The 210,574-nt window shown below is 69.8% G+C and carries 168 protein-coding genes, 2 tRNA genes and 1 pseudogene; 102 read left to right on the top strand and 69 right to left on the bottom strand.

Going from position 1 to position 210,574, the window contains the following annotated elements; all coding sequences use genetic code 11:
- Positions 1–743: 743 nt before the first annotated feature.
- From HKD39_RS18880 to aroA, 5 genes are all read right to left on the bottom strand, one after another.
- Positions 744–1,931 carry a hypothetical protein gene (locus HKD39_RS18880; RefSeq protein ID WP_212754518.1) on the bottom strand — a complete coding sequence of 396 codons (1,188 nt, stop codon included), beginning with the start codon at positions 1,929–1,931 and terminating at the stop codon, positions 744–746.
- On the bottom strand, positions 1,906–2,703 hold the full coding sequence (locus HKD39_RS13250) for a hypothetical protein (RefSeq protein ID WP_171200345.1): 798 nt from the start codon (positions 2,701–2,703) through the stop codon (positions 1,906–1,908). Before HKD39_RS13250 ends, HKD39_RS18880 begins: the two co-directional genes overlap by 26 nt.
- A 1,251-nt stretch (positions 2,704–3,954) precedes the next feature.
- Positions 3,955–8,373 (bottom strand): FHA domain-containing protein, encoded by a 4,419-nt coding sequence (locus HKD39_RS13245; protein WP_171200344.1) that lies wholly within the window; start codon positions 8,371–8,373, stop codon positions 3,955–3,957.
- A gap of 144 nt (positions 8,374–8,517) precedes the next feature.
- Positions 8,518–9,561 carry a ribosome small subunit-dependent GTPase A gene (rsgA, locus tag HKD39_RS13240; RefSeq protein ID WP_343074708.1) on the bottom strand — a complete coding sequence of 348 codons (1,044 nt, stop codon included), beginning with the start codon at positions 9,559–9,561 and terminating at the stop codon, positions 8,518–8,520.
- 38 nt (positions 9,562–9,599) lie between these two features.
- A complete protein-coding gene (gene aroA / locus HKD39_RS13235; RefSeq protein WP_171200343.1) occupies positions 9,600–10,904 on the bottom strand; it encodes a 3-phosphoshikimate 1-carboxyvinyltransferase in 1,305 nt (434 codons plus the stop codon).
- A gap of 100 nt (positions 10,905–11,004) precedes the next feature.
- Here aroA and HKD39_RS13230 point away from each other — a divergent pair, with 100 nt between their 5' ends.
- Complete coding sequence (locus tag HKD39_RS13230; RefSeq protein ID WP_171200342.1) at positions 11,005–11,793, top strand: SOS response-associated peptidase; 789 nt, start codon at positions 11,005–11,007, stop codon at positions 11,791–11,793.
- 151 nt (positions 11,794–11,944) lie between these two features.
- Here HKD39_RS13230 and HKD39_RS13225 read toward each other — a convergent pair whose 3' ends face one another.
- Positions 11,945–12,196, bottom strand: a complete 252-nt coding sequence (locus HKD39_RS13225) for a hypothetical protein (protein ID WP_171200341.1) — start codon at positions 12,194–12,196, stop codon at positions 11,945–11,947.
- Positions 12,197–12,290: 94 nt separating this feature from the next.
- On the opposite strand from HKD39_RS13225, the gene HKD39_RS13220 reads away from it, so the two are divergent.
- Both HKD39_RS13220 and ybaK read left to right on the top strand, forming a co-directional pair.
- Positions 12,291–13,259, top strand: coding sequence for a GlxA family transcriptional regulator (locus HKD39_RS13220; RefSeq protein ID WP_171200340.1), 969 nt, complete (start codon positions 12,291–12,293; stop codon positions 13,257–13,259).
- A gap of 89 nt (positions 13,260–13,348) precedes the next feature.
- Positions 13,349–13,837: a Cys-tRNA(Pro) deacylase gene (gene ybaK / locus HKD39_RS13215; RefSeq protein ID WP_171200339.1), complete on the top strand. Its 489-nt coding sequence runs from the start codon at positions 13,349–13,351 to the stop codon at positions 13,835–13,837.
- A 169-nt stretch (positions 13,838–14,006) separates the two neighbouring features.
- Here ybaK and HKD39_RS13210 read toward each other — a convergent pair whose 3' ends face one another.
- The 4 genes from HKD39_RS13210 to HKD39_RS13195 are packed head-to-tail and all read right to left on the bottom strand — an operon-like array spanning position 14,007 to position 17,854.
- Complete coding sequence (locus HKD39_RS13210) at positions 14,007–15,152, bottom strand: ABC transporter substrate-binding protein (RefSeq protein ID WP_171200338.1); 1,146 nt, start codon at positions 15,150–15,152, stop codon at positions 14,007–14,009.
- A gap of 7 nt (positions 15,153–15,159) precedes the next feature.
- A complete protein-coding gene (locus tag HKD39_RS13205) occupies positions 15,160–15,990 on the bottom strand; it encodes an ABC transporter permease (protein ID WP_171200337.1) in 831 nt (276 codons plus the stop codon).
- Entirely contained in the window at positions 15,987–16,643 is a 657-nt protein-coding gene (locus HKD39_RS13200) for an ABC transporter permease subunit (RefSeq protein ID WP_171200336.1), read from the bottom strand. The genes HKD39_RS13205 and HKD39_RS13200 overlap by 4 nt, the downstream gene beginning before the upstream one ends.
- Complete coding sequence (locus HKD39_RS13195) at positions 16,640–17,854, bottom strand: ABC transporter ATP-binding protein (protein WP_171200335.1); 1,215 nt, start codon at positions 17,852–17,854, stop codon at positions 16,640–16,642. Before HKD39_RS13195 ends, HKD39_RS13200 begins: the two co-directional genes overlap by 4 nt.
- A gap of 697 nt (positions 17,855–18,551) precedes the next feature.
- Between HKD39_RS13195 and HKD39_RS20095 the strand changes: the two genes are divergently transcribed.
- Positions 18,552–19,085 carry a sigma-70 family RNA polymerase sigma factor gene (locus tag HKD39_RS20095; RefSeq protein WP_212754540.1) on the top strand — a complete coding sequence of 178 codons (534 nt, stop codon included), beginning with the start codon at positions 18,552–18,554 and terminating at the stop codon, positions 19,083–19,085.
- The gene (rsrA, locus tag HKD39_RS13185; protein ID WP_171200334.1) at positions 19,082–19,516 is read left to right on the top strand and encodes a mycothiol system anti-sigma-R factor; all 435 of its coding nucleotides are present in this window, start codon (positions 19,082–19,084) and stop codon (positions 19,514–19,516) included. Before HKD39_RS20095 ends, rsrA begins: the two co-directional genes overlap by 4 nt.
- A gap of 50 nt (positions 19,517–19,566) precedes the next feature.
- On the opposite strand, the gene HKD39_RS13180 is transcribed toward rsrA, so the two are convergent.
- Positions 19,567–20,394 carry a hypothetical protein gene (locus HKD39_RS13180; protein ID WP_171200333.1) on the bottom strand — a complete coding sequence of 276 codons (828 nt, stop codon included), beginning with the start codon at positions 20,392–20,394 and terminating at the stop codon, positions 19,567–19,569.
- A 106-nt stretch (positions 20,395–20,500) separates the two neighbouring features.
- Complete coding sequence (locus tag HKD39_RS20800) at positions 20,501–20,575, bottom strand: 50S ribosomal protein bL37 (protein ID WP_425488457.1); 75 nt, start codon at positions 20,573–20,575, stop codon at positions 20,501–20,503.
- A 261-nt stretch (positions 20,576–20,836) separates the two neighbouring features.
- Here HKD39_RS20800 and HKD39_RS20590 point away from each other — a divergent pair, with 261 nt between their 5' ends.
- Positions 20,837–21,052 (top strand): biotin/lipoyl-binding carrier protein, encoded by a 216-nt coding sequence (locus HKD39_RS20590; RefSeq protein ID WP_171200411.1) that lies wholly within the window; start codon positions 20,837–20,839, stop codon positions 21,050–21,052.
- A gap of 48 nt (positions 21,053–21,100) precedes the next feature.
- The gene (locus tag HKD39_RS13170) at positions 21,101–22,675 is read left to right on the top strand and encodes a histidine kinase N-terminal domain-containing protein (RefSeq protein ID WP_171200332.1); all 1,575 of its coding nucleotides are present in this window, start codon (positions 21,101–21,103) and stop codon (positions 22,673–22,675) included.
- 175 nt (positions 22,676–22,850) lie between these two features.
- On the opposite strand, the gene HKD39_RS13165 is transcribed toward HKD39_RS13170, so the two are convergent.
- Both HKD39_RS13165 and HKD39_RS13160 read right to left on the bottom strand, forming a co-directional pair.
- A complete protein-coding gene (locus tag HKD39_RS13165) occupies positions 22,851–23,102 on the bottom strand; it encodes a WhiB family transcriptional regulator (RefSeq protein ID WP_171200331.1) in 252 nt (83 codons plus the stop codon).
- Between the two features lie 801 nt (positions 23,103–23,903).
- A complete protein-coding gene (locus tag HKD39_RS13160) occupies positions 23,904–24,848 on the bottom strand; it encodes a diacylglycerol/lipid kinase family protein (RefSeq protein ID WP_171200330.1) in 945 nt (314 codons plus the stop codon).
- A gap of 60 nt (positions 24,849–24,908) precedes the next feature.
- Between HKD39_RS13160 and HKD39_RS13155 the strand changes: the two genes are divergently transcribed.
- A complete protein-coding gene (locus HKD39_RS13155; RefSeq protein WP_171200329.1) occupies positions 24,909–25,340 on the top strand; it encodes a hypothetical protein in 432 nt (143 codons plus the stop codon).
- 114 nt (positions 25,341–25,454) lie between these two features.
- Here HKD39_RS13155 and HKD39_RS13150 read toward each other — a convergent pair whose 3' ends face one another.
- Together HKD39_RS13150 and HKD39_RS13145 are read right to left on the bottom strand one after the other, a co-directional pair.
- Entirely contained in the window at positions 25,455–25,934 is a 480-nt protein-coding gene (locus HKD39_RS13150) for a DUF5360 family protein (RefSeq protein WP_212754517.1), read from the bottom strand.
- Positions 25,927–26,472: a TetR/AcrR family transcriptional regulator gene (locus HKD39_RS13145; RefSeq protein WP_171200328.1), complete on the bottom strand. Its 546-nt coding sequence runs from the start codon at positions 26,470–26,472 to the stop codon at positions 25,927–25,929. The genes HKD39_RS13150 and HKD39_RS13145 overlap by 8 nt, the downstream gene beginning before the upstream one ends.
- 128 nt (positions 26,473–26,600) lie before the next feature.
- Here HKD39_RS13145 and HKD39_RS13140 point away from each other — a divergent pair, with 128 nt between their 5' ends.
- On the top strand, positions 26,601–26,921 hold the full coding sequence (locus HKD39_RS13140; protein ID WP_171200327.1) for an SMR family transporter: 321 nt from the start codon (positions 26,601–26,603) through the stop codon (positions 26,919–26,921).
- 56 nt (positions 26,922–26,977) lie between these two features.
- Here the strand turns inward: HKD39_RS13140 and HKD39_RS13135 are convergent, their stop codons facing one another.
- Complete coding sequence (locus HKD39_RS13135; RefSeq protein ID WP_171200326.1) at positions 26,978–27,604, bottom strand: histidine phosphatase family protein; 627 nt, start codon at positions 27,602–27,604, stop codon at positions 26,978–26,980.
- 90 nt (positions 27,605–27,694) lie between these two features.
- Between HKD39_RS13135 and HKD39_RS13130 the strand changes: the two genes are divergently transcribed.
- Positions 27,695–28,744: a phosphotransferase gene (locus HKD39_RS13130; RefSeq protein WP_171200325.1), complete on the top strand. Its 1,050-nt coding sequence runs from the start codon at positions 27,695–27,697 to the stop codon at positions 28,742–28,744.
- Between the two features lie 107 nt (positions 28,745–28,851).
- Here the strand turns inward: HKD39_RS13130 and HKD39_RS13125 are convergent, their stop codons facing one another.
- On the bottom strand, positions 28,852–29,718 hold the full coding sequence (locus tag HKD39_RS13125; protein WP_171200324.1) for an IclR family transcriptional regulator: 867 nt from the start codon (positions 29,716–29,718) through the stop codon (positions 28,852–28,854).
- A 183-nt stretch (positions 29,719–29,901) separates the two neighbouring features.
- On the opposite strand from HKD39_RS13125, the gene hutH reads away from it, so the two are divergent.
- From hutH to hutI, 5 genes are read left to right on the top strand one after another with little or no spacing between them, the layout of a single operon-like run.
- Positions 29,902–31,554, top strand: a complete 1,653-nt coding sequence (gene hutH / locus HKD39_RS13120) for a histidine ammonia-lyase (protein ID WP_343074716.1) — start codon at positions 29,902–29,904, stop codon at positions 31,552–31,554.
- Entirely contained in the window at positions 31,551–33,317 is a 1,767-nt protein-coding gene (locus HKD39_RS13115) for a urocanate hydratase (protein WP_171200322.1), read from the top strand. Before hutH ends, HKD39_RS13115 begins: the two co-directional genes overlap by 4 nt.
- The gene (locus HKD39_RS13110) at positions 33,314–34,579 is read left to right on the top strand and encodes an allantoate amidohydrolase (RefSeq protein ID WP_171200321.1); all 1,266 of its coding nucleotides are present in this window, start codon (positions 33,314–33,316) and stop codon (positions 34,577–34,579) included. The genes HKD39_RS13115 and HKD39_RS13110 overlap by 4 nt, the downstream gene beginning before the upstream one ends.
- Entirely contained in the window at positions 34,576–36,036 is a 1,461-nt protein-coding gene (locus HKD39_RS13105) for a formimidoylglutamate deiminase (protein ID WP_171200320.1), read from the top strand. The genes HKD39_RS13110 and HKD39_RS13105 overlap by 4 nt, the downstream gene beginning before the upstream one ends.
- Before the next feature lie 4 nt (positions 36,037–36,040).
- Complete coding sequence (gene hutI / locus HKD39_RS13100) at positions 36,041–37,342, top strand: imidazolonepropionase (RefSeq protein WP_246232633.1); 1,302 nt, start codon at positions 36,041–36,043, stop codon at positions 37,340–37,342.
- A gap of 44 nt (positions 37,343–37,386) precedes the next feature.
- Here hutI and HKD39_RS13095 read toward each other — a convergent pair whose 3' ends face one another.
- The gene (locus HKD39_RS13095; protein WP_171200319.1) at positions 37,387–38,424 is read right to left on the bottom strand and encodes a LacI family DNA-binding transcriptional regulator; all 1,038 of its coding nucleotides are present in this window, start codon (positions 38,422–38,424) and stop codon (positions 37,387–37,389) included.
- A 200-nt stretch (positions 38,425–38,624) separates the two neighbouring features.
- Between HKD39_RS13095 and HKD39_RS13090 the strand changes: the two genes are divergently transcribed.
- Entirely contained in the window at positions 38,625–43,250 is a 4,626-nt protein-coding gene (locus tag HKD39_RS13090; RefSeq protein WP_171200318.1) for a GH92 family glycosyl hydrolase, read from the top strand.
- Complete coding sequence (locus HKD39_RS13085; protein WP_212754515.1) at positions 43,247–45,061, top strand: glycoside hydrolase family 43 protein; 1,815 nt, start codon at positions 43,247–43,249, stop codon at positions 45,059–45,061. The genes HKD39_RS13090 and HKD39_RS13085 overlap by 4 nt, the downstream gene beginning before the upstream one ends.
- A gap of 119 nt (positions 45,062–45,180) precedes the next feature.
- On the opposite strand, the gene HKD39_RS13080 is transcribed toward HKD39_RS13085, so the two are convergent.
- A complete protein-coding gene (locus HKD39_RS13080) occupies positions 45,181–49,461 on the bottom strand; it encodes a carboxypeptidase regulatory-like domain-containing protein (protein ID WP_171200317.1) in 4,281 nt (1,426 codons plus the stop codon).
- 385 nt (positions 49,462–49,846) lie between these two features.
- The gene (locus HKD39_RS13075; protein WP_171200316.1) at positions 49,847–53,914 is read right to left on the bottom strand and encodes a multifunctional oxoglutarate decarboxylase/oxoglutarate dehydrogenase thiamine pyrophosphate-binding subunit/dihydrolipoyllysine-residue succinyltransferase subunit; all 4,068 of its coding nucleotides are present in this window, start codon (positions 53,912–53,914) and stop codon (positions 49,847–49,849) included.
- A 507-nt stretch (positions 53,915–54,421) separates the two neighbouring features.
- Between HKD39_RS13075 and HKD39_RS13070 the strand changes: the two genes are divergently transcribed.
- The 17 genes from HKD39_RS13070 to ligA all read left to right on the top strand — a co-directional run bounded on the left by HKD39_RS13070 (position 54,422) and on the right by ligA (position 76,572).
- Positions 54,422–56,047 carry a phytoene desaturase family protein gene (locus HKD39_RS13070; RefSeq protein ID WP_171200315.1) on the top strand — a complete coding sequence of 542 codons (1,626 nt, stop codon included), beginning with the start codon at positions 54,422–54,424 and terminating at the stop codon, positions 56,045–56,047.
- 116 nt (positions 56,048–56,163) lie between these two features.
- The gene (locus HKD39_RS13065; protein WP_171200314.1) at positions 56,164–57,372 is read left to right on the top strand and encodes a trans-sulfuration enzyme family protein; all 1,209 of its coding nucleotides are present in this window, start codon (positions 56,164–56,166) and stop codon (positions 57,370–57,372) included.
- 189 nt (positions 57,373–57,561) lie between these two features.
- Positions 57,562–58,584, top strand: a complete 1,023-nt coding sequence (locus HKD39_RS13060; RefSeq protein ID WP_171200313.1) for an ABC transporter ATP-binding protein — start codon at positions 57,562–57,564, stop codon at positions 58,582–58,584.
- 149 nt (positions 58,585–58,733) lie between these two features.
- Positions 58,734–59,549: an ABC transporter permease gene (locus tag HKD39_RS13055; RefSeq protein WP_171200312.1), complete on the top strand. Its 816-nt coding sequence runs from the start codon at positions 58,734–58,736 to the stop codon at positions 59,547–59,549.
- A 290-nt stretch (positions 59,550–59,839) separates the two neighbouring features.
- Positions 59,840–61,483: a sensor histidine kinase gene (locus HKD39_RS13050; RefSeq protein WP_171200311.1), complete on the top strand. Its 1,644-nt coding sequence runs from the start codon at positions 59,840–59,842 to the stop codon at positions 61,481–61,483.
- Positions 61,480–62,088, top strand: a complete 609-nt coding sequence (locus HKD39_RS13045; RefSeq protein ID WP_171200310.1) for a response regulator — start codon at positions 61,480–61,482, stop codon at positions 62,086–62,088. Before HKD39_RS13050 ends, HKD39_RS13045 begins: the two co-directional genes overlap by 4 nt.
- A 129-nt stretch (positions 62,089–62,217) precedes the next feature.
- Positions 62,218–62,988, top strand: coding sequence for an electron transfer flavoprotein subunit beta/FixA family protein (locus tag HKD39_RS13040; RefSeq protein WP_171200309.1), 771 nt, complete (start codon positions 62,218–62,220; stop codon positions 62,986–62,988).
- Positions 62,989–63,075: 87 nt separating this feature from the next.
- Entirely contained in the window at positions 63,076–64,044 is a 969-nt protein-coding gene (locus HKD39_RS13035; protein WP_171200308.1) for an electron transfer flavoprotein subunit alpha/FixB family protein, read from the top strand.
- Between the two features lie 303 nt (positions 64,045–64,347).
- A complete protein-coding gene (locus HKD39_RS13030) occupies positions 64,348–65,844 on the top strand; it encodes an NAD-dependent succinate-semialdehyde dehydrogenase (protein WP_171200307.1) in 1,497 nt (498 codons plus the stop codon).
- A 166-nt stretch (positions 65,845–66,010) separates the two neighbouring features.
- The gene (locus HKD39_RS13025) at positions 66,011–66,823 is read left to right on the top strand and encodes a GNAT family N-acyltransferase (RefSeq protein WP_171200306.1); all 813 of its coding nucleotides are present in this window, start codon (positions 66,011–66,013) and stop codon (positions 66,821–66,823) included.
- A 320-nt stretch (positions 66,824–67,143) separates the two neighbouring features.
- Entirely contained in the window at positions 67,144–68,169 is a 1,026-nt protein-coding gene (locus HKD39_RS18875) for a lysophospholipid acyltransferase family protein (RefSeq protein ID WP_212754514.1), read from the top strand.
- A 403-nt stretch (positions 68,170–68,572) separates the two neighbouring features.
- Positions 68,573–69,787 (top strand): cysteine desulfurase family protein, encoded by a 1,215-nt coding sequence (locus tag HKD39_RS13015; RefSeq protein ID WP_171200305.1) that lies wholly within the window; start codon positions 68,573–68,575, stop codon positions 69,785–69,787.
- A complete protein-coding gene (gene mnmA, locus HKD39_RS13010) occupies positions 69,784–70,857 on the top strand; it encodes a tRNA 2-thiouridine(34) synthase MnmA (RefSeq protein ID WP_171200304.1) in 1,074 nt (357 codons plus the stop codon). Before HKD39_RS13015 ends, mnmA begins: the two co-directional genes overlap by 4 nt.
- Positions 70,854–72,032: a uroporphyrinogen decarboxylase/cobalamine-independent methonine synthase family protein gene (locus HKD39_RS13005; protein ID WP_171200303.1), complete on the top strand. Its 1,179-nt coding sequence runs from the start codon at positions 70,854–70,856 to the stop codon at positions 72,030–72,032. Before mnmA ends, HKD39_RS13005 begins: the two co-directional genes overlap by 4 nt.
- A gap of 207 nt (positions 72,033–72,239) precedes the next feature.
- A complete protein-coding gene (locus HKD39_RS13000) occupies positions 72,240–72,689 on the top strand; it encodes a MarR family winged helix-turn-helix transcriptional regulator (RefSeq protein WP_171200302.1) in 450 nt (149 codons plus the stop codon).
- A gap of 382 nt (positions 72,690–73,071) precedes the next feature.
- Entirely contained in the window at positions 73,072–74,295 is a 1,224-nt protein-coding gene (locus HKD39_RS12995) for an MFS transporter (protein WP_171200301.1), read from the top strand.
- 60 nt (positions 74,296–74,355) lie between these two features.
- Positions 74,356–76,572 carry an NAD-dependent DNA ligase LigA gene (ligA, locus tag HKD39_RS12990; RefSeq protein ID WP_171200300.1) on the top strand — a complete coding sequence of 739 codons (2,217 nt, stop codon included), beginning with the start codon at positions 74,356–74,358 and terminating at the stop codon, positions 76,570–76,572.
- A gap of 18 nt (positions 76,573–76,590) precedes the next feature.
- On the opposite strand, the gene HKD39_RS12985 is transcribed toward ligA, so the two are convergent.
- Together HKD39_RS12985 and HKD39_RS12980 are read right to left on the bottom strand one after the other, a co-directional pair.
- A complete protein-coding gene (locus tag HKD39_RS12985) occupies positions 76,591–78,000 on the bottom strand; it encodes a polysaccharide deacetylase family protein (RefSeq protein WP_171200299.1) in 1,410 nt (469 codons plus the stop codon).
- Between the two features lie 413 nt (positions 78,001–78,413).
- Complete coding sequence (locus HKD39_RS12980; protein ID WP_212754513.1) at positions 78,414–79,127, bottom strand: ACT domain-containing protein; 714 nt, start codon at positions 79,125–79,127, stop codon at positions 78,414–78,416.
- A 499-nt stretch (positions 79,128–79,626) separates the two neighbouring features.
- Between HKD39_RS12980 and gatC the strand changes: the two genes are divergently transcribed.
- From gatC to gatB, 3 genes are read left to right on the top strand one after another with little or no spacing between them, the layout of a single operon-like run.
- Positions 79,627–79,926 carry an Asp-tRNA(Asn)/Glu-tRNA(Gln) amidotransferase subunit GatC gene (gatC, locus tag HKD39_RS12975; RefSeq protein ID WP_343074715.1) on the top strand — a complete coding sequence of 100 codons (300 nt, stop codon included), beginning with the start codon at positions 79,627–79,629 and terminating at the stop codon, positions 79,924–79,926.
- A 2-nt stretch (positions 79,927–79,928) separates the two neighbouring features.
- The gene (gene gatA, locus HKD39_RS12970) at positions 79,929–81,509 is read left to right on the top strand and encodes an Asp-tRNA(Asn)/Glu-tRNA(Gln) amidotransferase subunit GatA (protein ID WP_171200298.1); all 1,581 of its coding nucleotides are present in this window, start codon (positions 79,929–79,931) and stop codon (positions 81,507–81,509) included.
- Entirely contained in the window at positions 81,506–83,023 is a 1,518-nt protein-coding gene (gene gatB / locus HKD39_RS12965; RefSeq protein WP_171200297.1) for an Asp-tRNA(Asn)/Glu-tRNA(Gln) amidotransferase subunit GatB, read from the top strand. Before gatA ends, gatB begins: the two co-directional genes overlap by 4 nt.
- A 111-nt stretch (positions 83,024–83,134) precedes the next feature.
- Here gatB and HKD39_RS20585 read toward each other — a convergent pair whose 3' ends face one another.
- Positions 83,135–84,913 (bottom strand): DUF222 domain-containing protein, encoded by a 1,779-nt coding sequence (locus tag HKD39_RS20585; protein ID WP_171200296.1) that lies wholly within the window; start codon positions 84,911–84,913, stop codon positions 83,135–83,137.
- A gap of 983 nt (positions 84,914–85,896) precedes the next feature.
- Here HKD39_RS20585 and HKD39_RS12955 point away from each other — a divergent pair.
- A complete protein-coding gene (locus HKD39_RS12955; RefSeq protein ID WP_171200295.1) occupies positions 85,897–86,247 on the top strand; it encodes a hypothetical protein in 351 nt (116 codons plus the stop codon).
- A 65-nt stretch (positions 86,248–86,312) separates the two neighbouring features.
- Here the strand turns inward: HKD39_RS12955 and HKD39_RS12950 are convergent, their stop codons facing one another.
- Complete coding sequence (locus HKD39_RS12950) at positions 86,313–87,683, bottom strand: PQQ-dependent sugar dehydrogenase (RefSeq protein ID WP_171200294.1); 1,371 nt, start codon at positions 87,681–87,683, stop codon at positions 86,313–86,315.
- A 240-nt stretch (positions 87,684–87,923) separates the two neighbouring features.
- Between HKD39_RS12950 and HKD39_RS12945 the strand changes: the two genes are divergently transcribed.
- Entirely contained in the window at positions 87,924–88,856 is a 933-nt protein-coding gene (locus HKD39_RS12945; RefSeq protein ID WP_171200293.1) for a 2-hydroxyacid dehydrogenase, read from the top strand.
- A gap of 333 nt (positions 88,857–89,189) precedes the next feature.
- Here HKD39_RS12945 and ilvD read toward each other — a convergent pair whose 3' ends face one another.
- Complete coding sequence (ilvD, locus tag HKD39_RS12940) at positions 89,190–91,058, bottom strand: dihydroxy-acid dehydratase (protein ID WP_171200292.1); 1,869 nt, start codon at positions 91,056–91,058, stop codon at positions 89,190–89,192.
- 294 nt (positions 91,059–91,352) lie between these two features.
- Positions 91,353–91,853: a PH domain-containing protein gene (locus HKD39_RS12935; protein WP_171200291.1), complete on the bottom strand. Its 501-nt coding sequence runs from the start codon at positions 91,851–91,853 to the stop codon at positions 91,353–91,355.
- 300 nt (positions 91,854–92,153) lie between these two features.
- Here HKD39_RS12935 and HKD39_RS12930 point away from each other — a divergent pair, with 300 nt between their 5' ends.
- The 9 genes from HKD39_RS12930 to HKD39_RS12890 all read left to right on the top strand — a co-directional run bounded on the left by HKD39_RS12930 (position 92,154) and on the right by HKD39_RS12890 (position 104,048).
- On the top strand, positions 92,154–94,103 hold the full coding sequence (locus HKD39_RS12930; RefSeq protein WP_246232630.1) for an acetolactate synthase large subunit: 1,950 nt from the start codon (positions 92,154–92,156) through the stop codon (positions 94,101–94,103).
- Between the two features lie 109 nt (positions 94,104–94,212).
- Complete coding sequence (gene ilvN, locus HKD39_RS12925) at positions 94,213–94,728, top strand: acetolactate synthase small subunit (RefSeq protein ID WP_171200290.1); 516 nt, start codon at positions 94,213–94,215, stop codon at positions 94,726–94,728.
- A 158-nt stretch (positions 94,729–94,886) separates the two neighbouring features.
- Positions 94,887–95,915: a ketol-acid reductoisomerase gene (gene ilvC / locus HKD39_RS12920; protein WP_171200288.1), complete on the top strand. Its 1,029-nt coding sequence runs from the start codon at positions 94,887–94,889 to the stop codon at positions 95,913–95,915.
- 616 nt (positions 95,916–96,531) lie between these two features.
- On the top strand, positions 96,532–99,879 hold the full coding sequence (locus HKD39_RS20090) for a S8 family serine peptidase (protein WP_171200287.1): 3,348 nt from the start codon (positions 96,532–96,534) through the stop codon (positions 99,877–99,879).
- Between the two features lie 253 nt (positions 99,880–100,132).
- Positions 100,133–101,155, top strand: a complete 1,023-nt coding sequence (locus tag HKD39_RS12910) for a 3-isopropylmalate dehydrogenase (RefSeq protein WP_171200286.1) — start codon at positions 100,133–100,135, stop codon at positions 101,153–101,155.
- A 10-nt stretch (positions 101,156–101,165) separates the two neighbouring features.
- Positions 101,166–102,884: a citramalate synthase gene (gene cimA / locus HKD39_RS12905; RefSeq protein WP_343074707.1), complete on the top strand. Its 1,719-nt coding sequence runs from the start codon at positions 101,166–101,168 to the stop codon at positions 102,882–102,884.
- 15 nt (positions 102,885–102,899) lie between these two features.
- Entirely contained in the window at positions 102,900–103,706 is an 807-nt protein-coding gene (locus HKD39_RS12900; RefSeq protein WP_171200285.1) for a fumarylacetoacetate hydrolase family protein, read from the top strand.
- Positions 103,707–103,816: 110 nt separating this feature from the next.
- Positions 103,817–103,888 (top strand) — tRNA-Gln (locus tag HKD39_RS12895).
- An 84-nt stretch (positions 103,889–103,972) separates the two neighbouring features.
- Positions 103,973–104,048: transfer RNA gene (locus HKD39_RS12890), tRNA-Glu, on the top strand.
- A gap of 147 nt (positions 104,049–104,195) precedes the next feature.
- Here the strand turns inward: HKD39_RS12890 and HKD39_RS12885 are convergent.
- Positions 104,196–104,897 carry an IclR family transcriptional regulator gene (locus tag HKD39_RS12885; RefSeq protein ID WP_171200284.1) on the bottom strand — a complete coding sequence of 234 codons (702 nt, stop codon included), beginning with the start codon at positions 104,895–104,897 and terminating at the stop codon, positions 104,196–104,198.
- Between the two features lie 100 nt (positions 104,898–104,997).
- Here HKD39_RS12885 and leuC point away from each other — a divergent pair, with 100 nt between their 5' ends.
- From leuC to HKD39_RS12870, 3 genes are all read left to right on the top strand, one after another.
- Positions 104,998–106,416: a 3-isopropylmalate dehydratase large subunit gene (gene leuC / locus HKD39_RS12880; RefSeq protein ID WP_171200282.1), complete on the top strand. Its 1,419-nt coding sequence runs from the start codon at positions 104,998–105,000 to the stop codon at positions 106,414–106,416.
- Positions 106,417–106,516: 100 nt separating this feature from the next.
- Positions 106,517–107,143: a 3-isopropylmalate dehydratase small subunit gene (gene leuD, locus HKD39_RS12875; RefSeq protein ID WP_171200281.1), complete on the top strand. Its 627-nt coding sequence runs from the start codon at positions 106,517–106,519 to the stop codon at positions 107,141–107,143.
- A 328-nt stretch (positions 107,144–107,471) separates the two neighbouring features.
- The gene (locus tag HKD39_RS12870) at positions 107,472–108,197 is read left to right on the top strand and encodes an HU family DNA-binding protein (protein ID WP_343074714.1); all 726 of its coding nucleotides are present in this window, start codon (positions 107,472–107,474) and stop codon (positions 108,195–108,197) included.
- Positions 108,198–108,450: 253 nt separating this feature from the next.
- On the opposite strand, the gene HKD39_RS12865 is transcribed toward HKD39_RS12870, so the two are convergent.
- Complete coding sequence (locus HKD39_RS12865) at positions 108,451–109,359, bottom strand: NUDIX domain-containing protein (RefSeq protein ID WP_171200279.1); 909 nt, start codon at positions 109,357–109,359, stop codon at positions 108,451–108,453.
- A complete protein-coding gene (locus HKD39_RS12860) occupies positions 109,349–111,694 on the bottom strand; it encodes an RNA degradosome polyphosphate kinase (RefSeq protein ID WP_343074706.1) in 2,346 nt (781 codons plus the stop codon). Before HKD39_RS12860 ends, HKD39_RS12865 begins: the two co-directional genes overlap by 11 nt.
- A 190-nt stretch (positions 111,695–111,884) precedes the next feature.
- Between HKD39_RS12860 and HKD39_RS12855 the strand changes: the two genes are divergently transcribed.
- From HKD39_RS12855 to HKD39_RS12845, 3 genes are all read left to right on the top strand, one after another.
- The gene (locus tag HKD39_RS12855) at positions 111,885–112,712 is read left to right on the top strand and encodes a lysophospholipid acyltransferase family protein (RefSeq protein ID WP_171200277.1); all 828 of its coding nucleotides are present in this window, start codon (positions 111,885–111,887) and stop codon (positions 112,710–112,712) included.
- Positions 112,713–112,851: 139 nt separating this feature from the next.
- Entirely contained in the window at positions 112,852–113,847 is a 996-nt protein-coding gene (locus HKD39_RS12850; protein ID WP_246232664.1) for an NAD(P)H-dependent glycerol-3-phosphate dehydrogenase, read from the top strand.
- 156 nt (positions 113,848–114,003) lie between these two features.
- Complete coding sequence (locus tag HKD39_RS12845) at positions 114,004–115,089, top strand: D-alanine--D-alanine ligase family protein (protein WP_171200275.1); 1,086 nt, start codon at positions 114,004–114,006, stop codon at positions 115,087–115,089.
- Positions 115,090–115,146: 57 nt separating this feature from the next.
- Here the strand turns inward: HKD39_RS12845 and HKD39_RS12840 are convergent, their stop codons facing one another.
- A complete protein-coding gene (locus HKD39_RS12840) occupies positions 115,147–115,842 on the bottom strand; it encodes a DUF3515 family protein (RefSeq protein ID WP_171200274.1) in 696 nt (231 codons plus the stop codon).
- The gene (locus HKD39_RS12835) at positions 115,843–116,076 is read right to left on the bottom strand and encodes an Lrp/AsnC ligand binding domain-containing protein (RefSeq protein ID WP_171200273.1); all 234 of its coding nucleotides are present in this window, start codon (positions 116,074–116,076) and stop codon (positions 115,843–115,845) included.
- Positions 116,077–116,535: 459 nt separating this feature from the next.
- On the opposite strand from HKD39_RS12835, the gene HKD39_RS12830 reads away from it, so the two are divergent.
- The gene (locus tag HKD39_RS12830) at positions 116,536–117,468 is read left to right on the top strand and encodes a thiamine-phosphate kinase (protein WP_425488456.1); all 933 of its coding nucleotides are present in this window, start codon (positions 116,536–116,538) and stop codon (positions 117,466–117,468) included.
- A gap of 100 nt (positions 117,469–117,568) precedes the next feature.
- Positions 117,569–118,264, top strand: a complete 696-nt coding sequence (locus HKD39_RS12825) for a uracil-DNA glycosylase (protein WP_171200272.1) — start codon at positions 117,569–117,571, stop codon at positions 118,262–118,264.
- Here HKD39_RS12825 and HKD39_RS12820 read toward each other — a convergent pair.
- On the bottom strand, positions 118,258–119,529 hold the full coding sequence (locus HKD39_RS12820; RefSeq protein WP_171200271.1) for a nicotinate-nucleotide--dimethylbenzimidazole phosphoribosyltransferase: 1,272 nt from the start codon (positions 119,527–119,529) through the stop codon (positions 118,258–118,260). The two genes, HKD39_RS12825 and HKD39_RS12820, sit on opposite strands and share 7 nt — an antisense overlap.
- 287 nt (positions 119,530–119,816) lie before the next feature.
- Between HKD39_RS12820 and HKD39_RS12815 the strand changes: the two genes are divergently transcribed.
- A complete protein-coding gene (locus HKD39_RS12815; RefSeq protein ID WP_171200270.1) occupies positions 119,817–120,077 on the top strand; it encodes a hypothetical protein in 261 nt (86 codons plus the stop codon).
- Between the two features lie 15 nt (positions 120,078–120,092).
- On the opposite strand, the gene HKD39_RS12810 is transcribed toward HKD39_RS12815, so the two are convergent.
- A complete protein-coding gene (locus tag HKD39_RS12810) occupies positions 120,093–120,734 on the bottom strand; it encodes a hypothetical protein (RefSeq protein ID WP_212754510.1) in 642 nt (213 codons plus the stop codon).
- 141 nt (positions 120,735–120,875) lie between these two features.
- Here HKD39_RS12810 and HKD39_RS12805 point away from each other — a divergent pair, with 141 nt between their 5' ends.
- The 3 genes from HKD39_RS12805 to HKD39_RS12795 all read left to right on the top strand — a co-directional run bounded on the left by HKD39_RS12805 (position 120,876) and on the right by HKD39_RS12795 (position 124,323).
- Entirely contained in the window at positions 120,876–122,195 is a 1,320-nt protein-coding gene (locus HKD39_RS12805) for a sensor histidine kinase (protein WP_171200269.1), read from the top strand.
- Positions 122,192–122,971, top strand: a complete 780-nt coding sequence (locus tag HKD39_RS20085) for a response regulator (RefSeq protein ID WP_171200268.1) — start codon at positions 122,192–122,194, stop codon at positions 122,969–122,971. The genes HKD39_RS12805 and HKD39_RS20085 overlap by 4 nt, the downstream gene beginning before the upstream one ends.
- A gap of 197 nt (positions 122,972–123,168) precedes the next feature.
- Positions 123,169–124,323 carry an acyl-CoA dehydrogenase family protein gene (locus HKD39_RS12795; RefSeq protein WP_425488455.1) on the top strand — a complete coding sequence of 385 codons (1,155 nt, stop codon included), beginning with the start codon at positions 123,169–123,171 and terminating at the stop codon, positions 124,321–124,323.
- 120 nt (positions 124,324–124,443) lie between these two features.
- Here HKD39_RS12795 and HKD39_RS12790 read toward each other — a convergent pair whose 3' ends face one another.
- Both HKD39_RS12790 and dut read right to left on the bottom strand, forming a co-directional pair.
- Positions 124,444–126,045 (bottom strand): amidohydrolase, encoded by a 1,602-nt coding sequence (locus HKD39_RS12790; protein WP_212754508.1) that lies wholly within the window; start codon positions 126,043–126,045, stop codon positions 124,444–124,446.
- 102 nt (positions 126,046–126,147) lie between these two features.
- Positions 126,148–126,717: a dUTP diphosphatase gene (gene dut, locus HKD39_RS12785; protein WP_171200266.1), complete on the bottom strand. Its 570-nt coding sequence runs from the start codon at positions 126,715–126,717 to the stop codon at positions 126,148–126,150.
- 147 nt (positions 126,718–126,864) lie between these two features.
- On the opposite strand from dut, the gene HKD39_RS12780 reads away from it, so the two are divergent.
- From HKD39_RS12780 to HKD39_RS12735, 10 genes are all read left to right on the top strand, one after another.
- On the top strand, positions 126,865–129,612 hold the full coding sequence (locus HKD39_RS12780; protein WP_171200402.1) for a valine--tRNA ligase: 2,748 nt from the start codon (positions 126,865–126,867) through the stop codon (positions 129,610–129,612).
- A gap of 392 nt (positions 129,613–130,004) precedes the next feature.
- Complete coding sequence (locus HKD39_RS12775) at positions 130,005–131,399, top strand: bifunctional folylpolyglutamate synthase/dihydrofolate synthase (RefSeq protein ID WP_212754530.1); 1,395 nt, start codon at positions 130,005–130,007, stop codon at positions 131,397–131,399.
- On the top strand, positions 131,396–131,791 hold the full coding sequence (locus tag HKD39_RS12770; RefSeq protein WP_171200264.1) for a DUF4233 domain-containing protein: 396 nt from the start codon (positions 131,396–131,398) through the stop codon (positions 131,789–131,791). The genes HKD39_RS12775 and HKD39_RS12770 overlap by 4 nt, the downstream gene beginning before the upstream one ends.
- Positions 131,792–132,044: 253 nt before the next feature.
- Complete coding sequence (gene ndk / locus HKD39_RS12765) at positions 132,045–132,440, top strand: nucleoside-diphosphate kinase (RefSeq protein ID WP_246232656.1); 396 nt, start codon at positions 132,045–132,047, stop codon at positions 132,438–132,440.
- Between the two features lie 131 nt (positions 132,441–132,571).
- Complete coding sequence (locus HKD39_RS12760; RefSeq protein ID WP_171200263.1) at positions 132,572–133,093, top strand: GNAT family N-acetyltransferase; 522 nt, start codon at positions 132,572–132,574, stop codon at positions 133,091–133,093.
- Between the two features lie 162 nt (positions 133,094–133,255).
- A complete protein-coding gene (locus HKD39_RS12755; RefSeq protein ID WP_171200262.1) occupies positions 133,256–133,654 on the top strand; it encodes a VOC family protein in 399 nt (132 codons plus the stop codon).
- 151 nt (positions 133,655–133,805) lie between these two features.
- A complete protein-coding gene (locus tag HKD39_RS12750) occupies positions 133,806–134,735 on the top strand; it encodes an ABC transporter ATP-binding protein (protein ID WP_425488454.1) in 930 nt (309 codons plus the stop codon).
- On the top strand, positions 134,735–135,580 hold the full coding sequence (locus tag HKD39_RS12745; protein ID WP_171200261.1) for an ABC transporter permease: 846 nt from the start codon (positions 134,735–134,737) through the stop codon (positions 135,578–135,580). Before HKD39_RS12750 ends, HKD39_RS12745 begins: the two co-directional genes overlap by 1 nt.
- A gap of 1 nt (position 135,581) precedes the next feature.
- Positions 135,582–136,439: an ABC transporter permease gene (locus tag HKD39_RS12740; RefSeq protein WP_171200260.1), complete on the top strand. Its 858-nt coding sequence runs from the start codon at positions 135,582–135,584 to the stop codon at positions 136,437–136,439.
- Positions 136,440–136,532: 93 nt separating this feature from the next.
- On the top strand, positions 136,533–137,864 hold the full coding sequence (locus HKD39_RS12735) for an MFS transporter (RefSeq protein ID WP_171200259.1): 1,332 nt from the start codon (positions 136,533–136,535) through the stop codon (positions 137,862–137,864).
- Here the strand turns inward: HKD39_RS12735 and HKD39_RS12730 are convergent.
- Complete coding sequence (locus tag HKD39_RS12730; RefSeq protein WP_171200258.1) at positions 137,846–138,433, bottom strand: DCC1-like thiol-disulfide oxidoreductase family protein; 588 nt, start codon at positions 138,431–138,433, stop codon at positions 137,846–137,848. The two genes, HKD39_RS12735 and HKD39_RS12730, sit on opposite strands and share 19 nt — an antisense overlap.
- Positions 138,434–138,989: 556 nt before the next feature.
- Here HKD39_RS12730 and HKD39_RS12725 point away from each other — a divergent pair.
- A complete protein-coding gene (locus tag HKD39_RS12725; protein ID WP_171200257.1) occupies positions 138,990–142,592 on the top strand; it encodes a translation initiation factor IF-2 N-terminal domain-containing protein in 3,603 nt (1,200 codons plus the stop codon).
- Between the two features lie 112 nt (positions 142,593–142,704).
- Here HKD39_RS12725 and HKD39_RS12720 read toward each other — a convergent pair whose 3' ends face one another.
- Positions 142,705–143,697: a lysylphosphatidylglycerol synthase domain-containing protein gene (locus HKD39_RS12720; protein ID WP_171200256.1), complete on the bottom strand. Its 993-nt coding sequence runs from the start codon at positions 143,695–143,697 to the stop codon at positions 142,705–142,707.
- 316 nt (positions 143,698–144,013) lie between these two features.
- Here HKD39_RS12720 and HKD39_RS12715 point away from each other — a divergent pair, with 316 nt between their 5' ends.
- The 11 genes from HKD39_RS12715 to HKD39_RS12665 all read left to right on the top strand — a co-directional run bounded on the left by HKD39_RS12715 (position 144,014) and on the right by HKD39_RS12665 (position 156,943).
- Complete coding sequence (locus HKD39_RS12715; protein WP_171200255.1) at positions 144,014–145,606, top strand: bifunctional glycosyltransferase/class I SAM-dependent methyltransferase; 1,593 nt, start codon at positions 144,014–144,016, stop codon at positions 145,604–145,606.
- Between the two features lie 294 nt (positions 145,607–145,900).
- Positions 145,901–146,212: a 50S ribosomal protein L21 gene (gene rplU, locus HKD39_RS12710; protein ID WP_171200254.1), complete on the top strand. Its 312-nt coding sequence runs from the start codon at positions 145,901–145,903 to the stop codon at positions 146,210–146,212.
- 35 nt (positions 146,213–146,247) lie between these two features.
- A complete protein-coding gene (gene rpmA / locus HKD39_RS12705; protein ID WP_171200253.1) occupies positions 146,248–146,532 on the top strand; it encodes a 50S ribosomal protein L27 in 285 nt (94 codons plus the stop codon).
- A gap of 137 nt (positions 146,533–146,669) precedes the next feature.
- Complete coding sequence (obgE, locus tag HKD39_RS12700) at positions 146,670–148,193, top strand: GTPase ObgE (RefSeq protein ID WP_171200252.1); 1,524 nt, start codon at positions 146,670–146,672, stop codon at positions 148,191–148,193.
- A gap of 63 nt (positions 148,194–148,256) precedes the next feature.
- On the top strand, positions 148,257–149,405 hold the full coding sequence (gene proB / locus HKD39_RS12695) for a glutamate 5-kinase (RefSeq protein WP_171200251.1): 1,149 nt from the start codon (positions 148,257–148,259) through the stop codon (positions 149,403–149,405).
- A complete protein-coding gene (locus HKD39_RS12690) occupies positions 149,402–150,739 on the top strand; it encodes a glutamate-5-semialdehyde dehydrogenase (protein ID WP_425488453.1) in 1,338 nt (445 codons plus the stop codon). The genes proB and HKD39_RS12690 overlap by 4 nt, the downstream gene beginning before the upstream one ends.
- A 29-nt stretch (positions 150,740–150,768) precedes the next feature.
- Positions 150,769–151,395 carry a nicotinate-nucleotide adenylyltransferase gene (nadD, locus tag HKD39_RS12685; protein ID WP_212754527.1) on the top strand — a complete coding sequence of 209 codons (627 nt, stop codon included), beginning with the start codon at positions 150,769–150,771 and terminating at the stop codon, positions 151,393–151,395.
- A gap of 23 nt (positions 151,396–151,418) precedes the next feature.
- Entirely contained in the window at positions 151,419–151,925 is a 507-nt protein-coding gene (gene rsfS, locus HKD39_RS12680) for a ribosome silencing factor (RefSeq protein ID WP_212754506.1), read from the top strand.
- Positions 151,925–152,584 (top strand): histidine phosphatase family protein, encoded by a 660-nt coding sequence (locus HKD39_RS12675; protein ID WP_212754505.1) that lies wholly within the window; start codon positions 151,925–151,927, stop codon positions 152,582–152,584. Before rsfS ends, HKD39_RS12675 begins: the two co-directional genes overlap by 1 nt.
- A gap of 253 nt (positions 152,585–152,837) precedes the next feature.
- Complete coding sequence (locus HKD39_RS12670) at positions 152,838–154,316, top strand: ComEA family DNA-binding protein (RefSeq protein ID WP_171200247.1); 1,479 nt, start codon at positions 152,838–152,840, stop codon at positions 154,314–154,316.
- A gap of 374 nt (positions 154,317–154,690) precedes the next feature.
- On the top strand, positions 154,691–156,943 hold the full coding sequence (locus HKD39_RS12665) for a DNA internalization-related competence protein ComEC/Rec2 (protein ID WP_171200246.1): 2,253 nt from the start codon (positions 154,691–154,693) through the stop codon (positions 156,941–156,943).
- A gap of 22 nt (positions 156,944–156,965) precedes the next feature.
- On the opposite strand, the gene HKD39_RS12660 is transcribed toward HKD39_RS12665, so the two are convergent.
- Positions 156,966–157,313, bottom strand: a complete 348-nt coding sequence (locus HKD39_RS12660; protein WP_171200245.1) for a MerR family transcriptional regulator — start codon at positions 157,311–157,313, stop codon at positions 156,966–156,968.
- Positions 157,314–157,727: 414 nt separating this feature from the next.
- Between HKD39_RS12660 and HKD39_RS12655 the strand changes: the two genes are divergently transcribed.
- Both HKD39_RS12655 and HKD39_RS12650 read left to right on the top strand, forming a co-directional pair.
- The gene (locus HKD39_RS12655; RefSeq protein ID WP_171200244.1) at positions 157,728–158,069 is read left to right on the top strand and encodes a hypothetical protein; all 342 of its coding nucleotides are present in this window, start codon (positions 157,728–157,730) and stop codon (positions 158,067–158,069) included.
- Between the two features lie 259 nt (positions 158,070–158,328).
- A complete protein-coding gene (locus tag HKD39_RS12650) occupies positions 158,329–158,970 on the top strand; it encodes a LysE family transporter (protein ID WP_171200243.1) in 642 nt (213 codons plus the stop codon).
- Positions 158,971–159,023: 53 nt separating this feature from the next.
- Here HKD39_RS12650 and HKD39_RS12645 read toward each other — a convergent pair whose 3' ends face one another.
- From HKD39_RS12645 to HKD39_RS12630, 4 genes are all read right to left on the bottom strand, one after another.
- Positions 159,024–159,599, bottom strand: a complete 576-nt coding sequence (locus tag HKD39_RS12645; protein ID WP_171200242.1) for a DUF6886 family protein — start codon at positions 159,597–159,599, stop codon at positions 159,024–159,026.
- Positions 159,600–159,606: 7 nt separating this feature from the next.
- The gene (locus tag HKD39_RS12640) at positions 159,607–160,302 is read right to left on the bottom strand and encodes a maleylpyruvate isomerase N-terminal domain-containing protein (RefSeq protein ID WP_171200241.1); all 696 of its coding nucleotides are present in this window, start codon (positions 160,300–160,302) and stop codon (positions 159,607–159,609) included.
- A gap of 223 nt (positions 160,303–160,525) precedes the next feature.
- A complete protein-coding gene (locus tag HKD39_RS12635; RefSeq protein ID WP_171200240.1) occupies positions 160,526–161,089 on the bottom strand; it encodes a DUF1203 domain-containing protein in 564 nt (187 codons plus the stop codon).
- Positions 161,090–161,195: 106 nt separating this feature from the next.
- Entirely contained in the window at positions 161,196–161,930 is a 735-nt protein-coding gene (locus tag HKD39_RS12630; protein WP_171200239.1) for an SDR family NAD(P)-dependent oxidoreductase, read from the bottom strand.
- A gap of 77 nt (positions 161,931–162,007) precedes the next feature.
- Between HKD39_RS12630 and HKD39_RS12625 the strand changes: the two genes are divergently transcribed.
- Both HKD39_RS12625 and HKD39_RS12620 read left to right on the top strand, forming a co-directional pair.
- Positions 162,008–162,541: a MarR family winged helix-turn-helix transcriptional regulator gene (locus HKD39_RS12625; RefSeq protein ID WP_171200238.1), complete on the top strand. Its 534-nt coding sequence runs from the start codon at positions 162,008–162,010 to the stop codon at positions 162,539–162,541.
- Between the two features lie 107 nt (positions 162,542–162,648).
- Entirely contained in the window at positions 162,649–164,028 is a 1,380-nt protein-coding gene (locus tag HKD39_RS12620; protein WP_171200237.1) for an aspartate aminotransferase family protein, read from the top strand.
- A 59-nt stretch (positions 164,029–164,087) separates the two neighbouring features.
- Here HKD39_RS12620 and hemL read toward each other — a convergent pair whose 3' ends face one another.
- The 8 genes from hemL to hemE form a co-directional block, all read right to left on the bottom strand.
- Positions 164,088–165,485, bottom strand: coding sequence for a glutamate-1-semialdehyde 2,1-aminomutase (gene hemL / locus HKD39_RS12615; RefSeq protein WP_171200236.1), 1,398 nt, complete (start codon positions 165,483–165,485; stop codon positions 164,088–164,090).
- A 68-nt stretch (positions 165,486–165,553) separates the two neighbouring features.
- Positions 165,554–166,576: a porphobilinogen synthase gene (gene hemB, locus HKD39_RS12610; protein ID WP_171200235.1), complete on the bottom strand. Its 1,023-nt coding sequence runs from the start codon at positions 166,574–166,576 to the stop codon at positions 165,554–165,556.
- A gap of 5 nt (positions 166,577–166,581) precedes the next feature.
- A complete protein-coding gene (locus HKD39_RS12605; protein WP_171200234.1) occupies positions 166,582–167,484 on the bottom strand; it encodes a uroporphyrinogen-III synthase in 903 nt (300 codons plus the stop codon).
- Entirely contained in the window at positions 167,484–168,632 is a 1,149-nt protein-coding gene (gene hemC / locus HKD39_RS12600) for a hydroxymethylbilane synthase (protein ID WP_171200233.1), read from the bottom strand. The genes HKD39_RS12605 and hemC overlap by 1 nt, the downstream gene beginning before the upstream one ends.
- A complete protein-coding gene (locus tag HKD39_RS12595; RefSeq protein WP_171200232.1) occupies positions 168,629–169,963 on the bottom strand; it encodes a ferrochelatase in 1,335 nt (444 codons plus the stop codon). Before HKD39_RS12595 ends, hemC begins: the two co-directional genes overlap by 4 nt.
- Positions 169,960–170,781 carry a hydrogen peroxide-dependent heme synthase gene (hemQ, locus tag HKD39_RS12590; protein WP_171200231.1) on the bottom strand — a complete coding sequence of 274 codons (822 nt, stop codon included), beginning with the start codon at positions 170,779–170,781 and terminating at the stop codon, positions 169,960–169,962. The genes HKD39_RS12595 and hemQ overlap by 4 nt, the downstream gene beginning before the upstream one ends.
- A gap of 69 nt (positions 170,782–170,850) precedes the next feature.
- Positions 170,851–172,398, bottom strand: coding sequence for a protoporphyrinogen oxidase (hemG, locus tag HKD39_RS12585; RefSeq protein WP_171200230.1), 1,548 nt, complete (start codon positions 172,396–172,398; stop codon positions 170,851–170,853).
- Positions 172,391–173,470, bottom strand: coding sequence for a uroporphyrinogen decarboxylase (gene hemE / locus HKD39_RS12580; RefSeq protein ID WP_281361919.1), 1,080 nt, complete (start codon positions 173,468–173,470; stop codon positions 172,391–172,393). Before hemE ends, hemG begins: the two co-directional genes overlap by 8 nt.
- A 188-nt stretch (positions 173,471–173,658) precedes the next feature.
- Between hemE and HKD39_RS12575 the strand changes: the two genes are divergently transcribed.
- Together HKD39_RS12575 and holA are read left to right on the top strand one after the other, a co-directional pair.
- The gene (locus HKD39_RS12575) at positions 173,659–175,080 is read left to right on the top strand and encodes a glutamyl-tRNA reductase (protein ID WP_171200228.1); all 1,422 of its coding nucleotides are present in this window, start codon (positions 173,659–173,661) and stop codon (positions 175,078–175,080) included.
- A 157-nt stretch (positions 175,081–175,237) separates the two neighbouring features.
- Entirely contained in the window at positions 175,238–176,209 is a 972-nt protein-coding gene (holA, locus tag HKD39_RS12570; protein ID WP_171200227.1) for a DNA polymerase III subunit delta, read from the top strand.
- 39 nt (positions 176,210–176,248) lie between these two features.
- Here the strand turns inward: holA and HKD39_RS12565 are convergent, their stop codons facing one another.
- The 4 genes from HKD39_RS12565 to ppk2 form a co-directional block, all read right to left on the bottom strand.
- The gene (locus HKD39_RS12565; protein ID WP_171200226.1) at positions 176,249–177,229 is read right to left on the bottom strand and encodes a hypothetical protein; all 981 of its coding nucleotides are present in this window, start codon (positions 177,227–177,229) and stop codon (positions 176,249–176,251) included.
- A gap of 450 nt (positions 177,230–177,679) precedes the next feature.
- Positions 177,680–177,940, bottom strand: coding sequence for a 30S ribosomal protein S20 (gene rpsT, locus HKD39_RS12560; RefSeq protein ID WP_171200225.1), 261 nt, complete (start codon positions 177,938–177,940; stop codon positions 177,680–177,682).
- Positions 177,941–178,113: 173 nt separating this feature from the next.
- A complete protein-coding gene (locus HKD39_RS12555) occupies positions 178,114–178,917 on the bottom strand; it encodes an alpha/beta fold hydrolase (RefSeq protein WP_171200224.1) in 804 nt (267 codons plus the stop codon).
- Between the two features lie 278 nt (positions 178,918–179,195).
- Positions 179,196–180,134, bottom strand: a complete 939-nt coding sequence (gene ppk2 / locus HKD39_RS12550; RefSeq protein ID WP_171200223.1) for a polyphosphate kinase 2 — start codon at positions 180,132–180,134, stop codon at positions 179,196–179,198.
- A 356-nt stretch (positions 180,135–180,490) separates the two neighbouring features.
- Between ppk2 and HKD39_RS12545 the strand changes: the two genes are divergently transcribed.
- A complete protein-coding gene (locus tag HKD39_RS12545) occupies positions 180,491–181,081 on the top strand; it encodes a vitamin K epoxide reductase family protein (RefSeq protein WP_171200222.1) in 591 nt (196 codons plus the stop codon).
- A 13-nt stretch (positions 181,082–181,094) separates the two neighbouring features.
- Here the strand turns inward: HKD39_RS12545 and HKD39_RS12540 are convergent, their stop codons facing one another.
- A complete protein-coding gene (locus HKD39_RS12540) occupies positions 181,095–181,709 on the bottom strand; it encodes a TetR/AcrR family transcriptional regulator (RefSeq protein WP_212754504.1) in 615 nt (204 codons plus the stop codon).
- A 99-nt stretch (positions 181,710–181,808) separates the two neighbouring features.
- On the opposite strand from HKD39_RS12540, the gene HKD39_RS12535 reads away from it, so the two are divergent.
- On the top strand, positions 181,809–182,618 hold the full coding sequence (locus HKD39_RS12535; protein WP_171200220.1) for an oxidoreductase: 810 nt from the start codon (positions 181,809–181,811) through the stop codon (positions 182,616–182,618).
- A gap of 95 nt (positions 182,619–182,713) precedes the next feature.
- On the opposite strand, the gene HKD39_RS12530 is transcribed toward HKD39_RS12535, so the two are convergent.
- Together HKD39_RS12530 and HKD39_RS12525 are read right to left on the bottom strand one after the other, a co-directional pair.
- Positions 182,714–183,907 carry an amidohydrolase gene (locus HKD39_RS12530; RefSeq protein WP_171200219.1) on the bottom strand — a complete coding sequence of 398 codons (1,194 nt, stop codon included), beginning with the start codon at positions 183,905–183,907 and terminating at the stop codon, positions 182,714–182,716.
- A 326-nt stretch (positions 183,908–184,233) separates the two neighbouring features.
- Complete coding sequence (locus tag HKD39_RS12525) at positions 184,234–184,998, bottom strand: SDR family oxidoreductase (RefSeq protein ID WP_171200218.1); 765 nt, start codon at positions 184,996–184,998, stop codon at positions 184,234–184,236.
- Between the two features lie 88 nt (positions 184,999–185,086).
- On the opposite strand from HKD39_RS12525, the gene lepA reads away from it, so the two are divergent.
- A complete protein-coding gene (gene lepA, locus HKD39_RS12520; RefSeq protein WP_171200217.1) occupies positions 185,087–187,096 on the top strand; it encodes a translation elongation factor 4 in 2,010 nt (669 codons plus the stop codon).
- Between the two features lie 414 nt (positions 187,097–187,510).
- On the top strand, positions 187,511–188,137 hold the full coding sequence (locus HKD39_RS12515; RefSeq protein ID WP_212754503.1) for a SanA/YdcF family protein: 627 nt from the start codon (positions 187,511–187,513) through the stop codon (positions 188,135–188,137).
- Between the two features lie 56 nt (positions 188,138–188,193).
- Here HKD39_RS12515 and HKD39_RS12510 read toward each other — a convergent pair whose 3' ends face one another.
- The gene (locus tag HKD39_RS12510; protein WP_171200216.1) at positions 188,194–188,733 is read right to left on the bottom strand and encodes a mycothiol transferase; all 540 of its coding nucleotides are present in this window, start codon (positions 188,731–188,733) and stop codon (positions 188,194–188,196) included.
- Between the two features lie 115 nt (positions 188,734–188,848).
- Between HKD39_RS12510 and HKD39_RS12505 the strand changes: the two genes are divergently transcribed.
- Positions 188,849–189,061, top strand: coding sequence for a hypothetical protein (locus tag HKD39_RS12505; RefSeq protein ID WP_212754502.1), 213 nt, complete (start codon positions 188,849–188,851; stop codon positions 189,059–189,061).
- A 115-nt stretch (positions 189,062–189,176) separates the two neighbouring features.
- Here HKD39_RS12505 and HKD39_RS12500 read toward each other — a convergent pair whose 3' ends face one another.
- The 4 genes from HKD39_RS12500 to hrcA all read right to left on the bottom strand — a co-directional run bounded on the left by HKD39_RS12500 (position 189,177) and on the right by hrcA (position 193,155).
- The gene (locus tag HKD39_RS12500; protein WP_212754501.1) at positions 189,177–189,983 is read right to left on the bottom strand and encodes an enoyl-CoA hydratase-related protein; all 807 of its coding nucleotides are present in this window, start codon (positions 189,981–189,983) and stop codon (positions 189,177–189,179) included.
- Positions 189,980–190,786 (bottom strand): 16S rRNA (uracil(1498)-N(3))-methyltransferase, encoded by an 807-nt coding sequence (locus HKD39_RS12495; protein ID WP_171200396.1) that lies wholly within the window; start codon positions 190,784–190,786, stop codon positions 189,980–189,982. The genes HKD39_RS12500 and HKD39_RS12495 overlap by 4 nt, the downstream gene beginning before the upstream one ends.
- 70 nt (positions 190,787–190,856) lie before the next feature.
- Positions 190,857–191,999, bottom strand: a complete 1,143-nt coding sequence (dnaJ, locus tag HKD39_RS12490) for a molecular chaperone DnaJ (RefSeq protein ID WP_171200214.1) — start codon at positions 191,997–191,999, stop codon at positions 190,857–190,859.
- A 124-nt stretch (positions 192,000–192,123) separates the two neighbouring features.
- Positions 192,124–193,155 carry a heat-inducible transcriptional repressor HrcA gene (gene hrcA, locus HKD39_RS12485; RefSeq protein ID WP_171200213.1) on the bottom strand — a complete coding sequence of 344 codons (1,032 nt, stop codon included), beginning with the start codon at positions 193,153–193,155 and terminating at the stop codon, positions 192,124–192,126.
- 210 nt (positions 193,156–193,365) lie between these two features.
- Here hrcA and HKD39_RS12480 point away from each other — a divergent pair, with 210 nt between their 5' ends.
- Positions 193,366–193,686 (top strand): type II toxin-antitoxin system VapB family antitoxin, encoded by a 321-nt coding sequence (locus tag HKD39_RS12480; protein ID WP_171200212.1) that lies wholly within the window; start codon positions 193,366–193,368, stop codon positions 193,684–193,686.
- Positions 193,687–193,723: 37 nt separating this feature from the next.
- Here HKD39_RS12480 and hemW read toward each other — a convergent pair whose 3' ends face one another.
- From hemW to HKD39_RS12465, 3 genes are all read right to left on the bottom strand, one after another.
- Positions 193,724–194,953: a radical SAM family heme chaperone HemW gene (gene hemW / locus HKD39_RS12475; RefSeq protein WP_171200211.1), complete on the bottom strand. Its 1,230-nt coding sequence runs from the start codon at positions 194,951–194,953 to the stop codon at positions 193,724–193,726.
- Between the two features lie 33 nt (positions 194,954–194,986).
- Entirely contained in the window at positions 194,987–197,383 is a 2,397-nt protein-coding gene (locus HKD39_RS12470; protein WP_171200210.1) for an MMPL family transporter, read from the bottom strand.
- 155 nt (positions 197,384–197,538) lie between these two features.
- Positions 197,539–198,174 (bottom strand): TetR/AcrR family transcriptional regulator, encoded by a 636-nt coding sequence (locus tag HKD39_RS12465; RefSeq protein WP_171200209.1) that lies wholly within the window; start codon positions 198,172–198,174, stop codon positions 197,539–197,541.
- Between the two features lie 495 nt (positions 198,175–198,669).
- Here HKD39_RS12465 and HKD39_RS12460 point away from each other — a divergent pair, with 495 nt between their 5' ends.
- Positions 198,670–198,984, top strand: a complete 315-nt coding sequence (locus HKD39_RS12460) for a hypothetical protein (protein ID WP_171200208.1) — start codon at positions 198,670–198,672, stop codon at positions 198,982–198,984.
- 204 nt (positions 198,985–199,188) lie between these two features.
- On the opposite strand, the gene HKD39_RS12455 is transcribed toward HKD39_RS12460, so the two are convergent.
- The gene (locus tag HKD39_RS12455) at positions 199,189–199,599 is read right to left on the bottom strand and encodes a hypothetical protein (RefSeq protein ID WP_171200207.1); all 411 of its coding nucleotides are present in this window, start codon (positions 199,597–199,599) and stop codon (positions 199,189–199,191) included.
- Positions 199,600–199,963: 364 nt separating this feature from the next.
- Here HKD39_RS12455 and HKD39_RS12450 point away from each other — a divergent pair, with 364 nt between their 5' ends.
- Positions 199,964–200,239: a hypothetical protein gene (locus HKD39_RS12450; protein WP_171200206.1), complete on the top strand. Its 276-nt coding sequence runs from the start codon at positions 199,964–199,966 to the stop codon at positions 200,237–200,239.
- On the opposite strand, the gene HKD39_RS18870 is transcribed toward HKD39_RS12450, so the two are convergent.
- Positions 200,217–200,759 carry an FHA domain-containing protein gene (locus HKD39_RS18870; protein ID WP_212754500.1) on the bottom strand — a complete coding sequence of 181 codons (543 nt, stop codon included), beginning with the start codon at positions 200,757–200,759 and terminating at the stop codon, positions 200,217–200,219. The two genes, HKD39_RS12450 and HKD39_RS18870, sit on opposite strands and share 23 nt — an antisense overlap.
- A gap of 245 nt (positions 200,760–201,004) precedes the next feature.
- Here HKD39_RS18870 and HKD39_RS12440 point away from each other — a divergent pair, with 245 nt between their 5' ends.
- The 6 genes and pseudogenes from HKD39_RS12440 to era all read left to right on the top strand — a co-directional run bounded on the left by HKD39_RS12440 (position 201,005) and on the right by era (position 209,673).
- Entirely contained in the window at positions 201,005–204,211 is a 3,207-nt protein-coding gene (locus HKD39_RS12440) for a serine/threonine-protein kinase (protein ID WP_171200205.1), read from the top strand.
- A gap of 118 nt (positions 204,212–204,329) precedes the next feature.
- Entirely contained in the window at positions 204,330–204,734 is a 405-nt protein-coding gene (locus HKD39_RS12435; RefSeq protein ID WP_171200204.1) for a histidine triad nucleotide-binding protein, read from the top strand.
- A gap of 464 nt (positions 204,735–205,198) precedes the next feature.
- Positions 205,199–206,209 (top strand): PhoH family protein, encoded by a 1,011-nt coding sequence (locus HKD39_RS12430; RefSeq protein WP_171200394.1) that lies wholly within the window; start codon positions 205,199–205,201, stop codon positions 206,207–206,209.
- Positions 206,206–206,727, top strand: a complete 522-nt coding sequence (ybeY, locus tag HKD39_RS12425) for an rRNA maturation RNase YbeY (protein ID WP_171200203.1) — start codon at positions 206,206–206,208, stop codon at positions 206,725–206,727. The genes HKD39_RS12430 and ybeY overlap by 4 nt, the downstream gene beginning before the upstream one ends.
- Before the next feature lie 142 nt (positions 206,728–206,869).
- Positions 206,870–208,216: pseudogene (locus HKD39_RS12420) on the top strand (hemolysin family protein); the annotation flags it as partial.
- A 479-nt stretch (positions 208,217–208,695) separates the two neighbouring features.
- Positions 208,696–209,673 (top strand): GTPase Era, encoded by a 978-nt coding sequence (gene era, locus HKD39_RS12415; RefSeq protein ID WP_171200201.1) that lies wholly within the window; start codon positions 208,696–208,698, stop codon positions 209,671–209,673.
- Positions 209,674–210,003: 330 nt separating this feature from the next.
- On the opposite strand, the gene HKD39_RS12410 is transcribed toward era, so the two are convergent.
- Positions 210,004–210,574, bottom strand: a 571-nt coding sequence (locus HKD39_RS12410; RefSeq protein WP_171200200.1) for an HNH endonuclease signature motif containing protein, incomplete at its 5' end; no start/stop codon positions are given.

Below are 210,574 nucleotides of genomic sequence, written 5' to 3'. Positions count from 1 at the left end.
CGCCCCGAGCACACCGCCCGCGCTTCCGCGGAAGCGCTTCGCGCCCGCCTTCGCGGACGAAGTGCGGCGGGGCTTCGCCCGCCTGGGTCGGCCGGGCGCTCCGCCCGCGCTTCCGCGGAAGCGCCTGCACACTCGATGCCCCTCGGGCGGGTACCTCTATCCAACCGGCTGCGCTGCTATCCAACCGGCTGCGCTGCGAAGCGGCCGCGCCGTGTCTGAGCGCGGAAGATCGTGTCCCGTAGCCGGTGCACGATCTTCCGCGGAAGCGCCGCAGCCGCCGGGACCTGACAGCCGTTGGCGCCCATTCTGCAGGCGAAGCGCCAGCGGAACTTCATGTGCCTCGCCCCGAGCACACCGCCCGCGCTTCCGCGGAAGCGCTTCGCGCCCGCCTTCGCGGACGAAGTGCGGCGGGGCTTCGCCCGCCTGGGTCGGCCGGGCGCTCCGCCCGCGCTTCCGCGGAAGCGCACCTGCGCACTCGACCCCTCGGACGACCTATCCAACCGGCTGCGCTGCGAAGCGACCGCGCCGTGTCTCAGCGCGGAAGATCGTGTCCCGTAGTCGGTGGTCAATCTTCCGCGCAGACGCCTGCTTCGCGGAAGCGCCGCAGCCGCAAACACCTGTCAGCCGTGGCCGCCCACTCCGCGGACGAAGCGCCAGCGGAACTTCATGTGCCTCGCCTGCCGACGCGCTCCCGCTGAACATCGCTGCGCTTCCGCGGAAGCGCCACCGCAGACGCCGCCGGGTCAGCGGGTGGGTGGTGGCTGGTTGTAGTTCGGGTCGTTGACCAGTTGTACCCGCAGTTCCCATGTCTTGACCGCGGTCTGGGCGGTGCGCTGCAACGGGATATCCCCTTGATCACCGGTGTTCGCCTCCCAGTGCGCGTTCCAGTGCACCAGTGCCCGCACCGGCCAGGTCCCCGACCCGCCGGTGCGTTCCGGGATGGACCGCCACCGGAAGGTGTACCCACACGGCGGAGCCCAGGTTTTCGCATCCTCGGGCAGTGTCGCGATCGGCGGGGCCGGCTCGCCCGGCCCGTCACAGGAAACGGTCGCCGGGTCGGTGGCGCCCTGGTCCGGGTCGCCCTTGGGTTCGCCCATGGTCCAGTCCACCGATTCCAGCCGGGTGGTCATCGTGACGCTCACCCCGCGGAAGGTCAGCGAGGCGGTCTGGGCACCGGGGTCGTTCACCGACAACCACTGCGGGACCTTCACGATGATCTCGTCCCACTTCATCGGCCCGATACTGATCTGCTGCTGCGGCACTTGCTGCTGCAGATCCTTGAACAACTGATACGCCAACACCCGCGGATCCGGCGGCGGCGGTGGCGGTGGTGGTGGGGCGGGCGCACGCCGCGCCGGCTGACCCGGCGCCACCGGCTCGGCATACGGCAGAAACGTGTAACCCGCCGTCTGCCAGTCGACTAGTTTGTTGGTGTCGAACGTCAACGCAACCTTGCAGTCGAGTCGAAAGACATCGCCTTTTCCAGCTTTCCCTTCCACGCGATACTTCGAGAGGTCGACATTGGGTCCGGTTTGCACATAGTCCAACTGGCACTCGTCAGTTGATGAGGTCGTGGAGTCTTCTGAACCCTGTTCCGCATCTTGCGCTGCTCCTGCCGAAGGTTCAGAGCCCGCAGGTACATTGTTACTCGATGCGCTGTCGGCCGCAGCAGTATCGCTGCCGTCTGAACCGTCGCCTGGCAGAGACAGATACTGTCGCCCCGCAGGTGCGTTGATCTTTAGGTGTTCGATCTGAATTTGTACGGCAGGGGCTCCGAAGGGGCCAGGTTTTTCGGATACGGACTTCTTGACATCATCGCCCTCGGCGGGCGGCGCGGGTACTGCCGACACCTCTGGCGGCAGTAGCAGGACAGCGGCCAGTACGGCACCGATGAGCAAAGCGGGTCTACTTGTCGCACGAGATGTTGTCATCAGCGATTCCACTGACCTTCCACTTGCCAGCCTCTTTGTGCGCGTAGACGCGAACAACATACGAGTCAGGTGTGCCTATATTCGTCTGATTCGCCCTTGTATCGATGTAACCAAAGTTCTTCGTGTTAACGCAGTCGATAAAGGAGGTATCCACATTGTCGCGAACGGGCGCGCTCCAAACCAACCTATGACTGGCAGAACCACTGCTCACCAGGCCCGCCTTCAGCGACGCCTCGACGCCAGTCACGTAGTACTCCAGGCCCTTGCCGGTTGTGTACTCCGAAAAACGTTTGCGAAGCTCGGAGCGGGGCAGCTTATGAAATGTCTCGTACAGGTGCCAGGTGTTCAGCCAGGCGGTTTCGATTTCGCGGCGGTTTTTCGCTTCGGTGTCGGAGATCGGCTCCTCGGGTGCTACCAGGGTGACCTTCTCACCGCCCGGCCCGGTGGTCTGGACGTCCGACAGCTTGGCCGTGCTTGAGGTGCTCGCTGGCCCGGTGGTCGTTCCTGCGGTCGGGCCGGTGCCTGTTCCGGTCGATGGGGCGCTGCTGGAACCAGAACCAGAACCAGAACCAGAACCGGACCCAGAGCCGGTGCCGGGTCGGCTGGGTGAGAGTGGGGTTCCGGTCGAACGCGTGCTGCTGGATTCGGCTATCGAGCCGGGCGCCGAATCGGATGCGGCTGGAGGATTGCCTGCGGGGGGATTGTTGCTGTGATCGGTGGGGTCGGCGGACAGGCCGGGGCCGGGGATGCCTCCGCCGAGTCCGGAGCTCATGGTGGCGAACGTCGGTGTGGTGTTGGCGCTTGGCGAGTTGGAAGTGCAGCCGGCGGCGAGGGACAACACGACGACCGCGCCGACCACGGCCGCCCGGCGGCGGGGCCGCCCGCCGCGACCGTCACCGACACCCCTGCCGCGCGAACCTCTGAGACCGACCACCCCGACGCCTGCGCCCTTGGTGCCTGCGCCCTTGATGCGTGCGCCTGTGATGCGTGTGCCCCTGATGGTGTGTGGTGGTAGCACTGCGAACCCCGTTCCGACCGACCGACCTGCCCGGACACTCCCCGAAGCAGGGGAGCGCCTGGAAGCAGCAGATCCTGACAACAACAGACAGTGTGGGGGCCGTCAACCCCTCGACGCCGGACTTGTACACAACCGGCAGGTCACTGACCTGCGCAGAAACCAACGGCTCGGCGTTGCGCCCGGCCACCCGCACCGGGTGTCCGCGACAGACGGTGTCACCGGGCGCTGAGCCGAAGCGGTACGAGCGGCGCGCCCCATGCCTGGGCAGCGCGTCATCTTGGTGCCCGCACCCGAAAGGCCGTCGAGTGCGCAAGGGTCAAGTCCCCTTGAGCTGGCCGGGACGGTCCGGTGGCAACCAATGCGCACGGACGCGCCACTTGGCGGCGGGTAACGGCCTACGAGTCACCGCACATGGGTCACCGCCGCAAGTGCCGGCCCACGGGTGACGGTCGACGGTTCCCGCTCTATGGGTCGCGGTCGGCGGTTCCGGGTCTATGGATCACGGTGTACGGGTCACGGTCTACGGACATCGGACGCGGCCCAGCGCTTCGCGGGTGCGCAGGGTGTTGTTGGGGCGGGCTTCGTGCCGCTGCTGGGACGGGCGCCGTCACAGCGTGGAAGATCGTGCACCGACTTTGGGGCACGATCTTCCACGTAAGCGCACGGGTGGACCGCCGGCGCGGTGGCACCGGGCACCGCTGTCCGATCGGAGGCGCTGGTGCTGCCCGTGCTTGTTCTGCGGCTATTGTCTGGCGGCTGCACGCGCCGGCCCGGCATTGGATAAAGACGCGCGGCCTGGCATCCGATGAGGACGCGCGGCTCGATGTCCGACCGGCCGCAGCAACAAGTGTCGACCCACCGCAGCACCAGGTGCCCCCTCCTCGGCGGTGGCCGGCAGTTCGGCCCAGCTCGCTACCGCCAGCACATCGCGTGGCCGTGACAGCCTTCGGCCGAGCCGAGCTCGGAACCGTCACGCCACGCGGCCGCGACAGCCTTCGGCTGGGCTCAGCTCGGCACCGTGAGCAGGTCGCGGGGGCGACGGATGGTGCGAGCCAGCTGAATCTCTTGCGGCACACCGTCGATCACCAGATGGCCGTGGCCGATGCGGGCCGGCCCCGACCGTCGCGGAAGCTGGGTGCCGAGCACCGCTCCGTCGTAGCTGTCGGCGCCCAGCAGCACACCGGTGCGGAACCCGGCGACGGCGGCGACCGGGCCGCGATGGGTGCGACCCGCCTCGTCCAGACGGGCCCCGAGAAGCAGGAACTGTTGTCGGCCGGCGGCCGCCAGGAATCGGCACAGCAGCTCGCCGACGGCGGTGTCGGTCAGCCGCTCGGCGTCGTCGGCGGCGAGCAGCAGCGGCCCCTCGTGCGCGGCGAGGAATGACAACAACTCGCCGTCGTCCGCTTGCGCTGCGGCCGACATTGCATCCGCGTCCGCGCGCCGGCTGATATCCAGCACCCCTGGCAGTCGTCCCGGCCGGCCAGGACCCACCAGCACCCTGGCGGCGGTCAGCCCAGCCGCGGCTGCCCCGGTGAGCAGGTGGGCGATGGCAGTGCTGACGCCGCTGCGGCGCGGACCCGCGATCAGCAATCCGCCGCCGGCCCCGGACAGATCGAATCCCATCGGCTCGGCGCGATCGCCACCCAACCCGATGGGCACCACGGCGCCGGATGGTTCGCCCGAGCTGAGGGTCGGCACCGTCGTCGGTAGTTGGCGAACCGTCAACCGTTGGCGCAGCAGGTTTTTCGCGACCAGCGCTGCTGCAGCGTCGGGTCCGCCCGGTGCTGTGCCCGCGGCCCTCGGCGGTTCCGCAACCGTCCCTGCTTCCGCAACCGTCCGTGCTTCCGCAACCGTCCGTGGTTCCGCACTCGCCGGCGGTTCCGCCGCCGGTGGTGGCTCAGCAAACTGCACCGCTCCGCCTCCGGCGCCGATCAGCCGACCCCGCCCGACGACTCCGGAGGGACGGAGCTCACCGGTGGGTGAGCTGGTGCCGAGAGTGACGGTGACCCCCATCGCGGCTGCGATCCGATGATGCAGCAGCCGCTGTCCACCGGCGATGGCCACCCGAATCCCGACTGCCGGGCCACGCCCGGCGATCTCGGCCAGCCTGGTGCTCCACGAACCGAAGTCGACCGCATCCAGCGCCCCGGCCAACGGTTCCCAGTCGTCGACCACCATGGCCACCGGCGCAAGGCAGCTTCCGGAACCCGCGCTCACTCGGCTGTCCAGCTCTCCGGTGAGCCGCTCCAGCAGCCGAAGCACCAGCCGCGGCGCGTTGTCGTTCAACAAGCTGGTCAGCCGTCCCGCAGCGCCCAGCCGGTGCCAGCCGGCGTCGGATCCGATCGCCAGCAACACCGCGCCGTCCAGCTCCGCACCGCGCAGCCACCGGCGCAACGCAGAGGTCCGGCCGCTGCCCGGTGGTCCAGCGATCAGCATCGATTCGGCCGGCAGCTGCCAGCCCAACTGGGACTGCTGATCAGGCAGATCCAACAGACCGAGCTGCCTGCTGTCGCCCAGCGTCAGCCGGCGCGGCAGCGGCGGCAGCCACGGCGGCGCCGGGCGCCGGAGCCCGGCCGCCGCACGGTCGGCGGCTGCCAACAGCCCGGTGAGCGCCGACGCGCCGTCCGGCACCGGCGCCGGCCGGCCTCGTTGCCACACCAGCAAGTCAGGTGCGGAAGGGGTGGTGAGCCGTGCGGCCTGAAACGCCGTCATCCGCGATCCGGCGCCGCGCAGATAACCGCGACCGGGTAGCTCGGCGGGAATGCCGGCAGCAGCCGGATGGCCCAGCATGTCAGTGGAATCCGCGGGATCGGTGACCCGCAGACAGATGCGCAGCGCGATGTTGGCCAGCATCGCCGGCGTCACCACCCCGGCGGGGCGTTGCGTCGCCAACACCAGATGCAACCCGAGCGACCGTCCGCGTTGGGCGATGTCGACAAGGCCGGTGAGGAACTCGGGGAGTTCTGCGGCCAGCGTCGCGAACTCGTCCACCACGATCACCAGCCGCGGCGGAAGGTTTGGCAGCTCCGGGTCGACCGCGGGACCGAACGCGGACGCCGCGGTGATCGGGTCGGCGGTGCCGGCCGTTGCCGACGCCCTCGGCGCTGGTCGAGCTGTTGCGCCGCTCCGGGATGCGGCTCCCAGCGCACCCTGCGGCACCGACAGATCGCTGATTCCCCACTGCGCCAACACTTTTTCCCGGCGCCGCAACTCGGCGCGCAGGCTGCTCAATGCTCGGGGGGCCAGCTCAGCGTCCAGATCGGTGAGCACGCCACAGCAGTGCGGCAGCTTGGCCGACTGCGCGAAGGCGGCGCCACCCTTGTAATCCACCAGCAGCAACGCCAGCCGGTCCGGTGGCAGCCCGGCCGCCAGCGAACCGATCAGGGTCTGCAGCAGCTCTGACTTGCCCGCGCCGGTGGTCCCCGCCAGCAACAGGTGCGGCCCATCCGTGCGCAGGTTCACCCGCAGCGGGCCATCGGCGGTGACGCCCAGTTCGGCGATCGGGTCGGTCGCGGCGGCCCAGCGACGCTTCAGCTCGTCCGCCGGAACCGGCCGCACCGCGACCTCAGCCGGCAGAGTGCTGCCACCGGCCCCACTCGTGGCCGACGCTCGGGTGCCTGTCGCTGCCAACGGAGCCAGCGCCGAACACAGTGCGGCGAGGTAGTCAGGGCTGACCCCGATCGGCTCACCGGGCATGGCGTCGAGGTCGAGCACCGCGGTACAGCTGGACGGCAACGCGGCGGCATCGGCCGCCAGCGCGACCACCAGCAGTCGTTCACCGGGCGCCGACAGCAGCCGCCGTAATCCCCGATGTTCGCGGTAGCGCTGCACGTCGTCGATCACCGCGACGACGCTGCTGCCGGCTCCGTGGGCTGGGCCGGTGCCGTGCCCCGCGAATCCTTCGGGGGAGCGCGGCGGATCGGCCCGTGTCGCGTACCCGTCCGCAAGGGCCCGACGGACCGCAGTGAGGAAATCATCGACGGTGCCGGCGATCTCACCGATGCGGTTGCCGTCGCGACAGTGCGGCAGGTCGGCCAGCGGGGCCAGATCAGATCGGCCGGACAACACCCGAAGTGGTCTGTCGTCCGGACATCGCAAGCCCACCAGTTGAGCCAGCAGCCAACGCATCCCGGCCCGGCGGCCGACCACGCCGAGCACCCCGCTGGGCGGGATGGCCACTGGCAGCGGCACGCCGGGCACCTGCGGGGCGGCGGCGGATGGGCACCGCAGCGGCCGACTGCCGACGCTCATGCCGACCACCGTCGGGTTGCCGCCGGCCGCGGTCTGCGCCCACAGTCCGACGGCGCCCGAGCGGGCCCGGCGTAGCAGCCGCGGCGGATCGGCGAACTGCTCCCAGGCGTCGGCGCTGTCGGCCTGCCGGGCCGCCAGGACGGCGGCTCGGAAAGCCGAGGCGGCGGCACGATGGTCGGCGAGCTCCGTCCGGTGCGGACGGCGGCCCGACACCCGATCACCGATCGCGGAGGCCAGCATGGTGGCCGGCCCCAGCGCCGCCATCAACAGGAAGAACCAGAGCTGGGTGAGCACCGCGATGGCCACCCCGACGGCAGCCGTCGCCAACGCGGCGAACAACGGGATCGGCTGGCGCGGCCGCTCCGGCGGCGGACCAGGATCGTCCGGCAGGCGCACCTCGAACCGGTTGCCGCCGGCGGCGGGTAGGGCTAGCACCCACCGTCCGGCACCGTCCGGGTGCCGAAGCAGCCGCCGGTCTGCGGTGAGATCGGTGCGCACCACGCTGCCGCCGACCAGTAGCGGAACCCCGAGTGCCGCAGGCACTCTGCCCCCATCGGCGGCGACCGCACCTGGTCCCTGCTCTTGAGGGCGCTCCGCACCGTGCTCTTGAGAGTGCTCCGCACCGTGCTCTTGAGAGTGCTCCGCACGGTGCTCTTGAGAGTGCTCCGCACGGTGCTCTTCTCCGGTGCCGCCCATCAGCGCAATGCCGTTGGTGGAGCCAAGATCTCGCCACCACGAGCCGGCCTCGCCCAGCCGGAGTTCGGCGTGCCGCGCGGACAACTGCTGGTCGGCAATCGTCAGGTCACAGCGCGGCGACCGGCCGATGGTCACCGCACCGCCGGCCGGCACGCCGACACTGCCACCGGCGTCCGGACCGGCGACGCAGTCGAGCACCACAGGGGAAGCCACCGCGGACGCATTCAGCCGTGGGGCCGTGCTCAGTTCCACCCCGGACAGCAGCGGTGGCAGTCCGACCATGGCGTGCGCATCGACCGCGACGGCGCCGTGGTAGAGCACGGAATCGTCCGGCAGGCCGGCGGCCCGGCAGAGCTCGGGCCGGACCGCAGCCCACGGCAACGGGTGCTGCAGCCGCAGTAGCAACTGCCGCGGCCCGCCGGCGTCGTCGGCGCGAATGCCGACCGCCATCTCGAACTCCGCCAACGACTCGCCCATGCCGCGATCATGACCGCGGGCGCAGCTCGGCGTCTGCTCCCTGCTCTCGGTTGTGGATGGATTTGCCTGGTGTGGACAAGTTCATCCACACGGCTGGATCGCCCCGGGCGCCGCGACAACGCTCGTCCCCGGCAACTCGTTCGATCAACCGGTACCGGTTCGACTGAGCAGCAGCCGGCGGAACGAGGCCAGCCGCTCGGGCGAGGAGTGCCCGGTTGCCACGTAACCGTCCAGTGCACAGGCCGGCCCGAGATGGTCGCAGCCTGGTGGGCACTGCGCGGCGCCCGGTGCGAGATCGTCGAAGGCGGAGAGCACATCGTCATTGGTGACATGTGCCAGCCCGAACGAGCGCACGCCGGGGGTGTCCACCACCCAACCGTCGCCGCGAGATCGCTTGCGGCGCGCGGGAAGTCGTAACGCGACCGCATTAGTGGAGGTGTGCCGCCCCTTGCCGACGCCGCTCACCGTCGCCGTGGCCCGGTCGGCGTCCGGCACCAGAGCGTTGACCAGTGTCGACTTGCCAACTCCGGAGTGGCCGACCAAGACGGAAACCTTGCCGCGCAACAGCTCTCGCAGCTCGGCGACCGCACCGTCGGCCAGCGCCTTGCCCGCGGAGCGCTCGCGACGGGAGACCACCACCGCAACGGTGAGATCCCGGTAGGCCGCGACCAGGTCCGACGGGTCGGCCAGATCGGCCTTGGTCACCACCAGCACCGCCTGCAGGCCGCCGGCGTACGCGGCGACCAGACAGCGGTCGATGAACCCGGTACGGGGCGGGGGGTCCGCCGCGGCGGTGACGATCACCAACAGATCCGCGTTGGCCACCAACACCTTTTCGGCGCCGGATGCGGCCGGGTCGGGACCGTCGCCGGTTCCTGAGACGGTATCGACGGCGTCGTCGGCACTGCGCCGGAGTTCGCTGCGGCGCTTGTTGATCCTTACCACCCTGGCGAGGGTGTCCTTGTCGCCTGAGGTGTCGCCGACCAGCTCGACCCGATCACCGACCGCGATGGCCCTGCGTCCCAGCTCGCGCGCCCGCATTGCGGTGACCATGCGTTCGTCCGGCCCGTCCTCGTCGACCAGGCACTGGTAGCGCCCCCGGTTCACCGCCACCACGAAGCCGGTGGCCGCCTCGCTGTGCCGCGGCCTGATCTTCGACCGCGGGCGCGACCGCTTCGACGGCCGCACCCGGACGTCGTCGTTGTCCCACTGATCGGCGAGCCGGCTCAGCTCCCGCTCCCGTCCCGATCACCGAGCAGGTCGGCCCACATCGCAGCGAAACCGGGGAGAGTCTTTGCGGTGCAGTCGATGTCGTCCACCACAACGCCGGCGACCCGCAACCCGATAATTGCTCCGGCGGTGGCCATCCGGTGGTCGGCGAACGCCCGCCACGTTCCGCCGTACAGCCGTGCCGGACGGATGTGCAGCGCGTCCGCGTCGGCGTCGGCATCGCCGCCGAGGCCGGTGATGTTGTCCACCAGCGCAGCCAACCGATCGGTCTCGTGCCCGCGGATGTGCCCGATGCCGCGCAGGTGGCTCGGCCCGTCCGCCAAGGCGGCGACGGCCGCCAGCGTCGGCGCCAGTTCGGAGAAGTCGTGGGCGTCGATGTCCATGCCGGGCAATCGGTCCGGCCCGGTGACGCTCAGCGTGCCGTTCCGCAGCGTGACGTCGGCGCCCAGGTCGGCGGCCAGGTCGGCGAAGGCCGCGCCCGGTTGGGTGGTGTGCTCGGGCCAGCGCGGGATCCGCACCGTGCCGCCGATCACCAGCGCCGCCGCCAGGAACGGGGTGGCGTTGGACAGGTCGGTCTCGATCGGCTGCGTCCACGGGTCAACGGGACCGGGCACCACCGTCCAGGTATTGGGGTCGGAATCGTCGACCTGCACCCCCACCGAACGCAGCGCCTGCACCGTCATCTCGATATGCGGTAGCGACGGCACCGGCGTGCCGTCGTGCTGCACGGTCAGCCCGCGCCGAAAGCTGGGTGCCGCCAGCAGCAGCCCCGACACGAACTGGGACGACGCCGATGCGTCGATGGTGACGCTGCCACCGGTGACGAATCCCTTGCCCTGCAAGGTGAACGGTAACCCGCTGCCGTCGATCTCGACTCCCAGCACGCGCAGGGCGCGCAGGATCTCGCCCATCGGCCGCTTGCGGGCTGCCGGGTCGCCGTCGACGGTGACGGCGCCGTCGGCGGTGGCCGCCAGCGGCGGCAGGAAGCGCATGACGGTGCCCGCCAGACCGGTGTCGATCTGGGCCGGCCCGCGCAAGGGTGCCGGGGTCACCGCCCAATCCGGACCGGAATCGTCCACCGGAACACCGAGCGCCCGCAGCCCGGCGGCCATCAGCGCCGAGTCACGGCTGCGCAGCACGCCTTCGAGCACCGACGGCGCTGTCGCCTGCGCCGCCAGGATCAGCGCGCGGTTGCTCAGCGACTTGGACCCCGGCACCGAGACCGTGCCGTTGACCGCCCCGGCAGCCACCGGCGCCGGCCAGTCCCGCAGGGCGGCCGCTGCGGTCAGCGAAGAGCTCATACGCTCCATAATCTCATTACGGATCGCCCGCCCGATGTGCCCGCCGGGTTGCCTGCCGGATTGCCTGCCGGCCGTCGGTGGCGGGGGTGATCATGGAGGCATGTGCGGACGCTATGCCACCACCGTTGACCCGGAGACGCTGTACGGCGTGTTCGAGGCCGAGCCGGATCCGGTGAGTCCGGCCGGCAGCGGGCTGTACGGCGGCGACGCGCCCCGGCCGCGGTACAACATTGCTCCCACCGATGCGGTTGCGATTGTCCGCAGCCGCCCGCACCGGCCGGCCACCGACGATCGCCCGGCGCAACCGGCGGGCAGGTTTGTCGCGCAGGCCAGGTGGGGGCTGGTGCCGTCCTGGGCCAAGGACGTCTCGGTGGGCAGTCGGATGTTCAACGCCAGGGCCGATTCTGTCCCGGCCAAGCCGGCGTTCAAGCGGGCGTTCGAGCGTCGCCGGTGTCTGGTACCGGCCAGCGGCTTCTACGAATGGCAGAAGCTGGATACGGCCCCGGCCACCGGCAAGAGTCGCGGCCGCGCCGGTAAGCAGCCGTTCTACATCACCCCGAAGGACGGCAGTGTGTTGGCGTTCGCCGGGCTGTGGGAGTTCTGGCGCTCGCCGGACGGTGCGGCGGTGGTGTCGAACACCATCATCACCACCGCTGCGGTGGGTGAGATGGCCGGCATTCACGACCGGATGCCGTTGGTACTACCGGCATCGGAATGGGCACTGTGGCTCGACCCTGCTGTCGGTGGCGAGCAGGTGCTGCCGTTGCTGGCGCCGCCGGACCCGGAATTGGTCGCGCAGCTCGAGTTCCGGCCGGTGGGCGCGGACGTCGGCAACGTTGCCAACGATTCCGCGCGGCTGATCGAGCGGGTCAGCGCTGAAACCGGTTGAGCCAGCGGCAATGTCGGTCGTGCCGGCGGGAATCTCGGGCGCCCGGACAGTCGTCCCTGGGATTGGCGGCGTCCTTACCGGCGAAGCCCGAGGTGGAGCAGACGGCCGACGCCGCTGCCCGCCGTACTCGCGGTGAGCGCACCGCGCTCGATCAGCGACCTTGGGCCAGAGTGCGGAAGGTGGCGCTGTCGCCGATCCTGGCGAAGGTGCGACGCAGCCGGGCGAGCCAGTGCCCAACCCGGCGCGGGACGCGGAGTCGCGGTGCGCTGCCATCAGGGTTGCCCGGGGGCCGGCGCGCCGCGACCGCGGCGAGATCGGCGTCCAGCCTGGCAAGGTCCCGGTCGACGGATCCGTCAGGGACGGGAAACAACAACGGGAGCCCGAAGCTCTGATGCCTGGTCATGGCAGTAACTGTGCTATCCACGAAAAGCTGCCACCAGTGGCATAGCTGACCTGGTTCGTCGATTTTCTGCCATTCGGCTGGCATGATGCGGATCATGGCACTTCGCACCGTCGCAGCTGTTGTCCCACAACGGTGCGCGCCGTTCGAGTTCGGGCTGATTCACGAGGTGTTCGGCATCGACCGGTCGGACGAGGGTGTGCCTGCTGTCGACTTCAGGGTGTGCTCGGCGGAGCCGGACCGGACCGTCGACTTCGGCACCGGTCTGCGGCTCCGGGCGCCCCACGGCCTTGACGGCCTGCTCGGCGTCGATCTGGTCGCGCTGCCGGCCTGCGACACCAGCCGGCCGCAACCGCCGGAGTTGCTTGATGCCATCAGGGCAGCGCACGCCGCCGGTGCGACCGTGCTGTCGGTGTGCAGCGGTGCCTTCCTGCTGGGCGAGGCCGGGTTGCTGGACGGACGTCCGTGCACCACCCACTGGATGCACACCGACGAACTGGCCAAGCGATTCCCGCTGGCCAAGGTGGACTCCGGTGTGCTCTACGTTGACGACGGTGACCTGATCACCAGTGCCGGTACCGCGGCCGGCATCGATGCCTGTCTGCATCTGGTGCGCCGCGAGCTCGGCTCTGCGGTGGCCACCAAGATCGCCAGACGGATGGTGGTGCCGCCGCAGCGCGACGGTGGGCAGCGGCAATACATCGAGCAGCCGGTGCCGCAGTGCACAGGCGATTCCCTCGCCGAACTGCTGGAGTACCTCATCGAGCACCTGGCCGATGAGCACTCGGTGCGCTCGCTGGCACGGCGCGCGGCCATGTCGGACCGCACCTTTGCCCGGCGGTTCGTCGCCGAGACGGGTATGTCGCCGGCGAAATGGATTGCCGCGCAGCGCATCTCGCGAGCCCGTACGTTGCTGGAGGACACCGCGCTGAGCATCGAGCAGGTGGCCGGCCACAGTGGATTCGGTACCGCTGCGGGGCTTCGGCACCACTTCACCAGGCAGGTCGGGGTGGCGCCGGCCGAGTACCGGCGCACCTTCTCCAGCGCCATGTCAACGGCCAGCTGACCGCAGCGGCCCCCTCACCCCACCCGCCCGCCGACGGCACCGGTCCGCCGACGGCCGGCGGCTGCGTCCGCCGTGAGAGGCTGACCGGCATGGCCAAAGCCAAATCCGCGGCTTCCACCCCGGCGGTGGCGGTGCTGCTGGCCGCGAAGGTCGCACACACGTTGTTGCTGTACCAGCACGACCCCGAGAACACCCACTTCGGTGACGAGGCGGTCGCGGCACTGGGTCGCGACCCCGAGCAGGTGTTCAAGACCTTGCTGGCCAGACTCGACGGTGAGCTTGTCGTCGGGGTGGTGCCGGTGGCGAGCACGCTCGACCTGAAGGCGCTCGCGGCCGCCTTCGGCGGCAAGAAGGCGGTGATGGCCGACATCGCCGATGCCGAACGTTCGTCCGGCTATGTGGCCGGCGGCATTTCCCCGCTGGGACAACGCAAACGGCTGCGCACCGTGATCGACGCATCGGCACAGCCCCAGCCGACGGTCTGTGTCAGCGCCGGCCGCCGCGGGCTGCAGATGGAGCTGGCGCCGGCCGACCTGGCCAGGCTGGCCGGCGCCGTCTTCGCGCCGATCGCAGGCTGAGCCACGGACTTTCACCCGTCATGGCCGGCGCGCCGCAGCGGGAACGGCCGCACCCGAACGGCCGGACAAGCGCCGATGGCGCCCGGCCAACAGCGGCCCGTGCGCAACGCAGAGGCGGCGCCGCGAAGAATCGCGGCGCCGCCGTGTGCGGTTCAGACCTGCTGGATACTCAGCCCAGATTCTTGGACTTCACCCAGTCACCGGCCACCTGGTCAACCGGCTTCTTGTCGACGCTCACCGCCGAGTTCAGCTGCACCAGATCGTCGGTGGTGAGCGCGTCGGACACCGCGTCCAGTGTGCTGCGCACCTGGTCGGTGGCGACCTTCTCGGAGATCAGCGGCACCACGTTCTGGGCCGCGAACATCTGCTTGTCGTCCTCCAGCGCCACAATCGGCGCCTGGTCGAAGGCCGGGTCGGTGGTGAACACGTTCGCGGCCTGGGCCACGTTGCTGGTGAGCAGCTTGACCGGCGACGCGTCCGCGGAGAACGGCTTGAACGTCTTGAAGGTGAGTCCGTAGACGCTCTTCAACCCTGGTACCCCGTCCGGGCGGGTCTGCCACTCCGGCGGCCCGGCCAGCACCATCTCGCCGGCGTGACCGGACAGGTCGCTGATGGTCTTCAGCTGCCACTTGTCGGCGGTCTCTTTGGTGACCGTCACCGAGTCCTTGTCCTCGGCCTTGCTCATTTTCAGCAGCGTGAAGCCGTTGGGCAGCGACGACTGCACACCCTGGTACACCTCTTCGGGGGCGGTGGCCTTGCTTTCTTTGTCGTACCAGTTCAGCAGGCCGCCGGTGTACTCGGGGATCATGTTGATGTCGCCCTTCTCGAGGGCGTTCAGGTAGATCTCGCGGCTGCCGATGTTGAGCTTGGTCGACACGTCGACGCCCTTGGCCTGCAACGCCTTCGAGTAGATGGTGGCCAGCAGCTGCGACTCGGGGAAGTTGGCGGAGCCGATCACCACCTGGCCGCCGGTGGCGGTGTTGGCGCCCGAGCCCGCGGCACCGGAACCCGCGGCACCGGAACCCGCGGCACCAGAACCGGCAGCACCGGAACCCGCTGCGCCCGAGCCCGCTGCGCCGGAGTCGGCGGCGCCGGCAGCTGAGCCCGCGGCGTCGCCACCGGCCGCGGCGCCGGCATCGGTGGTGCCGCCGTCGGCGGACGGGGAGCTGGTCTGGGTCGGATCACTGCCACCGCAAGCGGTCAGCGCGAGCGCCGCCGCCACGCCGACGGCGACCAGGCCGGCGGTGCGCCCCGTCATCTTCCGCCCGGGCATCTTCGGCCCGGTCATCTTCGTGAACAGTCGCTGGGTCTTCATGTTTCTCCTATCGCGCCGCCGCACGACGGTCGTCGCCGGCGGTGTCCGGATCGTTCGGCTCTGAGTCCAGGTCAGTCGATGCTGGTTCGACCGCCGCGGTGGTCGCGGCAGCAGGTGAAACATTCGGCCGCCGACGGTACCAAGCCCGCCGCCGGGGGATCTGCAGGCCGGGCGAGACGATCAGCCGGGCGATACCGGCGAGCAGCAGATCGCCGGCAATGGCCAGCAGCGCGATGAGCACCGCACCGGCCGTCATCTGCGGGTAATCCTGCTGGCTCAACCCGTAGTACACGTAGGTGCCGAGTCCGCCGAGGCTGATGTACGGGGCGATCACGGCGGTCGCGACCACCTGCAGGTAGGCCGACCGGATACCAGCCATGATCAGCGGCAGCGCATTGGGCAACTCCACCCGCAGCAGCTGCGTCATCGGGCTCATGCCCATGCCCCGCGCGGCGTCGCGCACCGCCGGATCCACCGCGCGTACCCCGGCATAGGTGTTGGTGAGAATCGGCGGAATCGCCAGAATCAGCAGTGTCACAACGGTGGCAGCCAGCAGACCGCCGGTACCCCACGCCCGGTCGAGCGCCCACACGGTGAGCAGGATCAGCACACCGAACGACGGCAGCGCCCGCAGCGAATTGGCGAGCATGCCGACGATTCCGGCGCCGCGCCCGATGTGCCCGATCCAGGCGCCGAGCGGCACCGCGATGATGATGGCCGCCAGCAGGGTGAGTGCGGTGTACTCCAGATGCTCGAGCACCCTGGTCGGGATGCCGGACTCGCCGGTCCAGTGAGCGCCGTCGGTGAGCCAGTCCCAGACTCCGGAGAAGACGTTCATCTGCTCACCCGCTGCCACGGGCTGGCCAGCCGGATACCCAGCAGGATCAGCAGGTCGAACGCCACCGCGATCACGATGCTCAGCACGATGCCGGCCCAGATCGGGGTGTAGAACGCCCCGTAGTTCGACAGCGCCAGCCCGCGGGTGAACAACTGCCCCAGCTGCTGGACGCCGATCAGGGTGCCGACGGCGACCAGGCTGACATTGGACACCGCGGCCACCCGAAGACCGGCCCCGATCACCGGGATGGCCATCGGCAGCTGCACCCGCAGCAACGACGCCAACGGCCGATATCCCATGGCCTGCGCGGAAAGCCGCACATCTTCCGGCACCGCGCGGAGCGCGTCGGCGACCACCCGCACCAGCAGCGCCAGCGTGTACAGCGTCAGCGCGATGATCACGTTGAGCGGCGAGAGGAAGCTGGTGCCGATCAGGCCGGGCAACAGCACGAACAGCGCGATGGACGGGATGGTGTAAAGGATCCCGGCCAGGTTGATCAGCGGGGGATAGGTCCAGCGGAACCGGTAGGCGATCATCCCGAGCGGCAACGACAGCACCAGCCCGAGCACGGTGGACACCCCGGCCAGGTACAGGTGAGCCAGGAACCAACTCCGGATGTCAGCGGAGTTGTCGGACAGCCACTGCCAGTTCACCGGCCGTCCTTGCTGAGCCGGTCGGCCCCCTGCTCCGCAGCTGTCAACTCGGCGTGCTCGGTGGCGGTGAGCTGCTTCTCGTCGTAATAGGCCTCGGTGCTGCCGGACGTGGCAGCGCGCTCCGCCGCGCCGAAAACGTCGCCGGGGCGCAGGGTTCCGCGCACCTTGCCCGCCGCGTCGACCGCAACACCCCGGCCGGACGGCGACGACAGCGCCGCGTCCAGGGCGGTGCGCACCGAACCACCAGGCGCCAGCAGCGTGCCGCCCAGCCGCAGATCCTGCTGCCTGACCGGCTGCCCGGCGGGATGCTCGTCGGCGTTGACCCAGCCACGCGGCGCGTCGGTGTCGTCAACCACCAGCAGCCAACCGTTGCCGCGCAACGGTTCTCCCAGTTTGACGGTCGGCTCCGGATGCACCGGCAGGGCATCGGCACTGGCGAACGACAACGCCCGGTAGCCACGATCTCTGCCGACGAACGCCGCGACGAAATCGTCCGCCGGCGCTTCCAGTACCTCGGCGGGCGTGCCGAACTGCGCCAGCCGGCCGCCGACAGCCATGATCGCCAGCCGGTCGCCCAGCTTGACCGCCTCGTCGATGTCGTGGGTGACGAACACCACCGTCTTGCCGAGCTCGTGCTGCAGCCGCAACAGCTCGTCCTGCAACTCGGTACGCACAACGGGGTCAACGGCCGAGAACGGTTCGTCCATCAGCAGAATCGGCGGGTCGGCGGCCAGTGCCCTTGCCACCCCGACCCGCTGCTGCTGGCCACCGGACAGCTGCGCGGGGTATCGCTTGCCCAGTTCGGGAGCCAGCCCGACCCGCTCCAGCAGCTCGCTCGCCCTCGCCCTGGCCGCCCGCTTGGACATCCCGACCAGCAGCGGGACGGTCGCGATGTTGCCGAGCACCGTCCGGTTCGGAAACAGGCCGGCATTCTGGATGACGTAGCCGATCCCGCGGCGCAGCAGCGGCGCCGGCTCGCTGGTGATGTCTTTTCCGTCGATCAGGATCCGGCCGTGGCTGGGATCGATCATCCGGTTGATCATCCGCAGTGAGGTGGTCTTGCCGCAGCCGGACGGACCGACCAGAACGGTGGTGGCACCGTCGGGAATCTCCAAACTCAGCCCATCCACGGCGAGAGTGCCGTCCGGATAGCGCTTGGACACCTGCTCGAAGGTGATCACCCCGGCGAGGTTACGTGGGCGCGCCGACATCTGCTGACATCTCAACGCCTGTGCCGCGGCCGAACGCAGTGACTGCTGCGGTATCCGGTGCGGTATGCGGAGTTCGCCCTGCGCTGACCAGTGCGCCGGGCGGCGTGGTGACAGCGGCGTGGTGACAACAGACCTGGGGACCCGCCGGTACGGAATAGCAAGCACAAATGTGGTGTTGGGCACGAACATGCAAGCAGTGATGGCACGCCAGGTTCCCGGCAGGACGCCGGCCAAGGCGCAATCGCGGAGCCGGACGCCGTCCGGCGCTCGGCGCGGCCGCGTACCCTCGGTACCCTCAAAAGACTGGGCAGACGGCGGCCGACTGCTGAACCGGCCGCGCTGGGACGAAAGTGGGCGTGTGGCGAAAACTTCTGAGGATCCCACCGGCCGGCCGGCGCAGCAGCCGGCCTCCGCGTCGACGGCTGCAGGCGAGGCGGTGACCGCTGCAGGTGCAGCCACCGACCCGATCGATCGCGATGCGGAGCACCTCGGCTCGCCGACGTCAGCGACCCGACCCGCACATCCCGACTCGGCGGATCTTGAGTCGGCGGGTCTTGAGTCGGCAGAGTCCGATGCCCCGACGACCGCTGCAGCCGAATCCGCGGAGCCGGAGAATCCGGACCCAGAGCCGGACACCGAGTCAGAGGCCGAGCCGGAGACCGAAGAGGAACGCGCCGAGCGGTTCACCCACGACGCCATGCCGCTGTTGGACCAGTTGTACGGCGCGGCGCTGCGGATGACGCGCAACCCCTCGGACGCCGAAGACCTGGTGCAGGAGACGATGCTCAAGGCCTACAGCGCCTTCGGCAGCTTCCGGCGCGGCACCAACCTGCGCGCCTGGCTGTACCGGATCCTCACCAACACCTACATCAACTCGTACCGCAAGCGGCAGCGGCAGCCCCAGGTGACCGCGACCGACGAGATCACCGACTGGCAGCTTGCCGACGCCGAGTCGCACACCTCGACCGGGCTGCGCTCGGCCGAGATGGATGCCCTCGACCGGCTGCCCGACTCCGACATCAAGGACGCGCTGGCCGAACTGCCTGAGGAGTTCCGGCTGGCGGTGTACCTGGCCGACGTCGAAGGCTTTGCCTACAAAGAGATTGCCGAGATCATGGGGACGCCGATCGGAACCGTGATGTCCCGGTTGCACCGGGGCCGCCGGCAGCTCAAAGACCAACTGTCCGAGTACGCGCGCGAACGCGGATTTCTGCGTGGAGTGACCGCATGACAACGCCGGTAGATCCAGAATCGAACGAAACGGCAGCACCGGGTTCGGCAGCACCGGATTCGGCAGCGCCCGCCGCGGCGGGACCGTGCTCGGCGGCGCCCGACAGCACCGGAAAACCCGAGTGCGACAAGGTGTTGCACGACGTCTGGCTGTTCTTGGACAACGAGCTCGACCCGAACGCCAGGGCAGCGGTGCAGCAGCACCTCGACGACTGCTCGCCGTGCCTCGACGAGGCCGGGCTGGACGAGAAGCTGAAGCGGCTCGTGCACCGCGGCTGCTCGGGTGAGCAGGCGCCCAGCCAACTGCGCACCAGGGTGCTCGCCGCGCTCCAGGAGCGGGTGCGGGTGACCCGGGTGGATCCGGCCACCGGAACCGTCAGCACGGTGGACGTGCAGACCACGCAGATCAGCGTGCGGCGCACCGGCCGCTGAACTCCCGGTTCCGGCGCCGCCGCGGCGAGCGCTGAGCCGGACAATCCGGCCTAGCGTCCGCCGGCGAAAGCCGGCTGGGCGCCGGGTGGCCGGTCGGCCTGCAGCCACCGGCGGGTGAGCCTGGCAGCTGCCAGCAGCACCAGCGCCAGCACCCCGAAGCCGGCCAGCAGCGCCACCACCCACACCCAGAAGTCGTCGGCGTCCGGGTCGAGGAAGCCGTACAGCGGGTGCCCGAAGGCTTCGCTGGTGGCCAGGTACGTCGGCAGGTATGCCAGCACAACAACCAAGTAGCCGGCCGGCCACCACCATTGCACTCTGGCCGCGTTGCGGCCCACCGCCAGCCAGTCGATCAGTGCAACGATCGGTGTCACCAGGTGCTCGAAAAGGCTTGCGGTGGAGGAGTAGTCGGCACCGAGCAGGGTGCCGAACACGATCGCGATCAGCGTCGTGCAGGTGACCGCAAGACCACGCAGCACGCCGCGGCGACCCTCGTAGGCACCGTGATTCCACAGCGGTGACAGCAGCCCGCCCAGGGCCACGACGCCGACCAGCAAGCTGCCCCACTGGCTGAAGTAGCCGAGGTTGCGCCAGTTGACCGCGCCGGTGTAATCGCCGGTCATGGCGGCGCCGAAACCGTAGAGCGCGCAGCCGGCGAGCGCCAGCCGCCACAGCGACACCGCGACCAGCAGTCCGGGACCGGATCGCGGCGCTGTGACCCGCGGGGCCACCGGTGCCGGTCCCGCCGCCGGCGCTGGTATGGCCGCCGGCGCTGGTACTGCCGCCGGCGCTGTGGTCGTCGGAGCAGCGGGCAGCTGCGCGCCGCCCGGACCGGACAACGGTGCGGCGCCGGGTTGCCCGGCAGCCGGCTCATCCGTCATCGGAGGCACCGGACAGTCCACCGGCCCCGACACGGACAGTCCGTGCGGGGCCGGTGGCGGAGCCGGGTCGGCCGGGCGCTGGCGCCGGGCCGATGCACCGGGAGAATCAGGCGTTGGGGCGCTTGCCATGGTTGGCTTTGTTGCCCTTGCGTGCCTTCTTCTTGCGTCCTCGCTTGCCCATTGCTACCTCCTACAACACTTATCGGCCGGACCGCAGCGGTCCGTACTGCCCGGCGACCCATTTTGCCACGTGCCGAGGGTCGGCCCGACCGCCCAGCGGCCACGCTGGGCGGCGGCGTTGCGCCGACGTGATTGGATGAATCGCAACCTGCCCCCGGCGCCCGCCGCCGGGCCGGGCGGCGTCCGGCCCTGGCAACCAGCGCCGGATGCCGGGCAGCGGATGCCAGGACAGCAAACCACGGCGCAGCAGAAGGAGCGGCAGATGGCCGAGCAGGTGAATGCGGAGATGGTGGCCAACGTCTGGAAGGTGCTCGTCTCGGAGGGCGACACCGTCAGCGACGGCGACACGCTGGTGATCCTCGAGTCGATGAAGATGGAGATCCCGGTGATCGCCGAGGTCGACGGAACGGTCTCGAAGGTGGCCGTCGCCGAGGGCCAGGTGGTCCAGGAAGGCGACCTGATCGCCGAGATCGACTGACCGCAGCACCGCAGAGAATTCATCGAAATCTGATCGGAGTCTGTCGGAGTGTCGACGCTCACCGAGTTGCTCGCCGAGCACACCGACGCCTCCGGGCAGGTCGTCGAGCATCTGCAACGGCTGGTGTCGGAATGGCAGTTGCTGTCGGACCTTTCCTTCTCCGATCTGACGCTGTGGGTCCCGATCACCCGCGGCGCCGCCGCCCGGGCCGACTCGGTGCCGGCGGCGCTCACCCCACCGGCAACGCCGGCCCTGATCTGCGTCAGCCAGGCCCGCCCGACCACCGGATCCAGCGCCTACCCCGACGATCTGGTCGGTCGCACGTTGGACGCCGCCGCTGCCGCACCGCTGCTGGCCGCCATGCGTGGCACCGATCAAGTTCTTGTCGGCCAGATCGATGACGCCGATCGCTGGCCGACCCGGCCGCTGGACGCCGGCGAGCGGCTGGTGCGCACCCTGATCCCGGTGCGGCTGCCTGATACCGGCGCCGAACCAGCCATCGCCGTGCTGGTGCAGGACACCGTCGACCGCGGCGCCACCGGTCCGAGCGCGCTGGAGGTGGCCTACCTCGATGCCGCGCAGTCGTTGCTGGACATGGTGGCGGTGGGCAGCTTCCCGCCACGAGAGCAGCCGGGCGAACTGCACACCGGGCCGCGCGCCGGTGACGGGCTGCTGCGACTGGACCCGGACGGCACCGTCGAATACGTCAGCCCGAACGCGCTGTCGGCCTACCACCGGCTCGGTTACGCCGGCGATCTGATCGGCATGCAGCTGGCCACGCTGACCCGCAGCCTGGTGGGCGACCCGTTCGACGCCGCCGAGCTCGCGGCCAGGATCACCGGTGCGGTGTCCGGCCGGCCGGGGCTGCGGATGGAGATCGAGGCTCGCGGTGCCGTTGTGCTGTTCCGCTCCCTGCCGCTGCTGATCGGCGGCGCGCCGGCTGGTGCGCTGGTGCTGGTGCGCGACGTCACCGAGGTGCGGCGCCGGGATCGGGCGCTGCTGTCCAAGGACGCGACCATTCGCGAGATCCACCACCGGGTGAAGAACAACCTGCAGACGGTGGCGGCGCTATTACGCCTGCAGGCCAGACGGTCAGGCGAAGAGTCCGTTCGATATGCATTGAATGAATCGGTGCGCAGGGTTTCGTCCATCGCGCTGGTGCACGAGACGCTCTCGACGGCCCCGGACGACAGGGTCGACCTCGACCACATCGTCGACCGGCTGGTGCCGATGCTCGGCGAGGTGGCGGCGGCGGAGCGGCCGGCCAGGGTGCAGCGCGAGGGCAGCTTCGGGGTGCTGTCGGCCGACGTGGCAACACCGTTGGTGATGGTGCTGGCCGAGGTGGTGCAGAACGCGCTGCAGCACGCCTATCCGGAAAGCGGTGAAGGCAAGCAGGTACAGGTCAGAATCGAACGCTCCGCCCGTGAGTTGGTGGTGCGCGTCCAGGACGACGGTTCCGGTCTGCCCCAAGGATTCTCGCTGGAACGCAGCACCGGCCTCGGGCTGCAGATCGTGCGCACCCTGGTGGATTCCGAACTCGGAGGGTCGATCAGCATGCGCTCGCGCGAGGACGGACCCGGCAGCGAGGCCGAGATCAGGATCCCGCTCACCCGCCGTTCCTAGTGCCGGCGGCGTGGGCGGCCCGGGAAGGCTGGCGTCGAAAGGCGGGCCGGAAGGCTGTCGGGCTGAGGCCGCGCGTGGAAAGGCTGTGGGGCTAAGGCTGGGTCGAAAGGCTGGCCGTCCAAAGGCTGGGTCGAAAGGCTGGCCGTCCAAAGGCTGCGCGTCGAAACGCCGGGTACTAAAGGCTGCGGGCGCGGGCGCGGGCCCTGCGGCGCTTGAGGGCGCGACGCTCGTCCTCGCTCATGCCGCCCCACACGCCGGCATCCTGGCCGGACTCCAGTGCCCACGCCAGGCATTCGCTGATCACCGGGCAGCGCTCACACACTGCCTTTGCTTCTGCGATCTGCAGCAGCGCAGGACCCGAGTTCCCGATGGGGAAGAACAACTCGGGGTCTTCGTCGCGGCAGATCGCGCGGTGACGCCAATCCATGGGTGGTGCTCTCCTTCAAGGCCCTGGTGGGACCATTCGTGGGCCGGAGCCCGGTTGTCGGCCGCGGTGGCGGCCCGGCTAAAGTCTGTGACCGGGAGGGACGCCGATCCCGCCCAGCGGCGTTTCGGCCGGTGGCCCGGCCGAGGCATTGGTATGCCCGTTGTGTCGGGCGCCGGGCGCATCGTTGCGCCGTTCTCCCGACCCCGCACTGCCGACCCGCTCGCGGGTTCGCCGTTGTGGGCGAACGCGTCCGGCTGGGCAGGACGTCCGTCTGGGACACCCGGCGTGCGCAGTGTTGCTCGCGCCTGTCGGCGCGCGACCGCGGATGAACGCGGCCGAAAGAATGCTTCCACGCGACGTCGTGATGTCAAGAGCTAGCGACAGCCGGGTTATCTAACTCACGCCGGCGTGTCGCGGCGCTCGAACGCCGACGGTGATGCTCGGCGCCGAGGAACGCCGGGCTGCGGGTGAGCTGCCGTCGGCATGGCCGGCGGGGTGGTCACCATCCGCACTCGACGTCTCGCTGCGATGTGCCGGCGCCCGCGACATCCCGGTCGACACGGCGCCATACCCTTGTCCATCTTGCCTGATGGGATCGATTCAGCAAAGGGTTGACCAGTGGTTTCTTGTTGTCCGGTCAATAAGTTCACCCGTTTGGGCGTAAGGGATCGTCCGGTACAGCCCGCTCCGGACCGGACGATCGCCAGGCGTCTCCCCGGACGAACCGGCGAATCTCCACTCGCCGTTGAGGCGCTCGGTGTGCTCGGTCGGTGTGCGGTGCGTGATCCGAAGACCGAACGGTCAGACCAGCACCTTGAGAGCGTTCGGTACCGAGACGAACTCCACCTCGGTGTACTCGCCCAGGTAGTCGCCGTCCGTTTGCACCCCGACGCCGGGACCGGACGGGTCGGCCACCTGCAGCCGTACCCAGCCGACGTCGTCGGCCCTGATCAGCGCCGAGCCGTGCGGCCCGTGCCCCGGCTTGGAGCGCAACAGCTGGGCGACGGTGCGCAGCACGGTGGGTGCGGACAGCGAGGTCGCCGCGAACACCCCGAGGCCGTGATCGGCGGAGGTGTCCGGGTTGGTGCGAATGGCGCGTCCGTGCAGGTAGGTCCATGGCGACACGTTGGACACGAAGGCCAGCCGGCAGCCGCTGATCGGTTCGGTGCCGGGCAGCGTCAGGGTCAGCGGCCCAGACCAGCCGCGATTGCGCTCCCGGTAGGCGGCGATGGCCTGCCGTACGTGCAGGCTGTTGGAGATCGGCTTGCCGAGCGCGCGATGCTGCTCCACCCGCCGCACCACGTCGGCGTCGATGCCCATGCCGGCGTTGAAGGTGAAGTAGCGCTGGCCGGCGCGGCCGAGCGACACCGACCGCGGCGGTCGCTGCGCCTCGAGGGAGGAGAGCAGATGTTCCACCGCGTCGGTGGGGTCGGCCGGTACTCCGACGGCTCTGGCGAACACATTGGTGGAGCCGCCCGGGATCACCGCGAGCATCGGGTTGTCTGCTCGCACCCCGGCGGCGAGCAGACCGTTCACGGTCTCGTTGACCGTCCCGTCGCCGCCGTGCACCAGCACCAGCGCGACCCCGTCGGCCGCCGCGGCGGCGGCGATGTCGGCGGCGTGCCCGCGACCGGCGGTGTGCACCACCTGCAGGTCGAGCTCGCCCGCGAACGCGTGGGTCAGCAGATCGCGCCGACGCTCGGTGGTCGAGGTGGCGTGCGGGTTGACGATCAGCACGGCGCGCATGACGGCCGTCAGGGTATCGGCAGTGCGGCGGTGACTCCGGCGGCGGATACCCTGACCGGCGTGAGCCCAGCAGATCCGCCGCCGATCTCCATCCCGCCGCCGGCACCGGTGAAGGCTGCTGGCGTGCTGGTGCTGGCAGAAGCGTTGGGGCTGTTGGTGTTCGTCGTCGCCACCGCGGTGTCCGGCATCAAGAATGATGCAAGGACGGGCGAGCTGATCGCCCAGCTCTGTTACTTCACGGCGATCATGCTGTTCATCGCCGCCGTCGGGAACGCTCTGCTGCGCGGACGCCGGTGGGGGCGCACCGCCGCCATCGTCGTGCAGATCATTGTCGGCGCGATCGGCATCTGGTTGATCACCGGCAGCGGCCAATGGCCGTGGGGGATCGGCCTGATCGCGGTGGCGCTGGCGACCGGCACCCTGTTGCTGACGCGTCCCGCCACCGAATGGATCGGCAAGTTTCCCGCGCTGTTCGGTCCGGACGAATCCTGACCGCTGCTGGTCAGCGGGCTTCGGCGATCTTCCGCACCGGCCTTGCGTCGGCAATTCCGCGGGTGATCTCCGATGTGGGCAGCCCGCGGAGCCGGTCGCGGGAGTCCGGGCGAACTAGTCGGCGGGTCCGGCGGCCGGACCGGCTGCCGAGCGTGGCACCAGGTTCAGGTGACCGCCGCGGATCAGCAGCGTCAGCGCCACCAGTGGGAACAGCAGCAGCCAGGCGTTCGGCAACCACCAGGCGAGCTGGAAATCGCCGCGGAGCGCCAAGAAATTCAGCGCCATCAGGCCGGCGGCAGCGGTCAGCGCCAGTGACACCGTCATCAGCGCCCAGGACGCCGGGTGTCGCCGCCGCGCCAGGGCCAGCCCGGTCAAACCGGTGGCGATGGCCACCAGATCGAGGCCGAAGAACGACCAGTTCCAGTCGTCCATCAGCTCCCCGCCGGTCACCGCGAGCAAGCCGAAGGCGGTGGCCAGCCAGTAGCCCAAGAAGCCTAGATCGGTCCAGAGCATGGTGGTCTTGATCCGCCGCACCACCCGCTGATCGCCGCGCCGGCCAGGCTCGCCGGGTCCGTGGCTTACCCGGTCAGACACCTTTGACCCCTTGCGCCACAAGGTGTTCCAGTTGTGTTCGGATCTCGGCGGTGCGGCGCCGGCCGGGCGGGGCCAGCTTCAGGAACGCGGCGAGCCACCAACCGTCCATGGTCAGTCGGACCAGGGTGGCGATCGCCGGATCCACCCCGTCGTCGTCAAGGGCGGTCTGCCAACGCCGGAAGTGTTGCCGCAGCACGTCGAGCAGGCTGGAGTCGACGGCGGCGGCCGCGACCAATGCCGCCGCCGGTTCGCAGTCCCCGGAATCGGTGAGGGTGGCGGCGATGTAGGCCATGGTGCGGTCGCCGGGCGCGGTGCCGGCGGCGGCGATGGCCTGGTCGAAACCGTCGACGGTGTGCGCCACCAGGCCGACCAGCAGTTCCCGCTTCGACGGGAAGTGATAGCGCAACCCTCCGACGCTCAGACAGGCTTCTTTCGCCGCGCTGTTGACGGTGAGCTTCTCGGCGCCGTCACGCGCCACCACCCGCGCGGTGGCGCGCAGGATGTCCGATCGCACTTCTGCACTGCGACGATGTTCCATGGGTTTACTGTACCGCACGTGCGGTATACAAAAATGATGCGATCGGAGACGGCAAGCCCGGACGGGACCGGTATGGACAGCGGGCGGACCGTGGTCAGACGGTCGGCAGATAACGGAAAGGATTGTCGGTGAATGGTGTGTTGCTGGCAGGGGCGATCGCGCTGGAAGTCACCGCGACGCTGGCGTTGAAGGCGCTGAACGCAGATGGGGTGACGCGTTGGGGATGGCTGGTGCCGGTGATCGTCGGCTACCTCGGGGCATTCTTGTTGCTGGCGCAGGTTTTACGCCGCGGCATGGGGGTCGGCACGGCCTACGCGATCTGGGCGGCCACCGGGGTGGTACTCACCGCGGTGCTCGGTGCGCTGTTCTTCGGCGAGGCGCTCGGCTGGCGCGGGGCGACCGGCATCGCGCTGATCGCCGTCGGTGTCGCGCTGCTGGAACTGCGCTGACCCCGGCGGACGGCGGCATGGTCGCCTGGTCGAATGTCGCTGCGTGCCACGGTGAATCAGGGGGTGACCGGTCCGGTCTGCTCCGACCTGGCCAGTTCGGCGGGAACGTTGAGCCGCTCGATCGCACGGTCGTCGTGGTAGAAGCCGAGCAGGGTGACCGCAGCGGCGTCCATGGTCAACGCGGCCCCGGCCGCCACGGGGAAACCGCACCAGCGCGCGGCCAGCACCCGCGACATGTGCCCGTGGCCCACCAGGATCACGTCGCCGTCTGTCAGCAGTGCGGCGGCCCGGTCGAGCACCCGGTCGGCGCGCGCACCGACCTCGGCGGGAGACTCGCCGCCGGGAGCGCCGTCGGTGAAGATCGACCAACCCGGCCGGGTCTGGTGGATCTGCTTCGAGGTGATGCCCTCGTACTCGCCGTAGCTCCACTCGGCGAGATCGTCGTCGATGTCGGTGGTGCTGAGCCCGGCAAGACTGGCGGTGCGCTGGGCACGCAACCGTGGACTCACCAGTACCGCAACGGGTTTGACGTCCAGCGCGGTCAGCAGCGCCGGGATGCTCTGCGCCTGCCGTACGCCGCGGTCGGTCAGGTCGAGGTCGGTCACCGAAGTGTGCTGGCCGCTGCGGCTCCACTCGGTCTCGCCGTGCCGTAACAAGGCGATTCTGCCCTTGGGTGCGGCCATCGGTGCTCCTGTTCTCGATGTTGCCGATCCGGTGATCGCGGGCCGCAGCGGCTGCTGCCTACCGGCCCGTGGCCAGCCTAAGCTGAGCCGGTGAGTTCCGCGGCGCCGACCACGGCTGTGCCACCGGACCGATTGGCGACGGTGCTCGGCAGGCGATACCGGGTTGCCGGGACGCCGGTGGAGCTCGGCCGCGGAGCCTGGTCGGTGGCCTATGCGTTCGACGCGGCGCCATCCGATGGCGCGACCTCGGGCTCGGCCCTGGCTGAGCCCGGAGCCGGCGAGCCGGTGCGGCCGCTGGTGGCCAGGATCGGCCGGCACCTCGACGACTTCGCCAAAGACGCCATGGCCGGCGGCTTCTGGGACCAGACGCTGCCGGTCCCCGCGGTGCTGTCGGTGGACGAGTGGGCGCCGGGGGAGTACCTGGCGGTGTCGCAGCGCCGGTCCGGGGTGTTCCTCGAGGAACTGGGCGGTGCCGGTTGGAACCAGGTGCTGGATCAGGTGTTGACAGCGCTCGACACCCTGCAGCGGCGCGACCCCGCGACCGATCTGCGGCGCACGCCCGCCACCGCGGCCGGGCCCGGGGTGGCACTGGACGTCGACGCTGCGGCCGTCGGGCTCGGCCGCAGCTACCCCGAGTACCTGCTCTCGGTCGGGGACGACCCGCCGGCGGGCAGGCTGGCCGGCTGGCGGGATCGCCTGCGGCACAGTCCGATCGGGGAGCACAGCCTGCGCACGGGCATCGACCGGTTGCGCCGCGGAGTTGCCGCGGTCGGCGGCGACATCGAGGTTGGCTGGGTGCATTCGGACCTGATCAATCGCAATGTGCTGGTGGACCCCGGCGGGGGTGCACCGCGGCTACGGGCGGTGTTCGACTGGGGCTGCATGTTTGTCGGCGACCGGCTGTACGACCTGGCCTGGCTGGAGTTCTGGACACCGTGGACGCCTGGCCTCGCCAGCATCGACTTGCGCGCCCGAGCCCGAGAACACTTCGCGCGCAACGGAATCCAGGTCTCCGCTTTCGACGAGCGGTTGCGATTGTGCTGTTTGCACATCGGGTTGGCGCACCTGGCCTACAACGCCTTCACCGGCAACGTCGTCAACCTGAGGGGATCGCAGGACCGGCTCGCCACGTACCTGTGAACCGAGCCTGCGCTGTGAGCTGAGCCGGCCCCGTGAGCTGAGCAGGCCCTGCGAGCTGAGCCGGCCCGGTGAGCTGAGCCGGCCGCCGGGCGGACGGTGCCGCCCGGTCAGTGGCCGGGTGGCCGGCCGCCGACAGCGGCGGTCAGTTCGGCCGCGGCCGCCCTGACGTGGGTCGCGAGCTCGGGAAACGTTACCCCGCAGGGGGAATCGCCACAGTGGTGGCGCAGCGTCAACCCGATGGCGGCCAACGGCCGGCCGTGGTGATCGTGAGCGGCGGCCGCTACCGATGCTGTGTCCGGCGTCACCCTGCCGTGTTCGGTGGCCCAACCGCGCGCCCCGACCGCGGCCAGATCGGCGCGCAGCTCGGGCAGGTTGGTGGGTCCGGTGCCGGTCCGCCGCAGAAAGCTGCTCCGGTCGGCGAACACTGCTCGAATCTGCGCAGCAGGCAGCGCTGCCAACAGCGACAACCCGGTCGCGGTCAGCGCGGCCGGCAGCCGTACCCCGACGTCGGTCACCAGCGTCGGGCCGCCAGTGCCGGACACCTCCTTGACCAGGTAGAGCGTCTGCGCACCGTGCAGCACCCCGAGGTGCGCGGTCACGGCGCCGGCGGCGCTCGGTGCGGCCGCGGCGGCCAACCGCCGCAGAATCGGCCGGCCCAGCCGCTCCAGCGGTTCCCCGCGCAGGTACGCCGACCCGACCTCGAAGGCGGCAACCCCCAGTCCCCAGCGCCGCTGCTCCGGCAGGTGTACCGCGTAGCCGGCGGCGGCCAGCTCCCCGAGCAGCTCGTACACGGTGGATCTGGCCAGGCCGAGCTGCCGGGCGACCGCGGTCGCCGAGACCGGGCCAGGCCGGGCCGCCAGCACCCCGAGCACCGCCAGCCCGCGCCGCAGTGCAGGCACCGCCGGCCGGCGGGTCCCGCCTTCGGCGCGGGCGGGACCCGCCGGCGCGCGGTCAGGGTCGTTCGGCAGGGCCATGTGTCCGGTATACCGGACAGAAGTCGCCGGGGCGGCATGGTCCACCGACCGCCGGCGCGGTGCAATGAACGGGTGATCGACGACGGCACCACCCCAGCAGCGCCTACCAGCACCGACCAGCAACCGGATCAGCAGGCGGATCCCGCTGGCACCGGTCGCGAGCCGACGGTCGACGCCGTCGAGATCTCCACCGGCCCGCTCAGCATTGCCGAGCTGGTCGCCGTCGCCAGGCACGGCGCACCGGTGCGGCTGGCTCCGCAGGCCCTGGACGCCATCGCGGCATCCCGCCGCCAGGTGGAAGCATTGGCGGCCGATCCGGAGCCGCACTACGGCATCTCCACCGGCTTCGGAGCATTGGCCACCACTCACATTCCTCCGCAGCGCCGCGCGGCGCTGCAGGCGTCGCTGATCCGCAGCCACGCCGCCGGTACCGGTACCCCGGTGGAGCCGGAGGTGGTGCGGGCGATGATGGCGCTGCGGCTGTCAACGCTGGCCACCGGAAGGACGGGCGTCCGGCCGGAGACCGCCGAGTTGCTGGCGGATCTGCTCAACTCCGGCATCACCCCGGTGGTGCCGGAGTTCGGATCGTTGGGTTGTTCCGGCGATCTGGCGCCGCTGTCAGCGGTGGCGCTGACGTTGATCGGCGAGGGCCAGGTACTCGCCGGCGCCGGACCGGACACCGAAGGCGCCGCAGCCGCGCTGGAGCGCGCCGGGCTCACCCCCGTGCAACTGGCCGAGAAAGAGGGCCTTGCGCTGATCAACGGCACCGACGGCATGCTCGGCATGCTCGGCATAGCCCTGCACGATCTGGAAAAGCTGTGGGACATCGCCGATCTCGCCGCGGCAATGAGCGTCGAGGCGCTGCTCGGCACCGACCGGGTGTTCGCCGCGGACCTGGCGGCGTTGCGGCCGCAGACCGGTCAGCAGCTCTCGGCCGCCAGGATCGCCGCGTTGCTCGCCGGGTCGCCGACCGTTGCCTCCCACGCCGGGCCGGACGACCCGAGGGTGCAGGACGCCTACTCGCTGCGCTGTGCGCCGGCCGTGCACGGCGCCGCGCGGGACACCGCGGCCCACGCCAGAGCCGTAGCCGATCGAGAACTGGCCGCTGCCATCGACAATCCGGTGGTGTTGCCGGACGGACGGGTGGAGTCCAACGGCAACTTCCACGGCGCCCCGGTCGCCGCCGTCGCCGACTTTCTTGCCATCTCCATCGCCGATGTGGCAAGTATCAGCGAACGCCGCACCGATCGGATGCTCGATTCGGCGCGCTCGCACGGCCTGCCACCGTTCCTGGCGCACGAGGTCGGCGTCGACTCCGGTCTGATGATCGCCCAGTACACCCAGGCCGGAATGGTGTCCGAACTGAAACGGCTGGCGGTGCCCGCCTCGGTTGACTCCATTCCGTCCAGCGCCATGCAGGAGGACCACGTGTCGATGGGCTGGCATGCGGCGCGCAAGCTGCGTCGCGCCGTCGACGCGCTCACCAGAGTGCTTGCCGTCGAGATCCTCACCGCGGCAAGGGCTCTTGACCTGCGCGCCCCGCTCCGGCCGGGGGCGGCCACCGCGGCGGCGCTGGCGGTCGTGCGAAGCCGGGTGCAGGGCCCCGGCCCGGATCGGCACCTGGCGCCGGAGATCGATGCGGTGGTCGAGCTGATCAAGGGCGGCAGCCTCGACCGCGCGGCAGCGGTTTCCCCGCCGGGCAGCGCGGCCGCGCTCGATACCGAAAACCCTTCCAGCGCAACAGCTGCCGACCAGCCGGCGACCACTGGACCGGCGGCACCCACCCGTCCGGCGCCGACGGCCCGGCCGACCACCACCGAGCAGGAGCCCAGATGACCAGCACACAGCCCACCTCAGGGCCGCGCCCGGTCCGCGCCAACCGCGGCAGCGCGCTCACCGCCCGCAGCTGGGCCACCGAGGCCCCGCTGCGGATGCTGCAGAACAACCTCGACCCGGACGTGGCGGAAGACCCGGACAACCTGGTGGTGTACGGCGGAACCGGCCGCGCGGCAAGGGATTGGGCCAGTTTCGACGCGATCTGCCGCACCCTGGTGGACATGGCCGACGACGAGACGCTGCTGGTCCAGTCCGGCCGGCCGGTCGGGGTGTTGCGCACCCACGAATGGGCGCCGAGGGTGCTGATAGCGAACTCGAACCTGGTACCGCAATGGGCCACCTGGCCGGAGTTCCGCCGGTTGGAGCAGTTGGGGCTCACCATGTATGGCCAGATGACGGCCGGCAGCTGGATCTACATCGGCAGTCAAGGCATCGTGCAGGGCACCTACGAAACCTTTGCCGCGGTCGGTGCCCAGCTGGCCGAGCGCCGTCCGGCCGACCACCCACACGCCGGTGACGACTCCCTCGCCGGCACGCTCACCCTCACCGCCGGTCTCGGCGGCATGGGGGGCGCCCAGCCGTTGGCCGTCACGCTGGCCGGCGGTGCCGCGCTGGTGATCGAGTGTGACCCTGACCGGGCCCGGCGCCGCCTCGACACCAGATATCTCGATGTGATCGCCGACGACCTCGACGACGGTATCGACCAGGCGCTGGCGGCCAAGCAGGCCCGAAAAGCGTTGTCGGTTGCGGTGATCGGCAACGCCGCCGAACTGGTCCCTGAACTGCTGCGGCGCGGCGTCGCCATCGACATCGTCACCGACCAGACCTCGGCGCACGACCCACTTGCCTACCTGCCGAGCGGAGTCGCGCTGGAGGATTGGCACGATTACGCAGCCGCGAAGCCGGACGAGTTCACCGACCGGGCACGAGAATCCATGGCGGAACACGTGGCCGCCATGGTCGGCTTCGCCGACGCCGGCGCCGAGGTCTTCGACTACGGCAACTCCATTCGTGGTGAGGCGCAGTTGGCCGGTTATCAGCGGGCTTTCGACTTTCCCGGCTTCGTGCCCGCCTACATCCGGCCGCTGTTCTGCGCTGGCAAGGGCCCGTTCCGCTGGGCGGCGCTCTCCGGCGACCCTGCGGACATCCACGCCACCGACGCGGCCGTGCAGGAACTCTTCCCAGACAACGCCGGGCTGCAGCGGTGGATGGCGCTGGCGCCGGAAAAGATTGCCTTCCAAGGACTTCCTGCTCGCATCTGCTGGCTCGGCGCCGGCGAACGGCACCTGGCAGGGTTGCGGTTCAACGAGATGGTGGCAGCAGGGGAGCTCTCCGCGCCGGTGGTGATCGGTCGCGACCATCTGGATTCAGGTTCGGTCGCCTCGCCGTACCGGGAGACCGAGTCGATGGCGGACGGCAGCGACGCCATCGCCGACTGGCCCTTGCTGAACGCGCTGGTCAACACCGCGTCAGGGGCCAGCTGGGTGTCCATCCACCACGGCGGTGGGGTCGGGATCGGTCGTTCCATCCATGCCGGCCAGGTCAGCGTCGCCGACGGCACCGCGCTGGCGGCAGCCAAGCTGGAGCGGGTGCTGACCAACGACCCGGCCATGGGAGTCTTGCGTCACGTCGACGCCGGTTATCCGGAAGCCGACAGTGCAGCCGCCCGGGTGAAGCTGACCGTCCCGATGGCCGTTCAGGCGACCGGCCGGCCGGCGGAAGCCGCTGGTGGCCCGGAATCCGGCGGGGCCGCAGGGCGATGAACCAGCTGCCGCCGAACGACCCCGCCGGGCAACGGTTCGCCGCGCTGTGGGCCGAGGTGTCGTCGGTCGGCCGCGACCGCCGCCGCGGCGGATACTCACGGCACGGTTTCGACGACGCCGACAGGCAACTGCGCGAGTGGTTCACCGAGCAGGCCGGCCGGCGGGGGCTGGACGTCGAGACCGACGGCAACGGCAACCTGTGGGCGTGGTGGGGCACGCCGGCGTGGGCCCGGAACGCCGACGCTGCCACGGCGTTGCCGGCGGTCGTCACCGGATCGCATCTGGACTCGGTACCCGGGGGAGGGGCGTTCGACGGTCCGCTCGGTGTCGTCTCGGCCCTGCTGGCCGTCGACGAGCTGCGGCTGCGCCGGCTGCGCCCGGCGCGGCCACTGGGCATCGCCTGCTTCGTCGAGGAGGAGGGCGGCAGATTCGGATTGCCCTGCTTGGGGTCTCGGCTGTTGACCGGGGCGGTCAGCCCCGATGCCGCCAGACGCCTGCAGGACAGGGACGGGGTGAGCGCGGCCGACGCGGCCGCCGCGGCGGGAATGGATCCGCTGCGGTGGGGCCGGGACGAGGCCAGGCTGGCCGGCATCGGCTCCTTCGTCGAACTGCACGTTGAACAGGGCCGGCTGCTGCACTCCGCCGATCCCGACGCCGCCGTCGGTGTCGCCGACGGGATCGTCGCGCACGGGCGCTGGCGCCTGACCTTCACCGGTGAAGGCAACCACGCCGGCACCACCGTGGTGGCGGACCGACGCGACCCGATGATCCCGGCGGCGGCCACCGTGCTGGCCGCCCGGCGGTTGCTGGCCGACCGGCCGTCGGCGGTGGCCACCGTCGGCAGATTGCAGGTGAATCCCGGCGGCAGCAACGTGATTGCGTCATCGGTCGACCTGTGGTTGGACGTTCGCTACGGGGCGACCGGCGACACCACCGCGCTGGTCGACGAGATCACGCTGCTGGCAAGGCAGGAGGCCGACCTTGAAGGTTGCCAGGTGCTTGAGCGCCGCGAATCGCTGTCGGACGACGTGGTGTTCGACCCTGGTCTGAGCGCCGTCGCCGCCGAGCAACTGTCGGCGCCGGTGGTGCCGACCGGCGCCGGCCACGACGCCGGAATCCTGGCAGCGGAGATACCCAGCGCCATGCTGTTCGTCCGCAACCCGAGCGGCATCTCCCACGCACCAGGCGAATTCGCCGAGACCGCGGACTGCCTCGCCGGGGTTCAGGCGCTGGCCGACGTGCTGGCCGGGCTGATCCGGTGACGGTCTTCCGCTGCCGGTCGGCCTGGCTCCCGCAGGGGCCGTCCGGGCCGGTTGAGCTGACCACCAGCGACGGCATCATCACCGCGATCACCCCGCTCGATGCCGGCGCGTGGCACGTCCCCAGTCCCGGTGCCACAGGCCCCAACCCCGGTGCCGCAGACCCCAGCCCGGGTGCGGCTGGCCCCACTGCCGGTGCGGCCGGTGCCGGCGGAGCGGCAGAAGTCTTGGACGGCATGGTGTTTCCCGGCTTCGCCGACGCCCACAGCCACGTGTTCCACCGCGCATTGCGCGGACGCACCCACACCGAACGGGACGGCCGGCCCGGCGACTTCTTCACCTGGCGCGAGCAGATGTACGCCCTGGCCGCCCAGCTCGACCCCGACCTGCTGCACCGCCTGGCGCGGGCGACCTACGCCGAGCTGCTGTGTGCCGGCTACACAGCGGTCGGCGAGTTCCACTACCTGCATCACCAGGTGGACGGCACGCCCTACCCCGACCCGAACCTGCTCGGCCTGCGCGTCGCCGAGGCCGCCGACCAGGCCGGCATCGGGCTCACGCTGCTCGACACCCTTTATCTCGCCGGGGGTTTCGGGGTAGCGCTACAGCCGCCGCAGCGGCGGTTCTCGGACGGCAGCGGAGCGGCATGGGCGGCTCGGGTCAGGCAGCTGGGTGCCGAGCTGCCGGCCGGCCGGTTGGCCCCGATCCGGCTCGGGCTGGCGGCGCATTCGGTGCGAGCGGTGCCGCCCGGCGAGCTGGGCACGGTGGCCGGCCTGGCCGCGGAGTGGGACTGCCCGGTGCACCTGCACCTGTCGGAGCAACTGCAGGAGAACCGCGACAGCCTCGCCGCCACCGGGAAATCACCCACCGCGCTGGCCGCGGATGCCGGGCTCCTCGGATCGCGAACCTCGGTGGTGCATGCCACCCATCTCACCGACACCGACGTCGATCGGCTCGGTGCGCACGGCGTCACCGCGGTCATCTGTCCCACCACCGAGGCGGACCTCGCCGACGGTCTTCCGGACCTGGCGGCGCTCACCCGTGCCGGGGTGCTGCTGGCCTGCGGTGGCGACCAGCAGGTCACCGTCGACCCGTTCGCCCAGGCCCGGCTGCTGGAGTACGGCGAGCGGCTGCGCAGCCACCGTCGCGGCAATCTGGCCCCGGCGCAGCTGGTCGCCGCCGCCACCGAACACTCACACCGCAGCATCGGCTCGGCCGGTGGCCGATTGGTGCCGGGCGCACCCGCCGACCTGGTGTGCGTTCGCACCGACTCGGTGCGGACCGCCGGCTCGCTGCCGCAGCAGCTGGTGATGGCCGCCGGCAGCGCTGATGTGCAGACCGTCGTCGTCGGCGGACACGTACTGGCGCGCAACGGCTTCCACCGTGACCTCGGCGATCCCGGCCCGTTGCTGGCCGATGTGCTCGGAGAACTCTGGGAGCGGGTGGCGGCTGCGGGGTGACAGGATGATGATCACCATCAACCGGCGCCGCCGTGGCGCCATGCCGAAGGGGGAGTCGATGACAACCGGCGACCAGCGCGGCCGGGCGGATGCCGCGAGCAACCCGGTCGGCGATGGCACCGAATGGGAGCCAACCGGATCGCTGCTGCTGACCGGCATCTCGGCGCTGGTCACCGTGGACGAACAGGTCGGATCGGACGAGCTGGGCACGATCAGCGACGGCGCCGTCGTCATCGACGAGGGGCAGATCGTGTGGGTGGGGCCGGCTGCCGGCGCCCCTGACACCGACGACGCCATTGACCTCGGCGGCCGCACCGTGCTTCCCGGCTGGGTGGATTCGCACACCCACCTGGTGTTCGCCGGTGATCGCAGCGCCGAGTTCGCTGCCAGGATGGCCGGCCAGGACTATCGGGCGTCCGGCATCCTCGCCACCGTCGAAGCCAACCGCGAGACCTCGACCGATGCACTCACCGACGGGGTGCGGCGGCACCTCGCCGAATTCGCCAGGGGCGGCACCACGACGGTGGAGACCAAGTCGGGTTACGGGCTGACCAAGGTGGACGAGCTGCGGTCGGTGCAAGCCGCGGAGCGGGCCGGGATCGACGCACTGACCTTCCTCGGCGCCCACGTGGTGCCGCCGGAGTACGCCGACAACCCTGACGACTACGTCGATCTCGTGTGCGGCCCGATGTTGGAGGCGGTGGCGCCGCTGGTGCAGTTCGTCGACGTTTTCTGCGAGGAGGGCGCCTTCGACGACGCCCAGGCCCGCCGGGTGCTGTCGGCCGCCGAACGACTCGGTCTCGACCGCAAGGTGCACGGCAATCAACTGCGGCCCGGCCCGGGAGTGCAACTGGCGGTGAGCATGGGCGCGACCTCGGTCGACCACTGCACCTATCTGACCGAGGCGGACATCGACGCGCTGTCCGCATCGACGACCGTTGCGACGCTGCTGCCGGCCACCGACCTGTGCACCAGACGGGGGCCGGCGCCGGCCAGGGAGCTGATCGATGCCGGGGCCACCGTCGCGCTGGCCAGCAACTGCAACCCGGGTTCGGGCTACACCTCATCGATGGCACTGGTGGTGGCGCTGGCGGTGATCCAGTGCCGGATGACGGTGGCCGAGGCGATCCGCGCGGCGACGCTGGGCGGTGCACAAGCGTTGAACCGCAGCGACATCGGCCGTATCGCCGTCGGAATGCGGGCAGACCTGCAGGTGCTCGACGCGCCGGGTCCCGACTATCTTGCTTACCGCCCAGGGGTGCCGCTCACCGCCGCGGTCTGGCGGCGCGGCGTTCGCGTGGTCTGAGCAGCCGCCTGCGAAACCGCCGGCATCGCACAGCACCAGCTCCGTCAGGGTGCCGGCGCGCGCTCACCGGAACCGCGGCGGATCAGCCGGGTGGGGATCACCACTTTGCGCACGGCCCGTTGCGGATCGTCCATCCGTTCCAGTGCCAGCCGGGCTGCCGCTCTGCCCATGTCCTCGGCGTCGTAGCCGACAACGGTGACCCCGAGCAGCTCGGAGAGCTCGAAATCGTCGAAGCCGATCAGGGCCGTTGCCTGCGCCCCGGTCGCTGAGCCGTTGCGGCCCTGCAGGGCCGTCAGCGCTCCCGCGGTGATCCGGTTGTTCAGGCACAGCAACGCCGTCGGCGCCGGGTCGGCATCAAGCAGATCGTTCACTGCCAGCCGGGCAGCGGCGATGTCGTGGGCGTCCTGCCGGCACCAGCGCTGCCAGTCGCCGATGCCGGCGGCAGCCATCGCGGCGGCCACCCCGTCCAGCCGATCCTGTTGGCTGGCAAGACGACTGAGGTCGCTGACGATGCCGATCCTGCGGTGTCCTGCGGCGATCAGATGCCGGACCGCGGCGGCCGCGCCAGCGGCATTGTCGATCAACACCGAATCAGCCAGCAGCCCGACCGGCGGCCGGTCGAGAAACACCAGCGGCACCCCGCGGGCCAGGTCGTCACTGAGCGCGCTGTGATCGTCGGCGGCGCTGACGATCAGCAAGGCCCGCACCCGACGCTGCAGCAGGGCGTCCACCAGCGCCGCCTCCGCGCCCGGATCCTCCTCGCTCGACCCGGTCACCAGCTGCAGGCCGGCCGGGTGCAGTTCCCGTTCGACGCCGCGGGCCAGCCGCGAGTAGAACGGGTTGGCGAGATCGCCGGTGATCAGGCCGACCAGGGTCGAGACGCTGCCCCTGCGCAGCTCCGATGCGATCGCGTTGACCCGATATCCGATGGATCTCGCCGCGGTCCTGACGCGCTCTGCTGTTGCCGGTGCGACGTAGCCCTCCTGCCGCAGCGCTCGGGACGCGGTCTTGATGCTGACGCCGGCCAGCTCCGCGACCTGCCGCAAAGTCGGCGGATCGGACGCGCCGGGACGGATCACCATGGCTGCATCATGACACCTCGGGCCGGGCTGACCGTGGATCTGCGGCAACTGAGTGACAACGTTGACTCATCCGGGGTGGATGCGATGTGATGTTCGGCATCTCGCGAACGCCCCCGACATCGCTCGCGTGCACTGGTGACCGGCGCCGACGCCGGTCTTCCTGCGGCTTGCCGGGGGCACGGTCAGGAAGGCGCTCACCGATGAGCCGACATGCCCGCCGTTACGGAACCTGGGTCGCCGCCATCAGCGCGGCCGCACTGGTGGTCACCGCGCCAGCGGCGCAGGCTGCCCCGCCGACCAGCTCTCCCTCCGACAGCGCGCCGGCGTCACCGGATTCACAGCGGGCCCCGGATTCACAGCGGGCCCCGGCGGCGGCACCGCAGGCGGCCGGACCCGGCGACTTCGTCACCTCGTTCGAGAGCGGCCAGCCCCAGCCGCTGGTGTCCACCGTCGAGAAGCAGGCCGACGGCACCCCTCGGCAGCGCGGCGTCTCCGGTACCGCGGACACCTCCGGCAGCCTGCTCGGCCTGGTCACCGGGGTCACCGCGAGTTCGGAGAACACCCCGTCGGAGATCGCCGCGAACCTCGCCGACGCCAACCCCGACACCAAGTGGCTGGCGTTCCAGTCCGCCGGCTGGGTCCAGTACCAGTTGTCGTCGGCGCAGCAGGCCGTCACCTACTCACTGACCTCGGCCAACGACGCGCCCGAGCGCGACCCCGCGAGCTGGGTGCTGCAGGGCAGCAACGACGCGACCAGCTGGACGGAACTGGACAGGCAGAGCGGCGTGACGTTCTCGGACCGGTTCGTCACCAACACCTATCAGGTCGCCAAGCCGGGCAGCTACCGCTACTACCGGCTGGACATCAGCAAGAACCAGTCCGGCAACATCGTGCAGCTGGCCGACTGGAACATCGCCGAGCAGCCGCCGAGCGGCGAACAGCCGGCCACCCCGATGGTGACGACGGTCGGGTCGGGCCCGATCTCCGGCTACAACATCCGTCCGCTCACCGGCTGGACCGGCAAGGCCGCAATGCGGTACTCCGGCGCCGTCACCACCGACGGCCGGGGTTACGCCTGGAACGTGCTGTACCGCAAGCAGATTCCGGTGGGCAGCGGGACAACGCTGAGCTACAAGATCTTCCCTGACATGATCGCCGGCAACCTCAGCTACCCGTCCACCTACGCCGCCGTCGATCTGCACTTCACCGACGGCAGCTACCTGTCCGACCTGAAACCGGTGGATCTGCACCAGGTTTCGGCAACCCCGGCCGGCCAGGGCAAGGGCAAGATCCTCTACTCGTCGCAGTGGAACTCCGTCCAGATCGAGGTCGGCAAGTTCGCCGCCGGCAAGACCATCGACCGGGTGCTGATCGGCTACGACAACCCCGACAACGCCAAGGCCGGCACCCGCTTCGGCGGTTGGCTCGACGACCTGCAGATCGTCGCAAGCACCCCGCGCATCGACGGCAGCGACCTCGCCAACTACGTCGACGTGCGCCGCGGCACCAACGCATCAGGATCGTTCTCCCGGGGCGACAACCTGCCGATCTCGGCCCTGCCCAACGGGTTCACCTTCTTCACCCCGATCACCGACGCCAACTCGCAGAGCTGGCAGTACTACTACCAACAGGGCAACAACGCCGACAACAAGCCGGTGCTCGAGGGCCTGGGCATCTCGCACGAGCCCAGCCCATGGATGGGCGATCGCAACCAGATGTCGGTGATGCCTGCCATGGTCAGCAGCGCGCGGGCGGTACCCAACGGCAACGCCGATGCCCGTGGCCTGCCCTTCGACCATGCCACCGAGAGCGCCCGGCCCGACTACTACAAGGCCGAGCTGGAAACCGATCTCGGTGCGCTGCGCGCCGAGATGACGCCGGCCGACCACGGCGGCATCATGCGGTTCACCTTCCCCGAGGGCAGCAGGGCAGGCAGCCTGGTGCTGGACACCGTCGACAACAACGGGGTCTTCACCCAGACGCAGGACAAGACCGGCTTCACCGGCTGGGTGGACAACGGATCCGGCCTGTCCGCCGGGCGCAGCCGGATGTTCGTTGTCGGGCAGTTCGACCGCGCAGCAACATCTTTCGGCGCCGCACCGAACAGCCACACCGGCACCCGGTACGCCAACTTCGCCGGTACCAGGCCGGTCACCCTGCGGCTGGCCACCTCGTTCATCTCGCTGGATCAGGCCAAGAAGAACCTGCAGCTCGAGCTGGCCGGGAAGTCTTTCGAACAGATCAAAGCGGCGGCGAACAGCCAGTGGAACAAGCGGTTGTCGGTGTTGTCGCTGACCGGCGCCAACGACGACGACCTGCGCACCACCTACTCGAACCTGTACCGGCTGAACCTCTACCCGAACTCGCAGTTCGAGAACACCGGCACCGCGGCCGCCCCTCGGTACCAGTACGCCAGCCCGGTCTCGCCGAAGTCGGGCAACGCCACCGACACCAGCACCAATGCCAAGCTGGTCGACGGCAAAATCTATGTGAACAACGGCTTCTGGGACACCTACCGCACCGTGTGGCCGGCCTACACGCTGCTCTACCCCGAGGTCGCCGCTGAGATTGCCGACGGCTTTGTGCAGCAGTACCGCGACGGCGGCTGGGTCGCCCGCTGGTCGTCGCCCGGCTATGCCGACCTGATGACGGGCACCAGCTCGGACGTGGCCATCGCCGACGCCTACCTCGGCGGGGTGAAGCTGCCGGATCCGCTCAACTCCTACGACGCAGCGCTGAAGAACGCCACAACGCTGTCCGGGCGGAGCGAGGTCGGCCGCAAGGGCATCGCGACGTCGATCTTCACCGGCTACACCTCCACCGCAACCGGGGAGAGCGTGTCGTGGGGACTGGAAGGCTTCATCAACGACTTCGGCATCGGCAACATGGCCGCAGCGTTGGCGAAAGACCCTGCCACGCCGCAGGATCGGCGTCGGCAGCTGACCGAGGAGTCCGAGTACTTCCTCGATCGCACCACCAACTACGTGAACATGTTCAACCCGGCGACCCAGTTCTTCCAGGGCCGCAACCCGGACGGCAGCTTCACCGCCAACTTCGACCCCGAGGCCTGGGGCGGTGCGTTCACCGAGAGCAACGGCTGGAACTTCGCCTTCCACGCCCCGCAGGACGGCAACGGTCTGGCCAACCTGTACGGCGGCCGGCAGGGACTGGCCGACAAGCTCGACACCTTCTTCGCCACCCCGGAGAAGGCGAACAAGCCGGGCGGTTACGGCGGCGTGATTCACGAGATGCTCGAGGCCCGCGACGTCCGGATGGGTCAGCTCGGCATGAGCAACCAGGTCTCGCACCACATCCCGTACATGTACAACTACGCGGGACAGCAGTACAAGACAGCGGAGAAGGTCCGCGAGATCATGCAGCGGCTCTACGTCGGCAGCGACATCGGCCAGGGCTATCCGGGTGACGAGGACAACGGCGAGATGTCGGCCTGGTACCTGCTGAGCGCCCTCGGCGTCTATCCGTTGCAGGTCGGGTCGCCGGAGCTGGTGATCGGTTCGCCGCGGTTCACCAAGGCCGTCGTGCACCGCACCCAGGGCAACCTGACCGTGAACGCGCCGGCGAACTCGGCGCAGAACATCTACGTGCAGTCGCTGTCGGTCAACGGCAAGGCGCAGACCAAGTCCTCGGTGCAGACCAGCCAGCTGGCCGGCACCGCCACCCTGGACTTCACCATGGGATCCGCGCCGTCGTCGTTCGGCAGCGCACCCGCGGACGCCCCGACCTCGCTCACCACCGGAAGCAACAAGCCGGATCCGATGCGGGACGTCACCGGTGCCGGCAAGGGCACCGGCTCGGCCACCAGCGGTGGCCAGAGCGTCAACGCCGCGCCGCTGTTCGACAACACCAGCAGCACGTTCACCGCCATCACGGCGCCGACCGCCGAGATCGGGTTCCAGCTCAGCGGGGCAGCGCAGCGGGCGACGTTCTACACGCTGACCTCTGGCCCGGCGGCCGGCGACCCGACCGCATGGCGGCTGGAGGGCTCGTCGGACGGCAAGAGCTGGACGACGCTGGACCAGCGCAGTGGCCAGAAATTCAACTGGCGCAACCAGACTCGGCCGTTCAAGATCGCGGCACCGGCCGCGGTCACGCAGTACCGGCTGGTGATCACCGCCAGCTCCGGTGCGGCGGCCGGCGCTCCGGCGCTGAACCTCGCCGAAGTGGAGTTCCTGGCCGCCGGTGCCCCGGCTCCCAGCCGCACCGCGCTGCAGGCGGCGGTTCCGGCCAAGACCGGGGCCACCGCGTCGGACGCCGCCGCCGGTACCGCGAGCACGGTGCGGGGCAACGGCTTCACGCCGGGCGAGAAGGTCACCATGCGACTGGCCGCCGAGTCCGGTGCAGCACCGGGCGGGCGCGCAGCGGCGTCGTCGGTGACGGCGACGGCCGACGCCAGCGGCTCGGTGTCGGCGAAACTGCCGGTGCCGGCGGGCGTGCAGCCGGGCAGCTATGGCGTCACCCTGCAGGGTGCCAAAACCGAAAAGGTCGGCACCGCGACCGTCGCGGTGCCGGCGCCGGCGGCCAAGCCGGTGTTGCTGCCGCAGGTGCTCACCAGCAGCACCGAAGGGCCCAGCGGCCAGCTGATCCGCTGGGACGCCAACACCTTCGCGCCAGGTGAGAAGGTGACGGTGCGCATCGCCGGTACCGAGCAGGCGCTCGGCACCGCCACCGCCAACGCCGACGGTGTGGTCACCGACCAGCGGCTGACCATTCCCGACCTGAAGCCGGGCAGCTATCAGCTGCAGTTCACCGGCGCGGAGTCCGGGGCCGCGGTGCAGGCCGGCTACCAGGTCGTCGCATCGCGATGACGTCACCACGGCCCGGTTCCGGCAGCAGCGGCGCGCGGCTCCCGCGCCGCCGGCTGCTGGAACTGGGTCTGCTGGCCGCTCCGGCGATGATCGCTCTCGGCGGCCGGGGCGGGACGGCGAACGCCGGCAGCGTCGCCGAGAGCTCCGCCGGCGCCGGGCCCATCGACTACTCCGGCGCCACCAACTCCAGCGACGCCACCTACTACAACGACGCCGCCTTCCCGGCCGCCGACCCGTATGTCTTGCACGACAAGCCGTCCGGCTACTACTACGCGTACTCGACGGACGGGGCTCGGCCGGGCGCTGACGGCACCCCGTTCGCCTTCGGGATCTACCGCTCGGCCGATCTGGTGACCTGGGAGCGGTTGCCCGGTGGCGCGTTGCCGCTGAACGAGCCGAACCGCTGGGGGCGGGACTGGTTCTGGGCGCCGGAGGTCTATCTCAACGAGCAGACCGGGAAGTACTTCCTGTTCTACTCGGCGCGGCAACGGGACAACGTGCAGCGGGACTTCGGGTACGCCGATTTCGAGGAGCCGTCCAAAGTCGGGGTGGCGGTGTCCGACTCGCCGGCCGGGCCGTTCCGCACCCTCACCGACAGCCCGCTCGACTATTTCCCGTACGACCCCGACTATCACGACGTCAACCTGATCATGGACGCCGCGCAGCGCAAGCCGCCGGCTACCCTGGCCGAGGGCCAGACCGCTTCGCTGGGCACCTACATCCCGTTCATCGACCCGAATGTGTTCTTCGACGACGACGGGCGGATCTACCTGTACTTCTCCCGCAACGCCTACCGGAACTGGGTGTGGGACAGCGACTTCGGCAAGTACATCGAGGAGTCGAACATCTACGCGGTTGAGCTCACCAGGGACTGGTGGGACGACCCGGCCGGGCAGACCAAGCCGACGATCACCGACGTGTACCGGGACGCCAACCGACGTCCTGGCGCTCCCGCCGGTGCCCGGCGCGACGGCTACGTTCCGATCCTGAGCTACGCGGCCGACAAGCAGGCGTGGGAGAACGCCCACGTGAACGACTACGCCAAAACCGGCGGGGCCAACAAGGATCGGCGCTGGGCCGAGGGCTCCAGCACCTTCCGCAGGGTGATCGGCAGCGGCAGCCGGCGGCGGGTGGTCTACTACCTGACCTACTCTGCGAACAACTTCGCTAACGAGTTCTACGGCGTCGGCTACGCCACAGCGCCGAGCCCGCTCGGGCCGTGGCGCAAGTTCGACGGCAATCCCATCCTGAGCCAGGACCCTGCCCTGCCGGAGTTCTCGACCGGGCACGGCTCGCTGGCCTTCTCACCCGACGGGCGGCAGGCCTACTACGTTCACCACGGCCGCCCGACCACCACCAGTTCGCGGCGGCTGTACACCGATCGACTGTTGTTGGCCGGCAACGGAAACGATGCGGCCGGCGTGCCGATCCTGGCCATCGACGCCGCCACCGGCGACCGGCCGGTGCCGTCCGGGGCGGCCCCGTACCGGGTCACCACCGATGCCGGCCGGGTCTCGGTGCCGGTCGGGGCGACCGCTACCGTCACCGTGACGGTGCGCAGCGCCGCGGGGGCGCGGCTGGCGCTCGCGAACCCGTTGAACCGGCTGCGGTTCAGCATCGACAAGCCGCAGCAGGCCAGCATCGAACCGGTCGGTGCCGATCAGGTGCGGGTGAGCCCGCTCCGCACCGGCACCGCGCTGGTCAGGGCCTACTACCAGCGGCGGTTGGCGTCGGGGGAGTACGTCGACGTGCATTCCGGTGGGGAGCCGGTCGGCACCCAGATCGTCGTCGCCACCAGACCGGCACGCTGAGCGGCCGGCTACCACGCAGCAAACGGCTGGGCCGCCGGGATTCTCTCGCGAGAATCCCGGCGGCCCAGCCGTTTTCGGTGCCGGAGCTGCCTACCGGCGAGGCCGCGCGGAGCGTCCGGTCACCTGGCCTTCACCAGCGACCAGTTCTTGGTGACGGTCTGCTTGGCCACCACCTTGATGGTGGCGGTCTGCGGCTTGAACCCGTCCTTGGCGGCGATCGCCGTGAGCGGGTTGTTCCGCCGGTCCAACCAGATGCCGTACTTGCCATCCTTGTCGGTGATCAGCGTGTACTGCTGGGCCCAGCCGTCCAGCTCGACCGTTGCGCCGGCAATCGGCTTGCCGTCCGCGGCCGAGGTGACGGTGCCCGCCACCTTGCCCCAGGTGTTCGGCGGGGTGACCGTCATGGTCACCGGCACCGTCGGCACCGGGTACGGGCTGTCGGTGGCAAAGGCGATACCTGCCGTGTAGCTGCCCGGTTGGGCGACGGACGGGTCCGCCGCGTTCATGGTGACGGTGACGGTGGCGCTGCCGCCGGCCGGCAGCGTCAGTTCGGTCGGGTCGATCGACAGCCACGGCACGTCGGTGCCGTCGCCGCCCTGGTCGTAGCCGGCCAGCAACTGCGAGGTCGCCACCGGCGGCACGGACGACCCGCCGGGGTTGCCGCCGACAGCGTAGAACCCGACGGCACCGGCGCCGCGGTACAGCGCGGCGTTCAGGTTCGGCAGCGGCGACCATTCGCCCGAAGCCGGGTCGAAGGCGTACCCGATATTGGTGATCTCGGTGGAGTTGTTGGCCGCCCCACCCGACACCAGCAGCTGACCGTTGGCCGAGGCGTAGAACGAGCCCCACAGATCGGTGGGGAGATCAGCGATCTCCGACCACGAATCCGCTGCCGGGTCGTAGCTGTAGGCGCTGGACATGGACCCGCTGTCGGTGGTGCCGCCGGCGCAGTACAGCTTGCCCCCGAGCCCGCCGCAAGACTGCCAGGCGACGTCCTTCGGGTACGCGGCGACCGACGACCAGCTGTCGGAGCCGGCGTCGTAGACCTGCACATCGGCCTTGCCACAGGCGTTTGCGGTGCAGCCGCCGACGACGTACAGCTTCCCGCCGACCACCGCATGCCCGGCACCGGCGTACGGCTTCGGGTTCTGGGCCGCCACCGTCCAGCTGTCGGAAGCCGGGTCGTAGACCTCGGTCTTGCCGTCCGGCGTGCCGCCCGGACCCCACCCGCCGGTGTACACCAGCTTGCCGCCCATCGCGGCGGCAGCGCCGCCCTCCCGCGCGTCGCCGGCGGCGGCCAGCTCGGTCCAGCTTGCGGCCTGCGGGTCGTAGACGTACAGGTTGTTGGTGTCGTCGCTGCCGTTGTATCCGCCCACCGAGTAGACCTTGCCGTCGATGGTGGCGGCGGCGCTGTCCTGGATGGTGCTCGGGTAGTCGGCGACCGGTTCCCAGGCGTCAGCGCTGGGCCCGGCGGCGGCGAACGGTGCTGCCTTCGCCGTCGCCGCTCGCTTGGCCCCAGCCGCGTTCTTGGCCGCGTTCTTGGCCGCGGCCGCCTTCATCGAACCCTTGACGGTGCTGGCCTTCACCTTTTGCAGCGGGGCACCGGTTTTGCTCTGCATCACGAACCCGCCGCCGGACTCGCTCAGCGTCACCTTTACCGGCTCGGTGCCGGTGTTCTTCAGGTTCAACGTCGCGGTGGCCGAAGCGCCCATCTTGACGGTGGCGTTGATGCTCTCAGGAGTCACCGTGACCCGGCCGGCCTTGAGCACGAAGTCCTGCCGGGTGGTCAGGTTCGCCGGTGCCGTCGGGGTGCGGGTGTCGCTGGCGTACCCGGCCTTGCTGGCGACGAACGGCTGCTTGCCCGTCTTCGGGGTGAACAGCCAGTAGAAGCCGTCGCCGACGGCAGGGTCACCGGTCGGGCCGGAGGTGGCGGTGATCGACGGGTCGTCGGCGTGGGTCACCTTGGCGCCCTTGACGAATGCGCCGGTGTTGTTGTCGGTGACGACACCTTCCAGCAGGCCACCGGACACCGGAGTCAGCTTGCGGTTACCGACGAAGACGTTGTCCACCTCCCAGTAGTAGGCGAACGAGCCGGTGTAGTGGAACCGCACCTTGGCGCCAGCCACCTTGGCCTGCGCCGGCAGCGCCACTCGCACGTGTCCGGTGGTGGTGGTGCTGCTGGCGTCCCACACGGTGCTCCAGCTGGCGCCGTTGTCGGTGGACAACTGCACGACGCCGTTGGAGCTCCGGTACTGCCGGAACGCGGTGTCGAACTCCAGCGTCGGGTTGCTGGCCTTGGACAGGTCGTACGCCGGGCTGTTCAGGTAGGTGTCCTGGGTCTTGCCCGAACCGCTCTTGTCCGAGTCGACGATGGCGAAGCCGCCGGCACCGCCGGTCAGGTTGCCGCGCTTGCCCTCGTCGGTGAACACCCAGCCCGGCTGGTCCGCGTTGTTGGTCACCGACCAGCCGGCCGGAGCCGTTGCGGCGTCGAAGGTTTCGGTCTTGCCGGTGGTGGTGTAGGTGTATCCGGTCGGGTTCTCCGCCGCCGGGTCGATCTTCAGGCTGACGTTCAGGCTGCGGTCGGCAGCGCCCACCTTGATCGTCTTGGTTTGCGGCAGATAGCCGGGGATGATCGCGGTGAAGGTGGCGTCGAAGCTGCCGCCCTGCGGCAGGTTCAGCGAGTAGTTGCCGGTGTACGGGTCGGTGTACACCGGGCCGCCCGGCATGCCCGCGACGTCGATCCGGGAGTACAGCGCGTAGCCGTGGCCACTGCCGTCGGCGACCCGTCCGCTGATGGTGCGGAACGCGGCGGCGGTCAGGGTGAAGTCGGCGGTGACAGCGCCGCCGTCGGTGACGACGATGTTCTTCTTGGTCAGCGTCCGGTAGCCGTACGCCGAGACCGTCGCGGTGTAGGTGCCCGGCGGCGCCTCCAGGGTGTAGGTGCCGTCCGCGGCGGTGCGTGCCGAACCACCGTCGCCGAGGGAAACCAGCGCCCCGGCAACGGGTTTGCCGGCCGTGTCGGTGACAGTGCCGGCCACGGTGCCGTGCGGGCCGATGCCGAACGCATCGGAGCCGTTCGGTGTGCCGAGTCCGGTAGGCCCGTCGTAACCGGCGCCGGCGGTGCACAGATAGCTCGGGTTGCAGGTGCCGTTGTTGCCCTGGGTCACGTCGAACAGGGCGCCGGTCTTGGTGTACGGGTAGCTGTTCGGGTAGGTGTTGGGTGCCGGCTTGCCGGCCAAGGCGTAGATGCCCGAGATCAGCGGAGCGGAAAGGCTGGTGCCGCCGTACTGCGACCACTGCCCGCCGTCGAAGGTGTAGTAGACGCTCAGCCCGGTCGCCGGGTCGGCGACCGCGCTCACGTCGGAGACGGCGCGCTTGCTGCAGCCGGTGTCCTGCTGGAACTCCGGCTTGTCGAACACTACCGAGCAGCCGCTGCCGGCGCCGCCATAGCTGTTGCTCCACACCGATTCTGTCCAGCCCCGCGCCGTTGCGGGGTCCTTCACCAGCGAGGTGCCGCCGATCGAGGTGACGTAGTTGGACGACGCCGGGAACGAGACCCCGTAGTCGGAGTCGCCTGAGCTGGCGACGATCGCGACGCCTGGGTGGTTGTAGTACTGCTCGTTGACGGGCAGCAGGGTGTCGTCCTCGCCGGATCCGGCGGTGGCGTCATAGCCGGTGCCGTAGCTGTTGTTCACCACTTCGGCGCCCGCGGCGACGGCCGCGTTCACACCGGTACCGAGGTTCTCGAAGGAGTTGTCGTCGGCGACCACCAGCACGATGTTGGCCTCTGGGGCCACCGCGGTCACCGCATCGACGTCCAGGGCGGCCTCACCGGCCCAACCGGGATCGGGTTGCGGGTAGTCGGTGCCACCACGTTGGTCGATCTTCTTGAACTGGCCGGCGCGCAGCGGCGGCAGTCCGAACTGCTGCCGGTAGTGGACCAGGTCGGCCTCAGCGGTCGGTGCGTCGTAGGCGACGACGATGCCGACGGTGCGGCCGGCGCCACCGCCTGCCGGAAGATTGTAGGCGTCCTGCACATCGGCCGGTGACAGTCCGGTCGGGGCCGGCGCCATTGCCTTCGCGCCCGGCTGTTCCAGCGCAAGCGCGAAGCAGCGGGCCTTGTCCTTGGCGACGATGGTTGAGCACAGCGGCCGCACGGTCGCGGAGCTCTTCGGCGGATCGGCCACCTTGGGAGCCTTGCCGACCGGTTGGTCCGCAGCGGGCGTCCTTGGCGCTGTCGCGGCCGGCGGATTGGCCACCGGATGGGCGCCGGAGTCTGCCGTTGCGGCCGAGACCGGTGCCGCCGCCAGAGTTCCGGCGAGCAACGAGATCGCCGCGGCCGAAGCGGTGAGTAACCGGCCCCGTCCGCGGCGATGATCTCCACTGGATGATGCGAGCATGCGCAGATTCCCCTTCCTGACCTGTACCGCCCCGGGTCGGCGGATGCATAGTGGATTGACCTTTTGCCCGTTGGGATATCGATGTCAATAGCACCGAAGCCGATAGCTCGGCAAATAGTCGGTTTTCACCCGGTTGGCTTATCGGCCATTCACTGAATGTATTGCCTGCTCGACCGGACAGCCGTCGATCCGGCAAGCTGCCGGCAATCTGGCGGTGACAACACGGGCGGAGTCTTTGTGCGGCAAGGGATTTCACGGAAGGGCCAATCTCCTCGCGGGCGCAACGTCCGGCGAAACAACAAACCCGGCGGTCGCACACCGCAGGGCTGCGGTGTGCGACCGCCGGGGTGGGCGGGGAGACCGGGTGGAAGCCCGGAGGGCGGAATCAGTCCGCGAAGGCGGCAGTGATCACCGCAGCCTGCTCCACCTCGTGCACCCGGTTCGAACCGGCGGACGGGGCGGCCATCGCCCGCCGCGACACTCGGCGCAGCGAACGCAGTTCCGGCATCATCTCGGGCAGCGCCAGCGCCAGGAACGTCCAGGCGCCCTGGTTGGCCGGCTCCTCCTGCACCCAGCGGATGTCGTCGACGCCGGCGTACGGCTCGAGCACCTTGGCCAGCTTCGAGCGCGGCACCGGGTACAACTGCTCCAGCCGGATGATCGCGGTATCGGTGATGTCCTGCTTGCGCCGGTAGGCGTCCAGCTCGTAGTACAGCTTGCCCGAGGTCAGCAACACCCGCCGCACAGCAGCGGGGTCGACGGTGATGTCGCCGAGCACGGATTCGAATTTGCCCGAGGTGAAGTCGTCGACGCTGGACACCGCTGCCTTGTTGCGCAGCATCGACTTCGGCGTGAACACCACCATCGGGCGGTGCACGCCGTCGAGCACGTGCCGGCGCAGCAGGTGGAAGTAGGAAGCCGGGGTGGACGGCTGCGCCACCGTCATCGACCCCTCGGCGCACAGCTGCAGGTACCGCTCGATGCGCGCCGACGAGTGGTCGGGACCCTGACCCTCGTGCCCGTGCGGCAGCAGCAGCACGACGCCGGATTGCTGACCCCACTTGGCTTCTCCGGAAGAGAGGTACTCGTCGATCACCGACTGGGCACCGTTGGCGAAGTCGCCGAACTGCGCCTCCCACATCACCAGCGCGTCCCGGTTGGCGACCGAGTAGCCGTACTCGAAACCCAACCCGGCGTACTCGGTGAGCGCCGAGTCGTACACCTGGAACTTGCCCTGGTCCGGCGAGAGATGCTGCAGCGGAACGTATTCCTCGCCGTCGTTGCGATCGATCAGGTACGAGTGGCGCTGCACGAAGGTGCCGCGCCGTGAGTCCTGACCCGACAGCCTGACCCTGCGCCCATCCATGGCGATGGAGCCGAACGCGAGCAACTCGCCGAAGGCCCAGTCGATGTTGCCTTCCTTGGCCATCTTGAGGCGGTGTTCCATCACGGTCTTCACCCGCGGATGCGGGGTGAAGCCCTGCGGGAACTCCACCATCGATTCGCCGATGCGCTCGATGGTGGCGCGGGAGATGGCGGTGTCCACCTTGGCCGGGATCGGCTGCTCCGACTCGATGGTGGGGGAGGCGGCGGCCGCCGACTTCTCCAACTCGCGGACCTCGTTGAAGACACGCTCGAGCTGCTGGTGGAAGTCTTTCACCATCTCCTGCACATCGGCGTCGGAGACGTCGCCGCGCGCGACGAGGGCATCGGTGTAAATCTTCCGGACGCTGCGCTTGCCGTCGATGATCTGGTACATCAACGGGTTGGTCATCGACGGATCGTCGTTCTCGTTGTGACCGCGGCGGCGGTAGCAGATCAGGTCGATCACTGCGTCCTGCCGGAACTTCTGCCGGTACTCGACGGCCAGCTGGGCAGCCCACACGGCCGCCTCGGGGTCGTCGCCGTTCACGTGGAAGATCGGCGCCTGAATCATCTTCGCGACATCGGTGGAGTACTCGCTGGAGCGCGATGCCTCCGGTGCCGTGGTGAAACCCACCTGGTTGTTGATGATCACGTGCACGGTGCCACCGGTGCGGTACCCGCGCAGCAGCGAAAGGTTCAGCGTCTCTGCGACAACTCCCTGCCCGGCGAACGCGGCGTCGCCGTGAATCGCCAACGGCATCACGGTGAAGCCGTCGTCGCCCTTGTCCAGCAGATCCTGCTTGGCCCTGACCACGCCCTCCAGCACCGGGTCGACCACCTCGAGGTGGGAGGGGTTGGCCACCAGGCTGATCTTGACGTCACCGGCGCCCAGCGGGTCGACGAACTTGCCCTCGGCACCGAGGTGGTACTTGACGTCACCCGAGCCGTGCGCCTGGCCGGGGTTCAGGTTGCCCTCGAACTCGCTGAACACCTGCGACAGCGGCTTTCCGACGATGTTCGCCAGCACGTTGAGCCGGCCGCGGTGGGCCATGCCGACAACGATCTCGTCGAGGTTCTCTTCGGCGCCAAGGCTCAGTACCGCGTCCAGCATCGGAATGACGGTCTCACCGCCCTCCAGCGAGAACCGTTTCTGGCCAATGTATTTGGTCTGCAGGAAGGTCTCGAAGGCCTCGGCGGCGTTGAGCCGGTTCATGATGTGCTTGGACTCGTCAAGGCTCGGGTTGGGGCGGCCACCCTCGACCCGATCCTGAATCCATTTGCGCTGCACCGGATCCTGGATGTGCATGTACTCGACGCCGACCGTGCGGCAGTACGCGTCGCGCAGCACGCCGAGCACGTCGCGCAGCTTCATGTACTGCTGGCCGTGGAAACCGCCGACCGGGAACTCCCGCTCCAGGTCCCACAACGTCAGCCCGTGGTTGATCACATCAAGATCGGGATGCTTGCGCTGGCGGTAGTTCAGCGGGTCGGTGTCGGCCATCAGATGGCCACGGGTGCGGTACGCATCGATCAGCTCGAGCACCCTTGCGGTCTTGTCGACGTCGCCGCCGTGACCGTTGCGGATGTCCTGCACCCAGCGAACCGGCTCGTAGGGAATGTGCAGCGAGGCGAAAACCTCGTCGTAGAAGCCGTCCTCGCCGAGCAGCAGCCCGTGGATCCGCTTGAGGAACTCACCGGACTCGGCACCCTGGATGATCCGGTGGTCGTAGGTCGAGGTGAGCGTCATGATCTTGGAGATGCCGAGGTCGGCGAGGGTGCGCTCGCTGGCACCGGCGAACTCGGCCGGGTACTCCATCGCGCCGACGCCGATGATCGCGCCCTGGCCCTGCATCAGCCGTGGCACCGAGTGCACGGTGCCGATGCCGCCGGGGTTGGTCAGCGACATGGTGGTGCCGGCATAGTCCTCCGCCGTCAGTTCACCCTTGCGGGCCTTGCGGACGACGTCCTCGTAGGCCTTCCAGAACTCGACGAAAGACATGGTCTCGGCGCCCTTGATCGGCACCACCACCAGCGAGCGCTGGCCGTTCTTGCCAGGCAGGTCGATGGCGAGACCGAGGTTCAGGTGCGCCGGCGTGACCACCTGAGGCTTGCCGTCCGCCTCGGCATAGTGCCGATTCATGTTGGGGTAGTCGGCGGTGGCCTTGACGATTGCGTAGCCGATCAGGTGGGTGAACGAGATCTTCCCCTGCCTGATCCGCTTGAGGAAGTTGTTGATGACGATGCGGTTGTCGCTGATCAGCTTCGCCGGCACGGCCCGCACGCTGGTCGCGGTGGGGATCTCCAGCGAGCTGGTCATGTTGCGGGCGACGGCCGCGGCGGCGCCCCGGATCGGGCTGCTGACGTCTTCGGCCTTGGCCAGCTCGGCGGAATCCTTCGACCCGGCCTTGCCATCCTTCGTCGCGGCGCCGGTGCCGGTGGCCGGCTTGGCAGTTGAACTGGCACCGCTTGAACTGGCACCGCTTGAACTGGCACCCTCGGCTTTGGTGCCGGCGGCGGTTTTGCTGGCAGGGCTGGCCGGTGCTTTGCCGGCGGACGGGGCGGACGCCGGCGTGACGTCGCCCGGCTTTGCGGTGCTCCGGGCCGGCGCGGCGGTTTTCGCTGCGCTGCCGGGCGTGCCCGCGTCGGTTTTGCCTGTGCCGGATTTTCCTTGGCCGGCGGAGCCGCGATTCGGCGGCGGCGGTGGTGGCGGTGGGACGTGCACCGACGAGCGGGCGCCGGCTGCGCCGTTGCCGCTGCTGTTGGGTTGCGCGGAGGTCCCGCCCGGCTGCGCCGCGCCGGTTCGCGTGGGGTCGGCTGCGGTGGCTTCCGCCGGTGCCTTACCGGAGCCGGCAGCACTCTTCGCCGGGCCTGCGGCCGCGGCACCGCCCGACTGGCCGTGCTGGCCGAAATACTCGCGCCAGCTGTCCTCAACGCTGTTCGGGTCGGCCAGGTACTGCTGGTACTTCTCCTGGACGAACCAGTCGTTCGGTCCGAACTCGGGACCGTCGACCGGGTTGGCAGCTTCAGAACGTGAAGCCTCGCCTGACCCTGGGGATGCTGTTGACGCTGAGGACGACGGTGCTGACACGGTCGCTCTTCGCCTGCTCTCTTTGCTTCTGGGAACTGTCGGGGTACCAAATCCCAGGTTAGCCCTTTCGGGCTACTTGAGTGGCGATTGGGGTTGCTGCGGTACCGGCAGCGCTCGGTGGCGCGGGCACGGTGGGTGGTCGCCCCGGGTTCCGATCCGCTCGTCCGAGTGCGCTCGGTGACGGAGCCGGTGCGTCCCGTCCGGTTCGTTCCGGCCGCCCCGCCCCCGCCCGGCGCGGGCGTCCCGGGAAGACAACACGTGAGACAACATGGGTGACATCCGGGAGACAATCCGACGCAACACGTCGGGGCGCAACGGGGCCAGACCCATCGGGGCGCGACGACGCCAGCACAGTAGGCACAGTAGGCGCAGTCAGAGCGATGGGCGCAAAAACAGCAGTAGGCGCGATAGGCGCAACACGAGCAGTAGCCGCACAAGCGCAATGAACCAATAAACAGGGTGCAATGCGCCTGACGCGATCAACCGGACGCAACGAAACGAGGAGCGATGAATACCGCAGCCGACGAGCGGTCGCTGGTGGTGGTCGGTGGCGGCCACAACGGTCTGGTCGCCGCCATCCTTGCCGCCGACGCCGGCTACCAGGTGACGTTGCTGGAGCGCTCCGGCCGGCTGGGCGGGGCCACCCAGGGCGTCGCGGTGTTTTCCGGGCACAACGTGCGGCTGTCGCGCTACTCGTACCTGGTGTCGCTGTTTCCGGACGAGTTGGCCGACCGGCTCGGCATCACTCTTGCGCTGGCGTCCCGGCCGGTGTCGTCGTACACGCCGGTGCGTCGCCGCGGTCGCGACCTCGGGCTGCTGGTGCAGCGCCGGCCGGGCGCGGCGACCGCCGACTCGTTCGCCGAGTTGACCGGGTCGAGCGCCGAATACGCTGCCTGGCAACAGTTCTACGGAGAACTGGGGGAGCTGGCCGCCGTGCTCGCGCCCGCATTGCTCGGCCCGCTGCGCCGCCGCGACGAGCTGCGCCGCGCCGTTGTCGATGCCGCCGGCACACAGATCTGGCAGGACGTTTTCGAAGAACCCATCGGCGCGGCCATCACCCGGCGGTTCGCCGACGACACCGTCCGCGGCGTTGTCGCCACCGACGCGCTGATCGGCACTCACGCCTCACTGTGGGACGAGACCTTGGTGGCGAACACCTGCTTCCTGTATCACCTGATCGGCCGCGGCACCGGCGAATGGCTGGTGCCCATCGGCGGCATGGGCTCCGTCACCGACGCGCTGATCGCCAGGGCACGGCAAGCCGGGGTGACGGTGCGCACCGGCGTCACGGTGACGGGGGTGGACGAAACCCGTTCGGAGGTAACACTTGTCGGGCACGACGCCGACGGCGCCCAGCTGGAGCTGAGGGCCGATCGGCTGGCGGCCGCGGTGGCCCCCAGCATCGTCGACGGCTGGTTGGGCAGGCCGGCCGAACCGCCGAGCGGCGCACAACTCAAGGTCAACATGCTGCTCACCCGGCTGCCGAGGCTGGCCAGCGGCGTCGACCCCGAGGTGGCGTTCGCCGGCACCACCCATCTGGCCGAAGACTTCAGTGCGCTGGAGGCGGCGTGGCAGACCTCGAGCGCCGGACGCATTCCGCACCCGCTGCCGGCCGAGGTGTACTGCCATTCGCTCACCGATCCCAGCATCATGGGCGGCGAGACCGGTGCCACCCTCACCCTTTTCGGCCTGCACACTCCGGCCGAGCTGTTCGCGAGCGACCCGCAGGGCGGGAAACGGCAGGCGAGAGACTCCGCGCTCGCGGCGCTGCAGCAGTATCTGGCCGAGCCGCTGCAGGACTGCCTCGCCACCGACGCAGACGGCGAGTTCTGCGTCGAGGTGGCAACGCCACTCGACCTGCAGGAATCGATCGGCATGCCCGGCGGACACATCTTTCACGGGCCGCTGCAGTGGCCGTTCGCCTCCGATGCCGACGAAGCACCCGGGGCAGCCGAGGCGTCCGTTCCGGATTCTGCCGACGGGGCGAGCGCCTCCCCGGCCGCGCGGCGCTACGGGGTGCAGGTGCGCGGCAGCCGGCGGATCGTGCTGGCCGGAGCCGGATCCCGCCGTGGCGGTGGAGTCTCCGGGCTGGGCGGCGCGGCCGCGATCGATGCGGTGCTGGCGGATCGGTGACCCCGCCGGCCGAACCACGGCTCGGCAGCCCGACGCTGCGCCGGGTCACCATGCCGGGTCGCTGTGCCGGGTCACCGCGCCGGGGCACGGCGCGAGCAGGGTGCGAGCATGAACCCATGACCGATCCCGCCGCCGGCCAGCAGCCGACCACCACCCAGACGCCGCGGGCGCTTGGCACCCGCACCGTGCACCCGCCGCGTCCTGCCGCTGCGGCCGGACGCCCGCTCTCGCAGCCGATCTACCAGGCCAGCGTCTTCGCGCACGACGATCCGACGACGCTCACCGACTCGCTGGACAACCCGCGCGGAGCCTACGGCTACTCGCGGATGGCCAACCCGACGGTGCGTGCGCTGGAGGCCGCGGCGGCCGACCTCGAGGGTGCCGAGTTGGCCGTTGCCACCGCCAGCGGAATGGGCGCGATCCACGCCGTGCTCGGCAGCCTGCTGTCGGCCGGCGGGCACGTGGTGATCCAGGAATCCATCTACGGCGGCACCACCGGCCTGTTCGACGACATGGCGGCCCGCTGGAACATCGAGTTCACCGCGGTGCCGGGGGACGATCCCGCAGCCGTGCGGGCGGCGCTCAGGGCGGACACCGCGGCGGTGTACCTGGAGACCATCTCGAACCCGATGACGGCGATCGCCGACATCGCCGGCATCGCGGAGGTGACTCGAGGCTCAGCGGCAAAGCTGGTGGTGGACAACACCTTCGCGTCTCCCATGGGGTGCCGCCCGTTGCAGCTGGGCGCCGACGTGGTGATCCATTCAGCCACCAAGTACCTCGGCGGCCACGACGACGTGACCGCGGGCATCGCCTGCTACGCCGACGCCGAACTCGGCAGCGCTGCGTGGAAGTTCGCGGTCGCCACCGGCAGCACCCTCGACCCGTTCGCGGCCTGGCTGGTGCTGCGCGGGATGGCGACGCTGGCACTGCGGATGCGCGCCGCCGGTGCCACCGCCGCCGAGCTTGCCGACCGCCTGCGGCAACGTGATGATGTGCTGGCGGTGCATCACCCGAGCCTTGCCGGCCACCCGCAGCATCGGCTGGCGACGGAACAGTTGAATGGCTTCGGCCCGATGCTGGCGTTCGACCTCGCCGACGCCGACGCCGCCCAGCAACTGATCGGGCGACTGCAGCTGATCCAGAACGCCCCGTCGATGGGTGGGGTGGAGACGGTCGCGATGCACCCGGCCAGCACCTCGCACCGGCACTACTCGCCGCGGGCGCTGGCGGCGGCCGGCATTGCACCGGGCACCGTCAGGATCTCCACCGGAATCGAAGAGGTGGAAGACATCTGGACCGACCTGCGCGCCGCACTCGGCTGAGCCGGTGCGCCCGGTCGGCAGGGTCTGGCCGGCCTGATTGACTCGGACCGGACCTGTTGACCCGGGGCCGGATCTGTTGACTCGGCCGGGGTCTCGACGCGGCGTGACGGTTTGGCATGACAGATGTCATGCCGAACCGGTGACATCTCTCAGCGGTGCCGAACCCGTTCCAGGGCCAGGCTCGATGGCATGACCGAGAACATCGTGAGAACCCCGCGAACCGCCCCGGCGGCCGGCGGTGCCCGCCGCAACCGCCCGTCCGGCGCCTCGACTCCGGTGGCGGTTCAGTTGCAGAACCTGCGCAAGTCGTTCGGCAAGGTGGCCGCGGTGCGCGGGCTGAACCTGACCATTCAGCCTGGCGAGATCGTCGCGTTCCTCGGTCCCAACGGGGCCGGCAAGACCAGCACCATCGACATGCTGCTGGGGCTCTCGCAGCCCACCTCGGGCTCGGTGCAGGTGTTCGGTACCACGCCGCGCCGGGCCATCGAGCACGGCTTGGTGTCGGCGGTGTTGCAGACCGGCGGGCTGCTGCGTGATCTCACCGTCGAGGAGACGCTGCGCTACACCGGATCGCTGTTCAACCACACCCAGAACATCCGGGAAGTGTTGCAGCGCGCGGGAATTGAGCGACTTGCCGGTACTAGGGTCGGCAAGTGCTCCGGTGGTGAGCAACAGCGCCTGCGGTTCGCGATGGCGCTGCTCAGCGACCCGGCATTGATCGTCCTTGACGAGCCCACCACCGGCATGGACGTGACCGGCCGGCGGGACTTCTGGACAGCCATCCAGGCCGACGCCCGCCGCGGCCGCACCGTGTTGTTCGCCACCCACTACCTGGAGGAGGCCGACCAGTACGCCAACCGGATCGTGCTGATCCGCGACGGAGAACTGGTGGCCGACGGCACCTCGGCCGCGATCAAGGCGCAGGCATCCGGTCGCACCGTGCGGGCCACCCTGCCCGGCCTGAGCAATGCGGACGCCGCCAGGTTCCCGGCCGTCACCGGCGCGGACATCAACGGCGAGGTCGTCACCTTCCACACCACCGACTCCGACCAGTTGGCCAGGTTCCTGCTCACCCGGACGCAGGCCCGCGACGTCGAGATCACCGCGCACAGCCTTGATCAAGCGTTCATCGCGCTGACCTCGCAGTCGCCGCCCGGCGATGGGATCGCCGCGCCACGCCCCGGCTCGCCGGACGCGCGCCCCGCGGGCTGAGCGGGCCGACCCGTCCCCTGCCCAGCCGTCCGCACCCGAGTCACCCCGTCCAGCCGTCCGCACCCGAGTCACCCCGTCCAGCCGGCCTGGCCCAAATCCACCCGTTCAAGCAGTCCCGACCCAGCTCAGCTTCCAGAAAGGCAAAATCCATGGCGCACACCACGATTGACGGCGGGGCGGCAACGGTCCCGGCCGCCGCCCCGCCCGGAATCAGCAGCCGCAACGCTCCACGGCTTGGCGGTTTCAACGCCACCATGCTGGCCATCGAGCTGCGCCGGTTGCTGCGCAACCGACGCTCGATGATCTTCGCCGTCCTGATGCCGGTGGTGTTCTACTTCGTCTTCAGATCCCAGAGTTTCGATGCCGGTGGCGGCAACACCGCCGCCTTCGTGGCGATCTCCCTGGGTGTCTACGCCGCGATGGTGTCGACCGCGTCGGTGTCGTCCGGCGTCTCGGTCGAGCGATCCCAGGGTTGGTCGCGTCAGCTGCGGATCACGCCGCTGTCGGGCACCGCCTACATCGTCAGCAAAATCTTGGTGGCGATGGTGATGGGACTGGTCTCGATGGGCCTGGTGTACGCGATCGCGGCCGCGACCGGGGCGCAGATGAGCGCCTCGGCCTGGGTCGAGTCGTTCCTGCTCGGTTGGCTCGGCTCGATGCTGATGGCCGCCTTCGGATTGATGGTGGGCTTCCTGCTGCCGGCCGAGAACGCCATGCAGGTGATGGGGATGGCGTTGACCCTGCTGGCCTTTGCCGGCGGCGTGTTCATTCCGCAGACGGTGTTCAGCACCGGCTTCGATCTGTTCGCCAGGCTCACGCCGATGTACGGCGTTACCGGGCTCGCCCACGCACCGGTGTTGGGTTGGGACCACCTCGGCATCTGGCTGCTGAACATCGGCGCCTGGGCCGTGATCTTCGTCGGTGCGGCGGTACTGCTGTTCCGTAGGGACACCAAGCGGGTGTGACGGCAGTCGGGTCCGGTGGCAGTGAGCCTGCTGGCAGTGAGTCAGGGCACCGAGCCTGCTGGCACCGAGCCCGCTGGCGCTGCGGCGCAAACGCTTCGGACCGTCGCGAGAACAAACCGTCGCGAGAAAAATAGGTGCCTGGATCGATGCTTGCGGAATCCGACCTGGGCAGATGCCGATCGAGACGCCGATTCTTCCCGCGGGCCCGCGGATGGATGGGACTGGCTGACCGTGCACCGAAGCCCGACGCCGACCGAGGACCGGTCCGACGGTAGGAGAATATGGGTGCTATGAAAACTGCCGAGGTGGTGCGCCGCGCCCTGACCGGGTGGCGCGCGATGCTGGGCACCGCGGCAGGTCGGCGGCCGGCAGCGTGGGTACCGGCACCTCAGCTCCGGCAGCGGAGCGATGCGCGCGAGACCAGCGGCGCCGTCAGCGGTGAAACTCCCGCAGGCTCCGACAGCCGCTCCGGTGCCCACCCAGGCGGCGACCCAGGCGGCGGCAGCACAAGGCACACCGACCGGTCCGGGCTGTTGATCTCGTTGTTCTGGAGCTGCATCTGGCTGTTCTGGTTGGTCCAGCCGGTGGCGTCGCTGTGGTTCCACCGGTCGTTCGCCGCGGCGCTGACCGGATCCGTGCTGGTGGCACTGTTCGGTGCCCTGTACGTCGCGCACCTGGTGCTGCAGCGGGCGGTGATGGTTCGGGTCCGGTGGCCGCTGCGGACGTGGCCGAACGTGGCCGGGCTGGCCAGGTTCGCGGCGCTGGGTGCGGTCGCCGCCGGGCTGGTGCTGGTGGCCGGGCAGGACGGGTTCCCTGCGGTGTTCTTCGTGGCGATCAGCGCGGTCTGGACGCTGCCGCTGTGGGCCGCGGGGTGCTGTGCCGCGATGGCGGGAGCCGGTTACTGGATTCTGCAGCTGCACGTGTCCGGCTGGGTCGAGGACACCGGCTCTTTGTTCGGTCTCGGGTTCGGGTTTCTCGGTGCGCTGCTTGGCATCTCGGGTGCTCGCCGGCAGCGGGAACTGCAGCGCGAACGGGAGCGGAACGCCCAACTGATGGTGGCCGACGAGCGGGCGAGGTTCGCGCGGGATCTGCATGATCTGCTCGGTCACTCGCTCACCGTGATGACGGTCAAGGCGGAGTTGGCCGGCCGGCTGTTCGACCTCGACCCGGCGGCCGCGCGGCGCGAGGTCGGCGACCTGGAACGCCTGTCTCGGCAGGCGCTCAGTGACGTGCGGGGCGCGGTAGAGGGCTACCGCGAGATTTCGCTGAACACCGAGTTGATCGGGGCGAGGAACGCGCTGGACGCCGCCGGCATCCGCGCCGAGCTGCCCTCAGCGCTCGGCGATGTGCCTGACGATCTGCGCGAGCTGTTCGCCTGGACCGTCCGCGAGGCGATCACCAACGTGCTGCGGCACTCCGCCGCCACCCGGTGCAGCATCAGGATCACCGAGACGGCGATCACCGTGCGGGACAACGGTTTCGGTGCGGCGGACGCCAACGCCGGCGTCTTCGCCGACGCTGCTGCGGGCCGGTCGGATACCGCGGCGGCCGGGGCCGCCGACGGCGGGCACGGCCTACGCAGCCTGCGCGAGCGAGCCGCTGCCGTCGGCGCCACCGTCGTCACCCGGCGGCTGCGCCCCGGCTTCGAGCTCACCGTCACCGTCCTGCCAACCACAGGGCCGCCTGCCGACCCGGCCGCTGCCGCTCCGCTCACCGGGCGGCCCGCCGAGCCGCCCGTCGAGACGCCCGTCACGGCGGCAGTCGAACCGTCGGGCGAACCGTTTGGCGGAGCGCTGGCACCGCTGGTGGCCGTCCCGGCCGTCCGGGGGCGGACACCAAGGGCCGCAACCGCATCCACCGGCCAGGGCACACCCGCGCGGCAGCCGGTATCGGATCGCGCCGCCGATCGCGGCGCCGGCGGCGGTGCCCGGTGAGCATCAGGGTGCTGCTGGCCGACGATCAGGCGTTGGTCCGCGGTGCGCTCGCCGCGCTGCTTCGGCTGGAGCCGGATCTCGAGGTGGTCGGCGAGGTCGGCGACGGCCGGGCCGCGGTGGCCGCCGCCCGCTCGCTGCAACCCGACGTGGTGTTGATGGACGTCGAGATGCCGGTGCTGGACGGGCTGGCCGCCACCGCACAGCTGACCGAGCAGGCGCCGGCTGTCCGGGTGCTGGTGGTCACCACCTTCGGGCGTCCCGGCTACCTGCGCCGCGGATTGCAAGCCGGCGCAGCGGGTTTCGTCGTCAAGGACACTCCGGCGCGCGAGCTTGCCGACGCGGTGCGGCGGGTGCACGCCGGGTTGCGGGTGCTTGATCCGGCGCTGGCCTCCGCCAGCCTGCTGGCCGGCGACTCGCCGCTGACCGAGCGGGAGGGCGAGGTATTGCGGGCCGCCGAGGCGGGCGGGACGGTGGCCGACATCGCCAAGGCGCTGCATCTGTCCGACGGGACCGTGCGCAACTACCTGTCGTCGGCGATCGGCAAGACCAACACCAGAACCAGGGCCGAAGCTGCCAGGCAAGCCCGCTCGTACGGCTGGCTCTGAGCCGACGGTAAGCTAGGTGTCGGTAAGTTACTCACCAGTAACTTATCGACCGACACCCCTTGTGATGATGTGGTGGTAGCGCACCCACTCCGGGAACCCCCGGAGAGCGCAGAGAGGATGAAGCCAGGCATGAATATCGCCGTTCTGGTCAAGCAGGTCCCCGATACCTACGCCGAGCGCCGCTTGAAGGACGACGGCACCCTCGACCGTGACGCCGGCGAGGCCGTCATCGACGAGATCGACTCCCGTGGCGTCGAGGTGGCGCTGCAACTCGCCGAGCAGCACGGCGGCGAGGTGACCGTTGTCACCATGGGCCCGCAGCGCGCCACCGAGGCGCTGCGCAAGGCACTGGCGATGGGCGCCGACAAGGCCGTGCATCTGGTGGACGACGCGCTGGCCGGCTCCGACGCCTGGCAGACGTCGGCGGCGCTGGCCGCGGCGCTGCGCACCGTCGGGTTCGACCTGGTGATCACCGGTAACGAGGCGTCGGACGGGATGACCGGTACGGTGCCCGCGATGCTGGCCGAGCGGCTCGGCCTGCCGCAGGTCACCTCGGCCCGCAAGGTCACGGTGGACGGGACGACGCTGTCCGCCGAGAAGCTGATCGACGGCGGGTACGCCGAGGTCACCGCGCCGTTGCCGGCGCTGGTCAGCGTGTCGGAGAAGATCGCCGACCCGCGCTATCCGAACTTCAAGGGCATCATGGCGGCCAAGAAGAAGCCGGTGCAGACGCTCAGCGCCGCCGACCTCGGGCTGTCGAACACCGGCGGGGCGAATGCGGCGTCCAGGGTGGTCAGTTCCGCACCGAAGCCGCCCCGCGAGGCCGGCCAGAAGATCACCGACGACGGGACCGCCGGCGCGAAGGTGGCCGAGTTCCTCGCCACCGAGCGGCTGATCTGACCCGCGCCCGGTCCACCCCGGTAGTCGCGAAACCGCCGAGCCTTCGAAAAAGCCCTCCGCTTCCACATCGTTGAGGAGACAACAACTATGCCAACAGTTCTGGTTCTTGCCGAGCACGCCGACGGGGCGTTGCGACCCGTCACCGGCGAGCTGCTGACCGCTGCCCGCAGGGTCGGCACCCCGGCCGCCGTCGTGGTCGGTGCTCCCGGTGCCGCCGCGGCGCTGGCCGGTGAGCTGGCCGCCGCCGGCGCCGAGAAGATCTTCGTCGCCGAATCACCCGATGCCGACAGCTACGCCGTCACCCCCCAGGTGGCGGCCCTGCAAGCCGCCGTCGAAGCCGCCGGCGGTGCCGGAGAGGTCGCGGCGGTGCTGTTGCCGAACACCGTCGACGGCCGCGACATCGCCGGTCGGCTCGCCATCCGGCTGGATTCCGGGGTGATCGCCGATGCTGTCGACCTGGACGAATCCGTGGTCGCCACGCTGTCCGTCTTCGGCGGCAGCTACGTCGTGACATCCCAAGTGACGCAGGGCATTCCGGTGATCACGGTGCGAGCGGGCGCCGTCACCGCCGAGCCGGTGGCCGGAGCGGGGGAGCAGGTTCCCGTGCAGTTCACCGTCGACCCCGCCACCGCCACCACCGTGACGGCGGTGCATACCGAACCGGCCGGCGACCGCCCCGACCTGGCCGCGGCGCAGACCGTGGTGTCCGGTGGCCGCGGCGTCGGCAGCGCCGACAAGTTCAGCGTCGTCGAACAGCTTGCCGACGCCCTCGGTGCCGCCGTCGGTGCCTCGCGCGCCGCTGTCGACTCCGGCTACTACCCACACCAGTTCCAGGTCGGGCAGACCGGGACGACGGTGTCGCCGCAGCTGTACATCGCGCTGGGCATCTCCGGTGCCATCCAACACCGCGCCGGCATGCAGACCTCCAAGAGCATCGTCGCGGTGAACAAGGATCCGGACGCGCCGATCTTCGAGATCGCCGACTTCGGTGTTGTCGGTGACCTGTTCGACGTCGCCCCGCAGCTGACCCAGGAGGTCAGCTCGCGCAAGGGCTGATCCGCCCGCTGCTGGCCGTCGCCCGCTGAGCGGGCCGTCGGCACCGCCGTCCGTTTGCACTGCCGCCCGCACCCCCGGCCGGACGCGCACCGCGCGTCCGGCCGGGGGTGCGGGTGTGCGCCGAGCACAAAACCGCCGCGAAATTCGGCGTGGTGTTTCACCTCACGGCACCCGCAGCAGCGCTCGGCCCCGCGCATCGCAGGGGCGCGCCGGAAAGTACCGTTGAGCGCAAACCGGGGAACACCCTCGTCACCAGCGCGGAGCTGGCACGTCAGCACAGCGCTCAACCAGCGGGAGCAGCCGATGTCCGTCACCGAAAAGGCAAAGTCAGCAACAGCCGGAGTCAGCGAGCAGCAGATCACCGAGCTGATCGATTCGGTCCCCAAGGGCCTGCTGATCGGCGGCGAATGGGTCGAACCCGGCCCGAGTTTCGACGTGATCAACCCGGCCACCGGCAAGGCGCTGACCTCGGTGGCTGATGCCAACGCCGACCACGGCATTGCCGCCCTCGATGCTGCGGTGGCCGCGCAGAAATCTTGGGCCGCAACCGATCCCCGTGAGCGCGGCGAGCTGTTGCGGGCAGCGTTCGAGGCGTTGACCGCGCGCGTGGACGAGTTCGCGTTGTTGATGACCCTGGAGATGGGCAAGCCGCTGGCCGAGGCCAGGGGCGAGGTCAGCTATGCGGCGGAGTTCCTGCGCTGGTTCTCCGAGGAGGCCGTGCGGATCGACGGCCGGTATGCCGTCGCCCCGTCCGGCGGCACTCGGCTGCTCACCATGAAGCAGCCGGTCGGGCCGGCCTACGCGATCACCCCGTGGAACTTCCCGCTCGCCATGGGCACCCGCAAACTCGCGCCCGCGTTCGCAGCCGGCTGCACCATGGTGGTGAAACCGGCCAAGCAGACGCCGCTGTCGACATTGGCGCTGGCGCAACTGTTCATCGATGTGGGCCTGCCGGCGGGTGTCCTCGGTGTGGTGCAAACCTCCAATGCCGCAGCGGTTTCCGAGCCGATCATCGCCGACCCGCGGCTGCGCAAGCTCACCTTCACCGGCTCGACCGGGGTGGGGCAGGGGCTGATCGCGCAATCCGCCACCAACGTGCTGAAGGTCTCGATGGAGCTGGGCGGCAATGCCCCGTTCGTCGTCTTCGCCGATGCCGATCTGGATCGCGCGGTGGCCGGGGCGATGCTCGCCAAGATGCGCAACATCGGCGAGGCCTGCACCGCAGCGAACCGATTCATCGTGCACAAGGACGTGTGCGAGGAGTTTGCCGCGCGGCTCACCGAGAAGATGAGCGCGCTCACCGTCGCCCCTGGCACCGACCCGGCGTCGCAGGTCGGCCCGCTGATCGACGAGGCCGCCATCGACAAGGTGACCGAGCTGGTGGACGACGCCGTCAAGGCCGGTGCCACCGTCACCACCGGCGGCAAGCCGCTGGGCGGGGAGGGCTACTTCTACCCACCGACGGTGCTCACCTCGGTGCCGGCCAGCGCCAGGATGTTCAGCGAGGAGATCTTCGGTCCGGTGGCGCCGATCACCACCTTCGAGACCGAGGAGCAGGCGATCGCCCTCGCCAACGACACCGAATACGGTTTGGTCAGCTATCTGTTCACCCAGGACGTCAGCAGGGCGCTGCGGGTGGCAGAAGCGTTGGAGTCCGGCATGATCGGCCTCAATCAGGGCGTGGTGTCGAACCCGGCCGCTCCGTTCGGCGGCATCAAGGCCTCCGGCCTTGGCCGGGAGGGCGGCCCCGAGGGCATCGACGAGTACCTGGAGACCAAGTACGTGGGGATCGCCCTCTGAATACCTCTGAATAGCTCTGAACGCTCTGCGGACCCGGGGTAGCCGGGCCGGCAAGCGGCAGGCGCCGGCGACGCCGGTGGTGCCGCCCCGAGCCTTCACCTAAACGTCACCGGGCCTCCACCCGGCGAACGCCGGCAGCGCTCCCTGCGGGTCCAGCATCAGCACCGTGACCACCACCGAGCTGCTGCTTGATGCGCCGGACCCACGAAGCCCCCAGCGGGCCCGCTACCGATTGACCCTCGCCGGCGACGCCACCGAGGTCGCTGCCGCCCAACACCTTCGGCATCGGATCTTCAGCGAAGAGTTCGGTGCCAGCACGCCGGGGCCCGAGCTCCTGGACGCGGATGAGTTCGACGATCACTGCGACCATCTGATCGTCTGGCACGAGCAGACCGACCCGGACCGCGGCGCGCTGCACACCACGGGTAGGGAAGCGGTCGCCACCTACCGGCTGTTGCCGGCCCACAGCAACGATGCCGACCCGCGCAGCGCTGGGCTGTACTCCGGCGGCGAGTTCGATCTGACGCCGCTGGAACCGCTGCTGTCCAGCGCCGTCGAGGCCGGCAGGTCCTGCGTGGCCGCCGAACACCGCAGTGGCACAGCGGTTTCGCTGCTGTGGGGCGGCATCGCACGCTACATGCACCTCGCCGGCTATCGCTACCTGTTGGGCTGCGCATCCATCTCGCTGGCCGACGGCGGCGGGAACGCGGCCGCCTTTGCCGACCTGGCCGCTGCCAGGCACCTGGCGGCGCCGGAACTGCGTTGCGTGCCGCACCGGCCGTTGCCGCTCGACGGGCTACCGCGGCCCGCTCGGGCCGTCATCCCGCCGCTGCTGCGCGGGTATCTGCGGCTCGGCGCCGTGGTGTGCGGCGCGCCGGCGCACGACCCCGAGTTCGGCACCGCCGACTTCTTGGTGCTGCTGGATCTGGACAACACCGACCGGCGCTATCTGCGCTTCTTCCTCGGCGGATCGTCGTGAGCCTGCTCGCGGCCGCGGTGTCCGGCCGCCGCCCTTCGGTGCTGCCCGTCGCTCCGACGCCGGCGGAGCGCGACCACCGCGGGACGGGCGCGATCGCCTCCGGAGCCGCTGCACCCACTGCACCCACTGAACCAACTGCACCCGCTGAACCCACTGGACCCGCTGGACCCGCTGCACCTGCTGAACCCGCTGGACCCATTGCACCCGCTGGACCCATTGCACCCGCTGGACCCACTGCATCCGCTGGGCCCGCTGGACGTAGCAGCGGGGCGATCGACTGCACCCGCGATCGGTGCGGAGCCGACTGTGTCGATCCGGCGGTGGCTCCGCTCGGGCTGCGGCGTGGGCCGCTGGCCAGGGCCGGGGTGGCCCTGGCCGCCGCTCTGGTGCTGGCCATCGGAGCGACGCTGGTACGGCTGGCTGCCAGGTCCGGCCGCATCGACCGGGCCTGTTGGGTGCAGGGCAGGGCCGCGCGCTGGCTGCTGCGGGCGCTGCGCATCACGGTGCGGGTCAAGGGATCTCCGCGCTCCGGGCCCGCTGTGGTGGTCGGCAATCACATCTCGTTCCTTGACGTGCTGGCCCTGTCGGCGCAGCAACCGCTGCGTCAGGTGGCCAAGGACGAGGTTGGTTCCTGGCCGCTGGTCGGCGGACTGGCCCGGTGCAGCGGGAGCATCTTCCTGCGCCGCGACCGCTGGTCAGAGCTGCCCGCAGCGATCGACGCCATGGCGGCGGCGCTGCGTTCGGGCGCCAAGGTGCAGTTCTTCCCCGAGGCCACCACCAGGTGCGGCGGGGCACTGGATCGCTTTCACCGCAGCCTGTTCCAGGCCGCCATCGACACGGCAGTGGTGGTCGCTCCGGTCACCGTGCGCTACCTGGATGCCACCGGATCGCCGTGCGCGGCTCCGGCCTTCGTCGGCGACGAAACCATGCTCACCGCGCTGCGGCGGGTGCTGGCGATGCGCGGCCTGACGATCGAGTTGCGCTGGCTGCCGGTGGTCCCGGCCATCGCCGGCACCGGCCACCGGGCCACCGACCGGGCCCGGCTGGCTGAGCGGGTGCAGCGGGCTGTGGCCGACGACCTTGGCAGTGCGGTGCTGGCGGGCCGGCGCTCAACGAGCGCGCCAGAGGCCGAGTCGCCGGCGCAGGCTGAGTTGGTGGCGCACGGTGAGTTGGTGGCGCACGGTGAGTTGGTGGCGCAGGGTGAGTTGGTGGCGCCGGCCGAGTCGTCGGGCTCGGGTGGGGTGCCGGTGTCGGGTGAGGCGCCGGTGGCGCAGGGATTCGGCATGCTGCCCGGGCCGCGTTCCGAGCCGGTCGACGGCGCGCAGCGCCGGACTGTTGCGGCCTGACGGGCCCTGACGGGCAACCACGAGGTGTCGTGCGCGGCGTAAGCGCATCGCCACTGGCTCCGGAAATGCCGAAGCGCCGGGCGGGGTCGGTGCCGCCCGGCGCTTCATGGCACTGTTCCAGTGGCTACCCGGCACTGGAACGGCCACGGCAGGAAACCTGCCGTGCCAATAATCTATGCCCTCGTTCATGTGAACAAGCCGAGTTTTAGATGTGAGTTCATTCACGCTTTGTCAGCGGCTGGTCTGTGGCTGGTCGGCGGCTGGACTGGGGCATGTCAGCGGCTGGTAGGTGGCTGGTCGGCGGCATGCGGCGGCCGGTGCCCGGCCGACCCGGTCGGCTCCGATCAACGCCGCACGTGCTCGATTCCTCGCACACGCCCGGCCCGGCCTACCCTGGTGAGCGATGGTGTATCTGGATCATGGCGCGACCACCCCGGTGCTGCCGGAGGTGGTTTCTGCGGTGTCCGAGGCGATGGCCGCGGTGGGGAACACGAACGGCAATCCTTCTTCGGTGCATGCCGCCGGCCGCTCCGCGCGGCAGCAGGTTGAGCAGGCCAGGGAGTCGATCGGCGCGGATCTACGGGCCCACCCGAGCGAGATCGTTTTCACCTCGGGCGGTACCGAGTCGGACAACCTCGCGGTGACGGGCCTGTACCGGGCCGCGGGTGCCGGCCGCCGGACGGTGCTGCTGTCGCCGGCCGAACACCACGCGGTGCTGGAGCCGGCCGAGCGCCTGCCCGACGCGCAGCTGCGCTGGCTCCCGCTGGACGGCGCCGCAAGGGTCAGCGTCGACGGTTTCCGGCACACCCTGGCTGATACCGGCCCGGCCGGCCCGCCGGCGCTGGCCGCCGTGATGTGGGCCAACAACGAGACCGGCGCCGTCACCGACCTGCCGGCGATCGCCGAGGCGGCTGCGGCCGCCGGGGTGCCGCTGCACTGCGACGCCGTGCAGGCCGTCGGTTCCCTGCCGGTCGCCATGGACCAGCTGCCCGGCGTCACCACGCTGGCGCTCACCGGTCACAAGATCGGTGGCCCGCCAGGTGCTGGTGCCCTTGTGGTGCGGCGGGACGCGCAGCTGACGCCGCTGCTGCACGGCGGTGGTCATGAGCGGGGCCTGCGCTCCGGGACGCTCAACGTGCCTGGCATCGTCGGGCTGGCGGTCGCGGTGCGGGCCGCGGTGGTCACCCGCACCGAGCGCAACCGCCGCCTGACGGAGCTCTCCGAGCGACTGATCCGCGGTGTGCTCGACCGTGTCCCCGACGCCGCGCCGACCGTCGATGGCGGTGCCCGGCTGCCCGGCACCGTCCACCTCACCTTTCCCGGCTGCGAGGCGGAGACGCTGCTGATGTTGTTGGACTCCGCTGGCATTCAGAGTTCGGCAGGATCGGCGTGCACCGCCGGCGTCACCAGGGCCTCCCACGTCCTGCTGGCCGCTGGGATGGACCATCAGCGAGCGTCCAGCGGCCTGCGATTCTCGTTGGGGCACACCAGCACCGACGACGATGTCGCCGCGCTGGTGGCCGCCATCGGGCCGGCCGTCGAACGGGCAAAGTCGGCGCTGCAGCGGCGCCGGAGCCGGGCCCTCACCCCCGCGCTGGTCTCGGAGCCGGCCGGATGAGGGTGTTGGCCGCTATGAGCGGCGGAGTGGACTCGGCGGTCGCGGCCGCGCTGGCCGTCGAGGCCGGGCACCAGGTGACCGGGGTGCATCTGGCGCTGTCCCGCCAGCCTGGCACGCTGCGCACCGGCTCCCGTGGCTGCTGCACCGTTGAGGACGCGCTCGATGCCAGGCGGGTCGCCGATCTGCTGCAGATCCCTTACTACGTCTGGGATTTCAGTGAGGAGTTCGCGCGCGACGTTGTCGCCGACTTCCTGGCCGAGTACGAGGCGGGGCGCACTCCCAATCCTTGCCTGCGCTGCAACGAGAAGATCAAGTTCGAGGCCCTGCTCGACCGGGCGATTGCGCTCGGTTTCGACGCGGTGGCGACGGGCCATCACGTGCGGCTGGTCGACGGCCAGCTGCGGCGCTCGGTTGATGCGGCCAAGGATCAGTCGTACGTGCTGGCGGTGCTGCGGCCGGACCAGCTGGCGTACTGCCTCTTTCCGCTGGGTGAGCTGACCAAGCAGCAGGTCCGCGCGATGGCGGCGGAGCGCGGCTTCTCGGTTGCCGCCAAGCCCGACTCCTACGACATCTGTTTCATCCCCGAGGGCGACACCCAGGGCTACCTCACCGAGAAGCTGGGGGAGCGGCCCGGAGTGTTGGTGGACAGCGCGACCGGGGCCGAACTCGGCCGGCACAGCGGGCATTTCGGCTACACCATCGGTCAGCGCAAGGGCTTGGGGCTGAACCATCCGGCAGTCGACGGGCGGCCGCGGTACGTGCTCGGCATCGAGCCGGTGTCCGGCCGGGTCACCGTCGGCGGGGCGGACGAGCTGGATGTGCGGCAGGTCGAGGCCGATCACCGGCTGGTCTTCCCGACGGGCCGGCAGCCGGTGTTCCCGGCAAGGGTGCGCGCCCAGCTGCGCGCCCACGGCGCGACGGTGCCGGCCGACGCCGAGCTGGTCGACGGCGGTCTGCGGGTGCGGCTCGACGAACCGGCCCGCGGCATCGCCCCGGGGCAGACAGTTGTGCTGTACGACGAGGCCGACGACGCGGTGCTGGCCGCCGCCACCATCACCGGTACCCGATGAGCGACCCATTCGCGCCCGATCCCGGCCTGGCGGCTCAGCTCGGGCTCGGCCCGGATTTGGCGCCGGCGCCGGATCGCAGCGGGACACCCCCGACCTCCGGCGCGGCCGGTGACCTCGGTGCCGGCGCCCGGTGGCCCACCGGCGCCACCGGGTTGGCGCCGGTACGGGGCACCGACATCCGCGCCGCCTGCGCGGTGATCGCCGGAGAACTCACCGAGCTGCCGTTTGTGCCGGCACTGCCCGACCGCGGGGTGGGCGCCGACCCGGTCGGCAGGGACGTCGCGCTGCTGGTGGATCTGGCCGCCGAGGTGGTGCCGAGCGGTTGGCGGCTCACCGGGCGGCCCGGCCGGGACGTGCAGCGAGCCCGTGACCTGCTGGCCTGGGACCTCGACGCGGCCGGCGACTCCTTCGCCGGTGCACCCGCGCTGGTGCTCGGCGTTCGCGGGCCGATCAGCCTGGCGGCATCGCTGGAACTGGCCGGCGGCGAGCGCGCCATCACCGACCCTGGCGCGGTGCGCGACCTGACCGAGTCGCTGGCCGATGGCGTCCGGACGATGTTGGCCGAGCTCGGTCGCCGACTGCCCGGCACCCAGCTGTGCGGCTACTTCGACGAACCACTGCTGGCTGCCTGCCTGTCCGGACAGATTCCGACAGCTTCGGGGTTCGGCACGGTACGAGCGGTCCCGGCGGAACGGCTGCAGGCCTGGCTGACAACCGGGTTGGCCGCGCTCGCCGTTCCGGCCGTCACCGGCATTGAGATCGGTCCGGCGTGGGAGCTGGCCAGATCAGCGGGCGCCACCGTGGTGTCGTGCAGTTGGCCTGAGTTCATCCAGCAGTCTGCCGCGGTGGTCGACCGGTGGGCCGGAGCGGTTTCCGAAGGCGCCCAACTGATCTGCCAACTCGACCGGCCGGCGGCCGCGGCGCCGTCCGATCGACAGAGCCAGCAGGCCGCGCAGCCTGTCGATGGCAGCGGATCGTCGTTCGCAGCGACCGGGACCGCGGTGCTGCGATCCTGGCGGCACGCCGCCGACCCGGAGGCCGCCCAGCGGCAGCTGCTGCTGGCGGCGCCCCCGGTGCAGCACAGTGATGCGCTGGCCCCGGCGCTGGCCTTTGCACGTCGGCTGGTCGAGGCGGTGGGCGACCCGCCCGCCAGCTGGACCGACAACTCCGGCTGAGCAGTACCGCCTCAGCCGCTCCGGCGCGGGCACTCCAACTCCGGCTCCGGTGCTCCGGCTCTGGCGCGAAACCATCGGTCCTGGCCGCTCTGCGACCCGGCTGCAGACCGCCCAACAGCATCAAGTAACAATGAACATGCATCGGATCCGGGTGAATCCACCTGCCATTCATATAAAGACTATTATCTAACTGGTAGGCTCGCCGGTATGAGTGCTCCAGAAGAGATCGGTTCTGACCTGCTGTCCGTCGCCGCCCGGCTGAACCGCTGGGCCACCAGTCTGGCGGATCTGCAGGTGCCCTTTGCGCAGGCTCGGTTGCTCAGCCTGATCGATCTGCTCGGAAAGTCCCGAGTATCCGATCTGGCCGCCGCCGATCACTGCAGTCAGCCCACCATGACGAACCAGCTGCACCGGCTGGCCGAGGCCGGCCTGGTCAAGCGCAGCTCCGACCCGAGCGACGCCAGGGTGGTGCTAATCACCCTGACCCCGGCCGGGCGGGCCGCGCTGCGTCGCGCCCGTAAGGCGCGCAGCCAGGTCATCCAGCCGTACATCGCCTCGCTGTCGGCTGCCGATCAGCGCCGGCTCGCCCAGTCGGTGACCATGCTCAATGATCTGATGGACACGCTGCCGCGAGTCGGCAGCGTGCCGGAGCGCTGACCGGGTCAGCCGCGCGATGCGCCTGGCGCCAGCACCCCTGTGCTGGCGCAAGGCAGCTAGGTTGGCTATTCTTCTGATGATTGATCGCCCGGCCGTACTGCCGGCTGGGCGGACTGCTTCACTGTCCGGTTCACTGTCCGGCCGACTGGTCGGCTGCGGAGCGGCGGGCAGGTCTCAGTAGAGCCGGAAAGGCCGCCCTCGGTACCGCGGATCACATCGATCCGCGGCGCCGAGGGCTTCTTCTTTGGGTTATAATTAGCTTAGCTATGAAAGGGCGGGATGGATGAGCACAGGCCACGACGGAAGATCCACGATCGTGACGAGCAAGGCCCATGGGGCGCCCGTACCCGGTGGCGGGCCTGCAGGCCATCACACGGCCGGCATGTGGCGGCAACCGAAAGCCGTGTGGGCGGTGGCATTCGCCTGCGTCGTCGCCTTCATGGGCATCGGTCTTGTCGACCCGATCCTGTCGTCGATCGCCAAAGACCTGCACGCCTCCGCCGCGCAGGTGTCGCTGCTGTTCACCAGCTACATGGTGGTGATGGCGGTCGCCATGCTGATCACCGGCTTCGTCTCGAGCCGGCTCGGCGCCAAGCGCACTCTGCTGCTCGGCCTCGCCATCATCATCATCGGATCGGTGGCGGCCGGCTGCATGAGCAGCATCGGCGGCATCGTGGGCTGGCGCGGGGTGTGGGGCCTTGGCAACGCGTTGTTCATCGCCACCGCGCTGTCCACCATCGTCAGCTCGGCCAAGGGGTCCGTGGCGCAGGCCATCATTCTGTACGAGGCCGCCCTGGGTGTCGGCATCGCCGTCGGGCCGCTGCTGGGCGGCATCCTCGGCGACATTTCCTGGCGCGGACCGTTCTTCGGGGTCGGCGTGCTGATGGCGATCGCCATGGTGGCGACGGTGTTCCTGCTGCCGTCCGGCAACGTCAAGGGCAAGCCGATCTCGATACTCGCGCCGTTCCGGGCGCTGCGTCATCCAGGACTGTTGTCGGTCGCTATCACCGCGCTGCTGTACAACTTCGGCTTCTTCACGCTGTTGGCCTTCACCCCGTTCGTGCTCGAGATGCCGGCCATCCCGGTCGGGTTGATCTTCTGCGGCTGGGGTCTGGCGCTGGCCTACACCTCGGTGTTCGTCGCTCCCAGGCTGCAGGCGCGGTTCGGCACGCTGCGCCCGGTGATCGGCAGCCTGACCTGTTTCGCCCTGCTGCTGGTGGTGATGGCGATCTTCACCGCGAACAAGCCGGTGCTGGTGATCTGTGTGATCGCCGCCGGATTGTTCTTGGGTATCAACAACACTCTGGTCACCGAAGTGGTGATGAAGGTGGCACCGGTAGAGCGCCCGGTGGCCTCGGCGGCGTACAGCTTTGTGCGGTTCGGCGGTGGCGCGGTGGCGCCGTGGTTGGCCGGCAAGCTCGGCGAAGAGGTGAGCCCGCACCTGCCGTTCTGGGTGGGCGCCGGCATGGTGCTGATCGGCGCGTTGCTGTTGGCCGTCACCCGGCGGCTGTTCGCCTCGGTGGACGCGACCGACACCGCGCCGGCTCCGGCCGCCGGCAGTCTCGAGGAGGCCGAAGACCTCACCCTCGCCGAGGAGATGGCCTGACGATCCCGCCGGAGCCGACGCACCGGCCCGGCTGTTGGTGGCCGGTCGTACAGTGACCGCGTGAGCAACGACTCGGCCCGCGCCAGAGACCGATCGCGGGCGGCCGCCGCCCAGGCCGACGAGCAGCAGCCGGACTCCGGCGCGCAGCGCAGGCACGCCGAGCTGAGCGAGCGGATCAGCGCGGCCCAGTTCCGTTACTACGTCCTCGATTCGCCCACCATGTCGGATGCCGAGTTCGACGGTTTGCTGCGCGAGTTGCAGGCGCTGGAGGACGAGCATCCAGAGCTGGTCACCGCCGACTCACCGACGCAGCGGGTCGGGGGCGGCTTCGCCACCGAGTTCGCGGCGGTCGAGCACGCCGAGCGCATGCTGAGCCTGGACAACGTCTTCTCCACCGACGAGTTGGAAGCCTGGCTGGCCCGCACCGAGCGGGAGGCCGGCAGCCGGCCGGCGTGGCTCACCGAGTTGAAGATCGACGGGCTGGCCGTCAACCTGACCTACCGCGATGGGCGCCTGGTGCGCGCCGCCACCCGCGGCGACGGCCGGGTCGGTGAAGACGTCACGCTGAACGTCCGCACCATCAAGAACGTCCCGGAAACCCTTGCCAGGCACGACGATTTCCCCATTCCCGAGCTGGTGGAGATCCGCGGCGAGGTGTTCTTCCCGCTGGCCGGTTTCGCCGAACTGAACGCCTCGCTGGTGGCTGCGGGCAAACCGCCGTTCGCCAACCCGCGCAACTCGGCGGCCGGTTCGCTGCGCCAGAAAGATCCGAAGGTCAGCGCCGCCCGGCCACTGGCCATGTTGTGCCACGGCATCGGAGCCCGCACCGGCTTCGACATCACCCGCCAGTCCGAGGCCTACGAACGGCTGCGCGCGTGGGGACTTCCGGTGTCCGACCACAACAAGGTGGTGCAGACCGCGGCCGAGGTGCTCGACCGGGTCGGCTACTGGGCAGAGCACCGGCACGACGTGGAGCACGACATCGACGGGCTGGTCGTGAAGGTCGACCAGATCGCCATCCAACGGCGGCTGGGCAGCACCTCGAGGGCGCCGCGGTGGGCCATCGCCTACAAGTACCCGCCCGAAGAGGTCACCACCGAACTGCTCGACATCGCCGTCAACGTCGGCCGCACCGGGCGGGTGACACCGTTCGCGGTGCTGGAGCCGGTGCTCGTTGCCGGGTCGACGGTGGCAAGGGCGACGCTGCACAACGCCGACGAGGTCAAGCGCAAGGGCGTGCTGATTGGCGACACCGTTGTGGTGCGCAAGGCCGGCGACGTCATCCCGGAGATCCTCGGCCCCGTCGTCGATCTGCGCGAAGGGCGCGAGCTGCGCGAGTTCGTGATGCCGACCAACTGCCCGTCCTGCGGGACCAAGCTGGCGCAGCAGAAGGAGGGCGACGTCGACCTGCGCTGCCCGAACAGCAGATCGTGCCCTGCGCAGCTGCTCGAGCGGGTCTATCACCTGGCCAGCCGTTCCGGATTCGACATTGAGGCGATGGGGGGTGAGGCGGCGGCGGCGCTGCTGGCCGCCGGCGTCATCACCGACGAGGGTGACGTGTTCGACCTGGACGAGGCGGATCTGCTGAAGGCGCCGCTGTTCACCACCAAGGCCGGGAAGCTGTCGGCCAACGGCCGCAAGCTGCTCGACAACCTGCAGTCCCGCAAGGATCAGCCGCTGTGGCGGGTGCTGGTGTCGCTGTCCATCCGGCATGTTGGGCCGACGGCCGCCCGCGCGCTGGCCCAGCACTTCGGCTCGCTGGACGCGATCCGCGAGGCGGCCGCGACCGATCAGGATGCGCTGGCCGCGGTCGAAGGGGTGGGGCCGACCATTGCCGCTTCGGTCGCCGAGTGGTTCACCGTCCGGTGGCATCTGGCGATCGTCGACAAGTGGGCGGCCGCCGGGGTGCGGATGGCGGACGACGTCTCCGACCGGCCGGAGCCGACCCTGGCCGGGTTGAGCGTTGTCGTCACCGGCTCGCTGGACAGCTTCTCCCGCGACGAGGCCAAGGCGGCGCTGCTGGAGCGTGGTGCCAAGGCTGCCGGGTCGGTGTCGAGCAAGACCGCCTTCGTCGTGGTCGGTGCCGATCCTGGATCCAAGTACGACAAGGCGGTCTCGCTCGGCGTGCCGATTCTGGACGAGGCCGGATTCGGAGTGCTGCTCGACAAGGGCCCTGATGCCGCGCGCGAAGTGGCGCAGCAGCCGGAGCCGGAGCAGCAGCCGGAGCCCCCGCAGCAGTCGGCACCGTCGCAGAAACCGGAGCAGCCCGAGGGCTGAACCATAGCGGGTGCAGACTCAGCCGGCGTTGCCCTTACCCAGTTCCGGCGGCTGATTCTGCAGCTGGGCAAGACGCGCCGGGTCCTGCACCTTCATCCAGGCGATCAGATCGCGGAAGGGCACGCACTGGGTGTCCGGTTTGCCGCAGGTCTGCAGTACGAAGGCGCCGATCGCGTCCGAGTAGGCGTTGTTGTTCCACTGGTTGAAGTGGTTGCCGAGAATCAGCGGGGCCCGGTTGCCGTTGAAGGTGGCGTCGTACATGTCCTGGTAGGTGTCGACCACCTGCTGCGAATCCTTCTTGGACTGTTCGGGGCTGGCCGACCTGGCCTGCTCCTGGCTGTACCAGAAGTTGTAGTCCATGGTGATCTGGAAATGATTGGTGCGGGCCTCGGGCGGCAGGTCGGTGTTGCCGGTAATGGTGCCGTGCATCGGGAACTCGGCCATGCCGATCTGCCAGATCTTGTACTTGGGTGACTGTTTGGGCCAGGAGATCCCGCGCTTGGTGAACGACGAATCGTATTCCAGCCCATGCTTTTTCAGCGCTGGGAAGAGCGCCTCCTCGGTGCCTTCGAGGCACGGGGTGCGCTCGCCCTTGATGTCGTCCTTGGTGAGGTTCAGTTTCTTCGAGATGTTGTTGTTCTTCTGGTAATTGGCCAGCAGCGAGAAGAACTGGTCGAGTTCTTGGTTCCAGTCCGCCTCGGTCCACTCGCTGCCACCGCCGGCGCCGCAGAAGTGGCCGTTGAAGTGGGTGCCGATCTCGTTGCCCGCCGCCAGGGCGCTGTTCAGATCGTCGATCTCGACCGGCAGGTCTTCCGGGAGATTCCAGTTGATGTCCGAGCTGCCGCGATCATGCTTGGGCGGCTGGTAGTTCAGCTTGGTCTGATCGGAGAGCAGGTAGGTGCCGGACAGGAAACCGGTGAACCGGAACGGCACCTTCTTGGAGATGTCGAACCAGTACTGCCACTTCTCGTCCCAGCCGACGCCGTCGAAGCTGACCACAACGAACTGCGGCGGTTTCTGTCCCGGCTTCAGCTTGTGCGGGACGAACCCGTCTGGCAGCTTCTGCCCGTCCACCGGGTTGTCGAAACTTGCCGTGCCCGCCTTGGTGGCGGTGGCAGGTGCGCTCGACGAGGTGTCGGTTGCCGGCTTGCTGCCCGTCGCGCCAGATGAGGCCGGTGCGGTGCCGGACCCGCCGGAGCCGGCCGCTGCCGGGCCACCGGCGTCAGTCGAACCGGTGCCGCCGGCCCCGGGCTGGGTGCTGCCGGGCTGGGTGTTGCCGGACTGGGTTCTGCCGGGCTGGGTGTCGGCGACGGTGACCTTCGCGGTCACGGTTGCCGGGGCGGCGTCGGTGCCGCTGGAGCAGGCGGACAGCACCACTGCGCCGCAGGTGGCGGCGATGGTGGACAGCTTGGCGGTGCGAGAGCGCACGGGAGTCTCCTTTGTTGCTGGTGCTGCGGGTTGGTGCTGGTGGTGCGGGTTGGTGCTGCGGGCCTGTGCTGTCGGCGGGAGCTGTCGGTGCTGGTGCTGCCGGCTACTGCCGTTGGCGCCGGAGCTGGTGCCGGCTGCTGCCGTCGGCTGCTGCCGTCGGCACTGGCGCGGCCCGATCCATTCAACAGCTATCACTCTGGGCTGAGTGCTGGACTCGCCGGATCCATCGAGCTGGATCCATTGAACAGCTATCACTGTCGGCCGGGCGTCGGGCTCGCTCGATCCCCGCAGGGTTTGTTGTTGCGGTGTGGGCCGTTCCACAGCTCGAGTGCGCGTCCGGTCGCGTGACGGCCCGGTCCGGTTCTGGCCCGGCCCGGCTCTCGGCTCCCGAACGCGCGACTCGGCGTGTGCGCCTAGCTGTTGTGTCCCGGCCCGTGGCGTTCCGGCCCGACCCAGTCGCCCAGTCCGGGGACCAGCCCGGAGATCACCGCGGTGAGCATGGCAAGGTGCGCCAGCCGCCCCACCTCCGAGCGTCGCAGCGCCGGTCCGCCCGGCCGGCCGATCAGCACCGCACGCTCGGCCGAGCCCAGCGGTGCTGCCGCCAGCTCGGTGCCGACCATGCGCCAGGATTCCGGCACCCACCGCTCGTCGGTGTCGAGCTTGCGAGGGCGGGTCAGTGGCGCCCAGCCGGGTGGAACGCCGTCGAACGATGGCACTCCGCCGCCACCGGCGAGCACGTCGACCGAGCGGTCCGGCTGCACCTGCACCACCGCGGCCCAGCCGGCCCGCAACACGTCAGGCAACAGCTCCGCCAGCCGGGTGACGGCATGGGCAGGGTCGGCTGCGATGGCCTCGACCAACTCCCATTCCCGATGCGCGTCGGCGACGCCGGGATCGGGGCGGACCGACTCCACCCGCACGTCCGGCACCGACTCGGCTGCGGTGATCAGGGTGTCGGGGGCGCGCCCCTTGGGCAGCACCACCACCAAGTCGTCGACGACGCGGCCGCCGGCCCGATCGACGATGTCCATGGCCAGGATGTCGGCGCCGAAGGTGCCGAGGGCCGTCGCCACCGCACCGAGCGCGCCGGGCCGGTCGGGCAGCTCCAGCCGAACCACGAACGACATGGCTGCCTCCTGGGCTGATGGCTTGCACCGCCGGGTCGGCCGGTGCCTGGCGTGGACTGCTGAGTCGATCATGCCTGGTGCGGCGCGGCCGGCGGTGCCCACCGTCGGGCGGGGTGGCCGGGTGGCGGGGGGCACCGGCGTCCCCCGCGCGGCCACTAGGATTGCCAGCAGTAGGCGTGGCGCCGCCGGCCACCGAACAGGGTGTCGGTGTCAACGGCAGGCAACGGTCGCAGGACAGCGGGCACGTTGCCCGTCCGGCCTGGGACCGCGCCGGTGACCGCCATCAAGTCAGCAACCGGGAGCAGAGCGCGTGAGTAGCGAACCGACCAGCGGCGGACAGCCGGATCCGACCGGGGCAGCAGCGCCGGCGCCGGCGCAGTCGCATCCGGGACACCCGTCTCCGTCGGCGCAGTCCCCACAACCGCAACCGAGCGAGCAGCCGGCGTTGGCGGCGGAGCGGGCGTCAGGAGAAGCGGCGGCGACCGGCGACGCGCCCGCGCTGACCAAGAACGACGTTGCCCACCTGGCGATGTTGGCTCGGCTCGACCTGACCGACGAGGAGATCGACCTCTACCTCGGTCAGCTCGACGTGATCCTGCACTCGGTGGCGCGGGTGTCGAAGGTGGCCGGGCCCAACGTCACCGACATCGAACCGACGACGCACGCGGTGCCGCTGACCAACGTGTACCGGGCCGACGAGGTGCGTCCCGGGCTCGACCATGCCGCGGCGCTGGCCGGGGCACCGGCGAGCGAGTACGGGCGGTTCCGGGTTCCGCAGATTCTGGGCGAGGAGCAGTGAGCGTGACCAGTAGCGCAGCAACCGATCTCACCAGGCGCACTGCGGCGGAGTTGGCCGCAGATATCGCCTCAGGTGAAGTGAGCGCCGTCGAGGTGACGCAGGCACATCTGGATCGCATCGCCGAAGCGGAACCGCAGGTGCATGCGTTCTTGCATGTATCGGGGGAGTTGGCGCGGCAGCAGGCCGAGCAGGTTGACCGGGCCCGCGCCGCCGGTGAGCAGCCGGCTTCGTCGCTCGCCGGAGTTCCGTTGGGGCTCAAGGACATTGTCGTGCAGCAGGGCGTTCCGGCCACGGCGGGCTCGAAGATGCTCGAGGGCTGGATCCCGCCGTACAACGCCACCGTCACCGATCGGCTGCGGGCGGCCGGGATCGTCATTCTCGGCAAGACCAACCTGGACGAGTTCGCCATGGGCAGCTCGACCGAGAACTCCGCATACGGGCCGACCCACAATCCATGGGATCTCGATCGGATTCCGGGCGGTTCCGGTGGTGGCTCGGCGGCGGCGCTGGCGGCGTTCGAGGCGCCGCTGACGATCGGTACGGACACCGGCGGGTCGATCAGGCAGCCGGCGGCCGTCACCGGAACGGTGGGGGCCAAACCGACCTACGGCGGGGTGTCGCGGTACGGGGTGATTTCGCTGGCGAGCTCGCTGGATCAGGTGGGTCCGTGCGCCAGGACGGTGCTGGACGCCGCCATGCTGCACGAGGTGATCGGCGGGCACGACCCGCGGGATTCCACCTCGATCCCGCAGCCGGTGCCGTCCGTGGTGGACGCGGTTCGCCGTGGTCAGCGCGACGGTGTCGCCGGGATGCGGATCGGCGTGGTGCGGCAGTTGTCCGGTGACGGCTACCAGGCCGGGGTGCTGTCGTCGTTCCGGCGGGCGGTCGACACGCTGGCCGCGGCCGGCGCGGAGATCGTCGAGGTGGACTGCCCGCATTTCGAGTACGGGCTGGCCGCCTATTACCTGATTCTGCCCAGTGAGTGCTCGTCGAACCTGGCGCGTTACGACGCCATGCGTTACGGCCTGCGGGTGGACACCTCGGCGATCGGCGAGCCGATGGAGACCGCGGAGCAGGTGATGAGCGCGACCAGGGGCGCCGGCTTCGGCGCCGAGACCAAGCGCCGGATCATGTTGGGCACCTATGCTTTGTCGGCCGGTTACTACGACGCGTACTACGGCAGCGCGTTGAAGGTGCGGACGTTGATCCGCCGTGACTTCGATGCGGCCTTCGACGCGGCCGATGTGCTGATCTCGCCGGCGTCGCCGGTGACGGCATTCGCCTTGGGGGAGAAGGCCGACGACCCGATGGCGATGTATCTCAACGACCTCGCCACCATTCCGGGTTCGCTGGCCGGTATTCCGGCGATGAGCGTGCCGAGCGGTTTGGCGCAGGACACCGGGTTGCCGGTGGGGCTGCAGATCATGGCGCCGGCACTGGGTGAGGAAAAGATGTACCGGGTCGCCGCGGCGTTCGAGTCCGCCTACATCGCCGAGCACGGAAGTTCCGTGCCGCAACAAGTTCCGCCGCTGGGAACCCCGGCCGGACCGGAGTCGGCAGCTACGCAGGAGCGCGCATCATGAGCACTGCCCTCGATCCAGAATTGATGGACTACGACGAGGTCATCGAGAAGTTCGACCCGGTGCTCGGCCTGGAGGTGCATGTCGAGCTCGGTACCGAGACCAAGATGTTCTGCGCCTGCCCGACGGCGTTCGGTGCTGCGCCCAACACCCATGTCTGCCCGGTCTGCCTTGCGCTGCCGGGCGCGCTGCCGGCGGTGAACGAGCGGGCGGTGGAGTACGCGATCCGGATCGGGCTGGCGTTGAACTGCAGCATCGCGCCGCTGAGCCGGTTCGCCCGGAAGAACTATTTCTATCCCGACATGCCCAAGAACTTCCAGACCTCGCAGTACGACGAGCCGATCGCCTTCGACGGCTACCTCGATGTCGACGTCGACGGCGAGACGGTGCGGGTGGAGATCGAGCGCGCGCACATGGAGGAGGACACCGGAAAGTCCACGCACATCGGCGGCTCGACCGGCAGGATCCACGGCGCCGAATACTCGCTGCTGGATTACAACCGGGCCGGGGTGCCGCTGGTCGAGATCGTCACCAAACCCATTACCGGGACAGGGAAGTCGGCGCCGGAGGTGGCGCGTGCCTATGTGACGGCACTGCGCGATCTGCTGCTCTCGCTCGGGGTGTCGGACGTGCGGATGGATCAGGGTTCGCTGCGCTGCGACGCGAATGTGTCGCTGATGCGCAAGGATGCGACCGAGCTCGGTACCAGGACAGAGACCAAGAACGTGAACTCGCTGCGCAGCGTGGAGCGGGCCGTCCGGTACGAGATGACGAGGCAGGGTGCGCTGCTGGAGGCCGGCGGCACTGTCACCCAGGAGACCAGGCATTTCGACGAGGCGACCGGTACCACCAACGCGGGCCGTTCGAAGGAGACCGCCGAGGATTACCGGTACTTCCCCGAGCCGGATCTGGTGCCGGTGGCGCCGGACGCGGGCTGGGTGGAGGAGCTGCGCGCCGAGCTGCCCGAGCTGCCGTGGGTGCGGCGCGGTCGGTTGCAGTCCGAGTGGGGATTCACCGACCTCGAGATGCGCGATCTGGTTGCGGCGGACGGTGTTTCGCTGGTCGAGCAGACCGTGGCGGCGGGCGCGAAGCCGGCCGAGGCACGGTCGTGGTGGGGCAGCTACCTTGGCCAGGCGGCCAACGCTCGCGGGGTGAGCCTGGCCGAGCTGCCGATCACGCCGGAGCAGGTGGCCAGGGTCAGCACGCTGGTGAGTGAGGGTTCACTGAACACCAAGCTGGCCAGGCAGGTGGTGGACGCAGTGCTCGCCGGCGAGGGCGAGCCGGATGCCATCGTCGAGGTCAAGGGCTTGGCGGTGGTGAGCGACGATTCCGCGCTGCAGGCCGCCGTCGACGAGGCGATCGCCGCGCAGCCGGCAGTTGCCGACAAGATCCGTGGCGGCAAGGTGCAAGCCGTTGGGGCGCTGGTCGGTGGCGTGATGAAAGCCACCAAGGGACAAGCCGACGCCGCGCGGGTGCGCGAGCTGATCCTCGCCACGCTGGGCGTCGACGGGAGCTGACGCGTCGGGGGGTTGAGGCGCTCATTGGCATCAGGCTGCGGCGCTTGCATCGCTTGGCGCTCCTGATTGATCTCTAGGACTGCAGCAGGCGACTCCGGCCTGCGACGGTGTTTAGAAGGGTGGGGTGTCGTCGATGTGCGGGTCGTCGGGTAGGGCGCCGGCGGCCGGGTGGGGCGGCCCGCTCTCGGGCGCGGGCCGGCTCGCCGAATCATTGCTGATCGATGTGCTTGGTGATGTGCCGGTGTCCGGCCCGTCAGGAGGCGGGGTGTTCACCCTCGGAGTCGTTGCGGGCCCGGAGGCTTCGTCGAGGTTTCGCTCGCCTACGGCGCTGTCGGATTGATCGGTGCCGCCATCATTGGCCGCGACGCTCTGGTCGATCGAGTCGGCAGGGCGGTCTCCTGTCGTTTCGGTTGGTTGCCACCAGGTTTCGGGTTCTCTGGTGTGGGTGCGGCCCAGGGGTGAGGTCCAGTGGTAGGTGCCGTCGGCGGTGCGGGTGAGGGTCCAGCCGCCGCCGTCTTTGGCGCGGTGGTGGTGTTTGCACAGCAGGTTCAGGTTGTCCGCGCTGGTGGCTCCGCCGGCCTGGTATGGGATGCGGTGGTCGATTTCGGTGCGGGCGGCGGGTTGCCGGCAGCCGGGTGCGATGCAGGTGCGGTCCCGGATGCGGATCTGTTCGGCGAGCCATTCCGGCGGCACATACCCCGCGATCCGGGTGGCATCCAGCAACGACCCGTCCAACGGGTCACACACCAAACGCTGCACAAGCAGACCACCATCACCTACGGCCGCACCGCCACCCCTCGGCTTATTCGGCTTTTGCGCGCTGTCCCTGGGAGCGGCGGGTCTGCTGTCTGCTCCCCGGGGACTGTCGGGTCTTCGGCCGGCTCGACCGTCACCGCCGGGCCGTCGAGCGCTTCCATTGTTGTTGCCCTGGTTCACTTCTCGCCCACCAATGCCCGCGCTGGTCGGTGTGCCGGTGGGGGTGCGGGCGAGGATGGCGCGGGCTTGGGCGGCGGTGATCGGCCCGTACCCGTCCAACTCGCACACCCCGATACCGCCGGTCAGCACGGTGTACGGCATGGTCACCTGCAACCGCACCTTCGACCGCTGCTTGACGCTCAGCTGGGCACCGCCGGGCAGGCCGTGCTCGACCACGTGGTGGAACAGGTCGACCAGACAGTCCGCGCGGCGCGCATCGATCCCGCGGGAGTCGTCGGGGGTTTTCGCGGTGTCGGCCATCACGGTCAACACCCGCCACACCACCTCCACGTCCTGCGCCGGGCCGTAGTACACCAGCTGCGCCATCCCATCCTCACCCGGCACACACGACACATTCCGCTGCGCGACGGCCTCCTCATGGGATTCCTGGGCGTGGTCGGGGTTCAGCCCGAGCAACACTCTGCGGACCTGGCGGCGGAACAACGCCATCGGTTTATCCACGGCGGAGGGATAGATCCGCTCCTCCAACAGTCGCGCTGTCGCCTCGTCCAACTGCTCCACTTGTTCGGCGAGGTAGCGGACTTTCGGTAGATCAATCTCCCCGGCGTTCCACGCCGCCCAGGTGACCGGAATTTTCCGCAGCTGCTCGGCGATCGTGATCTGGGTGGCGGCGGCACGCTCAGAAATCGTCAACGCACCGGCGACTTCGGTGTCCAGGAACTCCCGCACCCCCACATAGCTCCGGGCCAGCTCGCCAAGGTCGGCAGCGTTCTGCGCCTGCAAATGCCGAATCACCCGCTCCCGAGCCACCACCGAATCCAGCAGCACATTCCCGTGCAACACCACCCCCGCAACACCACCAGCACCATCAGCGGCACCGTCGGCATCAGCGGCACCGTCGGCATCATCGGCGCCGGACCTGGCAGCGCCAGGGTTATCGGCCTCAGCACTCACCGGCTCAGCGTTACGGGTCGCAGCGCGCGGGCTATCCACCTCGGGATTCCCCGAGTCGCCGCCGCTGCGGGCGCCAGTACCGGCACTGCTGGATGAAGCACTCTCGGCACGATGCGCGGCCGCGCGCGGCCTATCGACGTCGGCGTTCCCCGAGTCGCCGCTGCTGCGGGCGCCGGTGCCGGCACTGGAGGATGGAGCGGCGCTAGGGTCGGCGGTATCGACATCGCCCGCGGCGGCGCTGGCACGAGGAGACGGAGCGGTACCAGTGGCGCCGGTGGTCGGCGTGGGCACCGTAGACGACTCACCCCGCGCGGCCAGCAAGGCCGCCGTGGGCGGGCGGGATTCCAGATGCGCAACCAAACCCGACCCCGGCTGCAGCACCCCCAACGCCGTACACCACCGCTGGAACACCGCGTGCGAAACCCGCACAGCACCAACCCGAACCGGCTTCCGGTTGAGCATCAACATCACCCCCTTGTGACACACCCAGATTACCTCTTCTAGTACGCATGTTCGATCCACCGATCGGATGAAAGTCAATGTCGTGAGGTCATCACAGCGACAACCGAATCCGGGCAACCGGGTCGGCGGTGCTTGGCAAATACATTGACCGACCATCTAATGGTGACCGGCGCCCCGCCGTGTGCAGACCTCGACCGGACGGACGCGCCCGTGCTGAGCGGACTGCAACGGAACTCCAGCGCAGAGTCGGTCGTGCCGTGTCCGGGGAGCCAGCGGTACCAGTGGCAAGGGCCGACCGAATGTACGTGCACCGACCGGACGTGCCGGTGCTGAGCGGACACTCGCGCGGAGCGGACGCGCCCGGGCCGCACCAGGCGTCGACGTCCAGTGCCGTCCGCAGCGCCCCATCGAGGCGATCACCCTGGGCCGGGTTGCTGATCCGGCGTTCAGCGCACGGGGCACAATCGAGCGACCTGCCCGATGAGACCAGGGCAGGGCAACTCGATCGGAAGGATCACACCGTGCCGGACCGCCCCGAGATTGTCTGCATCTGCGGCTCAACGCGGTTCGCGACCGAGATGCACGCGGCCAACCGTGAGCTGACGTTCGCGGGAGCCATCGTCGTCGCGCCAGGTGTGTTTACCCACGCCGAGAGCCGTTCAAGCGCGATGGAGGAAGCCGCCAAGTCGATAACCAGCGAGCAAAAGGCCGCGCTGGACGAGTTGCATCGACGCAAGATCGACCTTGCTGACCGGGTTCTGGTGGTCAACCCCGGCGGCTACATCGGGGAATCCACCCGTAGAGAGATCACGTACGCAACGGCCGCCGGCAAGCCGGTCGCGTTCACGGACCCGTTGGGCGACAAGGGCTGAGACTCGGAGACAGCGGCCGAGACAGCAGGAGCCTGGCAAGGCAACCACAACGCGCTCGGCGCGGCTCAGTCGTTGCCCGCCCCACCCGCAGCCGAGTTGGCCTTGATCACAATTACCCTGTCGTCAGCGGGGACGGGCTTGCCCTTACCGTCCTTGTTGGAGGTGGTGGCCCAGAACAACTGGTCGTCCGGAGTCGCACCGCCGACCGTCAAGGTCAGCAGCCGGCCATACTTCTTCTCCACCAACGGAACCGGCTTGCCGACAAACCCTGCACCCTGCGGGTCGAGCCCCAGTGCCACCGCCCGCTGCGCCGTGAGCGAGCTGAATGCCAGCTCGCGCGCCGACTGTGCACAATCGTTCGCGCCACCCTCGGACGCCTTGAAGCTCCACAGCGTGCTTCCCGAACCGAGCTGGCGATAGTTCTTGCCCGCCTTGGCATCCACCACCACATCGGCGGGGCTGCGGTGGTCGACGACAGCCACCCCGGACGGCCGGGCGCACATGCCGGTGGGATCGCTGAAGCCGCCGGCGTACACGGCTGTGCCGCCAGGGTTTCCGTTTGAGGGCTTGCCGAAAGCGTCCACTCGCAACAGCTTTCCGGCCAATGAGTCCGGCTGCGAGGCCACCGCGGGGGAGCCGGTATCGCCGGTGGCGATGTACAGCTGATCGTCCGGGCCGAACTCGATGCGACCACCATTGTTCTTGGCGCCCTTAGGAATCCCGGTCAAGATCGGTTTCGGGGTATCGCCCTGAGCCAGTCGCAGCACCCGGTTGTCGGTCTTGGTGGTCGCGTACAGATAGATCAGGCCGTCCTCGTCGTACGAGGGCGAAAGCGCAATACCGAGCAGCCCGCCGGTCCCGGACGCATCGATGCGGTCGACCGTCGCATACTCCTGCGGCTTCTTGCCCTGGGCTATCGACAGGATCCGCCCGGTCGTGCGCTCGCCGACAAGGGCCGACTGGCCGTCCGGGAGCACCGCAAGACCCCAGGGGGCATCGAGGCAGGCGGCGATCACCGCGGGATCGCTCGGCATGCACGGTTCGGTCTCGGCGGCGGACGATTGCGGCGCCGAGCTCGGCCGGCTCGGGGGGGTCTGCTGGCTCGACTCCGGACGGCTCGCATCGGGGCTCGACTCGGGACTCGACGGGGGCGGTGCGGATGACGGCGGGGTCGGCTGCTCGGTCGACGGCGACGGTGACTGCTCAGCCGAAGAAGGCTGTTGGGACGACGGTGGGGCCGTGCTGCCGGGCGGCTCGGCAGGCTGCAACGCCGACGGATCGCCTGGTTCGACCGGCCGCACCATCGGCGCGGTCAACGACGGTTGCGCAGAGAACGGCGGTGCCGCCGACGAGAAGTCCGCGCAACCCGCCAGCAGGCCGCCGAGCGCCACGAAGGCGACCGGCACTGCGGCGCGGCGGCGGGTGCGAGCTGACATCGCCATCAACGGTAGCGGGCGATCCTGAGAGCCGGGCGGTTGTCGGCAGCCGACCATCGCGGCCCAGCCGGCACATCCCCGGCACATCTCAGCCAGCCCGGCACATCTCAGCCAGCCCGGCACATCGCGGACCAGCCCGAGACATCTCAGCCCGAGACATCTCAGCCAGAGACATCTCGGCCCAGACCGGGTACCCGACCCCGAGGCCGACCGTCCGAACATCGGTGCCACAGTAGAGAGATGACCGTGATCGCCGTGGCCAGCTCCGAACTCGCCGAGACACTGCGCCAGCATGCCGGCGACACACTGCAGATCGTCGACATCAGCGCCGTCACCAGCGCCGACGATCTCAGCGACGCGGCCAGGCAGGCTGAGGTGCTGATCCCCGGTTTCCTCGCCGGGACCAGCGTGCTCGACCTGATCGGCAGCCTGCCTAACCTCAAGCTGGTGCAGTTGATGACGGCCGGTGCCGAGGTGTGGGTCGGCAAGGTTCCCGACGGGGTCACGCTCACCACCAGCAGCGGCGCGCACGGCGGGTCGACCGCCGAGTGGGCGGTGGGCGCACTGCTGGGTGTGCTGCACGAGTTCCCGGGGTTCGTCGCCGATCAGCAGGCGGGGCACTGGAACCGGCACCGCACGGACGAGCTGGCCGGCAAGCGGGTACTGGTGATCGGCGCCGGCGACCTCGGCCACAACGCCCAACGCCGGCTCACCGCCTTCGACGCCACCGTCACGCTGGCCGGGCGCACCGCACGCGACGGCGTCGTCGGCATCGACCAGGTGCCCCAGTTGCTGCCGGACCAGGACGTGGTGATCCTGATGATCCCGCTCACCGACGCCAGCAAAGGCCTGGTGGACAAGGACTTTCTCGCCCGGATGCCCGACAATGCGGTGCTGGTCAACGCCGCAAGAGGACAGATCGTCGACACCGACGCGCTGCTGGCCGAGCTCAACGCCAAGCGACTGCGCGCCGCGATCGACGTCACCGACCCCGAGCCGTTGCCGGATGGGCACCCGCTGTGGTCGGCGCCCAACCTGTTCATCACCCCGCACATCGCCGGAGCGGTGCCGGGTGCGGCCGCCCGGGTCCTTGACGTCGTCCTGGACAACCTCGCCCGGTTCGCGGACGGCCGCGAACTGCGGAACGTGGTCACCGCCGAACGCGGCTACTGACGGTGAGCTGCCGGGCGGAGCAGACCCCCTGAAAGGATTAAAAGGAAAGGCCGATGCGGCTCGCGACGATCGCCCGACAGGTGGCGGGCGGCTACGCCGCGAGCGGCCGTACCAGCGCCACCGTGATCGCCGGGAGCGTTGGCCGGGGACGTGCTGACGCGTTCTCCGACGTCGAGATCGATGTCTACTGGAACCGCTCACCCTCCGACGACGAACGCCGCGCGTCCGTCGAGCGATGCGGCGGCGTTGTCACCACCCTGTGGCCCCACGAGCCGGACGAAGGTGAATGGTCGGAAGACTTCACGGTCGACGCCAGCCGGTGCCAGCCCAGGCTCAGCGTGAGGGCACGTGCCGGACGGCTCCGGTGGAGGCCGAGGTGGCCATGCTGGCGTAGGCCTGCAGCGCCCTGCTGACGGTGCGGTCGCGATCGACCGGCTGCCAGGGATTTTCCGAGGCCTCCATCTTGGCGCGCCGCTCGGCCAGTACATGATCGGGCACGTTCAGGCGCAAAAGCCTGTCGTGCACATCGATCTCGATCTCGTCGCCGTCTTCGACCAGGCCGATGCTGCCGCCGGACGCGGCCTCGGGCGAGATGTGCCCGACCGAGATGCCGGACGATCCGCCCGAGAAGCGGCCGTCGGTGATCAGCGCGCACACCTTGCCGAGACCGATGCCCTTGATGAACGACGTCGGGTGCAGCATCTCCTGCATGCCGGGCCCGCCGGCCGGCCCCTCGTAGCGGACCACGACCACATGCCCTGGCTGCACCTTCTTGCCGAGGATTGCGTCGACGGCCTGCTCCTGCGACTCCACCACGATGGCTTTGCCGACGAAGTGGAACAACTCCTCGTCGATGCCGGCGGTCTTGATGACCGCGCCGTCCTCGGCCAGGTTGCCGTACAGCACGGCCAGTCCGCCGTCGGCGGTGTAGGCGTGCTCCACGTCGCGGATGCACCCGGACTCGGCATCGGTATCCAAGCTGTCCCAACGGTTTTCGGTGGAGAATGCCTGCGTGGTGCGCACCCCTCCGGGAGCCGCGTGGAACAACTCGACGGCCTTGTCGGTGGCCTTGCCGCCGCGCACATCCCAGTCGTCCAGCCAGCCGGTGAGGTCGGGGGAGTGCACGGTGTGCACCGAGTCGTCCAGCAGGCCGGCCCGGTTCAGCTCGCCGAGCAGCGCCGGGATTCCGCCGGCCCTGTGCACGTCTTCCATGTGGAACCGCGGGTGGTTGGGCGCGACCTTCGACAGACACGGCACCCGCCGGGACAGCGCGTCGATGTCGGCGAGGGTGAAATCGACCTCACCCTCCTGCGCCGCGGCCAAGATGTGCAGCACGGTGTTGGTCGACCCACCCATCGCCACGTCCAGCGCCATCGCGTTGGTGAACGCCGCCTTGTTGGCGATCGACCGCGGCAACACCGAATCGTCCGACTCCGCGTCGCCGTCTTCGCCGGTGTAGTAGCGCTGCGCCAGCTCCACCACCAACTCGCCGGCCCGCAGGAACAGCTCGCGCCGGGCGGCATGGGTGGCCAGGGTTGATCCGTTGCCCGGCAACGACAATCCCAACGCCTCGGTGAGGCAGTTCATCGAGTTGGCGGTGAACATGCCGGAGCAGCTGCCGCAGGTGGGGCAGGCGGACCGTTCCAGCGCGGCCAGCCCGTCGTCGCTGACGTCGGGCGCGGCCGATGCGTTGATCGCTGAGATCAGGTTGGTGGGGGTGGAGGCAACTCCGTCGACGACCACGGCCTTGCCGGCCTCCATCGGGCCGCCGGAAACAAACACCGTCGGGATGTTCAGCCGCAGTGCGGCCATCAGCATGCCGGGGGTGATCTTGTCGCAGTTGCTGATGCACACCAGGGCATCAGCGGTGTGCGCATTCACCATGTATTCGACCGAGTCGGCGATCAGCTCGCGGCTGGGCAGCGAGTAGAGCATGCCGGCGTGGCCCATGGCGATGCCGTCGTCCACCGCGATGGTGTTGAACTCCTTGGCCACCCCGCCGGCCTCCGCGACCGCACCCGCGACCAGATCGCCCATGTCTTTCAGGTGCACATGCCCTGGGACGAATTGGGTGTAGGAGTTGGCGATCGCCACAATCGGCTTGCCGAAGTCAGAGTCCGTCATTCCGGTGGCCCGCCACAGCGAGCGCGCGCCCGCCATGTTCCGGCCGTGGGTCGATGTTCTGGAACGCAACTGCGGCACTGTGACTCCCGAGACTTCTTCAGGTGCTTGACTGCTGGGGATTGCTGGCGACCGACTGCTGCCGACGGTGATGATGACAATGACGGTGAAGCAGCAGGGCCAGCACGATGAATCAACAACCGGAATCAACAACCGATGGACCGGCGGAGCGGTGGCGGGGTAGTGCCATGGTTCTCGGTCCGTTGGGCCGGTGGGCAGCGTGGTACCGCTGCGCCGGCGTGGCCGTCTGGTTCAGGCTACTCCGTGCGGCACCGGCGCCGGTGCGCCGAACCTGCGGTGATCTGAGCCGACGCCTCAGCGGCGCTTGCGCTTGGCCGTCGGCAGCGGCCCGGTGATCACGGTGGCGCGCTCGTCGGACAGCCCGACCAGCGTCGGGAGGTCGACCGCGGTGACCATCGGCAGCCTGGTCCGCCGGTCGTTGGGCTCGATCGCGACCACCCACCGCTGCCCGTCGCGCAGCAGTCGCAGCCCGTCCCAGCAGATCCGGCGCCGGCCCCGCAGGCCCGTCACCGTCAGCCCGGTCGGCGCGGCAACGGTACGCGTCACCAGCAGCCAGACCAGCGCGAGCAACGGAACCAGCCACAGCACCGTCAGCAGGCCGCCGGTGCTCGCCAGTGGCCCGGCCACCAGTACCAGCGCCAGCGGCAGCAAGATCGCCACCCACGGCAATCGGTACCGCTTGACGGTGCCGGACGACAGGCTCTCGAGATCGTCGTCGGTGCCGCCGAGATCATGGCCGCCGGCGCCGGCGCTGTTCGACGGGCCGGGCGAGGGAGCGGGAACGGTGCTGCTCATCGCTCCAGTGTCCCACTTGACGTCCAACCGGCCCAGCTCCCAACATGCGAGACGCCGATCCCGCCTGGTTGACACTTGCCAGAAAGCGCCCCTATGGTGGCTGCATGCACGCTTTCCTCCTCGTAATCACCTAGCGCGTCGATGCGGCCATCGCCGCGACGACGCGCAACCCCTTGGACACCTCACCGGTGACGAGGGGTTTTTTGTTGCCCCGTAACGATTTCCGACTGTTTGCCTTCCAACTGCCGTCCAGCACGACGCAACCGCCAGCACCGTGCCAGAACCTCGAGGTGACCAAGCATGACAACGCCAAGTCCGGTGGCCGCGAACCAAGCCGCGGCCCCAGCGGCGTCCGGATCCGCCGGCCCCGCCCACCGCGGTGTCGGCGCGGTGGTCCCGCCGCGGCGACCGGCCGTCCGGCCCGACGCCACCGGCGAACCGGCGGCTCACGAGTCCGGCGGCCGCGACCATGAGGCGCAGGCCGGGGTCGCCACGCCGGAACCGCTCCAGGAACGGCTGACCGGAGCGGCGTCCGTGGTGCGCAGTCTGGAAGAGCTCGACGTCGACGTGGTCTTCGGCCTGCCGGGTGGTGCGGTGCTGCCGGTGTACGACCCGCTGTTGGACTCCACCAAGGTGCGGCACATCCTGGTGCGTCACGAGCAGGGCGCAGGGCACGCCGCCACCGGTTACGCGCAGGCCACCGGCAGGGTCGGGGTCTGTATCGCCACGTCGGGACCCGGTGCCACCAACCTGGTGACGCCGATCGCCGACGCCAACATGGATTCGGTGCCGCTGGTGGCCATCACCGGTCAGGTCGGCCGCTCGCTGCTCGGCACCGACGGCTTCCAGGAGGCCGACATCTGCGGCATCACCATGCCGATCACCAAACACAACTTCCTGGTGCAGGATGCCGAGGAGATCCCGTCGGTCATCGCTGCCGCGTTCCACCTTGCGTCCACGGGCCGACCCGGCCCGGTGCTGGTGGACATTCCCAAGGACATCCTGCAGGCCGACACCACCTTCCGTTGGCCGCCGGAGATCCAACTGCCCGGTTACCGGCCCACCGCACGGCCGCACAGCGGGCAGATCGCCGCCGCCGCCGACCTGATCACCTCGGCCCGCCGTCCGGTGTTGTACATCGGCGGGGGAGTGATCAAGTCGGGGGCGTCGGCGGAGTTGTTGCAGCTGGCCGAACTCACCGGCATCCCGGTGGTCACCACGCTGATGGCGCGCGGGGCATTCCCGGATTCGCACGACCAACACCTCGGCATGCCGGGCATGCACGGCACCGTCGCTGCGGTGGCCGCCATGCAGCGCTCCGATGTGTTGATCGCCATCGGCACCAGGTTCGACGACAGAGTGACGGGTGACCTGCGGACCTTCGCGCCCGGGGCGAGCGTGATCCATGCCGACATCGATCCTGCCGAGATCTCCAAGAACCGCGTGGCCGACATCCCCATCGTCGGTGACGCCAAAGACGTGATGCGGCAACTGATCACGGCCATCGAAGGGATCAAGAGCGACGGCAGGGTGTCGGACCTGTTCGCCTGGTGGGCCGAACTCGACCAACTCCGCGAGTCGTTCCCGCTCGGCTACGAGGAACCGGCCGACGGCACGCTGTCGCCGCAGTACGTGCTCTCCCGGCTCGGCGCGATCTCCGGCCCTGAGACGATCTTCACCTCAGGGGTCGGCCAGCACCAGATGTGGGCGGCACAGTTCATCAACTATGAGAATCCGCGCACCTGGATCAACTCCGGAGGCCTTGGCACCATGGGCTTCTCGGTGCCGGCGGCGATGGGCGCGAAGGCCGGTATGCCGGACACCACGGTGTGGTGCATCGACGGCGACGGCTGTTTCCAGATGACCAATCAGGAACTCGCCACCTGTGCCATCGAGAACATCCCGATCAAGGTCGCGGTGATCAACAACGGCAACCTCGGCATGGTGCGTCAGTGGCAGACCCTGTTCTACGGCGAGCGCTACTCGAACACCGATCTGGGCACCCACAAGCTGCGCATTCCTGATTTCAAGCTGCTGGCCGAGGCCATGGGTTGCGTCGGGTTGCGTTGCGAGAGCAAGGAAGACGTCGACAGCACCATCGAGCAGGCGATGCAGATCAACGACCGGCCGGTGGTGGTGGACTTCGTCGTCGGCAAGGACGCACAGGTGTGGCCGATGGTGGCAGCCGGGACCGGTAACGACCAGATCATGGCTGCCAGGAACATCCGTCCACTGTTCGACGAAGAATGACACCCGCCCGCACCGCGGCACCGCGCTCCGATACCGCAGGACGGTGCGCACCCACCGCGGCACGCACGTCACCAATGCACCAACGAGGCACGAGAGAAGATCAACGCAGATGACATCGCGTCACACCCTGTCGGTGCTGGTCGAGAACAAACCCGGTGTGCTGGCACGGGTTTCGGCACTGTTCTCCCGCCGTGGGTTCAACATCCACTCGCTCGCCGTCGGCCCGACGGAGAGCCCGACGGTATCCAGGATGACGATCGTGGTGACGGTGGACGACCTGCCGCTCGAACAGGTCACCAAGCAGCTCAACAAACTCGTCAACGTGCTGAAGATCGTTGAGCTGCCCGGCGATGCCTCGGTCACCAGGGAGCTGCTGCTGATCAAGCTGCGGGCCGACGCGGCCACCCGCGGCCAGCTGACTACCGTGGTGGACATGTTCCGCGCCAAGGTGATCGACGTCGCGCCGGAATCGGTGACGGTCGAGGCCACCGGAACCTCCGACAAACTGGAGGCACTTGTACGGTTGTTGGAGCCCTACGGCATCCGCGAACTGGTCCAGTCCGGAATGGTGGCGCTGGGCCGCGGGCCGCGCGCCATCACCTCGACGGGAGGGCGTGGCGACTGATCCGACCCTCCCGCTCACCCGCCGTCCAGGTCGACGAGATCGACGGTGGCGCAACAACTCTCCGGAAATCTCCGGACCGCCGGCAGTACCCGCATCAGCAGCATCAGTAGCGGCGACCGAGTCCCGGCCGCCCGTCATCCAAGGAGCACAACGAACACATGGCAGCGGAAATCTTCTACGACGACGACGCCGACCTTTCGATCATCCAGGGCCGCAAGGTCGCGGTGATCGGCTACGGCTCGCAGGGGCACGCCCACGCGCTGAACCTGCGGGACAGCGGAGTCGACGTCCGCGTCGGCCTGCCCGAGACCTCAAGCTCGCGGCAGAAGGCGACGGACGAGGGCCTGCGGGTCGTCACCCCGGCGCAGGCCGCTGAGGAAGCGGACGTCATCATGATCCTCACCCCGGACCATGTGCAGCGGCACGTCTACGCCGAGTCGATCGAGCCGCACCTGAAGGCGGGCAAGGCTCTTGCCTTCGGCCACGGCTTCAACATCCGTTTCGGATACATCAAGCCGCCGGCCGACGTCGACGTGATCATGGTGGCGCCCAAGGGTCCCGGCCATCTGGTCCGCCGCGAGTTCGTCGACGGCAAGGGCGTGCCCGACCTGATCGCCGTCGAGCAGGATGCGACCGGGCAGGCGCAGGCGCTCGCACTGTCGTATGCGGCGGCCATCGGCGGCGCCAGGGCCGGCGTCATCAAGACCACCTTCACCGAAGAGACCGAGACCGATCTGTTCGGCGAGCAGGCGGTGCTCTGCGGCGGCATGTCCCGACTGGTGCAGCTCGGCTTCGAGACCCTGGTCGATGCCGGCTACCAGCCGGAGATCGCCTACTTCGAGTGTCTGCACGAGCTCAAGCTGATCGTCGACCTGATGGTTGAGGGTGGCCTGGCCAAGCAGCGCTGGTCGATCTCGGACACCGCCGAGTACGGCGACTACGTCTCGGGTCCGCGGGTGATCGACGATCACGTCGCCGAGAACATGAAGGGCGTGCTTGCCGACATCCGCTCCGGCAAGTTCGCCGAGCGGTTCATCGCCGACCAGGACGCGGGTGCGCCCAAGTTCAAGGAACTGCGCGCCGAGCAGGAACAGCACCCGATCGAGCAGACCGGGAAGAAGCTGCGCGGCCTGATGAGCTGGGTGGCCGCCGACGACGACTACACCGGTACCGCCGCCCGGCACTGAAGGATTAGGCACTGAAGGATTAGGCACTGACGGGATAGGCACTGACAGGTTAGGCCCGCACTGACCACTGACGGGATAGACCGGGATCGGAACTGCCGGGATTCGGCAAGCTGACGACACCCGAATTATCAGCAGCAACACCGCAAAACCCCAGAAACGGCCGTCCGGAGCAATCCGGGCGGCCGTTTCGCCTGTCAGTAGGAGAGCAACAAGCTGTCCGGTGGAGAGCAAGAGGCTGACTGAGTGACCGCGCGGCCTCGTCGCTCATCCGATCGGATGAATCACTGCCTGGGCAGCAGTGGATTCCCGCTCAGCGTCATCGCAGCGACGGCTGGCTGGGGGTGATGACCAGGTGACGCTGCGCTACTTAGGCTGACGGACGTCGCAACCCCTGGTCAAACCCCACCGTGACGACATAGCGTTGCAGGGCGCGTCTGTGTGTCGTGTCACTGTGCCGGGAACGTCGGGTCCTGATTCTCGGGCCTCGGGGGATGTTCCCTGGGGTTCTGGTCGGTGGCGCCGCACGCCGGGCGTTCGGCCCCCGAGACCGATACCCGACTCTCGGCATCCGTCGCGGCGGCGTCAATCCGGCCGCGGCTCGAAAGGGGATTAGTCCATGTCACCAGGTCGTCACCCGACCCTTCGTCGGACCCTCGCGGCTGCCTCGGCCGTCGCGCTGGTCAGCGGTCTTGTTCTGGCGCCATCCGCCAGCGCCGCACCGGCCGCCCCGGACCAGGGGTATCAGCCGGCACAGAAGGCACCAACCAAGACCGGCTACTCGGTTCCAGCCGCAGGCGCGAAGATCGCCTCGACGCTGCAGGACCTGCGCAAGGACGCCAGCAAGACCGCGGCGGTCTATGTGCAGTTCGCCGGTGACGGCGCGGTCGCCGCCGCCCCGGAAGATCCCCAGAGCAAGGAGAAGGTCAAGGCGTCCGCCGCGCAGAAGGCGTCGGCGAAGACCCGCAGGGCCGCCATCAAGAAGACCGCTGACAACATCGTCGGCGTCGGCCGGAAGGCGGCGGGCCGCAGCGCCGCTGCCATCAAGCCGCTCTACACCACGGTCAACTCGCTGCCCGGCGTCGCCGTCACGGCCAATGCCGCCGCCATCGATGCGATCGCCGCCCGGCCCGATGTGGTGAAGGTGTCCCGCATCGTCTCCAAGAAGCCGAACAACGCCGGCGCCGCTCAGTTCACCAAGGTGCTGAACGCCTGGCAGAGCACCGGGCTGCTGGGTGACGGCGTCAGGGTCGGCATCATCGACACCGGCATCGACTACACCCACGCCGACTTCGGCGGCCCCGGCACCACCGCAGCCTTCGAGAAGGCGCAGGCCAACTCGGCCGGCCCGTGGACGCCGAACGAGAAGGTCGTCGGCGGCTACGACTTCGCCGGCGACGACTACAACGCCGACCCCTCCTCACCGAGCTATCAGCCGGTCCCGAAGCCCGATCCCAATCCGCTGGATTGCCAGGGCCACGGCAGCCACGTCGCCGGCACGGTCGCCGGCTACGGCGTCAATGCCGACGGATCCACCTTCAAGGGCGACTACTCGGCGCTGAACGCCGATGCGCTGTACAAGATGAAGGTCGGCCCCGGCATGGCTCCGGCCGCCAAGCTGTACGGGCTGCGGGTCTTCGGCTGCGGCGGCTCCACCGACCTCACCGGTGCCGCGCTGGACTGGTCCCTCGACCCGAACGGCGACGGTGACTTCTCCGATCATCTCGACATCGTGAACCTCTCGCTGGGCAGCGACTTCGGGCCGGAGGACGACCCGGACAACGCCCTGATCGACGTGCTCGCCGAGAACGGTGTGCTGCCGGTACTGGCGATGGGCAACGCCGGCGACAACACCGATGCCGGTGGCACCCCTGGCAACGCGGTCCGTTCGCTGGCCGTTGCGTCCGTCGTCGACCCCTACATCAGGGCCGACGCGCTCAAGGCGACGGCGCCGGCCAACCTGGCCAAGAACTACGCAGGGCAGATGTCGGTCGCTTACCCGTGGGCCAGCAAGCCGCCGGTGAGCGGAACCGTGGTCAACATCCCCGGCGCGAACGCCGACGGGTGTGACCCGTTGTCGGCCGCCGACAAGGCCAGGGTGGCCGGCAAGGTCGCCTGGCTGGAGTGGGACGACAACGACGCCACCCGGCGTTGCGGCTCAGCGGGACGTTCCAACAACGTCGCCGCCGCCGGCGCCATCGGCGCGATCTTCACCTCGCAGCTCGATGTGTTCGGCGCCGGCATCACCGGTTCCGCGACCATCCCGGTGTTCCAGCTCTACCGGGACGGCACCGAGGCGCTGCGGCCCGCCATGGAGGCCGGGACGCTGCAGGTGACCTTCGACGGGTCGCTTGAGGGCAGCATCGCCAAGGTGAACTCGGCGATCGGCGACATGCCGTCGTCGTTCACCTCGCGCGGCCCGCACAACTCGATCAACCCGATCAAGCCGGACGTCGCCGCCCCCGGTGACACCATCGTCTCGGCAGCTGTCGGCACCGGCGATGCCGGGGCGAGCAACTCGGGCACCTCGATGGCGACCCCGCACACCGCGGGCATCGCCGCCCTGGTGAAGCAGCGGAACCCGGGCTGGACCACCGAGCAGCTCAAGGCCGACATCATGAACACGGCCGCTCACGACGTCTTCGACCAGCAGGGGCAGAAGGGCAACAAGTACGGGCCGGCGCGTGTCGGCGCCGGACGGGTCGACGCCCTGAACGCCGTCAACAACACGGTGCTTGCCTACTCGGCCGGCCGCGCCGGGGCGGTGTCCGCCTCGTTCGGTGTGGTGATGGTGCCGGCGAACAAGAAGTCGGTCACCAAGACCCAGAAGGTCACGGTGGAGAACACCGCCCGTACCGGCGCCACCATGAAGGTCAGCTACGACCCGGTGGTGCAGACGCCAGGCGTCAACTATTCGGTGTCGCCGGCGTCGCTGTACCTGCCGCCGCGGGGTAAGGCGACCGTCACCGTCACCATGTCGGTGACCACCGCGCAACTGGCGCACACCATCGACCCGACCATGAGCGTCACCCAGACCAACCCGCTCACCGGAATGGACGAAGCCAGGCAGTACGTCACCGACGCGTCCGGACGGATCCTGCTGAGCCAGGCCGGCAAGGACGCCCTGCGGGTGCCGGTCTACGGTGTCGCCAAGCCGTACTCCACCACCAAGGCCACCAAGGGTCAGATGGGGCGGCAGAAGGTCATCCAGTTGAACGGCAAGGGCTTCAACGACGGCTACACCTCGCTGGTGTCCGCGCTGGAGCTGGGCGCCACCAGCCCGAAGCTGCCCACCTGCACCGGTACTCAGACCAGCGGCTGCACCACGGCGCGCTTCGACGGCGCCGGCGACATCAAGGAGGTCGGTGCCGGCGTCAGCAAGGGTGCCACCGGCGTCAGCGACGGCTTCCTCTGGTTCGGGGTCAGTGCCTATCAGGACTGGGTCAACGTCGGGCACATCACCCTGCCGTACGTCGACATCGACACCAATGGCGATGGCCGGCCCGAGTTCGAGGTGTACGCACAGGCGATGCAGAACGCCAGCGGCGATCAACTCGACCTGATTGAGGCCATCACCGTCGACCTGCGAACCGGTCGGGCGCTGAGCGTCACGCCGATCAACTTCAACTACGGCGACGTCGACACCGGGGCGTTCGACAGCAACGTGATCCTGCTGCCGATCGACCCGGCCGTCATCGGGATCACCGCGCAGACCAAGGACTTCCCGATGACGTACACCACCGGCGTGTACTCGGCGTGGACCGGCGAGGACATCGACACCGTCGGTCCGGTGGCCTTCAACCCGCTGAAGCCCGCCGTGTCGTTCGAGGCGCCGCTGTACATCGACGAGGGCAAGTCGGCGATCCCGTACACCATGGGATACAACGCACCGCGTAAGACCTCGGTGCTGGTACTGCACCTGAACGGCAAGCCAGGGGCCAGGTCCGAGGTGATCACCGTCAAGTAGCGCCGGGGGCGGGCAACGCTGACGGCGACGCCGGCGCAGCCCGCGCCGGCCCCGAACGCCGAAACGGCCCGGCGCAGGAGCGAATCCTGCGCCGGGCCGTTTCGGCGTTCGTGCGGGGCCGGCACCACCACCGTTCGGCATCCCACCAACTGGTACGACTACGCTGAGCAGCCAGCGACCTTCCGGCGCGGTGCGTGCCCCGACCGTCCCGAGACCGCCCCGACCGCCCCGAGACAGATTGGTACTGCAGACGATGAAGCTGGCCGTCATCCCAGGCGATGGCATCGGTCCCGAGGTGGTGGCCGAGGGCCTGAAGGTGCTGGACGGTGTCGTGCCCGGCATCGAGACCAACTCCTACGATCTCGGCGCCGCGCGCTGGCATCGCACCGGCGAGCTGTTGCCGGACTCGGTGCTGCGCGAATTGCGGGCGCATGACGCGATTCTGCTTGGCGCCGTTGGTGATCCGACCGTTCCCTCCGGGATTCTGGAACGCGGGTTGCTGTTGCGGCTGCGCTTCGAGCTGGACCACCACGTGAACCTGAGGCCGGCGCGGCTGTATCCGGGCGTACCGGGCCCGCTGGCCGGAGAGAAAGCCGTCGATCTTGTGGTGCTGCGCGAGGGCACCGAGGGGCCGTACGCGGGCAACGGCGGGCTGCTGCGCAAGGACACTCCGCAGGAGATCGCCACCGAGGTGTCGGTGAACACGTACTTCGGCATCGAGCGAGTGGTGCGGGATGCGTTCGCCCGGGCCGCGGCGCGGCCCCGCAAGCACCTGACGCTGGTGCACAAGACCAACGTCCTCACCCATGCCGGGCAGCTCTGGAGCCGCGTCGTGGAGGAGGTGTCGATGGAGTACCCGGACGTATCGGTCTCCTATGAACACGTCGACGCTGCGATGATCCACCTCGTCACCGACCCGGCCCGGTTCGACATCATCGTCACCGACAACCTTTTCGGCGACATCATCACCGATCTGGCCGCCGCGGTGTCCGGCGGTATCGGGCTGGCCGCTTCCGGCAACCTGGACGTCTCGCGCACCAACCCCAGCATGTTCGAGCCGGTGCACGGCTCCGCGCCGGACATCGCCGGCAGCGGCACCGCCGACCCGACGGCGACGGTGTTGAGCGTCGCGCTGCTGCTTGACCACGTCGGGATGACGGACGCCGCCCGCCGCGTCGAGGCGGCGGTGGCCTTCGACCTGGCCACCAGGCAGGCCGGTTCGCCGGGCCGCACCCAGGCCATCGGCGACCGGCTGGCCGCGCTGGCCTCGAGCTAGGGACCTGCCGGTGTCGTCGAACCCCTTGCCGTCAGCCGCTTCGGACGTCCCGGCCGACACCGGACTGCCGCTGGGCGACACCTTCCACGTCTTCGACACGACGCTGCGGGACGGAGCGCAGCGCGAGGGCATCAGCTACTCGGTCACCGACAAGCTGGCGGTGGCGGCGCTGCTCGACGAGTTGGGGGTCGGCTTCATCGAGGGTGGCTGGCCTGGCGCGTTGCCGAAGGACACCGAGTTCTTCGCAAGGGCGGCCGCCGGCGAGCTACCCCTGCGCACCGCGCAACTGGTGGCCTTCGGCAGCACCCGGAGGGCCGGGCTCGCGGTGCAGGACGACCCACAGGTCAAGGCGCTGCTGGATTCGCAGGCGCCGGTGGTGACGCTGGTCGCGAAATCCGATGTGCGGCATGTGGAACGCGCATTGCGGACCACCCTTGAGGAGAACCTGGCGATGGTCGCCGACACCGTCAGGTATCTCACCGACAACGGCCGCAGGGTGTTCATCGACTGCGAACACTTCTTCGACGGGTTCGCCGCCGACGCCGACTACGGGCTGCGGGTCGGCGAGGCCGCCGTCGCCGCCGGCGCCGACGTCGTGGTGCTGTGCGACACCAACGGTGGGCAACTGCCGGGACCGCTGTCGGACACGGTGGCAGAGGTGTTGCGGCGCGGCGGATTCCGGGTTGGGATCCACTGCCAGGACGACACCGGCTGCGCGGTGGCCAACAGCATCGCCGCCGTGCAGGCCGGTGCCACCCATGTGCAGTGCACGGCCAATGGCTACGGGGAACGCGCCGGCAACGCCGATCTGTTCGCGGTACTCGGCAACCTGATCACCAAGCTGGAATTGCCGGTGTTGCCGCCGGGACGGCTGGCCGATCTGACCAGGGTGTCGCACGCCATCGCCGAACTGGCCAACATCGCCCCGAACACCCACCAGGCATATGTCGGCTCGTCGGCGTTCTCGCACAAGGCCGGGCTGCACGCCTCTGCCATCAAGGTCGACCCCGACCTGTACAACCACCTCGACCCTGACGCGGTCGGCAACGACATGCACATCCTGATCACCGAGATGGCCGGCCGGGCCTCCGTCGAACTCAAGGCGAAGGAGCTTGGACTCGACCTTAGCCAGCGGCCCGAGGTGGTGCAGACGGTGGTCGACACGGTCAAGAACCGTGAGGCACAAGGATTTTCGTACGAAGCCGCTGACGCCTCGTTCGAGTTGTTGATCCGGTCGGCGCTGGCCGGTGCCGACGCTGCCGAACCGGAGCGGCTGCCGTTCCGGCTGGAGTCGTACCGGGTGATCGTCGAGAGCCCGAAGAACGGCAAGGCGGTGGCCGGGCCATCCTCCAGTGAGGTGACCAGTGAGGCCACCGTCAAGATCTGGGTGGGGAACACCAGAGTGGTGGCCACCGGCGAGGGCAACGGGCCGGTGCACGCGCTGGACTCGGCACTTCGACTGGCGCTGGAACCGCAGTTCCCGCCGCTGCGGTCGGTGGAGCTGACCGACTACAAGGTGCGGATTCTGGCCGGGCATGCCGGCACCGACTCGATCACCAGGGTGCTGGTGACCTCCACCGACGGTGAGCGCGATTGGACAACGGTGGGCGTGCACGCCAACGTGGTGGAAGCATCGTGGCAGGCGCTGGTCGACTCCGTGGTGTACGCGGTGCAGAGCGCCGACCAGCCGGCATCGGCGAGCGACCAGCAGATGCAGCCCACCGAGTAACCGAAGGAGCCCGCGATGCGACTGGCAAGGGTGGCCCATCCCGAGCACGGGGTGGCGTTCGTCACCGTCGATTCCGTTGAGGAGCAGGATCCGGCGCACGCCGCCACCGGCGGGCTCGACCCGCAGACTAACCTGCGGGAAATCCTGGCGCACCCGTTCGGTACCCCCGAGTACAGCGGCCGGGAGTGGAAGCTCGGCGAGAGTCGTTTGCTCGCACCGATTCTGCCGTCGAAGATCATCGCATTCGGTCGCACCTATGCCGATCACGCGGCCGAGCTGGGCAACCAGGTGCCCGACCAGCCGCTGTGCTTTCTGAAGCCGTCCACCGCGGTGATCGGGCCGGGCGCTGCCATCGTGCTGCCCCCGCAGAGCAAGCAGGTCAGCTACGAGGGTGAGCTGGCCGTGGTGATCGGGCGTCCCTGCAAGGACGTCCCGGCCGAAGACGTCGCCTCGGTGATTCTGGGCTACACCGTCGGCAACGACGTCACCGCACGCGATCTGCAGACCACCGACGGACAATGGGCAAGGGCAAAGGGTTTCGACACCTTCTGCCCGCTCGGCCCATGGATCGAGACCGACCTGGACTCGGCGGCGCTGACCATCCGTACCGAGATCGACGGCGAGGTGCGGCAGGACGGCACCACCGCTGACATGGTCTTCACCATCGGCGAGCTGATCGAGTGGATCTCGGCGGCCATGACACTGCTGCCCGGCGACGTGATCCTGACCGGCACCCCGCAGGGCGTCGGCCTGCTCGAGTCGGGGCAGCAAGCCAGCATCAGTGTCGAGGGCATCGGCACGCTGTCGAATCCGGTGCGCTGAGCCGAGCAGGGCGCCCGGCCGCCCGGCTCGGCCGATTTCGGGTTAGCCGCGGCGGCCTGTAAGATTGCTTCTCGGTGTTGGTCGCCGCTCCGGCGGTCGGTTCAGCCCGGTGGGGTATGGTGTAATTGGCAACACAGCTGATTCTGGTTCAGCCATTCTAGGTTCGAGTCCTAGTACCCCAGCGGTTTCGGAAACAGTTGTTCGGTTGCCGAATCCCAGCACAATTTCAGCAGCGGTGCGCTCGTCAGGGCGGCGCCGCACGTCCTGCCCCCGTCGTCTAGCGGCCTAGGACGCCGCCCTCTCACGGCGGTAGCGAGGGTTCGAATCCCTTCGGGGGTACCACCAGCAGCAGGCCCGATCGCCTTGAGCGGTCGGGCCTTTGCGCTGTCGACGCCCGCGGGAGCAACGGCGCCGGCGCGCGACAGTGCCGGCGCGCGACAGTGTCCACCGCGAGCGACAGTGTCCACCGAGAGCGACGGCGCCTGCGGATCAGAGCCTGGCGGTCAGCGCATCCGCGGCCTGCACCAGGTCGCCGGCCCAGCGGGCCCCAGGTCGCCGCCCGATCCGGTCCACCGGGCCGGAGACCGAGACAGCGGCGATCACCGCGCCCTTGGGATCACGGATCGGCGCCGATACCGAGGCCACCCCCGGCTCGCGCTCGGCGACCGACTGCGCCCAGCCGCGGCGCCGCACCTCCGCCAGCATCCGCTCGGTGATGTGACCGTCGTTGACCACCGCGCGCTGCACCACCGGATCGGCCCAGCAGGCGAGCACCTTCGCGGCCGAGCCGGCCGTCATCGGCAGTCTGGCGCCGAGCGGCACCGTGTCGCGCAGGCCGGCGGCACGTTCCGACACTGCGATGCACACCCGGCTCATCCCGTCCTGCCGGTACACCTGCACGCTCTCCCCGGTGAGGTCGCGGAGCCGGGGCAGTACCTCGGCAGCGGCCGTGATCAGTGGATCCGGCGCGGCCGAGGCGAGCACCGCAAGCGTTGGCCCCGGATGCCAGCGGCCGTGTCCGTCGCGAGCCAGCAGCCCGTGCGTCTCGAGGCCGACGGCCAACCGGTGTGCGGTGGCGCGGGGCAGTCGGGTGGCGGCACACAGATCCGCAAGTCCCATCGGCGCGGCCGCGGTCGCCCGCAACACCTGCACGGCTTTGTCGAGAACTCCGATGCCGCTAGACTGTCCCATGTAGCGATACTAGATTCTCGAATAGTGAGAAGTCCAGTCTCGCGGCGTTTCCGGCGGCCGACGTCGCCGGATCAACCGATCTGGAAAGGGTTGGAAGACTATGGGCCGGACGATGGCGGAAAAGGTCTGGGATGCGCATGTGGTGCATCGCGCCGAGGGGGAACCCGATCTGCTCTACATCGATCTGCATCTGGTCCACGAGGTCACCAGCCCGCAGGCCTTCGACGGACTCCGGCAGGCCGGCCGCGGGGTGCGGCGCCCCGACCTGACGGTTGCCACCGAAGACCACAACGTGCCGACCAAGGGCATCAATCTTCCGATCGCCGACGAGGTCTCCCGCACGCAGGTGGAGACGCTGCGGCGAAACTGCGACGAGTTCGGTGTCACCCTTTATCCGATGGGCGACGCCGAGCAGGGCATCGTGCACGTTGTCGGGCCGCAGCGCGGGCTCACCCAGCCGGGCATGACGATTGTCTGCGGCGACTCGCACACCTCAACCCACGGCGCGTTCGGCGCGCTCGCCTTCGGGATCGGAACCAGTGAGGTGGAGCATGTGCTGGCCACCCAGACGCTGCCGTTGAAGCCGTTCAAGACCATGGCCATCACGGTGGACGGTGAACTGCCGCAAGGGGTCAGCGCCAAAGACCTGATCCTTGCCGTGATCGCCAAGATCGGCACCGGCGGCGGCCAGGGATACGTGTTGGAGTACCGCGGATCGGCGATCAGGGCGCTGTCGATGGAAGCCAGGATGACGATCGCCAACATGAGCATCGAGGCCGGCGCCCGCGCCGGCATGATCGCTCCCGACGAGACCACCTTCGAGTACCTGAAGGGCAGACAGCAGGCGCCCAGCGGTGCCGAATGGGACGAGGCAGTGCAGTACTGGAAGTCGCTGACGTCCGACGACGACGCGGTTTTCGACGCAGAGGTGGTGATCGACGCCGCCGAGCTGAGCCCCTTCGTCACCTGGGGCACCAACCCCGGTCAGGGGCTGCCGCTGGCCGGCCGGGTGCCCGATCCTGAGCTGATCACCGACGAGGCGGAGCGGGTTGCCGCCGAGAAGGCGTTGCAGTACATGGATCTGACGGCGGGTACCCCGCTGAAGGACATTGCGGTGGACACCGTCTTTCTCGGGTCATGCACCAACGGCCGGATCGAGGACTTGCGGGTGGCCGCGGAGATTCTGGACGGCCGGCGGGTTGCCGAGCAGGTCAGGCTGCTGGTGGTTCCCGGTTCCATGAGGGTCAAGCAGCAGGCCGAGGCCGAGGGACTCGACCAGATCTTTGTGGCTTCCGGTGCCGAGTGGCGCAGCGCCGGATGCTCGATGTGCCTTGGCATGAACCCGGATCAACTGGCACCGGGGGAGCGCAGTGCCTCCACCTCCAACCGCAATTTCGAGGGGAGGCAGGGCAAAGGCGGTCGCACCCATCTGGTCTCGCCGGCCGTGGCGGCCGCCACCGCGGTGCGCGGCACGCTGTCTGAGCCGGGCGACCTGCGCCAGCCGGTGGTCGCCGGCTGACCGCAGCGCCCGCCGCCCCCGGGGGCGCAGTCGCAGCCCGTCATCGAACCGACCGATCTCGCCGGCACTCAGCCGGACCAGCAGCCCCGAAAGGCCCGTCATGCAAGCGTTCAACACCCACACCGGCGTCGGAATCCCGCTGCGGCGCAGCAATGTCGACACCGACCAGATCATCCCGGCCGTCTACCTGAAGCGGGTGACCCGCACCGGATTCGAGGACGGCTTGTTCGCCGCGTGGCGCGCCGACCCCAGCTTCGTGCTCAACCAGCCGGTGTTCGCCGCCGGGTCGGTGTTGGTGGCCGGCCCCGACTTCGGCACCGGATCCTCACGGGAGCACGCGGTCTGGGCGTTGCTGGACTACGGCATCAAGGTGGTGGTGTCCTCGCGCTTCGCCGACATCTTCCGCGGCAATGCCGGCAAGGGTGGTCTGGTCGCCGCGCAGGCGGCGCAGGACGACGTCGAACTGCTGTGGAAGGAATTGGAGAACGCGCCGGGCACCGAGGTGACGGTAGATCTTGCCGCGCAGACCATCTCGGCCGGCTCGCTGACGGTCTCGTTTCAGATCGATCCCTACGTCCGGTGGCGGTTGCTGGAAGGGCTTGACGACATCTCGTTGACCCTGCGGCACGCCGATCAGATCGACGAATTCGAAAAATCCCGGAAGAAATTCTTGCCGAGCACTCCGGCCCCCGGCGCCGGCACTGCGGCGCGGACGCCGAGTCGGTGAGCCGAGTTGAATCGGCGCCCTATCGGGTGCGCCGCGGCGACGCCAGCTACGGCCGTATGGAATCTGAAAGTCGTTACGGGACAACAGGTATGACGCTCATCTGATCGGCCCCGGCGGACGCTCATCGGATTCTTGCCGGCGGCCGGCCGGCCCGGGCCTGGTGCCGAATCCGGTCGAGGAACCCCCTAGCACGTGGTGCCGCTGCCCGGCGAGAACGCTTGGAAGACAGCAGGTTGCGCCGCGTGGCGAGTTGGCATTTGCGCGTTCGCACGCCTACCGTGTCACCCAGTCGGCCCAGCCCGGGTCGGGACATGTCCTGGGAGGACACCTGATGAACAAGACTGACATGATCAACAGCCTTGCTGATCGCTTGGACGGCAACAAGAAGGTTGCCTCCGACGCCATCGAGGGCTTCATCGACATCGTTCAGCGCGCGGTGCAGAGCGGCGAGAACGTCTCGATCTCCGGCTTCGGCGTGTTCGAGAAGCGGGCCCGCGCCGCGCGTACCGCCCGCAACCCGCGCACCGGCGAGGCCGTGAAGGTCAAGCGCACCACCGTTCCCGCGTTCCGCCCGGGCAAGTACTTCAAGGATGTGCTGGCCGGCGCGGTCAAGCTGCCCAAGGCCACCGGCACCAGGGCCGCCAGCAGCCGGGCCACCACAACGACCACCGCCTCGACCCGGAGCACCGGCACCACCCGGACCCGCGCCACCGGCACCCGCGCCACCACCGGTACCCGGACTCGCAGTGCCGCAACGGCTCCGGCCACCACCCGGACCCGCGCCGCGGCTAAGCCGGCCACCACCCGCACCGCTGCCGCCAAGCCGGCCGCCACCCGGACCCGGACCGCCGCCGCCAAGCCGGCCACCACCCGCGCCGCTGCCGCCAAGCCCGCCACCAAGGCCAAGACCACCGCAGCCAAGCCGGCCGCACGCACCACCAAGGCCGCGGCCAAGCCCGCCACCAAGGCAGCAAAGGCAGCCCCCAAGGCCGCCAAGGCCGCGCCGAAGGCGGCGAAGAAGACCGCAGCCAAGCGGGGCGCCAAGAAGAAGTGATCCGTGCGCGGCCCACGCCGCGCCAGCGTCACGCGAAGCCTCGCGAAGTCTCGTGAGGCCTGCCGTCACTGAAATGCTGTCGTACCTGAAATGCCTGCAGTACCTGAGATGCCTGTAGTACCACAGTGAGTAGCCTTCGGCCCGGCGCTGCACCCGCGGCGCCGGGCCGAAGCGCGTCCGGGTCCGCGGTGTTCCCGCCGCGGAAACAGTTGCCGGGCAGCGGCACTGCTGAAGGCCGAGTGAGCGCCTGTGCTCAGATCTCCGGTGGTGGATAGGGATCGGCCTGAACCAGCTGCTCGCGGTCGAACGACAACACCCAGAACGAAGCCTTCGGGGTGCCGGCATCAGGGATCGACACCCCTGCCCTTGCCGCCAAACTCTTCACCACACCAGGGATCACCCCACCCTGACTGGCCACCACCACCGCGCCGGCGGCCTGCTCGGCGTCGCAGCCGCCGGCCAGCCCTGCGATGGTGCGGCGGGCGGCGGCCGGATCGTCGCGGTACACCTCTTCGCCGAACACCACCTGCAGCTGCACCGGCAGTTGCCTGGCATCCGCTGTCGGCTGCACGGTTTGCACGCAGCGGGTCACCGGCGCACTGACGATGCGGTTGACACCGAACGGGAGAAGCTGACCCACCAACGCCTTTGCCTGCTTGCGGCCCTTGGCATCAAGCGGCCGGCCGGCGTCGTCACCGTCGTAGGACTCGCGGTGCCCGGCCTTGGCGTGCCGGACCAGCACCACGGTGGCCAACTCGGCCGGCTGCACCGCGAAGGTGTCGAGCACGGCCAGATCGAACTCGTAGCTCAACCGATCCCTGGCCGCTTCGATCGGTAGCCACTCGATCTTGTCGACCTCCTTGTTCGGGGTGAAGCGCCCGCCGGTGGCCCTGGCCGCGAAGTACTGCACCGTCTTCAGACCGGCCGACACCTCGTAGCTGACCTGGGTGAGCGCCCGCCCGATAGCGGCCGTGCTTCCGGTCTCCTCCAGCACTTCCCGCTCAGCGGTCTGCTGCGCGGACTCGCCGCCGTCGGCCTTGCCCTTGGGCAACGACCAGTCGCGGTACCGCGGGCGGTGCACCAGCGCGACCCGAACGCCGTGCTGGGCAGCTGGTTTCCACAACACCGCACCGGCGGCGCGGACCTTTGGCTCACTCGCCACCGGCAATCCCGTCGCGCAGCAGCCGCTCCTGCAGGTCGACTCCCTCGCGGTAACTCCAACCGTCCGGACCGAGGAGCCAGCAAGCGATGTCGTCGGCCCGCAGCATGTCCAACAGGCCGCGCAACGGCGCTGTTGTCGCTGGATCTTTCAGCTGCACCAACGCCTCAACCCGGCGATCAAGGTTGCGGTGCATCATGTCGGCGCTGCCGATCCACAGCTCAGGATTGCCGCCACCGGCGAAGGCGAACACCCTTGAGTGCTCAAGGAAACGGCCGACGATCGATCGGACGGTGATGTTCTCGCTCAGCCCCGGCACGCCGGCGCGGAGCGCGCAGATACCGCGCACCGTCAGGTCTACCGGCACCCCTGCCCTTGACGCCTGGTACAGCGCGTCGATCACCCGCTCGTCGACGATGGAGTTCATCTTGAGCTGGATGCCGGAGGGCCGGCCGGCCTGCTGGTGGGCGATCTCGGCGTCGATCCGCTCGATGATGCCGGAGCGGATGGAGTGCGGGGCGACCAGCAGGTTGCGGTACTCGGTCTGCCGCGAGTAGCCGGTGAGCACGTTGAACAGGTCGGTCAGGTCGGCGCCGATGTCCGGGTCGGCGGTGAGCAGGCCGAGGTCTTCGTAGATGCGCGCGGTCTTCCAGTTGTAGTTGCCGGTGCCGACGTGGCAGTAGCGGCGCAGCACCGATCCCTCCTGCCGCACCACCAGCGCCGCCTTGCAGTGGGTCTTCAGCCCCACCAGCCCGTAGACGACATGCACGCCGGCCTGCTCAAGTGCCTTGGCCCAGCTGATGTTCGCCAGCTCGTCGAACCGTGCCTTGATCTCGACGACGGCCACCACCTGTTTGCCGGCGGCCGCCGCCTCGATCAACGCGTCGACGATCGGGGAGTCGCCCGAGGTCCGGTACAGGGTCTGCTTGATGGCCAACACGTTCGGGTCGGCCGCGGCCTGCTGGATGAACCGCTGTGCCGTTGTGGCGAACGACTCGTAGGGGTGGTGCAGCAGCACATCGGTTTCCCGCAGCCTGGCGAAGACGCTCTTGGGCGTCTCCCGCTCGGCGAACGCCGGGTTGGTGGCAGGCACGAACGGGGCGTCCTTCAGCTCGGGGCGGTCCAGCCCGTGCAGCTGCCACAGGGACGAAAGATCAAGCAGCCCAGGCACCTCGACCGCTTCCGACGGGTCGACCCCGAGTTCGCCGAGCAGCAGATCGAGCACCCGCTGGCTGGTGTTGTCGGTGATCTCCAAGCGCACCGGAGGGCCGAATCGACGCCTGGCCAGCTCGCGCTCAAGGGTCTTCAACAGATCTTCGTCACGGTCCTCGTCCACCTCGAGGTCTTCGTTCCTGGTGACCCGGAAGACTTGGTACTCCACCACTTCCATGCCGGGGAACAGCTCGCGCAGATGCGCGGCAAGCAGATCTTCCAGCGGCAGGAACTCCTCGAGGTCCGGCCGCACCCTGACGAACCGGTCGACGTTGTTGGGCACCTTGACCCGCGCGAAGCGCTCCACCCCCGACTGCGGGTCGCGGACGATGACGGCCATCGACAGGCTCAGCCCTGAGATGTACGGGAACGGGTGGGCCGGGTCCACCGCCAACGGCGTCAGCACCGGGAAGATCTGCGCGGAGAAGTATTCGTGCAACCGCTGCCGGTCCGGCTCGGCGATGTCGTTCCAGTGCACGATCTTGATGCCGGCCGCCTCCAGCGCCGGCTGCACCTCGTCAACGAACACTCTGCCCTGACGCACGATCAGCTCCTGGGCGCGCCGGCTGATCAACCGCAGTTGCTCACCGGCGGTGAGCCCGTCGGCGGACAGCACCGACAGTCCCATCTCCCGGCGGCGCTTCAACCCGGCCACCCGCACCATGTAGAACTCGTCGAGGTTCGAGGAGAAGATGGCGAGGAACTTGGCGCGCTCCAGCAGCGGAATGTCGGTGCGTTCGGCCAGCGCCAGCACGCGTTCGTTGAACTCCAGCCAGCTCAACTCCCTGTTGTGGAACCGGTCCGCCGGCAGCGGGTCGGTGTCCGGGCGCGCCGCCTGGGCCTGATCGGCGGCCTCGGAGCGCCGCGCATGAAAGGGCTCGAAGACCCCTGCCCCGTTGTGCTCGCCAGCCCCGTCGGACGCGTCGTCGCCGGTTCCGCCGCCGGCCCCGCTGCCGGCACCGGCCGCGGTACGTGTCGCAGCCCCGGTGCTGGTTGCGCTGGCGGTGCGATCAGCGCTGACGGTGCGATCAGCGCTGTCAGCGCTGTCTGCGCCGTCCGGGGATCCGGCGCTGTCGGTGGATCCGGTGCTGGTCGCGGTCTCGGTGCTGTTGGCGGTGTCGGTCACCCCGCCATTGTCCCGTACCCGCCGCCGATCTGGTCTGCGGAGACGGCAAACATCAAGTGACCGCTGCGGGGCGACTAGTCTTTCAGCTGCTGGCGGCAGCAACGCCGGCGACAGGATTCGCGGCGATCTGCCGTGCTTGGGGGCCCGGGCGAGAGCCGCGACAGCCGGGTCCGGACGGAAGGACGGATGCATGCCGCGACGGCGCCGCTACGAGTCGAACAACGCCTGGGTGTGGATCTGCCGCGTGGTGCTCTATCCGTTGACCCGCCTGCTCGGCCGCCGCACCTTTCTCGGCGTCGACAAGCTCAACCGCTCCGGCCCGATGATCGTGGTGGCCAACCACATCTCGCATCTCGACCCGATCTACGACGCGGTGCTGATCGACAAGGCCGGCCGGCTGCCGCGCATCATGGCCAAGGCCAGCTTGTGGAAGCTTCCCGTTGTCGGGGCGGCGTTGCGCGGCACCGGCCAGGTGCCGGTGTACCGGGCCGGCGAGGACGGTCCGTCGGCCGTCGACGCCGCGCGGGAGGTGCTGGCCGCCGGCGGAGTGGTGCTGATCTACCCGGAGGGCACGGTCACCAGGGAACCCGATTTCTGGCCGATGCGCCCGCGCCCCGGTGTCGCCGCGCTGGCGCTGTCCGGCGATTACCCGGTGGTCCCGGTGGTGCACTGGGGCACGCAGCGGGTCTACAACTCCTACCGCACCGCGGGCGGCCGGAAGCTGCGGCTGTGGCCTCGGCAGGACGTGGTCGTGGCCGTCGGCGACGACATCGATCTCAGCCGGTTCCGGTCCGCCGGCGGGGTGGCCGCCGGTTCCCAGCTGGACGCCAAGGCGGTGCTCGGCGCCTCGCTGCAGATCATGAACAGCATCAAGGATCAGCTCGGGCAGATCCGCGGCGAACAGCCGCCGGCGGCACTGTTCAAGCCGGCCAAGGCCGATGGCCGTAACGGCAAGACCGACAGCTCCGGCAGCAATGGCAGCAACGGCAACACCGGCAGCACCGGAGCGGGCAGGTGAGCCTGCCGTCGTGACCACAACCGAACCAGCCAACGGCAGCGGCAGCCCTTCCGGCACCGCCGGCAACTCCGACACCGCCGACACCGCCGACACCGCCGGCACTGCCGGGACCGCCGGGACCGCCGGGACCGCAGAACCCTTGCAGCGCTTTGCCGTGCTGGGTGCCGGCGCCTGGGGCAGCACCTTCGCCAAGGTGCTCGCCGACGCCGGTCGCGAGGTCAAGCTCTGGGCCAGGCGGACCTCGCAGGTTGACCGGATCAACGCCACCGGCCGCAACGAGGAGTACCTGCCGGGCATCGAGCTGGGCGAGAACGTCACGGCCACCGACGATCTGGACGAGGCGCTCACCGACAGCCAGGCGGTTGCCCTTGCGGTGCCCAGCCAGAGTCTGCGGGAGAACCTCACCGTGTTCCGGCAGGTGCTGCCCGGCGCCGGGCCGGTGATCTCCCTCGCCAAGGGCGTCGAGGTCGGCACCGGCCTGCGGATGAGCGAGTTGATCGCCGGGGTCGGCCGGATCGCGCCGGAACGCATCGTTGTGCTCTCCGGGCCGAATCTCGCCGCAGAGATCGCGGCCGGCCAGCCCACCGCTACGGTGCTGGCGTGTACCGACCACGCGGCGGCGGTTGCGGTGCAATTGGCTTGTGCCGGCGGCTATTTTCGCCCGTACACCATCACCGATGTGATCGGCACCGAGATCGCCGGCACCACCAAGAACATCATTGCGCTGGCCACCGGCATCGCCGAAGGGCTCGGGCTCGGACTGAACACCTCGGCCTCGCTGATCGCGCGGGGGCTGAACGAGATGACCGGGCTCGGGGTGGCGCTCGGGGCGTCAGCGCAGACGTTCGCGGGCCTCGCCGGCCTCGGCGATCTGGTGGCAACCTGCTCATCGCCGCTGTCCCGCAACAGGTCTCTCGGGGTGCTGCTGGGGAAGGGGCAGAGCCTGCAGCAGGCAACCGAAACCACCGGCGCGCTCGCCGAGGGAGTGGTGAGCTGCCGGTCGACAAGAGATCTGGCGCACCGCCACGGAATCAGCATGCCGATCACCGAGGCCGTCTTCGCGGTGTGCCACCAGCATGCCGCGCCGGAACAGATGATCCGCTCGTTGATGGACCGGCCGCCGACCCCGGAGTAACGGCCGGGGCCTGCTGCGCTCCGTCGTGCCGAACCTGAAGAAACCGAAGGGTCTGGCTGCCCCCGAGATTCCGGCTGACTGGGAGCCTGCTGAACCGGAGCGCCCGCTCGGCGTCGTCGTCCGGACCGGGCCGGCGCACCCCCTACAGTTGCTGCCATGGCAGAACGGATCAGGGTCGCAGTGGTCTTCGGCGGGCGCAGCAGTGAGCATGCGGTTTCCTGCGTGTCGGCCGCCGGGGTGCTGCAGCACCTTGATCCTGAACTCTTCGACGTGGTTGCGGTCGGTATCTCGCCGCAGGGTCAGTGGCTGCAGGTCGACCCGTCCGGGCTGCGCGGTATCGAGGCAGGGACGCTGCCGGAGGTGACGGCGGGGGAGCCGGTGCAATTGCTGCCGCAGCCGGCGGCGGCCGCCGAGCTGAGCACCATCGGCGCCGACGGCGCGGACCTGGGCGCCAGGGTGGATGTCGTGTTTCCGGTGCTGCACGGGCCGATGGGCGAGGACGGCACCATCCAGGGCCTGCTCGAGATGGCCGGAATCCCTTACGTCGGCAATGGAGTGCTGGCCTCCGCCGCCGCCATGGACAAGGAGTTCACCAAGAAGCTGCTGGCGGCGGAGGGGCTCCCGGTCGGCGAGTACGTGGTGCTCCGGCCTGGCCATGACGCGTTGTCGCTGCCGCAGCGGCAGCGGCTCGGGCTTCCGGTTTTCGTGAAGCCCGCCCGCGCCGGCTCGTCCGTCGGGGTCAGCAGGGTGGACGACTGGGACCAGCTGGACGCGGCGATCCACCTTGCCAGGCAATCGGATCCGAAGGTGTTGGTGGAGGCAGCGGTGCTGGGCCGGGAGATCGAGATCGGCGTCCTTGAACACCCGGACGGCACCCTGCAGTACTCGCCGACCTCGGAGATCACCCTGGTCGGTGAGCGCAGCTTCTACGATTTCGAAGCCAAGTACCTCGACGACGTCGCCGAGATCTCCATCCCGGCGCAGCTTCCGGAAGGTTTGGCCGAGGAGATCGGTGAGCTGGCGCTGCGCGCCTTCCGCGCGCTGGACGCGCAGGGTCTGGCCAGGGTCGACTTTTTTGTGACGGACAAGGGCCGACCGGTTCTCAACGAGGTCAACACCATGCCGGGTTTCACCCCGATCTCGATGTACCCCAAGATGTTCGCTGCCGCGGGGATCGACTACACACAGCTGCTGACCATCTTGGTGCGGACCGCGCTGGCCCGGGGCATCGGCCTGCGCTGACCGGCGCCGGTCGGTTCGAGGCATGCTGCGGCAGCCCCGGTGTACCCCGCCGCAGGCTCACGCACCGGCGACCGGCGGCAGCTTCCCGCCGGTGCACAGCGTGCCGTCGGCGTTGGCCGTTGAGGGCATCACCCCGGTGACGATGGCCGAGATCTCTTGAATGGCTTCGGTTCCGCTGCCGTCCGGCAGGGTCAGCGCGATCCGCACCGGGCGGTCGGCGGCGAAGTACGACGTCGCGCCCTGCCCGCGCACCTGCAGCCACATCACCCCTGGCAGCCCGTTCGGGTTGTCGACCCGGTTGAGGGCGGAGCTGCAGGTGAGTTCCGCCGGGGTGCCGAGCCCGCAGCGCAGCGTGATCTCCTGGCCACCCCAGACCGCGATGCCCTGCGGGTTGCCGATCACCTCGCGCCTGACGTCCTCGCCGAGCTTGTCCGGCAGTGCCGACATCAGGTCGGTGCAGTACTTGCTGCTGGCCGCCGGAGCCTCGACGGCGCCCACCGCAACCGGTGAGGTGTCCGGGGCCGGGTCTTGTTTGGACCAGACCAATCCGCCGACGATGACGGCGATGATCACCACCACCGGCAGCGACAGCGCCGCGATCAGGCCGGCTTTTGGCGGCTGTCGGCGGCTGCTGTCCTCCTTGCCGGTGCGGCGGCCGGGTGAACCGGTCTCGGGCTCGGCAGCGGCGCGGGCGGAACTTTCGGCGCCGTCGGAGTCTGGCCGGTCGGCCGGGTCGGTGGGTTCTGCTGGCACTTAGAGGCGCACCACCGGGCAGGTCAGGGTACGGGTGATGCCCTCGACGCCCTGCACCCTGGCGACCACCAGCTGGCCGAGCTCGTCGACCGACTCGGCCTCGGCGCGCACGATCACGTCGTACGGCCCGGTGACGTCCTCCGCCGAGGTCACCCCGGGGATCTGGGAGATGGCGGCGGCCACCGAGGCGGCCTGGCCGACCTCGGTCTGGATGAGGATGAAGGACTGCACCACGGTGTGCCCCTTTCGCCGGGCGGGCAGTGCCCGCGTTGCTGAACTGTGTCGGGTAGCCACCGGGAGCGGTTGCCGCGGCGCGTGGCCGTCCCGTTCGCTGCCTCCCAGGGTATCCGGGACCGCCGGTTAGGCTGGCTCCGGTGTCGTCCCGGCGGTCGGCCACCCGCCCGCGGATCGATTGCGGCGGGTGCGGCGGCGCCGGGCAGCCGGCGGAACGATTGCCGCACCGCCTGTTTGGCCGTCTGGTCGGCTGACCGCTGGTGCCGAGCGCGCTCGGTGCTCGGCGGCCGGCCGGCCTCCGCTTCGAGTCTTGGGGAGTCCGTCATCGCCAGCACGCCGGCCCGTTCGTCCACCCCGGGTTCCGCCCGCACCGGCGCAGCCGCCTCCGGTCCGGCAGGTCGGGGTTCAGCGCGTCCCGGTCAGGGCGAGACCCTTGGCGCCACCGGGGAGTTCGCCGTCATCGACGCGGTGACGGCTGGGCGGATGCAGCCGGTCAGCACCCTGCTCGGCCCCGGCGACGACGCCGCGGTGGTGCGGACGTCCGACGGCAGGGTGGTGAGCACCGTCGACATGGCTGTCGAGGGCGTGCATTTCCGCACCGACTGGTCCGAGGGTGAGCAGATCGGGCGTCGCGCCGCGCTGGCGGCGATGGCCGACGTGGCAGCCATGGGCGCCCGCCCTACGGCCCTGCTGGTGGCGCTGGGCGCGCCGCCGCAGACCCCGGTGTCGCTGGTGCGGCAGATCGGTGATGGTCTGCACGCGGCGGCCGCCGAGGCCGGTGCCGGGGTGGTCGGCGGCGACCTGACCTCCGCGCTGGCGATCTCCATCGCGGTGACGGTGCTCGGCGATCTCGACGGTCGGGAGCCGGTGCTGCGGTCGGGCGCGAAGCCGGGCGATCTGATCGCGGTCTGCGGCCGGATCGGTTGGGCGGCAGCGGGCTTCACGGTGCTCAGTCGCGGCTTTCGGTCGCCGGCGCAGGCGGTGGCCGCCTTCCGGGTGCCGGAGCCGCCGTTGGCGGCCGGGCCGGTGGCGGCGGCCGCCGGGGCGACCGCGATGGTGGACGTGTCCGATGGGCTGTTGGCCGATCTCGGGCACATCGCCGCCGCGTCGGGCGTCAGCATGTCGGTGTTGACCGCCGCTCTGCAGGTGCCGCCGCGGTTGGCGGAGGTGGCCTCGGCGCTCGGCAAGGATCCGATGAGCTGGCTGCTGACCGGCGGTGAGGACCACGCGCTGGCCGCGACCTTCCCTTCCGGGACCGAGCCGCCGGAGGGCTGGACTCCGATCGGAACCGTCGGCCCTGCCCCCGGCCAGAGCGAACCCGCCGTGACGGTGGATGGCGCTGAGTACGAGGGGCCTGCGGGTTGGGATCACTTTCCGCGAGCCGGCGAATGAGCCGATCGATGAGCTGGAACCCCGGCATCAGCTGGAACGCCGGCAGCACGGTGCCGCGCGCCGACGCAGCCACCGAGGCGACCTGCGGCGGTGGGCGGTCATGACCCCGGCGCCGCTGGAGCAGGTGATCGACCCCGGCTGGGCCAGGGCGCTGGAACCCGTCACCGGCACCATCCGCGGCATGGGGGAGTTCCTGCGCCAGGAGGTGGCCGGCGGTAGGTCTTATCTGCCGGCCGGCGAGAACGTGTTGCGCGCCTTCACCTTTCCGTTCGAGCGGGTGCGGGTGCTGATTGTCGGGCAAGACCCGTATCCGACGCCGGGGCATCCGATCGGGCTCTCCTTCGCCGTCGACGCGCACGTCCGTCCGCTGCCGCGGTCGCTGCAGAACATCTACCGAGAGCTGCGATCAGACCTTGGGGTCGAGCCGCCGCCCACCGGCGACCTCTCCGGCTGGGCGGACTCCGGCGTTCTGTTGCTCAACCGAGTGCTCACGGTGGCTCCCTCTGCACCCGGATCGCATCGCGGCAAAGGTTGGGAGCAGGTCACCGAACACGCCATCAGGGCGCTGGTCGATCGCGGCGGCCCACTGGTCGCCATTCTGTGGGGCCGCGACGCACAAACCTTGCGGCCCATGCTGTCTGCCGGCGATCACCCGGTGCCGGTGATCGCCTCGGCGCATCCGTCACCGATGTCGGCCGATCGCGGGTTCTTCGGCTCCCGGCCGTTCTCCAGTGCCAACGAGCTGTTGGCGCAGCAGGGTGCCGAGCCGATCGATTGGGCGGGCGGCGGTCACTGACCGCCGGTGGCCGCCGGTGCGCTCATCGCCGTGGCATCCATGGTGTGCGCTGCCACCGTCACCGCGCCCAGCGCGGCCAGCGACCCGAACAGCGGGCCGGCGCCCAGATCCCATGGCAGCAGCGCTGATCCGTCGAGCAGATCGAGAAGCCGCTGCTGCAGCCGACTCGCGCTGGCCGGCGGCCGGCCGGCCGGCAGCAGGAAGCGTTCGGCGCCGGGTGCGAACCGCCGCGCCAGCAGAGCAGCGACCAGCCCTGGCACGTCGTCCAGCAACACCGGCACGCCGCGCAGGGCGGCCTGCAGCAACAGACCGGTCAGCGCCGCCAGATCGGCACCACCGGCCACCCTGAGCAGGCTGGCGGCGTCCGGGGAGTCGCAGCTCAACCGATATCTGGCGTCGCGCACCGCAGCCACCTGACGGGACCAACTGCCGCGCCAATCAGCGGCCGGGTCCGCCGTTGCCGCCGGCCCCGCCGTGGCGTTGGGCCCGGCGACCGCGACCGCATCGACCGGTTCCAACCCGGTGAGATGGCTGCCGATCGCGGCGGCCGCGATGGCCGCGCCCGGAGCGCACACCGCGCCGATCAGGATGTGCGCGCCGGCGTCGATGGCGGCATCGGCGGCGTCGCGGCCGAGTTGCAGCGCCGCCGCAACCTCGTCGAGCGTGAGCGCGTCCTGCCGGTCGATGGCGGCAGCCTTGGGACCGACCTGGTGCACAACAGCGGTGGCACCCGCCGCCGCCAGCGCCACCCCCCAGGGTCCGGCGCCGGATGCGATCTCGGCGGCCGGCGTCGGACGACGTGCGCCCGCACCGGTGGCTGCGGGCTGATCGGTGGATTGGTCGGGTGGCTCGCCGGTGGGCTCGTTGCGACAGACGCTCTCGGCGATGGCGTGCTCGCCGGCAAACACCACAGCGGTCGGCTGCGGCAGCGCGAGCGGATCGGACGGCTGCCTGCGGTAGGCCGCGAGCGCCAGGGCCGCCAACTGCAGCTCGCCGAGGCCGCCGGGCGGGGTGAACCTGACTTGTTCGGACGGGCTGGGCAGCAGCTCGGTGCGCAGTGCTGGGACGGTGAGGCCCGCTGCCGCCGGCGCCGGTGCGGGTGCCGCTGCGGGCGACGGCGGAGCCGGTGCGGGTGCCGCTGCCGGTGCTGCCGGCGACGCCGGAGCCGGTGCTGGACCTGACGCCGGTACTGACGCTGGATCTGTCGCTGGAACGGTTGCCGGGTCGATCCGTTCGGGCTCGCTCGGGTGGCTTTCCGTGCTCATTCCGGCGACGCTACCTGCCTGGCCTGCGGGCGGTTCCCGGTGGATCCCAGTGGTTTCCGGTGGTTCCGTTCAGCTCTTGGCGTTCCCGGCGCCGCGACTCGCGTGCGGGCGACAGCGCGCTGACATTCCACGCTCATCCGGCAGGATGACACTGGACCGGATCATCCGTGTGGAGCTGTGCCTGCGGCCATGCAAGAGGGAAGATGGGTGGCAACAGCGTCGGTCGCGCCGGACCACCGACCGGGACCGAACGCCGACCCGAATCCACACCCGAACAGGAGGGGACCATGAGCGAACACATCGATGTGCGGCCCCAGGCCGCGTCGTCGTACGCGTGGCGCTACGCCAACGCGGCTGGGCAGATCACCGACGGCCCCGCCCTCGCGTTCGACAGCCAGGCCGCCGCCGAACAGTGGCTGGCGGAGAACGCCGAGCAGCTGTTGTCCGAGGGGACCGATGCGGTCAGCCTCTCGGACGGCGAGTCGGTGATCTACGGGCCGATGCCGTTGAGCCACCGCGATTCCGGGCGGCTGCCCCGGCCGCGCTGAGCTCAGTGGTTGGGCTCAGTGGCGGGCGTCGGCATCGCTGCCGCGCCGCGCGTCGTCGGCGCTGCTGTCGTCACCGGAAAGGCTCACCCACAGCGGGCCGGTGACGAACCAGATGCCGATCACCGCGCCGATCAACGGGATTCGCGACAACAGTCCGTCGCGTTGCGCGTCGTTCACCGTCGCGAACTGACCAAGTGCCAGCAGCACCCCGGCGGCCAGCACCCCGCCGATCAGCGCCAATCCGAACAACTTCCACTCGTGCGCCCGGCGGATCGGCCCCGTCTTCGGTGGCTTCACCGGGCGAGGCCCGCCGGCAAACCGATAGGCGGCCCAGCGGTCCGCCCACCGCACCATCCGGTGACCGAGCGCCACCGAGACGCCGAGATAGATCGCGGCGAGCCCGTGGAAGGCGGTGACCTCGGCGCCGCGCCGCAGGTCAAGCGCCGTCACGATCAACAGCACCACGTCCACAACGGGTACCCCGATCAGCAGCACCGCAGACAGCCGGCGGGCCCTGAGCACATAGCGGGCCAGCAAGCCAAGCCCAAGCAGCACCCAGAAGCCGATCTCGCAGGCGACGATGGCGAGGGCGATGGGGTTGTCACGCAGCGCTGCCCACACATCGGTGGCATGCCGCCAGACGTTCGTCGAGATCATGCCGTTGATGTTTGCGCCAGGCCGGAGCCGAGTACATCGGGCTTTGGTGCGATTGTGCAGCGCCGTTCGTCGCGGCAGCGGATCGCAAGGTCCGACGAAAGGATGACCTGCGGCCGGTGCCACCCGTGATGTGATGGGCCGATGTGGTTGCTCGACCGTTGGCACGCGCTCAGCACCGGTACGCAGGACCTGATCATCGCGCTCACCTGCGGAGCCACCGGGACGCTGCTGCTGGCGCTGGACATCGTGGGCAATCACAACCTGCCGTTCTGGGTGCGGTTGTTGTTGCTGCTGCTGGCGTGCGCGGCGCAAACCCAGCGGCGGCGTTTCCCGATGGTGGCTCTCGCACTCGGCGCGGTGCCGATCGTGATCGACGCGGCCTTCGGTTTCACCATCGGCCCGCTGATCGTCCTGACCGACCTGGTGTACGCCGCGGTGCTGTACGGCGGTCGTGGCAGTCAGCTGCTGGCCAGGTGGTTGATCGGTGCAACCCTGGTGGCCGCGGTGCTGCTCGCGCTGCAGGCGGACGATCTGCGCGTCGGAGTACTGATCGCGCTGACCCTGATCGTGGTGATCGTGACACCGGTGCAGTGGGCGCTGACCTTGGGCGCGCACCGCGACCGCGCGGATCTGGAACGCCGCCGGGCCGACGATCTGCACCGGATGGCCGAGCTGGATCGGGCCGCAGCCGTTGCGGCGCAACGTAACGAGGTCGCCAGGGAACTGCACGACGTGATCTCGGGGCATCTGTCGGCGATTGCTCTGCGATCGTCGGCGGCCCTCGAGCTCAGTCGACCGGGCAGCGGCGGCGAGCCGCCGACTGCTCCCGCTCTCGAGGTGGTGCGCACCCAGAGCCTGCAGGCGCTGACCGCGATGCGCTCGATGATCGACATGCTGCAGCAACCGCAGCACGATTCCGATACGCAGCGGTGGGAGAGCGCTCCCGGCTGGCCGCAGGTGCTGGATCGGTTGCCGGACCGGGCGGTGGTGCACCGGCACCCCGATCCGCTGCCGCAGCTGGGAGCCGAACTGGGTAGGCAACTGGTCCGGATCGTGCTTCCGGCCGTCGGCAACGCCGCCGAACATGCTCCTGGGCAACCGATTCGAGTGGACGTGACGCACGCCGGTGGCACGCTGCAGCTGTCGGTGCAGAACCCGATCGGCGACAATGCGCCCAAGCCGGCGGGCGATCGGCACCGCTGGGGAGTGGCGAACATTGCTGCTCGGGTGGCGGCTCTGGGCGGCACCGTGAGCATCGGACCTGCCGGCGATGGCGGCAAGCGCGGGGATTCGGGCGCTCGGGTCTGGCGGGTTGCCGTGGCAGTTCCGGTGCCAGCGGCGGAATCCGTTGGCGGGCAAGGCTTTGCCACCGATGCCGCCGATGGCACCGATGGCACCGATGGTGCAGAGCCCGCCGCTCCCGGCGGCGAGACTGTCCCGACCCTGAGCCCGCTGCGATGACCGATCCCACCGACACTGCCGCTGCCACCTCCGGCCAGGTGCGGGTGCTGATCGCCGACGACCACGAGGCGGTCCGCGCCGGCCTCAGCCTGATCCTCGGCAGCGACCCCGGCATCACGGTGGTGGCCGAGGCCGCCGACGGCCGCCAGGCGCTGCGATTGGTGGCCGAACACCGGCCCGACGTGCTGCTGCTGGACATCAGGATGCCGCAGCTCGACGGCGTCGGGGTGCTCGCCGAACTGTTCGGTTCCGGCGGTGACCGGGGTCGGCGCGGCGCGGCGCCCGCCGTTGTAGTGCTGACCACCTACGACGACGGCGATGTGGTGCACCGGACGCTCGCCGCCGGCGCGGCCGGATTCCTGCTGAAAACCAGCTCGGCGACCCAGATCCTGTCGGCGGTGAAGGCGGCGGCAGCCGGCGATGCGGTGCTCGACCCGGCCGTCACCAACCAGGTGGTCGCCGCACTGCGGACCGGCGGAGCCGGCGCGGCCGCACGTTCAGAACACTCGGGGCCCGCGGCGCCCGCGGCCGGTGCCACGCAGGTACGTTCCGCGGCTGTCGGTGTTCCCGCCGGCGCTGGTGAGCCGGGAGTGGTGCCGCCGGATCTGGCCAGGCGGCTGGCCGAACTCACCGAACGGGAACGGGAAGTATTGCGGGCGTTGGGGTTGGGGCTGTCGAACGGCGAGATCGCGGCCAGCCTGCACATCGGCATCACCACGGTGAAGACCCACGTCTCGCGGGTGCTCGACAAACTCGACCTGAACTCACGGGTGTAGGCTGCGCTGCTGGCCCGCGAGGTGGTTGGCAGCCGACGTTAATCGCGGTTAACATCGCCGGAGACGCTCGAACGCGTGACCGGCCGATGCGGCCGAGCGCGGTTCACCGCACTCGACGAGGAGACACCGTGTCGGCACCTTCCGGGCCAGCTCAGCCAGCCGGCTCCGCCGGGCCCAGCTCATCCGGCTACCAGTTCCTGCCGCCGCCGGAGCACGCCGAGATCCGCGCCGCCGTCCGGCAGATCAGCGCAGGGCACGGGATCACCGAATACGCAGCACGAGGCCGGAAATCAGCGCCACAGACGCAGTTGTGGGCAGAGCTGGCCGACGCCGGGTTCCTCGGCGTCAACGTGCCCGAACAATTCGGTGGCGGCGGAATGGGCATGAGCGAACTGGCCGTCGTCGCCGAGGGCGCCGCGTCGGTCGGCTGCCCGCTGCTGCTCACCCTGGTGTCGTGCGCCATCAACGTGGAGATCCTGGCCAGGCACGGATCGGCCGAGCAGCAACAGGAATGGCTGCCGAAGTTGGCGGCGGGTCGCAAGCTCGCCTTCGCGATCACCGAACCCGACGCGGGCAGCAACTCGCACCAGATCGCCACCACCGCCAAGCCCGTCGACCCGGGCGATCCGGCGGGGGACTGGCTGATCTCCGGTCAGAAGTACTACATCTCCGGCGTCGACGAGTCCGACGCCATCCTGACGGTGACCCGCACCGGCACCGACGAGCGTGGCCGCGCCGAAATGACCCTCTTCCTCGTCCCGGTGGACGCCGACCAGCTGACGGCGCACCGGATCGACGTGGCGGCGCAGATCCCTGACCGGCAGTTCACGCTGTTCTACGACGACGTACGGGTGCCGGCGTCGGCCGCCGTCGGCGGAATCGGGACCGGATTCCGCCCGCTGTTCGACGGGCTGAACCCGGAACGCATTGCCAGCGCGGCGCTGTGCGTCGGCATCGGCCGCTACGCGCTGGACGCCGCCGCCGACTACGCCCGCAACCGTCAGGTGTGGGGCACCCCCATCGGTGCGCACCAGGGCGTCTCGCATCCGTTGGCGCAGGCCAAGATCAACGTTGAGCTCGCCGCGCTGGCGCTCAGCCGTGCCGCCTGGTTGCACGACAACAAGCTGGACGCGGCGGAGGCCTGCAACATGGCCAAGGCCGCGGCAGCCGACGCGGCGGTGGCAGCCGTCGACGCCGCCATCCAGGCGCACGGCGGCAACGGACTCGCGCAGGAGTACGGGCTGATGCAGCTCTACGGCATGGCCCGGCTGCTGCGCATCGCGCCGGTCAGCAAGGAGATGGTGCTGAACTACGTGGCACAGCACACCCTGAAACTGCCGCGGTCGTACTGAGACTCCCGCGGTTCAGTGATTCTGCGGTTGGGCGATTCCTCGGCTGGGCGATCCTGCGGTTCGGTAGTACTGGGTTTGTTCAGCGTTGTTCAGCGTTGTTCAGCGTTGTTCAGCGTTCGTTCAGCGTTGCCAGCGGAGCACACCACCGACGACGGTCGCCTCCGCCCGGCCGGCGTACAGCTCGTCCGGTCCCGCGGTGAGCGGATCGACGTCCAGCGCAACGAGATCGGCGAGGTAGCCGGGTTGCAGCAGCCCCAGTTCGTGCTCGCGGCCGGCGGCGAACGCCGGGCCGCGGGTGTAGGCGTCAACCGCGTGGGCCGCGGTGAGTCGTTCGGCCGGCTGCCAGCCGCCGCTGGGCCGACCGTCCCTGCGCACCCGGCCGACGGCGGCGGCTAGGCCCGGCAGCGGATCGGGTGATTCGACCGGGGCGTCCGATCCGAACGCCAACGCGATGCCGTTGTCCAGCAAGGTTTTCCACCCGTAGGCCACCAGCTGGTGGCCGGCCAGCAGCTGGTCGGTGAGTTCGAAGTCGGTGGTGCAGTGCGTTGGCTGCATCGAGGCGATCACCCCGAGCCCTGCCATCCTGGCGAGATCCTGCCGCCGCAGGTACTGGGCATGCTCGATGCGCAGTTTCTTCCCGGGCGGGAGCGCGCCACCGCGGTCGCCGAGTACCTGCTGGTAGGCATCGAGCACCCGCTGGGCCGCGTGGTCGCCGATGGCGTGGGTTGCCACCGAGATGCCGGCGTCCAGCGCGGCTCCGGCCCGCTGCGCCAGCTCGGCCGTCTCGGTCACCGCCATTCCCGAGTTGCCGGGGTCACCGACGAAATCCGTTGTCATGTCGCAGGTGTGCGAACCGAGGGCACCGTCGGCGAACATCTTCACCGGGCCGGTGGACAGCCAGCCGTCGCCGTCACCGGACCGGCGCCCCTCGGCAATCGCGGCGTCGAGGTGCTCCACCCTGATCGCCTTGTGCACCCGCAGCGGCAGCCGCCCGTCGGCATGCAACGCGGCGAACGCGGCCCTGGCGTCTTCACCGTCGATGTCGTGGATGGCGGTGAGGCCCAACGACAACAGCCGGTCCAGCGCTCCGCCGACAGCCTCGGTCAGGGCCTGGCTGGATTCGGAATAGGTGGCCGACAGGGCGTCCCAGCCCAACCGGCTGGCATGCTCGCGCAGAATGCCGGTCGGCTGCCCGGCCTCGTCCCGGTCGATGCTGCCACCGGGCGGATCCGGGGTGGCAGCGTCGATCCCGGCCAGCCGCAGCATCGCGGAGTTCGCCCAGACCGAGTGCTCGTCCTTGCTCGACAACAGCACCGGCCGGTCGCCGAGCAGCGCGTCCAGCTGGGTGCGGTGCGGCAGTGTCCGTTGCTGCCAGCTGTCGGCGTACCAGCCGCCGCCGGTCAGCGGAGCGCCGGGCGGCAACGTGGCGGCGTGCGCGGCGACCCGTCGCAGCACCTCGTCAAGGCTGTCGGCGTCGCGCAGATCCACCTCGGTCAGACTGCGGGCGTAACCGGCGGTGTGCAGGTGCGCATCGTGCAGCCCGGGGATCACGGCGACACCCGGCAGGTCCACAACGGTAGCGGCGTCGTCGGCGAGCCGGGTGGCGTCGCCGGCGGCGACGATGCGCTCGCCGTCGACCAACAGCCCTGTCACCGGCTGCTGACCCGGCACCGCATGGATGCGGCGGTGGCGGAACAGGATTCGCTGGGTCTGCCGGGGCACCGCGCGATGATATGCCAGCACAACAGTCTTGCCCCCGGCCCACGATCGGCCGCATGGATCAGCAGCCGATCAGCCGCGACTCAGCAGCCGATCAGCAGCGGGTCAGGACCCCAGCGCCGCGGCGCCGCCGGTGGAGCCGTGCCCGCCGGCGCCGCGCTCGGTGACGTCCAGCGCGTCCACCTCGACGAACCGCGCCGACTCCACCCGCTGGATCACCAACTGGGCGATCCGGTCACCGCGGTGCAGCACGATCGGGTTGCGCGGGTCGTGGTTGATGACGATCACCTTGAGCTCGCCCCGGTAGCCGGCGTCGATGGTGCCGGGGGTGTTGACCAGCGACATGCCGGCCCTGGCGGCCAGCCCCGACCGCGGGTGCACGAAGGCGGCGAACCCAGGCGGCAGGGCGATGGCAAGACCGGTGGGCAGCACCGCTCGGGCACCCGGCAGCAGCATGCAGTCCTCGGCGGTGACGATGTCGGCACCGGCGTCGCCCGGCATGGCGTAGCGCGGCAGTGGCAGCTCGGGGTCAAGCCTTTGCACCCGAATCTCCGGTTGGCCCAAGACATCCGGGCTGCCGCCGGCCACCGCCGGCCAGCTGCTGCCGGTGTCGCCGGGGTCGCCGTCGGGCTCGGTGGCCGCCGCCGCTGGAGTTACCTGGTCGCTGCCTTCCATCGGCTCACCGTACGTGCGCTCGCCCGCCGGCCGGTTGCCGGCTCGGCAGCCGCGTCGGCGTCGGTCAACCGGCTGGCGGCCCGCACCTAAACTGGAGTGGTGACCTCGACAGACACCTCGCCGACCGCATCCGGGTCGCGGCCGGACCTGGAGCCGACCGGCTCCCGGCCCGAGCTGCCCAAGAGCTACGACCCGGCGGCGGTAGAGGTAGCGCTGTACCAGCGCTGGGTCGACGCCGGGTACTTCCACGGCGACGAGGCCAAGGTGCTCTCCGGCGAGAAGCGGCCGTTCTCCATCGTGCTGCCGCCGCCGAACGTCACCGGCGATCTGCACATCGGACACGCGCTCGATCACACCCTGATGGACGTGCTGGCCCGCTGGCACCGGATGTCCGGTGACGAGGTGATGTGGCTGCCCGGCATGGACCACGCCGGTATCGCCACCCAGAACGTGGTGGAGAAGCAGCTCGCCGTGGACGGCAAGACCCGCCACGACTTCGGCCGGGAGCTGTTCATCGAGAAGGTGTGGGACTGGAAACGCGAGTCAGGTGGCGCGATTCTGGGGCAGATGCGCCGGCTCGGCGACTCCATCGATTGGCAGCGCGAGCGGTTCACCCTTGACGACGGGCTGTCCGCCGCGGTGCAGACCATCTTCAAGCAGCTCTACGACGCCGGGCTGATCTACCGCGCCGAGCGCATCACCAACTGGTGCCCCGGCTGCCTGACGGCGATCTCCGACATCGAGGTGGACCACTCCGAGGACGAGGGCGAGCTGGTCTCGATCCGTTACGGCGCACCGGATTCGCCGGTGGTGATCGCCACCACCCGGGTGGAGACCATGCTGGGTGACACCGCGATCGCCGTGCATCCGGACGACGAGCGTTATCGGCAACTGATCGGCACCACCGTCGAGCTGCCGCTGGTGGGCAGGCAGATTCCCATCGTCGGCGACAGCCACGTCGATCCTTCGTTCGGCACCGGGATGGTCAAGGTGACGCCCGCGCACGATCCCAACGACTTCGAGATCGGTCGCCGGCACCATCTGCCGGCCATCAACATCTTCACCGACGACGCCCAGATCACCGGTACCGGAACACCTTTCGACGGGATGGACCGGTTCCAGGCCAGGGCCGCCATCAAGCAGGCGCTGCGCGAGCAGGGCCGGATCGTTGCCGAGAAGACGCCGTACCTGCACTCGGTGGGGCACTGCTCGCGGTCGGGTGACGTGATCGAGCCGCGGCTGAGCAAGCAGTGGTTCGTCAAGGTGGGGCCGCTGGCCAAGGCGGCAGGTGACTCGGTGCGGCAGGGACTGACCACCATCCACCCACCCGAGTTGGCCGCCCGGTTCTTCGACTGGGTCGACAACATGCACGACTGGACCATCTCGCGCCAGCTCTGGTGGGGGCACCGGATCCCGGTCTGGTACGGACCGGACGGCGAGATGCGTTGCGTCGGACCGGATGAGCAACCGCCGGGCGAGGGTTGGACCCAGGACCCTGACGTGCTCGACACCTGGTTCTCGTCCGGGCTGTGGCCGTTCTCCACCATGGGCTGGCCCGAGCACACCGACACCCTGAAGGCGTTCTATCCGACCAGCGTGCTGGTGACCGGGTACGACATCCTGTTCTTCTGGGTGGCGCGGATGAGCATGCTCGGGCTCTATGCGATGAGCGAGGGCACCCTTGACCTGCGGCCGGGCTCGCAGCCGTTCGACGTGGTGGCGCTGCACGGCCTGGTCCGCGACCAGTTCGGCAAGAAGATGTCCAAGTCCAAGGGCAACGGCATCGATCCGCTCGAGCTGATCGACAGCTACGGCGCCGATGCGCTGCGCTTCACCCTGGCCCGCGGCGCCAACCCTGGCACCGACCAGTCGCTGGCCACCGACTGGGTGGCCGGCTCGCGAAACTTCTGCTCGAAGTTGTTCAACGCCACCAAGTTTGCGTTGCTCAACGGGGCAGCGGTGCCGCAGCAGCCGCCGGCCGGCGAGCAGTTGACCGACGCCGACGCCTGGATCCTTGAGCGGCTGGACGAGACCGTGCAGCGCACCACAGCGCTGTTGGCCGACTACCAGTTCGCCAAGGCCGCCGAGGGCCTGTATCACTACGCCTGGGACGAGTTCTGCGACTGGTACGTGGAGTTGGCCAAGGTGCAGCTGCGCGCGGCCGAACAGGCCGGCGACCAGCAGCGCATCGACAGCACCAGGGCGGTGCTCGGCACCGCGCTCGACGGTTTGCTGCGGCTGCTGCACCCCTTCGTGCCGTTCGTCACCGAAACCCTGTGGACGACGCTGACCGGCGGCGACAGCCTGGTGATCGCCGCCTGGCCGCAGCCATCTGGTCGGGAAAAGCGGGCAGGCGCCAAGACTTTCATCACCGACGTCGACAAGCTGGTGACCGAGATCCGGCGTTTCCGCGCCGATCAGGGCATCGCTTCCAATGTGTCCGTTGCCGGGCGGATCCGCTCGGCCGACGGCGACGTGGCCTCCGACGGGCAGCTGGCGGGCGTGGTGACGCCGGCCGCGGCGTTGACCAGGCTGACCGCGGCCGACGACACCTTCACCGCCAGCGCGGCGCTGGACGTGACCCTGTCCGGCGGGGTGGTGACGGTCGAACTGGACACCTCCGGCAGCATCGACGTGGCCGCCGAAACCGCAAGGCTGCGTAAGGATCTCGCCGCCGCCGAGAAGGAGATCGAGCAGACAACGGCCAAGCTCGGCAACCAGCAACTGCTGGCCAAGGCCCCCGAGAAGGTGGTGACCAAGCTGCGGTCGCGCCAGCAGGCGGCCACCGCCGAGAAGGACCGCATCACCGCCAGGCTCGACGCGCTCGATGCGGCCGGCCGCCAGGGCCGGCAACCCCAGCAGGACCAGCCCAGCCAGGAAGGTGCCGCACGATGAGCGGACGCGACAACGGCCGTCCTGAGCCGGAGAACCCAACCGACCCAGCCGACCCGGGCAACTCGGCTGACCCGGGCAACTCGGCCGACCCGGGCAAATCGGCCGACCGCGCCGATTCCGCCGGCCCCACCGATTCCGCCGGCCCCACCGATTCCGCCGACGCCGCTCGGCAGCCGAACGGCGACGGCCGAGCGCACCACAGTGCCGGTGGCGCAGGCATTCTCGGGCCCTTCCCGACGGCCGCCGACCTCGGTGACCTCGAGTCGGTGGGCGGTGCTGATACGGCCGCCGACACCGCCGACGCTGCCGATGACGGGGGCCTCGACGAGGGCGGCGCCGACGCAGCGGACACCGGCGACTCGTCCTGGGTGATCATCCCGGATGCGCCGCCGATGGACTTGCCGTCGGTGGAGGCGCTGCTGAACGCGCGCTGGCCGGAGACCAAGATCGAGCCGTCGCTGGAGCGGATGACGGCGCTGCTGGATCTGCTGGGCAACCCGCAGCGGGCCTACCCGGTGATCCACGTCGCCGGCACCAACGGCAAGACCTCGACTGCGCGGATAATCGATGCGCTGCTCAGCTCGCTGGGGCTTCGCACCGGTCGGTTCACCTCGCCGCACCTGCAGTTGGTGACCGAACGGATCAGCCTCGACAACGCACCGATCAGCCCCGACGCATACGTGTCGGCCTACACCGACATCGCGCCGTACGTCGACATGGTGGATGCCGCCAGCGCCCGCGACGGCGGAGTTCCGCTGAGCAAGTTCGAAGTGTTGACCGCGATGGCGTTCTCCGCGTTCGCCGACGCGCCGGTCGACGTTGCCATCGTCGAGGTCGGACTCGGCGGTACCTGGGACTCCACCAACGTGGTGCAGCCTGCGGTGGCCGTCGTCACCCCGATCGGCATGGACCATCAGGACTATCTCGGCGAAACCCTGGCCGAGGTCGCCGAGAACAAGGCCGGCATCATCAAGCCGGACACCACCGCCATCATCGGGCCGCAGCCGGAGGCGGCGCTCGATGTCCTGATGCGCAGGGCCGTCGACGTCGGTGCCGTCGTCGCCCGGTACGGCAGCGAATTCATGGTGCTGCAACGCGATCCGGCGGTCGGCGGACAGCAACTGTCGCTGCAGGGCCTGAGCGCCGAGTACGACGAGATCTTCCTGCCGCTGTTCGGTGAACACCAGGCGCAGAACGCCGCGACCGCGCTCGCCGCCACCGAGGCCTTCCTCGGCGCCGGACGCAGCCGCGAACTGAACGCCGAGGCGGTCCGCGACGGGTTCGCTGCGGTGGCCTCGCCTGGCCGGCTGGAACGCATCCGCACCTCGCCGACCATTCTGATCGACGCGGCCCACAACCCCGACGGCGCCAAGGCTTTGGCCGCGGCGATCGCCGACCAGTACCACTTCACCCGGCTGGTCGGGGTGGTCGCGGTGATGGCGGACAAGGACGCCGACGGCATCCTGACCGCGCTGGTCGACACCCTCGACGAGGTGGTGGTGACGGTGAACTCCAGCCCGCGGTCGATGCCGCTCGACGAGCTCACCGATATCGCCGCCGGCATCTTCGGCGACCACCGGGTGCACCCGGCGCCGCGGATGGACGAGGCCATCGCGATGGCGGTGGATATCGCCGAAACCGGCGGCTCGGCGGCGGATACGGTGACCGCGGACCCGAGCGACGACAACGGCGCGGGCGATACTCCTTACGGCACCGGGGTTTTGGTGACAGGTTCGGTGGTGACCGCCGGCGACGCCAGGACGCTGGCCGGTCTGGCGCCGCAGTGACCGCTGCCCAGCCACAGCGGCCGGCCGACCCGGAACGCGGTCTGCGGGGCGCGATCTCGGCTGCGCTGGTGCTCGAGGCCATCGCGGTGCTGCTGGCCATCGCGGTGGCCCAGAACACCGGCAGCGGCACCGGTGCCGCCGGCGTCGGCTACATCGTGGTGCTCGCGCTGGCGCTGATCGGCGCGTGCGTCTACGTCAAGCGCAGCTGGCACCCGTGGCTGGTGGCCGGGCTGCAGGTGGCGGCTGTCGCCGGCTGGTGGGTGAACGCCTCCCTCGGCGTCGTCGGCATCATCTTCACCCTGGTGTTCGCGGTGATCTACGGGCTGCGCTTCGAATACCGCCGCCGCGACCGCGCCGGCCTGCTGCCGGGCCAGCCCAACTTCCGCGGCTGACGGCGTCCTGCGGACGCACCACCCGCGCCGCTGGGTAGGCTGCTGACGGCGAACCCGCAGCTCACACCGGTTCGCTGCCCGAGCTCTGGCCGTGAGCGACCAACAGCCGAGCATGCCGCGCAACAGCGCCGAGAAGGAGTACGACGCCGTGCCTGAACAGACCGTGTCCGACAACAGCGCGTCCGACAACAGCGCGTCCGACAACAGCGCGTCCGACAACAGCGCGTCCGACAACAGCGGGGCCGAGCGAACCCTGGTGCTGGTGAAGCCTGACGGCGTCCAGCGGCGGCTGGTCGGCGAGGTGCTGGCCCGCATTGAGCGCAAGGGCCTTTCCCTTGCCGCGCTGCAGCTGCGCACCATCGACGCCGAGCTGGCGAAACGGCACTACGCCGAGCACGAGGGCAAGCCGTTCTTCGGCGACCTTGTCGAGTTCATCACCTCGGGCCCGCTGGTCGTGGCCGTGGTGCAGGGCCCCCGCGCGATCGCCGCGTTCCGGCAGCTGGCCGGCGGCACCGACCCGGTGGAGAAGGCGACGCCAGGCACCATCCGCGGCGACTTCGGCCTGGAAACCCAGTACAACCTGGTGCACGGCAGCGACTCGGCCGAGTCGGCCGCCCGCGAGATCGAGCTGTGGTTCGGCAGCAAGTGAGCGCTGCCGACCAACCTGCGTCATCCGCGTCATCCGCGTCATCCGCGTCGTCCGGCTCGACCGGACCCGGACGGCCCGAAGCGGGCACCGAGAAGGCCGTCCAGTCGCACTGGGTCGGCCCGAACGGCTCGATGGCAGCCGACAGCCAGTTCGGCGTCGCCCTCACCACGCTGTGGCACGACGTCTCCAGCACCGGTGCACCGGCCGGGTTCCTGGCCGGCTCACCCCGCTCGGACATCGCCAAGGCGGCCGCCGCAACGGTCGAGCAGCTGCGCTCCGGCCGGGCCCTCGGGCTCGCGCTGGTCGCGCCCGACCGCAGCCTTGTCGGCTTCGGCAAACTCACCCCCGGCCGCGGCGTCGACGCCCACACCGGTGAGCTGTCCGAGCTGATGATCGCGCCGCTGCAGCAGGGCAACGGTCTGGGCACCCGACTGCTGACCGAGCTGATCGACCGGGCGAGAGCGCTTGGCCTGCAACAGCTTCGGCTCGCCGTCCGCGATGGGCACCGGCTGGAAGACTTCTACCGCAGGTTCGGCGCCACCGAATACGGCCGGCTGCCGGAGTGGATCAACCTCACCGACCCGGCCGACGCCGGCGCGTCCGCCCCGCGATTGGTCGACCTGCTGCTGTTGCGGATCGACCTGCGCAGCTGACGTCACCGACGCTCCGGGGCAGCTGACGCCCTGGGCAACTGACTGGGGCAACTGACGGCCTGGGCAACTGACGCCCTGGGCAACTGACGCCCTGGGCAGCTGAAGCGACCGCTGCAGAAAGGCGGACGGAAATCGTCCGCCTTCGGCGATAGGGTGCGCCGCATGAACCTGACGCCCAAGCTGGAGCTGATCGTGATCGACTGCCCGGACGCCTTGGCACTGGCGCAGTTCTACGCCGGGCTGCTCGACTGGCCGCTGGAGGACGGGGCCGACCGAGACTGGGCGACGCTGGCCCCTCCTGGCGGCGGGCTCTCGCCCGAGAATCCCAACGGCCATGCCACCTTGGCGTTCCAGCGGATCGACGACTATCAGGAGCCGACCTGGCCCGGCGGCGCACACCCACAGCAGTTCCACCTCGACTTCGCCACCGGCGACATCGACGCGGCCGAGGCGCTGGTGCGCAAGCTCGGCGCCAGGGTTCATCAGCACCAACCGTCCAAGGACGGCGGGTTCCGGGTCTACCTCGACCCGGCCGGGCATCCCTTCTGTCTGCTCCGCTGAGCCCACCGTCGGCCGCGGCGCTCGCGCTGACGTCGAGGGCGCACCGGGGCGGCGGCGGAAAGCTGTTTAATCCTGTCGGTATCCCGCGATAGCGTTCTGCTCCGTGACCACAGCCGCCAGCACCGCGACCCCGTCCAGCGCGGTGGCCGATCTGATCGTGGCCAGCGACCTGCAGAAGACCTTCCCGAACAAGAAGGGTGAGCCGGTGCACGCGGTGCGCGGCATCGACCTGCGGGTGCCGCAGGGTGAGGCCTTCGGTCTGCTCGGCCCTAACGGGGCCGGCAAGTCGACCACCATGCGGATGATTGCCTGCGTGTCGCCGCGCACCGGCGGCGAGTTGCAGATCCTCGGCATGGACCCGAATCTCGACGGCATCGCCATCCGCGACCGGCTGGGGGTGGTGCCGCAGGAGGGCAACCTCGACGAGGAGCTCAGCTGCCGGGAGAACCTGATCGTCTACGGCAGGTACTTCGGCTTCTCCCGCAAGTACTGCGCCGCCAAGGCGGACGAACTGCTGGAGTTCGCGCAGCTCACCGCCAAGGCCTCCGCGCGGGTGTCGGCGCTGTCCGGTGGCATGAAGCGGCGCCTGACGATTGCCAGGGCGCTGGTCAACGAACCCGACATGGTGCTGCTCGACGAGCCGACCACCGGGCTCGACCCGCAGGCCCGGCACGTGTTGTGGGACAGGCTGTTCCGGTTGAAGCAGCAGGGCGTCACGCTGATCCTCACCACCCACTACATGGACGAGGCCGAGCAGCTCTGCGACCGGTTGGTGGTGGTGGACGGCGGCCGGATCGTCGCTGAGGGGTCGCCGGCGCAGCTGATCGCCCAGTACTGCACCAGGGAGGTGGTCGAGCTGCGCTTCACCCCCGGTGCCCAGCGTCAGCACGAGGCGGCCGCGACCGCGCTGGTGGAACGGGTCGAGGTGTTGCCCGACCGGCTGCTGCTGTACACCACCGACGGCGACAGCACCGTCGAAGCCGTGCATCAGGCCGGGATCCCGGCCAGTTCGTCGTTGGTGCGCCGGTCCACTCTCGAGGACGTCTTCCTGACCCTCACCGGCCGTTCGTTGGTGGACTGATGAGTGGTGCACTGACCGGAACTCCGGCCCGGCGCGGCTCAGGGGCGGAGCAGCCCCGGCGGTCCGGCTGGACCTACCGGGTGCGGGTGTGGGAAGCCCTGATGCGCACCTGGCGGCCCTACTTCTGGTCGACGCTGGGAGAATCGATCGCGGCTCCGCTGGCCCTGCTGCTGGCGCTGGGAGTCGGGCTGGGCTCGTTGGTGGACCGGCGCGGCACCGAGGCGCTCGGCGGGGTCAGCTATCTGCAGTTCATCGCTCCAGCGCTGCTCTGCGCCGCCGCGCTGCAGGCGGCGTTCAGCGAGAGCTCCTACGCGGCGTTCGACCGATTCAAGTGGCGCCGCACCGCCTTTGCCATGACGGCCACCCCGGTGACACCGGCCATGGTGCTCGACGGCACCGTGATGTTCATCGCCACCCGGCTGTTGCTGTCCGGGACGGCGTACTACCTGATTCTGCTGCTGTTCGGTGCCGCCGGTGGCCCCTGGGGCCTGTTGATGGTGCCGATCGCGACCTTGATGGGCGTCGGGGTGGCGACCTGGGTGCTGGTGCTCTCCGCCAGCCTCGACGAAGACGCTCCCGGCTACTTCAACCTGGTGCTGCGGTTCGGCGTCGTACCGGCAACGCTGTTCTCGGCCTCGTACTTCCCGCTCGACCAGCTGCCCGGTTACCTGCGGCCGCTCGCCTGGATCTCGCCGTTGTGGCACGCCAACGAGTTGGCGCGGGATGCCGCCATCGGCGGGCTGCCCTGGTGGCAGGTCGGGCTGCACCTTGTGGTGCTGACGGTGATCGTCGTCGTCGGCTTTGCCGTTGCCCGGCAACGGTTCCGGCGCAGGTTGGAGTTCTGAGATGGCAACCGAACTCGGCCCGGCCACGGCCGTGACCCGCTCCGCCGGGCGGCAGCGCGGTGGCGCGCCGCTGCTGCGCATCATTCCGCTGCACCTGTATGCCGGGCGCCCGCAGGTGGTGCTGGAACGGTCGTTGCGCACCAGCAAGTCGATCCGCTGGACGCTGATCTCCGGGTTCTTCGAGCCGGTGTTCTACCTGCTGGCGATGGGTGCAGGGCTGGGTGCGCTGGTCGGCTCGATGGACGGCCCGAACGGCCCGGTCAGCTATGCGGCCTACATCGCTCCTGGTCTGTTGGCGACATCGGCGATGAACGGTGCGGTCTTCGACTCGACCATGAACGTGTTCTTCAAGCTGCGGTACGCCAAGGTGTACGACGCGATGCTGGCCACCTCGCTCGGGCCGATGGACGTGGCGCTCGGCGAGATCGGCTGGGCGCTGCTGCGTGGTGCCATCTATGCCACCGCGTTCGAAGTGGTGATGCTGGCGATGGGGCTCATCGACTCGCCGTGGGCGCTGCTGGTGGTGCCGGCCGCCCTGCTCATCGCCGCCGGCTTCGCCGCCTGCGGCATGGCGATCACCACCTTCTGCAAGACGTTCCAGCACCTGGACTGGATCATGTGGTTGGTGATGCCGATGATGTTGTTCTCCACCACGTTCTACCCGTTGGCGATCTATCCGCGGGCCATTCAATTGCTGGTGGAAGCATTTCCGCTGTACCACGGCATCGAGATCATGCGGGCGCTCAGCCTCGGCGGGGTCGGGTGGGCAACCCTCGGGCACGCCAGCTACTTCCTGGTGATGATCGTCGTCGGGGTGCTGGTCGCCGCCCGCCGGCTCACCAAGCTGCTGCTCAGCTGACCGCGACCGAGCACCCCACCATCCAGCCCACCAGCTTCGAGCCCACCAGCTTCGAGCACCCCACCACCCACCACACCTCACAGCGGGAAGATCATGGCACTGCAGGGATATGCGGCTGTTCTCCGAGTGCAGCAGGCTCGATCGATCCTGCTGCTCGGGCTGCTGATCCGGATCCCGATGTGGGCGCTGAACGTGGCGCTGACCCTGCACGTGGTCAAGCACCTGGGGCTCTCTTACACGATGGCCGGGCTCATCACCACCGCCGCCACCGTCGCGCAGGCGGTGAGCGCGCCGTGGCGAGGTCGGCTGCTGGACCGGATCGGCTTGCGCCGCACCGTTTTTCCGTCGTTGGTGGTGCTGACCGTCTGCTGGGCGATCGGCCCGTGGGCGGGGTACTGGGTGCTGCTGCCGCTGGTGTTCGCCGGCGGACTGTTCACGCTGCCGACGTTCTCGATCGTCCGCCAGGTGCTGCTGGTGTCGGTCCCGCAGGCACACCGCAAGAGCGCCCTTGCCATCGATTCGGTGGCGGTGGAACTGTCGTTCATGGCCGGCCCCGCACTCGGGGTGTGGCTGGCCACCAGCTGGCAAACCCCAGGTGCGCTACTGCTTTTCGGTCTGCTCGATGTGGCCGGGGGAGCGCTGCTGTGGCTGCGAAACCCGGCGATCAGCAGCCAGGGCAGCGTCGCCGCGGAGGCGGAACCGCCCACCGCTGAAGCCGCCGCCCAGCCGTCCGGCGAGATCGCCGCGCAGAGCACCGGGGTGGCACCCGTCCCGCAACATGACGACCCACAGCAGGCAGGGACCCGGCCCGCCGCGGTGTCCCGGCGCGACTGGGTCGGCCCGATGCTGTTGGCGGTGCTCGGCGCTACCGCGGCCTGCACCGTCGTGCTCACCGGCACCGACGTCGCTGTGGTGGCGATGCTGCGGCAGTGGGGGTACGAGAGCTCCATCGGCTGGGTGCTGACCCTGTGGGGTCTCGGCTCCGCCATCGGGGGGCTGATCTACGGCGCGCTGCGCCGGCATCCCTCCGCGTTCGTGTTGACCCTGCTGCTGGGCGCCGCCACCATTCCGGTGGCACTGGCCGATCAGCGCTGGACGATGGCGGTGTTGTTGGTGATCGCCGGCATGTTCTGTGCGCCGGCGATCACCGCCAGCATCGACGCGCTCACCCGGCTGGTGCCCGAGCAGGTGCGCGGCGAGGCCCTCGGGTGGCACGGCGCCGCCCTTACCGCGGGTACCGGGCTCGGCGCCCCGGTGGTTGGCTTCGTGATCGACCGCGCCGGAGCGCCGAGCGGCTTCGTCGCCGCCGGTGCCGTTGGGGTAATGGCCGGCGGCGTCGGCCTCGCGCTCAGCTGGTACCGCAGGCACCGGCGCGGGTCGGACCGGCGTCGGCCCGAGCGGGCCGGTCAGCCGGTCGGCGGCTGAGTGTCGGCCCGGAGCTGGCCTCCGGTCGGCTGCCCGGTTCCGGTCGGCGGCGGTTGCGGCCGCGATGCCGAGTTCCGTGCCGACAGATCAACGGCGCAGGCCGGGGTGCCGCCCGGCAGTCGGTAGCGGTGCGCGGCGACCCACCGGTAGCCGCGTTCGGCCAACCAGCTGATCCCGGGTGCCGCCAGCACCAGCCCAGCCGGACGCCAGCCGACCGCGCCGGCCCGCAGGGTGGCCGCCACCGCCGCGGCGCCGGCATATGTCTTCGTCCGGCCGGACCGCCCCGTGCCAGCCCCCGTCGCGTCGACGGTCGCCCGGTCGGTGTCAGGTCGGTCGGGGTGCTGCCGCTCGGGCTGTCCGCTCCGGCGGTGACCGGTGCCGGCGACGAAGTGCAACGACTCGCCGCAGCGCTGGTAGTCAAGATTCCACCCGGCGAGTTGCGCCGGGGAGAAGTTCTGGAACGGCTCGATGTCGAAGCGGTGCTTGCGGTCGATCCAGCGGCGGGTGAACTGAGCGCTGGTGGTGCAGAAGCCACAGTCACCGTCGAACAACAACACTGCATCAGCCACCGGCACACCCCTGGGTTCTGGCCGGCGCCGGGCGTCGGCACCGCCGGATCGATCATCGTTGGGTGATCGCAGCGTAACCAGACACCACGCAGCCGGGTGGGGGAATGCAGTAGTGGGAATGCGGTACTGGGAATGCGGCAGGGAATGCCAGGCGCAAGGGCCGGGTTGGTGAAGGTGAGCGGTCAGTCGCCGTCGGCGCGCCAGGGGGCGCCCGGGCGAGCATGTCGACTGGTCACCGGGCCGACGCACCGGTGGGCCGAGCGCGGACCGGACTTCGACCCGGCTGTGGGATACTTCCAGCGGAACCGCTGCCGATTCCGGCGGCGCGCTGCGAGGCCCGAGGGGCCAACGGCGGGGTGGGTGAGAGTCACTCCGGCCGGCATGAGCGTCGACCCGGCACCGCTCCGAGAGGTACTACCCAGACTTGCGTGACGCGCAGTCGAACGCCGATCCGGCTCCCCGGATCGCTTCGGGCGCGTCACGGCACGTGACACATATCGGTCCCTGCGCGGACGCGTTCACACGCGCCCGGGGGCCGTCGAGAGGAACCAACTGAATGACCGACCAGAACGCCAACGACACCGCGGGCGCATCCGGCGCCGAAACGCACGACGCCGCCGGGGAAACACCGCGAACGGGCGAAGCAGCAACCACCCAGCCGGCGGCCGGCGCGCGGCGCCGCTCGTCCGGCAACCGCCGCCGCACCACCGGCACATCGGGGTCCGCCAGCACCGGGTCCGCCGGGTCTCCCACCACCGGGTCCACCAACACTGGTTCCCCCAACACCGTGGCCGAGCCGGAGCCCGACGACTCGGCGACCGGCGAAGCAGCCGGCACCTCCGCGACCGACAAGCCGCGGCGCGGCGCCAAGAAGCGGTCCGCGAACTCGGCCGGCCGGCAGACGCCGGCCGCCGACACCGTGCCGGGATCGGCACCCGAAGGCGCTCCGGAGGCCGCCCCGGCCGGGAACTCCGCGGCCGACCCCGCCGCAGACCTGCCGGCCCGGCCGCGCGTGCACGAGCTGGCCAAGCGCACCGGGCTGTCCAGCAAGGAACTCATCAGCGCGCTCGCCGATCGCGGTGTGACCGTCAAGGCTGCCAACTCGACGGTGGACCGTGCCGTCGCCCTCGAGCTGATCGCCGAGCTGACGCCATCCGGTAGCGCCGGCCTCGGTGCCGCCGTGCCCGCAGCGCAGCAGGCAGCTCAGGACGCCGACGCTCCAGACACAGACACAGACACCGGCACGGACACTGCCGCGCGCGGCGCCGGGACCAGCCCGATGTTCCTGGAGCCGGCGCCCGCGTCGGCCGCGTCCCGCTCCCGCCGGCGCCGGGCCGCCGCCGCGTCCGAGGTCGAGCCGGCCGACACCAGCGCCGCCGGGAGCGTTGACGATGCCGCAGCGGAGGATGCCGGAACTGCCGATGGCGGCACGGCTGCCGACGACGCCAAGCCGACCGGCCGCCGCGGCCGCGGCCGCCGGGGCAAGAAGGCAGCTGACCCGGACCAAGCGGATGCGTCCGCCGAGACACCGGATAGCTCCGCGACCGACGCGTCAGGCTCCGGCGACCAGTCGACCGGCACCGACAGCGCCAGCACTGCCGACTCCGCCGGCGACGAGGGTGACTCGTCGGACGGCCGTCGCCGGCGCCGCCGGGGACGCCGCGGGCGTGGCCGTGCCGCCGACGAATCCGGCGAGACCGACGCCGCCGACGGCCAGCAGGACGCCGCCGCGGCCGACTCCGAATCGCGTTCCGACTCCGGCCAGGACACCGGCAGCTCGGACCGGGAGCCTTCGGACAAGGGCCGGCGATCTGGTGGCAGGGACGCCGGAGACAAGGACGGCAGAGACGCCAGAGACGCCAAAGACGCTGCGCAGGCCGACACCGGCGCCGACCCGGCGGACGCCGACAACGACGACAGTGACGACGAGACCGACGGCACCGGCTCGGGCTCCCGCCGCCGCCGGCGTCGCCGGCGCCGCGGCGGTGGCTCCGGCGACGACGCCGGCGCCGCCAACGGATCGGACAGCCGCAGGGACAACGGCGGCGACACCTCCGGCTCCGACGACGAGGTGCAGGGCATCAAGGGCTCGACCCGGCTTGAGGCGAAGCGCCAGCGGCGCCGCGATTCCCGGGAGAGCAGCCGCCGCCCGCACATCCTGTCGGAGGCCGAGTTCCTGGCCCGCCGGGAGTCCGTCAACCGGGTGATGGCGGTGCGCCAGCGCGCTGGCCTCGCCCAGGTGGCGCTGCTGGAGGACGACGTCCTGGTCGAGCACTTCGTCTCCCAGGCCGGCTCCGAGTCGATGATCGGCAACATCTATCTGGGCAAGGTGCAGAACGTGCTGCCCAGCATGGAGGCCGCGTTCATCGACATCGGACGCGGCCGCAACGCCGTGCTCTACGCCGGCGAGGTCAACTGGGACGCCACCGGCCTGTCCGGCAAGGCCCGCCGGATCGAGACAGCACTGAACTCCGGCGACATCGTGCTGGTGCAGGTGTCCAAGGACCCTGTGGGGCACAAGGGTGCCCGGCTGACAACGCAGATCTCTTTGCCTGGACGCTTTTTGGTGTACGTGCCCGGCGGCGGAGCCACCGGCATCTCCCGGAAACTGCCCGACACCGAGCGCAAGCGGCTCAAGAAGATTCTCGACAAGATCGTCCCCGACGATGCCGGGGTGATCATCCGCACCGCGGCCGAGGGAGTACCGGAGTCCGAGCTGGCATCGGACGTCGAGCGGTTGAAGAACCAGTGGGAACAGATCAAGCAGGCCGCCGACGGTGGCAGCAAAGCCTCGGCGCCGCAGCAGCTTTCGGCTGAGCCGGACACCCTGATCAAGGTGGTCCGCGATCTGTTCAACTCCGACATCGCCGCACTGGTGATCGACGGTGACAGCGCCTATCAGGCCGTCAGCGGTTACGTGCAGCAGGTGGCCCCTGAACTGGCCGACCGGGTCAGCAAGTTCGATCCTGAGCAGGCGCCGGCACCGGCCAAGACCGGCAAGCGTGGCCGCGGCAAGAAGTCGGACGCCGCCAAGAACAACGGTGCCGTCGATGTGTTCACCGCCTATCGGATCGACGAGCAGATCGCAAAAGCGTTGGAGCGCAAGGTTCATCTGCCCTCCGGTGGGTCGCTGGTGATCGACCGCACCGAAGCGATGACGGTGATCGACGTCAACACCGGCAAGTACACCGGTTCCGGCGGCAACCTCGAGGAGACCGTCACCAAGAACAACCTGGAGGCGGCAGAGGAGATCGTCAGGCAGCTGCGGCTGCGGGACATCGGCGGCATCATCGTTGTCGACTTCATCGACATGGTGCTGGAGTCGAACCGGGATCTGGTGCTGCGCCGGCTCACCGAATGCCTCGGCCGCGACCGCACCAGGCACCAGGTGGCCGAGGTGACATCGCTCGGCCTTGTGCAGATGACCCGCAAACGCATGGGAACCGGTCTGGTAGAAGCGTTCTCGCAGCCCTGCGAGCACTGCCACGGCCGCGGCATCGTGCTGCTGGACGCCCCTGAGGACCACGACCACGAACCGGCCGGCGATAACAAGCCGGGTAAGAAGCGCAGGGAGCGGCGCAACACCAAGGCCGACCGCGGCAACGCCGATGCCTCGAGTTCCGCGGAGACCGACGACGTCGAGCCGCTGCGGATCACCTCGGTGCGCGCCGATCCGCGCGGCCCGAAACCGCCGCTGCGTCCCGGCGCCCCGGTGCGCACCCTTGACGAGTTGCCCACCCTCGAGGAGGCCGCTGCGGTGACGGCGGCCGGGGCCGGTTCGACGTCGGCCGAAGCTCCGGACGATCCCGCGGTGATCAGCGAGCGGCTGACCGAAGCCAGCGAACAGGTCAGCGACCCCGCAGAGGTCAGTGCCGAGGTGCGCGAAGTGGTGGCCGCCGTCACCGGCGCGTCGACCGCAGCCGCGGCGGGTAACACGGCGGGGGAGCACCGAGCCGCGGAGAACGGGACTGTGCAGAACGGGACTGTGGAGGGCGGTGCGGTGGCCAACGGTGCGGCGGACAACGCTGCTCGCGACAGCAACGCTGTTGGCGACAACGCTGCGGCGCCGCGACCCAAGCGCCGTCGCCGCGCGGCCACGAGGGCGGCCGGACCGGCCGATCCGGTGCATGCCTCGTCCACGGCGGGCTCCACCGACTGACCAGCGCCCGACTGACCAGCGCCCGACTGACCAGCGCCCGGCTCACCCACGCCCGGCGACCACGCCCCGGCTGACCCGCGCAGCGCGGCCGCCGGCCAGGTAGCGCGGAGGTTCAGTCGGCGGCGGGTGATCTCGGTTGCCGGTTCGGCCGATGGCTGGCGGTGTAGGCGGCCGCCCAGCCGGCCAGCCCCAGATCGGCGACGGTGGTGACCACTCGGGACACCACCGCGACGGCGATGGCGGCGCTGGATGTGGTGGCCGATGACAGGATCAGCACCAAGACGCCGTCCCGAGCGCCCGCCCCGGCCGGCAGCAGGAACGCCACCATGCCCGCGCACCAGGCCACCGCGTAGGCGCCGATGGACAGCAGCAGGGTGCGGCCGATCGAGCTGTCGTCGGCGGCGGCGCCGAGCACCGCGGCATGCAGCCCGTACAGCCCCCAGCCGAGCGTGCTCCAGGCCAGTGCCCGCAGCAGCGGTTCCCAGCCGAAGTTGCCCTCGAATGTCACCTTCGGCAGCCGGCGCAGCAGTGCCAGCAGTACCGGGGGCAGGATGAGCACCCCGATCGCCAGCCCGGCGGCGGGCAGCAGCCACAGCCAGCCGTGCCGTCCGCCCAGTCGAATCGCCGCGATCAGCCCGCCCACCACCAACCCGGTGGCCAGACTCACCAGCACGGCGATCAGCAGCGCCGCAACCGAGCGGCGGCGCGGCACGTCGTGGTCGCTGCCCAACTCCATCTGGCTGACCACCGGCCACACCGCGCCCGGCAGGTACTTGCCGAGCTGACCGAGAAAGTAGATCTGCGCCGAAACTCGAAGCGGCAGTGGCGATCCCAGCCCGGCCAGTACCGACCGCCAGGACAGCATGCCGGTGCCGAGGCCGGCCACCATCGGCACCAACGACAGCAGTGCGCTGCCCCAGCCGATGCGTTGCAGGTCGGCGGAAACGTCGTCCCAGCGGCTACCGACGGCGTAAACGGCAAGGGCGACAGCGGCCACCAGAAAGCCGATTCGTACCCAGGGGCTGCCGGCGGCGGTGAGCAGTCGATGCAGCAACCGCCGGGTGTGGTGCTGCTGCGGCTGTTGCACTTGCCGTTGCCCGGTCACCAACCGCCGTCCTTCCCGTCCGATCGCCGTTCCGACTCGCTCCAGCAACGCGCGGTCCCGATGCGCTGCTACCCAGGTGCTGCCCTACCGATGTGCTGGTTACCAATGTGCCGTATGTCATTGGTCGCTCCCGACGGCCCGCACCCGAGACGTCGGCCGGTAAAACCGACCCGACACCAGCATGCGTGCTGTTGTGGGGCGGTTGTCCGCAGTTGGGGCCACCGTCGCCGGCGCCGGGCAAACCCAGGTCACGCTACGCGATCACGAGGCCGCCGGGCGGCAGAGCTGCCGCTCGCGCGCTGCTAGCGTGAAATGTATGAGTCAGTCTGTGACCCCGGCGGCGCCGACCACCCCGGCAGCTCCCGCGGACACCCCCGCGTCACCGTCAGGAACCGCGTCACCGTCAGGAACCGCGTCACCGGCAGCAGCTGAGCCCGCCGACCGGCCGGCACCCACCGTCAAGCCCACCCCGCGCATCGGTGTGCTGGTGGTCGCCTACAACGCAGAGACCACGCTGGCCGAGACCCTCGACCGCATTCCGGAAGACGTCCGCGCCCGGCTCGCGGAGATCATGATCTTCGACGACGCCAGCAAGGACGCCACCCTCGACGTGGCCAGGAAGTGGCGCGACTCGCACCCGGAGACCAAGACCGTCGTTGTCAAGCACCTGGACAACCTCGGCTACGGCGGCAACCAGAAGGCCGGCTACGCGGCGGCCATCGAGCACGGTCTCGACATCGTTGTGCTGCTGCACGGCGACGGCCAGTACGCCCCGGAGTGCCTCGGTGAGATGGTGCAGCCGCTGCTGGACGACGAGGCCGACGCGGTGTTCGGCTCAAGGATGATGCGCAAGGGTGCGGCCCGCGAGGGCGGCATGCCGCTGTACAAGTACGTCGGCAACCGCATTCTCACCACCGCCGAGAACAAGCTGCTCGGCTCGGATCTCACCGAGTTCCACTCCGGTTACCGGGCCTACCGGGTGTCGGTGCTCAAAGACCTGCCGATCCAGCAGAACACCAACGATTTCGACTTCGACACCCAGATCATCGTGCAGCTGGTCGCCACCGGCGCCCGGATCGTCGAGATCCCCATCCCCACCTACTACGGCGACGAGATCTGCTACGTCAACGGCGTGAAGTACGCAAGGGACGTCATCAAGGACGTGGTCAGCTATCGGCTCACCAAGGCCGGCTTCGGCACCAACAGCTGGGTGCCCACCGACGCCGAGTACGGCCTCAAAGAGAGCGAGGGCAGCTCCCACAAGATCATCACCGCGATGTTCGGTGAGCTGCCGCCGTCGCGGGTGCTCGACGTCGGCTGCTCAGGCGGCCAGCTCTCCAAGCTGATCACCGAGGCCGGGCACAAGGTCACCGGGCTCGACGTGGTGGAGATCCCAGGGGTGCGCGACACGGTCGCCGAGTTCGTGCTGGCCGATCTGGAGAAGGGCCTCGTCGACCAGGTGGGCACCGGCTACGACGTGGTGGTCGCCGCCGACGTCATCGAGCACGTCAGCGACCCGCAGCAGCTGCTGTCGGAGATGGCGCAGGTGGTGCGGCCGGGCGGCGAGGTCATCATCTCCACCCCCAACTTCGGGCACTGGTACTCCCGCGGCCGGGTCGCGCTCGGCCTGTTCGACTACGACCGCCGCGGCATCCTGGACGCTACCCACCTGCGGTTCTTCATGCGCCGCGGGTTGCGCCGGCTGTTCGACAGGGCCGGGCTGAAGCTGGTCGAGCTGAACTACTCGGGTCTGCCGTTCTCGGTGGTGAGCGAGGCCAAGCCGGGGCCGGTGGGCCGGGTCGCCTCGGCCATCGACCGCGGGCTTGTGCGGCTGCGGCCGACGCTGTTCGGCTACCAGTTCGTGGCAAGGCTCACCCCTGCAGGGCGCCCGGCCAAGCCGCAGGACTGAGCCGGCACAGACGACCGAGGCGCACCGGCAACCCGAGCGGCCGCGCGGTTTGGCCACGCCAGGGCACCTGGCGTATGCTTGAGAACCGGTCCGCCGCACGTGCGGCGGGCTGTTGTCTGTCTTCGGTGCCCAGGCCGGTAGCAACGCCCTGGTACCTCGTGCCCCGCCCAGGCGCCCGGCGGCCGGCAAACCAGCAGGCGGTGGCCAGGCGGCTTGCCGAGGCGTCACCGACAGACCAGCAACACAAGCTCAACGGATTCAACTCAACGGATTCACAACGGAAGGCCCAACCCGATGTACGCGATCATCTCCACCGGCGGCAAGCAGTACAAGGTCGCCGAAGGTGACGTCATCGAGGTCGAGAAGCTCCCGGCCGAGGTCGGCGGCGCTGTCGAGCTCGCCCCGGTGCTGCTGGTCGACGGCTCGTCCGTCACCTCGGCGGCAGCCGATCTGGCCAAGGTCGCCGTCGCCGGCGAGGTGGTCGAGCAGACCAAGGGCCCGAAGATCGTCATCCACAAGTTCAAGAACAAGACCGGCTACCACAAGCGCCAGGGCCACCGTCAGAAGCTGACCAAGGTCCGCGTCAAGAGCATCTCGGTCAAGTAACCCGGCCAGCCGTAACGGATTGAAGGACAACAGTCATGGCACACAAGAAGGGCGCCTCCAGCTCCCGTAACGGGCGCGACTCCAACGCGCAGTACCTGGGCGTCAAGCGCTTCGGCGGGCAGGTCGTCTCGGCCGGCGAGATCCTGGTTCGCCAGCGCGGCACCAAGTTCCACCCTGGTGCCGGCGTCGGCCGCGGCAAGGACGACACCCTGTTCGCGCTGATCCCCGGCGCCGTCGAGTTCGGCACCAAGCGCGGTCGCAAGACCGTGAACATTGTGGCCGCGGATGCTGCTCCGCAGGCTCAGCCCGCCCAGGTCTGAGCTCGACGGCAGCAGCACCAACAGCCACGCAGCACACCATCAGCCACCAGCAGGGGCGGGCCGGAACTCCGGTCCGCCCCTGCTGGCGTTGACAGCCACGGCACCTTGAACAGCTGCCGGCAACCGAAGGAACTCAGATGGCCAGATTCGTTGACCGCGCCGTCCTGCACCTGCAGGCCGGTGATGGTGGTCGCGGCTGCGCCAGCGTCCATCGGGAGAAGTTCAAGCCGCTCGGCGGCCCGGACGGTGGCAACGGCGGCAACGGCGGCGACGTGATCCTGCGCGTCGACCCCGGTGTGCACACCCTGCTCGACTTCCACTTCCGCCCGCACGCCAAGGCCGGCAGCGGCAAGCCCGGCCAGGGCGACAACAAGGACGGCGCCGCCGGCGCCGATCTGGTGTTGAAGGTGCCGGACGGCACCGTGGTGCTGGACGCCGGCGGACATCTGGTGGCCGATCTGATCGGCGCCGGCACCGAATACGTTGCCGCACACGGTGGTCGCGGCGGTCTCGGCAACGCCGCACTGGCGTCCAAGGCCCGCAAGGCCCCCGGGTTCGCGCTGTTGGGAGAGCCCGGCCAGAACGCCGAGCTGACCCTTGAGCTCAAGTCGGTCGCCGACGTCGGTCTCGTCGGCTTTCCCAGCGCCGGCAAATCGTCGCTGGTGTCAGTGTTGTCGGCCGCCAAGCCGAAGATCGCCGACTACCCGTTCACCACCCTGCAGCCCAATCTGGGAGTGGTGGAGGCCGGCGACGAGACGTTCACCATCGCCGACGTCCCCGGTCTGATCCCCGGCGCCAGCCAGGGCAAGGGGCTTGGCCTTGAGTTCCTGCGGCACATCGAACGTTGCTCGGTGTTGTGCCATGTGGTCGACTGCGCCACCTACGAACCAGGGCGCGACCCGCTCAGCGACATCGAAGCGCTGGAAAGTGAACTGGCGCAGTACACCCCGTCGTTGGCCGGCGATCTGGCCGACAAGCCGCGGCTGGTGGTGCTCAACAAGATGGACGTGCCCGAGGCCAAGGAACTGGCCGAGCTGGTCCGTCCCGACCTCGAAGCGGCCGGCTACCCGGTGTTCGAGGTGTCCACCGCCACCCACGAGGGGTTGCGGCCCTTGCGATTTGCGCTGGCCGAGCTGGTGGCGGCCGATCGGGAGCGGCGTCCGGCCGCGCAGCCGGCCCGGATCGTGGTGCGGCCCAAGGCGGTTGACGAGGCGCAGTTCACGGTGCGACCCGATCCCGAGGTCGACGGCGGCTTCGTGGTCAGGGGTACCCGACCGGAACGCTGGATCAGGCAGACCGACTTCACCAACGAGGAAGCCGTTGGCTACCTGGCGGATCGGCTGTACCGGCTCGGCGTCGAGGACGAGCTGGCCAAGCAGGGCGCGGTTCCGGGTGCGGCCGTCACCATCGGCGATGTCACCTTCGACTTCGAGCCGATGACGCCGATGGGTATCGATGCCTCCGACGGCACCGCCGGCACGCCGCTGGGCAGCAGGGGCACCGACGAGCGGCTGCACAACAACCAGCGGGTGGGCGCGGCCGAGCGCAAAGCCATGCACCGGTTGCGCCGCGGGCTGCCGGTGGAGGATCACGAATGGGACGACAGCTACGGCAGCGGCGCCGATACGGCGCAGGTGAGCGACAGCGAGCCCGAACGGTGACGGCGAGCACTCGGTGAGACCCTTCTCCAGCCAACGGGTTTCGGTCGGCGACGGTGATCGGCGGTGAGCCGGGCCAGAGAGGCGGTCGGCGCCGCCCGCCGATTGGTGGTCAAGGTCGGGTCGTCGTCGTTGACCACCGCCGCCGGCGGGCTGGACCCGGCGCGGCTGGATGCCCTGGTCGACGCGGTCGCCTCCCGTCGGTTGTCCGGCACCCAGGTGGTGCTGGTGTCGTCCGGGGCGATCGCCGCGGGGTTGGCGCCGCTCGGATTGCGCCGGCGCCCAAGGGATCTCGCGACCCAGCAGGCAGCCGCGTCGGTGGGGCAGCAGCAACTGGTCGCGCGGTATGCCGGCTCGTTCGCGCGGCACCGGTTGACGCTCGGGCAGGTGCTGCTCACCTCCGACGACGTGGTGCGCCGGTCCCACTACCGCAACGCCCAACGGACGTTCGACAAGCTGTTGACCCTCGGGGTTGTCCCGGTGGTGAACGAGAACGACACCGTCGCCACCGCGGAAATCAAGTTCGGTGACAACGACCGGCTCGCCGCGCTGGTGGCCCACGTGGTCCGCGCCGACGCGCTGGTGCTGCTGTCCGACGTCGACGCGCTGTACTCGGCGCCGCCGCGGGATCCGGACGCGGTCGCCGTGGGTGAGGTCGCCGGCCCCGAAGATCTGGCCGGTGTCGGTATCGACGCCAGCTCCAGCGATGTCGGTACCGGCGGCATGACGTCGAAGGTGACCGCGGCACTCACCGCCACCAATGCCGGCATCCCGGTACTGCTGGCCGGTGCCGAGCAGGCCGCGGCCGCGCTGGCGGCCGGCCAAGGCCCGGCGGTCGGGACCGCCTTCGCCGCCGCCGGGCGGCGCACCGGGACCCGGCTGCTGTGGTTGCGCTACGCAGCGCAGCCGCACGGTGCCCTTGAACTGGACGGTGGGGCGGTGGCGGCCGTCGCCGGGCGCCGAAAGTCGTTGCTGCCGGCGGGGATCAGCGGCATCCGCGGCGATTTCGAATCCGGTGATGTGGTCGACCTGACCGATCCGGACGGTACCGTGATCGGCCGCGGCTTTGTCTCCTACGACGCTACTGAGCTGCCGGGCATCATCGGCCACCGGCTCGGCGATCTGCCGGCCAACCGCCGCCGGCCGGTGGTGCACGCCGACGACGTCGTCCTGATCTCGCGGACCAGCCAACCGATCACCCAGGGAGCACGGTGACACAGGTGACCCTCACATCAGATCTCGCCGAATCCACCGAACCGGCCACCGGCGCGGCCAGCCGCGAGCAGGTGCTGGACACCGCGAGGCGGGCCCGTCCGGCGGCCAGAGCGCTGGCCGGGCTGACCACCGCCGTCAAGCGGGAAGCGTTGCACGCCATGGCCGATGCGGTGGTCGGCGCGACCGACGACCTGCTGGACGCCAACGCCGGCGACGTCGCTGCCGGCCGCGCCGCGGGCATGGGTGAGGCGCTGCTCGACCGGTTGACGCTGACTCCGCAGCGGATCGAGGCGGTCGCTGCCGCGGTGCGCCAGGTCGCTACCCTGCCCGATCCGGTGGGTCAGGTGCTGCGCGGCACGGTGCTTCCCAACGGGCTGCGGTTGAGCCAGGTGCGGGTGCCGCTCGGAGTGCTGGCGATGGTGTACGAGGCCAGGCCGAACGTGACCGTCGATGCCACCGCCATCGCCGTTGCCTCGGGTAATGCGGTGCTGCTGCGGGGATCTGCCTCCGCCATTCGATCGAACACCGCACTGGTCGGAGTGCTGCACCGGGCCGGTGGCGCCGCCGGACTCCCGGAGAATTTCGTTCAGCTGGTGCCAGGTACCGACCGGGACAGCGTCCGCCATCTGATGACGGCCCGCGGACTGGTTGACGTGATCATCCCGCGCGGCGGGGCCGGGCTGATCAACGCGGTGGTGAACGGCTCCACCGTTCCGGTGCTGGAAACCGGGGTGGGGAACTGCCACGTGTATCTGGACGCCTCGGCCGACCCGGCCAAGGCCGTTGCCATCGTGGTGAACTCCAAGACCCGCAGGCCGTCGGTGTGCAACGCCGCGGAAACCCTGCTGGTGCACCGTGATCGGGTCGGCGACCTGCTGCCGGAAGTGGCGGCCGCGCTGCACGCCGAAGGGGTGACGCTGCACGCCGACCCGACGGCCCTTGCCGCCCTGGAAACCGTTGACGCCGGGGGCGCCGTGGTGCCGGCCCAACCCGCCGACTTCGACACCGAGTACCTCTCGCTCGACCTTGCGGTCGCGGTGGTGGACGACCTGCCGGCTGCGGTGGCGCACATCAACGCCCACGGCACCGGCCACACCGAAGCGATCGTCACCGAAAACCTCGACGCCGCAACCACGTTCACCACCGAAGTGGACGCTGCCGCAGTGATCGTCAACGCCTCGACAGCCTTCACCGACGGCGGCGAGTTCGGCTTCGGCGCCGAGATCGGCATCTCTACTCAGAAGCTGCACGCCCGCGGCCCGATGGGCCTTGGGGAGCTGACCAGCAGCAAGTACGTGCTGACCGGTACCGGCCAGACCAGGGACCGGTCGTGAGCGCGCCGAAGCAGCGCAGGGTCGGGGTGATGGGCGGCACCTTCGACCCTATTCACCACGGCCACCTGGTGGCCGCCTCGGAGGTCGCCGACCGCTTCCACCTCGACGAGGTGGTGTTCGTCCCCACCGGGCAGCCGTGGCAGAAAGCCGACGAGAACGTGCTGCCGGCCGAACACCGTTACCTGATGACGGTGATCGCCACCGCGGCGAACCCGCGATTCAACGTCAGCCGGGTCGACATCGACCGGCCAGGGCCCACCTACACCCGCGACACCCTCACCGATCTGCACGCCGCCGACCCGGAGGCGCAACTGTTCTTCATCACCGGCGCCGACGCACTGGCGAAGATCATGTCGTGGAAGGACGTCGACCAGATCCTGTCGCTGGCCCACATGATCGGCGTGACCCGGCCTGGCTACGTGCTGGACAACGGCGATCTGCCCAAGGACGCCGTGACGCTGATCAACGTGCCGGCGATGGCCATCTCGTCGACCGACTGCCGGGAACGGGTCAGCCGGGGCGAACCTGTGTGGTACCTGGTACCGGACGGCGTCGTCCAGTACATCGCCAAACACGGCCTCTACCAAGACTTGTCCAACCAACCCGCGTCCGCCGACCCAGCCACCGACCCGACCCGAACAGAGGAAGCAACGTGACCGCTACCGACCAAGCTGTCGCCATGGCGACGATCGCGGCGCAGGCCGCGGCCGACAAGCTCGCCACCGACATCACCATCATCGACGTGTCCGACCGGCTGGCCATCACCGACTGCTTCGTGGTGGTGACCGGCGGCAGCGACCGGCAGATCGGCGCCATCGTCGACGCGGTGGAGGAGAAGATGCGGGAAGCCGGCCACAAGCCGGTGCGGCGCGAGGGCGAGCGCGACGGCCGCTGGGTGTTGCTGGACTTTGTCGACGTGGTGGTGCACATTCAGCACGCCGAGGAGCGGGTGTACTACGCGCTCGACCGGTTGTGGAAAGACTGCCCGGCGATTCCTTTCACCGACGCCGACGCGGCGGACCATGCGGCAGGTACGGCAGCGGAAAACGGAACCGCACCTGCACCGGCCGGCGGGTCCAGCGGTGGGTCCCCCGGCGAGTCCAGCGATGGGTCCACCGGCGCGGACGAGGCCGACCCTGATGGCGGCGACCTGCGCGCGGACGGTGAACCGGAGCCCGAACGCTGATGCTGCAGCACGTGATTCTGCTGCGCCACGGCGAAACCGATTGGAACGCAACGCTTCGCATGCAGGGGCACCAAGACGTGCCGCTGAACGAGAGCGGGCTGGCCCAGGCGCAGGCGGCGGCGCCGTCGGTGGCGGCGCTGCAACCGGACGTGATCGTGTCCTCCGACCTGTCCCGCGCGGTGCAGACCGCTGAGCCGGTGGCCGCGCTGGCCGGGCTGCCGGTACAGGTGGACCCGCGGCTGCGGGAGACCTTGCTGGGGGAGTGGGAAGGCCTGACCCGCGACGAGGTGATCGACGGTTGGCCCGGTCTGTGGGAACAGTGGCGCTCGTCCAACGCCGAGTTCGCGCCGCCCGGCGGGGAGTCCCGAATGCAGGTGGCGAGCCGAGCGGTGCAGGTGGTGCACGAGCTGGACGAGACCGGCGCCGACCGGGCCCTGCTGGTGGCGCACGGCGGGCTGATCCTTGGGCTGACAGCGCATCTGCTCGATCTGCCGAAGGATCAGATGGAGGTGTTCACCGGGGTGAGCAACTGCCACTGGGTGGTGCTGCATCGCGCGGAGACCACCGTGTCGCGGTCGGGGTGGCGGCTGCACTCCTACAACGCCGGGCTGTCCAGCGTGGTGCTGCCCGGCGGTGAGGACGAGGTGGCCGGCGTCTGAGCCGGTGTGGTGCAGCGGTTTTCACCCGTGGCGCGACGGCCGGTCCGGCGAAAGGTTGCGCCGGCGGATTGTGGATGGGTGTGCTGTTGCGGTAGCCCTGGTGGGTTCGGATGCGCCCTGATGTGTCTGGCCGTGCCTTAGCGGTGCCCTGGATGCGTCCGGATGTGGATGAGTTGTCCACCGGGCCGGAATCCATCCACATTCTCGGTCGGTGAGCTGCCTGATTGGTGGTGTCGCACCTACCGTCGCGAGCATGTCACGGCATCGCTCGACCGCGCCCGGTGACGGCGCGACAGCCCGAGAACGCCTGCGCCCGATACGGTTCGGCGCGGTCACCGATCCGGCGACGGGTTGGACGCCGGGGCCTCACTGGCCTGCGGACGATGCCCGGCACCGCGCGGACAGCGGGCACCCGACCGCTGCCGAGTACCTGACCGCTGCCGAGTACCTGTCGGATGCCGCGTACCTGACCGATGCCGAGTATCTGACCGCTGCCGAGCGTGGCGCTGTCGACGGTTTCCATGGCGCAGCGCCGGGGCAGCCCTACCGGGCCGCCGATTTGCGTGCCGACCGCCACATCCCAGTCGGCGCCGGGTTTTCCGGTACTTCGGGTGCTGCTGGTGATCCGGCCGCCGATGTCGGCGCGGCTCCCGGCGCCGGTGCCACCGGTGAGGCTGTTGCCATCGATGCCGATCCAGACGTTGGTGATCGGTCCGACCTCGGCGGATGGGCTGCCGGCGATGGTGCGGCCGACACTGCTGAAGGGGACGACTCCGCCGCCGGGGCGGACATGGCCGAGACGACCGAGCCGGCGGACGAAAACGGCACGCTCCGGCACCGGCCCCGCCGCATTCGACTGAACCGATTGGTGCAGACCTGGGTTCCGGAACCGCTGCGCGACGCCCGCGTCGACCCCGGGCGTCGCGGTGCATTGGTGTTGCTGCTGGTCGCGGCGCTGGCTGCGGTAGCGACCGCCGTCGGCGTCTGGCGCGACCGTCCGGTGCCAAGGCCGGTACAGCCGGTCGCGATGGCGCCGGTGTCGGACGCCGTTGCCGCTACCGAGATGCCGGCGGCGACCGACGGACGCGCCGGACCGGCAGCGGGCGGTGTTACCGGACGCGCGGGCCCTGCAGACGCCGGTAACCGCGCCACCGGAGTCTCCGCCACCGGCTCGGCGCAACGCGCAGGCACCGGCCAGCAGCCGTCCCAGCGTGCAGACACCGGCCGGCCCCCGCCTTCCGGACTGGCCGAGCTGGCGGTGTCCGTCACCGGATTGGTGAAGCGTCCCGGCCTGGTCCGGGTGCCAAGTGGCGCGCGGGTAGCCGATGCCATCGCTGCCGCCGGCGGCGTCACCGATCGCGCCGACATCACCGGCCTCAACCTGGCCGCGGTTCTCGGCGACGGGGACTCGGTGGTGGTGGGTGGTGCGGCGGCCGGGGGGAGTGTCGCCGGGCATGGCCCGACGCCGGCCAACGGCGCGGCAGCAGCCACCGACTCGGCGGGCGGCCCTGGGGTCGAAAAGGCCGGCGTCCCAGTCGATTTGAACTCCGCCGACCAGGCGGCGCTGGAGGAGCTTCCCGGTGTCGGTCCTGTGATGGCCGGGAACATCCTCGCCTGGCGGCAGACCAACGGGGCGTTCACCTCGGTCGACCAGCTCCAGGAGGTCACCGGAATCGGACCGGCGCGGTTCGCGCAGCTGCAGCCACTGGTCACCGTCGGGTCGGGCCCGTGAGCAGCCGCCGTTGGCTCTCCGAAGAAGTCGTCGCCCCACTGGATCTGCGCCTGGCCGGCCTGCTCGCGGGAGTGTGGTCTGGCACCGCGACGGCGCTCGTCGCCGGACCGCAATGGTGGCGCAGCCAAGGCCCAGCTCTGGCCGCCGGGTGTGTGCTGCTGACTCTCGTGTTGTGGGTGGCGTCGTCCCGCCGCCGGCCATCGGCTGGGTCGCGACGGTTGCGGCCGGATCAGCCCGAGCGACCGGCGCGGTCGGATCGGCGTGAGCGGCCGGCGTGGTCGGATCGGCGCGAGCGACAGCCGCAGCGGCGGCGAGGTGACCAGCCGGGGCAGTCACAGTCACGGTCACAGTCACAGTCACAGTCACGGTCGCAGTTGCCATCGCAGGCGCGGCGGCGGTGGTTGTCGGGATGGGGCTGGGAACCCGGCGTCCGAGTGCTGTTCGCCGGCGTAGCGGCGGGCCTTGCGGTCGGCGGGCTCACCGTCACCGCGGCGGCGGACGATCCGCTGACAACCACAGCGGCACACGGTGGCAGCGCCGTGCTCACCGTCAGGGTGACCGGTCCGCCGATCGCGCTGCGCAGCAGCTTCGGATCGGACTCCGAGCCGCAGGCCGGCACGGCCAGCGCGCAACAACGTTATCGGGTGCCGGCCCGCGCGCTGACCGCCGCAGCGGCCGGAAGTGAGTGGGAGAGCGAACTTTCGGTATCGGTGCTCGGCAGCGGTACGGCGTGGGCGACGCTGACGCCCGGCACCGTCGTCCGGGTCCGGGGAACCACCGGGCCGGACGACTTCCCGGCCGTTCCTGGGGTGCAGGTGCGGGCAATGGGCGAGCCGACGCTGCTGTCCGCGGGACCGTGGTGGCAACGCGCCGCGGGATCGGTGCGTACGGCCATCGCCGACTACGCCGAGCGGATGGGCGGCGACGCCGGCGCCCTGCTTCCCGGGCTGGTGGTCGGTGACACCAGCCGCATCGACGACCGGCTCGACGCCGATGCCAAGTCCACCGGCCTCACCCACCTGCTCGCGGTGTCCGGCTCGCATTTCGCGCTGGTCTGCGGCCTGACCGTGCTGCTGCTGCGTCGCACCCTCGGACTGCGCGTTGCGGCGGTCGGCGGCGGCGTTGTACTGCTCGGGCTGGTGGTGCTGGTCGGTCCGCAACCGTCGGTGCTGCGGGCCGCGGTGATGGGTGCGGTCGGCATTGCCGCCATGCTGATGGGACGATCGCGGACGGCGCTGCCGGCCCTGTGCGGGGCGGCCGCCGGACTGCTGCTGGTCGAGCCGGAATTGGCGGTGAGCATCGGATTCGCGCTGTCGGTCGCGGCCACAGCGGGCTTGGTGTTGTGCGCGCCGGCGTGGATCAAAGCGCTGCAGCGCAGCGGGTTTCCGCTGGGCTGGGCATCGCTGCTGGTCATCCCGGTGGCGGCCGGACTGGCCACCATGCCGCTGATCGTGCTGTTGTCAGACGCGGTGTCGCTGGCCAGCGTGCCCGCCAACATAGCGGTCGCTCCTGCCGTGCCGATCGCTCTGGTTCTCGGCCTGCTGTCCGGACTGGTCGGTGCGTGCTGGCCGACCGGAGGCTGGTGGCTGGCGCAGGCGAGCGAGCCGTTTCTCGGCTGGATCGCCACCGTGGCGCACCGGCTCGCCCGGCTGCCGCAGGCGACGGTGGCGTGGCCAGGAACCCTGACGGGTGCGCTGGTGCTTGCCGTCGTCACGGTGTTGACCGTGTTCGCGTTGCGCCACCGCAGGTTTCGGATGCTTGCCTTTACTGCGGTGGCAGGTGCGCTGCTGGTACTAGCGCCGGTACAGGCGCTACCGCCGCTGGGTTGGCCCCCACCAGGCTGGCTGGCGGTCGGCTGCGAGGTGGGCCAGGGCGATGCGTTCGTGCTGTCCACCGACCAACCCGGCACCGTTGTGCTGGTTGACGCTGGGCCGGATCCGATGCTGGTGGACGCCTGCCTTGAAGCGTTGGGAGTGGGCACCATCGCACTGCTGGTGCTCACCCACCTGCATGCCGACCATGTCGGCGGGCTGGCGGGAGCGCTCGGTGGCCGCTCGGTCGGTGGCATCGCCGTGGGGCCGCAGCGTGACCCGCCCGCCGACTTCGCCAGGCTGGCGGCAACGGCGCGGTCCCGCGGCATCCCGTTGCTGGCCGCCAACTCCGGGACCAGCTGGGCATCCGGCGGGCTGTCTGTACAGGTGCTCGGACCGGCAAAAGCGTTCCACGGCACCGACTCAGACCCGAACAACGACTCGGTGGTGTTGCGGGTCGAGCGGGCCGGTGTGCGGATCCTGTTGTCCGGCGACATCGAGCCGGAGGCGCAGCGCGTCCTGCTGCGCCGGCCGGAGCAGTTGCGTGCCGAGGTCTTGAAGGTGCCGCACCACGGTTCGGCGAAAGACCTGCCGGAATTTCTGGCGGCAGTGCGGCCGAGGGTCGCGATGATCGGCGTCGGCCAGCAGAACGATTACGGGCACCCGGCACCCGCGCTGCTGAGACGGTTGGCGGACGTTGGCACGAATGCGGTGCTGCGCACCGACATTGACGGGGACATCGCCGTCGGGGTCGTCGACGGCCGGCTCACCGAAACCCGACGCGGCGCGGTGCTCAGGGCGTCCAGAGCGCCCTGAGCACCCTGAGCGCCGACGCACGCTATCCGGCGGACGCGGACAGCTTCTCCTGCAACAACTTCAGCGTGCGGCGATCAGCCGCGATGCGCGCCCGCAGTCGGTCGGCGTGTTCCCGCAACACTCGCCGCGCGACGGCGCACGGCTGCACGCTGCCATCAGGATCGAGGCAAGGGCGGATCGTGGAGATGTCGGCCAGTGACAGGCCGGCCGCCAACAACGAGCGCAACCGCCGCACCTCGTCGACAGCGGCCTCATCGAACACCCGGTAGCCATTGGCGAGCCGGCGCGAGCTGAGCAACTGAGCCCGGTCGTAGTGCCGGATCGATCGCGGCGAGGCCCCGGCGCGCCTGGCCAGTTCAGCAACCTGCATGACCTCATTGTGCCGCTGTGGGCTGCCGCCGCGTTGTGCGGCTACCGCTGTGGGCTGCCGCGTTGTGCGGCCATCGCTGTGGGCTGCTGTCGCGTTGTGCTACTGCCGCTGTGGGCTGCTGTCGCGTTGTGCGGCTACCGCTGTGGGCGGCTACCGCGTTGTGCGGCTACCGCTGACGCCCGGGCTCGCTCGCGCCGCGGGTCATCCATTCGGCGCGGTTGATCATTCGCTGCAGCCGCGGTCGACCCCGCGGCCGCTGAGCCGAATCGTGGCCACTGGTGCAGCAGCTGATGAATGCCACCGCACAGTGCTGGGGCGCCACTGGCGCGGGAACGAGCAGCTGGGCTCCGGCCGGCGGCAGACCGGATTCTGCGACTTGACCTGTACACCAAAGAACAGCTTTAGCGTTGCGCCATGACGTTGACTCATCACTTTCCGATGCTGGACGTTCCTGCCGACCTCGCCGGCGGCGGGGTGGTAGATGCGTTGTACCGCTTCGGTTTGGGCCAGGATCTGGGGCATCAAGCGCAGGCCGGTCAGCTGTTCCGATCGGCGTTCACGGCCGAGGCGACCCTCGATTTCCGGCCGGCAGCACAGTTCTGCGGGCTGGACGTGCCGCTGATGCAGGGCAGGGACACGATCAGCTCGGTCATCCTGAACCCTGAGACGCGCATCGTCACCACTCGGCGGATGAGCAGCGTGGTGATCGACTGCGTATGGTTCACCGGCGACCCGCGGGTGATCGTCGGCAACTGAATGGCCCCGGCTGATCCGGCGTTCACCATCGCTTCGCCGTCGAGCGCACCGGTGATCGCGACGGGTGTGCAGCACCAGCTGTGGAAGCACAAGAGGCACCGGAGCTGAAGTGTCCGAAAGTGGCTTCTCGTTCCGTATTTTCCGCGGCGCCCCGCGGGCGATCGGCGACGAGAAGCCACTTTCGGCGTTTAGATGGATCAGCCCGATCGTCGGCAACCGAGTGGCGCTGAGTGGTCCGTTACCGATTAGCGTGAGCCGGGTGCCTGTCAACCCGAGCCTGGCCGCCGGTTTCCTGTTGCTCTCCGCGTTGCTGTCGGCCATCCCCGGCCCATCGGTGTTGTTGGAGACCGGCCGCGCCATCACCACGGGGCGCCGGGCGGCGATGTGGATCGTGTTCGGCAACGCGCTCGGCGGGATGGCGTTGCTCGCTCTGGTGCTCGCCGGGCTCGGGGCGATCGTTGCCGCGTCGGCCAAGCTCTTCCTGATCGTGAAGATTGCCGGCGCGGGTAACCTACTCTGGCTCGGGGTGCAATCGCTCCGTTCAGCCCGGCGCCCCGACATCGGCGGTACGGCGACAACGACGGCGGGTGCGCCGGCCACCGGGTTCAACGGGCTGCGGCAGGGATTCATCGTCGGCGTCGCCAATCCCAAGAGCATCGTCTCGCTGATGGCGATCCTTCCGCAGTTCGTCGACCACCAGATCGGTCACCCTGCACTCCAGATGGCCATTATCGGCATCGTCGGTGGGCTGGCGCAGGTGCTCATCGAGATCATCTGGGTGGTGGCGGCCGGAGCACTCAGAAGCTGGTTCCAGCAACGTCCCCGGCGGTTGCAGCGACTCAAGGCCGGCGCCGGGATCGCGATGATCGGCATGGCGGGCAGGGTCGCGGTCCAGCGCTGATCGTCACCGACGCGCATCCACGTGCTCCGCAACAGCCGCGCTCCGCGGCGCGGTCACGGGGTGGCGTCGGCGGAACTGCTGTTGTGCAGCCGGATTCCGGAGAACTCGACGGTGGAGTCGATCACCGCTCGCCACCACGGCCAGAGGCTGGGGGTGACGCGGAGCTCGATGCCGGCATCGGCATGCTGGGCGAGAAGGTCGGCCAGTTCAATGCGGTCAACGGCGGTGACCGGCTCCCAGCTGACCCAATAGCCCCCGGCATCGGGGTGCTTGGAAAACGTGTCGGCCGGCAACCGGTAGCCGAACAGGCGGCAGGCGCGCATCCGGTCGAGCCAATCGCTCTCGATCACATGGATGCGAGAGGTGTTGCTGTGGCCGAAGAACCGCCGTCGATCTTCGTCGGTTGTCGCCTCGCCCGGCCAGATGCAGCCGCGTGGGCATTGCGGCGGAAACCAGTACGTCGGCGCATGCCAGGTGTCAACCGCCCAGACCTGTGCGGTGGATCGGTCGCGTTGGGTCGGTGCAATCCTCGGCGTGAACGTTGCCAGGTCGGCGTCCTCGCTGAAGTGCCACAACGCGAACGGGCCTGCGTCTGCATCATCCGGTGCTGCGCCGGTGGCTCCCGTCATCGACTGCTCAAAAGGCCGAGAGCGGTTGCTGCCGCTCGGTTCTGGTCAAGGTGCTGACCAGGGCCTGCTGCCCGTGCTTGGCGACTGCGAGCCGCACCAGCAGGTCTCGGACCGGCTCGAACACCTCCGGTGCGAACTCGGGCATCGGAACGTCGAGCGAGGCGGCCAGGTCGGCCGAATGCACCACGATCTCCAGCATCCTGGTGAGCAGGAAGTTGTCGCGGCGCAGCGCCCAGCCCTGCCACGGGATGAACACCACTGGTTGGGCGGCACCGTCGTTCAGCAGCGTGCACACCGCGGCGAGTGATTCGCGGACACGCTGCAGCAGCGCGGCGACGCCCAGTTCGGCTTCAGCGTCGTCAGCGCTGCGGTCGTTGGCGGCATCCTCGAGTGAAGTCGACCGCACCCACGGCGCCTGCCGGTAGTGATCGTCAACCTCGGGCAACGGTTGTTGATCGGTGCTGGCGGGCAACAGCTCCGCTGCCCGCCGCGGCTGCCGGCCGAGATGGCAGGCAAGCGCACCGACCGACATCTTCGGCAGTGCGCTGGGCTCGTTCCACCGAGCTGCGACCTCCGACGTGCCGAGCAGGGTCAGCATCGTCTCCGCCGCTTCGAGGAACGATCCGTCCAGCCGGGAAACCTGGTGCAGGGGAGCGGTGCCTCGGCTGCTGACACCGACTGCCTCGGAGGGTTCCTGATCCACCCCGCCAGCCTCTCACAAGGAGGAGTTGCACACCTGGGACGCCAGCACGGTTGCTCCGCGGGTGGGCTGGTTGCCCGGGACTGCGGTCAACCGTCGTTGTCGACGTTTGCTGCAGGCAGCTGCGCGGAAGCCGCGAATGCAGGGGATCCGAGGAATCTGCGTACCAGGAAACGGCAATTGGTCGGCGAGCGTTGCGCCGGTTGCCCGGGGGTTGGAGCGGTGATCAGCGCCGGCGGGCGCCGAACGCGTAGCAACCGGCGAGCACGTTGTAGGCATGGACGAACTCGACGCGGGGATCGGTGAGCATGTCGGCAATCTCGCCGACGATGTTCGGACGGCCGTGTGCGGGGCCGACCAAGCGCCCGAGGTCGTAGACGATGGTGTGCTCGCGATCGTCGTCGGTGCCGTACCCGCGCAGGATCTTCGCCTGGTCGCTGAACTGCGCCGGCAACGCGCCGTCGAAGGCGGCGCTGCCGGCGCAGGGATCGGCGTGAATCACCACCGGCCCGGTCGCGCGGTACGGACTGTTCCACGGGAACGGCGAGAACGCGACGATTGCCACCCGCTCACCCGGCCGCGAGGTGGCAAGGCAGCACCGCAGCGGCCACTGGTCGCCGCGGTCCACAAAAGGCCGCACCGGGTTCCCGGCGTGGTCGATCTTCGCGATCCGTAGTTGGCGCACTGCGTGGTCGTCGAGGCCGAAGAACTCAACGCCCCCGGCTGGCTCCGGCCGGGCGCGCTCCGCAGAAGTGTTGCCCTGCAGGGTGTCGACCGTGTTGTTGCTCATGCAGCCAGCCTGTCGGAACAGCGCTGCACATGCTGGCGGGAAACGGACCAGGCGTTGCGACGACAGGTGGCATCGCACCGACAACGGCAGCAATCTCCCCGCCGGCCTATCTGGTGGTGAAGGCTCCACCGTTCAGATGCAGGTTCTGGCCGGTGATGTGCCGCGACGCGGGCGACAGCAGAAAGTCCACTAGCGCCACCACGTCGTCAGGATGGCCGACCCGGCCAAGTGCAGTCTGCTGCCGCAACTGTTCCGCCCGCTCCGACCTCATCTGATCGGCGAAGAACTCGGTGTCGGTGATGTATCCAGGAGCGATGCAGTTGACCCTGATCCCGCGCGGTCCGAGCTCGGCCGCCTGCCCTGCGGCGTAGGCGGCGACCGCGGCCTTGGCCGGGCCGTAGAAACCGGAGCTGTACTCCGCGCCGATCGACGAGAAGCACACAACGCTGGCGTCATCGGCGAGTTGCCCGCTCAGTGCCGCCAGCGTCAGCACTGTGGAACGCAGGTTGGAGTCGAGAGTGGCCTGGTAGAGCTCGGCGACCTGCCGCAACGAGGCCGGATCGGGCCGACCCGTTGCCGGGTTACCGCCGGCCGCGAGCACCAGGCCGTGCACCGGCTCCGTCACCCGATCGGCCAACCGCCCAACGTCATCGACGTCGGCGTTGTCACACACCAGATGTTCGATTCGGCCGCTACTCCGCCCGGTCTGCTCAGACAGGTCCGACAGCGCGGCCAGTGGTTCCGACCGCCGGCCGGTGACCAGTACTCGCTTGCCCGCCGCCTGACCCGCCAACGCGACGGCCCGTCCGATACCCGTGCCGCCCCCGGTCACGATCAACATGCTGCAACCCTTTCGTTAAGCACTAAACGTCTCGTACGTTTAGACCTTAACCCATACTGCGACCTATGCTTCCGGGTATGCCATCAGCACTGGACCGAGCCGGTCAGATCGAGCAGGCCTGGCGCCGCGAACGCCCAGACCTGGATCCGTCGGCCGTCGGCATCGTCACCCGAATCTGGCACCTGGCCAAGATTTTCAGCGACGAACGGCGCACGCTGCTGGCAGCCGAAGACATCGACCCGGCGTCCATGGACCTACTCGGCGCCCTGCGTCGTTCAGGCTCTCCCTACGCGCTGACCACCCGCGAACTGGCGCGGCAAACGTTGGTCACCCCCGCCGCCGTCTCGCAGCGATTGACCCGAGCGGAGCAGCGGGGCTGGGTGACCCGCGAGCCGGGGGAGCACCGCGCGGTGCTGGTGCGGCTGACCGACTCCGGGCAGCGCCGGGTGGACGATATCGTCGGCCGCATCTTCCAGCGGGAGGCCGAGTTGCTGGCCGGCATCAGCTCGGCTCAGCGCTCGGTGCTGGCCCGCGAGCTGCGCCGCCTGCTGCACAGCCTCGACGACGACCGTGCCGGGCAGCCGCTACCCGGCGTCGGCAGCCAGGTCTGACTGTCGGCCGCGGTAGCCCGAGGGCAGCACGCCACCGGCGGCCGGCGGTGAATGCAGCCCGCCCCGCGATGGTTGTTGCACCCAGCGGCGGCACCTACCCTTGCTCCATGACGGCACTCGCGGGACAGACCGCTCCGACCTCGGCGACCAGCCCAGCCACCGGTACGCAGGCCGGTGGCCTTGAGTCCGATGCCGCGTACATCGGCGCCGCCCAGCAGCACTTGGTCCGGTACGGCGGGCAGTTCAGCCCGGTGCTGATCGAGCGGGCGGCCGGCAGCTATCTGTACCGCGCCGGCGGGGAACGCATCCTCGACTTCACGTCTGGACAAATGAGTTCCATCCTGGGCCACTCGCATCCGGCCATCGTGGAAACCGTGCGCCGGCAGATCGGAGAGCTCGACCACCTGTTCTCCGGAATGCTGTCCCGGCCGGTGGTGACGCTGGCCGAACGGCTCGCCGCCACCATGCCGGACCCGCTGGAGCGGGTGCTGCTGCTCACCACCGGCGCCGAGTCGAACGAGGCCGCGATCCGGATGGCGAAGCTGGTGACCGGCAAACACGAGATCGTCGCGTTCGCGCGCTCCTGGCACGGCATGACGCAGGCCGCCGCCTCGGCCACCTACTCGGCCGGCCGCAAGGGATATGGGCCGTCCATCGGCAACTTCGCCATCCCGGTGCCGAATGCCTACCGGCCAGACCTGGTCGATGCCGACGGCGCACTGGACTGGCAGAAGCAGCTCGACCTTGCCTTCGACCTGATCGACGCACAGTCCTCCGGCAGCCTGGCGGCGTGCATCGTCGAGCCGATCCTGTCCTCCGGAGGCATCATCGAGCTGCCGGTCGGCTACCTGGCGGCGCTGCGCGCCAAGTGCGACGAGCGCGGCATGCTGCTGATCATTGACGAGGCCCAGACCGGGCTGGGCCGCACGGGAGACTGGTACGCCTTCGAGCGGGACGGGGTGGTCCCTGACATCCTCACCGTCTCCAAGACGCTGGGCGCCGGACTGCCGCTGGCCGCGATGATCACCAGCGCCGCGATCGAGGAGCAGGCCAACGAACGGGGTTTCCTGTTCTTCACCACCCACGTCTCCGACCCGGTGGTGGCGGCCGTCGGCAACACGGTGCTGGACGTCCTGCAGCGCGACAGCCTGGTGCAGCGCGCCGGCGAGTTGGGCGATCGGCTGCGAGAAGGCTTGCTGGAGCTGCAGTCCCGGCATCGGGTGATCGGAGACGTCCGCGGACGCGGCTTGCTGCAGGGCCTCGAACTGGTGACGGACCGGGACACCAAGGCCCCGGCCGACGAATTGGGCGCCCAGGTCACCCAGCGCTGCCTCGAGCTGGGGCTGCACCTGAACGTGGTGCAGCTGCGCGGCATGGGCGGGACGTTCCGCATCGCCCCGCCGCTGACCGCCAGCGACGACGAGATCGCCGCCGGGCTCGACATTCTCGACCGGGCGTTGACCAGCGTGACCGGTGGTCGCGACTGACGCGGGGCTGGTGACCACCGGCCCGCGCGGCTGGCGCGCACCGCCGGACGCCGGACTGCTCAGCCGGCCGACTGAGCTGCCGCGGCCGCTCGTGCGGCGGCCGGGGCGGCAGCCGCGATGCGCTGCAGGGTGGCGTCGTCGTGGGCGGCGGAGACGAACCACGCCTCGAACGCCGACGGCGGCAGATACACGCCTTGGTCGAGCATGCTGTGGAAGAACGCGGCAAAGGCCTTGGTGTCCTGAGCTTTTGCCTCGTCGTAGTTGGTGACAGGGGCCGCGGCCGGGGCGGCCCCGAAGAAGATCGAGAACAGGCTGCCGACCGCCTGCACCCGGTGCGGCACCCCGGCAGCGGTCAACGCCTGCGACACCGTCGCGCTCACCGTCCCGGCGGCAGCCTCCAGGTGTGCATAGACCGCGTCCGTGCTGCCACGCAGGTTGGCCAGGCCTGCCGCGGTGGCAATCGGATTGCCGGACAGCGTGCCCGCCTGGTACACCGGCCCCCCGGGAGACAGCAACGCCATGATGTCGGCCCGGCCACCGAAGGCGCCGACCGGCAGTCCGCCGCCGATCACCTTGCCGAACGTCATCAGGTCCGGCGCCCAGGTGCTGTTGGACGGCAACGGATCTGGGTTGTCACCAGCGGCGCGCTCCCAGCCGTACATGCCGGAGGCGGAGACCCGGAAGCCCGTCATCACCTCGTCGGTGATCAGCAGGGCGCCGTCGCCGTGTGCCAGCTCGGCCAGTGCGGCGTTGAAACCGGGAAGCGGGGGAACAACGCCCATGTTGGCGGCTGCGGCCTCGGTGATGACGGCGGCGATCTCGCCGGGGTGCGCCCGGAACGCCGCCCGCACCGCGTCGATGTCGTTGTACGGCACCACGATGGTGTCGCCGGCGGTGGCTTCGGTGACGCCGGCAGAGCCGGGCAGCGCGAAGGTTGCGACGCCCGAGCCGGCAGCCGCCAGCAGCGCGTCGACATGGCCGTGGTAGCAACCCGCGAACTTGATGATCTTGCTGCGGCCGGTGAAGCCACGGGCCAGCCGGATCGCCGACATGGTCGCCTCGGTGCCGGAGGACACCAGCCGTACCTGCTGCACCGGCGGAACCCTGCGGACGATCTCCTCGGCCAGCAGCACCTCGCCCTCACCGGGGGTGCCGAACGACAATCCCCGCGCCACCGCATCGGAAACTGCCTGCAGCACAGCGGGATGGGCATGTCCCAGGATCATCGGTCCCCAAGAGCCAACCAGGTCGACGTAGCTGTCGCCGTCGACGTCGGTGAGGGTGGCGCCGGAGCCGCTGCGCATGAAGCGGGGCGTGCCGCCCACCGAGCCGAAGGCCCGCACGGGGGAGTTGACCCCGCCCGGCGTCACCTGCTGTGCCCGGTCGAACAGCCGAGCACTGGCCGCGGCGGTACCGCCGGACGGCTGGTCGATTCCGGTGGGGCGTTGGGTGGTCATCACGTCTCCTGCCGTGTGGCGGGTGTGGGTGGTCCGGGCGGTGCCGTTCCGGGCACCGCCCGGGTTGGTCAGTCCAGCGCGCCGGTGGCGAATCGCTCGGCCAGCTCGACCGCCCAGTAGGTGAGCACGATCTGGGTGCCGGCGCGTCTGATCGCCGTGACGGTCTCGACGATGGCCCTGTCCCGGTCGATCCAGCCGTTCGCCGCCGCGGCCTCCACCATCGCGTACTCGCCGGATACCTGGTACGCGGCAACGGGTATCCCGGCCCGGGCGCCGATCTCGGCCACGTCACTGAGGATGTCGAGGTAGCCGAGGGCGGGTTTCACCATCACCAGGTCGGCGCCCTCGGCGATGTCCAACAACGCCTCCCTTGTCGCCTCCGCGCGATTCGCCGGGTCCTGTTGGTAGGTACGGCGATCGCCCTGCAACGCCGAGTCGACGGCCTCTCGGAACGGCCCGTAGAACGCCGAGGCGTACTTGGCGGCGTAGCCGAACACCCCGGTGTCGAGATCGCCGGCCTCGTCCAGCGCGGCCCGGACGGCGGCGACCTGACCGTCCATCATTCCCGAGGTACCCAACAGGTCCGCCCCCGACGCCGCCTGTGCCAGCGCCATGTCCGCGTACCGGACCAGGGTGGCGTCGTTGTCGACGGCGCCGTCGGCGGTCAGCACCCCGCAGTGCCCGTGATCGGTGAATTCGTCAAGGCACAGATCTGCCATCAGCACCGTGGCATCACCCAGGTCCGACTTCAGGGCGCGCAACGCGACGTTGAGAATGCCGTCGGGGTGGTCGGCCTGGCTGCCGACCGCGTCGCGTTCGGCCGGGATGCCGAACAGCATCAGACCGCCGACCCCGGCGGTGACGGCCTGCTCCGCGGCGCGGCGCAGCGAGTCGATGGTGTGCTGCTGCACGCCAGGCATCGACGCCAGCGGCGCCGGCTCGGTCAATTCCTGCTTGACGAACATCGGCAGCACCAGATCGCTTGGCTGCCAGCGAGTTTGGGCAACGAGCCGGCGCAGCGCAGGGGTGCGGCGCAGCCGGCGTGGCCGATCGATCGGGGTCGGAACGGACGGGCGTTCAGCGGCGGGCATGCAACCTACCTTCCATCGGTGACGGGTACGTGCTTGTCGGCAAGGGCGGCCGCGATGGCGTCGACTGTCGCGCCATCGGTCGGGGCGGTGGCGACCGCGGCCACCGGCACCCGTTGGTCGCGCAGCGCCGCCGCGGTGCTCTCGCCGATGGCCACCACCGGTGGCAACTGTGCAGGCGCTGCCGCCGCCAGCAGCGCCGGTAGCCCGGATGGTGAAGACACCACTACACAATCGAACGCGCCGGCGTGCAGATCGGCGGCGACCGTGGCTGGCAGCGTTGCGCTGACCGTGCGGTAGGCCGGCACCCCGCGAACCTGGAAGCCCTTGTCGGCCAGCGCTTTCGCCAGTTCGGGCCGGGCGATGTCGGACTGCGGCAGCAGGACCAGCGGCCGGGATCCGGTGGCCGGGTGCGGGAACGCCGCGCCGAGGGCAACGCCGGAGGCAGCGCCCGACGGAGTCAGGTCGACCGGCAACCCCGCGTCGCGCAACGCGGCCGCGGTACTCGGCCCGACCGCTGCCACCCGCACTCCCGCGGCCAGCGTTGGCTGCACCGCGAGCGAGCGTGCCCTGTCCACCACCGCACTCACCGCGTTGACCGAGGTGAAGGCCACCCACTCCACGTCGCCGCTGGACAGCGCAAGCACGGCAGCGTCCAACTCAGCCGAGTCGGCCGGGGGCTGCACCTGGATCAGCGGTACCGCCTGCGCCGACGCCCCGGCGGCGGCCAGCGCACCGATCAGCCCGCCGCTGCGGCCGGGGGAGCGGCCGATCAACACCCGGGCGCCGGCCAGCCGAGAGCGGTCAGGGGGCTCGGGGGTCGCATCCGAACCGGCCGGCTCGCCGGAAACCCGTTGCTGCCCGACCGTTGTGGCCCTGCCGCCGGGCGGCGACTCGGCTACCGGCCCCATCAGGTTCGTCCCATCAGGCCGGCAGCACCATCGGCCAGCAGCCCGGACGCCAGCTCCAACCCCGCGGCCACCGCCGGCGCTTCCAGCGCGGCGATCGCCGTTGGATCGACGCCGGTGCCGGCAATGCCAGCAGCGCCGTCGGCGTTGTCAGCGCCGTCAGCACCAGCGCTGCCAGGCTCGTCAACACCGGTGCCATCACGACCGGCAACGGTCCCCGGGAGCGGGAAGCGCAGCTGCCTGGTCAACTGTGCCGACCCGTCCGGGGCGGTGACCTGTGCGGTCAACAGCAGCATGTCGCCGTCCGGAACGGCCAGCGCCGATACCGGCGCCGAGCAGCCCGCCTCCAGACCGGCTAGCACTGCCCGTTCGGCGGCGGCGGCGAGCCGGGTCGGCAGGTCGTCGATCGCCGCGAGACCCGTTTGGTACCAGGGCACTTCGGGATGGGCCGCGGTCTCGACGGCGAGTGCCCCCTGCGCCGGGGCCGGCACAAACTCGCTCGGGTCCAGTCGCTGACTGATGCGCTCCGCCCGGCCCAACCGCCGCAGCCCGGCAGCGGCCAGCAGCACGGCGTCCAGCTCACCGGAATCGACGTAGCCGAGCCGGGTGTCGACGTTCCCGCGGATCGGCACCACCTCGAGATCCGGGCGGCGAGCGAGCAGCTGCGCGGCCCGGCGCGGAGATCCAGTGCCGATCCTGGCACCGGGCGCCAGCTCCGCCAGCCCGCGACCATCCTTGCTGCACAACGCATCTGCCGGGTCTTCCCGAGCGGGAACGGCCGCCAGTCGCAGATCGCTCTCCGGCGCGGTGGGCAGATCCTTCGCCGAATGCACCACCAGATCGACGGTGCCGTCCCGCAGGGCCTGCCGCACCGCGGTGACGAACACCCCGGTCCCACCGATGCTGGCCAGGGCCGCCCTGTTGACGTCGCCCTCGGTGCGAATGCGCACCAGCTCAACCGCAACCGCGGGCGCAGATTCCGGAAACCCTTGCGGCACTGTCGATGCTGTCGATCCCGATGCCGATCCCGATGCCGCCAATGCCGCCGCCACCGCGTCCGCGACCTGACCGGACTGGGCCAGTGCCAGCGCGCTGCCCCTGGTACCGACCCGCAGCACGCGGCCGGCGTGCGGTGACGCCGGTGTGGTCACCGTCGGGCGTCCTGAAGGCTCCCGGCCTGCGGAGCGGCGGCGGGAGCGAAGCCGGAGCCGGCCAGTGCGGCCGGATCGGTGTCGGCGGGCCAGTCGGTAGCCGAATCGACCGCGGCAGTAGTGGGTTTGGCCGCCCTGGGGTTGACACAGCAGCCGGCGGCACAGAAGTCCGGGCGGGGTGCGGTGTCGAGCACCGAGTGCCGCGGCAGACACCGGCCCAGCCGGCGCGCGATCGACTCGGCGAGCGCTGCGACGAAGCGCGCGTCGGTGCCGGGGGTTGCCACTCGCCAGTACGCCAGGCCAAGGTCGGCAGCGGTCTGCGCCGCCTCGTTGTCCAGGTCCCAGATCACTTCGACGTGATCGGACACGAAGCCGATCGGCACCACCACAACACCGCGGACGCCGGCGTCGGGCAGTTCGGCGATCACCTCGTTGATGTCCGGCTCCAGCCACGGCACGCTCGGCGAGCCGGACCGCGACTGGTACACCAGCTGCCAGCGCAGACCGGCGTCTTCCGGCCCTGGTGCCGCCGCCGGCTCGTCGACCGGGCCGCTGACGGCAACCTCGGTGCCGGCCTCGGCGAGCAGCCGCCGGACCTCGGCCATCACATAGCGGGCGACCGAAAGATGTTGGGCCACATACGCACCGCCGGGCCGCGTGGTGTCACCCAGCTCGGGCGAGCCGGAGGTGTCGGCCATCGCGGTGGGGATGGAATGGGTGGTGAACAGCACCCTGAGCTCATCCGGTTCGATGCGGCCGGCGAACGCCGACCGGATCGCGGCGAGCGTCCCGTCCACGAACGGGTCAAGGAAACCCGGCTGATCGAAGTACGGAGCGACCTTGTCGATCCGCATCCGGCCGAGTGCCCCGGCGTCGCGCAGCGCCGCACCGAAGTCTTCGCGGTACTGCCGGCACGATGAGTACGACGAGTAGGCGGAAGTGGCCACCGCCAACAGCTTTCGGTGGCCCGCGGCGTCGGCCCGGCGCACCACGTCGGTGAGGTACGGGTCCCAGTTGCGGTTGCCCCACAGCACCGGCAGGTCGATCCCGATGTCGATCAGCGCCTCCTGCAAACGCTGCTGCAGCAAACGGTTCTGCTCGTTGATCGGGCTCACCCCACCGAGCGCCCGGTAGTGCCCGGCGACCTCCTCCAGCCGTTCCTCTGGCACACCGCGGCCGGCGGTCACGTTGCGCAGGAACGGGATGACGTCGTCCTGACCCTCGGGACCGCCGAACCCGGCCAGCAGCACGGCGTCGTACTCCAACGGCTGGGCGGCGATGCGCGCGCCGCTGCCGGTGACGGCGGCAGTCTCGGCGGGTGGGAGCGTCATGCCAGCGCCTGCACCAACTCGGTGGGTGACATCCGCCGTCCGGAGAAGAAGGGGATCTCCTCCCGAACGTGCAGGCGGGCCTGCGAGCTGCGCAGATGCCGCATCAGATCGACGGTGTCGTGCAGTTCGTCCGCCTCCAGCGCCAACAGCCACTCGTAATCGCCGAGGGCGAAGGCCGCCACCGTGTTCGACAACACCTGGTTATATTCGCGGCCCATCATGCCGTGCTCCACCAGCATGCCGCGGCGCTCGTCGTCCGGCAGCAGATACCACTCGTAGGAGCGTACGAACGGGTACACCGTTGCCCAGTTCTTCGCCGGCGCGCCGGCCAGGAACGCGGGGATGTGGCCCTTGTTGAACTCGGCCGGCCGGTGCAGCCCCATGGCCGACCAGGTGGGTTCCAGGCCGCGGCCGACGGCGGTGCGGCGGAGCGCGCGGGTGGCCTCCTGCAGCGATTCCGCAGTGGGACCGTGCCACCACACCATCACATCGGCGTCGGCCCGCATCCCGGACACGTCGTACAGACCACGCACCTGTACGTCGCGCTGGGCCAGCTCGGCCAGCAGATCGGTGAGCTCAGCGGCGCTGTCGTCGGGATTGGCGCCGGGCTCACCGGTACGCCGGTAGACCGAGAACAGGGTGTAGCGGATCTGGTCGTTCACCTCCCGCGCCGAGGGCCGTTTCCGCTCCGCCGTCGGCGCGGACGGCTCCGTCGTCGGCGCGGCCGGCGCCTGCTCGGCTGCCGCGGTGGACCCCGGCTCGGCCGCACCGGCCGGCGCAGCGGGGGAGGTGGCTGGCTTGTCGTGCGCGCTACTCATGCTGTTCATCCTTGTCTCATTCTCGCCTGTCGCCGTGCCCAGAATCCAATCCCGAGGCTGTCTGACTGCTCACGTGCTGAAGGTCCCTGCGGTTGCCCGGTTGTCCCGTCGCCGCAACAGGTCGGCGATCTGCAGCTCGGTGTCACCGACGACGGCGGCCAGCCCCGTGCCGGCCCAGCCGGCACCGACCAGCGCCAGGGTAGGGGCGGCCGCGGCGAGTCGAGAACGGAACTGCCGCACCGCCTCTCGGTGCCCCGCCGATGGTGCGGGCAAGGCGCCGGACCAGCGGATCACGTCGGTGTCCACCAGCTGTTCGGTGGTCAGCGGTACGCCCAGCAGGGCACCGGCTTCCTGCAACGCGACCGCCCGCAGTTCCGCGTCGGTGATGGTGTTCACCTCATCGGCGTCCCGCCCGTAGGACAGCCGCAGCACGTGCCGCCCGCTCGGCAGTCGCCCGGCCAGCCATGGCCACTTGGCTGTGGCGTGGGTGAGTGCCTTGGCGCGCACGGGGTTTGCGGTGTTCGCACTGTTCGCGTTGTTGGCGCCGATTCCGCTGGATGCCGGCTGATCATCAGCAGCCACCAGTAGGCCGGGGCCGCGAGGTGCGGCGTCAAGTGCCGGGGCATCGAGCACCAGCGTCACCAGCGCCACGGCGCTGCCCGCGCCGCGATCGGCAGCTGGCGCGACCACAGGTGCGGCCGCGTGCAGCAGCGGGCGCATGGCGGCATGGCCGCCGGCCAGCACCACAACCGCGCCGGTCACCGAATCGGCGGCGGGTGAGCCGCCGACCGTGAGCTGGTAGCCGTCTTCGATCTTGGCCAGTTGGGTCACCGGGGCGCCGGTACGGATGTCGCCGCCGGCCGCTGTGACCAGCTCGGCGAGCCGCCGGGTCAGCGTCCACATGCCGCCGTCCAGCCCGGCGACGGCAGCGCCAGGCGCCCCGGCCGGGCGCAGCCGGCCCACCGCGCCGGCCAGCGATCCGGTGGCCGCCAGCTGCTCAAGCAGCCCGGGCGCCACCGTGTTCACGTCCAGCTGTTCCGGGTCGGTGGCGTACACCCCGGCCACCACTGGACGCACCAGCCGGTGCAGCACCGCCTCGCCCATCCGCAGCCGCACCAGGGGTCCGAGCGTTGATGGCAGCCCAGCGACCGACCGGGGGGCCGGTACGGCATCGCGCGCCGCTGCCTCGGCGGCGGCGTCGTCGCCCAGCACCGCGCGCACGTCCCGGGCGGACAGATCCGCCGGAATCCCCAGCAAAGCCCGATCGGGCAGCGGCCACGCGCCGTCCGGATGGTGCACGAACGCGCGACCGGGAGCAGGGGAGACGATCTGATCGGCAAGGCCGATGTCGGTCAGCAACTCGGCGACCGCCGGCCGGGCGGTGGCGAAACTCTCGGCGCCGGCGTCCAACTCCAGCCCGGCCAGCCGATGCGAGCTGACCGGGCCGCCGAGCTGATCGCGCGCCTCCAGCAGTAACGGCCGAAAACCTTTGCGCGCCAGCCGGTATGCCGCCAGCAGCCCGGCTATCCCGCCACCGACAACGACGGCCGGCGGCCGACCGGCCGACCCGCCGGGTGGGGCGGCCGTCAACGGGTCAGCCGCCGACCGATCAGTCATCGGCGGCCGGGTCGGGGTTGCTGTGCACGAACTCCACCAGCTCGGTGAGCACGCTGGGATCGGCGTTCGGCGGCACCCCATGTCCGAGGTTCACGACGTGGCCGGGGGCCGCAGCCCCCGACCGCAGTACCTCCTCGGTGTGGCGGTGCAAGACCTTGCGGCCGGCGAACAGCATGGCGGGATCGATGTTGCCCTGCAACGGAACTGAGCCGCTGAGGCGGTCGGCGGCGTCCGACAGGTCGACCCGGTGATCCACCCCGACCATGTCGGCGCCGACGGTGTGCATGTCCGCCAACAGCTCGCCGGTACCCACGCCGAAGTGCACCTTGGGCACCGGCAGGTCGGCGACGGCGCGGAACACCGCGGCGGAGTGCGGCGCAGCGCCGATCCGATACTGCGACCGAGACAGGTGCCCCGCCCACGAGTCGAACAGCTGCACAGCGGATGCTCCGGCCATGATCTGGGCCCGCAGGAACGCGGCCGTCGTGCGGGCGACCCAGCCCGCCAACTGGTCCCACACCTGCGGCGCGCCAACCATCATCGCCTTGGTGTACAAGTGATCTCGGCTCGGACCGCCCTCCACCAGGTACGACGCGACCGTGAACGGTGCACCGGCGAACCCGATCAACGGGGTGCCGCCCAGTTCCGCCACCGTACCGGCGACCGCCTGTGAGATCGGCTCCAGCGTTGCCGGGTCCAGTTCCGGCAGCGCGGCGACCTGCTCGGCGCTGCGAATCGGATCGGCCAGCACCGGGCCGCGGCCGGCGACGATCTCAACGTCTATCCCGGCGAGCTTGAGCGGGATGACGATGTCGGAGAAGAACACTGCCGCGTCAACGCCATGCCGCCGGACCGGCTGCAGAGTGATCTCGGTGGCCAGTTCGGGGTGCAGGCAGGCGGCGAGCATGCTGGTGTCATCGGCCTCCGCGCGCAGCTTGCGGTACTCGGGCAGCGACCGCCCGGCCTGCCGCATGAACCACACCGGCCGTTGCCTGGTGCGTTCGCCCCGCATCGCGCGGACCAGCGGCGAGCCCGCGGTCCGGCCGTCGAGCAGCGGGTGGCCGGTCGGCAATGGCGCTGCCGCCGGCCGCTGCGTGGCCTCGTCCGAGTCTGACGTGGCTGGCCCGCTGCCGGCGGGACGGGGCCGGTCGGTTGGGTCGGGCTGTTCGGTTTGGTCGAGCCGGTCGGGCTGGGAAGGGTCCACGACAGGCCATGCTGCCACTGCCGGAAGCAACTTCGACAACAGGTAGAGTGAAGCAAATGCTGATGGTGCTGGGCGCCAGCCATGCTGAGGTCGGGCTGGAGCGGCTGGAGAACCTCTTCGCTGGTGCTATCCCCACGGCAACCCCGGATGCCGCCGGCTCCGCGTCGCCGGACGCCGCCGCGCTCCGCGATGCGCTGGCCAGCCAGGTCAGAGCCGACGGCTCACCGCTGTCCGGCGCCGTGCTGCTGTCCACCTGCAATCGGCTGGAAATCTACGTGGACGCCGCACGCTTCCACGACGCGGTCGACTGTGTCACCGAGCTGGTGGCCGGTTGCTCGGGAATGAACCCTGACGACGTCGAAGCCATGCTGAACGTGCGGGTCGGTAACGCCGTCGCCGAGCACCTGTTCAGCGTTGCGGCCGGGTTGGACGCCATGGTGGTCGGCGAGGCGGAGATCGCCGGGCAGGTCGCCGCGGCCCAGCAGGCCGCGCACCGTGACGAGCTGCTGACCCCGGCACTGCACAGCCTGTTCCGCGGGGCACTGCGCACCGCCAAGCGCGTCACCAGCCAGACCAGCCTCGGCGCCGAGGGCCGCTCGGTGGCGTCGGTGGCACTGCAGATCGCCGGCCGGCACCTCGCCGCCCCGGCCGCATCGGATGCAGTGGCCGCATCGGATGCGGCGGCAGACTCCGATGCGGCGACCGAAGCCGCTGCCGGACAAGGACTCTCGGACGATCCGCTAACCGGACGCAGTGCGGTGATCCTCGGCACCGGCGCCTACGCCAGAGTGGTGGCCGCGGCACTGCGGGCGCGGGGCTGCACCGACCTGCGGGTCTACTCGGCCACCGGACGCGCCGAGCAGTTCGCCCGCACCCACCATGCGGAGCCGGTGCCGACCGAGCAGCTGGCCGAGGCGTTCGGCACGGTCGACCTGATCGTGTCGGCCAGCGGCCGCCGCAACACCGTCGATGCGGTCGCCGCCCGGTCGGTGCTGGGCGCGCTGGCCCTGCGGGAACGGCCGGTGGTGATCGTCGATCTGGCGCTGCACCATGACATTCCGGATGCCGTCCGACGCATGCCACAAGTCACCGTTGTCGACCTGCATTCGGTGTCCGATGCCGCCGGGCCAGCACACGGATCGCAGCAACGCGCCGCCGAGCAGCTGATCGCCGATGCGGTCGCCGCCTTCGACAACGAGATCGCCACCCGCACCCTCGATCCGGCCGTGGTCGCGTTGCGCAGCCACGTGTTTGCCGCCATGGACGCCGAGATGAGCAAGCTGCGCCGCAAGTACGACGGCGCCGTCGCCGACGACGTGGAACGCGCGCTGCGCCGGGTCACCGGCTCGCTGCTGCACACCCCGACCATGCGCGCCAAAGAACTCGCCAAGGACGGCTCCGGCGACGACTACGTGAAGGCGTTGCACACGCTGTTCGGCATCCAACTCGACGGGATCGGCAGCGACGCCCCTCGCTAGACCGGCCCGCCGGCCCAGCCCCGGTCAGGCGTTCCGGCGCTCTCATTCGGTGCCCGGCAACGCGGCAGATCGCCGGCGCCGCGGCAGATCGCCGCGGGCGCTCGAACCGGCCGCGACGGTGAGGCCGGGCGTCGGCGGGCAGTGCAAGGATGGACAGATGGCCGAAGGACCAGGGCCGCTGGTGTTGATCTCCGGCGACGAACCGCTGCTGATCGACCGGGCCGTCACCCGCACCGCCGCCGCGGTGCGCAAACGCGAGCCCGAGGTGGAACGCCGCGACAGCGATGTCGCCGGGCTGAGCCCGCAGGCCTTCGCCGATCTGGTCGCGCCCAGCCTGTTCGCCGAGCCTCGGTTGGTGGTGCTGCGCGGTGGCCATGAGGCGGCGAAAGACCTTGCCACCGCCCTGATCTCATACGCCGGCGACGTGGTCGACGGGGTCACCGTTGTGCTGCAGCACAACGGCGGCACCCGCAACAAGCCGATCGCCGATGCCTTCCGACGCGGGGGAGCGGCCGTGCTGCCGGCGCAGAAGATCACTCGGCCGGCCGAGCGGGTCGACTTCGTCCGTGCCGAGATCAAACACGCCGGCGGCACCTGCACGCCGTCGGCCGCCCAGGCACTGGTGGACGCCGTCGGCAACGATCTGCGGGAGCTGGCCGCCGCGGCCGGGCAGCTTGCCTCGGACACCGGCGGCATGGTGGACGACACGGCGGTCGCCAGGTACTACCGCGGCCGCGCCGAGGTCAGCGGATTCGCCGTCGCCGACAAGGCCGTCGCCGGCGATCTCGCCGGTGCGCTGGAAGCCGCCCGCTGGGCCAGCGACATCGGCGTCCCGCCGGTGCTGGTCGCTGACGCGCTGGCCGACGGGGTGCGCACCATCGCCAAGGTGGCCGGCGCCCGACCGGGCAACTCGTACGCGATGGCCGCCGAACTCGGCATGCCGGCCTGGAAGATCGACAGGGCGCGGTCGGCGGTACGGCAATGGACGCCCGCTGGGCTGGCGGCCGCGATGGCCGCGACGGCGCAACTCAACGCCGATGTCAAGGGCGTCGCCGCAGATGCCGACTACGCCGTAGAGCGGGCCATCACTGCGATGGTGCGGGCGCGGCGCGCCGGGCGGAACCGCTGACCGGCACCAGTTCGCGGACGCTGGGCTGGGCTGGGCTGGCTATTTCAGGCTGTCGACCAGCAGGTAGTACGCGTCGGACGCCGACTGCTGCGCGGCCCGGTCCGTGTCGTAGTCGGATCCCAGCAGCGGCGTGGTGACCCACATGATGAAGGTGTCCTTCGAGCCGGCCTTGTGCAGCACCTGAAGGTTTCTGCGATAGGTGTCGCCCTTGTCGTCGTCGTACTTCAGGCTGCACAGCTGCGCGTCGTAACCCTCCGGCGAGGTCGGATCAGGCACATTGCTGTCGAAATCCACATTGTCGAGGTCGGCGCGGAGCTGGGAGACCACCTTCATGCACTGGTCTTTCGCGGTGGTCACCGCCGGATGAGTCTGGGTGATCAGGGACATCGTCACCCCGCCCGCGTTGTACTTGAAGGCGTGCTGGGTGCCGCCGTCGAACGGCACCGTCTTGACCTTGACCCACTCGCGGTCCAGCGGGATCTTGAAACCCTTCCCGGCGTCGTACAGCGTCTGAGACCCGGAGACCTTGGGAACGCCGGCCGCGGCCGTGGGTTTTTCGGTTGCGCCTCCTTGGTCGGGAGAGCCGGCTGCGGCGCCCGCGGACGTGGCCTCGGAATCTGTTCCGGCAGCGGCGGTTGTGGCTGAATCTGTTCTGGCTGAATCGGTTTCGGCTGAATCGGCTTCGGAGGTGGCGTCGTCGGGCTCGCCGCCGGCGGTCATGGTGGGGTCGGCCCCGCCCGGCCCGGTGTCGGGTGCGGTATCGGCGCCGCCGGGGACGGGCGGTTTGGGCACCTCAGGCATCTCGATGCTCGGAACCGGGGCCGGCATGCCGGGGTCGAGCGGATCCTTCTTACCAGCGCCCGCGGTGCCTCCCGGGCGGTCGCCGGTCTGCCCGCCCTGCTTCTGCCCAGGGTTCGGCTGCTGCCCCTGCTCACGTTGCTGGCTCCCGGACGGGCCGGCCACAGCGGCCTGCCCGCTGACCGATTGGGCGCAGCCGCTGACGGCGAGCAGCACACTCACTCCGAGGCAGGCAACGGTCAACCGTCGGGTGCGGGCGGGGCGGTTGGCCCCTGACCGGTTGGACCGGTTGGGTGTCGTGATGGCTGGCACTGTGAAACTCCCCCTGATGTTGCGATGGTCAGGTACTGCTGGCGCTGTGAACTACTGGAGCCGTTGGCGCACTGGAGCTGTTGATCGCCCCGACGCCGCCACCGGCAACTATGCCCGAGCGGGGCGGTCCGTCGTCCCAGAAATCGATGCCCTGGGGAGTTTTCCCCATGACGGCGCCGCCACGATCAGGCGCGGCGGCGGTGCGCACCGACACCCGGGTGTGCCGACAACGGTGCCGACAATTGTGCCGACAACCGGGTCCCGGCGATTGGGCGCCGACAACACCGAACGGCGCCGTCCCCGAATGGGAACGGCGCCGTGATGCGGTGCTGCTGGGTGCCGGAAACCCGGCAGCCAGGGTCAGAGTGCGGCGACCTGCTTGGCCAGCGCCGACTTGCGGTTCGCGGCCTGGTTGGCGTGGATGACGCCCTTGCTCACGGCCTTGTCGAGGTCGCGAGAGGCGGTCACCAGCTCGGTGCCGGCGGTCGCCTTGTCGCCGGCGGCGATGGCGGTGCGGACCCGGCGCACGGAGGTGCGCAGGGCCGACTTCACGGCCTTGTTGCGCTGACGCGCTGCCTCGTTGGTCTTGATCCGCTTGATCTGCGACTTGATGTTGGCCACGCGGAACTGCCTCGCTTCTTGCTCAAGTGATGGTCTGGGTGCTCAGTCGGGGCGCCTGCTCAAGCCTCACGACTGACGACACGCGCGACCATTGAGTTTACCAGCAGCGAAAGGCCCGGCCGACCATCCGACCTGGCACCGTTCGGCCCGTTGCAGCGCTGAGGTGTACCGGATCACCGGCACGGCAGCTGTTCGGGTGGGACGCCGCCGTTGCGCAGCGTCCCGAGAGTCCACTCGACGGCGGTGGGCTGGCCTGGCAGGTTTTCGTGCGCGACGGACAGGCCGGGGCAGCGCTGCTGCAGCACTTCGGCGCGCACCCGATCGGCCGGTCCGACGGGAGCCTGCCCGGAGACCGGCAACACCCAGGCGTCGTCGGCGGTGGACAGCGCGGCATAGCGCACCCCGGGCGCCAGCTCGCCGCCATCGGCCAGCCGGCGCAGCAGCGGCGAGCCGGTGGCCTGCTGACCACAGGCCGGGCACAGCGCGGCCGGCGCCCGGCTCGCCAGGTTGACCGAGGTGCCGTGGTAGTTGGGCGCCAGCAGCACCGCTAACCGGACGTCGGCGGGATTCAGCTTGCGCTGCAAGGCATTCCGCAGCACCAGCGCGCCTTGGGAGAAGGCGATGACGTCGACCTGCCGGGCGCCGCTGGCTCGTCGAACGGCGCCGACAAAGGCGGCCACCTGGTCGGCGGAGGCGTCGATGTCACCGACGCCGCCCCAGCCCAGCATCGCCCCGTACAGCACCGCGTAAGCGCAGCGTCCGGAGGCCCGCAGTGCCGGTGCCAGCCGGGAAAAGTTGGACTCCGGCGTCGACACCGTGCCGTGCAGCAGCACCACCGGCGGCTCGGTCGACCGGCAGCGCGGATCGTTGACGCCGGCAAGGCCGACGTCCGGCAGCGCATCGGCCGACGCCGCCGACCCGGTGCGGAGCGCCGGTTCGGATGGCCCTGGTCCGTCCGGCGCCGGTTCGGACGGCACTGATCCGTCCGGTGCTGGTGGGGACGGCGCTGGAGCGTTCGTCGCCGGTCGGGACGGGGCTGGTTGGGCCGGTGCTGGTTCGGCCGGTGCTGATCTGGACGGTGGAGAAGGTGCTGCCTCGGAAGGTCCTGCGGTCCCGTCCCCGGCGCTGCGCAGATCGACGGATGCAGCGGGCGGCGCGCTGGTCGGCGGCCCGGAACCCGGCCCCGAACACCCACTGAGCACCAGCGCAGCCGCAACGGCCACCGCCAGGGCGGCAGCGCCGGATCGGCGCCCGGTCACAGCGTGGGGAACGACCCGCCGGAGAACTCGCCCTCCTCGTAGACCGCGGACGCCGGGCCGACGATCAACGGGTCGGGAGTGCCGACCACCTCATGGTCCTTGGACGGATAGTCGAACTGGGACAACACGAATCGCATCATCTCGATGCGGGCGCGCTTCTTGTCGTTGCTCTTGATCACCGTCCACGGGGCATCGCCGGTGTCGGTGTAGAAGAACATCGCTTCTTTGGCCTGGGTGTACTGGTCCCACTTGTCCATGCTGGCCTTGTCCATCGGCGAGAGCTTCCAGCGCTTGACCGGATCCTGCTCCCTGGCGGCGAACCTGGCCGCCTGCTCGGCCTGGCTGACCGAGAACCACAGTTTGATCAGGTGGATGTCGGAGTGCACCAGCATCCGCTCGAACTCGGGCGCCGAGCGCATGAACTCCCGGTACTGCGCGGCGTCGGCGAAGCCCATCACCCGCTCGACACCGGCGCGGTTGTACCAGGAACGGTCGAACAGCACGATCTCGCCACCGCTGGGCAGGTGCGCGACGTAGCGCTGGAAATACCACTGGCTGCGCTCGGCATCGGTCGGCACCCCGAGCGCCACCACCCGCGCGCCACGAGGGTTGAGATGCTCGGTGAACCGCTTGATGGAACCGCCCTTGCCGGCGGCGTCCCTGCCCTCGAACAGAATCGCGATCTTCTGGCCGGTGTCCTTGACCCACGACTGCAGCTTCAGCAACTCGATCTGCAGGACGCGCTTGAGTTTCTCGTACTCGGAGCGGGACATCTTCTGCTCGTACGGGTAGCCCTGCCGCCAGGCCGGCTCGCCGGAGTCGGCCAGCACCGGAGTGCCGTTCGACAACACCGGCTTGCCGCCGGGGGCCAGCTCGATGCCGGTCTCTGCAGGGACGATGAGGCCGGAACCGGTGCCGTCAACAAGGTCTGCCATGAGCCAACGGTAGGTCGCGATTCGCGGCTGGGCCACACCGGCGGTGCCATGGCGGGACCGATGGCCCTGCCGGCAACACTGCAGTGTCGGCACCATGACGGTGCTGCCGGCATCACGGTGCCAGCACCGTCACGACCGCGGGACGGGCGGGAACTTCCGCGAGCCGGCTGCCGACTGCCAACGCGAGGTCCAGCGATGCCCTTTTCGGCGGCCGCCGGGTTCCGGGTGGCTGTTCCGCAGCCGGGGGCACAATGAGAACGTCACAACCCGAGAACGTCGCAGCCCGCAGGCCGGACGGGCTGGCCAATCGTGCCGCGCCGAAGATGGCCGGTGCCCGAGCCCGAGGACGCCCAGTCATGACCGTCACCGACGCTGACGACGTGCAGCACGCAGCCCTCGACGAACCGATGGACGATTCCGCGCCCAGCCGCGGGCTGGCGTGGTTGTACGTCGTCACCGGTGCCGTCGGTCTGCTCGGCGCGTTCGTCATCGCGGTGGAGAAGATCCAGACCCTGATCGACCCCAACTACCGGCCGAGTTGCTCGATCAACTCCGTGCTCTCCTGCGGCACCATCATGAACAGCCCGCAGGCCGACACCTTCGGGTTCCCCAATCCGCTGATCGGTCTCGTCGGCTTCCCGGTGGTGATCACCACCGGTGTGGTCTACCTCTGCGGGTTCCGGCCGCCGGAGTGGTTCCGGATCGCGTTCGCCTGGGGGACCGCCGCCGGGGTGCTGTTCATCCACTACCTGGTGGTCGTCAGCCTCTACGAGGTCGGCGCGCTCTGCCCGTACTGCATGGTGGTGTGGGCGGCGATGATCCCGCTGTTCGTCTACGCCGCGGTGGACGGCTGGCGGCTGCACCGGCTGCGTCCCTACCGGCCGTGGATCGTCGGCGCCTGGTACGCCGTCATCGCCGTGCTGGTGCTGTTCCGATTCGTGTTCTGACGGGTCGCGGTGCTCACGGCGCGATCAGCCGGCGGACCGACTCGATCACGAACTCTCGACGCTGTCCCGTTGAGTGCGCGTTGGCCGGATTCTCGAACTCCGGCGGCAGCGTGACCCATGCCATCGCAAGCGTGATCACCAGGCCGAGCAACACATCTGGCGGGAAGGTGTCTGTCACGCTGCCCTGGCGCTGGGCCAGGGTGATCGCCGCGATCTTGGCTTCGTTCGCTGCCATGATCGGGCCGATGGAACGTTCGCTGCCGGCCCGCTCCAACCGGTACCAGGTGGCCAGCCTGGCCAGATCGGGTCGGCTGTCGAACTGGTCGAAGAGCCGCCCGGCGGTGCCGGGAAGGTCGTCGGCGTCGAAGTACTCCTCGGCCGTCGCAACGTTGGCGTGGGCGCCGAGCACCGCGTCGAAGAGTCCCTCCTTGCTGCCGAAGTAGTGATAGATCTGCGCCTTGTTCGCCTGCGCGGCAGTCGCGATCCGGTCGACCCTGGCACCGGCGATGCCGTGCACCGCGAACTCGGCGGTCGCTGCCTCCAGGAGTCGCTGCCTGGTGGCGTCGGCGTCGCGGAGCGGGCGCGCGGGAGCAGCTGACTCGCCGCGGGCAGATCGGTCGGCAGGCACGCTCCCGAGCATATCAACTAACCGTTCAGTTGACAGCTGCGATCTAGCGCAGCACACTGGTATCAACCGAACGGTTAGTTATCAGCTAAGGAGCAGATCATGACCAAGGTTGCTGTTGTCACCGGTGCCTCGTCCGGTATCGGTGCCGCCACCGCAAGGCGGCTGGCTCAGGCCGGCTTCACGGTGTACGGCGCCGCCCGGCGGGTCGACCGGCTGGCCGAGTTGGAGCGCGACGGCATCCGGCCGCTGCCGCTCGATCTCACCGACGACGAGGCGATGCAGGCGGCCGTCCGGAAGGTTCTCGACGAGCAGGGCCGTATCGACGTGCTGGTGAACAACGCCGGCTACGGCTCGTACGGTGCCGTCGAAGACGTGCCGCTGTCGGAGGCCAGGCGTCAGTTCGAGGTGAACGTGTTCGCGCTGGCGCGGCTGGCCCAGCTGGTGATCCCCACCATGCGGGCGCAGCGGTCCGGCCGGATCATCAACGTCACCTCGATGGGCGGCAAGTTCGCCACCGCGTTCGGCGGCTGGTACCACGCCACCAAGTTCGCGGTGGAGGGACTGAGCGACTCCATGCGTCAGGAGCTGGCGCCGTTCGGGGTGGACGTGGTGATCATCGAGCCGGGCGGCATCAAGACCGAGTGGGGCGGCATCGCCGCCGAATCCGCGCAGGAACGCTCCGGTGACGGCCCGTACGCCGACCGGGTGGCCAAGATCGGCTCCCGGCTCGGTTCGGACTCGTTCGGCTCCGACCCGAGCGTGGTGGCCAAGGCCATCGAGCGGGCCGCCACCGCCAGGCGTCCGCGCACTCGCTATGCGATCGGTGCCGGCGCCAAACCACTGATCGCGGCGCGCAAGGTGTTGCCAGACAGGGCGATGGACGCCATGTTCGCCCGCGGATTGGGCTGAACTGCAACAGCGCGGAAGATCGTGCACCGAACTCGGTGCACGATCTTCCGCGCCGATGCGTCGGCGCAGCAGGCAGGCTCAGCCGGTTTGTCGGATCAGTCGGTTCGGTCGGATCGGCCTTCCGCCGTGCTGTGCGTGTAAACCTCGTCGCCGTTGATGAAGACTCGCTCGGCGCGCTGCATCACGTCGAACGGATCACCCGACCAGATCACCACGTCGCCGAGCTTGCCGACCTCGAGCGAGCCGACCTGATCGGCCAGTCCCATCACCTTGGCAGGATTGATCGTGATCGCGCGCAGCGCCGTCTTCGGGTCGAGACCTTCTTTCACCGCCAGCGTCGCCTGGTGCACCAGGAAGTGGATCGGCACAACCGGATGGTCGGTGATGATCGAGATCTCGACGCCGGCGTCGGCCAGCTTGCCGGGGTTGGCCAGCGACCGGTTCCGCAGCTCGACCTTGCTGCGCGAGGTGAACAGCGGGCCGATCAGCACCGGAATGCCCCTGTCCGCCAACAGATCAGCGATCAGGTGGGCCTCGGTGCCGTGGTCGATCACCAGCTGGTAGCCGAACTCGTCGGCCACCCGGAGGGCGGTGGCGATGTCGTCGGCGCGGTGGCTGTGCTGCCGCCACGGGATTTCCCTGTTGAGGACGGACGCCAGCGCTTCCAGTTTCAGATCGCGGCCGTCGAACGGCTTGTCCTCGGCCTTCGCGGCGGCCTGCTTGGCCTGGTAGTTCTGCGCGTCGACGAAGGCTTTGCGCAGCACCGCTGCGGTGCCGAGACGGGTGGACGGCATCACCTTCTTCTCGCCGTACACCCGCTTCGGGTTCTCGCCGAGCGCCGACTTCAGCCCTGCGGGTGATTTCAGCGCCATCTCGTCGACGGTGCGGCCGTGGGTGTGCAGCGCGACGCACAGCCCACCGATGACGTTCCCGGAACCGGGGTTGACGCACACCGTGGTGACCCCGCCGGTCAGCGCGTCGCCCCAGCCCAGCTCGGCCGGGTTGATGGCGTCCAGCGCGCGCACCTGAGCGGTGACCGGCTCGGTCATCTCGTTGGTGTCGTCACCGGCCCAGCCCTCGGCCTCCTCGTCGACACCGAGGTGCGTGTGTGCGTCCAAAAACCCTGGCAGCACCCACTTCCCGTCGGCATCGACCACCGTCGCGTCGGCCGGAACCTCGACGTCAGGTCCGAGCGCGCTGATCTTCCCGTCGGTGACGATCACCGTTCCCTCAAAGGGTTCTCCCTCGATCGGAACGACATGGCCACCGGTAATCGCAAGAGTCGACATGGTTACCCACCCTAATGAGCTTCACCGATGGGGGTGGTGGTGGGTAGGTACCCGCTCGAGCGCAGACCGCAACACCCCCGCCCCCCACCGTGCCCGCCAGTTGCGCAGCAGCCGCGATCTCGGTCACCAAGACCGTGCCACTCCAACTCGACGGCGGGCCCGCGCCGACCACCTACTACGACGACACCTACGTGCCGGCCCGACAGATCCAAACCGAATGAGCTTCCCGGCTCGGCCAACAGCTGTCGGCGCCGCTGCGGTCCCCGGCAGACCGGCGCGACCCCGCCCGAGCCGGTGCGGGCTCGGGCCAGCGGGGCCGGCCGGCATCAGACGATGGTGTAACCGCCGTCGATCACGATGACCTCGCCGACAACGTACTTGGAGGCGTCGGAGGCCAAGAAGACGGTGACGCCGTCCAGGTCCTCCGGCTCGCCCATCCGCCCGGCCGGGATCCGCTCGATCCAGAACTTGCCCATGTCGGGGTTGTCGTCGATGAACTGTGCCGTCATCTGCGACCGGAAGTAGCCGGGGGAGATGGCGTTCACCCTGATGCCCTTGTCGATCCACTCGATGGCGAGTGACCGGGTGAGCTGCTCGACGCCCGCCTTCGAGGCGTTGTACGAGGCCTGCCGCTGCGGGATGTTCACCGCGAATGCCGACATCGAGGCGATGTTGATGAACGAGGCCGTGCCGCCGGCGTCCACCACCTGCCGGCCCACCGCCTGGCTGACGAAGAACAGCCCGTTGAGGTTGATGTCGATCACCCTGCGCCATTCGTCGGGGGCCAGCTCGAGGGCATCCTTGTGCACCGCGATGCCGGCGGCGTTCACCAGCACCTGCGGGGTGCCGAGCGCGTCGACCGCACTTTCGACGGCAGCGGCCACCGACTCGGGATCGGTGACATCGCAGTGGGCCGACGTGGTTTGCACGTCGTACTGCTGAGCGAGCTTGGTGGCGCTGTCCGAGGCATCCAGCAGATCGAGCAGCGCGATCTGGCAACCCTGCGACGCCAGCGCCGACGCCATCTCGTACCCGAGCCCGCGGGCCCCACCGCTGACCACTGCCACCTTGCCGGCCAAATCGTCGAACATCGTCGTCCTCTCAGTGCAGTCTGACGGCGGCGGGCAGCCGCCTCCTACCAGGTTAGGTGCGGCGGTCGGTGGCGGGGTACGTGGGAGAATGGCGGGGACAACGGGCCGAAGCAGAACCGAGCCGGTGGGATCGTCCCGACCGGGTGCCAGTCGGCACCACACCGGATCGACCGGCCGCCCCAGGATTTCCCAGGATGAGGACTTGACGAAGCCTTCGATCGCGCACCGCACGACGTTCACGCCACCGGAGCGCATCCGCAACTTCTGCATCATCGCGCACATCGACCACGGCAAGTCGACGCTGGCCGATCGCATGCTGCAGCTCACCGGTGTCGTGGACGACCGGTCGATGCGGGCGCAGTACCTGGACCGGATGGACATCGAGCGTGAGCGCGGCATCACTATCAAGAGCCAGAACGTGCGGTTGCCGTGGAAGGTCGAAGCCGATCCCGCCACCGCCGACGCCACCGCGGTGGCGTTGGAGGGCGACTACGTGCTGCATCTGATCGACACCCCAGGGCACGTGGACTTCACCTACGAGGTGTCGCGTTCGTTGGCCGCCTGCGAGGGTGCGATTTTGCTGGTGGACGCCGCGCAGGGCATCGAGGCGCAGACCCTCGCCAACCTGTACCTGGCCATGGAGAACGATCTGGCGATCATCCCGGTGCTCAACAAGATCGACCTGCCGGCGGCCCAACCGGACAAGTACGCGGCCGAGCTTGCGCACATCATCGGTGGCTCGCCGGACGACGTGCTGCGGGTCTCCGGCAAGACCGGAGAGGGCGTCGCCGAGCTGCTGGACCGGGTGGTCCGGGACGTGCCGCCGCCGGTGGGCGACCCGGACGCGCCGGCCCGCGCGATGATCTTCGACTCCGTCTACGACATCTACCGCGGCGTGATCACCTACATCAGGGTGGTAGACGGCAAGATCACCCCGCGCGAGCGCATTCAGATGATGTCGAGCAAGGCCACCCACGAGCTGCTCGAGGTCGGCGTCATCTCACCGGAACCGGTGCCCACCAAGGGATTAGGGGTCGGCGAGGTCGGCTACCTGATCACCGGGGTGAAGGACGTCCGGCAGTCGCGGGTGGGCGACACCATCACCTCGGCGGCCAAGCCGGCCACCGAAAGCCTTGGTGGATACCGCGATCCGAAGCCGATGGTGTACTCCGGCCTGTTCCCGATCGACGGCAGCGACTACCCGCTGCTGCGCGACGCGTTGGACAAGCTGCGGCTCAACGACGCCGCGCTCACCTACGAACCGGAGAACTCCACCGCGCTCGGATTCGGTTACCGCTGCGGCTATCTCGGCCTGCTGCACCTGGAAATCACCAGGGACCGGCTGGAACGCGAGTTCGGCCTCGACCTGATCTCCACCGCGCCGACGGTGGTGTACGAGGTCACCATGGAGGACAGGTCCACCCACACGGTCACCAACCCGAGCGACTGGCCTGGCGGCAAGATCGCCGAGGTGCGCGAGCCGGTGGTCAAGGTGACGATCATCGCGCCGAGCGAGTACGTGGGCACCATCATGGAACTGTGTCAGTCCCGGCGCGGGCAGCTGGGCGGGATGGATTACCTGTCCGAGTCACGGGTCGAGCTGCGCTACACCATGCCGCTGGCGGAGATCATCTTCGACTTCTTCGACTCGCTGAAGTCGCGCACCCGCGGGTACGCCTCGCTGGACTACGAGGAGGCCGGCACCCAGCTCGCCGACCTGGTGAAGGTGGACATCCTGCTGCAGGGTGAGGCGGTCGACGCGTTCAGCGCCATCGTGCACCGCGACTCGGCCTACGCGTACGGGGTGGCGATGACGGCCAAGTTGCGCGAACTCATTCCGCGGCAACAGTTCGAGGTGCCGATCCAGGCGGCGGTGGGCTCGCGGATCATCGCCAGGGAGAACATCAGGGCGATGCGCAAGGACGTGCTCGCCAAGTGCTACGGCGGCGACATCACCCGTAAGCGCAAGCTGCTGGAGAAGCAGAAGGAGGGCAAGAAGCGGATGAAGATGGTGGGCAGGGTTGAGGTGCCGCAGGAGGCCTTCATCGCCGCGCTCTCCGCGGACGCTCCGTCCAGCAAGGACCCGGCCAAGAAGTAGCAGTCAAGAAGTAGCAGGCGTGCCTGGCCGGATGGCCCTGGCGAGTGCACAGCGCCGGCGGGCCGCACAGCTGCACCGCCGGGTGCCGCCGGACCGGAACCGATCCGGCCGCCTGACGTCCTAGCCGGTATGCCCGAACATCATCCTGACCGCCCGGCGGCGCCCGTCACTGGGGCGCCACGAGCGCAATCGCCCCCGGCCGGTCCTGATGCACCCAGCCCGACGGCGCCGACGCTGCCGATCTCCGCTGCGCCCTTGGCGGAAGTCGCCGCGGGGGGCCAGCGCAGTGCCGGAGATGCCAACTCGGACTGTTCGGGGGCGCCCGCTACTCGCAGTGCCGGTGCGAGCGGTGCTGATGCGCCAAGCTCCGGCAACCGCCGTCGCAAACGCGGGCGGCGGGCGCTGCGCTGGACGGTGGCGGCCGTCGCGGTGGTCGCGTTGGTGGTCGGCGGCAGCTATACCTGGATGCGGATCGCCGCGTCCGGGCACGAATACACGGTGGCCGAGGCGCCGTCGGCGCCGGTCGCCCTGGTGCTGGGTGCTGGGCTGCGTGCCGACGGCTCGCCGTCGGAGTACCTGGCATACCGGCTCGACGATGCCGCCGCGTTGTACCGAGCCGGGAAGGTGCGGGTGCTTCTGGTGTCCGGCGACAACGGCAGCACCAGCCACGACGAACCCAACGCCATGCGCGATTACCTTGTCGCCCAAGGGGTTCCGGCAGCACAGGTGGTGCGGGACTATGCCGGGTTCGACACCTGGGACTCGTGCAGCCGAGCCAAACGCGTCTTCGGGTTGGATCGCATTCTTGTTGTCACCCAGACCTTTCACCTGCCCCGCGCGGTGTTTCTGTGCCGACAGGCCGGCCTGAACGCCGACGGTGTCGCCGATGAGCATCCGGTGCACGGCATCAGCAACTCGGTGCGGGAGATCCCCGGTTCGGTGAAAGCCGCGTGGGACGCGGTGTTCCGTCCCGACCCCACGTTTCTCGGACCGCCGGAGCCTGGCGTCCGCAAGGCGCTGGCCGCCGCGGCGAATCGCTGAGGCTGCCGCACGAGTGTGGTCGGCGCCGACGGCCGAGCCGCCCCGGTCGGCTACAGCTATCCGCGGCGCTGCGCCATGCCCTTGACGTACTCGGCTTGGCCGACATGGTCGGTGCAGTCGTTGACGACGCTGACCAGCCGGACCGCGGCGGTCACCGGCGGGTTCCAACTGGTGTCGACGATGCGGTCGAGCTCGTCTGCGGTGAGGGTGTCGAGGTAGCGGAGCGTGGCCTGATGCACCGCCGCCTGGTAGTCGGCCAGCAGCCGCGGGTCGGACTGCACCTGACCGACCTCGTCGCTGGACTGGCCGTAACCGATGGCGGAATCGTCGAAGGGCAGCGCGAACTTCTTGTTCCAACCCCCCTCGGTCCACACCTGCTCGGTGCCGGCCAGGCCGGCGATGTGATCGTCCTGGACGCGGGCGAGATGCCACAGCAGCCAGGCGATGGAGTTGGCCTCGGGGTCGGGACGCCAGTCGGCGTCCTGCTGCGACAGGCCGTCGGCCACCTGACTCACCTGCTCGGCAATGCGGCCGAAAGCGTCCGCCAGGATGGCCTTGGTGTGGGACAGGTCGGTGCCGGCTTGAGTTTCGCTCATCGGCTCATTGTGCCGCTCGGGTCCGGCGCCTGCCCGTGGCCACGGGCCAGACCCCCGCCGGGTCTGCGCTGATCTGCCGCGTCTCACAACTCCGGCCGCGGGCTAACCTGGTGTGGTGACCGGGATCGTCGACAGCGTCGAGGCGTGGCTGGCCGGCGTCTCGTTTTGGATCCAAGTGCCGATTCTGCTCGGTGTGCTGGTGCCGCTGTGTTGGCTGCTGGCAGGATTGATCGACAGGGTGGTGGATCTGGTATTGCGTCGGCATGGTGGGAAGGGCCTTGCACCCTCTCGTGAGCGTGCCGACTCGACGCCGGTGGCCGAACCGTGAGCCGGCCGCTTCCGCAGGTGACCCGCCGGTGGATGACGATCGCGTTGGTGACACTGCTGGTGATTGCGGTGATCGTCGCGGTATCCCGCTGAGCGCAAACGGTTCGACTGCCGGGCTACTGCCAGGACGGCGCGCGTTTGTCCGCGAACGCGGTGGCACCCTCGCGGGCCTCGTCCGAGGAGAACTGCCGAGCCGACAGTTCGAGCAACTCGGCATAGCGTTCGTCCGAATCGTCGAATCCCTGCCGTAGCAACGCTTTTGTCCCGGCCAGGGCGGTGGGTCCGCCGGCTTTCAGCGCGGTCACCCAGCCTTCCACCACCCGCGCGACCGCTCCGGCGGGTTCGTCCCCGGCGGTGCCGGCCACCGCGTTGAGCAGGCCGGACCGCAACGCCGTCGCCGCGTCGAAAACCTCACCGGTGAGCAACAATTCGCGGGCCATCACCGGGTTCATCCGGTCGAGCACCGGAACGCTGATCACCGCGGGAATCAGCCCGATCCGCACCTCGCTGAAGGCGAAGGTCGCCGCCTGCGCGGCAACAACCAGATCGGCAGCGGCGGCCAGGCCGATTCCGCCGGCGCGTGCCGGTCCGTTCAGGGCCGCGATCACCGGTTTCGGGCTGCGCGCCACCAGTTGCAGCAGCTCCGGGAGTTCCCGCACCCCTTCGGCGCCAGTCTGTTCGACGGCGGTTTCCTTGAGATCCATCCCGGCGCAGAACACCGGACCGGTGTGGGTCAGCACCAGCACCCGCACGTCCGGGTTGTCGATAGCGGTGCGCAGCGCTTGCCGCAGTTGGCTCCGCAGCGCCGTGGACAGCGCATTGCGGTTGGCCGGTGAGTCCAGCACGATGCGGCCGACCTCATCACCGATCTCCAGGCGCACCAAGGCTTCCGCCGGTGGTGCCGGCTGTTCGGTCGACATCATGCTTCTCTTCCTGTCGGGCGATCGGGGAGTGTCGGTTCCGCTGCCGAGCGGTCAGGCAGGGCGAGCACCGACGCCGGGTCGGTCGGTCGCCACCTGTCGGTCAGCACGCCGAGCGCACCGAGCGCGACAGCGCCGGCGGTCGAGGTGCGCAACACCTGTGGGCCCAACCGCGCCGGCCGGGCACCGGCACCGGTGAGCGCTTGCAGCTCGGCAGCGCAGACGCCGCCCTCCGGGCCGATCACCAGCAGCACCGTGCCGGCGCTGGGCAGCGGAATATCCTGCAGGGCAACGGATTCTGCTGCGTCCTCGTGCAGCACCAGCGCAAGGTCGGCGTCGCGTACCAGCGTCGCGAGTTCGGCGGTCCCGGCCGGCTCATCGACAACGGGAACCCACGGTCGCCGGGACTGCTTGGCAGCCTGCCGCGCGGCCTGCTGCCACTTCTGCTGTCCCTTCAGCACTTTCGGGCCGACCCAGCGGGCAACGCAGCGCTGCGCCTGCCACGGCACGATACGGTCGACGCCGGCCTCGGTGAGCAGTTCCACCGCCAGCTCGCTGCGTTCGCCCTTGGGCAGTGCCTGCACCGCGGTCACCGTCACTGCCGGCGGTGGGACATGGTGCGGCGCAGCGGATTCCAGTCGAACCGTGCCACGGTCGGTGCCGATGACGGTGGCCGGTGCCCAATTGCCGCGGCCGTCGGTGAGCACCAGGGTCTCGCCCGTCCTTGCCCGCTTCACCGTTGCGGCGTGCCGACCCTCGACGCCGTCCAGCACCAAAGGGCCGGCCGTCAATTCGCCGTCGACCAGGTACCAGTCGGCTCCGTGCGGCGGCAGTTGCGGCAGCGACGGGACCGCCGGCACGACAGTCACGACCGGTTCAGCGGCCGGCGAACGAGTCGCGGATCCGGGAGAACAGGCCGTTTCCGTTGCGGCTGGCCAGCTCCGGCTGCTCCTCGCCGCGCAGGCCGGCCAGCTCCCGCAACAGCTCGCTCTGCCTGCTGTCGAGCTTGGTCGGGGTCACCACGTCGATGTGCACCAACAGGTTTCCGTTGCCGGCGCCGCGCAGCCGCGGCATGCCGAGCCCGCGCAGCGTCAGCACGGTGCCGGACTGGGTGCCCGGCTGCAGCTGGATGTCTTCGGTGGACTGCAGCGCCTGCAGCTTCATCGAGGTGCCGAGTGCGGCGGCCGTCATCGGCACGTGCACCGTGCAGTGCAGGTCGATGCCGTCGCGGGTGAACTGCTCGTGCGGCAGCTCATGCACCTCGACGTACAGGTCGCCGGGTGGGCCCCCGCCGGGGCCGACCTCGCCCTGGCCGGACATCCGCACCCTGACACCGTCGCCGACGCCGGCCGGGATCACCGCGCGCACCGTTCTGCGGGTCCGCACCCGGCCGTCACCCTGGCACTGCTGGCACGGCTCGGGAATCACCTCGCCGTAGCCGCGGCACACCGGGCAGGGTCGTGAGGTGACCACCTGACCGAGCAACGAACGCTGCACCTGCTGCACCTCGCCGGTGCCGTCGCAGGTGTCGCAACGCTCAGGGTGGGTGCCGGGTGCGCAACCGCTGCCGGTACAGACGGTGCACAGCGTCGCGGTGTCGACGGTGATGTCCTTGGCCACCCCGGTGGCGCATTCGGAGAGGGTGAGTTCGACGCCGATCAGCGCGTCATCGCCCTGCCTGGTCCGGGAGCGCGGGCCGCGCGGCCGCGCCCCGCCGCCGAAGAAGGCGTCCATGATGTCGCCGAGACCCATGCCGCCCATGCCGCCGAACGGGTCGCCCATGCCGCCGGCGCCCCCGCCAGGGGCGAGCGGATCACCGCCGAGATCGACGATCTGGCGTTTCGCCGGGTCGGTCAGCACCTCGTAGGCGGCGCTGACCTCCTTGAACCGTTGCTGCGCCGCCGGATCCGGGTTGACGTCCGGGTGCAGTTCCCTGGCGAGCTTGCGATAGGCCCGCTTGATCTCTTCCGGCCCGGCGCCCTTCGAGACGCCGAGCAGCCCGTAGTAATCCCGTGCCACCTGCTGCACCGATTGCCCTTCTGCTTGGTGGGCGTGAGCGCCCGGTCACTGCTTCGTCGTTGAAAGTTCTGGGGTTGAAAGTTCTCGTGCTGAGAGTTCTGGCGCTGAAAAGTCTGGTGCTGAGTCAATTCTCGCTGAGCATCATGCCCACGTACTGCGCAACGGCACGCACCGCCGCAATGGTTCCCGGATAGTCCATCCGGGTCGGCCCGACCACGGCAAGGCCGCCCATCAGCACCTCGCCGGAGCCGTAGCCGGTGGCCACCAGCGAGGTGCCGGACAGGTTGACGTCAAGGTTCTCCTGGCCGATCGACACCCGCATGGCCTCAGGGTGTTCCAGCACAGCCAGCAGTTTCAGCAGCGTCACCTGCTCGTCGAGTGCCTCCAGCACCCCGCGCAGCGACGGCGGATCGGCGAACGAGCCGGTGATGTTGGACGTGCCGGACAGCACCAGCCGCTCGTCGGGATGTTCCACCAGGCTCTCCAGCAGGGTGCCGAGCAGACCGGCCATCTCGGCCGACTCGGCATCCACCGGAACGCCGGAGCCGGTATCGCCGATGGCGTGCAGGGCCTCGGCGGCCTGGTCGAGCCGCTGCCCCGTTGCCTGCTCGGCAACCAGCATCCGCAGCCGTTGCACCTGCTCGGCGCTGACCGGCCGGGACAGATCGAGCGTGCGCTGCTCCACCCGCCCGGTATCGGTGATCACCACCGCCAGCAGCCTGGTCTCGGAAAGGCCGACCAGTTCGATGTGGCGAACGGCGGAGCGCACCAGGGTGGGGTACTGCACCACCGCGACCTGGCGGGTGAGCTGCGCCAACAGCCGGACGGACCGGCGCAGGACGTCGTCGAGATCGACCGCTTTGGACAGAAATCCTTCGATCGCGTTGCGCTCGCCGGCCGACAGCGGTTTTACCTTGGTCAATCGGTCGACGAACAGACGGTAGCCCTTGTCGGTGGGGATCCGCCCTGCCGAGGTGTGCGGCTGGGTGATGTAGCCCTCTTCCTCCAGTACCGCCATGTCGTTGCGGACGGTGGCAGATGACACGCCGAGCTGATGCCGGTCGACCAGGGTCTTCGAGCCAACGGGTTCTTGGGTGGCCACATAGTCGGCGACGATGGCGCGGAGCACCCGGAACCGGCGGTCATCTGCACGCATTGTCGTCACCTCCTGTGCGGTCAACTAGCTGGCACTCTCGGTCCCCGTCTGCCAAGTGTAGTCGCGCGCGGCTGCGGGATCGTGGATCGCCGAAGGCGGTCGCCGGGGCCGATACCCTTGAGTTGCGGCCCATTCGGTTGCCGCCGTTGCCCGCCGGCCTGGGCGCGGCGATCTGGTCGGGCCAGGCAGAAGAGGGCAGGAAAGCACAGCATGATCTTCAAGGACGTCCGTGATGGGCGCCCCTACCCCGACCACGGGATGTCCCCGCGCGACTGGGCGCGCTTTCCGCCGAGGCAGGTGCGGTTGGAGCAGCTCATCGCGACCAAGCGTGAGCTGCGATTGGACACCCTGCTGGACGAGGACTCGACCTTCTACGGCGATCTGTTCCCGCACGCCGTGCTGTGGGACGGCGAGATGTATCTGGAGGACGGGCTGCACCGGGCCCTGCGCGCGGCGCTGCAGCAGCGCACCGTCATTCACGTCCGGCTGCTGGATCTTGACGACCTGAAGGGCACCACCGGCACCGGCTGAGCTGCCGGCGGCGGATCAGCCACCGATCAGTGGTCGATCAGCCGCCGAGCAACCGCAGCGCGATCCCGTCGGCCAGCAACCGTCCCCGCAGCGTCAACAGCAGTCGGCCGCCGGCCAGCGCATCGGGGTCCAACAGACCGTCGGCGGCCTCTCGCTCGGCCTGCCGCAACGCCGGCGGGTCGAGATCGCCCACCGGTAGCCCCTCGGCCAGTCGCAGCCCGAGCAGCACTCGCTCGGTGTGCTGTGCCTGCTGGTCCAACACTTCCCGCGCCTGTGCCGGCGACCGGCCGGCGTTCAGTCGCTGGGCGTAGGCCGCAGGGTGTTTCACGTTCCACCAGCGCACCCCGCCGACGTGCGAGTGCGCGCCCGGCCCGATGCCCCACCAGTCGCCGCCGCGCCAGTAGGCCAGATTGTGTCGGCAACGGGCGGTGTCCGAGGCGGCCCAGTTCGATACCTCGTACCAGGACAGACCCTCAGCCGACAGCGCGGCCTCGGCCTGCAGGTAGCGGTCGGCGAGCAGATCGTCGTCCGGCATCGGCAGTTCTCCGCGGGCCACCTGACGCGCCATCCTGGTGCCTGGCTCGACGATCAGCGAGTACGCCGAGACGTGGTCGACGCCGGCGGCGAGCGCCGCGCTCAGCGAGTCGGCGAAGTCGGCTTCGGTCTCGGTGGGGGTGCCATAGATCAGGTCGAGACTCAGGTGGGCCAGCCCTGCCCGCTTCGCCATGGCGACCACCTGCTGCGGGCGGCCGGGGGTGTGGGTGCGGTCCAGCACCGCGAGCACGTGCGGGGCGGCCGACTGCATGCCGAGTGACAACCGGGTGAATCCGCCGGCGACGATGCCGTCGAGAAACGCCGCGTCGGTGCTCTCCGGGTTGGCCTCCGTGGTCACCTCGGCGTCGGCGGCAAGGCCGAATTCGCCGCCAATCTTGTCCAGCAGCGCGACCAACGGTCCGGCGCCCAGCAGGGACGGCGTCCCGCCGCCGACGAAAACCGTTGACACCGAACGGTTGTCGCCCAAAGCCCGCAATGTTCTGCCGGCGAGTTCGAGCTCGAGCAGGGCGGCGTGCAGCCAGCCCTGCTGGGAGCTGTCCGTTCCCAGTTCCCCCGCGGTATAGGTGTTGAAATCGCAGTAGCCGCACCGGGTTGCGCAGAACGGCACGTGCAGATAGATCGACAATGTGCGGTCGGAACGGCCGGCTCCCGCCGATGGCGGCAGCGCGCCGTCGGCGGGAGCGGGATCGCCGGCTGGCAGGGCGGAAGGCACCAGGCAAGTTTGCCCGCTCCCGCCCTGCCGGTGCTAACTCGTGGCCGAGCCGGTGTCCGGCTTGGCCGCACCGGTCGGGGTAGTGGCCTCGACACCGACGGCCGAGCCCGGCGAGGCGGCCGCTTTGTCGGCGTCCTCGATGGCCTTGCCCTCGACGTCGACGTGCGGCAGTACCCGGTCCAGCCACCGCGGCATCCACCAGGCCGACCGTCCCAGCAGGGCCAGTAGGCCGGGGATGATCAGCATCCGCACGATGAACGCATCGGCGAGCACGCCGACGGTCAGGGCCAGCGCGATGGAACCGATCATCGGGTCGTTGCTGGCGATGAAGCCGCCGAACACCGCCGCCATGATGGTGGCCGCCGCGACCACCACCGGTGCCGATCGGCGGAACCCGGCGCGTACCGCCTCGCGCGGATCCGCGCCGTGCGCGTAGGCCTCGTGGATGCGCGACACCAGAAACACCTGGTAGTCCATCGCCAGGCCGAACAGGATGCCCACCACGATGATCGGCAGCAGGCTCATCAGTGGCGCCGGTTGTGCCACCCCGAAAACGTCTGCCAGCCAACCCCATTGGAACACCGCGGTGGTGACGCCCAGTGCGGCTCCGTAGCTGAGCAGGAAGCCGAGGGTGGCGGTCAGCGGAACCAGCAGCGAACGGAACACCACCAGCAGCAACAGCAATGCCAGGCCGACCACCAGGGTCAGATACTTCGGCAAGGCGTCCGACAGTGTGGTGTTGACGTCGATGCCGACGGCGGTGGTGCCGGTGACGCTCACTTGGCTGCCGTTGCCGAAGTCGGTGTCGCGCAGGGTATTCACCAGGTCGGTGGTGGCCTGGTCGTGCGGGCCGGTCGCGGGGATCACGGTGATCAACGTTGCCGACCCGTCTGCCGCCGGCTGCGGCGGCGTGACGGCGACGACGCCGGGGGTCTGCTGCACCCGCTGCGCCACGGCCGCGCCGTTGGCGGTCGGGTTGTTGCCTTCGACGAGCAGCAGCAGCGGCCCGTTGAGGCCGGGCCCGAACTTCTCGGTGATGGTGTCGTAGGCCTGGCGTTGGCCGCTGCCAGGTTCTGCGGTGCCGCTGTCCGGCAAAGCGGTCTGCATGCCGAACACCGGCAAGGCGATCACCCCGAGGGTGACGATGCCGAGAACAACCGACAGCGCCCTTCGGCCGGTGACGAGATTGGCCCAACCGCGCAGGAACCCGCGTCCGTCGGACATGCCGGGGCCCCGCGCCGGCGTGGCGCCGCGCTCGTCAGGGTCCGCCTCGTGCTTGCCGTGATGCGACGACGCATCCGACCGGCCGGGCATCTCGGCGTCGGCATCGTCGGTGCTGGTCCCTCCGACCGCCTCTGGCGCTTGATGTTTGCCGTGCCGCGCGGTGGCCGCGGCGAGCCGGGCGCGGTCCTTCTTGCGCAGCACCTTGAGCCCGATGAACGACAGCAGCGCCGGTACCAGCGTCAGCGCGACGAGGACGGCGATCACCACGGTTCCGGCGGCGGCAAGACCCATCTCGGCCAGGAACGGGATCCCGACGATGGACAGGCCGGCCAGCGCGATCACCACCGTCAGGCCCGCGACCACCACGGCGGATCCGGCGGTGCCGGTGGCCCTGCCGACGGATTCGGTGACGGAGCGGCCGTCCAGCAGTTCCGACCGGAAGCGGGCGAAGATGAACAACGCATAGTCGATACCGACCGCGAGGCCGAGCATCACCGCCAGAATTGGCGTGGTGGATTGCAGGTCGACCACCCCGGTCAGCGCGGTGATGCCGGCCGCACCGATGCCGACGCCGATCAGCGCGGTGAGCAGGTTGGCCCCGGCCGCGGCGAGCGCACCGTAGGTGAGCATCAGGACGACGAAAGCGATGACGACGCCGACAATCTCGCCCGGCCCGAGAATCTCCGGCACCGTCTGGAACGCGTTACCGCCGATGGTCACGTCCAGCCCGGCCGACCGCGCCGAATCTGCGGTCTGCTGCACCCGGTCCAGGCTGGACTGCTCGACGTTGCCCTGCGACTCGTTGAACGTCACCGTCGAGACGGCCACTGTGCGGTCCTGGGACACCACCGGTTGTTGCCGGTCGAGGGGGTTGGTGACGGTGGCGATGTCCGGGATCTGTCTGAGTTCGTTGACCGCCGTGGTGATGGCGGCGGCAGCGCGTGGATCGGTGACAGCCTCGCCGGCCGGTGCCGTCATCACCACCTGCACGGTGGCACCGTCGGCAGCCAACTGCGGGAACTTCTCGTTCACCGTCTCAAGGGCATCCGACGATTGGGTGCCCGGGATGGCGAACGAGTTGGCGGTCGGCCCGGCGAGCGTCGCCGCGGCGGTGCCGACTCCGATCAGGATGAGCAACCAGGCGACGATCACTGCGACGCGACGCTTGGCGGCGAATAAACCTAGACGCTGCAATGCTTTTGCCATCGTGAATCCTTATGATTGTTGATGCTGAAGCGTGGGGTTGTGCCCCGTGGGCGGGTGGTTGGTGCTGCGTGGGTTGGAGTCGGACTGGTTGCGGTTGGTCTGGTTGGAGTTGCGCTGGTAGGGGCCAGTCGGGTCGGGTACGGCGCGTTGACACCTCAGCCGACCGTGGCAGCCGACCTGGGATGCCGGTTGGGTGGCCGCGGTTCGGGTGGGATCGCCGATCCGGTGATGATGGCGTGCGCGACGTCGGCGAGCACCGCTGCTTGTCGGTCGCCGAGTCGCAGTTCCGGGAAGGTCTCGAGATTGGTTGCCGCGCAGATCGTTTCCAGTGCGAGAATGACGCGCACCTGGACCTCGACATCGTTGCCATTGCCCGCCAGCACCTCGACGATCTGCTCTGCGGTGATGTGTCCGGGAATCTCGTCCTTGGGAGCACCCGGCTCGCTGCTACGGAACAGGCCGATCAAGTAGTTGACGCCGCCAGGCCAGGTCAACACGGTGTCGACCAGCTTGCGCAGCGCGCCCGGCAGGCCGGGCGGGCCGGCGACCATCCCGCGCAGCTCGTCGAGTACGTCGCCGGCGACGTCGGTGATGCGTTGGTGCACAGCGGTGCGGATCGCCTCTTTGCTGGGGAACCGGTGCAACAGACCGGTTTTCGAGTAGCCGACGGCGTCAGCGATCTGTTGCACCGAGGTGCGCTCGAAGCCGTGGACCGCGAACAGCCCGGCAGCCACGTCGACGATGTGGTTGTCGATCTGCTCGGCGGATTCCCTGACGTGATCGCGTGCCATCTTCAGCCTCCACTCCAGCTGTGCTCTCGATGCGGATCCATGCGCTCGGTGTTGCTGATACACCACCGATGGACCAATCCGGTCCATTGCGGACCAGTTTGGTCCGTCAGCGCTCCGTTCGCAACCCTCTCGTGCAGAAAATGTGGTGAAGGCCGCAAAGATCACCGACGTGCGGCGCGGGCAGGGCTCAGCTGCCGAACCCCTGATGCCGAACCGCTGGCGGCGGCCTGCTGGCGGCGAACCGCAGGGCCCAGTCGCAGATGCCGACAGCCGGGAACCGTTGCGGGCGGTTCCCGGCTGTAGGGGGAGAGCTGATGGCAGCAGAGCGGGGAGCAGTGGGAAAGTGCTGGGGAGGAGTGGTGGGGAAGTGCTTGGTGGAACAAGGGGCTCAGGTGGCGGCCGGGCGAGTATCCCTGGGTCAGCGGGCTTGGTGACACACTTGGTGACGGACTTGCGGCACAACCTGCAGGCCGGACGTGCGGATCATCGGTGGAGGTGAGCACCACGAGCAGCGAACAGTCGCGGCCGGCCGGAGCCGACGCCGATGAGCCCACCGCCACCCACCGGGTGTGGCCGCCCGTCCCGGAGGTTGGCCCCGGTCCTGGCGGAGAGCTGACGGCCACCGGGCCGGCGGTCCGTGGTGCCGGCGCGCCGCCGCCGGCTCAGCCGCTCGCCGCCGCTGGGCAGGTCGCCATGCCGGTGTACTGGCCGCGCTCGTCCCGGCGCAGCGGATGGCTCATCGCGGCAGCGGTGCTGCTGGTCGCGGCGGCGCTGACGGTGGCGCTGGTGCTGCTCCTCAGCACGCCCTGAGCAGTTCGCCCAGGCACAATTCCCCCGACGCTGTTCGCACCGGCACCGGCACCGTCCGGCCCGGCACAGTTCGCACGGCACCGTCCGGCCCGGCACGGATCGCCCGGCACCGGCACCGCTCTCGCACGGCGCCGTCCGGCCCGGTCCGGCGCAGCCCCAGTCTGCTTCGGCCAGGTGGCGCAGCAGGGGCCCCGGGCTGCGCGCTCAGTTCACCGCGATCAACAGGATGCCGGAGAGCACCACGGCGAGCACACTGCAGGTCAGGCCCGCGATGGACAGCCCGGCGGGGGTGCCGTCGCGGCGGGCCAGCCAGAGTCCGCTGCCGGACAACGCCAGCCCGAGCAGGCCGAGGATCAGCGCCAGCGGGGCGAGCAGGAACAGCACAAGGCCCACCAGGCCGCAGACGAAGCCTGCGATGCCGATGCCGCCGGCGCCGACCCGCACCGGCTGTGACCGCGGCCAGCCCTCGGACGGGTCACCCGCCGGTTGACCAGGTACTCCGCCCCGCTGCGCGTCCGACACCGGACCGTTGCTGAGCAGGTGACCGCCTGCATAGATCGGCGGCGTCCGTTGCGGTCGGTCGGCGCGGCTGCCGCGGATCGGTTGATTCGACATGACTCCTCCATCTGATCTGTTGAGAACTGATCTGTTGAGAACTGAGCTGTTGGACCAGTCCGGTTCAAAAGTGGTGCGGCGCCGGGGGATCGGGCCCGGAACCTACTGCGACCGTGTTGCTGCAAGCCGGGTTGCTGCAAACCGTGGCGCTGCAAACCGTGGTGTTGCAAACGTGCCGCGGCAGAACGGGTTGATCCGGAAAGGCTGCGATCCCAAGACGTGTCGATCACTGTGCGCGCCGACCGGGTAACTGCGGTATCGGTAAACCGGCCCGACCTGTGTGGGTAGCCGCTTGGTGAATGCCCAGCCGAAAGGGGTGCCGGCACCCCTTGGCAGGCGCTGGACTCGGCTCCACGATGAGGCGATGCGGGCAGATGTGCGGCGAGGCAACGAGAATCGGTCCGGCGAACCGTCCGGTGATGCCAGCCAGGACGACCGGGACGTGATCGACCTGGCGTCGATCGAGGCGTACCGGAAGAGCAGGCACCTCCGCCGGCGACTGCCCGCCGGCCGGCCCTGCGACGAGTCGGACAATCAGCCGGGTGGTCTGCGAAACCGGCTGTGGGCACTGGGTTATGTGCTCAAGCTGGTGGTCGCCGCAGTGGCCGGGCGAAGGATCAGGAAATCCCGTTGTCGATAGCGAACCGCAGCAGCTGCTGGCGGCGCCGGCACCCGGTCTTGTCCCTGATTCGATCGAGGTGTGAGTGCACCGTCTTGACGCTGATGAACAGTGCATCGGCGATCTGCTGATCGCTGTCGCCGGCCGCGACCAGCCGCAGCACCTCCAGCTCCCTGGCGGACAAGCCGGTGTCGAGCTGGGCCCGGCGCTCGGTGGCACCGGCGGCATCGGCGGTCTCCAACAACTCGTCGTCGTCCGATCGGAGCACCAGCACGAACTGGCCGATCAACACCCGGTCGGCTGGGCCGACCAGCTGCGGCTCGGACACCGCCTTGCCGTTGACGAAGGTGCCGTTGCGGCTGTCCCAGTCGCTGAGCACCCAACCCCTCGCGTCCAGCCGGAGCATCGCGTGCACCCGCGACACCGTGGTGTCGCCGGGCAGCACCAGCTCGCATTCCGGGTCGCGGCCGATCCGGATCTGATCGGTGTCCAGCTCGACGGTGCGGCGCTGCGGGCCGTCGTGCACGTCCAGTCGGAGCATGCGCCGATTAAACCGTGCGCGTCACGGCAGCGCAGCCATATCGGAGCGACCGGTGGGTGCCGGCGCGGGAAAAGTTGAGAAGCCTTTCGGCACAGACCGAATACCCAACCCGAAGGGGTATTTCCACGGGTGCCGGCGCACTCGCCGTGCGAGCATCATCACACGGTGACGCTCCGGTGGTGTGTCGGGTACAGCGGATCGCAGGCGGTCCGGCCTCGGGGCGGGGGAAGGAAGGTGCCGTCGGGATGTCGCAGGCGGAACATCGCATCGGGCGATGGCAGGTTCGCGGGCTGATCGGTGCCGGCGGTTTCGGAACGGTCTATCTCGGGGTTGATCCGGTGACGGGCGAGCGCGCTGCCATCAAGGTTGTCGGCCGCGCCGATCAGCGGGCGCGGAACGCTGTGGAGGCCGAGGTCGCCGCGATGAAGCGGGTGACGAGTCCGTCGTGCGTGCGGGTGTTGCAGGTGCTTTCTCAGCCTGACGCGATGGCGATCGTCACCGAGTTGGTGGAGGGCGCGTCGCTGCGCGCGGTGCTGCGCGAACACGGGCGGCTGTCCGGTCCGCAGGCGCTGCGGCTGCTGCGGGGCGCGCTGTCCGGCCTTGCCGCCGTGCACGCCGCCGGCCTGGTGCACGGCGATATCAAGCCCGACAACATCTTGATCGACCAGACCGGCGCCGCGCGGATCATCGACTTCGGCCTGGCAACGCCGGTCGGGGCGGCGGCGGTCGGTGAGCAGGTGACGGGGTCGCCCAGTTACCTTGCGCCGGAACGGATCCAGGGACGTCCTGCCGATATCCGTTCCGATATCTATGCGATGTCCGTGTTGTTGTTCGAGCTGCTCGCCGGGCAGCGCCCGTATCCGGCGAAGACGTCGGCGGAGATGCTGCAGCAACAGCTGCACGCACCGGTACCCGACCTGCGCTCGGTGCGTCCCGACGTCGGAGATGCGTTGGCGCAGCTGTGTTTTGCCGGAATGCAGAAGGACCCCGGGCAGCGTCCACCGACCGCCGAGGTGTTCGCCGCCGCGCTCGATGCCGCGGCTCGCGAGCGGTACGGTCCGGCCTGGCTGGCAGCTCCTGCAGGGGCCTCGCTCGGTGGTGTGATCTCGGCGATGGTTGCGGGCGGGTCTTCGGTGCCCGGCGTGCTCAGCGCTGGCGGCCTCGCAGGTGCCGGAGCGGCGGGAACCGCTGCCGCCGGAGCGGGCATCGGGGGCTCAGCGGGCGGTGTGGGTGCCGGGGTGGCGGGTTCCGGCGCGGGAGCATCCGGCGGGCTCGCCGGCGCGGGCGGTGTTGCCGGCGCCGGCACGGCAGCCGGGGGAGCTGCCGGCGCGATGGGCGTTGCCGGCGCCGTCGGTGCCGCGGCCGGTGGTACCGCGCTGGGACTGGGAGGTGCCGCCGGGACCGGTGGCCAGGTGGCGGCCGCGGGATCGGGTGCCGGCGGGGGCATGGCGGCGTCCAATGGTGACGCGGCTCTCGGGGGCGGTGCGGGAGGGGGCGACGCCGGCGGTGCGGGAGGGGGCGGCGCCGGCGGCGTCGGGGCGGTCGGCGCCGCCGGTGGCGCGGCGGGCGCCGGGGTGAAGGCGGCTGCTGGCGGGGTGCGTTCGGTGCGGCGGGTGGTGACCGGCATCGGGCACAGCGGCCCCGCGCTCACCGCGGTCGGCATCGTGGCGGTTGTGGTGATCGCGGCCGTCGTCATCGCCGTGACTCGCCGCTCGGATGCGCCGCGGGCAACGGCCGCGTCGGCGGCGGCAAGCTCGTCGGGCCAACCGTCCGGCCAGCAACAGACCGGCAACCAGCCCGGCACCGGGACAGGACGGACGGCACCCGCCGTGCCGCCGGGATCGGGCAGTACCGGCGCGGACAGCGCTGGCAGCACCGACGCCGGTAGCGGCTTGCCGGCAACCAGCGGCCCGGACTCGGTGGGGCAGTCCGGTTCCGGTGCCGCAACCGCAACCGGCTCGTCCGGCACCGGCAAGGCGACCGATACGGCCGCGGCAGCGCGGACCAGCTCGGCCACCGGAACCCGAGCGGCGACACCGTCCGCAAAGCCGGTGCGGGCCAGCGACTATCAGAGCAACGGTCGGTACGTCTTCACGGTGCCGGCGCTGACCACCTACTGCGTGGTGACGCCGAACTCGATGGTGCAGTGCAGTGTCGCCGAGCCGGGTTACGGGGTGGAGTCTGATTCGATTCCCACGGCGGCGTCCTGTGACCGCGGTATCGCCGGCAGCCCGATGATCGATGCCAAGGGAGTCCTGCAGTTGGGTTGCGGTGACGGTGCCGCTCCGCAGCCGACGCCGCTGCCGGACAACAGTGTGCTGCGCGCCGGCCGCTTCAGCTGTGTGACTGGGACGGCAACGCTGCGCTGCACCGCGGACGCCTCCAGACGCGGATTCACCTTGTCGCGCACCAAACTTGCCGCCTATCCGGCGACGAGCAAAGCCGCAGCGGACAACGCCAAGACCCAGGTGATCGAGGTTGATCCGCTCGCGGCAGCGGGCAAGCTGAAGCCCGGATACCAGGTCGCACCGGCTCAGATCGGTGTCGGCTGTTTCGCCTCAAAGGTCAGTACCAGCCGGTCCATCTTCGAATGCGGCGCGAGCGCCGACGACGCTCCGGCCTGCTGGCCCAAGGACGCCGGAACCGTCTGGTGCATGAGCGACCCGACATCGAAGAAGATCCGCGAGTCCAGCGTGACCGAGTTCGCGGCGGCCGGCAATCCACAGGGCACCCTGACCGATGTGCCTGCCAGCAAAGGTGAATGGCCCTGGCAGGTGCAGCTCGCCGATGGAACCGTCTGCTCGATCCGTCTTGGTGGTTCGTGGGGACAGCAGGCCGACGGCTATATCGGCGCCTACAGCTGCAACAAAGACAGGAAGATCTTGCTGGTCGGCGCAACCAAGAACGCATCACCGTTCGACAGGTCGAAGCCGGTGTGGGTGGGAAAGCTCAGCCCCTTCCGGACGTCCGCGGCGAACCCACCGGTGACCGACGTGAAGGTGGCCAAGGCGTGGTTCGCCAGCAACGCCCATCCGGGGATCCCCAAGGCCAAGAGCCCGTCGAGCAGCACCGTCCCCGCGAACGCGGACGCCACCACTATCGCCAACGCGGCTGGCTGTACCAGTATTCGTCCCTTTGACATCACTGAGGGGGACGCCACGGCTGCCGATTTCCTGAAAGAGTTCGGGGTGCAGCCGTCTGTCAAGTGCACGGTCCAGGGGCAAGAGATCGTTGTTCTGGTGATTGACAAGTTGCCGGAGTACTGCCAAGCGTTGGTGATGCTCAGCGGGATGAACAACGAAGATCTCTCCGGTGCGCGGGTGGTCGCCGCCGACCGCTGGATGATCGCGACCAACACCAGCAACGCGACCCTGCCTGAATCGCTCGCGACGATGCTGGTGGCGAAGACGGGTGGTTCGCTCACGACCATCGGGCAGGTGGCGGCAGGGTAGGCAGCCGTACGGTCGGCACGGCACCCACCGCGTCCGCCGGGGCGTGCTGACGGCCCGAAGGGTGCCGCTAACCTCGACCGGGATGCCCGCCCACCGTCGCCGGGATAGGTTGGCCGTCATGGCCGATGCAGCCGAAGTACCCAAGGTGAGCGACTGCTTGTTCTGCAAGATCGTCGCCGGCGAGATCCCGGCGGACGTGGTGCGCAGGGACGAGCGCACGGTGGCGTTCCGCGACGTCAACCCGCAGGCCCCGACGCACGTCCTGGTGGTGCCCGTCGAGCATCAACCCAACGTGGCGGCCAGCGCGGCCGCCGACCCGGCCGTCGTCGCCGACCTGATCGGCGCGGCCAACGAGGTGGCAGCCGCGGAGGGCCTGGTGAGCTCGGCAGCACCGGGAACCACCGCCGACGCCGATCCCGGCTACCGGCTGGTGGTCAACACCGGCGCCGGAGCCGGCCAGAGCGTGTTCCACACCCATGTGCACCTGGTCGGTGGGCGCCCACTGGCCTGGCCGCCCGGCTGAGCGGTCCGCCACCCGGCAGACCGCTGAACGGCTCCGGTACCGCCGGCGGTGCTTATTGGCGGGCAAATCTTCTCAATGCGCGGCTAAACTCGGCGGGTAGACCGACCCGCAAGCGCCCCGCACCGGGCAGAAAGCAGGCATCGAGCACTTTGCCGGACCGACCTCAGGCCTCCGACCGTTCGGAATCCCGGACGAGTCGGCGCAGGGCCAGCGAACTGCGCAGTGCCACTGACAGCGGTGTGAGAGACAACAACAGCGACAACGGCGGCAGCGTCACGGACGTGGCGGGGCTGGCCGAGGTTTCCGGGGCGTCGGGCGGCGCCCGCCGGCGCGGCTCGGCCCGGCGTGACCAGGCCCGTACGACGCAGGCCCGAACGACCCAAGCGCGAGCGGCCCAGGCCCGGACGGACGCGGCCGGCGCCGATGCCGCCGAATCGACCGTCGTGGTCGCCGACGAGCGCGCCATGCTCGGGCTGCTGGGTCCGGGCGACAGCGTGCTGCTCCGGCTGGAGGAACAGCTGGCCGCCGACGTTCACGTCCGCGGGAACCGCATCACCATCAAGGGCACCGCCGCCGATGTGGCGTTTGCCGACCACGTCATCCGGGAGTTGATCACCCTGCAGGAGTCCGGTTCACCGGTCAGCCCGGACGCGGTTAACCGCACCGTCGGCATGCTTGCCGACTCCGCCGAGGACGACGGCGGCGGCGCGGCAACGCGGGAGCGTCCCAGTGAGGTGCTCGGCTTCAACATTCTGTCCCGCCGTGGCCGGACGATTCGGCCGAAGACGTTGAACCAGAAGCGATATGTCGACGCCATCGACGAGCACACCGTGGTTTTCGGGATCGGCCCCGCCGGTACCGGCAAGACCTACCTGGCGATGGCCAAGGCCGTGCAGGCGCTGCAGGCCAAGCAGGTGAATCGCATCATCCTGACCCGCCCAGCGGTGGAAGCTGGGGAGCGGCTCGGGTATCTGCCGGGGACGCTGAACGAGAAGATCGATCCCTACCTGCGGCCGCTGTACGACGCGCTGCACGACATGCTCGACCCCGAGTCGATCCCGCGGTTGATGGCAGCCGGAACCATCGAGGTCGCACCGCTGGCGTACATGCGTGGCCGCACCCTCAACGACGCGTTCATCATCCTGGACGAGGCGCAGAACACCACGCCCGAGCAGATGAAGATGTTCCTCACCCGGTTGGGGTTCGGCTCCAAGATCGTTGTCACCGGCGACGTCACCCAGGTCGACCTGCCCGGTGGGCAGAAGTCCGGCCTGCAGGTGGTGCGGCGGATTCTCGCCGATCTGGACGACGTGGCGTTTCCGGCGCTCACCGCGTCCGACGTGGTGCGGCACCGCCTGGTGGGCGACATCGTCAACGCCTACGACCGTTGGGATGCCGAGCATTCCGAGCCGGCCGGGCTGGTGCAGGACAGGTCGCGTTTCGATTCGCGCCGGTCGCGGCGGGACGATCGATGACCATCGAGGTCGCCAACGAGTCGGGCATCGGAGCCGACGAGACCGCGCTGATCTCGGTGGCCCGATATGCCCTTGACCGCTTGCGGATTCATCCGCAGGCCGAGCTCTCGTTGCTGCTCATCGACGTCGACGCCATGTCGGCGTTGCATCAGCAGTGGATGGACGAGCCTGGCCCGACGGACGTGATGAGCTTTCCGATGGACGAACTGACCCCGCCGCGCCGGGACGGCGGCCCGGCGATGCCGGCGTTCGACACCGACTCCGCGCCGCCGGCCGTGCTCGGCGATATCGTGTTGTGCCCCGCGGTGGCCGCCCAGCAGGCCGAACAGGCTGGCCATTCGCTTGACGACGAGCTGCATCTGCTGACCGTGCACGGAGTGTTGCACCTGCTCGGCTACGACCACGCCGAACCCGAAGAGGAACGTGTGATGTTCGAGCTGCAGAACGACATCCTGGACAGCTGGCGGGATCGCCGCGATGAGCTGACCCCGGCCGAACCGGCCGGCGGAGCGGGCTGAGCACGGCGATCTTCGACTGGCTTCTTCGACTGGCTTCGACAACTCCACCGGGTCAACGACTTTCACACGTCAACTCCACTGCGCGGCAGTGATCACCTGCTGACAACTCACACAGCGTTCGAAAGAAGGATGTTCAGAGGCTATGGATGCCTGGGACGTACTGCTGTTGGTGTTGGCCGCCCTGCTGGTGCCGTTCGCCGGCCTGATGGCCGCCGCCGACGCCGCCATCATCATGGTCTCGCCGGCACGGGTGGACGAGGCCGAGAAGGACGGTAGGCGGGGGGCCTCGGCGCTGCGCCGGATCGTTGCCGACAAGCCGCGTTTCACCAATCTGCTGCTGCTGCTGCGGGTGGCGGCTGAACTGACGGCGACGGTTCTGGTTGCGGCCGTGGTGTTCTCGGTGTGGGGCGCCTCGGTGCTGTCCGGGCTGATCGTTGTGCTGATCATGCTGGTGGTGTGTTACGTGGTGATCGGTGTGTTGCCGCGCACCATCGGCCGTCAGCACCCGTCCGCCATCGGGTTGTTCACCGCGCGGTTGGTGACCGGCCTGGCCAGCGTGCTGTCGCCGATCGCCACGCTGTTGATTCACCTTGGCAATGCCATCACCCCCGGCAAGGGCTTTCGCGAGGGACCGTTCTCGTCCGAGATCGAGCTTCGTGAGCTGGTCGACATGGCCCAGGTGCACGGGGTGGTGGAGGACTCCGAACGCGAAATGCTGCAGTCGGTGTTCAACCTCGGTGACACGGTGGCCCGCGAGGTGATGGTGCCGCGCACCGAGGTGGTGTGGATTGAGAGCGACAAGACCATGCGGCAGGCGATGCAGTTGGCGTCCCGGTCGGGCTTTTCCCGGGTGCCGGTGATCGGCGAGAGCGTCGACGACGTCGTGGGGATCATCTACATCAAGGATCTGATCGCCCAGGCGTTGACGCTGGCGCCCGGCGACCCCGGCCCGGTGTTGGCCGAGCTGGCGCGGGATCCGGTGTTCGTGCCGGATTCCAAGCCGGTGGACGATTTGCTGGCCGAGATGCAGCGCAGCAGAAAGCATTTCGCGGTGGTGATGGACGAGTACGGCGGTACCGCCGGGATCCTCACCATCGAGGACATCCTGGAGGAGATCGTCGGCGAGATCACCGACGAGTACGACGCCGAGACACCCGACCCGATCGTGCATCTGCCGGACGGCAGGCTGCGGGTGTCGGCGCGGGTGACGGTGGAGGATCTGGGTGAGCAGTTCGGCATCGAGTTGCCGGACGAAGACGTCGAGACGGTCGGCGGGTTGCTGGCGCAGTTGCTGGGGCGGGTGCCGCTACCAGGTTCGGAGGCCACCATCGACGGGCTGCACCTGGTCGGGGAGGCAGGAACCGACCGGAGGGGCCGGCCTCGGGTGAACACCGTGTTGGTGTGGCGGGAGGAACCGGGCACCGATGCCGCCGATCAGGCCGACGCCGCAGGCCCCCGCGGCACCGAAGATGGCCGCAGCACCGACGACACCGATGGCGGCCGTGGCTCCGACGGCGCCCGTGGCCGCCGCAGCGCCGACGGCGTCGACCGCGGGCGCAGCGCCGGCCGCAGTGGCGCTGCCGACGGCGCGGCTGAGCCCGACGCAGGCGGGCTGTCCGACGCGGGCCCGGTGTTTGCCGGCCGCGGCGGCGAGGGGAGCCGTAGCGGCGACCCCGGGTTGAGCGGCAGCGAGTTTGACCGAGGGGGCGGCGGATCCACGGAGGACGCAGCGCATCCGATTGCTGGGTTGTTGCCCGCGCCGTCGACCAACCCACGTGCCGACGGTGGAGCTGGTGGCAGTGCCGGCCGTGCTGGTGGCCGCCGACCTGATCGCGCTGCCCACAACGGTTCTGACCGCGGCGCGGGCCGCGGTTCTGAGGACGGCGGGGGGCAAGGTTCTGAGCGCGGTGCGGGGCGCGTCGAACCCGGTGACGGTGCGGGACGGGCCGTTGACCAGGACCACCACAGATGACGGAGCAGCCGAACCAGGTCCCGGCGGACTCCGCGTCCCGCGGTGGACCCGCAGAGTCGCAGCCGCGCAGCGGGTTCGCCTGCTTTGTGGGGCGGCCGAATGCCGGCAAGTCGACGTTGCTGAACGCCATGGTGGGGCAGAAGATCGCCATCACCTCGGACAAGCCGCAGACCACCAGGCGCGCGATTCGCGGCATCGTGAACCGAGTGGACAACCCGGCGGGGCAGCTGATCGTGGTGGACACTCCCGGGCTGCACAAGCCGCGGACGCTGCTGGGGGAGCGGCTCGGCGACGTGGTGCGGTCGACATTCGCCGAGGTGGACGTCATCGGGTTGTGCGTGCCGGCGAACCAGAAGATCGGCCCTGGCGATCGGCGGATCGCGGCGGAGCTGAGCGAGTTGGCGCCGCGGACGCCCGTGGTCGGGGTGGTGACCAAGACGGACACGGTTCCGGCCGGGGCGGTGGCCGAGCAGCTGCTTGAGTTGTCGCAGGTGCGCGAGTTCGCCGACTTGGTACCGGTGTCGGCGCGGGCGGGCTATCAGGTGGATCTGCTGGTGCAGGTGCTGATGCGACAGTTGCCGCCGGGGCCGCCGCTGTATCCCGCGGACACGGTGACCGATGAGCCCACCGAGACACTGATCGCCGAGTTGGTGCGGGAGGCGGCGCTGGATGGGGTGCGCGACGAGCTGCCGCATTCGCTGGCGGTGACGGTCGACGAGATCCTGCCGAGGGAGGGCCGCGCGGCCGACAATCCGCTGACGGATGTGTACGTCACGCTGTGGGTGGAGCGGGATTCGCAGAAGCCGATCGTGTTGGGCCCCAAAGGCTCTCGTTTGGCCGGCATCGGCCGGCGGGCGCGCGCGGAGATTGAGCCGCTGCTGGGCAGCAAGGTGTATCTCAATGTGCACGTGGCGGTCGCCAAGGACTGGCAGCGCGACCCGAAGAAGTTGCGCAAGCTGGGGTTTGACGGCTGAGGCGGTTGCGATCGGCGACCAACCGAGCCAGGCAGCAGCGGTGGAGTCGGCTGGGTTTGGCCGAGCCGGTTGAGTTGGCCGAGCCGACAGAGCTGGGCAGCGGCGGCCAAGCCGGCTGGGTTTGGCCGAGCCGGTTGAGCAGGGCAGCGGCGACCGGGTCGCTCGGGTTTGGCCGAGCGGGTTGAGCTTGGCGCCGGCGACGGAGTCCACTGAGCCGGTGGATTCGACTGGTGACGTGGAGATGCGGCGGCGCAGCGCCGGGCATGAGGCGCCGGTACCCGACGTCGCCGCGGGTACCTGGGACGCCGGAGCTGGTGGCATGCGTTGGCATCAGAACGGCGGGATGTCCGGGTCGGGTTCGGAGCTCTGGGCGGCACTTCCCGGCGCTGCGGTCGGCGGTTCCGTCGGTCCGCTTGCCGTCGGTCCGCTTGCCGTTGAATCGCTTACCGTCGATCCGCTCACCGTCGAATCGTCAGGTGGACGGGGAGTTCTGTCCGGTTCGGTGTTCCTGACCTGCGCATCGCCAGCCTCGGTCACGGCTGGTCCGCTGACGGCCGAGTCGGCCTGGCTCGCCGTGGGATCGGTTGGTTGCCACCAGGTTTCGGGTTCTCTGGTGTGGGTGCGGCCCAGGGGTGAGGTCCAGTGGTAGGTGCCGTCGCTGGTGCGGGTGAGGGTCCAGCCGCCGCCGTCTTTGGCGCGGTGGTGGTGTTTGCACAGCAGGTTCAGGTTGTCCGCGCTGGTCGCCCCGCCGGCCTGGTACGGGATGCGGTGGTCGATTTCGGTGCGGGCGGCGGGTTGCCGGCAGCCCGGTGCCACGCAGGTGCGGTCCCGGGTCCGGATCTGTTCGGCGAGCCATTCCGGCGGCACATACCCCGCGATCCGGGTGGCATCCAACAACGAC

Source organism: Nakamurella aerolata (assembly GCF_013002705.1).
Classification (GTDB): domain Bacteria; phylum Actinomycetota; class Actinomycetes; order Mycobacteriales; family Nakamurellaceae; genus Nakamurella; species Nakamurella aerolata.
This window is presented reverse-complemented; position numbering and strand designations above follow the sequence as displayed.

What these genes read in the sequence shown, in the direction of transcription:
- HKD39_RS12620 (WP_171200237.1), top strand. Translation starts at nt 162,649, where the DNA reads ATGACGGCACTCGCGGGACAGACCGCTCCGACCTCGGCGACCAGCCCA.
- era (WP_171200201.1), top strand. Translation starts at nt 208,696, where the DNA reads ATGACGGAGCAGCCGAACCAGGTCCCGGCGGACTCCGCGTCCCGCGGT.
- HKD39_RS12775 (WP_212754530.1), top strand. Translation starts at nt 130,005, where the DNA reads ATGGACTTGCCGTCGGTGGAGGCGCTGCTGAACGCGCGCTGGCCGGAG.
- HKD39_RS12735 (WP_171200259.1), top strand. Translation starts at nt 136,533, where the DNA reads ATGGCACTGCAGGGATATGCGGCTGTTCTCCGAGTGCAGCAGGCTCGA.
- HKD39_RS12455 (WP_171200207.1), bottom strand. Translation starts at nt 199,599, where the DNA reads ATGTCGAATCAACCGATCCGCGGCAGCCGCGCCGACCGACCGCAACGG.
- hemG (WP_171200230.1), bottom strand. Translation starts at nt 172,398, where the DNA reads ATGACTGATCGGTCGGCGGCTGACCCGTTGACGGCCGCCCCACCCGGC.
- HKD39_RS12635 (WP_171200240.1), bottom strand. Translation starts at nt 161,089, where the DNA reads ATGAGCAACAACACGGTCGACACCCTGCAGGGCAACACTTCTGCGGAG.
- HKD39_RS12805 (WP_171200269.1), top strand. Translation starts at nt 120,876, where the DNA reads ATGTGGTTGCTCGACCGTTGGCACGCGCTCAGCACCGGTACGCAGGAC.
- HKD39_RS12740 (WP_171200260.1), top strand. Translation starts at nt 135,582, where the DNA reads ATGGCAACCGAACTCGGCCCGGCCACGGCCGTGACCCGCTCCGCCGGG.
- HKD39_RS12470 (WP_171200210.1), bottom strand. Translation starts at nt 197,383, where the DNA reads ATGGCAAAAGCATTGCAGCGTCTAGGTTTATTCGCCGCCAAGCGTCGC.
- rplU (WP_171200254.1), top strand. Translation starts at nt 145,901, where the DNA reads ATGTACGCGATCATCTCCACCGGCGGCAAGCAGTACAAGGTCGCCGAA.
- HKD39_RS13125 (WP_171200324.1), bottom strand. Translation starts at nt 29,718, where the DNA reads ATGGCCCTGCCGAACGACCCTGACCGCGCGCCGGCGGGTCCCGCCCGC.
- HKD39_RS13000 (WP_171200302.1), top strand. Translation starts at nt 72,240, where the DNA reads ATGAGTGCTCCAGAAGAGATCGGTTCTGACCTGCTGTCCGTCGCCGCC.
- aroA (WP_171200343.1), bottom strand. Translation starts at nt 10,904, where the DNA reads ATGAGCTCTTCGCTGACCGCAGCGGCCGCCCTGCGGGACTGGCCGGCG.
- HKD39_RS13250 (WP_171200345.1), bottom strand. Translation starts at nt 2,703, where the DNA reads ATGAGCTCCGGACTCGGCGGAGGCATCCCCGGCCCCGGCCTGTCCGCC.
- HKD39_RS13065 (WP_171200314.1), top strand. Translation starts at nt 56,164, where the DNA reads ATGACCGATCCCGCCGCCGGCCAGCAGCCGACCACCACCCAGACGCCG.
- HKD39_RS13110 (WP_171200321.1), top strand. Translation starts at nt 33,314, where the DNA reads ATGAACCAGCTGCCGCCGAACGACCCCGCCGGGCAACGGTTCGCCGCG.
- HKD39_RS13205 (WP_171200337.1), bottom strand. Translation starts at nt 15,990, where the DNA reads ATGAACGTCTTCTCCGGAGTCTGGGACTGGCTCACCGACGGCGCTCAC.
- HKD39_RS12900 (WP_171200285.1), top strand. Translation starts at nt 102,900, where the DNA reads ATGCGACTGGCAAGGGTGGCCCATCCCGAGCACGGGGTGGCGTTCGTC.
- HKD39_RS12930 (WP_246232630.1), top strand. Translation starts at nt 92,154, where the DNA reads ATGACAACGCCAAGTCCGGTGGCCGCGAACCAAGCCGCGGCCCCAGCG.
- HKD39_RS12450 (WP_171200206.1), top strand. Translation starts at nt 199,964, where the DNA reads ATGCGGGCAGATGTGCGGCGAGGCAACGAGAATCGGTCCGGCGAACCG.
- obgE (WP_171200252.1), top strand. Translation starts at nt 146,670, where the DNA reads ATGGCCAGATTCGTTGACCGCGCCGTCCTGCACCTGCAGGCCGGTGAT.
- HKD39_RS13180 (WP_171200333.1), bottom strand. Translation starts at nt 20,394, where the DNA reads ATGACGGATGAGCCGGCTGCCGGGCAACCCGGCGCCGCACCGTTGTCC.
- HKD39_RS12605 (WP_171200234.1), bottom strand. Translation starts at nt 167,484, where the DNA reads ATGGGGCCGGTAGCCGAGTCGCCGCCCGGCGGCAGGGCCACAACGGTC.
- HKD39_RS13225 (WP_171200341.1), bottom strand. Translation starts at nt 12,196, where the DNA reads ATGACCAGGCATCAGAGCTTCGGGCTCCCGTTGTTGTTTCCCGTCCCT.
- HKD39_RS12885 (WP_171200284.1), bottom strand. Translation starts at nt 104,897, where the DNA reads ATGGGACAGTCTAGCGGCATCGGAGTTCTCGACAAAGCCGTGCAGGTG.
- HKD39_RS13195 (WP_171200335.1), bottom strand. Translation starts at nt 17,854, where the DNA reads ATGTCGGCGCGCCCACGTAACCTCGCCGGGGTGATCACCTTCGAGCAG.
- HKD39_RS13115 (WP_171200322.1), top strand. Translation starts at nt 31,551, where the DNA reads ATGACCAGCACACAGCCCACCTCAGGGCCGCGCCCGGTCCGCGCCAAC.
- HKD39_RS12670 (WP_171200247.1), top strand. Translation starts at nt 152,838, where the DNA reads ATGTCACGGCATCGCTCGACCGCGCCCGGTGACGGCGCGACAGCCCGA.
- HKD39_RS12530 (WP_171200219.1), bottom strand. Translation starts at nt 183,907, where the DNA reads ATGTCGACTCTTGCGATTACCGGTGGCCATGTCGTTCCGATCGAGGGA.
- HKD39_RS12855 (WP_171200277.1), top strand. Translation starts at nt 111,885, where the DNA reads ATGCCGCGACGGCGCCGCTACGAGTCGAACAACGCCTGGGTGTGGATC.
- HKD39_RS13095 (WP_171200319.1), bottom strand. Translation starts at nt 38,424, where the DNA reads ATGGTGATCCGTCCCGGCGCGTCCGATCCGCCGACTTTGCGGCAGGTC.
- HKD39_RS12500 (WP_212754501.1), bottom strand. Translation starts at nt 189,983, where the DNA reads ATGATGTCGACCGAACAGCCGGCACCACCGGCGGAAGCCTTGGTGCGC.
- hutI (WP_246232633.1), top strand. Translation starts at nt 36,041, where the DNA reads ATGATGATCACCATCAACCGGCGCCGCCGTGGCGCCATGCCGAAGGGG.
- HKD39_RS12745 (WP_171200261.1), top strand. Translation starts at nt 134,735, where the DNA reads ATGAGTGGTGCACTGACCGGAACTCCGGCCCGGCGCGGCTCAGGGGCG.
- HKD39_RS12465 (WP_171200209.1), bottom strand. Translation starts at nt 198,174, where the DNA reads ATGGCACGCGATCACGTCAGGGAATCCGCCGAGCAGATCGACAACCAC.
- HKD39_RS13030 (WP_171200307.1), top strand. Translation starts at nt 64,348, where the DNA reads ATGTCCGTCACCGAAAAGGCAAAGTCAGCAACAGCCGGAGTCAGCGAG.
- HKD39_RS13210 (WP_171200338.1), bottom strand. Translation starts at nt 15,152, where the DNA reads ATGAAGACCCAGCGACTGTTCACGAAGATGACCGGGCCGAAGATGCCC.
- HKD39_RS12575 (WP_171200228.1), top strand. Translation starts at nt 173,659, where the DNA reads ATGCTGATGGTGCTGGGCGCCAGCCATGCTGAGGTCGGGCTGGAGCGG.
- HKD39_RS12655 (WP_171200244.1), top strand. Translation starts at nt 157,728, where the DNA reads ATGACGTTGACTCATCACTTTCCGATGCTGGACGTTCCTGCCGACCTC.
- HKD39_RS13245 (WP_171200344.1), bottom strand. Translation starts at nt 8,373, where the DNA reads ATGGGCGAGTCGTTGGCGGAGTTCGAGATGGCGGTCGGCATTCGCGCC.
- rsfS (WP_212754506.1), top strand. Translation starts at nt 151,419, where the DNA reads ATGGCGACGATCGCGGCGCAGGCCGCGGCCGACAAGCTCGCCACCGAC.
- hemQ (WP_171200231.1), bottom strand. Translation starts at nt 170,781, where the DNA reads ATGAGTAGCGCGCACGACAAGCCAGCCACCTCCCCCGCTGCGCCGGCC.
- HKD39_RS13050 (WP_171200311.1), top strand. Translation starts at nt 59,840, where the DNA reads ATGAAAACTGCCGAGGTGGTGCGCCGCGCCCTGACCGGGTGGCGCGCG.
- HKD39_RS13165 (WP_171200331.1), bottom strand. Translation starts at nt 23,102, where the DNA reads ATGGATTGGCGTCACCGCGCGATCTGCCGCGACGAAGACCCCGAGTTG.
- HKD39_RS13135 (WP_171200326.1), bottom strand. Translation starts at nt 27,604, where the DNA reads ATGGCCGCACCCAAGGGCAGAATCGCCTTGTTACGGCACGGCGAGACC.
- HKD39_RS13060 (WP_171200313.1), top strand. Translation starts at nt 57,562, where the DNA reads ATGACCGAGAACATCGTGAGAACCCCGCGAACCGCCCCGGCGGCCGGC.
- HKD39_RS12715 (WP_171200255.1), top strand. Translation starts at nt 144,014, where the DNA reads ATGAGTCAGTCTGTGACCCCGGCGGCGCCGACCACCCCGGCAGCTCCC.
- HKD39_RS18870 (WP_212754500.1), bottom strand. Translation starts at nt 200,759, where the DNA reads ATGCTCCGACTGGACGTGCACGACGGCCCGCAGCGCCGCACCGTCGAG.
- HKD39_RS12945 (WP_171200293.1), top strand. Translation starts at nt 87,924, where the DNA reads ATGACCGTGATCGCCGTGGCCAGCTCCGAACTCGCCGAGACACTGCGC.
- holA (WP_171200227.1), top strand. Translation starts at nt 175,238, where the DNA reads ATGGCCGAAGGACCAGGGCCGCTGGTGTTGATCTCCGGCGACGAACCG.
- HKD39_RS12645 (WP_171200242.1), bottom strand. Translation starts at nt 159,599, where the DNA reads ATGACGGGAGCCACCGGCGCAGCACCGGATGATGCAGACGCAGGCCCG.
- HKD39_RS13220 (WP_171200340.1), top strand. Translation starts at nt 12,291, where the DNA reads ATGGCACTTCGCACCGTCGCAGCTGTTGTCCCACAACGGTGCGCGCCG.
- HKD39_RS12625 (WP_171200238.1), top strand. Translation starts at nt 162,008, where the DNA reads ATGCCATCAGCACTGGACCGAGCCGGTCAGATCGAGCAGGCCTGGCGC.
- HKD39_RS13145 (WP_171200328.1), bottom strand. Translation starts at nt 26,472, where the DNA reads ATGGAACATCGTCGCAGTGCAGAAGTGCGATCGGACATCCTGCGCGCC.
- HKD39_RS12535 (WP_171200220.1), top strand. Translation starts at nt 181,809, where the DNA reads ATGACCAAGGTTGCTGTTGTCACCGGTGCCTCGTCCGGTATCGGTGCC.
- HKD39_RS12430 (WP_171200394.1), top strand. Translation starts at nt 205,199, where the DNA reads ATGCTCGGGCTGCTGGGTCCGGGCGACAGCGTGCTGCTCCGGCTGGAG.
- HKD39_RS12810 (WP_212754510.1), bottom strand. Translation starts at nt 120,734, where the DNA reads ATGATCTCGACGAACGTCTGGCGGCATGCCACCGATGTGTGGGCAGCG.
- HKD39_RS20590 (WP_171200411.1), top strand. Translation starts at nt 20,837, where the DNA reads ATGGCCGAGCAGGTGAATGCGGAGATGGTGGCCAACGTCTGGAAGGTG.
- HKD39_RS12510 (WP_171200216.1), bottom strand. Translation starts at nt 188,733, where the DNA reads ATGAGCGAAACTCAAGCCGGCACCGACCTGTCCCACACCAAGGCCATC.
- leuC (WP_171200282.1), top strand. Translation starts at nt 104,998, where the DNA reads ATGGGCCGGACGATGGCGGAAAAGGTCTGGGATGCGCATGTGGTGCAT.
- HKD39_RS13055 (WP_171200312.1), top strand. Translation starts at nt 58,734, where the DNA reads ATGGCGCACACCACGATTGACGGCGGGGCGGCAACGGTCCCGGCCGCC.
- HKD39_RS12950 (WP_171200294.1), bottom strand. Translation starts at nt 87,683, where the DNA reads ATGTCAGCTCGCACCCGCCGCCGCGCCGCAGTGCCGGTCGCCTTCGTG.
- HKD39_RS13090 (WP_171200318.1), top strand. Translation starts at nt 38,625, where the DNA reads ATGAGCCGACATGCCCGCCGTTACGGAACCTGGGTCGCCGCCATCAGC.
- HKD39_RS12480 (WP_171200212.1), top strand. Translation starts at nt 193,366, where the DNA reads ATGATCTTCAAGGACGTCCGTGATGGGCGCCCCTACCCCGACCACGGG.
- rsrA (WP_171200334.1), top strand. Translation starts at nt 19,082, where the DNA reads ATGACAACGCCGGTAGATCCAGAATCGAACGAAACGGCAGCACCGGGT.
- HKD39_RS13035 (WP_171200308.1), top strand. Translation starts at nt 63,076, where the DNA reads ATGCCAACAGTTCTGGTTCTTGCCGAGCACGCCGACGGGGCGTTGCGA.
- HKD39_RS13005 (WP_171200303.1), top strand. Translation starts at nt 70,854, where the DNA reads ATGAGCGACCCATTCGCGCCCGATCCCGGCCTGGCGGCTCAGCTCGGG.
- HKD39_RS12760 (WP_171200263.1), top strand. Translation starts at nt 132,572, where the DNA reads ATGGCAGCCGACAGCCAGTTCGGCGTCGCCCTCACCACGCTGTGGCAC.
- HKD39_RS12545 (WP_171200222.1), top strand. Translation starts at nt 180,491, where the DNA reads ATGACCGTCACCGACGCTGACGACGTGCAGCACGCAGCCCTCGACGAA.
- HKD39_RS13040 (WP_171200309.1), top strand. Translation starts at nt 62,218, where the DNA reads ATGAATATCGCCGTTCTGGTCAAGCAGGTCCCCGATACCTACGCCGAG.
- HKD39_RS12630 (WP_171200239.1), bottom strand. Translation starts at nt 161,930, where the DNA reads ATGTTGATCGTGACCGGGGGCGGCACGGGTATCGGACGGGCCGTCGCG.
- lepA (WP_171200217.1), top strand. Translation starts at nt 185,087, where the DNA reads ATGGCGGGGACAACGGGCCGAAGCAGAACCGAGCCGGTGGGATCGTCC.
- HKD39_RS20085 (WP_171200268.1), top strand. Translation starts at nt 122,192, where the DNA reads ATGACCGATCCCACCGACACTGCCGCTGCCACCTCCGGCCAGGTGCGG.
- hrcA (WP_171200213.1), bottom strand. Translation starts at nt 193,155, where the DNA reads ATGCGTGCAGATGACCGCCGGTTCCGGGTGCTCCGCGCCATCGTCGCC.
- HKD39_RS12440 (WP_171200205.1), top strand. Translation starts at nt 201,005, where the DNA reads ATGTCGCAGGCGGAACATCGCATCGGGCGATGGCAGGTTCGCGGGCTG.
- HKD39_RS12910 (WP_171200286.1), top strand. Translation starts at nt 100,133, where the DNA reads ATGAAGCTGGCCGTCATCCCAGGCGATGGCATCGGTCCCGAGGTGGTG.
- HKD39_RS12995 (WP_171200301.1), top strand. Translation starts at nt 73,072, where the DNA reads ATGTGGCGGCAACCGAAAGCCGTGTGGGCGGTGGCATTCGCCTGCGTC.
- HKD39_RS12675 (WP_212754505.1), top strand. Translation starts at nt 151,925, where the DNA reads ATGCTGCAGCACGTGATTCTGCTGCGCCACGGCGAAACCGATTGGAAC.
- hemL (WP_171200236.1), bottom strand. Translation starts at nt 165,485, where the DNA reads ATGACCACCCAACGCCCCACCGGAATCGACCAGCCGTCCGGCGGTACC.
- HKD39_RS12815 (WP_171200270.1), top strand. Translation starts at nt 119,817, where the DNA reads ATGAGCGAACACATCGATGTGCGGCCCCAGGCCGCGTCGTCGTACGCG.
- HKD39_RS12755 (WP_171200262.1), top strand. Translation starts at nt 133,256, where the DNA reads ATGAACCTGACGCCCAAGCTGGAGCTGATCGTGATCGACTGCCCGGAC.
- HKD39_RS12725 (WP_171200257.1), top strand. Translation starts at nt 138,990, where the DNA reads ATGACCGACCAGAACGCCAACGACACCGCGGGCGCATCCGGCGCCGAA.
- HKD39_RS13160 (WP_171200330.1), bottom strand. Translation starts at nt 24,848, where the DNA reads ATGCGCGCCGTGCTGATCGTCAACCCGCACGCCACCTCGACCACCGAG.
- HKD39_RS20090 (WP_171200287.1), top strand. Translation starts at nt 96,532, where the DNA reads ATGTCACCAGGTCGTCACCCGACCCTTCGTCGGACCCTCGCGGCTGCC.
- mnmA (WP_171200304.1), top strand. Translation starts at nt 69,784, where the DNA reads ATGAGGGTGTTGGCCGCTATGAGCGGCGGAGTGGACTCGGCGGTCGCG.
- HKD39_RS12595 (WP_171200232.1), bottom strand. Translation starts at nt 169,963, where the DNA reads ATGACGCTCCCACCCGCCGAGACTGCCGCCGTCACCGGCAGCGGCGCG.
- HKD39_RS12525 (WP_171200218.1), bottom strand. Translation starts at nt 184,998, where the DNA reads ATGTTCGACGATTTGGCCGGCAAGGTGGCAGTGGTCAGCGGTGGGGCC.
- HKD39_RS20095 (WP_212754540.1), top strand. Translation starts at nt 18,552, where the DNA reads ATGCCGCTGTTGGACCAGTTGTACGGCGCGGCGCTGCGGATGACGCGC.
- nadD (WP_212754527.1), top strand. Translation starts at nt 150,769, where the DNA reads ATGGGCGGCACCTTCGACCCTATTCACCACGGCCACCTGGTGGCCGCC.
- ybeY (WP_171200203.1), top strand. Translation starts at nt 206,206, where the DNA reads ATGACCATCGAGGTCGCCAACGAGTCGGGCATCGGAGCCGACGAGACC.
- HKD39_RS18880 (WP_212754518.1), bottom strand. Translation starts at nt 1,931, where the DNA reads ATGACAACATCTCGTGCGACAAGTAGACCCGCTTTGCTCATCGGTGCC.
- rpmA (WP_171200253.1), top strand. Translation starts at nt 146,248, where the DNA reads ATGGCACACAAGAAGGGCGCCTCCAGCTCCCGTAACGGGCGCGACTCC.
- dut (WP_171200266.1), bottom strand. Translation starts at nt 126,717, where the DNA reads ATGGAAGGCAGCGACCAGGTAACTCCAGCGGCGGCGGCCACCGAGCCC.
- HKD39_RS13230 (WP_171200342.1), top strand. Translation starts at nt 11,005, where the DNA reads ATGTGCGGACGCTATGCCACCACCGTTGACCCGGAGACGCTGTACGGC.
- HKD39_RS13085 (WP_212754515.1), top strand. Translation starts at nt 43,247, where the DNA reads ATGACGTCACCACGGCCCGGTTCCGGCAGCAGCGGCGCGCGGCTCCCG.
- hemB (WP_171200235.1), bottom strand. Translation starts at nt 166,576, where the DNA reads ATGCCCGCCGCTGAACGCCCGTCCGTTCCGACCCCGATCGATCGGCCA.
- HKD39_RS12845 (WP_171200275.1), top strand. Translation starts at nt 114,004, where the DNA reads ATGGCAGAACGGATCAGGGTCGCAGTGGTCTTCGGCGGGCGCAGCAGT.
- ybaK (WP_171200339.1), top strand. Translation starts at nt 13,349, where the DNA reads ATGGCCAAAGCCAAATCCGCGGCTTCCACCCCGGCGGTGGCGGTGCTG.
- HKD39_RS12935 (WP_171200291.1), bottom strand. Translation starts at nt 91,853, where the DNA reads ATGAGCAGCACCGTTCCCGCTCCCTCGCCCGGCCCGTCGAACAGCGCC.
- ppk2 (WP_171200223.1), bottom strand. Translation starts at nt 180,134, where the DNA reads ATGGCAGACCTTGTTGACGGCACCGGTTCCGGCCTCATCGTCCCTGCA.
- HKD39_RS12820 (WP_171200271.1), bottom strand. Translation starts at nt 119,529, where the DNA reads ATGAGCACGGAAAGCCACCCGAGCGAGCCCGAACGGATCGACCCGGCA.
- ilvC (WP_171200288.1), top strand. Translation starts at nt 94,887, where the DNA reads ATGGCAGCGGAAATCTTCTACGACGACGACGCCGACCTTTCGATCATC.
- leuD (WP_171200281.1), top strand. Translation starts at nt 106,517, where the DNA reads ATGCAAGCGTTCAACACCCACACCGGCGTCGGAATCCCGCTGCGGCGC.
- HKD39_RS12825 (WP_171200272.1), top strand. Translation starts at nt 117,569, where the DNA reads ATGACCCCGGCGCCGCTGGAGCAGGTGATCGACCCCGGCTGGGCCAGG.
- HKD39_RS12660 (WP_171200245.1), bottom strand. Translation starts at nt 157,313, where the DNA reads ATGCAGGTTGCTGAACTGGCCAGGCGCGCCGGGGCCTCGCCGCGATCG.
- HKD39_RS12980 (WP_212754513.1), bottom strand. Translation starts at nt 79,127, where the DNA reads ATGTCGTTCGTGGTTCGGCTGGAGCTGCCCGACCGGCCCGGCGCGCTC.
- gatB (WP_171200297.1), top strand. Translation starts at nt 81,506, where the DNA reads ATGAGCACTGCCCTCGATCCAGAATTGATGGACTACGACGAGGTCATC.
- HKD39_RS13070 (WP_171200315.1), top strand. Translation starts at nt 54,422, where the DNA reads ATGAATACCGCAGCCGACGAGCGGTCGCTGGTGGTGGTCGGTGGCGGC.
- HKD39_RS13080 (WP_171200317.1), bottom strand. Translation starts at nt 49,461, where the DNA reads ATGCTCGCATCATCCAGTGGAGATCATCGCCGCGGACGGGGCCGGTTA.
- ilvN (WP_171200290.1), top strand. Translation starts at nt 94,213, where the DNA reads ATGACATCGCGTCACACCCTGTCGGTGCTGGTCGAGAACAAACCCGGT.
- HKD39_RS12435 (WP_171200204.1), top strand. Translation starts at nt 204,330, where the DNA reads ATGGCCGATGCAGCCGAAGTACCCAAGGTGAGCGACTGCTTGTTCTGC.
- HKD39_RS13015 (WP_171200305.1), top strand. Translation starts at nt 68,573, where the DNA reads ATGGTGTATCTGGATCATGGCGCGACCACCCCGGTGCTGCCGGAGGTG.